At 67.2% G+C, this 221791-nt stretch carries 206 protein-coding genes, 8 tRNA genes and 1 riboswitch (1 of these 215 only partly in view); of the genes, 116 read left to right on the top strand and 98 right to left on the bottom strand.

Features of this window, described 5'->3' with window-relative positions; translation table 11 throughout:
- The 10 genes from thrS to ACSQ3Y_RS21870 form a co-directional block, all read left to right on the top strand.
- On the top strand, positions 1–1663 hold the 3' portion of the coding sequence (gene thrS, locus ACSQ3Y_RS21915; RefSeq protein ID WP_436178870.1) for a threonine--tRNA ligase. The gene continues 257 nt to the left of window position 1, outside the view; 1663 of the gene's 1920 nt are visible here — the last part of the coding sequence; its start codon lies off the left edge, out of view; it ends in the stop codon at positions 1661–1663.
- An 80-nt stretch (positions 1664–1743) separates the two neighbouring features.
- On the top strand, positions 1744–2352 hold the full coding sequence (gene infC / locus ACSQ3Y_RS21910) for a translation initiation factor IF-3 (RefSeq protein ID WP_082604279.1): 609 nt from the start codon (positions 1744–1746) through the stop codon (positions 2350–2352).
- 189 nt (positions 2353–2541) lie between these two features.
- Positions 2542–2745, top strand: coding sequence for a 50S ribosomal protein L35 (gene rpmI / locus ACSQ3Y_RS21905; protein WP_082604278.1), 204 nt, complete (start codon positions 2542–2544; stop codon positions 2743–2745).
- A gap of 24 nt (positions 2746–2769) precedes the next feature.
- A complete protein-coding gene (gene rplT / locus ACSQ3Y_RS21900; RefSeq protein WP_057203639.1) occupies positions 2770–3129 on the top strand; it encodes a 50S ribosomal protein L20 in 360 nt (119 codons plus the stop codon).
- Between the two features lie 104 nt (positions 3130–3233).
- Positions 3234–4286: a phenylalanine--tRNA ligase subunit alpha gene (pheS, locus tag ACSQ3Y_RS21895; RefSeq protein ID WP_436178869.1), complete on the top strand. Its 1053-nt coding sequence runs from the start codon at positions 3234–3236 to the stop codon at positions 4284–4286.
- A 107-nt stretch (positions 4287–4393) separates the two neighbouring features.
- A complete protein-coding gene (pheT, locus tag ACSQ3Y_RS21890; RefSeq protein ID WP_436178868.1) occupies positions 4394–6841 on the top strand; it encodes a phenylalanine--tRNA ligase subunit beta in 2448 nt (815 codons plus the stop codon).
- 40 nt (positions 6842–6881) lie between these two features.
- Positions 6882–7235 carry an integration host factor subunit alpha gene (locus ACSQ3Y_RS21885; protein WP_057203636.1) on the top strand — a complete coding sequence of 118 codons (354 nt, stop codon included), beginning with the start codon at positions 6882–6884 and terminating at the stop codon, positions 7233–7235.
- A gap of 98 nt (positions 7236–7333) precedes the next feature.
- A complete protein-coding gene (locus ACSQ3Y_RS21880; RefSeq protein WP_436178867.1) occupies positions 7334–7753 on the top strand; it encodes a MerR family transcriptional regulator in 420 nt (139 codons plus the stop codon).
- A 31-nt stretch (positions 7754–7784) separates the two neighbouring features.
- Positions 7785–7861: transfer RNA gene (locus ACSQ3Y_RS21875), tRNA-Pro, on the top strand.
- Positions 7862–8312: 451 nt separating this feature from the next.
- Positions 8313–9080: a hypothetical protein gene (locus ACSQ3Y_RS21870; protein ID WP_436178866.1), complete on the top strand. Its 768-nt coding sequence runs from the start codon at positions 8313–8315 to the stop codon at positions 9078–9080.
- Between the two features lie 36 nt (positions 9081–9116).
- Here ACSQ3Y_RS21870 and ACSQ3Y_RS21865 read toward each other — a convergent pair whose 3' ends face one another.
- Positions 9117–9335 carry a hypothetical protein gene (locus ACSQ3Y_RS21865; RefSeq protein ID WP_057265843.1) on the bottom strand — a complete coding sequence of 73 codons (219 nt, stop codon included), beginning with the start codon at positions 9333–9335 and terminating at the stop codon, positions 9117–9119.
- Positions 9336–9909: 574 nt separating this feature from the next.
- Here ACSQ3Y_RS21865 and ACSQ3Y_RS21860 point away from each other — a divergent pair.
- Complete coding sequence (locus ACSQ3Y_RS21860; protein WP_057203633.1) at positions 9910–10227, top strand: single-stranded DNA-binding protein; 318 nt, start codon at positions 9910–9912, stop codon at positions 10225–10227.
- Between the two features lie 85 nt (positions 10228–10312).
- On the opposite strand, the gene ACSQ3Y_RS21855 is transcribed toward ACSQ3Y_RS21860, so the two are convergent.
- The 9 genes from ACSQ3Y_RS21855 to ACSQ3Y_RS21815 all read right to left on the bottom strand — a co-directional run bounded on the left by ACSQ3Y_RS21855 (position 10313) and on the right by ACSQ3Y_RS21815 (position 19758).
- A complete protein-coding gene (locus ACSQ3Y_RS21855; protein ID WP_436178865.1) occupies positions 10313–10519 on the bottom strand; it encodes a hypothetical protein in 207 nt (68 codons plus the stop codon).
- A 64-nt stretch (positions 10520–10583) separates the two neighbouring features.
- The gene (locus tag ACSQ3Y_RS21850) at positions 10584–11624 is read right to left on the bottom strand and encodes a proline dehydrogenase family protein (protein ID WP_436178864.1); all 1041 of its coding nucleotides are present in this window, start codon (positions 11622–11624) and stop codon (positions 10584–10586) included.
- Positions 11625–12083: 459 nt separating this feature from the next.
- A tRNA-Thr gene (locus tag ACSQ3Y_RS21845) sits at positions 12084–12159 on the bottom strand.
- Between the two features lie 12 nt (positions 12160–12171).
- Complete coding sequence (locus tag ACSQ3Y_RS21840; protein ID WP_057203631.1) at positions 12172–13179, bottom strand: class 1 fructose-bisphosphatase; 1008 nt, start codon at positions 13177–13179, stop codon at positions 12172–12174.
- A 36-nt stretch (positions 13180–13215) separates the two neighbouring features.
- The gene (locus tag ACSQ3Y_RS21835; RefSeq protein ID WP_436178863.1) at positions 13216–14058 is read right to left on the bottom strand and encodes a tetratricopeptide repeat protein; all 843 of its coding nucleotides are present in this window, start codon (positions 14056–14058) and stop codon (positions 13216–13218) included.
- A gap of 15 nt (positions 14059–14073) precedes the next feature.
- Positions 14074–16788: an aminopeptidase N gene (gene pepN / locus ACSQ3Y_RS21830; RefSeq protein WP_436178862.1), complete on the bottom strand. Its 2715-nt coding sequence runs from the start codon at positions 16786–16788 to the stop codon at positions 14074–14076.
- Positions 16772–17506: an HAD family hydrolase gene (locus ACSQ3Y_RS21825; protein WP_436178861.1), complete on the bottom strand. Its 735-nt coding sequence runs from the start codon at positions 17504–17506 to the stop codon at positions 16772–16774. Before ACSQ3Y_RS21825 ends, pepN begins: the two co-directional genes overlap by 17 nt.
- A protein-coding gene (gene prfB / locus ACSQ3Y_RS21820) for a peptide chain release factor 2 (RefSeq protein WP_436178860.1) occupies positions 17506–18610 on the bottom strand; the annotation gives its coding sequence in 2 pieces (ribosomal slippage) (positions 17506–18528 and positions 18530–18610; 1104 coding nt in all). The genes ACSQ3Y_RS21825 and prfB overlap by 1 nt, the downstream gene beginning before the upstream one ends.
- Before the next feature lie 221 nt (positions 18611–18831).
- Entirely contained in the window at positions 18832–19758 is a 927-nt protein-coding gene (locus ACSQ3Y_RS21815; RefSeq protein ID WP_436178859.1) for an alpha/beta fold hydrolase, read from the bottom strand.
- 199 nt (positions 19759–19957) lie between these two features.
- Here ACSQ3Y_RS21815 and ACSQ3Y_RS21810 point away from each other — a divergent pair, with 199 nt between their 5' ends.
- From ACSQ3Y_RS21810 to ACSQ3Y_RS21765, 10 genes are all read left to right on the top strand, one after another.
- Positions 19958–20962, top strand: a complete 1005-nt coding sequence (locus ACSQ3Y_RS21810; protein ID WP_082604276.1) for an AraC family transcriptional regulator — start codon at positions 19958–19960, stop codon at positions 20960–20962.
- A gap of 122 nt (positions 20963–21084) precedes the next feature.
- Positions 21085–22365: an anthranilate 1,2-dioxygenase large subunit AndAc gene (gene andAc, locus ACSQ3Y_RS21805; protein ID WP_436178858.1), complete on the top strand. Its 1281-nt coding sequence runs from the start codon at positions 21085–21087 to the stop codon at positions 22363–22365.
- 13 nt (positions 22366–22378) lie between these two features.
- Complete coding sequence (gene andAd / locus ACSQ3Y_RS21800) at positions 22379–22897, top strand: anthranilate 1,2-dioxygenase small subunit AndAd (protein ID WP_436178857.1); 519 nt, start codon at positions 22379–22381, stop codon at positions 22895–22897.
- A gap of 9 nt (positions 22898–22906) precedes the next feature.
- Entirely contained in the window at positions 22907–23269 is a 363-nt protein-coding gene (gene andAb / locus ACSQ3Y_RS21795) for an anthranilate 1,2-dioxygenase ferredoxin subunit AndAb (RefSeq protein WP_057203623.1), read from the top strand.
- 63 nt (positions 23270–23332) lie between these two features.
- Complete coding sequence (locus tag ACSQ3Y_RS21790; protein ID WP_436178856.1) at positions 23333–24547, top strand: ABC transporter substrate-binding protein; 1215 nt, start codon at positions 23333–23335, stop codon at positions 24545–24547.
- Between the two features lie 37 nt (positions 24548–24584).
- Positions 24585–25505 carry a branched-chain amino acid ABC transporter permease gene (locus tag ACSQ3Y_RS21785; RefSeq protein ID WP_436178855.1) on the top strand — a complete coding sequence of 307 codons (921 nt, stop codon included), beginning with the start codon at positions 24585–24587 and terminating at the stop codon, positions 25503–25505.
- Between the two features lie 195 nt (positions 25506–25700).
- Positions 25701–26696, top strand: coding sequence for a branched-chain amino acid ABC transporter permease (locus tag ACSQ3Y_RS21780; protein WP_436178854.1), 996 nt, complete (start codon positions 25701–25703; stop codon positions 26694–26696).
- Positions 26693–27451: an ABC transporter ATP-binding protein gene (locus ACSQ3Y_RS21775; protein ID WP_436178853.1), complete on the top strand. Its 759-nt coding sequence runs from the start codon at positions 26693–26695 to the stop codon at positions 27449–27451. Before ACSQ3Y_RS21780 ends, ACSQ3Y_RS21775 begins: the two co-directional genes overlap by 4 nt.
- A complete protein-coding gene (locus ACSQ3Y_RS21770; RefSeq protein WP_436178852.1) occupies positions 27448–28167 on the top strand; it encodes an ABC transporter ATP-binding protein in 720 nt (239 codons plus the stop codon). Before ACSQ3Y_RS21775 ends, ACSQ3Y_RS21770 begins: the two co-directional genes overlap by 4 nt.
- Before the next feature lie 17 nt (positions 28168–28184).
- On the top strand, positions 28185–29255 hold the full coding sequence (locus ACSQ3Y_RS21765) for a CDP-6-deoxy-delta-3,4-glucoseen reductase (RefSeq protein WP_436178851.1): 1071 nt from the start codon (positions 28185–28187) through the stop codon (positions 29253–29255).
- A 7-nt stretch (positions 29256–29262) separates the two neighbouring features.
- On the opposite strand, the gene ACSQ3Y_RS21760 is transcribed toward ACSQ3Y_RS21765, so the two are convergent.
- Complete coding sequence (locus ACSQ3Y_RS21760) at positions 29263–30306, bottom strand: AraC family transcriptional regulator (RefSeq protein ID WP_057203619.1); 1044 nt, start codon at positions 30304–30306, stop codon at positions 29263–29265.
- A 246-nt stretch (positions 30307–30552) separates the two neighbouring features.
- On the opposite strand from ACSQ3Y_RS21760, the gene ACSQ3Y_RS21755 reads away from it, so the two are divergent.
- The 8 genes from ACSQ3Y_RS21755 to ACSQ3Y_RS21720 all read left to right on the top strand — a co-directional run bounded on the left by ACSQ3Y_RS21755 (position 30553) and on the right by ACSQ3Y_RS21720 (position 40656).
- Entirely contained in the window at positions 30553–31353 is an 801-nt protein-coding gene (locus tag ACSQ3Y_RS21755) for an SDR family oxidoreductase (protein WP_200961145.1), read from the top strand.
- 12 nt (positions 31354–31365) lie between these two features.
- Complete coding sequence (locus ACSQ3Y_RS21750; RefSeq protein ID WP_436178850.1) at positions 31366–32910, top strand: flavin-containing monooxygenase; 1545 nt, start codon at positions 31366–31368, stop codon at positions 32908–32910.
- Between the two features lie 36 nt (positions 32911–32946).
- Entirely contained in the window at positions 32947–34167 is a 1221-nt protein-coding gene (locus tag ACSQ3Y_RS21745) for a dienelactone hydrolase family protein (protein ID WP_436178849.1), read from the top strand.
- 133 nt (positions 34168–34300) lie between these two features.
- The gene (locus tag ACSQ3Y_RS21740) at positions 34301–35626 is read left to right on the top strand and encodes an ABC transporter substrate-binding protein (protein WP_057265815.1); all 1326 of its coding nucleotides are present in this window, start codon (positions 34301–34303) and stop codon (positions 35624–35626) included.
- Positions 35627–35706: 80 nt separating this feature from the next.
- The gene (locus ACSQ3Y_RS21735; protein ID WP_436178848.1) at positions 35707–37452 is read left to right on the top strand and encodes an ABC transporter permease; all 1746 of its coding nucleotides are present in this window, start codon (positions 35707–35709) and stop codon (positions 37450–37452) included.
- Between the two features lie 13 nt (positions 37453–37465).
- Complete coding sequence (locus tag ACSQ3Y_RS21730; protein ID WP_436180155.1) at positions 37466–38551, top strand: ABC transporter ATP-binding protein; 1086 nt, start codon at positions 37466–37468, stop codon at positions 38549–38551.
- A gap of 77 nt (positions 38552–38628) precedes the next feature.
- Positions 38629–39513 (top strand): LysR family transcriptional regulator, encoded by an 885-nt coding sequence (locus ACSQ3Y_RS21725; RefSeq protein ID WP_436178847.1) that lies wholly within the window; start codon positions 38629–38631, stop codon positions 39511–39513.
- Positions 39514–39594: 81 nt separating this feature from the next.
- Positions 39595–40656, top strand: coding sequence for an aldo/keto reductase (locus ACSQ3Y_RS21720; RefSeq protein ID WP_436178846.1), 1062 nt, complete (start codon positions 39595–39597; stop codon positions 40654–40656).
- Between the two features lie 97 nt (positions 40657–40753).
- Here the strand turns inward: ACSQ3Y_RS21720 and ACSQ3Y_RS21715 are convergent, their stop codons facing one another.
- Together ACSQ3Y_RS21715 and ACSQ3Y_RS21710 are read right to left on the bottom strand one after the other, a co-directional pair.
- Positions 40754–42199: a M20 family metallopeptidase gene (locus ACSQ3Y_RS21715; RefSeq protein ID WP_436178845.1), complete on the bottom strand. Its 1446-nt coding sequence runs from the start codon at positions 42197–42199 to the stop codon at positions 40754–40756.
- 7 nt (positions 42200–42206) lie between these two features.
- Complete coding sequence (locus tag ACSQ3Y_RS21710; protein ID WP_057265803.1) at positions 42207–43199, bottom strand: Bug family tripartite tricarboxylate transporter substrate binding protein; 993 nt, start codon at positions 43197–43199, stop codon at positions 42207–42209.
- 167 nt (positions 43200–43366) lie between these two features.
- On the opposite strand from ACSQ3Y_RS21710, the gene ACSQ3Y_RS21705 reads away from it, so the two are divergent.
- From ACSQ3Y_RS21705 to plsY, 3 genes are read left to right on the top strand one after another with little or no spacing between them, the layout of a single operon-like run.
- Positions 43367–44308, top strand: a complete 942-nt coding sequence (locus ACSQ3Y_RS21705; protein ID WP_436178844.1) for a LysR family transcriptional regulator — start codon at positions 43367–43369, stop codon at positions 44306–44308.
- A gap of 20 nt (positions 44309–44328) precedes the next feature.
- Positions 44329–44820, top strand: a complete 492-nt coding sequence (locus ACSQ3Y_RS21700) for an aminoacyl-tRNA deacylase (protein WP_322596542.1) — start codon at positions 44329–44331, stop codon at positions 44818–44820.
- Positions 44821–44868: 48 nt separating this feature from the next.
- Positions 44869–45522 carry a glycerol-3-phosphate 1-O-acyltransferase PlsY gene (gene plsY, locus ACSQ3Y_RS21695; protein WP_436178843.1) on the top strand — a complete coding sequence of 218 codons (654 nt, stop codon included), beginning with the start codon at positions 44869–44871 and terminating at the stop codon, positions 45520–45522.
- A gap of 50 nt (positions 45523–45572) precedes the next feature.
- Here the strand turns inward: plsY and ACSQ3Y_RS21690 are convergent, their stop codons facing one another.
- The 3 genes from ACSQ3Y_RS21690 to ACSQ3Y_RS21680 are packed head-to-tail and all read right to left on the bottom strand — an operon-like array spanning position 45573 to position 47798.
- Positions 45573–46607, bottom strand: coding sequence for an HD-GYP domain-containing protein (locus tag ACSQ3Y_RS21690; protein ID WP_305743310.1), 1035 nt, complete (start codon positions 46605–46607; stop codon positions 45573–45575).
- Positions 46608–46633: 26 nt separating this feature from the next.
- A complete protein-coding gene (locus ACSQ3Y_RS21685; RefSeq protein WP_436178842.1) occupies positions 46634–47287 on the bottom strand; it encodes a retropepsin-like aspartic protease family protein in 654 nt (217 codons plus the stop codon).
- Between the two features lie 25 nt (positions 47288–47312).
- Complete coding sequence (locus ACSQ3Y_RS21680) at positions 47313–47798, bottom strand: YajQ family cyclic di-GMP-binding protein (protein ID WP_008906652.1); 486 nt, start codon at positions 47796–47798, stop codon at positions 47313–47315.
- A 73-nt stretch (positions 47799–47871) separates the two neighbouring features.
- Here ACSQ3Y_RS21680 and murB point away from each other — a divergent pair, with 73 nt between their 5' ends.
- Positions 47872–48945 (top strand): UDP-N-acetylmuramate dehydrogenase, encoded by a 1074-nt coding sequence (gene murB / locus ACSQ3Y_RS21675; protein WP_436178841.1) that lies wholly within the window; start codon positions 47872–47874, stop codon positions 48943–48945.
- Positions 48946–49016: 71 nt separating this feature from the next.
- On the opposite strand, the gene argG is transcribed toward murB, so the two are convergent.
- The 4 genes from argG to ACSQ3Y_RS21655 all read right to left on the bottom strand — a co-directional run bounded on the left by argG (position 49017) and on the right by ACSQ3Y_RS21655 (position 52070).
- Entirely contained in the window at positions 49017–50357 is a 1341-nt protein-coding gene (gene argG / locus ACSQ3Y_RS21670) for an argininosuccinate synthase (RefSeq protein WP_436178840.1), read from the bottom strand.
- A 23-nt stretch (positions 50358–50380) separates the two neighbouring features.
- Positions 50381–50698 (bottom strand): pyrimidine/purine nucleoside phosphorylase, encoded by a 318-nt coding sequence (locus tag ACSQ3Y_RS21665; RefSeq protein WP_428000295.1) that lies wholly within the window; start codon positions 50696–50698, stop codon positions 50381–50383.
- Between the two features lie 212 nt (positions 50699–50910).
- Complete coding sequence (locus tag ACSQ3Y_RS21660) at positions 50911–51534, bottom strand: glycine zipper 2TM domain-containing protein (RefSeq protein WP_436178839.1); 624 nt, start codon at positions 51532–51534, stop codon at positions 50911–50913.
- A gap of 146 nt (positions 51535–51680) precedes the next feature.
- The gene (locus ACSQ3Y_RS21655) at positions 51681–52070 is read right to left on the bottom strand and encodes an arsenate reductase (protein WP_436178838.1); all 390 of its coding nucleotides are present in this window, start codon (positions 52068–52070) and stop codon (positions 51681–51683) included.
- A 57-nt stretch (positions 52071–52127) separates the two neighbouring features.
- On the opposite strand from ACSQ3Y_RS21655, the gene folC reads away from it, so the two are divergent.
- The 11 genes from folC to ACSQ3Y_RS21600 all read left to right on the top strand — a co-directional run bounded on the left by folC (position 52128) and on the right by ACSQ3Y_RS21600 (position 58889).
- Positions 52128–53456 (top strand): bifunctional tetrahydrofolate synthase/dihydrofolate synthase, encoded by a 1329-nt coding sequence (gene folC, locus ACSQ3Y_RS21650; protein WP_436178837.1) that lies wholly within the window; start codon positions 52128–52130, stop codon positions 53454–53456.
- Positions 53457–53480: 24 nt separating this feature from the next.
- Complete coding sequence (locus tag ACSQ3Y_RS21645) at positions 53481–54371, top strand: SPOR domain-containing protein (protein ID WP_428000298.1); 891 nt, start codon at positions 53481–53483, stop codon at positions 54369–54371.
- 23 nt (positions 54372–54394) lie between these two features.
- Positions 54395–54883 carry a CvpA family protein gene (locus ACSQ3Y_RS21640; RefSeq protein WP_436180154.1) on the top strand — a complete coding sequence of 163 codons (489 nt, stop codon included), beginning with the start codon at positions 54395–54397 and terminating at the stop codon, positions 54881–54883.
- Positions 54884–54955: 72 nt separating this feature from the next.
- Complete coding sequence (purF, locus tag ACSQ3Y_RS21635; RefSeq protein WP_436178836.1) at positions 54956–56461, top strand: amidophosphoribosyltransferase; 1506 nt, start codon at positions 54956–54958, stop codon at positions 56459–56461.
- 215 nt (positions 56462–56676) lie between these two features.
- On the top strand, positions 56677–58101 hold the full coding sequence (gene gltX, locus ACSQ3Y_RS21630; protein WP_057203596.1) for a glutamate--tRNA ligase: 1425 nt from the start codon (positions 56677–56679) through the stop codon (positions 58099–58101).
- A 99-nt stretch (positions 58102–58200) separates the two neighbouring features.
- Positions 58201–58276 (top strand) — tRNA-Ala (locus ACSQ3Y_RS21625).
- Between the two features lie 36 nt (positions 58277–58312).
- A tRNA-Glu gene (locus ACSQ3Y_RS21620) sits at positions 58313–58388 on the top strand.
- Positions 58389–58446: 58 nt separating this feature from the next.
- Positions 58447–58523 (top strand) — tRNA-Asp (locus ACSQ3Y_RS21615).
- A 45-nt stretch (positions 58524–58568) separates the two neighbouring features.
- A tRNA-Ala gene (locus ACSQ3Y_RS21610) sits at positions 58569–58644 on the top strand.
- Positions 58645–58684: 40 nt separating this feature from the next.
- Positions 58685–58760 (top strand) — tRNA-Glu (locus ACSQ3Y_RS21605).
- A 52-nt stretch (positions 58761–58812) separates the two neighbouring features.
- Positions 58813–58889, top strand: a tRNA-Asp gene (locus tag ACSQ3Y_RS21600).
- Between the two features lie 158 nt (positions 58890–59047).
- Here ACSQ3Y_RS21600 and ACSQ3Y_RS21595 read toward each other — a convergent pair.
- The 3 genes from ACSQ3Y_RS21595 to ACSQ3Y_RS21585 all read right to left on the bottom strand — a co-directional run bounded on the left by ACSQ3Y_RS21595 (position 59048) and on the right by ACSQ3Y_RS21585 (position 61634).
- Positions 59048–59932 carry a helix-turn-helix transcriptional regulator gene (locus tag ACSQ3Y_RS21595; RefSeq protein WP_436178835.1) on the bottom strand — a complete coding sequence of 295 codons (885 nt, stop codon included), beginning with the start codon at positions 59930–59932 and terminating at the stop codon, positions 59048–59050.
- 12 nt (positions 59933–59944) lie between these two features.
- Positions 59945–60580 (bottom strand): YbhB/YbcL family Raf kinase inhibitor-like protein, encoded by a 636-nt coding sequence (locus ACSQ3Y_RS21590; protein WP_436178834.1) that lies wholly within the window; start codon positions 60578–60580, stop codon positions 59945–59947.
- A 145-nt stretch (positions 60581–60725) separates the two neighbouring features.
- Positions 60726–61634, bottom strand: coding sequence for a LysR family transcriptional regulator (locus ACSQ3Y_RS21585; RefSeq protein ID WP_436178833.1), 909 nt, complete (start codon positions 61632–61634; stop codon positions 60726–60728).
- Between the two features lie 118 nt (positions 61635–61752).
- Here ACSQ3Y_RS21585 and ACSQ3Y_RS21580 point away from each other — a divergent pair, with 118 nt between their 5' ends.
- The 5 genes from ACSQ3Y_RS21580 (at position 61753) to paoC (ending at position 67879) form a co-directional block, all read left to right on the top strand.
- Positions 61753–62733: a Bug family tripartite tricarboxylate transporter substrate binding protein gene (locus ACSQ3Y_RS21580; RefSeq protein ID WP_436178832.1), complete on the top strand. Its 981-nt coding sequence runs from the start codon at positions 61753–61755 to the stop codon at positions 62731–62733.
- A 9-nt stretch (positions 62734–62742) separates the two neighbouring features.
- Positions 62743–63945 carry a serine hydrolase domain-containing protein gene (locus tag ACSQ3Y_RS21575; protein WP_436178831.1) on the top strand — a complete coding sequence of 401 codons (1203 nt, stop codon included), beginning with the start codon at positions 62743–62745 and terminating at the stop codon, positions 63943–63945.
- 119 nt (positions 63946–64064) lie between these two features.
- Entirely contained in the window at positions 64065–64721 is a 657-nt protein-coding gene (gene paoA / locus ACSQ3Y_RS21570; protein WP_436178830.1) for an aldehyde dehydrogenase iron-sulfur subunit PaoA, read from the top strand.
- Positions 64718–65668, top strand: a complete 951-nt coding sequence (locus tag ACSQ3Y_RS21565; RefSeq protein ID WP_436178829.1) for an FAD binding domain-containing protein — start codon at positions 64718–64720, stop codon at positions 65666–65668. Before paoA ends, ACSQ3Y_RS21565 begins: the two co-directional genes overlap by 4 nt.
- A gap of 3 nt (positions 65669–65671) precedes the next feature.
- The gene (gene paoC / locus ACSQ3Y_RS21560) at positions 65672–67879 is read left to right on the top strand and encodes an aldehyde oxidoreductase molybdenum-binding subunit PaoC (RefSeq protein WP_436178828.1); all 2208 of its coding nucleotides are present in this window, start codon (positions 65672–65674) and stop codon (positions 67877–67879) included.
- A gap of 3 nt (positions 67880–67882) precedes the next feature.
- Here the strand turns inward: paoC and ACSQ3Y_RS21555 are convergent, their stop codons facing one another.
- Together ACSQ3Y_RS21555 and map are read right to left on the bottom strand one after the other, a co-directional pair.
- A complete protein-coding gene (locus ACSQ3Y_RS21555) occupies positions 67883–70474 on the bottom strand; it encodes a [protein-PII] uridylyltransferase (RefSeq protein ID WP_436178827.1) in 2592 nt (863 codons plus the stop codon).
- Positions 70475–70555: 81 nt separating this feature from the next.
- Entirely contained in the window at positions 70556–71371 is an 816-nt protein-coding gene (map, locus tag ACSQ3Y_RS21550; RefSeq protein ID WP_057203586.1) for a type I methionyl aminopeptidase, read from the bottom strand.
- Positions 71372–71782: 411 nt separating this feature from the next.
- On the opposite strand from map, the gene purL reads away from it, so the two are divergent.
- Positions 71783–75778, top strand: coding sequence for a phosphoribosylformylglycinamidine synthase (gene purL, locus ACSQ3Y_RS21545; RefSeq protein ID WP_436178826.1), 3996 nt, complete (start codon positions 71783–71785; stop codon positions 75776–75778).
- A gap of 87 nt (positions 75779–75865) precedes the next feature.
- Here the strand turns inward: purL and ACSQ3Y_RS21540 are convergent, their stop codons facing one another.
- Positions 75866–76570: a class I SAM-dependent methyltransferase gene (locus ACSQ3Y_RS21540; RefSeq protein ID WP_436178825.1), complete on the bottom strand. Its 705-nt coding sequence runs from the start codon at positions 76568–76570 to the stop codon at positions 75866–75868.
- A 201-nt stretch (positions 76571–76771) separates the two neighbouring features.
- On the opposite strand from ACSQ3Y_RS21540, the gene ACSQ3Y_RS21535 reads away from it, so the two are divergent.
- A complete protein-coding gene (locus ACSQ3Y_RS21535) occupies positions 76772–77764 on the top strand; it encodes a DUF808 domain-containing protein (RefSeq protein ID WP_436178824.1) in 993 nt (330 codons plus the stop codon).
- A gap of 306 nt (positions 77765–78070) precedes the next feature.
- The gene (locus ACSQ3Y_RS21530; RefSeq protein ID WP_436178823.1) at positions 78071–78676 is read left to right on the top strand and encodes an OmpW/AlkL family protein; all 606 of its coding nucleotides are present in this window, start codon (positions 78071–78073) and stop codon (positions 78674–78676) included.
- On the opposite strand, the gene ACSQ3Y_RS21525 is transcribed toward ACSQ3Y_RS21530, so the two are convergent.
- The 3 genes from ACSQ3Y_RS21525 to ACSQ3Y_RS21515 all read right to left on the bottom strand — a co-directional run bounded on the left by ACSQ3Y_RS21525 (position 78673) and on the right by ACSQ3Y_RS21515 (position 80734).
- Complete coding sequence (locus tag ACSQ3Y_RS21525) at positions 78673–79299, bottom strand: LysE family translocator (protein WP_305743286.1); 627 nt, start codon at positions 79297–79299, stop codon at positions 78673–78675. The genes ACSQ3Y_RS21530 and ACSQ3Y_RS21525 overlap by 4 nt on opposite strands.
- Positions 79296–79547, bottom strand: coding sequence for a DUF1272 domain-containing protein (locus ACSQ3Y_RS21520; protein ID WP_322596572.1), 252 nt, complete (start codon positions 79545–79547; stop codon positions 79296–79298). The genes ACSQ3Y_RS21525 and ACSQ3Y_RS21520 overlap by 4 nt, the downstream gene beginning before the upstream one ends.
- Positions 79548–79660: 113 nt before the next feature.
- Positions 79661–80734: a metal-dependent hydrolase gene (locus ACSQ3Y_RS21515; protein WP_436178822.1), complete on the bottom strand. Its 1074-nt coding sequence runs from the start codon at positions 80732–80734 to the stop codon at positions 79661–79663.
- Positions 80735–80973: 239 nt separating this feature from the next.
- Here ACSQ3Y_RS21515 and egtD point away from each other — a divergent pair, with 239 nt between their 5' ends.
- From egtD to ACSQ3Y_RS21495, 4 genes are all read left to right on the top strand, one after another.
- On the top strand, positions 80974–82071 hold the full coding sequence (gene egtD, locus ACSQ3Y_RS21510) for an L-histidine N(alpha)-methyltransferase (RefSeq protein WP_436178821.1): 1098 nt from the start codon (positions 80974–80976) through the stop codon (positions 82069–82071).
- Between the two features lie 94 nt (positions 82072–82165).
- Positions 82166–83470, top strand: coding sequence for an ergothioneine biosynthesis protein EgtB (gene egtB, locus ACSQ3Y_RS21505; protein ID WP_436180153.1), 1305 nt, complete (start codon positions 82166–82168; stop codon positions 83468–83470).
- 212 nt (positions 83471–83682) lie between these two features.
- On the top strand, positions 83683–88488 hold the full coding sequence (locus ACSQ3Y_RS21500; protein WP_436178820.1) for an RHS repeat-associated core domain-containing protein: 4806 nt from the start codon (positions 83683–83685) through the stop codon (positions 88486–88488).
- The gene (locus tag ACSQ3Y_RS21495; protein WP_436178819.1) at positions 88473–88865 is read left to right on the top strand and encodes a hypothetical protein; all 393 of its coding nucleotides are present in this window, start codon (positions 88473–88475) and stop codon (positions 88863–88865) included. The genes ACSQ3Y_RS21500 and ACSQ3Y_RS21495 overlap by 16 nt, the downstream gene beginning before the upstream one ends.
- Before the next feature lie 118 nt (positions 88866–88983).
- Here the strand turns inward: ACSQ3Y_RS21495 and ACSQ3Y_RS21490 are convergent, their stop codons facing one another.
- Together ACSQ3Y_RS21490 and ACSQ3Y_RS21485 are read right to left on the bottom strand one after the other, a co-directional pair.
- Positions 88984–90267 (bottom strand): O-acetylhomoserine aminocarboxypropyltransferase/cysteine synthase family protein, encoded by a 1284-nt coding sequence (locus tag ACSQ3Y_RS21490; RefSeq protein ID WP_436178818.1) that lies wholly within the window; start codon positions 90265–90267, stop codon positions 88984–88986.
- Positions 90268–90431: 164 nt separating this feature from the next.
- The gene (locus tag ACSQ3Y_RS21485; protein ID WP_436178817.1) at positions 90432–92438 is read right to left on the bottom strand and encodes a peptidase U32 family protein; all 2007 of its coding nucleotides are present in this window, start codon (positions 92436–92438) and stop codon (positions 90432–90434) included.
- 220 nt (positions 92439–92658) lie between these two features.
- On the opposite strand from ACSQ3Y_RS21485, the gene ACSQ3Y_RS21480 reads away from it, so the two are divergent.
- On the top strand, positions 92659–93774 hold the full coding sequence (locus ACSQ3Y_RS21480) for a branched-chain amino acid ABC transporter substrate-binding protein (RefSeq protein WP_436180152.1): 1116 nt from the start codon (positions 92659–92661) through the stop codon (positions 93772–93774).
- Positions 93775–93778: 4 nt separating this feature from the next.
- On the opposite strand, the gene ACSQ3Y_RS21475 is transcribed toward ACSQ3Y_RS21480, so the two are convergent.
- The gene (locus ACSQ3Y_RS21475) at positions 93779–94783 is read right to left on the bottom strand and encodes a GlxA family transcriptional regulator (RefSeq protein WP_436178816.1); all 1005 of its coding nucleotides are present in this window, start codon (positions 94781–94783) and stop codon (positions 93779–93781) included.
- A gap of 100 nt (positions 94784–94883) precedes the next feature.
- Here ACSQ3Y_RS21475 and ACSQ3Y_RS21470 point away from each other — a divergent pair, with 100 nt between their 5' ends.
- The 4 genes from ACSQ3Y_RS21470 (at position 94884) to ACSQ3Y_RS21455 (ending at position 98302) form a co-directional block, all read left to right on the top strand.
- Positions 94884–95504 (top strand): LysE family translocator, encoded by a 621-nt coding sequence (locus ACSQ3Y_RS21470; protein WP_436178815.1) that lies wholly within the window; start codon positions 94884–94886, stop codon positions 95502–95504.
- Between the two features lie 58 nt (positions 95505–95562).
- Positions 95563–95826 (top strand): hypothetical protein, encoded by a 264-nt coding sequence (locus ACSQ3Y_RS21465; protein WP_436178814.1) that lies wholly within the window; start codon positions 95563–95565, stop codon positions 95824–95826.
- 5 nt (positions 95827–95831) lie between these two features.
- Positions 95832–97226, top strand: a complete 1395-nt coding sequence (gene tadA / locus ACSQ3Y_RS21460; protein ID WP_436180151.1) for a tRNA adenosine(34) deaminase TadA — start codon at positions 95832–95834, stop codon at positions 97224–97226.
- Between the two features lie 80 nt (positions 97227–97306).
- The gene (locus ACSQ3Y_RS21455) at positions 97307–98302 is read left to right on the top strand and encodes an LD-carboxypeptidase (RefSeq protein ID WP_436178813.1); all 996 of its coding nucleotides are present in this window, start codon (positions 97307–97309) and stop codon (positions 98300–98302) included.
- A gap of 40 nt (positions 98303–98342) precedes the next feature.
- Here the strand turns inward: ACSQ3Y_RS21455 and ACSQ3Y_RS21450 are convergent, their stop codons facing one another.
- Positions 98343–98699: a hypothetical protein gene (locus ACSQ3Y_RS21450; RefSeq protein WP_057203834.1), complete on the bottom strand. Its 357-nt coding sequence runs from the start codon at positions 98697–98699 to the stop codon at positions 98343–98345.
- 418 nt (positions 98700–99117) lie between these two features.
- Between ACSQ3Y_RS21450 and ACSQ3Y_RS21445 the strand changes: the two genes are divergently transcribed.
- The 3 genes from ACSQ3Y_RS21445 (at position 99118) to ACSQ3Y_RS21435 (ending at position 103757) form a co-directional block, all read left to right on the top strand.
- A complete protein-coding gene (locus tag ACSQ3Y_RS21445; protein WP_057203571.1) occupies positions 99118–100047 on the top strand; it encodes an adenylate/guanylate cyclase domain-containing protein in 930 nt (309 codons plus the stop codon).
- A 111-nt stretch (positions 100048–100158) separates the two neighbouring features.
- The gene (locus ACSQ3Y_RS21440; RefSeq protein WP_436178812.1) at positions 100159–102717 is read left to right on the top strand and encodes a penicillin acylase family protein; all 2559 of its coding nucleotides are present in this window, start codon (positions 100159–100161) and stop codon (positions 102715–102717) included.
- Positions 102718–102743: 26 nt separating this feature from the next.
- Positions 102744–103757: an asparaginase gene (locus ACSQ3Y_RS21435; RefSeq protein ID WP_436178811.1), complete on the top strand. Its 1014-nt coding sequence runs from the start codon at positions 102744–102746 to the stop codon at positions 103755–103757.
- 8 nt (positions 103758–103765) lie between these two features.
- Here ACSQ3Y_RS21435 and ACSQ3Y_RS21430 read toward each other — a convergent pair whose 3' ends face one another.
- The gene (locus ACSQ3Y_RS21430; protein WP_436178810.1) at positions 103766–104500 is read right to left on the bottom strand and encodes a hypothetical protein; all 735 of its coding nucleotides are present in this window, start codon (positions 104498–104500) and stop codon (positions 103766–103768) included.
- 80 nt (positions 104501–104580) lie between these two features.
- Here ACSQ3Y_RS21430 and ACSQ3Y_RS21425 point away from each other — a divergent pair, with 80 nt between their 5' ends.
- Positions 104581–105300 carry a hypothetical protein gene (locus tag ACSQ3Y_RS21425; RefSeq protein ID WP_057203833.1) on the top strand — a complete coding sequence of 240 codons (720 nt, stop codon included), beginning with the start codon at positions 104581–104583 and terminating at the stop codon, positions 105298–105300.
- Positions 105301–105405: 105 nt separating this feature from the next.
- Positions 105406–105819 carry an OsmC family protein gene (locus ACSQ3Y_RS21420; RefSeq protein WP_057203567.1) on the top strand — a complete coding sequence of 138 codons (414 nt, stop codon included), beginning with the start codon at positions 105406–105408 and terminating at the stop codon, positions 105817–105819.
- A gap of 51 nt (positions 105820–105870) precedes the next feature.
- Here the strand turns inward: ACSQ3Y_RS21420 and ACSQ3Y_RS21415 are convergent, their stop codons facing one another.
- The 5 genes from ACSQ3Y_RS21415 to ACSQ3Y_RS21395 all read right to left on the bottom strand — a co-directional run bounded on the left by ACSQ3Y_RS21415 (position 105871) and on the right by ACSQ3Y_RS21395 (position 111599).
- Entirely contained in the window at positions 105871–107145 is a 1275-nt protein-coding gene (locus tag ACSQ3Y_RS21415; RefSeq protein ID WP_436178809.1) for an acyl-CoA dehydrogenase family protein, read from the bottom strand.
- Between the two features lie 34 nt (positions 107146–107179).
- Positions 107180–108265 (bottom strand): phosphotransferase, encoded by a 1086-nt coding sequence (locus tag ACSQ3Y_RS21410; protein ID WP_436178808.1) that lies wholly within the window; start codon positions 108263–108265, stop codon positions 107180–107182.
- A gap of 114 nt (positions 108266–108379) precedes the next feature.
- Positions 108380–109099 (bottom strand): Crp/Fnr family transcriptional regulator, encoded by a 720-nt coding sequence (locus ACSQ3Y_RS21405; protein WP_057203564.1) that lies wholly within the window; start codon positions 109097–109099, stop codon positions 108380–108382.
- 189 nt (positions 109100–109288) lie between these two features.
- Complete coding sequence (locus ACSQ3Y_RS21400; protein WP_436178807.1) at positions 109289–110068, bottom strand: oxepin-CoA hydrolase, alternative type; 780 nt, start codon at positions 110066–110068, stop codon at positions 109289–109291.
- A 7-nt stretch (positions 110069–110075) separates the two neighbouring features.
- Positions 110076–111599 (bottom strand): 3-hydroxyacyl-CoA dehydrogenase, encoded by a 1524-nt coding sequence (locus tag ACSQ3Y_RS21395; protein ID WP_436178806.1) that lies wholly within the window; start codon positions 111597–111599, stop codon positions 110076–110078.
- A gap of 73 nt (positions 111600–111672) precedes the next feature.
- On the opposite strand from ACSQ3Y_RS21395, the gene ACSQ3Y_RS21390 reads away from it, so the two are divergent.
- On the top strand, positions 111673–113946 hold the full coding sequence (locus ACSQ3Y_RS21390) for a hypothetical protein (RefSeq protein ID WP_436178805.1): 2274 nt from the start codon (positions 111673–111675) through the stop codon (positions 113944–113946).
- Between the two features lie 60 nt (positions 113947–114006).
- On the opposite strand, the gene ACSQ3Y_RS21385 is transcribed toward ACSQ3Y_RS21390, so the two are convergent.
- From ACSQ3Y_RS21385 to ACSQ3Y_RS21370, 4 genes are read right to left on the bottom strand one after another with little or no spacing between them, the layout of a single operon-like run.
- Entirely contained in the window at positions 114007–114915 is a 909-nt protein-coding gene (locus tag ACSQ3Y_RS21385) for a thiamine phosphate synthase (protein ID WP_436178804.1), read from the bottom strand.
- The gene (locus ACSQ3Y_RS21380; protein ID WP_057203559.1) at positions 114908–115720 is read right to left on the bottom strand and encodes a thiazole synthase; all 813 of its coding nucleotides are present in this window, start codon (positions 115718–115720) and stop codon (positions 114908–114910) included. The genes ACSQ3Y_RS21385 and ACSQ3Y_RS21380 overlap by 8 nt, the downstream gene beginning before the upstream one ends.
- 15 nt (positions 115721–115735) lie before the next feature.
- The gene (thiS, locus tag ACSQ3Y_RS21375; protein WP_436178803.1) at positions 115736–115933 is read right to left on the bottom strand and encodes a sulfur carrier protein ThiS; all 198 of its coding nucleotides are present in this window, start codon (positions 115931–115933) and stop codon (positions 115736–115738) included.
- The gene (locus ACSQ3Y_RS21370; protein ID WP_436178802.1) at positions 115930–117060 is read right to left on the bottom strand and encodes an FAD-dependent oxidoreductase; all 1131 of its coding nucleotides are present in this window, start codon (positions 117058–117060) and stop codon (positions 115930–115932) included. The genes thiS and ACSQ3Y_RS21370 overlap by 4 nt, the downstream gene beginning before the upstream one ends.
- A gap of 233 nt (positions 117061–117293) precedes the next feature.
- Here ACSQ3Y_RS21370 and thiD point away from each other — a divergent pair, with 233 nt between their 5' ends.
- Positions 117294–118157 (top strand): bifunctional hydroxymethylpyrimidine kinase/phosphomethylpyrimidine kinase, encoded by an 864-nt coding sequence (gene thiD / locus ACSQ3Y_RS21365; protein WP_436178801.1) that lies wholly within the window; start codon positions 117294–117296, stop codon positions 118155–118157.
- Here the strand turns inward: thiD and ACSQ3Y_RS21360 are convergent, their stop codons facing one another.
- Together ACSQ3Y_RS21360 and ACSQ3Y_RS21355 are read right to left on the bottom strand one after the other, a co-directional pair.
- Positions 118158–119441 (bottom strand): purine-cytosine permease family protein, encoded by a 1284-nt coding sequence (locus ACSQ3Y_RS21360; protein WP_436178800.1) that lies wholly within the window; start codon positions 119439–119441, stop codon positions 118158–118160.
- Positions 119442–119550: 109 nt separating this feature from the next.
- Positions 119551–119654, bottom strand: a riboswitch (TPP riboswitch).
- A 103-nt stretch (positions 119655–119757) separates the two neighbouring features.
- Positions 119758–120321 carry a hypothetical protein gene (locus ACSQ3Y_RS21355; protein WP_436178799.1) on the bottom strand — a complete coding sequence of 188 codons (564 nt, stop codon included), beginning with the start codon at positions 120319–120321 and terminating at the stop codon, positions 119758–119760.
- A 148-nt stretch (positions 120322–120469) separates the two neighbouring features.
- Between ACSQ3Y_RS21355 and ACSQ3Y_RS21350 the strand changes: the two genes are divergently transcribed.
- The 4 genes from ACSQ3Y_RS21350 to ACSQ3Y_RS21335 all read left to right on the top strand — a co-directional run bounded on the left by ACSQ3Y_RS21350 (position 120470) and on the right by ACSQ3Y_RS21335 (position 122936).
- Positions 120470–121651, top strand: coding sequence for an esterase-like activity of phytase family protein (locus ACSQ3Y_RS21350; protein ID WP_428000332.1), 1182 nt, complete (start codon positions 120470–120472; stop codon positions 121649–121651).
- 66 nt (positions 121652–121717) lie between these two features.
- Positions 121718–122062: a hypothetical protein gene (locus ACSQ3Y_RS21345; RefSeq protein WP_436178798.1), complete on the top strand. Its 345-nt coding sequence runs from the start codon at positions 121718–121720 to the stop codon at positions 122060–122062.
- 200 nt (positions 122063–122262) lie between these two features.
- A complete protein-coding gene (locus ACSQ3Y_RS21340; protein WP_436178797.1) occupies positions 122263–122412 on the top strand; it encodes a hypothetical protein in 150 nt (49 codons plus the stop codon).
- Positions 122403–122936 (top strand): Rrf2 family transcriptional regulator, encoded by a 534-nt coding sequence (locus ACSQ3Y_RS21335; protein WP_057203551.1) that lies wholly within the window; start codon positions 122403–122405, stop codon positions 122934–122936. Before ACSQ3Y_RS21340 ends, ACSQ3Y_RS21335 begins: the two co-directional genes overlap by 10 nt.
- A gap of 12 nt (positions 122937–122948) precedes the next feature.
- Here ACSQ3Y_RS21335 and ACSQ3Y_RS21330 read toward each other — a convergent pair whose 3' ends face one another.
- From ACSQ3Y_RS21330 to ACSQ3Y_RS21260, 15 genes are all read right to left on the bottom strand, one after another.
- A complete protein-coding gene (locus ACSQ3Y_RS21330) occupies positions 122949–123428 on the bottom strand; it encodes an ABC transporter substrate-binding protein (protein WP_164470698.1) in 480 nt (159 codons plus the stop codon).
- A gap of 116 nt (positions 123429–123544) precedes the next feature.
- The gene (locus ACSQ3Y_RS21325) at positions 123545–123721 is read right to left on the bottom strand and encodes a hypothetical protein (RefSeq protein WP_157412592.1); all 177 of its coding nucleotides are present in this window, start codon (positions 123719–123721) and stop codon (positions 123545–123547) included.
- A gap of 188 nt (positions 123722–123909) precedes the next feature.
- Entirely contained in the window at positions 123910–124983 is a 1074-nt protein-coding gene (locus ACSQ3Y_RS21320; RefSeq protein ID WP_436178796.1) for an intradiol ring-cleavage dioxygenase, read from the bottom strand.
- A 1004-nt stretch (positions 124984–125987) separates the two neighbouring features.
- Entirely contained in the window at positions 125988–127304 is a 1317-nt protein-coding gene (locus ACSQ3Y_RS21315; RefSeq protein ID WP_436178795.1) for an ATP-binding protein, read from the bottom strand.
- Positions 127301–128002: a response regulator gene (locus ACSQ3Y_RS21310; protein ID WP_436178794.1), complete on the bottom strand. Its 702-nt coding sequence runs from the start codon at positions 128000–128002 to the stop codon at positions 127301–127303. Before ACSQ3Y_RS21310 ends, ACSQ3Y_RS21315 begins: the two co-directional genes overlap by 4 nt.
- Before the next feature lie 54 nt (positions 128003–128056).
- Positions 128057–129136 (bottom strand): NAD(P)/FAD-dependent oxidoreductase, encoded by a 1080-nt coding sequence (locus ACSQ3Y_RS21305; RefSeq protein ID WP_436178793.1) that lies wholly within the window; start codon positions 129134–129136, stop codon positions 128057–128059.
- A gap of 21 nt (positions 129137–129157) precedes the next feature.
- On the bottom strand, positions 129158–129487 hold the full coding sequence (gene fdxA, locus ACSQ3Y_RS21300) for a ferredoxin FdxA (RefSeq protein WP_179680748.1): 330 nt from the start codon (positions 129485–129487) through the stop codon (positions 129158–129160).
- Positions 129488–129622: 135 nt separating this feature from the next.
- Positions 129623–130981: a sulfate adenylyltransferase subunit 1 gene (locus ACSQ3Y_RS21295; RefSeq protein WP_436178792.1), complete on the bottom strand. Its 1359-nt coding sequence runs from the start codon at positions 130979–130981 to the stop codon at positions 129623–129625.
- Positions 130981–131931 carry a sulfate adenylyltransferase subunit CysD gene (gene cysD, locus ACSQ3Y_RS21290; RefSeq protein ID WP_057265676.1) on the bottom strand — a complete coding sequence of 317 codons (951 nt, stop codon included), beginning with the start codon at positions 131929–131931 and terminating at the stop codon, positions 130981–130983. Before cysD ends, ACSQ3Y_RS21295 begins: the two co-directional genes overlap by 1 nt.
- 21 nt (positions 131932–131952) lie before the next feature.
- Entirely contained in the window at positions 131953–132576 is a 624-nt protein-coding gene (locus ACSQ3Y_RS21285; RefSeq protein WP_057265674.1) for a phosphoadenosine phosphosulfate reductase domain-containing protein, read from the bottom strand.
- 4 nt (positions 132577–132580) lie between these two features.
- A complete protein-coding gene (locus ACSQ3Y_RS21280) occupies positions 132581–132973 on the bottom strand; it encodes a DUF934 domain-containing protein (protein WP_057207061.1) in 393 nt (130 codons plus the stop codon).
- Between the two features lie 30 nt (positions 132974–133003).
- Positions 133004–134788: a nitrite/sulfite reductase gene (locus ACSQ3Y_RS21275; protein ID WP_057265672.1), complete on the bottom strand. Its 1785-nt coding sequence runs from the start codon at positions 134786–134788 to the stop codon at positions 133004–133006.
- 10 nt (positions 134789–134798) lie between these two features.
- Positions 134799–135602, bottom strand: coding sequence for a sulfite exporter TauE/SafE family protein (locus ACSQ3Y_RS21270; protein WP_436178791.1), 804 nt, complete (start codon positions 135600–135602; stop codon positions 134799–134801).
- A gap of 135 nt (positions 135603–135737) precedes the next feature.
- Positions 135738–137672 (bottom strand): FAD-dependent 5-carboxymethylaminomethyl-2-thiouridine(34) oxidoreductase MnmC, encoded by a 1935-nt coding sequence (gene mnmC, locus ACSQ3Y_RS21265; protein WP_436178790.1) that lies wholly within the window; start codon positions 137670–137672, stop codon positions 135738–135740.
- A gap of 22 nt (positions 137673–137694) precedes the next feature.
- Positions 137695–137970, bottom strand: coding sequence for an oxidative damage protection protein (locus ACSQ3Y_RS21260; RefSeq protein ID WP_057207053.1), 276 nt, complete (start codon positions 137968–137970; stop codon positions 137695–137697).
- Between the two features lie 159 nt (positions 137971–138129).
- Between ACSQ3Y_RS21260 and ACSQ3Y_RS21255 the strand changes: the two genes are divergently transcribed.
- From ACSQ3Y_RS21255 to ACSQ3Y_RS21210, 10 genes are all read left to right on the top strand, one after another.
- Positions 138130–139152 (top strand): sulfate ABC transporter substrate-binding protein, encoded by a 1023-nt coding sequence (locus ACSQ3Y_RS21255; RefSeq protein WP_436178789.1) that lies wholly within the window; start codon positions 138130–138132, stop codon positions 139150–139152.
- A 31-nt stretch (positions 139153–139183) separates the two neighbouring features.
- Positions 139184–139774 (top strand): NADPH-dependent FMN reductase, encoded by a 591-nt coding sequence (gene ssuE / locus ACSQ3Y_RS21250; protein WP_436178788.1) that lies wholly within the window; start codon positions 139184–139186, stop codon positions 139772–139774.
- Positions 139775–139950: 176 nt separating this feature from the next.
- On the top strand, positions 139951–140922 hold the full coding sequence (locus ACSQ3Y_RS21245) for a sulfonate ABC transporter substrate-binding protein (protein WP_436178787.1): 972 nt from the start codon (positions 139951–139953) through the stop codon (positions 140920–140922).
- A 21-nt stretch (positions 140923–140943) separates the two neighbouring features.
- Complete coding sequence (locus ACSQ3Y_RS21240) at positions 140944–141084, top strand: hypothetical protein (RefSeq protein ID WP_164470697.1); 141 nt, start codon at positions 140944–140946, stop codon at positions 141082–141084.
- Positions 141085–141113: 29 nt separating this feature from the next.
- Entirely contained in the window at positions 141114–142277 is a 1164-nt protein-coding gene (gene ssuD, locus ACSQ3Y_RS21235; RefSeq protein ID WP_436178786.1) for an FMNH2-dependent alkanesulfonate monooxygenase, read from the top strand.
- A gap of 23 nt (positions 142278–142300) precedes the next feature.
- Entirely contained in the window at positions 142301–142675 is a 375-nt protein-coding gene (locus ACSQ3Y_RS21230; RefSeq protein WP_436178785.1) for a VOC family protein, read from the top strand.
- Positions 142672–143541 carry an aliphatic sulfonate ABC transporter permease SsuC gene (ssuC, locus tag ACSQ3Y_RS21225; RefSeq protein ID WP_436178784.1) on the top strand — a complete coding sequence of 290 codons (870 nt, stop codon included), beginning with the start codon at positions 142672–142674 and terminating at the stop codon, positions 143539–143541. The genes ACSQ3Y_RS21230 and ssuC overlap by 4 nt, the downstream gene beginning before the upstream one ends.
- 142 nt (positions 143542–143683) lie before the next feature.
- Entirely contained in the window at positions 143684–144655 is a 972-nt protein-coding gene (locus ACSQ3Y_RS21220; RefSeq protein WP_436178783.1) for an aliphatic sulfonate ABC transporter substrate-binding protein, read from the top strand.
- A 4-nt stretch (positions 144656–144659) separates the two neighbouring features.
- Positions 144660–145484 carry an ATP-binding cassette domain-containing protein gene (locus ACSQ3Y_RS21215; RefSeq protein WP_057265656.1) on the top strand — a complete coding sequence of 275 codons (825 nt, stop codon included), beginning with the start codon at positions 144660–144662 and terminating at the stop codon, positions 145482–145484.
- A gap of 65 nt (positions 145485–145549) precedes the next feature.
- Positions 145550–145765, top strand: coding sequence for a TOBE domain-containing protein (locus ACSQ3Y_RS21210; protein ID WP_056168199.1), 216 nt, complete (start codon positions 145550–145552; stop codon positions 145763–145765).
- Positions 145766–145848: 83 nt separating this feature from the next.
- Here the strand turns inward: ACSQ3Y_RS21210 and trhA are convergent, their stop codons facing one another.
- Genes trhA through ACSQ3Y_RS21195 form a run of 3 tightly spaced genes read right to left on the bottom strand, consistent with a single transcriptional unit; the run spans position 145849 to position 146773 of the window.
- Positions 145849–146484 (bottom strand): PAQR family membrane homeostasis protein TrhA, encoded by a 636-nt coding sequence (gene trhA, locus ACSQ3Y_RS21205; RefSeq protein WP_436178782.1) that lies wholly within the window; start codon positions 146482–146484, stop codon positions 145849–145851.
- Positions 146485–146508: 24 nt separating this feature from the next.
- Complete coding sequence (locus ACSQ3Y_RS21200) at positions 146509–146676, bottom strand: hypothetical protein (protein ID WP_179680731.1); 168 nt, start codon at positions 146674–146676, stop codon at positions 146509–146511.
- Positions 146642–146773, bottom strand: coding sequence for a hypothetical protein (locus tag ACSQ3Y_RS21195; protein ID WP_255357714.1), 132 nt, complete (start codon positions 146771–146773; stop codon positions 146642–146644). The genes ACSQ3Y_RS21200 and ACSQ3Y_RS21195 overlap by 35 nt, the downstream gene beginning before the upstream one ends.
- Before the next feature lie 159 nt (positions 146774–146932).
- On the opposite strand from ACSQ3Y_RS21195, the gene ACSQ3Y_RS21190 reads away from it, so the two are divergent.
- Together ACSQ3Y_RS21190 and ACSQ3Y_RS21185 are read left to right on the top strand one after the other, a co-directional pair.
- Positions 146933–147946, top strand: coding sequence for a M14 family zinc carboxypeptidase (locus ACSQ3Y_RS21190; protein ID WP_057265869.1), 1014 nt, complete (start codon positions 146933–146935; stop codon positions 147944–147946).
- 10 nt (positions 147947–147956) lie between these two features.
- Positions 147957–148715 carry an alpha/beta fold hydrolase gene (locus ACSQ3Y_RS21185; protein WP_436178781.1) on the top strand — a complete coding sequence of 253 codons (759 nt, stop codon included), beginning with the start codon at positions 147957–147959 and terminating at the stop codon, positions 148713–148715.
- On the opposite strand, the gene ACSQ3Y_RS21180 is transcribed toward ACSQ3Y_RS21185, so the two are convergent.
- From ACSQ3Y_RS21180 to ACSQ3Y_RS21110, 15 genes are all read right to left on the bottom strand, one after another.
- Positions 148704–151013 (bottom strand): ATP-dependent DNA helicase, encoded by a 2310-nt coding sequence (locus tag ACSQ3Y_RS21180; protein WP_436178780.1) that lies wholly within the window; start codon positions 151011–151013, stop codon positions 148704–148706. The genes ACSQ3Y_RS21185 and ACSQ3Y_RS21180 overlap by 12 nt on opposite strands.
- On the bottom strand, positions 151010–151834 hold the full coding sequence (locus ACSQ3Y_RS21175; protein ID WP_436178779.1) for a hypothetical protein: 825 nt from the start codon (positions 151832–151834) through the stop codon (positions 151010–151012). The genes ACSQ3Y_RS21180 and ACSQ3Y_RS21175 overlap by 4 nt, the downstream gene beginning before the upstream one ends.
- Before the next feature lie 102 nt (positions 151835–151936).
- Positions 151937–153085 carry a galactonate dehydratase gene (gene dgoD, locus ACSQ3Y_RS21170; protein WP_436178778.1) on the bottom strand — a complete coding sequence of 383 codons (1149 nt, stop codon included), beginning with the start codon at positions 153083–153085 and terminating at the stop codon, positions 151937–151939.
- Positions 153086–153124: 39 nt separating this feature from the next.
- On the bottom strand, positions 153125–153769 hold the full coding sequence (locus ACSQ3Y_RS21165) for a 2-dehydro-3-deoxy-6-phosphogalactonate aldolase (RefSeq protein ID WP_436178777.1): 645 nt from the start codon (positions 153767–153769) through the stop codon (positions 153125–153127).
- On the bottom strand, positions 153766–154791 hold the full coding sequence (locus ACSQ3Y_RS21160; protein WP_436178776.1) for a 2-dehydro-3-deoxygalactonokinase: 1026 nt from the start codon (positions 154789–154791) through the stop codon (positions 153766–153768). The genes ACSQ3Y_RS21165 and ACSQ3Y_RS21160 overlap by 4 nt, the downstream gene beginning before the upstream one ends.
- The gene (locus ACSQ3Y_RS21155) at positions 154791–155729 is read right to left on the bottom strand and encodes a dihydrodipicolinate synthase family protein (RefSeq protein ID WP_436178775.1); all 939 of its coding nucleotides are present in this window, start codon (positions 155727–155729) and stop codon (positions 154791–154793) included. The genes ACSQ3Y_RS21160 and ACSQ3Y_RS21155 overlap by 1 nt, the downstream gene beginning before the upstream one ends.
- A gap of 19 nt (positions 155730–155748) precedes the next feature.
- Positions 155749–157482 carry an IlvD/Edd family dehydratase gene (locus ACSQ3Y_RS21150; protein ID WP_436178774.1) on the bottom strand — a complete coding sequence of 578 codons (1734 nt, stop codon included), beginning with the start codon at positions 157480–157482 and terminating at the stop codon, positions 155749–155751.
- Positions 157483–157513: 31 nt separating this feature from the next.
- A complete protein-coding gene (gene yjfF / locus ACSQ3Y_RS21145) occupies positions 157514–158551 on the bottom strand; it encodes a galactofuranose ABC transporter, permease protein YjfF (protein WP_436178773.1) in 1038 nt (345 codons plus the stop codon).
- The gene (locus ACSQ3Y_RS21140; protein ID WP_436178772.1) at positions 158548–159606 is read right to left on the bottom strand and encodes an ABC transporter permease; all 1059 of its coding nucleotides are present in this window, start codon (positions 159604–159606) and stop codon (positions 158548–158550) included. Before ACSQ3Y_RS21140 ends, yjfF begins: the two co-directional genes overlap by 4 nt.
- Positions 159599–161134, bottom strand: coding sequence for a sugar ABC transporter ATP-binding protein (locus tag ACSQ3Y_RS21135; RefSeq protein ID WP_436178771.1), 1536 nt, complete (start codon positions 161132–161134; stop codon positions 159599–159601). The genes ACSQ3Y_RS21140 and ACSQ3Y_RS21135 overlap by 8 nt, the downstream gene beginning before the upstream one ends.
- A gap of 5 nt (positions 161135–161139) precedes the next feature.
- Positions 161140–162369, bottom strand: coding sequence for a multiple monosaccharide ABC transporter permease (gene mmsB / locus ACSQ3Y_RS21130; RefSeq protein WP_436178770.1), 1230 nt, complete (start codon positions 162367–162369; stop codon positions 161140–161142).
- Position 162370: 1 nt separating this feature from the next.
- On the bottom strand, positions 162371–163888 hold the full coding sequence (gene mmsA, locus ACSQ3Y_RS21125) for a multiple monosaccharide ABC transporter ATP-binding protein (RefSeq protein WP_436178769.1): 1518 nt from the start codon (positions 163886–163888) through the stop codon (positions 162371–162373).
- Positions 163889–163987: 99 nt separating this feature from the next.
- Positions 163988–165058, bottom strand: a complete 1071-nt coding sequence (gene chvE, locus ACSQ3Y_RS21120; RefSeq protein WP_436178768.1) for a multiple monosaccharide ABC transporter substrate-binding protein — start codon at positions 165056–165058, stop codon at positions 163988–163990.
- A 109-nt stretch (positions 165059–165167) separates the two neighbouring features.
- Positions 165168–166133 (bottom strand): ABC transporter substrate-binding protein, encoded by a 966-nt coding sequence (locus ACSQ3Y_RS21115; protein WP_057207118.1) that lies wholly within the window; start codon positions 166131–166133, stop codon positions 165168–165170.
- A 70-nt stretch (positions 166134–166203) separates the two neighbouring features.
- Positions 166204–167655: an aldehyde dehydrogenase family protein gene (locus tag ACSQ3Y_RS21110; RefSeq protein WP_057207002.1), complete on the bottom strand. Its 1452-nt coding sequence runs from the start codon at positions 167653–167655 to the stop codon at positions 166204–166206.
- 118 nt (positions 167656–167773) lie between these two features.
- Here ACSQ3Y_RS21110 and ACSQ3Y_RS21105 point away from each other — a divergent pair, with 118 nt between their 5' ends.
- Entirely contained in the window at positions 167774–168736 is a 963-nt protein-coding gene (locus tag ACSQ3Y_RS21105) for a LysR family transcriptional regulator (protein ID WP_436178767.1), read from the top strand.
- A gap of 177 nt (positions 168737–168913) precedes the next feature.
- Here the strand turns inward: ACSQ3Y_RS21105 and ACSQ3Y_RS21100 are convergent, their stop codons facing one another.
- Complete coding sequence (locus ACSQ3Y_RS21100; protein ID WP_436178766.1) at positions 168914–169711, bottom strand: SDR family NAD(P)-dependent oxidoreductase; 798 nt, start codon at positions 169709–169711, stop codon at positions 168914–168916.
- Positions 169712–169842: 131 nt separating this feature from the next.
- Between ACSQ3Y_RS21100 and ACSQ3Y_RS21095 the strand changes: the two genes are divergently transcribed.
- Positions 169843–170772, top strand: coding sequence for an SMP-30/gluconolactonase/LRE family protein (locus ACSQ3Y_RS21095; RefSeq protein WP_436180150.1), 930 nt, complete (start codon positions 169843–169845; stop codon positions 170770–170772).
- A 22-nt stretch (positions 170773–170794) separates the two neighbouring features.
- A complete protein-coding gene (locus tag ACSQ3Y_RS21090; RefSeq protein WP_436178765.1) occupies positions 170795–171727 on the top strand; it encodes an aldose 1-epimerase in 933 nt (310 codons plus the stop codon).
- Positions 171728–171748: 21 nt separating this feature from the next.
- Here the strand turns inward: ACSQ3Y_RS21090 and ACSQ3Y_RS21085 are convergent, their stop codons facing one another.
- The 6 genes from ACSQ3Y_RS21085 to ACSQ3Y_RS21060 all read right to left on the bottom strand — a co-directional run bounded on the left by ACSQ3Y_RS21085 (position 171749) and on the right by ACSQ3Y_RS21060 (position 177444).
- Complete coding sequence (locus tag ACSQ3Y_RS21085) at positions 171749–172363, bottom strand: chemotaxis protein CheC (RefSeq protein WP_436178764.1); 615 nt, start codon at positions 172361–172363, stop codon at positions 171749–171751.
- Between the two features lies 1 nt (position 172364).
- Entirely contained in the window at positions 172365–172727 is a 363-nt protein-coding gene (locus tag ACSQ3Y_RS21080; protein ID WP_162261452.1) for a response regulator, read from the bottom strand.
- On the bottom strand, positions 172724–174361 hold the full coding sequence (locus ACSQ3Y_RS21075; protein ID WP_436178763.1) for a GGDEF domain-containing protein: 1638 nt from the start codon (positions 174359–174361) through the stop codon (positions 172724–172726). The genes ACSQ3Y_RS21080 and ACSQ3Y_RS21075 overlap by 4 nt, the downstream gene beginning before the upstream one ends.
- Entirely contained in the window at positions 174342–174875 is a 534-nt protein-coding gene (locus ACSQ3Y_RS21070; RefSeq protein ID WP_428000368.1) for a molybdopterin-dependent oxidoreductase, read from the bottom strand. The genes ACSQ3Y_RS21075 and ACSQ3Y_RS21070 overlap by 20 nt, the downstream gene beginning before the upstream one ends.
- A gap of 276 nt (positions 174876–175151) precedes the next feature.
- Positions 175152–176753: a rhodanese homology domain-containing protein gene (locus ACSQ3Y_RS21065; RefSeq protein WP_436178762.1), complete on the bottom strand. Its 1602-nt coding sequence runs from the start codon at positions 176751–176753 to the stop codon at positions 175152–175154.
- Between the two features lie 31 nt (positions 176754–176784).
- Positions 176785–177444, bottom strand: a complete 660-nt coding sequence (locus ACSQ3Y_RS21060) for a cysteine dioxygenase (protein WP_436178761.1) — start codon at positions 177442–177444, stop codon at positions 176785–176787.
- 154 nt (positions 177445–177598) lie between these two features.
- Between ACSQ3Y_RS21060 and ACSQ3Y_RS21055 the strand changes: the two genes are divergently transcribed.
- From ACSQ3Y_RS21055 to ACSQ3Y_RS21040, 4 genes are read left to right on the top strand one after another with little or no spacing between them, the layout of a single operon-like run.
- A complete protein-coding gene (locus tag ACSQ3Y_RS21055) occupies positions 177599–178627 on the top strand; it encodes an ABC transporter substrate-binding protein (protein ID WP_436178760.1) in 1029 nt (342 codons plus the stop codon).
- A gap of 7 nt (positions 178628–178634) precedes the next feature.
- A complete protein-coding gene (locus tag ACSQ3Y_RS21050) occupies positions 178635–179720 on the top strand; it encodes an ABC transporter permease (protein WP_436178759.1) in 1086 nt (361 codons plus the stop codon).
- The gene (locus ACSQ3Y_RS21045; protein ID WP_436178758.1) at positions 179714–180517 is read left to right on the top strand and encodes an ABC transporter ATP-binding protein; all 804 of its coding nucleotides are present in this window, start codon (positions 179714–179716) and stop codon (positions 180515–180517) included. Before ACSQ3Y_RS21050 ends, ACSQ3Y_RS21045 begins: the two co-directional genes overlap by 7 nt.
- Before the next feature lie 9 nt (positions 180518–180526).
- The gene (locus ACSQ3Y_RS21040; RefSeq protein WP_057206977.1) at positions 180527–181702 is read left to right on the top strand and encodes a c-type cytochrome; all 1176 of its coding nucleotides are present in this window, start codon (positions 180527–180529) and stop codon (positions 181700–181702) included.
- 27 nt (positions 181703–181729) lie between these two features.
- On the opposite strand, the gene ACSQ3Y_RS21035 is transcribed toward ACSQ3Y_RS21040, so the two are convergent.
- Both ACSQ3Y_RS21035 and ACSQ3Y_RS21030 read right to left on the bottom strand, forming a co-directional pair.
- A complete protein-coding gene (locus tag ACSQ3Y_RS21035) occupies positions 181730–182074 on the bottom strand; it encodes a hypothetical protein (protein WP_436178757.1) in 345 nt (114 codons plus the stop codon).
- Positions 182075–182080: 6 nt separating this feature from the next.
- Positions 182081–182245 carry a hypothetical protein gene (locus ACSQ3Y_RS21030; RefSeq protein ID WP_157421898.1) on the bottom strand — a complete coding sequence of 55 codons (165 nt, stop codon included), beginning with the start codon at positions 182243–182245 and terminating at the stop codon, positions 182081–182083.
- Positions 182246–182574: 329 nt separating this feature from the next.
- On the opposite strand from ACSQ3Y_RS21030, the gene ACSQ3Y_RS21025 reads away from it, so the two are divergent.
- Positions 182575–183681 carry an LLM class flavin-dependent oxidoreductase gene (locus tag ACSQ3Y_RS21025; protein WP_057265593.1) on the top strand — a complete coding sequence of 369 codons (1107 nt, stop codon included), beginning with the start codon at positions 182575–182577 and terminating at the stop codon, positions 183679–183681.
- A 66-nt stretch (positions 183682–183747) separates the two neighbouring features.
- Here ACSQ3Y_RS21025 and ACSQ3Y_RS21020 read toward each other — a convergent pair whose 3' ends face one another.
- Positions 183748–184770: an ABC transporter substrate-binding protein gene (locus tag ACSQ3Y_RS21020; protein ID WP_436178756.1), complete on the bottom strand. Its 1023-nt coding sequence runs from the start codon at positions 184768–184770 to the stop codon at positions 183748–183750.
- A 221-nt stretch (positions 184771–184991) separates the two neighbouring features.
- Between ACSQ3Y_RS21020 and ACSQ3Y_RS21015 the strand changes: the two genes are divergently transcribed.
- The 7 genes from ACSQ3Y_RS21015 to ACSQ3Y_RS20985 all read left to right on the top strand — a co-directional run bounded on the left by ACSQ3Y_RS21015 (position 184992) and on the right by ACSQ3Y_RS20985 (position 192865).
- Positions 184992–185813, top strand: a complete 822-nt coding sequence (locus tag ACSQ3Y_RS21015) for a class II aldolase/adducin family protein (protein ID WP_436178755.1) — start codon at positions 184992–184994, stop codon at positions 185811–185813.
- Positions 185810–186964 (top strand): acyl-CoA dehydrogenase family protein, encoded by a 1155-nt coding sequence (locus ACSQ3Y_RS21010; protein WP_436178754.1) that lies wholly within the window; start codon positions 185810–185812, stop codon positions 186962–186964. Before ACSQ3Y_RS21015 ends, ACSQ3Y_RS21010 begins: the two co-directional genes overlap by 4 nt.
- A gap of 152 nt (positions 186965–187116) precedes the next feature.
- Positions 187117–188067 (top strand): ABC transporter substrate-binding protein, encoded by a 951-nt coding sequence (locus ACSQ3Y_RS21005; RefSeq protein ID WP_436180149.1) that lies wholly within the window; start codon positions 187117–187119, stop codon positions 188065–188067.
- A gap of 76 nt (positions 188068–188143) precedes the next feature.
- Positions 188144–189349, top strand: coding sequence for an MFS transporter (locus ACSQ3Y_RS21000; RefSeq protein WP_436178753.1), 1206 nt, complete (start codon positions 188144–188146; stop codon positions 189347–189349).
- A gap of 147 nt (positions 189350–189496) precedes the next feature.
- Positions 189497–190972 (top strand): diguanylate cyclase, encoded by a 1476-nt coding sequence (locus tag ACSQ3Y_RS20995; RefSeq protein ID WP_436178752.1) that lies wholly within the window; start codon positions 189497–189499, stop codon positions 190970–190972.
- 157 nt (positions 190973–191129) lie between these two features.
- Positions 191130–192185 (top strand): methionine ABC transporter ATP-binding protein, encoded by a 1056-nt coding sequence (locus ACSQ3Y_RS20990; protein ID WP_436178751.1) that lies wholly within the window; start codon positions 191130–191132, stop codon positions 192183–192185.
- Positions 192186–192199: 14 nt separating this feature from the next.
- A complete protein-coding gene (locus ACSQ3Y_RS20985) occupies positions 192200–192865 on the top strand; it encodes a methionine ABC transporter permease (RefSeq protein WP_057206961.1) in 666 nt (221 codons plus the stop codon).
- Positions 192866–193677: 812 nt separating this feature from the next.
- Here the strand turns inward: ACSQ3Y_RS20985 and fabI are convergent.
- Positions 193678–194469: an enoyl-ACP reductase FabI gene (gene fabI, locus ACSQ3Y_RS20980; protein WP_436178750.1), complete on the bottom strand. Its 792-nt coding sequence runs from the start codon at positions 194467–194469 to the stop codon at positions 193678–193680.
- A 118-nt stretch (positions 194470–194587) separates the two neighbouring features.
- On the opposite strand from fabI, the gene ACSQ3Y_RS20975 reads away from it, so the two are divergent.
- The 4 genes from ACSQ3Y_RS20975 to ACSQ3Y_RS20960 are packed head-to-tail and all read left to right on the top strand — an operon-like array spanning position 194588 to position 200234.
- On the top strand, positions 194588–196402 hold the full coding sequence (locus ACSQ3Y_RS20975; RefSeq protein ID WP_436178749.1) for an extracellular solute-binding protein: 1815 nt from the start codon (positions 194588–194590) through the stop codon (positions 196400–196402).
- Positions 196403–196451: 49 nt separating this feature from the next.
- Positions 196452–197486 carry a microcin C ABC transporter permease YejB gene (locus tag ACSQ3Y_RS20970; protein ID WP_057206956.1) on the top strand — a complete coding sequence of 345 codons (1035 nt, stop codon included), beginning with the start codon at positions 196452–196454 and terminating at the stop codon, positions 197484–197486.
- Between the two features lie 4 nt (positions 197487–197490).
- Positions 197491–198597, top strand: a complete 1107-nt coding sequence (locus tag ACSQ3Y_RS20965; RefSeq protein ID WP_436178748.1) for an ABC transporter permease — start codon at positions 197491–197493, stop codon at positions 198595–198597.
- A gap of 20 nt (positions 198598–198617) precedes the next feature.
- Positions 198618–200234 (top strand): ABC transporter ATP-binding protein, encoded by a 1617-nt coding sequence (locus ACSQ3Y_RS20960; RefSeq protein WP_436180148.1) that lies wholly within the window; start codon positions 198618–198620, stop codon positions 200232–200234.
- 20 nt (positions 200235–200254) lie between these two features.
- Here ACSQ3Y_RS20960 and ACSQ3Y_RS20955 read toward each other — a convergent pair whose 3' ends face one another.
- Complete coding sequence (locus ACSQ3Y_RS20955; RefSeq protein ID WP_428000382.1) at positions 200255–200608, bottom strand: FlxA-like family protein; 354 nt, start codon at positions 200606–200608, stop codon at positions 200255–200257.
- A gap of 52 nt (positions 200609–200660) precedes the next feature.
- On the bottom strand, positions 200661–201326 hold the full coding sequence (locus tag ACSQ3Y_RS20950; protein WP_436178747.1) for a lipocalin family protein: 666 nt from the start codon (positions 201324–201326) through the stop codon (positions 200661–200663).
- Between the two features lie 440 nt (positions 201327–201766).
- Between ACSQ3Y_RS20950 and ACSQ3Y_RS20945 the strand changes: the two genes are divergently transcribed.
- Both ACSQ3Y_RS20945 and ACSQ3Y_RS20940 read left to right on the top strand, forming a co-directional pair.
- Positions 201767–202429 (top strand): DUF1003 domain-containing protein, encoded by a 663-nt coding sequence (locus tag ACSQ3Y_RS20945; protein WP_436178746.1) that lies wholly within the window; start codon positions 201767–201769, stop codon positions 202427–202429.
- Between the two features lie 11 nt (positions 202430–202440).
- Entirely contained in the window at positions 202441–203037 is a 597-nt protein-coding gene (locus ACSQ3Y_RS20940) for a hypothetical protein (RefSeq protein ID WP_436178745.1), read from the top strand.
- An 18-nt stretch (positions 203038–203055) separates the two neighbouring features.
- Here ACSQ3Y_RS20940 and ACSQ3Y_RS20935 read toward each other — a convergent pair whose 3' ends face one another.
- A complete protein-coding gene (locus ACSQ3Y_RS20935; RefSeq protein WP_436178744.1) occupies positions 203056–203847 on the bottom strand; it encodes a GNAT family N-acetyltransferase in 792 nt (263 codons plus the stop codon).
- Between the two features lie 20 nt (positions 203848–203867).
- Entirely contained in the window at positions 203868–204833 is a 966-nt protein-coding gene (locus tag ACSQ3Y_RS20930; RefSeq protein WP_436178743.1) for a helix-turn-helix domain-containing protein, read from the bottom strand.
- Positions 204834–205389: 556 nt separating this feature from the next.
- Here ACSQ3Y_RS20930 and ACSQ3Y_RS20925 point away from each other — a divergent pair.
- The gene (locus tag ACSQ3Y_RS20925) at positions 205390–206421 is read left to right on the top strand and encodes a carbon-nitrogen hydrolase family protein (RefSeq protein WP_436178742.1); all 1032 of its coding nucleotides are present in this window, start codon (positions 205390–205392) and stop codon (positions 206419–206421) included.
- Positions 206422–206444: 23 nt separating this feature from the next.
- The gene (locus ACSQ3Y_RS20920; RefSeq protein ID WP_436178741.1) at positions 206445–207482 is read left to right on the top strand and encodes a phenylacetaldoxime dehydratase family protein; all 1038 of its coding nucleotides are present in this window, start codon (positions 206445–206447) and stop codon (positions 207480–207482) included.
- A gap of 20 nt (positions 207483–207502) precedes the next feature.
- On the opposite strand, the gene ACSQ3Y_RS20915 is transcribed toward ACSQ3Y_RS20920, so the two are convergent.
- From ACSQ3Y_RS20915 to ACSQ3Y_RS20905, 3 genes are read right to left on the bottom strand one after another with little or no spacing between them, the layout of a single operon-like run.
- The gene (locus tag ACSQ3Y_RS20915; protein WP_082604448.1) at positions 207503–208366 is read right to left on the bottom strand and encodes an alpha/beta fold hydrolase; all 864 of its coding nucleotides are present in this window, start codon (positions 208364–208366) and stop codon (positions 207503–207505) included.
- 55 nt (positions 208367–208421) lie between these two features.
- Positions 208422–209603 carry a M20 aminoacylase family protein gene (locus ACSQ3Y_RS20910; RefSeq protein ID WP_436178740.1) on the bottom strand — a complete coding sequence of 394 codons (1182 nt, stop codon included), beginning with the start codon at positions 209601–209603 and terminating at the stop codon, positions 208422–208424.
- 2 nt (positions 209604–209605) lie between these two features.
- Positions 209606–210619 carry a tripartite tricarboxylate transporter substrate binding protein gene (locus ACSQ3Y_RS20905; RefSeq protein ID WP_428000389.1) on the bottom strand — a complete coding sequence of 338 codons (1014 nt, stop codon included), beginning with the start codon at positions 210617–210619 and terminating at the stop codon, positions 209606–209608.
- Between the two features lie 219 nt (positions 210620–210838).
- Between ACSQ3Y_RS20905 and ACSQ3Y_RS20900 the strand changes: the two genes are divergently transcribed.
- Positions 210839–211723, top strand: a complete 885-nt coding sequence (locus ACSQ3Y_RS20900) for a LysR family transcriptional regulator (protein WP_057206917.1) — start codon at positions 210839–210841, stop codon at positions 211721–211723.
- On the opposite strand, the gene chrA is transcribed toward ACSQ3Y_RS20900, so the two are convergent.
- Both chrA and ACSQ3Y_RS20890 read right to left on the bottom strand, forming a co-directional pair.
- A complete protein-coding gene (chrA, locus tag ACSQ3Y_RS20895; protein WP_436180147.1) occupies positions 211720–213075 on the bottom strand; it encodes a chromate efflux transporter in 1356 nt (451 codons plus the stop codon). The genes ACSQ3Y_RS20900 and chrA overlap by 4 nt on opposite strands.
- Positions 213076–213116: 41 nt before the next feature.
- Entirely contained in the window at positions 213117–214007 is an 891-nt protein-coding gene (locus ACSQ3Y_RS20890) for a chromate resistance protein ChrB domain-containing protein (RefSeq protein WP_235514814.1), read from the bottom strand.
- Positions 214008–214287: 280 nt separating this feature from the next.
- Here ACSQ3Y_RS20890 and ACSQ3Y_RS20885 point away from each other — a divergent pair, with 280 nt between their 5' ends.
- The 8 genes from ACSQ3Y_RS20885 (at position 214288) to ACSQ3Y_RS20850 (ending at position 221767) form a co-directional block, all read left to right on the top strand.
- Positions 214288–215472, top strand: a complete 1185-nt coding sequence (locus ACSQ3Y_RS20885; protein WP_436178739.1) for an ABC transporter substrate-binding protein — start codon at positions 214288–214290, stop codon at positions 215470–215472.
- A 39-nt stretch (positions 215473–215511) separates the two neighbouring features.
- Entirely contained in the window at positions 215512–216369 is an 858-nt protein-coding gene (locus tag ACSQ3Y_RS20880) for a branched-chain amino acid ABC transporter permease (protein ID WP_057206911.1), read from the top strand.
- Between the two features lie 11 nt (positions 216370–216380).
- Positions 216381–217382 (top strand): branched-chain amino acid ABC transporter permease, encoded by a 1002-nt coding sequence (locus ACSQ3Y_RS20875; protein ID WP_436178738.1) that lies wholly within the window; start codon positions 216381–216383, stop codon positions 217380–217382.
- Positions 217379–218137, top strand: coding sequence for an ABC transporter ATP-binding protein (locus ACSQ3Y_RS20870; protein ID WP_428000395.1), 759 nt, complete (start codon positions 217379–217381; stop codon positions 218135–218137). The genes ACSQ3Y_RS20875 and ACSQ3Y_RS20870 overlap by 4 nt, the downstream gene beginning before the upstream one ends.
- A 179-nt stretch (positions 218138–218316) precedes the next feature.
- Positions 218317–219033, top strand: a complete 717-nt coding sequence (locus ACSQ3Y_RS20865) for an ABC transporter ATP-binding protein (protein WP_436178737.1) — start codon at positions 218317–218319, stop codon at positions 219031–219033.
- A 29-nt stretch (positions 219034–219062) separates the two neighbouring features.
- Complete coding sequence (locus tag ACSQ3Y_RS20860; protein ID WP_436178736.1) at positions 219063–219653, top strand: MarR family winged helix-turn-helix transcriptional regulator; 591 nt, start codon at positions 219063–219065, stop codon at positions 219651–219653.
- The gene (locus ACSQ3Y_RS20855; RefSeq protein WP_436178735.1) at positions 219650–220609 is read left to right on the top strand and encodes a PDR/VanB family oxidoreductase; all 960 of its coding nucleotides are present in this window, start codon (positions 219650–219652) and stop codon (positions 220607–220609) included. The genes ACSQ3Y_RS20860 and ACSQ3Y_RS20855 overlap by 4 nt, the downstream gene beginning before the upstream one ends.
- 42 nt (positions 220610–220651) lie before the next feature.
- Positions 220652–221767, top strand: a complete 1116-nt coding sequence (locus ACSQ3Y_RS20850; RefSeq protein WP_436178734.1) for a Rieske 2Fe-2S domain-containing protein — start codon at positions 220652–220654, stop codon at positions 221765–221767.
- The last annotated feature ends 24 nt before the right edge of the window (positions 221768–221791 follow it).

Here is a 221791-nt window from a genome sequence, read left to right as displayed (position 1 = left end):
GTTCCCCGAGGCGCAGGTGACCATCGGCCCGGTGATCGAGAACGGCTTTTTCTACGACTTCGCGTACAAGCGCCCCTTCACGCCCGAAGACCTGGTGGCCATCGAAAAGCGCATGGCCGACCTGGCTGCCAAGGACGAGCCCGTGGTGCGCCGCGTGCTGCCGCGCGACGAGGCCGTGGCCTACTTCAAGGGCCTGGGCGAGAACTACAAGGCCGAGATCATCGCCAGCATCCCGAGCAACGAGGATGTGAGCCTGTACCGCGAAGGCAATTTCGAAGACCTGTGCCGCGGCCCCCACGTGCCCAGCACCGGCAAGCTCAAGTTCTTCAAGCTCATGAAGGTGGCCGGCGCCTACTGGCGCGGCGACCACCGCAACGAGATGCTGCAGCGCATCTACGGCACGGCCTGGTCCACCAAGGACGAGCTGCAGCAGTACCTGACCATGCTGGAAGAGGCCGAAAAGCGCGACCACCGCAAGCTTGGCCGCGAACTCGACCTGTTCCACATGGACGAGCATTCGCCCGGCACCGTGTTTTGGCACCCCAAGGGCTGGGCCCTGTGGCAGGAGGTGGAGCAGTACATGCGCCGCGTCTACCGCAACAACGGCTACCAGGAGGTCAAGGGTCCGCAGATCCTGGACAAGCAGCTGTGGGAGAAGACCGGCCATTGGGACAAGTACCACGAGAACATGTTCACCACCGAGTCGGAAAAGCGCGAGTACGCGCTCAAGCCGATGAACTGCCCCGGCCACATCCTGATCTACAAGCAGGGCATCAAGAGCTACCGCGATCTGCCGCTGCGCTACGGCGAATTCGGTGCCTGCCACCGCAACGAGCCCACCGGCGGCCTGCACGGCATCATGCGCGTGCGCGGCTTCACGCAGGACGATGGCCACATCTTCTGCACCGAAGAGCAGGTGCTGGAGGAGTGCGCCAACTACACGGCGCTGGTGCAGAAGGTCTACAAGGACTTCGGCTTCACCAACATCATCTACAAGGTGGCTACGCGCCCCGAGGCGCGCATCGGCACCGATGAGTCGTGGGACCGCGCCGAAAAGGCGCTGATGGACGGCCTGCGCCATTCGGGCTGCGAATTCGAGATTGCCGAAGGCGAGGGCGCCTTCTACGGCCCCAAGATCGAGTACACGCTCAAGGACGCGCTGGGCCGCCAGTGGCAATGCGGCACGATGCAGATCGACCCGAACCTGCCCGAGCGCCTGGACGCCGAGTACGTGGCTGAGGACGGCAGCCGCAAGCGCCCCTTGATGCTGCACCGCGCCACCGTGGGCAGCATGGAGCGTTTCATAGGCATGCTGATCGAGCACTATGCCGGCGCCTTCCCCCTGTGGCTGGCCCCGGTGCAGGTTGCGGTGCTCAATATCACCGACGCGCAGGCCGATTACTGTCGCGAAATTGTTGAACGGCTGCAAAAAGCACTGCCGAATCAAGACCTTAGGGTGGCCGTGGATCTGCGCAACGAGAAGATTACGTATAAAATACGCGAGCATTCGTTGCAAAAGCTGCCGTATATCCTCGTCGCGGGCGACAAGGAGAAGGCCGCAGGCGCCGTTGCAGTGCGCGGCCGGGGCAATCGTGACCTCGGAGTGATGTCCATCGAAGCGTTCGCTGAGTTGATCGCCAAGGACATCGCCACCAAAGCCTGAGTTTGATTCAAAACCGGCTTTGTCGCTTGCCAGCTGTACGGTTGTAGCTACAATTTTTGTAGTATTTTGATTGAAGGAAGATAGCCATCGCTACTGAATTTCGTGATCGTCGCCACCGTGAAGAGCGCAAGCACCGCCTGAACCGTGAAATCATGGCCCCGGAAGTCCGTCTCTCCGGGCCAGAGAATGAGCCTTTGGGCGTGGTCAGCCTCATGGAAGCCCTGCGCATGGCAGGTGAGCTGGATGTGGATCTGGTGGAAATCGCTGCCACAGCGAACCCGCCGGTGTGCCGCCTGATGGACTACGGCAAGTTCAAGTACCAGGAGCAAAAGCGCGCTGCCGAGGCGAAGGCCAAGCAGACGGTGATCGAGATCAAGGAAGTCAAATTCCGTCCGGGCACGGACGATGGCGACTACAACATCAAGATGCGCAACATCCGCCGCTTCCTGGCCGAGGGTGACAAGTGCAAAATCACGCTGCGTTTTCGCGGTCGTGAAATCACCCACCAGGAACTGGGCTTGGCGCTGCTCAACCGCATCCGCGATGAGCTGGCCGACACCATCCTGATCGAGCAGTTTCCCAAGCTGGAAGGCCGCCAGATGATCATGATGATTGCGCCGGGCAAGAAAAAGCCCGCCGCTGCCAAGCAGGCCAGTGCCGAGAGCACGCCTTCCGGCAGCGCAGCCTGACAGCTGGCAGTCCTCAAGAAAGAGACAGAATTTGCCAGGCGGGCCCCGCAAGGGGCTCGCCGGGTAATAGGCAGCGGTCACACGTTGCCGCACAGCCGGTGCAAACCGGCTGAAAAAGTGGCTCGGGGCCAACAAGTTTGCAGATCCCTTTGCAAACGCCTCACGAGCACAACGAAAAGGAGCATTCACATGCCCAAAATGAAGACCAAGAGCAGCGCGAAAAAACGTTTCCGCGTTCGTCCCGGTGGCACCGTCAAGCGCGGTCAAGCCTTCAAGCGTCACATCTTGACGAAGAAGACCACCAAGAACAAGCGCCAACTGCGCGGTTCGGTTGCTGTGCATGAGACCAATATGGGCTCTATTGCACAAATGCTGCCCGGTGCTGGCCTTTAATAACGACGAACAAGGAGTACTCACATGCCTCGCGTCAAACGTGGTGTAACGGCCCGTGCCCGTCACAAGAAAGTTCTCGCCCTTGCAAAGGGCTTCCGTGGTCGCCGCGGTAACGTCTACCGTATCGCCAAACAGGCGGTAATGAAGGCTGGGCAATATGCCTACCGTGACCGCCGCACCAAGAAGCGCGTGTTCCGCCAGTTGTGGATCGCCCGTATCAACGCCGCTTCGCGCGAACTGGGCCTGACCTACAGCCAGTTCGCCAACGGCCTGAAGAAGGCATCCATCGAGATCGACCGCAAGATGCTGGCCGACCTCGCAGTGCACGACAAGGCTGCCTTTGGCAGCATCGTGGAGCAAGTCAAGGCCAAGCTGGCTGCTTGAGTTCACGACAGGCGGCCGTCTCTCACCGGACGGCTGTTTGCGCAATAACAGCAAGGGCTAGGGCTTGTGAAGGCACTAGCCCTTGTTCATTTTCAAGAGTCGATATGAACGAGTTGGATTCCCTGGTCGAGAGCGCGACGCAACTGTTTGCCCAAAGCGCCACCCCTGCTGATCTGGAAAACGCCAAGGCGCAGTTTCTGGGCAAGGCCGGTCGCGTGACCGAGCTCATGAAGGGCATGGCGCAGCTGTCGGTGGACGAGAAGAAGTCCCGCGGCGCGGCCATCAACGTCGCCAAGCAGGCCATCGAGGCCGCACTCACTGCCCGCCGCCAGGCACTGGCCGATGCGGAGCTGCAGGTCCAGCTCAAGGCCGAGGCCCTGGATGTGAGCCTGCCAGGGCGCCAGCGCGGTCAGGGCGGCCTGCACCCGGTGTCGCTCACGCTCGAGCGCATCGAGGGCATCTTCGGCTCCATGGGTTTCGACGTCGCCCAGGGCCCCGAGATCGAGACCGACTGGTTCAACTTCACCGCACTGAACACGCCGGAAGACCATCCCGCGCGTTCCATGCACGATACCTTCTATGTGGAAGGCGGCACCCCCGAGGCGCCCAACCTGCTGCGCACGCACACCAGCCCGATGCAGATCCGCCACGCGGTGCAGCACGTCAAGAAGCACCGCGCCGCGCTGGATGCCGGCCAGCCCATGCCCGAGATCCGCGTCATCGCGCCGGGCCGCACCTACCGCGTGGACAGCGATGCCACGCACTCGCCCATGTTCCACCAGTGCGAAGGCCTGTGGATCGGCGAGAACGTGAGCTTCAAGGACCTGAAGGTGATCTTCACGGCCTTTTGCCGCACTTTCTTCGAGAGCGACGACTTGGTGCTGCGCTTCCGTCCGAGCTTCTTCCCCTTCACGGAGCCCAGCGCCGAGATCGACATCCAGTTCCAGACCGGCCCGCTGGCCGGCCGCTGGCTGGAAGTGGCCGGCTCGGGCCAGGTGCACCCGAACGTGGTGCGCAACATGGGCCTGGACCCTGAAAAGTACATCGGCTTTGCCTTCGGCATGGGCCCCGACCGCCTGACCATGCTGCGCTATGGCGTGAACGACCTGCGCCTGTTCTTCGACGGCGACATCCGCTTCTTGTCGCAGTTCCAGTAAGCAAAGGCCGGCCCTGCCTGCAAGGCCGGGCCACCCAGCCGTTTTCGCCCTGGCGCGCGCTTCGAGATCCTGGCCGCGCAAGGCACTTTCCGTACAAGAGTTCGACTATGCAATTCCCTGAATCCTGGTTGCGTGAGTTCTGCAACCCACCCCTTTCGACTGCCGAGCTGGCCGAGACGCTGACCATGGCCGGCCTGGAGGTGGAGGAGCTGCGCCCCGTGGCGCCACCGTTTGCCAAGATCGTCGTGGGCGAGATCAAGGAGGCCGTGCAGCACCCCGATGCCGACCGCCTGCGCGTGTGCCAGGTGGACGTGGGGCAGGGCGCGCTGCTCAACATCGTCTGCGGTGCGCCCAATGCGCGCGTGGGCATCAAGGTGCCTTGCGCCCTGGTGGGTGCCGAGCTGCCGCCCGGTGACGACGGCAAGCCCTTCCTGATCAAGGTCGGCAAGCTGCGCGGCGTGGAAAGCCAGGGCATGCTGTGCTCGGCGCGCGAACTCAAGCTGTCGGAAGACCATGGCGGCCTGCTCGAGCTCGATGCCTCCGCGCCCGTGGGCCAGGACATCCGCGAGCACCTGAACCTGGACGATACGCTGTTCACGCTCAAGCTCACCCCCAACCTGGCGCACTGCCTGAGCGTGTACGGCATTGCGCGCGAAGTCTCGGCGCTGACCGGCGTGCCGCTCTCGCAGCCGGCCTTCCCGGCCGTGGCGACCAAGGTGGCTGACATGCTGGCCGTGAAGATCAGCGCACCCGACCTGTGTGGCCGTTTCAGCGGCCGCGTGGTCCGCAACGTCAACACCCGGGCCACCACGCCGCAGTGGATGCTCGACCGCCTGGCCCGCTGCGGCCAGCGCGGCGTGTCGCCGCTGGTGGACATCTCCAACTACGTGATGTTCGAGCTGGGCCGCCCCTCGCACATCTTCGACCTGGACAAGATCCATGGCGGGCTGGACGTGCGCTGGGGCAAGGCCGGCGAGCAGCTCAAGCTGCTCAACGGCAATACCATCACCGTGGACGAGAAGGTCGGCGTGATCGCCGACGGCCAGCAGGTTGAATCGCTGGCCGGCATCATGGGTGGCGATGCCACCGCCGTCTCGGACGACACCAAGCACATCTACATCGAGGCCGCCTTCTGGTGGCCCAAGGCCGTGGCCGGGCGCTCGCGCCGCTACAACTTCTCGACCGATGCGGGCCACCGCTTCGAGCGCGGTGTGGATCCAGAGCTGACGGTGGAGCACATCGAGCGCATCACGCAACTGGTGATCGACATCTGCGGCACGCCCGAGACGGCCTGCGGCCCGATGGACGACCAGCGCGTGAACCTGCCCGTGCCAGCGCCCGTCACGCTGCGCGTGGCACGCGCGGCCAAGGTCATCGGCATGCCGATCACGCAGGCGCAGTGCGCCGACGTGTTCAAGCGCCTGGGCCTGCCGTTCACGGAAGGCGAGGGCACCCTCACCGTGGCGCCGCCAGCCTACCGCTTCGACGTCACCATCGAGGAAGACCTGATCGAAGAGGTCGCGCGCATGGTGGGCTACAACAACCTGCCCACCACGCCGCCGCTGGCACCCATCACCCCCAAGCTGCCGGCCGAGGCCACGCGCAGCCCGTTCGCCGTGCGCCGCACGCTGGCCGGCCTGGGCTACCAGGAGACCATCAACTTCAGCTTTGTGGAAGAGCGCTGGGAGCAGGAGCTGGCGGGCAATGCGCATCCCATCAAGCTGCTCAACCCGATCGCCAGCCAGATGAGCGTGATGCGCTCGACCTTGCTGGGTTCGCTGCTGCAGGTGCTCAAGTTCAACCTGGACCGCCGCGCCGAGCGTGTGCGCGTGTTCGAGTTGGGCCGCGTGTTCCTGCGCGATGCCAGCGTGCGCAACACCGACACCACGGTGGAGGGCTTTCACCAGCCCATGCGCGTGGCCGGTGTGGCCTATGGCGCCAACGACATGCTGCAATGGGGCCGCAAGGAGCAGGGCATCGACTTCTTCGACGTGAAGGGCGACGTGGAGGCCCTGCTGGCACCGCTGCAGGCCACGTTCGAGCCGGGCGAGCACCCGGCCATGCACCCCGGCCGCTGTGCCCGCGTGCTGGTGCAAGGCAAGCCCATCGGCTTTGTGGGCGAACTGCATCCCCAGTGGCGCCAGTCATGGGAGCTGCCGCTGGCGCCGGTGATGTTCGAGCTGGAGCTCGACGCCGTGCTGCAGCGCGTGGTACCGCAGTTCAAGTCGGTCGCCAAGCACCAGGCGGTGGAGCGTGACCTGGCCGTGGTCGTGGCCGAGCGCGTGACACATACCGAAGTCGTGGCTGCCGTGCAGGCCGCCGTGCCTGGCGGCATGCTGCGTTCGACCGTGCTGTTCGACGTCTACCGGCCCAAGCCGCTCAAGGCCGGCGAAGAGACGCCGGCCGGCGGCCTGGCCCCGGGCGAGAAGAGCCTGGCTGTGCGCCTGACCCTGGGCAGCGACGAAGCCACCCTGACCGAGGCCGAGATCGAGGCCGCCGTGCAGGCGGCTGTGACGCAGCTCACACAGCGCGTGGGCGCGCGGCTGCGCGGCTGACCATCGCGGCGACAATAGCCCAAGCGACGAACACAACAACATGACGATGCTGACGGGGAGAGATGCCGTGATCGAATTTGCAGTCGAAAGCCTGGAAACCCCTGCGCTCACCAAGGCGCAGCTGGCCGATCTGTTGTTCGACCAGATCGGGTTGAACAAGCGCGAGTCCAAGGACATGATCGACGCGTTCTTCGACCTCGTCTCGCAGAGCCTGGTGGAGGGCAAGGACGTGAAGCTCTCGGGCTTTGGCAACTTCCAGATCCGCACCAAGGCGCCACGCCCGGGGCGCAATCCGCGCACGGGCGAGGCGATTCCGATCCAGGCGCGCCGCGTGGTGACCTTCCACGCCAGCAGCAAGCTCAAGGAGCAGATCCAGGCCGCTGCCGGATTGTGAATTTTTGCCAGTTTGCGCGCTGAATTTCAGGGGTGGGCTGGCAGTTCCCGCCGGCCTGCAGTACCCTTGCAGGCTTTCCTGTTTGAATCCGGAACCCCATGGGCACTGTGCTTCCCGCCATTCCTGCCAAGCGCTACTTCACCATTGGTGAGGTGGCGGAGCTGTGCGGTGTGAAGCCGCATGTGCTGCGCTACTGGGAGCAGGAATTCACGCAGCTGCGCCCCATGAAGCGGCGCGGCAACCGCCGCTACTACCAGCACCACGAGGTGCTCATGATCCGCCGCATCCGCGACCTGCTGTACGACCAGGGCTTCACCATCAGCGGTGCCCGCAACCGCCTGCAGGAGCTGGCACTGCCCGCGCGCAGCGATGCGGCGGACAGTGCCGACAGCGAGCTGTCCAGCATGCTGGTGGACGATGCGGGCGACCTTTCCATCGGCTCGTCGGCCTATGCTTTCGACTCGAATGCGGTGCGCCAGGAATTATTTGAGATCAGAGCACTGCTTTCTCCAAACTGACCTGAAATTGTGCATATAATCTAAGTCTTGTCGGCGTGTAGCGCAGCCTGGTAGCGCACTTGCATGGGGTGCAAGGGGTCGCGAGTTCGAATCCCGCCACGCCGACCATTTTCTTCGATGAACAACGGGCTATCGCCACAAGCGGTAGCCCGTTTTTCTTTGTGCCTTCGCACGCCAAAGCCCCCTGTTCCTTGTCTCGATGCGTCGGCTGCCTTGGGCCTGGCCGGCAGGCGGGTCGATGTTTGCAGGGCGGGCCCAGCGCCCGTTCATACGGATTTGCATTCAATCGTATAACTAGGCGGGAAGCCGCAGACAGTGCTGTAGCACGGCAAGGCGGACCAACGAAGTTAGACGGTTGAAGGCAAATCCGTATCAATGGCGGGTTCTTGCATCCGTCTGCCGGCATGCCTTGCAGGTGCTGCCTGGGATTCTTCGCCCATCAGTGGCGCCCCTTGGTCGCTTGGGTCCACGCCATTCTTTGCTTGTCTCTTTTGGCATATCTGGTAATGTTTTGAAACAAAATTGCAGGTAGAGTCGACCATTTTCCGGGAGGGATTCGATGGCGAGTTCAAGGGCTTCGTTGGCTGCCGCGCTGGGGGTGGCCATTCTTTTGGTGGGCTGTGCCAACCGCGCTGCGCAGAACCGGGCCATTCCAGAGCCCTTGCGCGCTGCGTTCCCTCCTGCGGTGGCTCCGGTGGAGCGCCGGCCCGATGCGGTGATCATTTCCAGCGTATGGGATGGGCTGGCGCAGGCCGAGCGCGACCGGCTCCGGCTGCAGTATGAAACCCAGGTGCTGCGCGCCGATGCCTACGGTGCCATCGTGGATGTGCAGGGCGTCGATCGATCCACCCCCGGCACCACGGCTGGCGCGCACCTTGGCGGTGCCATCGCGGGCGCGGCTTACCTGGACCGTGGCCTGCGCGGGGGTAACTACTCTGTCGGTGGCGCGCTGGCTGCCACCTTGCTGGGCGCGGCCATTGGTTCGGCCGCAGACCGCAGGCCGCAATCGCGCTTCCAGTTCCGCTACACCGTGCGCCAGGGCGATGGTGAGATGCGCTATGTGGACGAATACACGGCCACCCCGTTCCGGCATTCGCCGGGCCTGTGTGTGCGGGTGCCCGAGCTCACGCAGGTGGGGCAGCATGTGTGCAGCCAGACGCCGGAGTCGGTGCGCCAGCGTTATCTCGCGGTGGAATGGACCCCGCCCGCTGCTGCAGCCCCCGCCGTGGATGGGGCCGCCACCTCGGCCGCAGATGCCGTGCCCCTGGCCCCTGCCAATGCGGCGCCCGGGCCTGTGAATTCCCCTCCTGCCAAGCCCGTGCTTTAAGCGGCTGCCATCCAGGCGCCCCGGCGGCGCGGTGCGTCAGCGCCCCAGCCTGGCCAGCGATTGCTGGATGTTGGCAAAGGCCTGGGTGAGCTTGTGGGTGGCGCGCTGCAACGCCTCGGGCGTGACCTCGCTGGTGCGGCGGCACCGGGGGCAGGTGATGCGCGGGCTGAGCTTGAGCTTGCCCAGCCGCTCCTTGACGGCCTGCTGGCAGTGCGGGCAGGGCAGTTCGATGCTGGCGTCGTCCAGGACAGTCATGGTGGCCCCTCTCGAAAGATGGTGGGTGCGAACTGGTGGAGCTTGCCGGGCCATTGTGACCGGTTTGCCGGTGTGCGCCAAATGCGGATTGTGCGCCGGTGTGAAGCTGGCTGGCTTGGACGGGGCTCTGTCGAAGTGGGCTGGCAGTGTCGCGCGCATGCTGCACCGTGTGGTCAAAGCGCCCTGTTTGAAAGGTCGGTGGTTACAATACGTACTGGCTTTTGGATGGATGTGCGTGGCGCCCATGGTGGTTGCTGCGCAGGTCAAGACAAGGCGCCATGCGGGTTGGTCCGATGCGACGGGGCAGTTCGACTCCGAGGCGGGCCATGGTTTCAGGGGAGCGGGGTGGGGTGATCGCCACGGGTTGGCGATGCTGCTGCGGCCTGGCATTCCTGGAAAACGCCCGTGCTGGCGGCGACCCCATCATTCACAGCGAAAGCCCAGAGCCGTTGGTCCTGGGCTTTTTTTGTGGGCAGGGGTGGCGGGTTTTTCGAGACTGCTGTGTTCCGGCTGGGTGGGTGGGGCGATGGCCCCGGCGAGAACAAACCGACAACAAGTGCTGGATGGGGATTGCATGATCGATGGACTGATTTCGGGCCGTCTCTACGGGGGCCCAGAGCGGCGTCTGGACAAGGTAGGAAAGCCCTACATGGTGGCCAAGGTGCGGGCGCCGAGTGCGGAGGGCGAGATGCTGTTCGTCAACGTCATTGCGTTCGATGACGATGTGTGCATGGCCATGGAGCAATTGCACGATGGCGAGTCCATCTCTGTGGCCGGCTCGGTCACCCCCAAGGTGTGGACCGACAAGCAGGGCAATGTGCGCCCGGCGCTCGACATGGTCGCCCACCGCGTGATGAGCGCGCGCGACGCCTGCCAGACGCAAACGAACTGACCCGCAACTGCTTGGTGGGGTGGGCGTTGCCGCCTTGGGCCCTGTCGTGCGCTGCGCACGGCGACCCCTGTTGCCTGTGCTGCGCTCAGGATGCCTTGTTCGGTTCGGTGGTATCCGCCTGCACAGTGCCAAAGCCCATGGCCACCAATTCTTCAGGCGAAAGGTGCAGCTCTCGCACTTCGGGCTGGCGCGGCTCGATGGAGCGGCGCCGCTCGTGCTTGTCCGGTGGGCCGGCTTCGGTCTGGCGGCGGTCCTTGCCGCTGCGCCGGTCGCAGGGGGTGTTCTTGTCCATGGCGGGGGGCTGTCATTGGTGGAGTGCATTGGCTGCGTGGCAGGCACTGTCTTCGTGCAAGCCTTTATGCTGATTTGAGTATGCCCGGGAAGTGGGTGCCAACGCCGCCCCGCCACGCTTGTTCACGATTGCGGCGGGCGTGCCTGGAGGTGGGGTGCCACCACCCTCGGGCTGGATGTATCAGCCCATCAGCGCGGCCTTGAGCAAGTACCCCGCCAATTGCGGATTTTCCTTGAGCCGGCGGATGCATGTAGCCATGCCAGTCCTGTCCGTAGGGCACGTAGATCCGCACCGGATAGCCCATGTCGCGCAGGCGGTCGCGCAAGGGCTCGCACACGCCCAGCAGCATCTGGAATTCCAGCCCTGAAGAAGGGGCGCCATTGCCACGGCGCCTTGCTGCCGCAATGACCTGCTCGATCAGCGCCTCGTCGTGGGTGGCCACTGCGACGAAGGTGCCGGTGTCCAGGCAGCGCTCGACGTGGTGCAGAAAGTGGCTGTTGATGGCTTGCCGGTCGTGGCGGGCGCCCTCTACCAGGTGGGCCTTGTCCTCGACATAGATGCCTTTGCACAGGCGCAGGTTGTTGTGGCGGCCCAGCAGTGGCTCGATGTCCCGGTAGGTGCGCTTGAGGTAGGCCTGCAGGGCCAATCCGGTATTCCCATGGCCATTGGCCCTGAGCCTCTGGAGCAGGTCGATTTCCGCTTGGGTGCACTGCAGGTCTTCCATGTCCATGCGCACGAAATTGCCGTGCCGCCGGGCTGCCGTGGCCAGCGCCGCGATGTGGGTCTCGCACTGCTGCGCATTCAGCAGAAGGCCCAGCGCCGATGGCTTGACGGAGATGTTCGCGCGCAAGCCGTGGTGGTGGATGGCGTCCAGCACGCCCTGGTATTCATCGGCCGTCTGCTGTGCCTGTGCAAGGTCGCGGGTGACCTCGCCGAGCACGTCGATGGTGGCTGTGAAGCCTTGTGCATTGAGTGCCTGCACGCGCACGACGGCCTCGGCGATGGATGCGCCGGCAATGTAGCGGCGCGAGATTTTCTGCACGAGAGGACGGGGCACATGGGCAATGGCTCGGGCCACTGCGGTGTTGAAAAAAGAGGCAAGCATGGGCTATCCAGGTGGCGATGACAACGGAACAAGATGCCGCCCGCACACGGGCACGCACCACCGCGCCAGGGCATGGCGCGGTGCGGTGTCAGGGAGTGGGGCGATGTGAAGCTGCCTGCCGGATGGCTGGATCCGGCAGGTGCCTCAGACGCAGCTGCAGCAGTCAGGCGCGCCAGTGGTGGCGTGCGCGACATGCGAGCGCGTTCAGCGTGTATTCGTCAGGGGAGGCCAGGCGGCTGCGTGCATGGGGTTGCGGTTGTCGATCAGCAAGGTGGAATGCGACTGCTGTGGCGCAGTGTAGCCTTCGTGCGCAGATCCTGCGTGGGAGCCGGGAAATTGCCGCGCCTTCAGGCCTGTGCAGGCGTGGCGGTGGCCAGGTCGTTTCGGGCGCGCCATCAAAATCTGCGCCTCAGTCCCCATGCAAAAAGCCCTGACTCTTGCGAATCAGGGCTTTTCATTTGGTGCCGGAGAGATGAATCGAACACCCGACCTTCTCATTACGAATGAGCTGCTCTACCGACTGAGCTACACCGGCGTAAGCCTCAGATTATAGCGTGGAATGGTAGCTTGTGACGCGTTCGACCTCATTTTTTGATCCGAGGATCACGCTGACGCGTTCATGCAACTGTGTGGGCTCAATGTCCATGATGCGCTGCTTGCCGTTGGTGGCGGCGCCACCGGCCTGCTCGATGAGCCAGGACATGGGGTTGGCCTCGTACATCAGGCGCAGCTTGCCGGGTTTGTTCGGTTCGCGCTTGTCCCAGGGGTACAGGAAGATGCCGCCGCGCGTGAGGATGCGGTGCACGTCGGCCACCATGCTGGCGATCCAGCGCATGTTGAAGTCCTTGCCGCGCGGGCCATCCTTGCCCTGCAGGCACTCGTCGATGTAGCGCTTCACGGGGGCGTCCCAGTGGCGCATGTTGCTCATGTTGATGGCGAATTCCTTGGTGTCGTCGGGAATGCGCACATTCTCTTCGGTGAGGATGAACGAGCCCTGCTCGCGGTCGAGCGTGAACATGGCCACGCCGTCGCCCACGGTGAGCACCAGGGTGGTCTGCGGGCCATAGATGCAGTAGCCGGCCGCCACTTGTGCCGTGCCGGGCTGCAGGAAGTCGCCAGCCTCCACGCCGCGGTCGTCATCGGGCTTCTTGAGCACGCTGAAGATGGTGCCGATGCTGACGTTCACATCGATGTTGCTCGACCCGTCGAGGGGGTCGAACAGCAGCAGGTATTCGCCCTGCGGGTAGCGGTTGGGCACCAGGTAGATGCCATCCATTTCTTCCGAAGCCATGGCCGCCAGGTGGCCACCCCATTCGTTGGCTTCGATCAGCACTTCGTTGGCGATGATGTCCAGCTTCTTCTGGATCTCGCCCTGCACGTTCTCGCTGGAGGCCGTGCCCAGCACGCCGCCGAGCGCGCCCTTGTTGACGGCTTGGCTGATGCTCTTGCACGAGCGGGCCACCACTTCGAGCAGCAGGCGCAGCTGCGAGGGGATGAGCCCGTCGATGCGTTGCTGCTCGACCAGGTAGCGGGTGAGGGAGATGCGGGAGCTCATCGGTGGTGTGTCCTTGGGCTTTGGGTTTTTGTGAAATCAGGGTTGCGACTGCTCGCGCTCGGCCAGTTCTGCCAGCGTGGCCTCTGCTTCTTCGAGCAGGTCTTCATCGCCGCTGGCGTGGGCAATGGCCACGCGCTGCTCAAGCAGGCTGTGCGCCAGTGCGCTGTCGCCGGATTCGTGCGCCAGCACACCCTGCTGAAAAAGCGTGTCCAGCACGATGCCGTCGTCGTTGAGGGCCTGGCCCAGCGCCAGGCGCTGTTGCAGGTAGCGCCGCGCCTGGGCCGCGTCGCCCATTTCGTAGGCGTTTTGCGCCAGGTTGTTGATCAGGCCCGACAAGCGCACGTCCGTGTCGGAGCCGAAGGCGCTCTGCGCATCGGCCAGCAACTGCTGGTTGTGCGCCAGCGCCTCGTCAAAGCGCCCGGCCTCGTGCAGGGCATAGCCGATCTCTTCGCGAATGCCCAGCTTCTGCTCGGCACCCAGCGTGGCGCCGGCATGGTCGGCCCAGTGGGCCGACTGGCGCAGGTGCTCGATGGCAGTGTCGTACTCTTCGGACTGCAGGGCCGACTCGCCGATGGCGTAGTGCTGCTCGTAGCGCTCGGTGGGCGTGAGGTCCGACAGGGCGCTGCGGATGGCCAGGGCGCGCAGCCCCAGGGGCAGTCCCTCGTCGTCCATCTGGCGCTTGGAATAGACGACGAACTGCAGCCAGAGCAGCTGGGCCAGCTCGGAGGACTCTGCGCCCAGGCCTTCCGCCAGTGGGCGCAGGGCGGCCAGGTCGGCCGACATGGCCGAGCCGCTGAACATGGCGCTGGCGTCGTACACGGTGTCGCGCAGCGGGTTGAAGCGCTGCGCGAACTGCTCGGCAGGGGTGGTGGATGCCATGGGTGCCGCTGCCTGTCAGTCCGCCAGTGCGCGGGTGACCACCTCGCGCACGTCGTTGCTCAGGTCGGGGCGCGTGGCCACGCGGGCGATGGCCTCGCGGGCTGCGGTGCGCCAGGGTTCGGCCAGCTTCTTCCAGCGGTCGAGCGCACGCGCCAGCCGGGCGGCGACCTGCGGGTTGATGGCGTCGAGCTCGATCACGCGGTCGCTCCAGAACACGTAGCCTGCTGCATCGCTGCGGTGGAAGGCGCCGGGGTTGGCGCTGCAATAGCTGAAGATCACGCTGCGAGCGCGGTTCGGGTTCTTCAGGCTGAAGTCAGGGTGCTGCATGAGCTGGCGCACGGCCGGCAGCACGTTGCCGCCCTTGTCCGGCGCGCCGGCCTGCAGCGCAAACCACTTGTCGATGACCAGGGGCTCGTCCTTGAACAGCGCGTGAAAGCGCGCCAGTGCGGCTGCCGCATGCGCGCTGCCGCTGGCCACCAGGGCCGTGAGCGCGTTGAAGCGGTCGGTCATATTGCTGGCCACCTTGAAGCGCTGGTAGGCCTTGCCGGGCCACACTTCGTCGCCGGTACGCTGGGCGGCGATGCACAGCATGTGCAGCGCCATGCCGCTGAGCGAACGGCGGCCGGACGATACCGGGTCGGGGCTGTAGCCACCGGTGTCCTGGTTCTGCTCCCAGGCCCATTCCCAGTCGGCCTTGAGGGCCAGGGCGAGCTGCTCGCGCATGCCTTCGCGCACGGCGTGGATGCGCTGCGGGTCCACCACGTCGAGCTGTTCGGCGATGTAGGTCTCCGACGGCAGTGTCAGGACCAGTTCCTTGAAGGCCGCGTCCAGCGCCGGGTTGCGCAGCACGCTGCGCAGCGCGTCGACCACGGCGGTGGGCAGAATGTCGCCGCTGGTGGGGCCGCTGCCGGTGATGGCATAGATGGCGGTGCGCAGCGCCAGGCGCTGCCCGGCTTCCCAGCGGTTGAAGGCGTCGGTGTCGTTGGCCAGCAGGGTGAGCAACTGTTCGTCGGTGTACTCGATGTCCAGCACCACGGGGGCGGTGAAGTCGCGCAGCAGCGAGGGCACGGGCTCGGCGTCGAGTCCGGTGAACACCAGGGTCTGGCTGGCTTCGGTCAGCACCACGGTGCGCGATGGTGCGCCGGCCGTGTCTTCGCCCTGCAGTTGCAGGGGCAGGGCAGCGCCTTCGTGCGTGAGCAGGCCCAGGCCGACAGGGATCACGAAGGGCAGCTTCTCGGCCTGGCCCGGCGTGGGGGCGCAGCTTTGCGCCAGGGTCAGCGTATAGGTGCGCGCGGCGGCATCGTAGCTGCCGGTGGCCTTCACGCGCGGCGTGCCGGCCTGGCTGTACCAACGCTTGAATTGGGGCAGCAGGCGCGCCAGGTCGCTGGCGGGGTTGGCGTCGGCTATGGCCTGGGCGAAGTCATCGCAGGTCACGGCCTGGCCGTCAAAGCGCTCAAAATACAGCTTCATGCCCTTGGCAAAGCCGTCGCGGCCCACCAGGGTATGCATCATGCGCACCACCTCAGCACCCTTTTCGTAGATGGTGACGGTGTAGAAGTTGTTGATCTCAATGTAGCTGTCGGGCCGCACCGGGTGGGCCATGGGGCCGGCATCCTCGGGGAACTGCGCCGTGCGCAGCACGCGCACGTCCTCGATGCGCTTGACGGCGCGGGCCGAGGGGCTGCCGGCCAGGTCCTGGCTGAACTCCTGGTCGCGGAACACGGTGAGGCCTTCCTTCAGGCTCAGCTGGAACCAGTCGCGGCAGGTGACGCGGTTGCCCGTCCAGTTGTGGAAGTACTCGTGGCCGACCACGCTCTCGATGTTGGCGAAGTCCACGTCGGTCGCGGTCGATTCGCTGGCCAGAACATACTTGGTGTTGAAGATGTTCAGGCCCTTGTTCTCCATGGCGCCCATGTTGAAGTCGCTGGTGGCGACGATCATGAAGCGTTCCAGGTCCAGCGGCAGGCCGAAGCGCGCCTCGTCCCAAGCCACGCTGGCCATCAGCGAGTTCATGGCGTGCTCGGTCTTGCCCAGGTCGCCAGGGCGCACGTACACCTGCAGCAGGTGGTCGGTGCCGGCGCGGGCGCGGATCTTCTGCTCGCGCGCCACCAGCTTGCCTGCCACCAGGGCGAACAGGTAGCAAGGCTTCTTGTGCGGGTCCACCCATTGGGCGAAGTGGCGGCCGTCTTCCAGGTCACCGCTGTCCACCAGGTTGCCGTTGGACAGCAGCACCGGGTACTGGGCCTTGTTGGCGCGCAGCGTGACGGTGTAGCTGGCCATCACGTCCGGGCGGTCCAGGAAGTAGGTGATGCGGCGGAAACCCTCGGCCTCGCATTGCGTGAAGAAGGTGCCCTGGCTCACGTACAGGCCCATCAGGTGCGTGTTCTTGGCCGGGCAGCAGGTGGTGAAGATCTCGAGCGCGAAGGCGTCCTTGCCCGTGGGCAGGTTCTCCAGCACCAGGCGCGAGCCTTCCATCTTGAACGAGGTGCCCTGGCCGTTGACCAGCACGCGCGCCAGGTTCAGGTCCTCGCCATCGAGCTTCAGAGGTTGTTCGGCCACGTCGGGGTTGCGGCGCAGCGTCATGCGGTTGAGCACGCGCGTCTTGGCCGGGTCCAGGTCGAAGGTCAGCTCGACGCTGTCGATCCAGTAGGCGGGGGCGGTGTAATCCTCGCGGCGGATGGCAATGGCCGGTCCCGCGCCGCTTGCGTCTGCGTTAGGCGATGGCAACATGGATGCGCTCCAGAAAGTCGGTGTTCATGAGTTCGTGGTAGTCACGCACGGCGGCCAGCACATGCGGGCCCGCCAGTTCCTGCGCGCTGTGGGTGCTGCACACGGCCACGGCATGCATGCCCGCGCGGCGTGCGGCTTCGATGCCGAAGGGGGCGTCTTCAAACACGATGCAGCGCTCGGGCGCGGCACCGATGCGGCGCGCCGCTTCGAGAAAAATCGCAGGCTGTGGCTTGCCGGGCAGGCCCTCGTCGCCGCGCACGATGGTCAGCGGCTCGGGCTCCATGCCCAGGCGCGACATCGCGAAGGCCACGTTGTGGATGTCGCCTGCCGTGCCCACGGCCAGCTTGTAGCCGCGGGTGGAAGCCTGTGCCGCGAAGGCGCGAAAACCCGCCACTTCGGTGAAGGCGGGGCCGAACAGCTCGCGGTAGATGTCTTCCTTCTCGCGCGTGAGGGCGTCGGCCTCGGCCTGCTCGACCTCGCGCTGCAGCAGCTCGCGGATGCACTCGGTGCCATTGCGGCCCGTGGTGCGTGCCATCAGGTCGGGCACGTCGATGGCCATGCCGCGGCGCCGCGTGAACTCGACCCAGGCCTTGGCGTGCCAGGGCATGGAGTCGATCATGGTGCCGTCCATGTCGAAGATGAAGGCCTCTACGGCAATCGCGCTGCGGCCCGGGGCCGTGGCTGCGACGGTGGTGGCGGCTGCTGCGTCGCGCTGCATCACACGCCCTGCTTGAGCGAGGCTTCGATGAAGGCGTCCAGGTCGCCGTCCAGCACCTTCTGCGTGGCCGAAATTTCCACCCCGGTGCGCAGGTCCTTGATGCGGCTGTTGTCCAGCACGTAGCTGCGGATCTGGTGGCCCCAACCCACGTCGGTCTTGGTGTCCTCCAGCTTTTGCTGCTCTTCCTGGCGCTTGCGCATCTCGTGGTCGTACAGGCGCGAGCGCAGGCGCTGCCAGGCGATGTCGCGGTTGCCGTGCTGGCTGCGGCCGTCCTGGCACTGCACCACGATGCCGGTGGGCATGTGCGTCAGGCGCACGGCCGAGTCGGTCTTGTTGATGTGCTGGCCGCCCGCGCCCGATGCGCGGTAGGTGTCGGTGCGCACGTCCGAGGGGTTGATGTCGATCTGGATCGAGTCGTCGATCTCGGGGTAGACGAACAGGCTGGCAAAGCTGGTGTGGCGCCCGCCCGACGAGTCGAACGGCGACTTGCGCACCAGGCGGTGCACACCGGTCTCGGTGCGCAGCAGGCCGTAGGCGTACTCGCCCTCGACCTTGATCGTGGCGCTTTTGAGGCCGGCGATGTCGCCCGGGGTTTCTTCCTCGACCGTGGTCTTGAAGCCCTTGCGTTCGGCGTACTTGAGGTACTGGCGCAGCAGCATGCCGGCCCAGTCGCAGGCCTCGGTGCCGCCGGCGCCGGCCTGGATGTCTACAAAGCAGTTGAGCGGGTCGGCCTCGTGGCGGAACATGCGGCGGAACTCGAGCTGCTCGATCTCGGGCTGCAGCTTGGCGGTTTCGGCCTCGATGGTCATCAGGCCGTCTTCGTCGCCGTCTTCCTTGCTCATGTCATAGAGCTCGGTGTTGTCGGCCAGCTCGCGCGTGAGTCGTTCCAGCGTGAGCACCACGCCATCCAGCGACTTCTTTTCCTTGCCCAGCTCCTGGGCCTTCTTCGGATCGTTCCAGACCGAGGGGTCTTCGAGCGATGCGTTGACGGTTCTCAGGCGTTCGAATTTGGCATCGAAGTCAAAGATACCTCCGTAACTCTTGCGTGCGCACGGTCAGGTCGCTCAAGGTGTTGCCGATGAGGTTGATGCGTTCTGCGTCCATGGTGGTGTCCTGGTAGGTGTGTTCTGTAGAGGGTGACAAGGCTGAACAGGCCCCTGGTGCACTGCGCTGTGGGCGCACGCAAGGGGATGACCCGCACTGGGGCGGGGTGGTTCAGCATCGCCCGAATCGGCCATTTTCTCATGGATGGGCAGGGAGGCCTGCAATGCCCCTTGCCCTTGTGAAAACGGCCGCAGAACAGGGCCGCAGGATGGCTCAGCCTCTCAGCAAGACAGGTGCCCTTCGATCAGCCGCGCCACCGCTTCGGGCTGGTCATGGTGCAGCATGTGGGCGGCGTCCTGCACCACGGCCGTGCGGCAATTGCGCACGTGGGTCAGGCGCTGGTGGTATTCGCCCAAGTCGTAGCGGCCCTTCCACCACTGGCCCAGGCTGTCGTCGCTGGCCTCCACAGCGAGCACCGGCGCGGAGATGCGCTCGTACAGGGCCAGGGCTTCGTCGAGCCGGTACAGCTGCGAGCTTGTGATCTTGTGCGCCGGGTCGCCCAGTATCTCCCACCGGCCTTGTGCATTGGGCTCTGCCCAGTGCTGGGCCAGCCAGTTGGCCTTGTCCTGCGAAAGGCGCGGGTTGGTCTTCATCAGGCGCTGGGCCACGCCGTCCACGCCCTCGTAGGCCTTGAGGGCCATGTCGCCCGTCTGCAGCTTCTTGATCTCGTCGATCCACTGGGCATAGCGCTTGGGCGCCTGCTCGGGCTTGGTGGCGGGCATGCCAAAGCCCTCCAGGTTGACCAGGCGGCGGATGCGCTCGGGCCGCACACCCGCATACATCATGGCGATGTTGCCGCCCATGCTGTGGCCCACCAGGTCCACCGGCTGGTCGCCCACGTAGTGGTCGAGCAGCAGGTCCAGGTCGGCCAGGTAGTCGGGAAAGGTGTAGTGGTCGCAGGGCGTGGGCACTTTGCTCAGGCCGAAGCCGCGCCAGTCGGGGGCGATGATGTGCCGGCCATCGGCGAACGCGGCCGAGAACGCATCCACAACGAACTGGTAGGAGGCGCCCACGTCCATCCAGCCGTGCACCAGAACCAGCGGGGGCCTGACCTTGTCGCTCGATGCCTCGCCCCAGTGGCGGACGTGGTAGTTCAGGGTGCGGATGGGGACGAACTCGCTGCGCGAGGTGCGGACGGTGGAATACATGGAGAGCAGCGGGGTGAAAGGGTGAACAGGCGTTGCTGCTATGGTACGTCGGCAGCCCGGCGGTGGTGGCTGCGGGGTTGTCGCATTGGCGCCTGCCGAGCCATGGGTATGGAAATTGCTGAGGTTGACGCAAATCAAAGTGGTGCGCCCCGATGCGTGCTGCGCCCCACCCACGCCGAGGTCCTGCCTGATGGTTCCCATGTCTGCCCTGTCCCTGGATCTGTCGGCGCTGCAGCAGCGCCCGCTGTTCACGTCGGACCTGCGGGTGGATTCGCACGACCTGGTGGCGCGCGAGTTCTCGGACCATGGGCTGAAATGGTGCGGCGGACCGGTGGCCACCTCGCTGTCCAAGGTGCGGGTGCGCCAGCTGCAGCTGTTCATGCTGCAATACGGTGCGGAGGTGGAAATCCGCCCACGCCCCTTCGACGACTTCGTGCTGGTGCATCTGTCGCTCTCGGGCACGGCCGAGATGGTGTCCGATGGCGTTCCCATCCGCCTGCCCGCCGGCGCCGCCGCGCTCATCGCGCCGCGCCACAACCTGCACATGCGCTGGCAGCAGGGCGCGCGCCAGCTCATCCTCAAGGTGCCGTGCCAGTTGCTGCGCGCCTGGGCGCCCGAGTCGCTGGTGGGTGATTCGACCTTTGTTCACCCGCTGCTGCCGCTGAGCGCAGGGCAGGGCCAGCAGTGGCACTTTCTCATGCAATCGCTGCTGCACGTGAGCCAGCAGGCGGTGGAGAGCACCGCGCATGCGCGCTGGGTGGACCACATGGAGAGCAACGTGGCGCTGTTCCTGGCCTCCTGCGCGCAGAGCGTGCCCGTGCCTGCGGCGCCCATGGTGCCCTTGCTGGACGCGGGTGCCGGCAACCCCTTGCCAGGCGCACATGGCGATGTGCGCCGGCTCGACCGGCTCGACGCTTACATGCGCAGCCGCCTGTGCGCGCCCGTGGCGCTCGAAGACCTGGCGCGTGCCGCCGGTGTCAGCGTGCGCGGCCTGAACATGCTGTGCCAGCGCCACCATGGCGAATCACCCATGGCGCTGCTGCGCAACATGCGGCTCGACGCGGTGCGTGCGCGCCTGCAGGAGCGCCCCGGCCACTGCGTGACCGATGCGGCGCTGGAGTTCGGCTTCGGCCACCTGGGCCGCTTTTCGAGCTACTACCGCGAGCGCTTCGGCGAACTGCCGAGCCAGACCAGCTTCAATTGAGCGGGCGCCACTGCACATTTGCAAGAACCGGACAGGCCCGCAGCGCCGCGTGCCGATACTGGATAGCGGGGCAGGGCGAGCGTTTCTAGCATGGAGGCATAGCAATCGAAGAGGTCTCGTCCATGTCTGAAATCCCCGTCGTCGAAGTCGCGCCACCCGTTTCGCTCAAGGCGCAGCGGCAGGTATTCTTCCCGCAGTCCGATGGCTCCAGCGTGCCCTACCGGGTGTTCAGCTCGCAGGAGGTGTACGAGCGCGAGCAGGAGCGCATCTTCCGCGGGCCGGTGTGGAGCTTTCTGGGGCTGGAGGCCGAGATTCCGAACGTGGGCGATTTCAAGTCCACCTTCGTCGGTGATACCCCCGTGGTGGTCACGCGCACGGCCGAGGGGCTGGCCTGCTGGGTCAACCGCTGCGCCCACAGGGGCGCCATGGTGTGCCGTGAAAAGCGCGGCAACGCCGCCAGCCACACCTGCGTGTACCACCAGTGGAGCTTTGCGGCCAACGGCGACCTGCAGGGTGTGCCGTTTCGCCGCGGCCAGAAGGGCATGGTCGGCATGCCCAAGGATTTCAAGACCGAAGAGCACGGCCTGCAGAAGCTGCGCGTGGACAGCTACAAGGGCCTGCTGTTCGCCACCTTCAGCGAGGACACGCCGCCGCTGCCTGAATACCTGGGCGAGCAGATGCGCCCGTGGATCGACCGCATCTTCCACAAGCCCATCGAGTACTTGGGCTGCACGCGCCAGTATTCCAAGTCGAACTGGAAGCTGTACTTCGAGAACGTCAAGGACCCCTACCACGCCAGCCTGCTGCACCTGTTCCACACCACCTTCAACATCTTCCGCGTGGGGATGAAGGCGCGCTCCATCCCCGATGCGAACCATGGCCTGCACAGCATCATTACCGTGACCAAGCCTGAGGTGGAGACGGACACCGCCGCCGCCTACAGCGCGCAGAACATCCGCTCCATGGACGAAGGCTTCGAACTTGAAGAGCCTGCACTGCTCGGCCAGATCCAGGAGTTCGACGAGATGACCACCAACCACATCCAGCCCATCTTTCCGCAACTGGTGGTGCAGCAGATCCACAACACGCTGGTGGCGCGCCAGCTGCTGCCCAAGGGGCCGGGCAACTTCGAGCTGGTGTTCCATTTCTTCGGCTATGCCGACGACACGCCCGAGCTGCGCGAGTTGCGCATGCTGCAGGCCAACCTGGTGGGCCCTGCGGGCTACATCTCGATGGAGGACACCGAGGCCACCGAGCTGGTGCAGCGCGGCACGGCGCGCGATGGCGACAAGCACTCCTACATCGCCATGGCGCGCGAGGCGCCCGAGCAGATGGACACCGTGATCACCGAGAACCTGATCCGCCGCTTCTGGGTGGGTTACCAGGCACTCATGGGCTACTGAGGCACCGCACACCATGACCACGATGACACCCCCCACCGCCCCCGTCGCCATCAGCCGCCAGGAGCGCCTGCAGCTGTGGACCGAACTGCTGGAGCTGCAGCACCGCTACGTGAGCGCGCTGGACAACAACCGCCTCGAGGAGTGGCCCGGCTTCTTCGTCGAGGAAGGCCGCTACGAGATCATCCCCAAGGAGAACTTCGACGCCGGCTTTCCCGCGCCCATCATGTACTGCCGCAATGCCGGCATGCTGCGCGACCGCGTGCTCTCCCTGCGCAACGCCAACATCTTCGAAGACCACGTGTACCGCCACAGCACCTCGGGGCTGGTGATCACTGCCGTCAAGGACGGCGTGGTGCACACCCAGTCGAGCTACGTGGTGGTGATCACCGGCACGGCCGGCGAGTCCAGCGTCTACCAGGCCGGTACGTACCTCGACGAGGTGGTGCTGCACGAAGGCGAATGGCGTTACCGCAGCAAGCGCGTGGTGTACGACACCTCGCGCGTGGCCACCTTGCTTGCCACCCCCATCTGAGGCCCTGCCATGCAAACAAGCACCGAAAACGCACCTGATCGGAGCGCAGCGCTCGCCGATGGCATAGCCGCGTGGCACGACGTGGGCGAACCCGAGGATTTTCCCGACGGTGCCGTATGGCCCGTGGTGGTGGATGGCCTGCCCGTGGCGGTGTTCCGCGACGGGGAAGGGCTCTTTGCCCTGTACGACCTGTGCACCCATGGCGCCGCCAAATTGTCGGATGGCTGGGTGGAAGACGGCTGTGTGGAATGCCCCTTGCATCAGGGCACCTTCGACATCCGCACGGGGGCGCCTTGCAGGGCACCGGTCACCGAAGCGGTGCGCACATTCCCGGTGCGCGTGGTGGCAGGGCGTGTCGAAGTGGGGCTTTGACACCCGCATCCGCAGCGCTCCCGGTTTTTTGGTTTTCCTTTTGTTGATGGATAAGGATTGAAGATGGCACAACTCTCCCGCACCTCGCTTCGCAACCGGCTCGAAGTAGTCGCTCTGGCCGCACTGGCCACTTTGGCGGCCTGCGCAAGCTTCACAGCAACGGCGCAGCAGGGCCCCATCAAGGTCGGCATGGCGCTCGACATCTCGGGCCCGTTCGCCGGCCCCGGCGCCGATGCGCGCGACGGCTTCAACCTGGCCATCAAGAAACTGGGCGGCAAGCTCGGTGGCCAGCCGGTGGAGTTCGTGCAGACCGACATGGCCGGCAGCCCCGACCAGGCCAAGCAGCTGGTGGACCGCTTCGTGCAGCGCGAGAAGATCGACCTGTTCACCGGCCCCATCGCCTCCAATGTCGCGCTGGCCGTGGCGCCCACGCTGTTTGCGGCCAAGGTGCCCTACCTGTCGAACAACGCCGGCCCGAGCCAGCTCGCTGGTGCGCAGTGCAATGCCTACTTCTTCGGCACCGCCTACCAGAACGACCAGTACCACGAGGCTGCGGGCCAGTTCGCGGCCGACCGCGGCTTTGGCCGCATGGTGCTGATCGCACCCAACTACCCCGCTGGCAAGGATGGCCTGACGGGCTTCAAGCGCAAGTTCAAGGGCACGGTGGTCGATGAGATCTACACCAAGGTCGGCCAGATTGACTACGCGACCGAACTGGCGCAGCTGCGCGCCGCCAAGCCCGAGGCCGTGTACTTCTTCCTGCCCGGTGCCATGGGCATCAACTTCATCAAGCAGTTCGTGGGCGCGGGGCTGTCCAAGGACATCATGCTGGTGACCAGCGGCTTCTCGGCCGACGAGGACATCATCGGCGCGGTGGGCGAACCCATGCTCGGCCTGTTCAACACCTCGCACTGGGCGCATGACCTGGACAACGCGGCCAACAAGGCCTTCGTGGCCGCCTTCCGCAAGGAGTACGGCGGGCGCTACCCCTCCATCTACGCTGCGCAGGCCTTCGACGTGATCAGCGCCATGGACTCGGCCGTCAAGGCTGTGGGCGGCAAGGTGGCCGACCGCGAGGCCCTGGTCAAGGCCCTGGCCAAGGCCCAGTTCCCTTCGGTGCGCGGCAGCTTCCGCTATGCCAACAACCACTACCCGGTGCAGAACTTCTACCTGCGCACCATCGGCAAGAACGCCGAAGGCCGCGTGACCAACAAGACCATCAAGACGGTGCTGGAGAACTACGGCGACGCTTTCTCCGCCCAGTGCCCACTGAAGTGAGCTTGCCACCATTGCCCCTGCGCAGCCCCTTCACGCCATGAATCCGATCCTCGTCATCGAGCAGTTGCTCAACGGAGCCGGCTATGGGCTCATGCTCTTCCTGATCGCAGCGGGCCTGACCCTGGTCTTCGGGATCATGGACGTGATGAACCTCTCGCACGGCTCGCTGTTCATGGTGGGCGCTTACGTGGCGGCCACCGTGCATGTGCAGAGCGGTTCGTTCGCGGGGGCAGTGCTGGTGGCGATTGCCGCCACGGTGCTGGTGGCCGTGCTGCTGGAGGTGACGCTGATGCGCCGCCTGTATGGGCGTGACCACCTGGCCCAGGTGCTGGCCACCTTCGGGGTGATCCTCGTGGCCGACGATGCGGTGAAGATGGTCTGGGGCCCATCGCCCGTGATGGCGCCCACGCCTGCCTTGCTGTCGGGCCCGGTGGAGCTGTTCGCCGGCCTGCCTTACCCCTCGTACCGGCTGGTGGTGCTGGTGGCCGGGGTGCTGGTGGCGGGCCTGTTGTACCTGCTGGTCAACCACAGCCGCGTGGGCATGCTGGTGCGGGCCGGCGCGTCGGACCGTTGGATGGCCGAGCTCATGGGCGTGCGCGTCAAGCGCGTGTTCAGCGGCATCTTCGTGTTGGGTGCTGCCCTGGCGGCCCTGGCTGGCGCCCTCATGGGCCCGCTGATGGCCGTGCAGGTGGGCATGGGCGAGGCCATCCTGATCCCGGCGCTGGTGGTCATCGTCATCGGCGGCATCGGCTCGGTGCGCGGGGCCTTCGTGGCCGCCTTGCTGGTGGGGCTGGTGGACACCATCGGCCGCGCCTTCTTGCCGCTCTTGCTGCGTGCCGCCCTGCCGCCCGCCGTGGCGGCCGATCTGGGCCCGCTGTGCGCCGAGGTCGCCATGTACGCCTTGATGGCGGCGGTGCTGAGCTTTCGCCCTGCTGGGTTGTTTTCTGCCAAGGCATGAAATGAAACACCCCCTGAGTCGCTTCGCGCCTTCACCCCTCTCTCGACTCGCTGCGCGAGTCGGGAGGGGGACGCCCCCAGCGCAAGCGCTGGATACGCCGCCTTCGCGGCGGGGCGGCCCTTGCGCGGGGGCACTGGCCTTGGCCGCGCCAGTTTCATGCGCTGCAGGTGGCGCATAGAACCGACGGAACCCGATATGTCCTCTTTCCTGAATATCTCTTCTTCCGCGTTGCCGCAGGAGACTGTGCCGCGCTGGCGCGGCGCAGTGCTGCCGCTGGCCTTGCTGGTGGCGCTGGCGCTGTTCCCGCTGGTGGCATCGGCCCTGGGCCTGGATTTCTACATCGGCTTCATGCGCCGGGTGCTGGTGGTGGCGCTGGCCGCCGCCAGCCTGAATTTCATCATGGGCTTTGGCGGCATGGTGGCGCTGGGGCATGCGGGCTTCGTCGGCGTGGGCGCCTATGCGGTGGTGGTGCTCAGCGACGCGGGCGCTACCTCGGCCTGGGTCGTCTGGGGCGCTGCCATGGCTGCTGCCGCGCTGGTGGCGGCGCTGGTGGGCGCCATCTCGCTGCGCACCAAGGGCGTGTACTTCATCATGATCACCCTGGCCTTCGCGCAGATGCTGTACTTCGTGTTCGTCTCGCTGCGCAGCTATGGCGGCGACGATGGCTACACGCTGCCCATGCGGCCGGCGCTGGGCCTGGGCCTCGATTTGATGCATGAGCCCACGCTGTACTGGGTGGTGCTGGCCCTGGTGGCGCTGGTGCTGTGGTGGCTGGACCGGGCCACGGCCTCGCGTTTCGGCGCGGCGCTGGCGGGCATCCGCGACAACGAAACCCGCATGCGTGCCCTGGGCTACCCGGTGTACCTGCTACAACTGGCGGCCTTCACGCTGGCCGGTGCCGTCGCCGGCCTGGCGGGTGCGCTGCTGGCCACGGGCAACAGCTTCGTGAGCCCGTCGATGATGCACTGGACGCAATCGGCCACCTTGATCGTGATGGTCGTCATCGGCGGCCTGGGCCGGCGCTGGGGCGGGCCGCTGGGCGCGGCCGTGTGGCTTGCGCTCGAAGAGGTGCTCAAGCTGCACACCGACTACTGGCACATGCCGCTGGGCGTTTTGTTGATCGCCACCGCGCTGTATGCGCCCAAGGGCCTGGCGGCGCTGGCGGACCTGCGCGCAAGGAGCCCGCGATGAGCCTTTTTCAAGTGCAGGGCCTGGTCAAGCGCTTTGGCGGCCTGCTGGCCACCGACCATGTGGACCTCTCGGTGGCGCACGGCGAGGTGCATGCCCTCATCGGCCCCAACGGCGCCGGCAAGACCACGCTGGTCAACCAGATCTCGGGCCTGCTGGCGCCCGACGCGGGCCGGGTGCTGCTCGACGGTGCCGACATCACCGCGCTGCCCATGCACCGCCGCGTGGCCAAGGGGTTGTCGCGCTGCTTCCAGGTCACGCGCATCTTTCCGCAGCAGACCGTGCGCGACAACCTGCTGCTGGCCGTGCAGGCGCACAGCGGGTCGAGCTTTCGCTTTGTGCAGCCGCGCTCGCAGGCGCGCGGCCTGTACGAGGCCGCCGACCGGCTGGCCGAGCGGGTTGGGCTGCAAGGCAGCATGGGCGAGACCGCCGGAGCCCTGCCGCATGGCGCGCAGCGCACGCTGGATGTGGCGCTGGCGCTGGCATCGGCCCCCAAGCTGCTGCTGCTGGACGAGCCCATGGCCGGCATGGGGCCTGACGAATCGCTGCAGATGGTGCAGCTCATCGAAACCCTGCGCAAGGACATGGCCGTGCTGCTGATCGAGCACGACATGGAGGCCGTGTTCCGCCTGGCCGACCGCATCTCGGTGCTGGTCTATGGCCGGGTGCTCACTGCCGGCACGCCCGACGAGATCCGCAACAACGCCGAGGTGCAGGCCGTGTACCTGGGCACCGAAACCCTGGAGACGACCCCATGAGTGCGCCCGAGCCATTGCTGAGCTGCCAGGGCCTGGAGGCCGGCTACGGCGTGAGCCAGGTGCTCTTCGGCATCGACCTCGCCATCGCTGCAGGCGAGGTGGTGTCCCTGCTCGGCCGCAACGGCATGGGCAAGAGCACCACCATCAAGACCCTGGTAGGGGCCTTGCGCCCCACGGCCGGCGGCATCCGCTTTGCGGGGCAGGCTACCGGGGCGATAAAAAGCGACGCCATCGCCCGCCTGGGCCTGGCCATCGTGCCCGAGGGGCGCCACGTGTTCCCCAATCTCACGGTGCGCGAGCACCTGCTGGCCTTTGCCGACCACCGCAACGGCCTGCGCGATGCCTGGGATATGGAGCGCATCTACGGGGTGTTCCCTCGCCTCAAGGAGCGCCAGAACCACCTGGGCAACCAGCTCTCGGGTGGCGAGCAGCAGATGCTGGCCATCGGCCGGGCGCTGTCGACCAACCCGCGCCTGCTCATCCTGGACGAGGCCACCGAGGGCCTGGCCCCGGTCATCCGCGAGGAGATCTGGCGCTGCCTGGCCACGCTCAAGGCCGCCGGGCAGACCATCCTGGTGGTCGACAAGTACGTGCACCGCCTGGTGGGACTGGCCGACCGCCATGTGATCCTGGAGCGCGGGCGCGTGGTCTGGCAGGGCGATTCCGCCGCGCTCAATGCCGACCGCAGCCTGTGGTCGCGCTACCTCACCGTCTAAGCCACCAAGGGTTTCCCATGCAGATGATCGAAGAGGTCGGCGCAGCCGTGGCCGAAGTGCCTGTGCATGCCATCACCCTGTTACCTTCGGGCAAGGCCTTCACCAGCCAGGCGGGCGAAAGCGTGCTCGATGCCGCCCTGCGCCAGGGCATCTTGCTGCCCCACCAGTGCAAGACCGGCACCTGCGGCGCCTGCCGTGCCCGGGTGGTCGGTGGCAAGGCGGCGTGCCTGCCCGGCGCGCAGCCTGCTGCCCTGGCGCCGGACGAAGCCGGGCAGGGCGTATACCTGCTGTGCTGCACGCAGGCGAAAAGCGACCTGCGCATCGAATGCGCCGAGATTCCCCACATCCCCGGCATCGCCGTGCGCAAGCTGCCGGTGCGCGTGGCCGCGCTGGAGCGCCTGGCGCCCGATGTCATGCGCGTGCAGCTGCAGCCCCCGGCAGGCCAGCGCCTGCACTACGCCGCCGGGCAGTATGTGGACGTGCTGCTGCCTGGCAACCGCCGGCGCAGCTACTCGCTGGCCACGCCGGCCCGTGACGGGCAGGAGCTGCTGGAACTGCATATCCGCCACCTGCCGGGCGGCCTGTTCACCGACCAGGTGTTCGGCAAGCTCAAGGTGCGCGACGTGCTGCGCATCGAGGGACCGTTCGGCACCTTCGGCATGCACGATGGCGCATCGCAGGCGCCGGCCATCCTGCTGGCCAGCGGGACCGGCTTCGCGCCCGTGAAAGCGCTGGTGGAGCAATTGCTTGCAGCCGGCAGCGAGCGCCGCGTGCACCTCTACTGGGGCGGCCGTGCGCGGGCCGATCTGTACCTGCACGGCCTGTGCCTGGAGTGGGAGCAGGCCCTGCAGGGCCGCCTGAGCTATGTGCCCGTGCTGTCGGATGCACCCGAGGTCGATGCCTGGGCCGGCCGCACCGGCTGGGTGCACCAGGCCGTGCTGCAGGACCATGCGGACCTGTCGCAGCACGAGGTGTATGCCTGTGGTGCACCGGCCATGGTGGACGCTGCCCGGCACGACTTCGCCGCGCTGGCGGGCATGCGGCCCATGGCGTTCTTTGCCGATGCCTTCGTGGCGCAGCCGGGGTGAGCCGGATTCAGTGGGGCTGGCCGTTGCGCTGGCGGGTGTCCGACGGGGTCTCGCCAAAGCGCCTGCGGTAGCCCTCGGCAAAGTGGCCCAGGTGAAAGAAGCCGTAGCGCGCCGCGATGTCCGAGACCTGCGGCGCACGCTCTGCCAGGGAGGGCTGTTGCAGTGCCGCGCGCGCCGCATCGAGCCGCAACTCGCGCAGGAAGGCCATGGGGCTCTTGCCTGTGCACTGTGCAAAGGTCTGCTGCAGCGACCGGGCGCTAATGCCCACATGCGCGCACACCTCGGCCAGGGTGATGGGCAGCTCCAGCCGGCTGTGCATGAACTCCTGCGCGCGCTTGACCACGCGCGGCAGCACCACGGGTGCGCTGCCCGGCATGGCCGTGCCGGCGCCCAGGGCCTGTGAATAGTTGTGCTGCGTGGACAGCAGCAGACTGGTGAGCAAATGGTTTTCGGCCTGCTCGGCCAGCACCGGGTGGCCCAGCAGGAAGGCGTTGGTCTCCACCGCCGAGCGCAGGTAGGCAATGAAGCTGGCCATGCCCATGAGCGCGGGCTGGGCCAGGTCCACCCCTAGGTCGAACACCAGTGGCTGCTGCACCGGTGCCTGCAGCAGGGCCGACAGGCGGGTATGCAAGGCCGCGCGGTCGATCTTGACGATGAACTGCGGGCTGTCTTCGTGCCAGCGCATGGACAGCGGCTCGGTGGGCGAGGGCAGCGAGGCCATGAGCGCATGCGATTCCACCGCCTGGCCGCCGCAACGCACCGTGGCGCCACCGCGCAGCGGTATCTGCAGCAGGTAGAAGCCGCCCAGGTGGCCCGGCTCGATGCGCACGGCCGGGCCGTACTGCACGTAGTTCAGGCTGGCATCGCGGTGCAGGGGCACGCTGTGGTGGCAGGCATCGAGCTGCGCGCCCCGGTGCAGGGTCGCCAGCTCGTGCGGGCAGAACACGCGGCCAACGAACTCGCGCGCCTCGTCCAGGTCGTGGCTGTCGAACAGGCGAAAGCGCTCCAGCGGTAGCGGGTGCGCGGTGCTGCTCTGCTGGGCGGTGTGCATGCGGTTCGGCCGGTGGGGTGTTGGTTCTTGGGCAAGCACGAAACACGCCACGGCAGGGGGCGCGAAAACATGCGTTTGCGGGATACACCCTGCGCTTTCGGGATGCGGATGCGCGGGCTGCCTTTCTATTCTTGTGCAGGCCCCGGGTGCTGCGCAAGAGCGTTAGCACCCGGGTGCACAGGGCGGATGTGACGGCGTGTTACCGCTGATGCACTGCAACATGTTTCGGACAACACAGGAGTCAGCATGGTCCAGGGATTCGACAGCATGCGCGGCAAGAGCGCGATCGTGACCGGGGGCGCCACCCTCATCGGCGCCGGGGTGGTGCGTGCCCTGCACCAGGCTGGGGTGCGGGTGGTGGTGGCCGACATCAACGCCGAGGCCGGGCAGGCGCTGGCGGACGAGCTGGGGGTCGGGGTGCTGTTCAGCCGTACCGACATCACTGATGACGCCCAGGTGGCCGCTTGTGTGGCCCTGGCCGCAGAACGCCACGGCGGGGTGAACTACTTGGTGAACCTGGCCTGCTCGTACCTGGACGATGGCATCGCCTCGCCGCGCGAGGACTGGCTGGCCTCGCTCAACGTCAACCTGGTCAGTGCGGTGATGGTGCTCAAGGCCGTGCGCCCGCATTTCCAACAGGCCGGGGGTGGGGCGGTGGTCAACTTCACCAGCATCTCCTCGGGCGTGGCGCAGACGGGGCGCTGGCTGTACCCGGTGGGCAAGGCGGCCATGGTGCAGCTCACGCGCAGCATGGCCATGGACCTGGCGGCCGAGGGCGTGCGCGTGAACAGCGTCTCGCCCGGCTGGACCTGGTCGGCCATCATGGACCAGCTCACCGGCGGCGACCGCGCCAAGACCGACCGCGTGGCCGCGCCCTTCCACCTGCTGCGCCGAGTCGGCGACCCGGCCGAGGTGGCCAATGTGGTGCTCTTCCTGTGCTCGGACCTGGCCAGCTTCGTGACCGGTGCCGACTATGCATGCGACGGCGGCTACTCCGCCATGGGGCCCGAGTCGCACGAGCCCGCCATTCCCAAACTCATGTCCTGAAGGAGCGCCACCATGACCAGAACCGTAGGCATCATCGGTGCCGGCTTTGCCGGCCTTTCCACCGCCAAGGTGCTGCGCGCCTTCGGCTTCGAGGTGACGGTGTTCGAGAAGGAGCCCGACGTGGGCGGCGTCTGGGCTGCTTCGCGCCGCTACCCGGGCCTGACCACGCAGAACCCGCGCACTACCTATGCGCTGTCGGATTTTCCGATGCCGGCCAGCTACCCCGAGTGGCCTTCGGGCCAGCAGGTGCAGGCCTACCTGCAGTCGTATGCCGAGCACTTCGGACTGGTGCCGCACCTGCGCATGTCCACCACGGTGGAGAGCGCCGTGCTGGACGAAGAGGCCGGCGTGTGGACCCTGAAGGCGCGCCGAGCAGCAACCGGCCAGGGCGGCGCCTTGCCGGCCGAGGTGCACCGCTTCGACTACCTGGCGGTGTGCAACGGCATCTTCAGCGAGCCGGCCGTGCCGCAGTACCCGGGCGCGGATGCATTCGTGGCTGCTGGCGGGCGCGTGTGCCATACCAGCCAGTTCAACGACGCGAACGAGGCGCGCGGCAAGCATGTGCTGGTGGTGGGCTACGGCAAATCGTCGTGCGACGTGGCCAATGCCATCGCGGCCGACAGCGCCAGCACCACGGTGCTCGCGCGCCAACTGATCTGGAAGATCCCGAAGAAGTTCATGAACGTGCTGAACTTCAAGTTCCTGCTGCTCACGCGCATGGGCGAGGCGCTGTTCAAGTACATCGAGCCCAAGGGGTTCGAGAAATTCCTGCACGGCCCGGGCTTGCCGGTGCGCAACTCCATGCTGGGCAGCGTGGAGTCGGTGGTCACGCGCCAGCTCAAATTGCGCGAGATCGGCCTGCACCCGGGAACGCCGCTCGAAACCATCGCCCGCAGCACCGTGAGCCTGGTGACCGACGGCTTCTACGAGAAGGTGGCTGCCGGCGAATTGGGTGTGCGCAAGGGCGTGAGCATCCGTACGCTGCAGCCCGGCCAGGCCGTGCTGAGCACTGGCGAGACGGTGCCCGCCGACCTCGTGGTCTGCGGCACGGGCTGGCACCAGCAGGTGCCGTTTCTGGACAGCAGCGTGCTGCAGCGCGTGACCGATGCGCGCGGCAACTTCCGGCTGTACCGCTCCATTTTGCCCGTGGGCATGCCGCGCCTGGCGTTCAACGGCTACAACTCCTCGTTCTTCAGCCAGCTCAACTGCGAGATCGGTGCGCTATGGCTGGCCAACCACCTGCGCGGCGGGCTGCAGCTGCCACCCCCAGACCAGATGAACGCGCAGATCGACCGGCGCCTGGCCTGGATGGAGGAGCGCACCGACGGCAAGCATTCCAAGGGCACCAACATCATCCCGTTCTCGGTGCACAACATCGACGAGTTGCTGCAGGACATGGGTTTGCCCCTGGGCGTGCTCACCCGCTTCAAGCAGTGGCTGGGGCCGGTGGACCCGGCGGACTATGCTGTGGTCACGCGGCAACTGCTGGCGCGGCATGCCGGCGCATCCCCTGCGGCTGGTGCGTCGCAGGCCGTGCCCGGTGCTACCGCTTCCTGAAACTCCCACGAACCCAAGACCATAAGGAACCCTACCATGCCAGGACAATGGACTACGCTCGACGCTGCAGACGGCAGCGGCAGCTTTCGCGCCTACCTTGCCACCCCCGCCAGCGGCAGCGGCCCTGGGCTGGTGCTCGCGCAGGAGATCTTCGGCGTGAACGCCACCATGCGCGATGTGGCCGACTACTACGCCGAGGAAGGCTATGTGGTGCTGGTGCCCGACCTGTTCTGGCGCCAGGAGCCTGCCGTGGAGCTGGACGCCGCCAGCGACATGCCGCGCGCCTTCGGGTTCTACCAGGGCTTTGACGAGGCCAAGGGCGTGCAGGACCTTCAGACGGCCATCTCGGCGCTGCGTGCGCGCCCCGAGGTCCGCGCGCACGGCGGCAAGGTGGGCGTGCTGGGCTTTTGCCTGGGTGGCAAGCTGGCCTACCTGGCCGCCTGCCGCACCGATGCCGACGTGGCCGTCGGGTACTACGGCGTGGGCATCGAGGCCGCGCTGACCGATGCGGCGGACATCCAGTGCCGCCTGGTGCTGCACATCGCCGAGCTCGACGGCTTTTGCCCGCCCCCTGCGCGCGAGGCCATCGTGCAGGCCCTCTCGGGCCGCGAGAGCGTGGAGCTGTACGTCTACCCCGGCACCGACCATGCGTTTGCGCGCGCGGGGGGCGACCATTTCCACAAACCTTCGGCGCTGATGGCGCACCAGCGCAGCGTGGCCGCGCTGCGGCGCGAGATGGGCCCGCACTACGACCTGTCGGCTCTGTGGGACAAGCACTGCGAGTACGAATTCGCCACGCGCGACGTGGACGCCACCATGTCCACCATGGTGGCCGAGCCCTATGTGAACCACATCCCCACCATGACGGGCGGCGTGGGCTACCGCCACCTGCACGACTTCTACACGCGCCACTTCGTCAACAGCAACCCGCCCGACACCAGCCTGACCCCCATCTCGCGCACGGTGGGCGCCACGCAGGTGGTCGATGAGATGCTGTTTTGCTTCACCCACACCACCGAGATCCCGTGGATGCTGCCCGGCGTGGCGCCCACGGGCCGGCGTGTGGAGATACCGCTGCTGGCGGTGGTGAAGTTTCGCGGCGACAAGCTCTACCACGAGCACATCTACTGGGACCAGGCCAGCGTGCTGGTGCAGGTGGGGCTGCTGGACCCCAAGGGTCTGCCCGTGGCGGGGGTGGAGGCGGGGCGCAAGCTGCTCGATGAAACGCTGCCGTCGAATGGGCTGATGGAGCGTTGAATGCAGGGGGTCTTCTCGTTCTAGGTGATAACCCGACAGGCCGTGCGACTGATGTACCGCATCAGAAACAATGATTGGCGGCCGGTGACCGGGCCGCCTACATTGGGGCCACTAGAACATAGAGGAGACATCCATGCAGCGCATTCTTTGTGCGGGGGCCCTGGCCGCCGGTTTGTTGTGTGCCGTGCAGGGCGCCCAGGCGGGCACCGTGACGGTGCTCACGTCCTTTCCCAAGGAACTCACCACCGCGTACCAGAAAGCCTTCGAGGCCAAGAACCCGGGCATCAAGATCGAGATCCTGAACAAGAACACCACGGCGGCGATTGCCTATGTGCGTGAGCTGCCCGAGGGCCAGCGGCCCGACATCATGTGGGCCTCGGCCCCCGATGCGTTCGAGGTGCTGGCCCGCAACAAGCTGCTGCAGGCTGCACCGGACACCAAGAACCCCGCCGCGCCGGCCAAGATCGGCAACTACCCGCTCAACGACCCGCAGGGCCTGTACTACGGCCAGGCGCTGGCGGGCTACGGCATCATGTGGAACACCCGCTACCTGCAGGCCAACAAGCTGCCTGCGCCCAAGGCGTGGGCCGACCTCACGCGCCCTGAATACTTCGGCCACGTGGCCATCTCCTCGCCATCGCGCTCGGGCACCACGCAGCTCACGGTGGAGACGATTTTGCAGGGCGAGGGCTGGGACAAGGGCTGGGCCCAGTTGCTGGCCATGATGGGCAATGCCGCCGCCGTGACCGACCGCAGCTTTGCCGTGCCCGATGGCGTGAACAACGGCCAGTACGGCATCGGCATCGTGATCGACTTCTTTGGCCTGGCGGGCAAGTACTCGGGCTTTCCGGTGGATTTCGTCTACCCGGCCATGACGGCCGTGGTGCCAGCCAACATCGCGTTGATCGCGGGCGGCAAGAACACGGACGAGGCCAAGAAGTTCATGGCCTTCAGCATGTCCACCGAAGGGCAGCAACTGCTGTTCGATCCCAAGATCAGCCGCCTGCCCATCCTGCCCTACAGCAGCCTCAAGGCACCCGCAGGCTACCCCGTGCCGCAGGAGGTGGCGCAGCGCGCCAAGGTGCAGTTCGATGCCGTGCTGTCCGAGAACCGCTACCAGGTGGTGACCAGCCTGTTCGACCAGATGGTGACCTTTCGCCTGAAGGAGCTGCAGGCCGCCACCCGCGCCATCCATGATGCGGACAAGGCCTTGAAGGCCAAGCCCAACGCCAAGGGCGCCGAATTGCTGCAGCAGGCGCGCAGCCTGGCCTTCACCTCGCTGGTGGGCGAGGCCAATGTGAAGAACGAAGAGTTCCTCGAACTGTTCCGCAAGAACCGGCGCGATGTGGCGGTGTCCAAGCAGCTCACGGGGCTGGAGCAGCTGTGGGCCACCAAGGCGCGCGAGAACTATGACCGCGCGCGCACGCTGGCCCAGCAAGCACAGGGCATGGCCAAGTAAGAAGACGGCACGCACTCCACACCACAACCCGGCGCAATCGCGCCCAAGGCGCCCTGCAGGGGCGCCGGGAAGCCACCACCATGTCTGCTGTCTACTCCGAACCCGGCGCCGCCGGGCCCGGTGCGGCCCGCCCGCGCCTGTTGCATGCCCTCACGGGCGTGGGCCCCTGGATCGCCTTCGGGCTGATCCTGGCCTTCCTCTTGCTGTTCTTGCTGATCCCCGTGGGGCTGGTGGTCTATACCGCCTTCATCAACGAGACGGGCGCGCTCACGCTGGGGCACTTCGCCAACTTCTTCGAGCAGTCGGTGTTCCGCGAGTCGTTCTTCAACAGCCTCGTGGTCTCGCTGGCCAGCGTGTTCTTTGCGAGCCTGATCGCCGTACCACTGGCCTACCTCACGGTGCGCTTCGAGTTCCGCGGGGCACTCTTGATCCAGACGCTGGGCGTGCTGCCCCTGATCATGCCGCCCTTCGTCGGGGCCGTGGCGCTGCAGCTGATCTTCGGGCGCAATGGTTCAATCAACCTTCTGCTCAACGAATACTTCGGCTTCACCGTGCCCATCATGGACGGGCTGGTGGGCGTGACCTTCGTCGAGAGCATTCACTACTTTCCGTTCATCCTGCTGAACCTGGTGGCCTCCATGCGCAACATCGACGGGGCCATGGAAGAGTCGGCCCTGAACCTGGGCGCGCGCGGCTGGCGGCTGTTCCGCCGCGTAATCTTCCCGCTGGCCATGCCGGGCTACCTGGCCGGTGCGGCGCTGGTCTTCGTGAAGGTGTTCGACGACCTGGGCACGCCGCTGGTGATGGGCGTGACCAACATGCTCGCGCCCCAGGCCTACCTGCGCATCACTTCGGTAGGCATCGACGACCCGCTGGGCTATGTGATCAGCGTGATCATGATCGCCTTCTCGATCCTCGCGCTGTGGATGGCGGCGCGCGTGATGAAGGGCAAGGACTACGCCACGCTGCAAAAGGGCGGCAGCTCGCTGCAGCGCAGGCGCCTGTCGGCGTGGGAGTCGGTGCTGGCCTATGGCTGGATAGGGCTCATCCTGGTGGTCACGCTGGCGCCGCACATCGGCATTCTGCTGATGTCGTTCTCCAAGGTGTGGAGCTTCTCGGTGCTGCCCGATTCCTACACGCTGGAGCACTACGCCACGGTGTTCACCGACTCCAAGCAGATGATAGGCAACACGCTGCTGTACTGCTTCATCGCGGCGGGGCTGGACGTGGTGATCGGCACCTCGATTGCCTACCTGATTCTGCGCACGCAGCTGCCGGCACGCCGCTGGCTCGACTACCTGGCGTCGGCCGCGCTGGCCATCCCGGGGCTGGTGCTGGCCATTGGCTACCTGCGCATGTTCAAGGGCGTGAACCTGCCGTTCACCGATACGCCGGTGGTCACCACCTGGGTGCTGATCATGCTGGCCTACGCGGTGCGGCGCCTGCCGTATGCGCTGCGCTCGTGCATGGCGGCGCTGCAGCAGGTGCATGTGTCGCTGGAAGAGGCGGCGCAGAGCCTGGGGGCGTCGCGCCTGTCCACCATCCGCCGCGTCATGGTGCCGTTGATGATGGGCGGCATTCTCGCGGGCTTCGTCACCAGCTTCATCACGGCGGCGGTGGAGCTTTCGGCCACCATCCTTCTCTCGTCGGCACAAAGCCAGGCGCCCATGAGCTACGGCATCTACCTGTACATGCAGAGCATCTCGGGCCGCGGCCCGGGCGCGGCGCTGGGTGTGCTGGCCGTCGTGGTGGTGGGGCTGGGTACCTATTTCTCGCACCGCTTCGTGGAGCGCTCGCGCACCACGGTGCAGGCCAAACAGGGGTGAACATTCCATGCATCTGAACAAAGTCTCTCTCGACGCCCGGCACATCAGCCTGAGCTATGGCAGCACCGAGGTGCTGCGCGACGTCAACCTGCGCATCGAACCCGGCGAGTTCTTCGCCCTGCTGGGCCCTTCGGGCTCGGGCAAGTCGACCCTGCTGCGCCTGATCGCAGGCTTCAACCAGCACCAGCGCGGCGAGCTGCTGGTGGACGGGCAGGACATCACCGGCACGCCGCCACACGCGCGCAACGTGGGCATGGTGTTCCAGAGCTACGCGCTGTGGCCCCACATGACGGTGTGGGACAACGTGGCCTTCGGCCTGGTGGAGCGGCGCGAGACCAAGGATGCCATCCGCCGCAAGGTGGGCGCGGTGCTGGAGCTGGTGGGCCTGGGTGACTACGCGCAGCGCCGGCCCGGGCAGCTCTCGGGTGGGCAGCAGCAGCGCGTGGCGCTGGCGCGCACCGTGGTGATCGAGCCCAAGCTGCTGCTGCTCGACGAACCCCTGTCCAACCTGGACAAGCAGTTGCGTGTGCAGATGCGCGAGGAGCTCAAGAACCTGCAGCGCAAGCTCGGGCTGACCACGATCTTCGTCACCCATGACCAGGAGGAGGCCATGACCACGGCCGACCGCATGGCCGTGCTGGACAAGGGCATCCTGCAGCAGGTGGGGGCCGCCACGGGGCTGTACGACTTTCCCATCAACCGCTTCGTGGCGGGCTTCGTGGGCACGGCCAACCTGCTCGAGGGGCAGGTGGTTTCCGTGGGCGGCGAGACGCTGGTGTTCCGCGTCGATGGCCTCGGAAACCTCACGCTGCCCCGGCCGGCCGACCCGCCGGCCGTGGGCGCTGCGGCCATGGCCTTCCGCCCGCACCAGGTGAGCATCCGCGTGCGCGACGAGCAGGTCGATGCCTCGCGCCTGTGGCTCAACGGTCTGGTGGAGAGCGCCGAGTTCCTGGGCGAGTTCTCGCGCTACCGGGTGCGCGTGGGGGAGGTGGCCATGGTCACCGACCAGCCGCACTATGCCGGGCTGGCCATGTTCGCGCCCGGCTCGGAGGTACGCCTGGGCATCGAGCCCACGCAGGTGCGCTTTCTGGACCAGTAAGAAGGTGTGACCACGCCACAATGCAGCCCGATGCCTGAACCTTTCTTCTTCTTCTGCTTCTCCGTGGCCTGACCGGCATGGAGATCTACCAACTGCGTGCCTTCGTCACGGCGGCCAAGCTCGGCCATGTGACGCGCACCGCCGAAGCGCTGCACCTGACCCAGCCGGCCATCACCGCCCAGATCAAGGCGCTGGAAGAGGAACTGGGCGTGGCCCTGTTCGACCGGCGGCCGGGCCGTATCAGCCTCACGCGGGCCGGCGAGGCCTTGCTGTCCGATGCCGAGAACGTGCTCACGGCCGCCGGGCACCTGCTGGGCAAGGCGCGCGACCTGCAGGGCGAGGTCACCGGCTCGCTGACCCTGGGCACGGTGGCCGACCCCGACACCCTGCGCCTGGGCTCGCTGCTCGGCGCGCTGGTGCGCACCTTGCCGTTGCTGGAAATACGCACGCGCAATGGCCCGGCCGAAGAACTGCGCGAGCAGGTCGCGGCGGGGCTGCTGCAGGGTGCCTTCTACATCGGCCCCAACATCCCGCGCGAGGTGATGGGGCTGGCGCTACAGACCATCCACTACCGCATTGCCGCACCGGCCAGCCAGGCGCCACAGGTGCTGCATGCGGGTTGGCGCGACATCGCGGCCATGCCCTGGATCGGTGCGCCGCCGCTGCACCATGTGCAGACGCTGATGCGCGACATGTTCGCGCGCCAGGGTCTCACGCCGCACCAGGTGATCGAGTCCGACGAGGTCTCTTTGCCGCAAAGCCTGGTGCGTGCGGGCGTGGGCCTGTCGCTGCTGCGCGAGGACGTGGCCTTGCCTGCCAGCGAACGTGGCGAGGTGGTGATCTGGCCGCATGCCCGGGTGGGGGCGCTCTTGAGCTTCATATACCCGCGCGCAGCCGAGCACGACCCGGCCATCGTGGCCACGCTGCAGCTGCTGCGCAGCGTCTGGGGTCTGTCGGGGTAAGGGCGGAGGCCGGTGTTCAGGCACAGGCCTGCAGACTTTGCCGGCAACCCGTAAACTGCGCGGCTTGCCAACGGAGTCCGCATGAAAACCATCCAGCTCGGTCAGAGCGATCTGCACGTCACCCCCATTTGCCTGGGCACCATGACCTTTGGTGAACAGGTCAATGAATCCGATTCCCACGACATCCTCGCCCGTTCGCTGGCCCGGGGCGTGAACTTCATCGACACCGCCGAGATGTACGCGGTGCCCGCCAAGGCCGAGACCTTCGGCGCCACCGAGACCATCATCGGCAACTGGTTCGCGAAGAACCCCGGCGCGCGTGAGAAGCTGGTGGTGGCCACCAAGGTGGCCGGCCCCTCGCGCGGCATGCCCTGGGTGCGTGAGGGCAAGGGCCTGACGCCTCAAGACATCGTCGCATCGTGCGAAGGCAGCCTGCGCCGCCTGCAGACCGACGTGATCGACCTCTACCAGATCCACTGGCCCGAGCGCCATGTGCCGGCTTTCGGCACCATGTACTACGACCCGGCCAAGGAAACCTCCGAGACGCCCATCCACGCCCAGCTGGAGGCGCTGGCGGGCCTGGTCAAGGCGGGCAAGGTGCGCTATGTCGGCCTTTCCAACGAGACCGCCTATGGCGTGCACGAATTCGTGCGCCTGGCCGAGCAGCATGGCCTGCCGCGCGTGGCCACGGTGCAGAACCCCTACTGCCTGATCAACCGCACCTGGGAAAACGCGCTGGACGAGACCTGCCACCGCCTGAATGTGTCGCTGCTGGCGTACTCGCCCCTGGCCTTCGGTCTGCTCACGGGCAAGTACGACGAGAGCGGCACCACCGGCCCCGATGCCCCCAAGGGTGCGCGCATCTCGTCCTACGAGTCGGTGCGCAAGCAGCGCTGGGGCCGCCCCGAGTCGCTGGTGGCCGCGCGCCGCTACAACGCGCTGGCGCGCGAAAACGGCCTCACGCCCACGCAGCTGGCGCTGGCGTTCTGCTACACCAAGTGGCAGGTGGCCAGCACCATCATCGGCGTAACCTCGGTGGCGCAGCTCGAAGAAGACCTGAACGCCTGGGGCACGGAACTCTCGCCCGAGCTGCTCAAGGCCATCGACGCCATTCGCCTGGAGTTGCGCGACCCGGCATTGTGAAGCCCCCCTGAGTCGCTTCGCGCCATCCCCCCAGGGGGACGCCCCCAGCGCGGCGGAGCGGCCCTTGCGCGGGGGCACTGGCCGGACCGCGCCACTTTCAGGCGCTGGTGATCGTGCTCAGCGCGCCTTCCTTCCAGGGCACGCCACCGGGCTCGCCCAGGTCCCAGAACAGGCCCGCCATCACGGCCAGGCCTTCGCGGGCCACGCTGGCCAGCAGGTGCTCGTTGGGCGCATGCTGGGCACAGGCCGGGTACGAGTGGGGCACCCACAGCGTGGGCAATCCCAGGTCGTCCGCGAAGATGTCGTTGGGCAAAGAGCCCGCCAGGTTGGGCAACAGCGTGGCCGGGCTGCCTGCGCTGGTCTGCATGGACGCCAACGCCCAGTCCACCCAGGGGTTGTGCAGGTCCAGGCGCGTGGCGCCGCACTGCATCCCGAGTTCGATCTCCACGTCGGCAAAGCCGTGTGCGTCCAGGTGGGCGCGCACGATGTCCTTGAGGTTTCTCCAGTTCGTGCCGACCACGAAGCGCAACTGGCAGTGCGCCACGGCGCTGGAGGGAATCGCATTGACGGGGCGCGCGGGCAAGCCTGCGCCCAGGGCCAGCACCTCCAGCGTGTTCCAGCCCACGAGCTGCTCGGCCGAGGTCAGGCCCGGTTCGCCCCAGCCCGGCGTCAGGGCTGGGTCGTCGGCGCCGCCGCCGATCACCACGTCTTTCAGGGCGGTGCGCAGCTTCTCGGGCAGCGGTGGGGGCAGCAGGCCGGGCACGAGCATGCGGCCACGGGCGTCCACCATGCTGGCCACTGCATGGGCCAGTACCGTGGCGGGGTTGGAGAGCACGCCGCCCCAGTTGCCCGAATGGTAGGCCTTGGGCCGGCTGCTCATCTTGAGCGAGAAATTGATGGCGCCTCGCGAGCCCAGAAACAGCGTGGGCCGCGCCGCGTTCACGCGCGGGCCGTCGCTGGCGATGAAGAGATCGGCCCTGAGGGCCTCGCGCTGCTGCTGGCAGAAGGCCGCCAGGCCCGGTGAGCCGGCCTCCTCGCCCATCTCCATGAGCAGGGTCACGTTGTAGCCCAGGCGCCCCTGGCGGGCGGCGATGGTCTGTGCCAGGGCCGCGAGCACCACCGTGTGCTGGCCCTTGTTGTCGGCCGTGCCGCGGCCGTACCAGCGGTCCCCTTCGATCTTCAGTTCCCAGGGCGACAGGCCTTCGCGCCAGTTGGCGTCCTGCCCGTTGACCACGTCGCCATGGCCGTAGGTGAGCAGCGTGGGCAGATCGGGCGACTCCACGCGGCGCGCCAGCAGCACCGGGCCACCGCGTGCGTCGGGGTTGTCCAGCACCTCGCAGGCAAAGCCCAGCGGTTCGAGGCCGGGCACGATCTCGTCGGTCAGGTACTGGCGCAGGGCGGGGGCGCCAGGCTGGCCGGTGTCGCTCTCGGTGCGCCAGCCCACGCGGCGGCGCAGGTCGGCCTCGAAGCTGCCGCCGTCGAAGTGGTGCTGGACGCTGGCCAGCAGTTGTTCGCGGGATGGGTTCATCGTCGTTGTCGTCATGCTGTCATCACTCCACAATGATTTTGGCGCGGTGTGCCAGGGCGCGGTAGCGCCCGATCTCGTCGTCGATAACGGCACGCGTGGCCACGGGCCCCAGGTGCACGGGCTCCATGCCCTGGGCTCGCATCTGTTCCTGAATGGCGGGGTCGCGCGTGACGGCCTCGACCTCGGTCACCAGCCGGCGGATGATGGGCAGCGGCGTGCGTGCCGGCGCGGCGATGGCGTACCAGGCGTCGAACGCCGCGTCGGGCAGCTGGAGTTCGGCCACCGTGGGCACGCCGGGCAGCATGCTGGAGCGGCTCTTGCCCGCAATCGCCAGGGCACGCAGCTTGCCCGCGCGGATCTGCGGGGCAGCGGCGGCCACGGTGTCGATGCCGAGTTGGATTTCACCGCCGATCAGCGCCATCAGCGACTGGCTGCTGCCGCGGTAGGGCACGTCCTGCAACTGGATGCCAGCGGCCTGCTCCAGCAGCGCGCCCGCCAGGTGCGGGCCTGAGCCGGAGCCGAAGGTGGCGTAGTGGATGGTCTTGGGTGCGGCCTTGGCGGCTGCGATCAGGGCGTTGAGGTCCTTGTAGGGCGCACTGGCGCTGACCACCATCACCAGCGGCGCGCGGGCCACGGTGGCCACGGGGATCAGGTCCGTCGCAGGGTCATAGGGCAGCTTGCTGCGCAGCGCGGGGTTCACCGAGTAGCTGGTGGAGCCCGAGACCAGCAGGGTGTAGCCGTCGGGCTTGGCACGCACAACGGCCTCGGTGCCGATGATGGTCGAGGCACCGGGCTTGTTGTCCACCACCACGGGCGTGCCCAACCGGATGCCGAGTTTCTGCCCCAGGGCGCGGGCCACCGCATCGGTGCCGCCGCCAGGCGGAAAGGGCACGATCAGGCGCACGCTCTGCTCGGGCCAAGGGTCTTTGGCGGCAGTGGTGGTTTGGGCATGTGCCGCTGTCAACGTGGTGGCAAGCACGGCAAGAAGCAGGGGGATTCGAAGGCGGTGGTTCATTGAAGCTCCAGAGTAGGGCGCCGGGCTTTGCAGCGCAAGGCGCAGCACCCGCGTGGCTATCGGTTGATTGGAGCCTCGATGCACGCAAGATCGATGCTGGTTTACCATTGCTATTCATAGAGAATAAGCAACTAACCATTGCCTTGAAGGCAATACAAGAGCGCCTCATGTCCCTGTCCCTGCTGAGCCTGCCCCTGCGCTACTTCCTCGAAGTGGCCCGCACCGGCTCGGTCAACCAGGCCGCGCAGCGCCTGCATGTGGCCGCTTCAGCCGTGAGCCGCCAACTGGGCAAGCTGGAGGATTCGCTGGGTGTGTCGCTGTTCGAGCGGCAGCCGCGCGGCATGCGCCTGACGGCGGCGGGCGAGCGCCTGCTGGCGCATGCGGGCGCGCATGCGCAGGAGTCGGCCCAGTTGGTGGAGCAGCTGCAGGGCCTGGCCGCGCAGGAGGCGCGGCGCGTGCGGCTGGCCTGCACGGAGGGCTTTGCGGCGGGCTTCATGCCACTGGTGATGGCGGCGTTCCGCGGTGCTCACCCCGAGGTCGAACTGCAGTTGCATGTGGGCGTGCCCGAGGAGGTCTCGGCGCAGGTGGCGCGTGGCGACGCGGACCTGGCCCTCAAGTACAGCGTGGCGCCCGAGAAGGGCCTTGCGGTGCTGCACTCGGCCATTGCCCCGGTGTTCGCCATCACGGTGGTCGCCCATCCGCTGGCGCAGCAGCGCATGGTGAGCGTGGCCGACGTGGTGCGTTACCCGCTGCTGCTGGGCACGGCCGGCATCACCGGGCGCCAGCTGTTCGACCTCTCGTGCACGCTGCAGGGCCTGCGCTACACGCCGGCCGTGGTGAGCAACTTCTCGTCGGCGCTGCTGCCGCTGCTGGGCCCGCGCGACGTGGCGCTGGCCAGCTACCTCACCGCGGCGCGTTGGGTGGAGGAGGGCGTGCTCGCCGCCCGCCCGTTCGAAGACGTGCAGCTGCAGCAGCGGCGCCTGCAGGTGCTGGCGCTCGACGGCCGCGTGCAGCCGCCGCTGGTGCAGGAGTTCACCGGCGTGCTGGTGGCTGCCATAGAGCAGTACGGCAAGCGCAAAGTGGGGCGGCGCAAGCGTGTGCCCGTGTGAATGGGTACTATCGCTGCGCCATGGCCAAGAAAGAACACGTCTCCGAAACCCCTGCCACCCAGCTCCTCAAGGCGCGCAAGGTGGCCTTCACCGAGCACCCCTACGAGTACCTGGAGCACGGCGGTGCCTTGCACAGCGCCGAAGTGCTGGGGCTCGACCCCTTCACCGTGGTCAAGACCCTGGTGATGCAGGACCAGAACGCCAAGCCCCTGATCGTGCTGATGCACGGCAACCGCAAGGTCTCCACCAAGAACCTGGCGCGCCAGATCGGCGCCAAGTCGGTCGAGCCCTGCGCCCCCGAGGTGGCCAACCGCCACAGCGGCTACCTGGTGGGCGGCACCTCGCCCTTTGGCACGCGGCGCGAGATGCCGGTGTACATCGAAGGCAGCATCCTCGACCTGCCGCGCATCGCCATCAATGGCGGGCGGCGCGGTTTCCTGGTGCAGATCGACCCGCAGGTCTGCGTGCAACTGCTTGGTGCGCAGACCGTGCACTGTGCGCTGGCAGAATAGCGGGCCTGTGCACGCCCGCCGTGCGCACCCCCATTCCAAGGAGCTGATTTGACCGCCGTGTACCCCCTTCTGGCCACCGTAGCCGCCTATCTGCTCGGCTCGCTGTCGTTTGCCGTGATCGTGACGCGCGCCATGGGCATGCGCGACCCGCGCACCTATGGCAGCAAGAACCCTGGCGCCACCAACGTGCTGCGTTCGGGCAGCAAGGTGGCGGCCGTCGTCACGCTGGTGCTCGATGCCGTGAAGGGCTGGCTCCCGGTGGCCCTGGTGGCCTGGTTCGGCAAGCCCTACGGGATGGAGGAGGGCACCATGGCCATGGTGGGCCTGGCTGCTTTCCTCGGCCACCTGTGGCCGGTGTTCTTCCGGTTCGAAGGTGGCAAGGGCGTGGCCACGGCGCTGGGCGTGCTGCTGGGCGTGAGCGGCTGGCTGGGCCTGGCCACGGCGGTCACCTGGGTGATCATCGCCTTCTTCTTTCGCTATTCGTCGCTGGCCTCGCTGGTGGCGGCGGTGTTCGCGCCGGTGTACTACCTGCTGGCCGATGGCGTGGTCTGGAATGCCGACGGGCGCATTGCGGCCGCCATGGCCGTGATGGCCCTGCTGCTGGCCTGGCGCCACAAGGAGAACATCAAGCGCCTGCTGGAGGGCAAGGAATCGCGCCTGGGCAGCAGCAAGGTGGTCAAGGCCAAGGGCGCCAAGGGCTGAGCCCTTCACGATCGCGAAGCCCGCAGCCCGGTGGGCTGCTCTGCAACGGATCAGCGCGTTCCGAGGGATGCGGGTGCCGTGATGAGCGAGCGCATGCTCGAGATGCGCTGCGCCGCATACAGGCCCAGGCGCACCATGGTGCGGTGGTTGAGCTCCACCTTCACCGCGGAGCGGGCCACGGCCGACTGGATGCGCGGCTTGCCGCTGGCCGTCTGGTACAGGTTGGGCAGGTTCTGCTGCTGGCCCACAGGGTCGAGCAGGCTGGCCACCAGCGGGTAGTTGGCCTTTTCGCTGCGGCGCAGCACGATGGCCACCTCGCCGTTGTCCAGCCGCACAAAGGTGCCGGGCGGGCACAGGCCGATGGAGCGCACCAGCGTATAGCTGACCTCGTCGCGCTGGTCCACCTCCTGGCCCACGATGGCGCGCACCGAATCGGTGGCACTGCGCCCCGCGCGCGATTTGCGCGGGCTGATCATGGCCGCGTAGCGGTCGATGGTGCCCAGGATGCGCGTGAGGCGGTCCTCGGGGTTCTGCTGGGCCAGGGGAACCTGGTCGGCCATGTTGGTGTGGTGCTGGCCCACGACCTCGAGCCACAGCGGGTCGTTCACGAACAAACGCTCCAGCAGGGCCTGGCTCTCCTCAGGGTGGCTGCGGATGGCTTCCTGCTGCACGTTGCTGGGGCGCTCGCGCTGTTCGGCCAGTTCGTCCTGCAGCGCGGTCATGCCGATGTTCATGGTGAGCGCGGCGCGCACCAGGCTGTCGCGTTCGCTCTGCACCAGGCGCAGGTCCTGCGCCATGATGTGGCACAAGGTGCCGCAGACCAGCGCGTGCGCTGCGCTGTAGCCCACCGACGAGGTGGACGCCAACTGAAACATCAGGTACAGCGCCGCATCGATGTCGTGCGCCACCAGGTCCTGCAGCCACAGGTCGAAACTGCGCACCTTGCCCGGAAAATCCTGCACCTGCAGCGGCTTGGACAGCAGCACCGACAGCGCCGACTCCAGGTCCGACCACAGGCCGAGCAAGTCCTCGTACTCGCCCTCATGGGGACTGCTGTTGCTGGGCAGGTGGGTGGTGGCGTTCATGGCGGTGTTGGTGGGGCCACGTCTGCTCAGTGGCGCTTTTCCAGCACCATCTGGTCGTTGGTGCGGGTCATCTGGAACTGCGTCAGAAAGCTGTTGCCCAGCAGCACGAAGGGCATGCCCTCGGGCATGATGACCGCCGTCACACCGAGCACTTCCACATCGCCCAGGCGCACGGAATTGAGGCGCACACGCCAGCCGGTGGCAGAGCCGTTGGCCGTGCTCATGATCACTTTCTGGCTGTCGTCGACCTTGATGCCCATGCGCTCCGCATCGGGCCTGCCGATGGCGACCACGGACGCGCCGGTGTCCACCATGTACTTCATCTGCTTGCCGTTGATGGTGCCGGTGTTGACGAAGTGGCCCTGATTGTCGGCCATCAGCACGATGCGCTTGCCGCTGCCGCTGGAGCCCAGCGCCACAGGGGACTCACCCAGCCTGAGCAGCCGGCGGGTGCCCTGGACTTCCACCGTGGCCTCATCGCGTGTCACCGACAGCACCTTCACGCCCTGGTGCGTCTCGCCCGGTCCGACGGCGCGCGGTGCGCTGCCATCGACCACCAGCAGCGCCTTGCTGCCGAGCACGCCGGCCAGGGCGATGGACTGGTCGGCGGCCACCGCAGGCAGCGCAAGGGCCAGGCCGGCCGCCAGGGCCAGGGAGATCGCAGTGCGAAGGGCTTGCATGGAGGTCGAGGCCGCGCAGGTCCGTTCAGTCGCGGAAATTGTCGAACGACAGGGGCACGTCGGTCACGTCCTTGCGGATCAGTGCCATGGCGGCCTGCAGGTCGTCGCGCTTGGCGCCGGTGATGCGCACCTTGTCCTCCTGGATGGCGGCCTGCACCTTGAGCTTGCTTTCCTTCATGAGCTTCTGGATCTTCTTGGCCAGCTCGCTTTCGATGCCGTTGCGCACTTTGATGACCTGCTTGACCTTGTCGCCGCCCATTTTCTGCACGTCGCCCATGTCCAGGAAGCGCACGTCCACATTGCGCTTGGTGAGCTTGTTGCGCAGCACGTCTTCGATCTGGGTGAGCTGGAAGTCCGCGTCGCCGATCAGCGTGATGTCCTTGTCCTTGATCTCGATGCTGGCCGACGTGCCTTTGAAGTCGAAACGGGTGCCGATTTCCTTGGCGGTGTTCTCGACCGCGTTCTTCACTTCGACCAGGTTGGCTTCGCAGACGGTGTCAAAAGATGGCATGGTGGTGGTTCTCTCTCTCGGGAATACGGTTTTCGCCGCAGCGCCAGGATGCGCGGGTGCGACAATCGGGTCAATGGTAGTCGAGAAAAACGCCCCTTTGCAGCCCTGCAACACCTTCGGCATTGCGGCACGCGCCCAAACCCTGGTGCGCGTGCGCTCGGCCGATGATATTTCGGCCTTCCTGGCCGATAGAGAACTGTCTGGCAGCCCGGTCTTTGTGCTGGGCGGCGGCAGCAACATCATTCTGACCGGTGACGTGCGCCCCGTGGTGCTCAAGATGGAGATCAAGGGCCTGCGCCTGGTCGATGAAACCCCCAAGGCCTTCATCGTCGAGGCCGGTGCCGGCGAGGTCTGGCACGACTGCGTGGCCTGGACCCTCGCGCAGGGCTATCCGGGCCTGGAAAACCTGGCGCTGATCCCCGGCACCGTGGGGGCATCGCCAGTGCAGAACATCGGCGCCTATGGCGTGGAACTGCAGGACCGCTTCGAGTCGCTGGACGCGATGGACCTGGCCACTGGCGAGCGCTTTACGCTCAACGCCGCACAGTGCGCCTTCGGCTACCGCGACTCGGTGTTCAAGCACGCCCCTTCGCAACCCGAGGTGGCCGGTGGCCTGCCGCGCGGCATGGGCCTGGCCGGGCGCGCGGTGATCACGCATGTGCGGTTCCGACTTCCGCGCCCCTGGAAGCCGGTGCTGGGCTACGTGGAGCTGGAGCGCCGCAGGGCCGAGGCTGGCATCGACCATCCCACGGCGCAGCAGATGTTCGACTGGGTGTGCGATATCCGCCGCGCCAAGCTGCCCGACCCCGCCGTGGTGGGCAATGCCGGCAGTTTCTTCAAGAACCCCACGGTATCGCCCGAGCAGTGCGCCGACATCATCGCGCGCGAGCCCAAGATCGTGCACTACCCCATGCCCGATGGCAGCATCAAGCTGGCCGCCGGCTGGCTCATCGATGCCTGCGGCTGGAAGGGTAAGTCCATCGGCAAGGCCGGCGTGTACGAAAAGCAGGCCCTGGTGCTGGTCAACCGCGGGCGCGGTGCCCACAGCGTGACCGGCGGCGAGGTGATGACCCTGGCCAAGGCCATCCAGACCAGCGTGTACGAGCGCTTTGGCATCCGGCTGGAGCCTGAGCCGGTGGTTGTATAGGCCGCTTCTGTTCGCCCCCCAATGCAAGAAAGCCACCCGAGGGTGGCTTTCTTCATGGTGCGGGAGCGGTGTTACTCGCTGCGCTCGTCGTTCAGTTGCGCCAGGGCGGCATTGCCACCCAGCGACAGCAGGCCGCTGCGTGCGTACACGCCCAGCTTGGCGCGCGTGTCGATGATGTCCAGGTTGCGCATGGTCAGCTGGCCGATGCGGTCGGCCGGCGAGAACGGCGCGTCTTCGACCTTTTCCATGCTCAGGCGCTCGGGCGCGTAGGTCAGGTTGGGCGATTCGGTGTTCAGCAGCGAATAGTCGTTGCCGCGGCGCAGCTCCAGCGTCACGGTGCCGGTGATGGCGCGCGCCACCCAGCGCTGGGCAGTGTCGCGCAGCATGATGGCCTGGGGGTCGAACCAGCGGCCCTGGTAGAGCAGGCGGCCGAGCTTGAGGCCGTTCAGGCGGTACTGCTCGATCGTGTCCTCGTTGTGGATGCCGGTCACCAGGCGCTCGTAGGCGATGTGCAGCAGCGCCAGGCCGGGGGCCTCGTAGATGCCGCGGCTCTTGGCCTCGATGATGCGGTTCTCGATCTGGTCGCTCATGCCCAGGCCGTGGCGCCCGCCGATGCGGTTGGCCTCCAGGATCAGGGCCACGGGGTCGCTGAACTCCACGCCGTTCAGGGCCACGGGCTGGCCTTCCTCGAAGCGCACCGAGACTTCCTCGGATTGGACCTGCACGTCGTCCTTCCAGAACGCGACGCCCATGATGGGGTTCACGATGCGGATGCCGCTGTTCAGGAACTCCAGGTCCTTGGCTTCGTGCGTGGCACCCAGCATGTTGCTGTCGGTGCTGTAGGCCTTCTCGGCGCTCATCTTGTAGCCGAAACCTTCCTTGGTCATGAAGGCCGACATCTCGGCACGGCCACCGAGCTCGTCGATGAACAGCTGGTCCAGCCAGGGCTTGTAGATCTTGAGCGATGGGTTGGTCAGCAGGCCGTAGCGGTAAAAGCGCTCGATGTCATTGCCCTTGAAGGTCGAGCCATCGCCCCAGATGTGGACGTCGTCTTCCTTCATGGCGGCCACCAGCATGGTGCCGGTGACGGCACGGCCCAGCGGCGTGGTGTTGAAGTAGGTGACACCGGCGGTGCTGATGTGGAAGGCCCCGGCCTGCAGGGCGGCAATGCCCTCGTGCGCCAGCTGCGTGCGGCAGTCCACCAGGCGGGCCTTTTCGGCGCCGTATTCCATGGCCTTGGCGGGGATGGCGTCGTAGTCGGGTTCGTCGGGCTGGCCCAGGTTGGCCGTGTAGGCGTAGGGCACGGCGCCCTTGTTCTTCATCCAGCGCAGCGCGGCGCTGGTGTCGAGGCCGCCGGAGAAGGCGATGCCGACCTTCTCGTTGAGGGGCAGGTTCTGGAGGATGGTGGCCATGTCGTTCAGTGCTTTCTGGCGGCTCAGCCGAAGTGGCAGATGTAGTGGTAGGCGCTCGCGACGCGGATCTCGAACTTGGAGTTGCCGGGCACGCTGAACTTCTCGCCTGCGGCGGACCTGACCCAGGCGTCGGTGCCGTCGAGCTTGTATTCGCACTCGCCGCCCACGCATTCCATGATCTCGGGCGCGCCGGTGTTGAAGGTCAGCGAGGCGGGCAGCACCACGCCCACCGACTTCTTCGTGCCATCGGGGAAGGTGATGTTGTGGCTCACGCACTTGCCGTCGAAGTACACATTGGCCTGGGTGGTGACGGACACGCCGTCGATTTTTTCGGTGGTCATGGATGCGCGTTGGTTAGAGGGAAACCCCTGATTTTAGGCCACCATGCCGCATGGAAGCTTTCGATACGGCGCAGGGCAAAAAAAAGAGCCCCGAAGGGCTCTTTGGAGGACTGGACACCAGGGGAGGGCGGCCGTCAACGGCAATGGTCACTGGGCCGGCAGCGTGTTCATGCCGCCAGCTGCCTGGGCTGCCCGCCAAAACTCAGCGGTTTTTAGCGCCAGTAGGGATTGCGCGGGTGGTGGTACGAGCGGTCGTAGCCGTACTCGATCACCGTGACCGGGGGCGTCACGTAGGTGGGGGGCGGTGCCGGGTAGGTCGAGGTGACCACGCCGGGCTGGGCATAGCCCTGCTGGTACGAGGGCTCGGTGGAGTAGGTCTGGCCCGGCTGCACGCTCACGGGGATCCAGCGGCCCGGGTCGTACTGGGTGCGGGTGGTGTACTGGCGGCCTGCATATTCGTAGGTCACGTTGTAGCCCACGGTGCGGTTCTCGTAGTAGGTCTGGTTCTGGCAGCGCTGCACGTTTTCGTACTGCGGCTGGCCGCCCTCGATGTTGTTGCCCAGCACGGCACCACCGATCAGGCCCAGTGCCGTAGCCGCCGCGCGGCCACTGCCCTTGCCGATCTGGTTGCCGACGGCACCGCCAGCAATGGCGCCAATCACTGCGCCGCCACCCGTGGTGCGGTTGCCGCTGTACACGGTTTCGTTGTTGCATACCTGCTGGGGCACGGCCACCTGCTGGACGATGGGGGTGGTTGAGAGCACGCGGCCCTGTTCCTGGGCTGTGGCCAGGGAGGCAATGGCTGCCATGGCGGAAAAAACGACGATCTTTTTCATGGAGAAACTCCTTTCAGGTCGGTACATAACGCACCAGACTGTTGAAAAGTTTAGGCGCTACCCGTCAATACCGGGTGGGCAGGCCGTAAAACTGCGTAAAGATTTGTGCAATATCTCCGGTTTCAGTGCACGCAATCCCTGCGATGTCAGCTGTTGGAGCCCGCTGAGCCCCATTCGTTCCAGGTTTCGGGCACAAAGCCGACCGAAATACGGGTGGTGCCGCCCTGCACCCACTCCACCACAGGGCGTTTGACCACGCTGGGCTGGGCCTGCAGCAGGGCGCTGGCGCTGGCGTCGTCGGTCACGGCGGCCTGGGTGTCTGCGTCGAGCTTGCGCCAGGTGGTGCCTTGGCGGTTGACGAGCTTGTCACGCCCCGCAGCTGCCAGCCAGCCGGGCAGACGGTCGGCCGGCACGCCTTGCTTCTTGAAATCGTGGAACACGTAGGCCAGGCCCTGGTCGGTGAACCAGGTGCGCGACTTCTTGACGGTATCGCAGTTGGGAATGCCGTAGAGGGTGATGGTGCGTGCTGTTGTCATGGGCAATAGGGCGGCAGGATGTGGGCGGTGGCAGGCTCGGCGACAATCGCGGGCTGTATGCACACCAATAATATCGACACCCTGGAAGGCTGGCTGCAGCACTGCGAGCGCCTGCACCCGCACAACATCGACATGGGCCTGGACCGCGTCAGCGAAGTGGCCCGCCGCATGGCGCTGCGCTTCGACTGCCCGGTGATCACCGTGGCGGGCACCAACGGCAAGGGATCCACCTGCGCCATGCTGGAGGCCGTGGGCCTGCAGTCGGGCTACCGCACGGGGGTCTACACCTCGCCGCACCTGGTGCATTTCGAGGAGCGCTGCCGCGTGCACGGCGAAATCGTGGCCGCCGCCGACCTGGTGCCGCACTTCGCGGCGGTGGAGGCCGCCCGGGTGCAGGGCGGAGAGGCCATCTCGCTGACCTACTTCGAGTTCAGCACCCTGGCCATCCTGCGGCTCATGAGCCAGGCGCGCCTGGACCTGGCGATCCTGGAAGTGGGCCTGGGCGGGCGGCTCGACGCCACCAACATCATCGACGCCGACTGCGCCATCATCACCAGCATTGACATCGACCACACCGAATTCCTGGGCAAGGACCGCGAAAGCATCGGTCGCGAGAAGGCCGGCATCATGCGCACCGGCCGCCCGGTGATCGTGAGCGACCCCATGGCCCCGCAGAGCGTGGTGGACCATGCCACCGAGATCGGCGCCGACCTGTGGCGCTCGGGCCGCGACTTCAATGTCTCGGGCGACAAGCAGCAGTGGAGTTGGGCCGGGCGCGGGCGCCGCTACGCAGGCCTGGCCTACCCCTCGTTGCGCGGCGCCAACCAACTGGTGAATGCCGCCGGCGTGCTGGCCGCCTTCGAGGCGCTGCGCGACCGCATTCCCGTCACGGCCCAGGCCGTGCGCACCGGCATGGCCATGGTGGAGCTGCCCGGGCGCTTCCAGATCGTGCCTGGCGAGCCCACGCTGGTGCTGGACGTGGCGCACAACCCGCATTCGGTGGCGGCCCTCACGGCCAACCTGGATGCGATGGGCTTCTTCCCCACCACGCACGCCGTGTTCGGCGCCATGGCGGACAAGGACCTGGCCACCATGCTGGCCAAGGTGGGCCCGCTGGTGGACCGCTGGTACTTCACCAGCCTGCCCACGGCGCGGGCCGAGACGGGGGCGGCGCTGCAGCAGAAGTGGAACGCCCTGCAGATGGTGGCCGGCGGGCGCCGCGAGGTGGCCACCAGCGTGCACCAAGACCCCATGCAGGCACTGCAGGCCGCCGTGGTGGCGGCAGGGCCCGCTGATAGAATCGTGGTCTTTGGCTCGTTCTACACGGTGGGCGGGGTATTGATCAACGGCACCCCCCGCCTGCACGCCAAACATCTGGGCGCGTAAGCACCCCGCACGAGTCGCAACTCCATGGCATTTTTCAAGTTTCGGTGGCCCGGTCAGAGTGAACCCGCACCGGCCGACAAGCCGGCCAAGCGCTCGCGCGCAGCGCCCCCGGCCGAAAGCATCGAAGCGATGCGCCGGCGTGCGCGCCACCGCCTGATCGGCGCGGCCGTGCTGGTGGCCCTGGGGGTGGTGGGATTTCCGCTGCTGTTCGATACCCAGCCGCGCCCCATTGCGGTGGACATTCCCATCGAGATCCCCGACCGCAACAAGACCGCGCCCGTGGTGGTGCCCGCACCCGCTGCCGCGCAGGCCCCATCGCCTGCACCGGCCTCTGCGGCCGTGGCACGCCCAGCGGCACCGGCCACGCCCTCCGGCAGCCGCACTGCGGTGGGCCAGGCCAGCGCAGGCAATGGCCTGAGCGAGGGCGAGGAGATCATCGCCAGCCCCAAGCCCGCGATGGTGCCCAAGCCGCCCGTGGTGGCCGCCGCGCCCAAGCCAGAGCACAAGCCCGAACCGAAACCGGAGCCGAAACCCGAGCCCAAGCCGGCAGTGGTGGCGGCTGCGCCAGCGCCCGCCCCGGCGGTGCCGGCGCGTGCCAACGACGAGGCCGCCCGCGCCCGTGCCCTGCTGGAGGGCCGCACTGCGGCGCCGGCCGCTGCCGCCGTGGCTTCGGCCAGCTCTGAGGATGCCCGTTTCATCGTGCAGGTGGGCGCGTTTGCAGACGCGGACAAGGCCCGCGAGGCGCGCACCAAGGTGGAGCGCTCCGGCCTCAAGACCTTCGTGCAGGTGGTGGATACCAAGGACGGCAAGCGCACCCGGGTGCGCGTGGGCCCCTTCAACAACCGGGCCGATGCGGACAAGGCCGCTGGCAAGATCCGCGCGCTGGAACTGTCGGCATCGGTGCTGACGCTCTGATGCCGGAGCAGGCTGCGCCGGTGATGGCCGCGCTGGACTGGGTTTTCGTGGCCGTGCTCCTGGCCTCCATGCTGATGGGGGCCTGGCGCGGCCTGGTGTATGAAGTGCTGTCCCTGGTGGGATGGGCGGTGGCGTTTTTTGTGGCGCAGTGGCTGGCCGACGATATGGCGGCCTTGCTGCCCATGGGCGAATCGGCCGCGGGCCTGCGCTATGCGGCGGGCTTTGCCCTGGTGTTCATCGGTGCGGTGTTTGCGTGCGGATTCGTGGCGTGGCTGGTCAAGAAGCTGGTGGAGTCCATCGGCCTGCGCCCGGTGGACCGCACGCTGGGTGCGGCCTTCGGGGTGCTGCGGGGCATGGTGCTGCTGCTGGCCGTGGCCGTGGTGGCGGGGCTCACGCCCCTGCACGAGGCTGCGTGGTGGCAGGAATCGCGGGGTGCACCGGTATTGACCCAGGTGCTCGAAGGGTTGAAACCGGCGCTTCCGGAAGAATTTACGAGGCACTTGCCTTCGTGAGGCGGCAACGGCCAGAAGCTGTTGTCGTGGGTTTGCAGCGGGGATGTTCCCGCAAACGGATGGAAACGAACTATGTGTGGAATCGTCGGCGTCGTCAGTACCGCGCCCGTCAATCAGCTTATCTATGACGCCTTGCTGCTGCTGCAGCACCGGGGTCAGGATGCCGCCGGCATCGTGACCCAGCAGGGCCGCAAGTTCTTCATGCACAAGGCCAAGGGCATGGTGCGCGACGTGTTCCGCACTCGCAACATGCGGGCTTTGCCTGGCACTGTGGGCCTGGGCCAGGTGCGCTACCCCACCGCCGGCAACGCCTACAGCGAAGAAGAGGCGCAGCCCTTCTACGTGAACGCGCCGTTCGGCCTGGTGCTGGTGCACAACGGCAACCTGACCAATGCCCAGACGCTGCGCACAGAGCTGTTCCAGACCGACCACCGCCACACCAACACCGACAGCGACTCGGAAGTGCTGCTCAACGTGTTCGCGCACGAACTCGAGCGCGCCACCGCAGGCGTACCGCTGCGGCCCGAAAATGTGTTCGACGCTGTGCGTGCCGTGCACAAGCGCATCAAGGGCTCGTACGCCGTGATCGCCATGATCGCCGGCCACGGCCTGCTGGCCTTCCGCGACCCGCATGGCATCCGCCCGCTGGCCATTGGCCGCAGCGCGGACGGCAACGTCATGGTGGGCAGCGAATCGGTGGCGCTGGAAGGCACCTCGCACGTGTTCGAGCGCAATGTCGAACCCGGCGAGGCCGTGTTCATCACGCTCGACGGCACCGTGCATTCGGCCCAGTGCGCCGAGAACCCGCAGCTCAACCCCTGCATCTTCGAGTTCGTGTACCTGGCACGCCCCGATTCGGTGCTCGACGGCATCTCGGTCTACCAGGCCCGCCTGAACCTGGGCGAGGCCCTGGCCAAGCGCGTGGTCTCCACCGTGCCGCCGAACCAGATCGACGTGATCATCCCGATCCCCGAATCGAGCCGCCCCAGCGCCACGCAACTGGCGCACCTGCTGGGCGTTCCGTACCGCGAGGGCTTCGTGAAGAACCGCTACGTGGGCCGCACCTTCATCATGCCGGGGCAGGGCGTGCGCAAGAAGTCCGTGCGCCAGAAGCTCAACGTGATCGCCAGCGAGTTCAAGGGCCGCAACGTGCTGCTGGTGGACGATTCCATCGTGCGCGGCACCACCTCGCGCGAAATCGTGCAGATGGCGCGCGACGCCGGTGCCCGCAACGTCTACCTGGCCAGCGCCGCGCCGCCAGTGCGCTACCCCAACGTGTACGGCATCGACATGCCCACCAGCAGCGAGCTGGTGGCCCATGGCCGCACGGTGGAAGAGATCCGCCAGGTCATCGGCTGCGACGCCCTGATCTACCAGGACGTGGACGGCATGAAGCGCGCCATCGGCTCGCTCAACAAGGCCATCGTTGGCTTTGACGCGTCGTGCTTTGACGGCACCTATGTGACCGGTGACATCACCGCCGAAGACATCGCGCGCCTGAACGAAGGCCGCGTGGGCGTGGAAGAGAACGAGGAAGACACTTCGCGCCTGGCGCTCCCCAACGCTCAAGACGCCTGAGCGCGCTGAATGCAGCCTCGGGCGAGGCTGCATTCCTGCTTGGCAGCCATTCGTGGGCGCACCGATCAAACGGGGCGCCCATGCCGTTTGAGGAGCGCGGAACCGGGGCGCAACCCCGGAGCCTGTGGCGCGGCACTTATCATTACCGGCATTGACCGCCGCCTTCGCGCCTGCCTTTACCGCGGCAGGGCAGGGCGGTCCACCCAGCAAGACCTATGACCGACCAGAACAACACCCCCGCCACCGGCCGCGTGCGCACGCGCTTTGCGCCATCGCCCACCGGCTTCATCCACCTGGGCAACATCCGCTCGGCCCTGTACCCCTGGGCCTTCGCGCGTGCCATGGGCGGCGACTTCATCCTGCGCATCGAAGACACGGACGTGGAGCGCTCCAGCCAGGTTGCGGTGGACGTGATTCTGGAAAGCATGGAATGGCTGAGCATGCAGCCCGATGAGGGCCCGTTCTACCAGATGCAGCGCATGGACCGCTACCGCGCCGTGCTCGAAGACCTCAAGGCCACCGGCCTGGTCTACCCCTGCTACATGGGCATCGCCGAGCTCGATGCCCTGCGCGAAGCGCAGATGGCCGCCAAGGAAAAGCCGCGCTACGACGGCACCTGGCGCCCCGAGGCCGGCAAGACCCTGCCGCCCATCCCCGAAGGCGTACAGCCGGTGCTGCGCTTCAAGAACCCGCAGGGCGGCGTGGTCGCCTGGGACGACAAGGTCAAGGGCCGCATCGAGATCAGCAACGACGAGCTCGACGACCTGGTGATCGCGCGCCCCGATGGCACGCCTACCTACAACTTCTGCGTGGTGGTGGACGACATCGACATGGCCATCACCCACGTGATCCGCGGTGACGACCATGTGAACAACACACCGCGCCAGATCAACATCTTCCGCGCGCTGGGCAAGGAGCCGCCGGTGTACGCCCACCTGCCTACCGTGTTGAACGAGCAGGGCGAGAAGATGAGCAAGCGCAACGGCGCCAAGCCCGTCACCCAGTACCGCGACGAGGGCTACCTGCCCGACGCCATGGTCAACTACCTGGCCCGCCTGGGCTGGAGCCATGGCGACGACGAGATCTTCAGCCGCCAGCAGTTTCTGGAATGGTTCAACCTCGACCACCTGGGGCGCAGCGCTGCCCAGTTCGACGAGGCCAAGCTGCGCTGGGTGAACGCCCAGCACCTGAAGGCCATGGACGACGAGGCCCTGGCTGCCCTGGTGTCGGCCCTGCTGCAAAAGCGCGGCGTGGCCGCAGCCGAGCTGGCTGATGGCCGCCTGCCCCGCATCTGCGCACTGTTCAAGGACCGCTGCGACACCACGGTGGCCCTGGCCGACTGGGCCCAGGTGTTCTATGGCGACGTGACTCCCAACGAAGCCGAGCGCGCCCAGCATGTGACCGAGGCCATCGCCCCCGCCATCGATGCGTTGGCTGCAGCACTGGCCACTTGCGAGTGGAACAAGGCTGCGATCAGCGCCGCCTTCAAGCAGGTGCTGGCTGCACAGGGCCTGAAGATGCCCCAACTGGCCATGCCCGTGCGTGTGCTGACGGTCGGAACGGCGCATACTCCATCGGTCGATGCGGTGCTGGAATTGGTTGGACGCGAAAAAGTTGGCGTTCGTTTGCAAAACCGCTAAAAACCTGTCTATAATTCAAGGCTCTGATGAAGACGACATACACAGTGTGAATGAAGTCTGAAAAGAGTGGTTGAAAAGAGATTTTCGGCCACTTCAAGTGGGGGTATAGCTCAGCTGGGAGAGCGCTTGCATGGCATGCAAGAGGTCATCGGTTCGATCCCGTTTACCTCCACCACTTACATCGGAAACGGTTCGCAAGTTCCAAGGTTTTGACCCTATCGTCTAGAGGCCTAGGACATCACCCTTTCACGGTGAGTACCGGGGTTCGAATCCCCGTAGGGTCGCCAAGTTGTAGCGCTTGGCTTGTGTGGTGGCAACACCGCTGCAAGCGAAAGCTGCCTGCCAGGAGTGGTAGTTCAGTTGGTTAGAATACCGGCCTGTCACGCCGGGGGTCGCGGGTTCGAGTCCCGTCCACTCCGCCAGTTTATTGCCGTTGTGTGTCGCGTTGGTGGCGCACAGGGGTTTGTGGGGGTATAGCTCAGCTGGGAGAGCGCTTGCATGGCATGCAAGAGGTCATCGGTTCGATCCCGTTTACCTCCACCACGGTTTGTTGAGTCAGTCAGTGAGTTGGTTCCAAGGTTTTGACCCTATCGTCTAGAGGCCTAGGACATCACCCTTTCACGGTGAGTACCGGGGTTCGAATCCCCGTAGGGTCGCCAAGTTGTAGCGCTTGGCCTGTGTCACAAAGATGCAGGCGAAAGCTATCTACCAGGAGTGGTAGTTCAGTTGGTTAGAATACCGGCCTGTCACGCCGGGGGTCGCGGGTTCGAGTCCCGTCCACTCCGCCATCATTAAAGGGTTACGTCAGCAATGGCGTAACCCTTTTTTCTTTTCTCGCGCGGCTTGGGTATTAATCCGGCTAGATCGCGCGGCCGCGCTGGCTGGTATTCAAGCTGCGTTGTCGCTGATTTACCGATAAGCTGTTTTCGGGGGAGGGGGCTCCGGTTCAGCGAACGGATGAGGGCAGGTAGCCGAAGCGCGCGCGAAAGCGCTCGGCAAAGCGCGCACGCGACTGGTAGCCCGAGGCCTGCGCGATGAGCGGGATGCTCCACGACGTGGTCTGCACCAGCATCATCGCGTGGTGCATGCGCACATCAACCAGCAGATTGTCAAAGCGCTCGCGCTCGTTCGCAAGGCGCCTGCGCAGCGTGGCTTCGCTCATGGCGAGCGCACGCCCGGCCTCATGGGCTGTCCAGCGCCTCTCGGGTGCCTCGCCAATCAGGGTGCGCAGACGTCCGGCGGTGCTGTGCTGCGCGCTTGGCGCAAAGACATGGCCGCGTTCAGCCAAGGCTGCAAGCAGGTCCATCAGCCGGTACTGGAGCCGCTCATCGCCCACGCGCTGCACCTCGACGCTGGCATGCACGTGCCGCAAGGTCGAGGCGAGGTCGTCGTCCAGTAGCAGTTGCCGAAACGGGGCTGGGTGCGGCTGCCGGTCCGCTGGGGCGGGTGAGCGGGCGCGATGGAATGCCTCCAGCAGCGGGGAGGCGAGCGTCAAGAGGATCGAGCGAAAGCGCTGTTCGCTGCCACCTGGTGTCTTCACGAGGTCCGCGCGGGTGTTGGGCTCGACGAGCAGCAGCGATGCCGGTGAGTCCACTGCCTCCTGTGCAACGCCGGCGTCGAGATCAAGCCGGCCTGCCGTCACCAGCACCACCGCAGCCTCGTGGAACACGAAACGCGGCGTGTGCTGCGGCTGTTTCAGGCAGGGCTGCGCCAGCGTGCACAGACTGCGCCGCAGCACAGGCGCACCCGATGGGAACTGCCAGGGCACGGACGTGCCGCTGGCTCCTTGCAGCGAGCGTGTGCCGGTAGCAAAGACCTGCGTGGGCGCCATTGGGCCTGTCGATCAGCCCACCGACACCGCAGGATTGAGGCTGTACAGCCCCATGATGCTGGCCTGGCCCAGCACCGGGGCCGCGGCCAGCGCCGCGCGCACGCTGGCGCCCGTCAACGGGCCCGCGACCGCGAGTGTCGGCGTGGCCAGGGCATAGACCGTGAAGATGTAGTGGTGCACCAGTGTGTCGTTCCACGGTGGGCAGGGGCCGTCGTAGCCGTGGTAGTCGCCCTTCATCTGTTCGTCGCCCGCGAACCAGCCGGTGTAATCGTTGATGCCGTGGCGCGCACCGCCGGGTGCGGCAGGGCCGGGTTTGCCGCGCGGCGTCACCCCGTCGGAATGGCTGCCCGCCGCGATCTGCCGGGTATCGGCCGGCAGGTCGAGCAGCAGCCAGTGGAAGAAGTCCACGCGCGGCAGCGCTGCGGGCACTTCGCGGCCCTCCTGGTTCACGTCGTCGCCGCGGCTGGGCACGTCCGGGTCGTGGCAGACCACCACGAACGACTGGGTGCCCTCGGGCACTCCGCTCCAGGCGAGGTGCGGGTTGCGGTTGGATGACAGCGCGACGTGCGTGGCGGCGTCGGGCACCGCGAACGCGAATTCGCCAGGGATCGCCTGGCCGTCTTGAAAACTTTGGCTGGTGAGTTGCATGGCTTGTGTCCTGTGTTGGGGGTGAAGGATGGGTGTTGGCGAATTCTAGGGACATGCCGCGCCGGTGACGTCCCAGAGCCAATTAAATGGACTCCCGATCCGCTCAATGTGACGATATTTGAGCCTTTGCGTGGTGGCCGTGCCGTCAGCGGTCGTGCATCCGCTCTGCGCAAAACTCCCGCACCACCTTCAAGGCAGGGGGCTCGGTGACGCCTTCCAGCGTGACGAAGGCAAACTGCGAAGTCAGCCGCAGCGGGCGGCTCAGCCGCAGTTCCGCCAGTTCGCCCCGGTCGATGGGCGCGCGTGCGACTTCGATGGCGCCCAGGAACACGGCGTCGGTGGTGCGCACCACTTCGAGCAGGCAGGCCGCCTCGTCTGACTGGAGCTGGATGGCTTCGTTGAAGTGCACGGACTGGCCGAAATGGGCATTGAGGCTTTGCACCGCCTCGTCGCTCAGGCCCGTGCCACTGGCGGCCAGCGGGTACTGGCGCAACTGGGCGAACGACACCTGCGCGGCTCCCTGCAGCGGATGGCCGCTGCGGCAGACGAAGCCCAGGCGCATTTCCGGGAACAGGGCCACGTTGAGGTCGTCGTACGGGGGCAGGGAGCGCCGGTGGATCACCAGCGCATCCAGGCCCCGGGCGCGCAGGCTCTGCAACTGCAGCTCTGCTGGGCCGCTGGAGAGCTGCACCTTGATGCGCGGGTGGTGCGCAAGCATGTGCTGCAGCAGCGGCACGGCCAGCATCGTCGTGGGTGCGGGGCCCAGGCCCAGCTTCACGGTGCCGATCTGCAGGTCCGCCAGCAGGCTGGCACTGCGCTTGAGCTCTGACAGCTCCAGCCCGATGCGCCGGGCGCGCGCAGCGACCAGAACACCGAGCGGCGTGAGCTCCTTGCGCTTGCCGGCGCGCTCGATGAGCGGGGCACCCAGCTCGTCTTCCATGGCCAGGATGCTGCGGCTGAGTGCAGGCTGCGTGAGGTGCAGCTGCTCGGCCGCCCGGCTGAACGAGCCGGTTTCGGCGACGGCGAGCAAGTGCTCGAACTGCTGGAGATTCATGGCGACGGCTGTGGTTTATATGAGAAATGGTAATGCAATTTCAAATAATTATGCATTGGACGGCATGGTTTGCGCTGCTTAGCATTGCCCTGCAATCAACTCAATGCGAAGGCGATCCATGGTTTCACATCCTCTTCTCGCAAGCCTGGCGATGGGCCTTTGCGCTCTGGCCTCCATGCCGCTGCAGGCCCAGCAGGCCTATCCGTCGAGGGCCATCACCGTGGTCGTGCCGGTGGCCGCGGGCGGTGCCGCAGATGGCCTGGCGCGGGCCTGGGCCGACCATGTGGGCAAATCGCTCGGGCAACCCGTGGTGGTCGACAACAAGCCCGGTGCCAATGGCGGCATTGCGGCCAGCTACGTCGCCAAGCAGCCTGCCAATGGCTACGCCATCCTGTTCGGCAGCACGTCGAACATGTCGCTCAACCGCTTCTCATACAAGACGCTCGCCTACGACCCGGTGAAGGATTTCGATCCGGTGCTGATGCTCGCGGGCACCTCGCAGGTGCTGGTGGCCAACCCGGCATCGGGCATCAAGTCGCTGGAGGACCTCGTCAAGTTGGCCCGGGCCAAGCCCGACTCGCTCAACTACGGCTCCGCCGGCAAGGGCAATTCGACGCACCTCAACGTCGAGTTCCTGGCGCAGCACTATGGCCTGCAGATGACCCACGTGCCCTATAAGGGCGCGGCCCCCGCCATGGTCGGGCTCATGGGCGGCGAGACCCAGGTCACGGCCGATGCCATCACCAGCGTGGTGCCCCAGGCCAAGGGCGGCAAGGTGGTGCCGTTGCTGGTGTTCGGCAGCCAGCGCTCACCGGCCTTGCCAAATGTGCCCACGGTCTACGAAGCCGGGCTCAAGGACTTCCCTGCCGGCGGCTGGTATGGGTTGATGGTGCCCAAGGGCACACCCAGAGAGGTGGTGGCGCTGCTGAATGCCGAGACGAAGAAGTTCTGGGCCGACCCGACCGTCAAGGCCCGCATGGACGCGCTGTTCATGGACCCGCCCACGGCCCTGGGCCCCGAAGCGGTCGCCAGGACCATGCAGGACGAGGCCCTGGTATGGGGTCCGATCATCAAGCGCCTGGGCATCCAGAACGAGTGAGCACCCTTCATGCAGCGCAATACGGTGTCCGACATGCCTTTTTCTCCTTCCATCGACACGGCCCCCACCGCCCAACCCAGGGTGCACCTGCCACGCAGCGAGGACTTCCTGCTCTGGTCGCCCCCCTTGCAGGCCTATGGCTACCGCATCGTGGACCAGCTCTTTGCCACGCGCACCATCCGGCGTGGCCCAGTAGCCAGACCTGTTGTGCGTGGCCGTGAACTGCAGCTGCACTATGCCCACGCGGGCGAGACGCGCACGGTCGAGGACTTCATGGACCGCAACAGCGTGGCCGGCCTGCTCGTGATCCGCGATGGCCAGGTGGTGCTCGAGCGCTATGGCCTGGGCCTGCAGCCGGGTGAGCGCTGGAGCACCATGTCCACCGTGAAGTCGATGACGGCGCTGCTGGTGGGCGCTGCCGTGCGCGATGGCGCCATCGGCAGCGTGGACGACCCGGTGGTGCGCTACCTGCCGCAGATGCAGTCATCCGGCTACGCCGAGGTCACCGTGCGGCAGTTGATGACCATGTCCTCAGGGGTGGCCTGGTCCGAGGTCTACACCGACAAGCAGTCCGACGTGAACCGCTACAGCAAGTCGCTCGCGGACAAGGTGCCGGGCGGGGTGCTGCGCATGCTGCAGGCCCTGCCCCCGCAGCACGCGCCCGGCAGCACCTGGCACTACAACACGGGCGATACCTACCTGCTCGGGTGCGTGCTGTGTGCGGCCACGGGGCAGACCCTGGCCGACTACATGAGCGCCCGCGTATGGCAGCCCTGCGGCATGGAGGACGATGCGTACTACACGCTCGAATCCGAGGGCGGCCAGGAGATCGCGGGCAGCCGCGCGGGTATGTCGCTGCGCGACATGGGGCGGCTGGCGTCGCTGGTCGCGGCGGACGGCGTGCTGGATGGCGCGGCCATCCTGCCCCCGGGTTGGGTGGACACCATGGGCACCCGCGCCTTCGACATCCCCGAGGATTTTCATCCCGCCCGGCGCTCGTTGGGGGTCACGGGCTACGGCTTTGGCTGGTGGCTGACCGATGACGGCGCCATGCTGGCCATGGGCCATTCGGGCCAACGCATCTACATCCACCGCGCCGAAAAGCTAGTGGTGGTGAATCTGGCGGTGTACCCCGAGCCGCGCTATGTGGGCGCACACGAGCACGACCGGGATGCGGAGCTGCACAGCTTCATCCAGGCCTGCAGGGCCTGACCCGCAAGGTCTCTTGGAGAGGGCGGGGCCTGGTCCTACAGAAAATCAGGACACGGCCGCCATGGCGTGGCAGTCTGCAGCGCCCAGCATGCATTGATCCGCCCCCACAGGACAAAAACATGCAACAAGCGACTGCGCTGCCGATTTCCCGGCGCGATTTGCTGATCGTCGGCGCCGCTTCCGGCGCGGCGACAGCCGCCATGCCCGCCGACGCCCAGACACCCGTGGCGTCCCAGCCGCCCGGCGTCACCGTGCCCACCCCCATGTCCAAGGTCACGTTCATCGTGAACAGCCAGCCGCGCGAGCTGGAGGTGGACACCCGTACTACGCTGCTCGACGCGCTGCGCGAGCACCTGCACCTTACCGGTACCAAGAAGGGCTGCGACCATGGCCAGTGCGGTGCCTGCACGGTGATGGTGGATGGCCGGCGCATCAATTCGTGCCTGACCCTGGCTGTCATGCACGAGGGAGCGCAGGTCACCACCGTGGAAGGCCTGGGCACGCCGCGCAACCTGCACCCCATGCAGGCGGCTTTCGTCAAGCACGACGGCTACCAGTGCGGTTATTGCACGCCGGGGCAGATCTGCTCTGCCGTGGGCGTGCTCGACGAGATCCGCCGGGGCATCCCGAGCCACGTGAGCGCCGACCTCACGGCGCGGCCCCTGCTGTCGGCCGATGAACTGCGCGAGCGCATGAGCGGCAACATCTGCCGCTGCGGCGCCTATTCGAACATCGTGGATGCCATCACCGAAGTGGCGGCGGGAGCAAAAGCATGAAGCCCTTCACCTACGAACGCGCCCAGTCCCCCGCAGAGGCGGCCGCCGCCGTCGAACGCGTACCCGGCGCCAGGTTCATCGCGGGCGGCACCAACCTGCTGGACCTGATGAAGCTGCAGATCGAAAACCCCGTGCACCTGGTGGACGTGAACGCCTTGCAGCTCGACGGGATAGAGCCCACGCTCGAAGGCGGCCTGCGCATCGGCGCGCTGGCGCGCAACACCGACCTGGCCGCACACGAGCGCGTGCGGCGCGATTACGCGGTGCTCTCGCGCGCACTGCTGGCCGGTGCCTCGGGCCAGTTGCGCAACAAGGCCACCACGGCCGGAAACCTGCTGCAGCGCACGCGATGCCCGTATTTCTACGATACCCACATGCCCTGCAACAAGCGCCAGCCGGGCAGCGGCTGCAGCGCCATCGGCGGGGTCACACGCCAGCATGCGGTGGTTGGCACCAGCGCGGCCTGCATCGCCACGCACCCGAGCGACATGGCCGTGGCCCTGCGCGTGCTCGACGCCACGGTGGAGACCGTGCGCGGCGATGGCCGCACGCGCGTGATTCCCATCGCCGACTTCCACCGCCTGCCCGGCACCACCCCGCATGTGGAGACGGTGCTGGCCCCGGGTGAGCTCATCACCTCGGTCACGCTGCCCAAGCCCGTGGGCGGCACCCACATCTACCGCAAGGTGCGTGACCGCGCGTCCTATGCGTTTGCGCTCGTTTCGGTGGCGGCCATCGTGAACCGCAACGGCACCGGCCGCATCGCCCTGGGCGGTGTGGCCCACAAGCCCTGGCGCGTGGCGGCCGCCGAGGCCGAGATGCCCCTGGGTGCCAAGGCCGTGGCGGCCAGGCTATTCGCTGGCGCGCAGCCGGCGCACGACAACGCCTTCAAGCTGACGCTGGCCGAGCGGACCATCGCCGCCGTACTGTTGCAGGCAAGGAGCTGAGCCATGAAGTTCGATACCCCCGCCACCACCAACCCCATTGATCAGCTCAAGTTCATTGGCCAGCCCATGGACCGCATCGACGGGCCCATGAAGACCAGCGGCACCGCCCCTTACGCCTACGAGCGCCACGACGCGGTGCAGAACGCCGCCTACGGGGTCGTTGTCGGCGCGGCCGTCGCCAAGGGGCGCATCGAGTCCATGGACCTGCGCGCCGCACAGGCCTCGCCGGGCGTGATCACCATCGTCACGGCGCAGACAGCGGGCAAGCTCGGCAAGGGCCAGTTCAACACTGCCGCCTTGCTCGGCGGCCCCGAGATCGCGCACTACCACCAGGCCATTGCGCTGGTGGTGGCACAGACCTTCGAGCAGGCGCGGGCGGCTGCGCAACTGGTGAAGGTGCAGTACAGCCGCGCCAACGGCCGTTTCGATCTGGCTGCGGCCCGCCCCTCGGCGCACAAGCCGCCCGAACAGGATGGGTCGCCCGCCGACACGCGCAAGGGCAATTTCGAGAAAGCCTTCGATACCGCACCGGTGCAGCACGATGCGACCTACACCACTCCCGACCACTCGCACGCCATGATGGAGCCGCATGCCTCCACGGCGGCGTGGAAGGGCGACAAGCTCACGGTGTGGACCTCCAACCAGATGATCGACTGGAGCGTGGGCGACCTGGCCAAGACGCTCGGCATCCCCAAGGAGAATGTGCGCCTGGTCTCGCCCTTCGTAGGCGGCGGCTTTGGCGGCAAGCTCTTCATCCGTGCCGACGTGTTGCTGGCCGCCCTGGGCGCCAAGGCGGCGCGCCAGCCCGTGAAGGTGGCGCTGCAGCGGCCGCTGGTGGCCAACAACACCACGCACCGGCCCGCCACCATCCAGCGCATCCGCATTGGCGCCGCCAAAAACGGCAAGATCAGCGCCATTGCGCACGAGAGCTGGTCGGGCGATCTGCCGGACGGCAAGCCCGAGACGGCGGTGAACCAGACACGGCTGCTCTACGCCGGCGCCCACCGGCTCACCGCCACGCGCCTGGCCGTGCTCGACCTGCCCGAGGGCAATGCCATGCGCGCGCCCGGCGAAGCCCCTGGGCTGATGGCGCTGGAAATCGCCATGGACGAGATGGCCACCAAGCTCGGCATCGACCCGGTGGAGCTGCGCATCATCAACGACACCCAGGTCGACCCGGAAAAGCCCGAGCGTCCCTTCTCTCAACGCCAGCTGATCGAGTGCCTGCGCACCGGTGCCCAGCGCTTTGGCTGGGGCCAGCGCCGGGCCGAGCCCGGCCAGGTGCGCGATGGCCGCTGGCTGGTGGGCATGGGGGTGGCGGCGGCGTTTCGGAACAACATGGTGATGAAGTCGGGCGCGCGGGTGCGCCTCAACAGCCGAGGCGTGGTGACGGTGGAGACCGACATGACCGACATCGGCACCGGCTCGTACACCATCATCGCGCAGACCGCTGCAGAGATGATGGGCGTGCCCATCCACAAGGTCATGGTGCGCCTGGGCGACTCGGCCTTCCCCGTGTCGGCCGGCTCGGGTGGGCAGTGGGGTGGCAACTCGTCCACTGCCGGCGTGTACGCCGCCTGCGTGAAGCTGCGCGAGGCCGTGGCCCAGAAGCTCGGCGTGCCGGTCGATGGCGCCGTGTTTGCCGACGGCATGGTGCGCTCGGGCGAGCGCTCCGTACCGCTGGCCGAGGCCGCCGTGGGTGGCGAACTGGTGGTAGAGGACAGCATCGAATACGGCGACCTGGACAAGAAGTACCAGCAATCGACCTTCGGCGCGCATTTCGTGGAGGTGGGGGTGGACATGGCCACCGGCGAGATCCGCGTGCGCCGCATGCTGGCGGTGTGCGCCGCCGGCCGCATCCTGAATCCCAAGTCCGCGCGCAGCCAGGTGATCGGCGCCATGACCATGGGCGTGGGCGCGGCGCTGATGGAAGAACTGGCCGTGGACAAGCGCCAGGGCTTCTTCGTGAACCATGACCTGGCAGGCTACGAGGTGCCGGTGCATTCCGACATCCCGCACCAGGAGGTGATCTTCCTGGACGAGACGGACCCGGTCTCCTCGCCCATGAAGGCCAAGGGCGTGGGCGAGTTGGGCCTGTGCGGCGTGGCGGCGGCTGTGGCCAACGCGGTCTTCAACGCCACGGGCGTGCGGGTGCGAGACTACCCCGTCACGCTGGACAAGCTGCTCGACAAGCTGCCTGAAGTGGCCTGAAGATCAGTTCGACAGCTCGCGCAGCAGCTCGGTTTCGATCTGGATCTGCCGCGCGTTGTTCTGCAGCTCGGGCCCCTGCACCAAAAAGGTGTCTTCCACCCGCTCGCCCAAGGTGCTGACCTTGGCCAGTTGCACGCTCAGGTGGTGGTTGGCGAGCACGCGGGCCACCAGGTAGAGCAGGCCCGCGCGGTCGCTGGCCGAGATGGCCAACAGCCAGCGCTGGGCCTTCTCGTCCGGGCGCAGGGTCACGCGCGGGGCTATGGGGAAGCTCTTGACCCGCCGCGACACGCGCTTGCGCGTGGGCTCGGGCAGCGGGCCGCCTTCCTCGATCACATGCACCAGGTCGCTCTCCACCATGTGGGTCAGCTCGCGGTAGTGGCCGGCTTGGTCGTCGGCCACGATCTGGAAGGTATCGAGCGCATGCTGGTTGTTGGCCGTGTGCACGCGCGCATCCAGGATGCTGAAGCCCGCGCGGTCGAAGTAGCCGCAGATGCGGGCGAACAGGTCTTCCTGGTCGGGCGCGTAGACCATCACCTGCAGGCCGTCGCCGGCCAGCGACTGGCGGGCACGCACCACGGCGCGCGGCGCGCCCACGTGGCGCGACAGGTGGCGCGTGTGCCAGGCGATGTCGGCGGCCTCGTGGCGCATGAAGTAGCTCACGTCCAGCGTGGCCCACAGGGCCTTGTGCGCCTCGAAGGGCAGGGCGCTCAGGGCCAGCAGCACCAGGGCCTCGCGCTTGCGCGCCTCGACCTCGGCGGCGGCATCGGGTGCCCGCCCGCCCAGGGCGCGCAAGGTTGCGCGGTACAGGTCTTCCAGCAGCTTGCCTTTCCAGGCGTTCCACACCTTGGGGCTGGTGCCGCGGATGTCGGCCACCGTCAGCAGGTACAGCGCCGTGAGGTAGCGCTCATTGCCCACGCGCTTGGCAAAGGCGGCGATCACGTCGGGGTCGCTCAGGTCTTCCTTTTGCGCGATGCGGCTCATGGCCAGGTGCTCGCTGACCAGGAATTCGACGAGCTGCGCATCCTCGCGGTCCACGCCGTGCTGGCGGGCGAACCGCCGCACCTCCATGGCGCCGATCTGCGAATGGTCGCCACCGCGGCCCTTGCCGATGTCGTGGAACAACGCGGCCAGGTACAGGATCCAGGGCTTGTCCCAGCCGCCGGCCAGTTGCGAGCAGAAGGGGTATTCGTGCGCATGCTCGGCCATGAAGAAGCGGCGCACGTTGCGCAGCACCATCAGGATGTGCTGGTCCACCGTGTAGACGTGGAACAGGTCGTGCTGCATCTGCCCCACGATGCCGCGAAACGCCCACAGGTAGCGCCCCAGCACCGAAGTCTGGTTCATGAGTCGCATGGCATGCGTGATGCCGGCGGGCTGCTGCAGGATGCGCATGAAGGCGGCGCGGTTCACCGGGTCGCTGCGAAAGGCCCCGTCCATCACGCTGCGGGCGTTGTACAGGGCCCGCAGGGTACGGGCCGACAGGTCCTTGAGCCCCACGGTGGTCTGGTAGAGCAGAAAGGTCTCCAGGATGGCGTGCGGGTCCTTCAGGTACAGGTCGTCGCTGGCCACCTCGATCAGGCCCGACTTCTCGAAGAAGCGCTCGTTGATGGGGCGCGGTTCGTGCGCCGAGGGGTTGAGCGACTCCTCGATGTTGAGCAGCAGGATCTGGCTGAGCTGCGAGACCGCCTTGGCCGCCCAGTAGTAGCGGCGCATCATGGCCTCGCTGGCGCGCATGGGCAGGCGTGAGCCGTCGGGCGCCTGCGAGCGGTAGCCGAAGGATTCGGCCACCGTGGTCTGCAGGTCGAACACCAGGCGGTCCTCGTGACGGCCGGCTGCGGCATGCAGGCGCGCGCGGATCAGGCACAGCACGGCCTCGTTGCGCTCAATCTGGCGCACCTCGAAGGCGGTGGCCATGCCGCTGGTGGCCAGCTCCTTCCAGGTGCTGCCCAGGCCGGCCGCGCGGGCCACCCACAGGATCATCTGCAGGTCGCGCAGGCCGCCGGGCGACTCCTTGCAGTTGGGCTCCAGCGCGTAGGGGGTGTTCTCGTACTTGTTGTGGCGCTGGCGCATCTCCAGCGTCTTGGCCACCAGAAAGGCCTGCGGGTCCATCTGTGCGCGGTACTGCACCTGGAACTGCGCGAACAGCCCGGTGCTGCCGCAGATCTGCCGCGCTTCGAGCAGCGAGGTCTGCACCGTCACGTCGGCGGCCGATTCGGCCAGGCATTCGGTAACGGTGCGTACGCTGGAGCCGATTTCCAGCCCCGCGTCCCAGCAGCTGCCGATGAAGGCTTCGAGCTGGGCCCGCAGCACGCTGCAGCCATCGGCGGCCCGGTCGTCGGGCAGCAGCAGCAGCACATCCACGTCGGAATACGGGAACAGCTGGTCGCGCCCGAACCCGCCCACCGCCACCAGGGCCAGGTCGGGGGGCAGCTCGGCTCGGTGCCAAAGCTCCTGCAGCAGGCTGCCGGCCAGGGTGGAAAGCTTGCGCAGCAGCACGCGGATGCCGCGCGTGGACGCGCCCGTGGCCTGGATGGAGGCCATCAGCGCCGCCTTGTCGCGGCGGTAGGCGTCCCGAAGGGCGTGGATTTCGGTCATGGACGATAGGGGCGTTGCAGTCGATATGGCCATGCAGTGTTCCACGCAAGAGTCGTGCGCAGCGGGGTTCCCGCTGACTTTTTATGTCTTTGTGGCGGTCACAAAGGACGGCAGCGGCGGCGAGCCGGCCGACAACGTCATCACCTCGTAGCCCGTCTCGGTGACCAGCACCGTGTGCTCCCACTGGGCAGACAGGCTATGGTCCTTGGTGACGATGGTCCAGCCGTCGTTGCCATGGTCCTTCACCTCGCGGCGTCCGGCGTTGATCATGGGCTCGATGGTGAACACCATGCCGGGCTTGAGTTCGTCGAGCGTGCCCGGCTTGCCGTAGTGCAGCACCTGGGGCTCTTCATGGAAGCGCTGGCCGATGCCGTGGCCGCAGAACTCGCGCACGATGGAAAACCCCAGGCCTTCGGCAAACTTCTGGATCGCGTGGCCGATGTCACCCAGGTGGGCGCCGGGCTTGACCTGCACGATGCCGTGCCACATGGCGTCGAAGGTCACCGCGCACAGGCGCTTGGCGGCGATGGAGGTTTCGCCGATCAGGTACATGCGGCTGTTGTCGCCGTACCAGCCCTCCTTGGTGATCACGGTGACGTCCACGTTCACGATGTCGCCCTTTTTCAGGGGCTTGTCGTTGGGAATGCCATGGCATACCACGTTGTTGACCGAGGTGCACAGCGACTTGGGGTAGGGCGGGTAGCCCGGCGGCTGGTAGCCCACCGTGGCCGAAATAGTGCCCTGCTGGACCATGCATTCGGCGGCCAGCCGGTCGATTTCGTTGGTGGTGATGCCGGGCTTGATGTGGGGGGCGATGTAGTCCAGCACTTCAGACGCCAGGCGGCAGGCGACGCGCATGCCCTCGATGTCCTGTGCAGTTTTGATGGTGATGCTCATGGAGGGGATTATCCCATTGCGGTGAAGAACCTGTTCACGACCTCGCAGGGGATCGCGTTGGAGCGCAATCGGGATGAGTGGATGCTTCGGATGCGCCGCATGGGCTCATGCCCATGCAAGCAGCCGGGGCCTCCAATCGCCCGATTTCGCTCCAACCCTTCGGGCAGTGGCCTTGGCGGGCGGTCTGCGGCGTTGCGGTGCTTGTTGATAGACGGGCTATCAACTGCACACCGCGCCTTGCATACCACCCGCCAAGGCCGCTGCGCGACCCCTGGGAGATCGTGAACAGGTTCTGCTGCCGCATGCGGTGGGGCGACGCCGGTTAAAATGGGAGGCTAACCGCCACCAAGCCTGCGTTTTTCGGATGGCGACGGCGCCCCCGTACCCCTCACACCCCAACAGGCCGCTACCGTGACCTTGCACATGACCACGCTGGCGGGCGGCAACGCCCTCAGCACCTTTCGCGCCCAGCAACTCCAGCCTGCCCTCGAGGCCATCCACCCCAAGATCACCGGCATCGCAGCGCGCTTCGTGCACCTGGTGGCCACCGATGCGGCACCTTCGGCGGTAGAGCAGGAGCGCCTGGCGGCCCTGTTGACCTACGGCGACCCCTACGCCGGCCCCGAAACCGGTGCCGTCATCGTCGTCACCCCGCGCCTGGGCACGCTCTCGCCCTGGGCCTCCAAGGCCACCGACATCGCGCGCAACTGCGGCATCGCGATCCGCCGCGTGGAGCGCATCACCGAATACCGCGTGGCTCTCAAGCCCGGCCTCTTGGGCGGCACGCCCGAGCTGAGCGCCGACCAGGTGGCCCAGGTCGCGGCCCTGCTGCACGACCGCATGACCGAATCGGTGGTGGCCGACCGCAGCGGCGCCGCAGCGCTGTTCACCGAGCTGCAGCCCGCCCCCATGGAGCATGTGGATGTGCTGGGCGGCGGCCGTGCCGCGCTGGAGGCCGCCAACACCCGCTTCGGCCTGGCCCTGGCCGAAGATGAGATCGAATACCTGGTCAACGCCTTCACCGGCCTGGCGCGCAACCCCAGCGACGTCGAGCTGATGATGTTCGCCCAGGCCAACAGCGAGCACTGCCGTCACAAGATTTTCAACGCCGAGTTCACCATCGACGGCGTGGCGCAGGACAAGAGCCTGTTCGGCATGATCCGCAACACCCACCAGCTGGCGCCCCAGCACACGGTGATTGCCTATTCGGACAACGCCTCGGTGATGGAAGGCCACCAGGTCGAGCGTTTCCTCGCGCGCATGGGCGATGCCGGCACGGTGGGCTATGCCAAGAGCGAGGCTCTCCAGCATGTGCTGATGAAGGTGGAAACGCACAACCACCCCACGGCGATCTCTCCCTTCCCCGGCGCATCCACCGGCGCGGGCGGTGAAATCCGCGACGAAGGCGCCACCGGCCGGGGCTCCAAGCCCAAGGCGGGCCTGACCGGCTTCACGGTCTCCAAGCTCTGGGGCAGCGAGGTCGGCAAGCCCGAGCACATCGCCAGCCCGCTGCAGATCATGGTCGAAGGCCCCCTGGGCGGCGCGGCGTTCAACAACGAATTCGGCCGGCCCAACCTGGCGGGCTACTTCCGCGAGTACGAGCAGAACGTGGGAGGCGTGCAGCGCGGCTACCACAAGCCCATCATGATCGCGGGCGGCGTGGGCGTGATCGACGCGGGCCTGACCAAGAAGATCGAATTCCCCGCCGGCTCGCTGCTGATCCAGCTGGGTGGGCCCGGCATGCGCATCGGCATGGGCGGCAGTGCCGCCAGCTCCATGGCCACCGGCACGAATGCAGCCGAGCTCGACTTCGACTCCGTGCAGCGCGGCAACCCCGAGATCGAGCGCCGCGCACAGGAGGTCATCAACCACTGCTGGGCGCAGGGCGATGCCAACCCCATCCTGGCCATCCACGACGTGGGTGCGGGCGGCCTGTCCAACGCCTTCCCCGAGCTGACCAACGACGCTGGCCGCGGCGCGCGCTTCGACCTGCGCGCCGTGCCGCTCGAAGAATCGGGCATGGCGCCCAAGGAAATCTGGAGCAATGAAAGCCAGGAACGCTACGTGCTGGCCATCGCCCCCGGTTCGCTGGCCCAGTTCCAGGCCTTCTGCGAGCGCGAGCGCTGCCCGTTCGCCGTGATCGGCACCGCCACCGAAGAGCGCCAGCTGGTGCTGGACGACACGGCCGTGGCCAGTGGCGACCAGAAGAACCCCGTCGATATGCCCATGAACGTGCTGCTGGGCAAGCCGCCCAAGATGCACCGCGACGTGGCCACGGTGGAGCGCCAGTTCGCCCCCATGGACCTCACCGGCGTGCCGCTGCAAAAGGCCGTGATCGACGTGCTGGCCCACCCCACGGTGGCGTCCAAGCGTTTTCTCATCACCATTGGCGACCGCACGGTGGGTGGCCTGTCGCACCGCGACCAGATGGTGGGCCCCTGGCAGGTGCCCGTGGCCGATTGCGCCGTGACCCTGGCCGACTACAAGGGCTTTGCCGGCGAGGCCATGAGCATGGGCGAGCGCACGCCGCTGGCCGCCATCAACGCCCCCGCATCGGGCCGCATGGCCGTGGCCGAGGCCATCACCAACCTGCTGGCCGCGCCCATCGAGCTGCCGCGCGTCAAGCTCAGCGCCAACTGGATGGCCGCCTGTGGCGAACCCGGTGAAGACGCGGCGCTGTACGCCACGGTGAAGGCCGTGGGCATGGAGCTGTGCCCGGCGCTGGGTATCTCCATCCCTGTGGGCAAGGATTCGCTGTCCATGCGCACGCAGTGGCAAGAGGGTGGCGACAAGAAGAAGGTCACCTCGCCCGTGAGCCTGATCGTCAGCGCCTTTGCCTCGCTGGCCGACGTGCGCGGCACGCTCACGCCGCAGCTCGACGCGACCGAAGCCGACACCACCCTGGTGCTGATCGACCTGGGCAAGGGCCAGAGCCGCATGGGCGGCAGCATCCTGGGGCAGACGCTGGACCAGAGCGGCGATGTGGTGCCCGACCTCGACGACCCGCAGGACCTGGTGAACCTGGTCAACGCCGTGAACGCGCTGCGCGCCAAGGGCCAGATCCTGGCCTACCATGACCGCAGCGATGGCGGCCTGCTGGCCGCTGCCGCCGAAATGGCCTTTGCCGGCCACGTGGGCGTGTCGCTCAATGTGGACCTGCTGGTCACCGAAGGCGACGGCATCAGCGACAGCCGCATGGAAACCGGCGACGCCAAGAACTGGGCCACCCAGGTCAGCGCGCGCCGCGAAGAACTCACGCTCAAGGCCCTGTTCAACGAAGAGCTGGGCGTGCTGCTGCAGGTGCGCACCGCCGAGCGCAACGACGTGATGCAACTGCTGCGCGAACACAATCTGTCGCGCTTCAGCCATTTCGTGGGCAAGACGCGGCCCGTGTCGTCCACCATCGACGCCGGCAAGGGCGAGCTGCAGGTCTGGCGCGATGCCAAGGCCGTGTTCAGTGCCCCGCTGGCCGACCTGCACCAGGTGTGGGACGCCGTGAGCTGGAAGATCTGCCAGCAGCGCGACAACCCCGCCAATGCCGATGCCGAGCACGCCGCCGCAGGCGCACCGGCCGACCCCGGCATGCACGTGCACCTCACGTTCGACACGGCCGACAACGTGGCCGCGCCCTACCTGAACCTGGCACGCCCCAAGGTCGCCATCCTGCGCGAGCAGGGTGTGAACTCGCACATCGAGATGGCCTACGCCTTCACCGAGGCGGGCTTCGAGGCCTACGACGTGCACATGACCGATCTGCAGACCGGCCGTGCCCAACTGGCGGACTTCAAGGGCGTGGTGGCCTGCGGTGGCTTCAGCTATGGCGACACCCTGGGCGCCGGCATCGGCTGGGCGCGCAGCATCACCTTCAACCCCGTGCTGGCGGCGCAGTTCCAGGGCTTCTTCGGCCGCGCGGACACCTTCGGCCTGGGCGTGTGCAACGGCTGCCAGATGTTTGCCGAGCTGGCCGACATCATCCCTGGCGCGCAGGACTGGCCGCGCTTCACCACCAACCAGAGCGAGCGCTTCGAGGCCCGCCTGTCGATGGTGGAGGTGCTCGAATCCCCGAGCCTGTTCTTCCAGGGCATGACCGGCAGCCGCCTGCCGATCGCCGTGGCGCATGGCGAGGGCTACGCCAACTTCCGCTACCGGGGCAATGCCGACAAGGCGATTGCCGCCATGCGCTATGTGGACAACCACGGCGCGGCCACCGAGCAGTACCCCTTCAATCCCAACGGCAGCGCGGGCGGCCTCACCGCCGTGACCACGGCCGACGGCCGCTTCACGGCCATGATGCCGCACGCCGAGCGCGTGTTCCGCAACGTGCAGATGAGCTGGACCAGCGAAGACCGCAGCCAGCTGAGCCCGTGGATGCGCCTTTGGCAAAATGCCCGCAAGTGGGTCGGCTGATCCGGTGGGTACGGCCGTTCAGGCCGTGACCGGGATCAAGGGACGGGGCTTCGGCCCCGTTTTTTCATGGGCGAGCCGTTTGCTGTCTCAACTGGCCAGTGCAGGCCGCTGGTAGACCAGCAGGCGGCCCTTGTAGGCCGGGCGGTCGTCCAGGGCCGGGTGGTCCAGGCGCTCTTCCACCACGGCGAATCGGTACACGGCCATCTGCTTGTGGAAGGCGCTGCGGTTGCCGCGATCCGGGTCCACGATCCAGATCTGGGCGCCCACGCCGGCGTGGCGGTCAATGAAGCCGGCCAGGGTGGCGCGTGCGTCGCGCTCGTAGAGCACGTCGCTGCCCATGATCAGGTCGAACTGGCCGCTCACGGTGCTGGCGGCGGTGCCGTCGCCCTCGGTGCCTTCGGGTGGGTTCCAGTGGCCGGCGCAGTATTTCATGGGCGGCAGGGCGTTCAGCCGCAGGTTCTCCAGCAAAAAGCGGTCGGCCAGCGGGTGTCCGTCGCTGGCAGTGATGTCCATGCCGCGCCGGTGGCACACCAGGCTGGCCAGGCCCAGGCCGCAGCCGATCTCCAGCACGCGCTCGCCCGCCTTCAGCGGCCGGGTGGCCATGCGCTCAGCCAGTTGCGTGCCCGAGGGCCACAGCATGCCGAACAGCGGCCACAGGGCCGACGAAATGCCGAGCCGCTCGGCTTCGCCCAGCGGGTCAGAGAACTGCTGCCTGTCCAGCAGCGAACGGATGATGAGATTCGCAGCGCCCGCGATCGGGACGCTGTCTTGCTTGGTGAGGTAGCCTGGCATGGCCCGGGCGAGAAGCCCGGTATCAAGGGACCCCAAAGGTTGGTGGTGCAGCGCCAAGTATGCGCCTTTTGGCCTGTAGGGGCTTCCTTGCGTGGCCCGCAATGGGCTCCTGGCCTACTTTGCATGTAGCCGTTGGACGCGTGGGGACGGACCCTGCGCATTGCTATAGTCGCGCATTCACCGCAATCGCAAGGACATTCCATGGCCGCTGGCAGCCTTTTAGCCCTGTTGGACGATATCGCCACCATCCTCGACGACGTCGCCCTTATGACCAAGGTGGCGGCCAAGAAGAGCGCCGCCATGGCCGACGACGTCTCGGTCATGACCAAGGTGGCCGCACAGAAGACGGCCGGCGTGCTGGGCGATGACCTGGCGCTCAACGCCCAGCAGGTCACCGGCGTGCGCGCCGAGCGCGAAATCCCGGTGGTCTGGGCCGTCGCCAAGGGCTCCATGGTCAACAAGGCCATCCTGGTGCCGGCAGCGCTGTTGATCAGCGCCTTCGCGCCCTGGGCCGTCACGCCGCTGTTGATGATCGGCGGCGCCTTCCTGTGCTTCGAGGGCTTCGAGAAGATCGCCCACAAGTTCCTGCACAGCGAGAGCAAGGACGAGGCCGAGCACGAAAGCCGTGCCCAGGCCAATGCCAACCCCGCCGTGGACCTCGTGGCCATGGAAAAGGACAAGATCAAGGGCGCCGTGCGCACCGACTTCATCCTCTCGGCAGAAATCATCGCCATCACGCTGGGCACGGTGGCTACGGCCTCGTTTGCGCAGCAGGTGGCTGTGCTGGTGGGCATCGCGGTCATCATGACCATAGGCGTCTATGGACTGGTGGCCGGCATCGTCAAGCTCGACGACCTGGGCCTGTGGCTCAACAACAAGCGCAGCGCCGTGGCCAAGGCGCTGGGCACGGGCATCGTCAATGCGGCCCCCTGGCTCATGAAATTTTTGTCTATCGCCGGCACGGCCGCCATGTTCCTGGTGGGCGGTGGCATTCTGGTGCACGGCATTCCGGCCCTGCACCATGCCGTGGAGGGGGCTGGCGCTGCAGCCGGCACCTGGCCTGCGGGCGCTCTTTGGGGCGGGCTGATCTCCAATCTGCTGAATGCGGTGGTGGGCATCGTCGCGGGTGGCCTGGTGGTGGCTGTGGTGACCGCCGTGCAAAAAATGCGTGGCAAGGGCGCGGCCGCGCACTGAAGTGAAGCACCCCCTGAGGCGCTGCGCGCCTTCACCCCTCTCTCGACTCGCTACGCGATTCGGGAGGGGGACGCCCCCAGCGCGGCGGGGCGGCCCTTGCGCGGGGGCGCTGGCTTAGGCCGCGCCAGTTTCATGCGCCGCAGGTGGCGCACAGATTGTTGATCCAGATCGAAGCCTGGGCGCTGGGTCGGTGGCGCGCCGCGCCAGCGCTGCCGATGGTTGATCTGTGGCAAGGCGCATCGGTGCGCGTGGGGGCCCAATGCATGCACGGGGGTCGTCCCCGTGCAACCGCATCGAATCGCTCCCATGAAGAACAACAAGCTGCTGAACCTGGCCCTGGTGGCCGCCTGCGCGCTGGCATCCGGCGCCACCATGGCGCAAGAATCCGAAGGCCCCTGGCTGGTGCGCGCCCGCGCTGTGAACCTGGCCAGTGCCAACAAGGACACCACCGGCCTGGGCCTGTCGATCAACGACAAGGTGATCCCCGAGGTCGACGTCTCCTACTTCTTCACCAAGAACATCGCCGCCGAACTGGTCCTCACCGTGCCGCAGAAGCACGATGTGCGCGCCAGCACGCTCGGCGGCAAGATCGGCACGCTCAAGCACCTGCCGCCCTCGCTGCTGCTGCAGTACCACTTCGACGCCCCCGGCTTCAAACCCTATGTGGGCGCGGGACTGAACTACACGCGCTTTTCCAGCGTGCACCTGCCTGCCGGCGTGGGCATCGACAAGAGCAGCTGGGGCGGCGCGCTGCAGGTAGGGGTGGACATTCCCCTGTCGAAGAACCTGGTCCTGAACCTAGATGTGAAGAAGGTCTACATCCAGGCCGACGTGTTCGCTGGCGGCGCCAAGGCGGGGACTTTCAAAGTGGATCCGGTGCTGGTCGGCATCGGCCTGGGCTACCGGTTCTAGGCGCTACGGCGGTAGAACGCCAAAGACCCGGCCAGCGCCAACAGCGCCCCGCCGCAGCAGCGGTCGAGCCAGAGCACGGCGCGGCGGTGCAGCAACTGCACCGCCTTCGCGCCCACGATGGCATAGGCCAGCATCACCGCGAAATCCAGGCCGGCGAACACCACCGCAATGGCTGCGTACTGCGGCCACTGCGGCGCATTCGCGTCGATGAACTGCGGCAGCAGGGCCGAGCAGAACAGATAGCCCTTGGGGTTGGTGACCGCCACCAGGAACGACTTGGCAAAGACGCTGCGGGCCGTCACGCCCTCGGCACCGCCGGCCTGCGACAGGTCCAGCCCGCCCTGCGAGCGCAGCAGGCGCACGCCCAACCAGGCCAGGTACGCCGCCCCCACCCACTTGACGACGGAGAACCAGAACTCCGAGGCCGCCAGCAGCGCGCCCAGGCCCAGCGCCACGGCGCCCACCAGCACGAAGTCCGACGCCACCGCGCCCAGCATGCCCGGCACCGAGCGGCGCACGCCATAGCGCGAGCCATTGGCCAGCGCCAGCAGCACCGTGGGCCCGGGTGTGGCAATGGCCACCAGGGCCACCAGCGCAAAGACCAGCAGCGTGGCGAGGCTCATGCCAGCACCGGGCCGCAGCCTTGTGGTTTGTGCACGCGTTCGGTCGATGCGGGAAACTTCGCGAGCTTGGACGCCGGCCGGCGCGGGCGCTGCAGCAGCTCACCGCCGCAGTTGGGGCAGATGCCGCCCAGTGGGCCGCCCGCACAGGTGCTGCAGAAGGTGCACTCGAAGGTGCAGATGCGCGCGGCAGTCGTATCAGGGGGCAGGTCTTTGTCGCAGCATTCGCAGCTGGGGCGCATCTGGAGCATGGCGGGGCCTCGGGTGGTCGGTAGACCGCTCACTCTATGCGCAGCCGCCTTGCCCGGCAAGATACAGACAGCTGCTGCCTACAGCGCCGTCTGTACTGCTGCTGCCCGCGTGCTCAGCCCGCCGGGGTAGCCATCGGCGCGGGCGTTTTCGGCTCGGTGCCTGGCGGTGGACGCAGGGGGCCATCGTCGAGCGCCCACATGCGCCGCCACAGCCAGGGCAGGGCGGTCTCCAGGTCGGGGCGCTGCAACTCCTGGCGGGCCTTGGCCGTGCCGGCCAGCACCTGCTGTGGCGTGCCGATGTCGAAGTGGAATGAGTACGCAGGCTCCATGCCCATGCGCAGGTCGGTGATGTAGACATGCCCACCCGCCTCGTTCATGCGGTAGAAGCCGTGGGTGAAGCGCGAGAGGCGCTGCACATGCGCGTTGCCCTGGTAGGTGGCGAACAGGTCTGCGCCGCGCTCATGGCGCGTCCAGCGCATGGGCTGCTGGCTGCCATCGGCCAGTGAGCGAAAGCCCTCCAGGTAGTGCGTGGGCGTCATCGCCACCACGCGCCACAGCACGGCAGAGAAGGGTGCGGGCGTCACCAGCACGCGCTCTGCAGTGATGCCCTCTGACTGCAGCGATGCACGCGCAATGCCCTCCACATGCTGCTGCGCCAGCACGCCACAGCCCAGGTAGGCGGTGCTGAACACCAGTGCCCAGGCATTCCAGCGCAGGCCCCGCCTGCCGTCACGCCCGCGCGCCACCAGCGCGGCCACCACCCCGATGATCAGCGGCACGGTGTACAGCGGGTCGATGATGAACACGCTGCCCACGCCGTAGGGGTGGTTGGTGAACGGGTACAGCAGCTGCGTGCCATAGACGGTCATCGCATCGAGCAGCGGGTGCGTGACCAGCGCCAGCCACAAGGCCAGCCACCAGCGCAGCATGTGTGGCATTTCGCCATGCAGGCGCGCCACCAGCCAGGCCAGCGGGCCTGACAAAAGTGTGAGGTTGAGCAGGGCATGGCTGCTGCTGCGGTGCAGCACCATGTTGAGCATGGCATCGCCATGGTCGATGAAGGCATCCAGGTCGGGCAGGGTGCCGGCCACGGCGCCCCAGAAGACGGCTTTCCACGCGGCGGTGCGGCGGCCCATGGTGGCGAGGGTAACGGCGGCGCCCAGGGCGATCTGGGTCAATGAATCCATGGGGCGGGGTGTCCTTGTCTGGTGTATTTGTGGCAAAGATGTGTCTGCAAGCGAAATGCGGGCCAGCCACAACAGGGCTTGCCGCGCCTGCTCGGGGACGACATCATGGTGGCATGGCCCGATGACAGGAAAGCCTGCGCAGTTGCGCCCAAGCAGCGCCATCCAGGATGCCCCATGATCAGGCACATGCGCGCTCGTCCTACTTTGGGGCCCTGGCCCCGCCGCTAACCTACCGAACCATGGCCCACGCACTCCTCCAGAAACCGTCGCCCTTGCTTCCAACCCAGGGCGCGCCGCGCCAAACGGGCTGGAATGCCAAGCCACCCCACCTGGCCTTCGAAGCCTTCGAGGGGCTGGCCCCCGAGCCAGACAGCGCGCAGGCCCCCGTATCCGCGCTGGCAGACCAGTCCGTATTCGACGAGATTACCGAGGGCCTGCTGCAGCAGCCCGCCACCATCTCGCCCAAGTATTTTTACGACCAGCTCGGCTCGGAGCTCTTCGAGTCCATCACCCGACTGCCCGAGTACTACCCCACCCGCACCGAGCATGCGGTGATGCAGCAGCACGCCGCCGCCATTGCAGACGCCGTGGGCCACGGCCGTACGCTGATTGAACTGGGCGCTGGCAACTGCGAAAAGGCGCGCACCCTGTGCCGCACGTTGGCACCGGCCTGCTTTGTGGGCGTGGACATCTCGGCCGACTTTCTGCAGGACGCCGTGGCCCGCATGCGCGAAGAGTTCCCCGGCATGGACGCCCGCGCCGTGGGCGCCGACATGACGCGCGGCGTCACCCTGCCGGCCGACATCCCGCGCACCGGGCGGCTGGTGTTCTACCCCGGTTCGTCCATCGGCAACTTCGACCCGCCGCACGCGCTGATGCTGCTCGAACAGATGCGCGACCTGGTAGACGGCGAGGGCGAACCGCATGCCAACGGCGGCCTGCTCATCGGCATCGACCTGCCCAAGGATGTGGACGTGCTGGAGGCCGCGTACGACGATGCCGCCGGCGTTACCGCTGCCTTCAACCTCAATGTGCTCACGCACGTGAACCGCCTTATCGGCAGCAATTTCGACCCCGCGCAGTGGCGCCACCTGGCCTTCTTCAACACCCTGCAGTCGCGCATTGAAATGCACCTGCAGGCCATGTCGCCCCTGCAGGTGCGCTGGCAGGGCGGCGGTGTACGCGACTTTGCGGCGGGCGAGTGCATCCACACCGAGAACAGCTACAAGTACACGCTGCCCGCATTCACCGACCTGCTGGCGCGCGCCGGCTTCTCGCGTGCCCAGGCCTGGACCGATCCGCGTGGCTGGTTTGCGGTGGTGCATGCGCAGCCTTGACACGCGGCTTGCGCCGCCACCACTGCACGGCAACGCTGGGTTGCCCGAGCGATTTTCCCAGCCGAACGCCGCCACGCTGGGGCACACTGGCAGGATGATGAACACGCTGGCGACGACGACGAACCCGCCCCTTCAGCCCGCAGACTACGCCGCCGTGCGCCAGCGCTCGGTGGAGCTGGCGGCCCCGCTGTCGGCGGAAGACGCCTGCGCCCAGTCCATGCCCGACGCCAGCCCCGCCAAATGGCACCTGGCGCACACCACCTGGTTCTTCGAGACCTTTGTGCTGGAGCCGCATGAACTGGCGTTTGCGCCGTTCCATTCCGCGTTCCGCGTGCTGTTCAACTCGTACTACAACGGCGTGGGCGCCAAGCACCCGCGCGCGCAGCGCGGCCTGCTCACACGCCCCTCGCTGGCCGAGGTGCTGGCCTACCGCGCCAATGTGGACGAGCGCATGCAGCGCCTGCTGGCCCGCCACGCAGGCAACGCCAAGCTGCTGGCCCTGGTGGAGCTGGGCCTGCACCACGAACAGCAGCACCAGGAGCTGCTGGTCACCGACATCAAGCACCTGCTCTCGTGCAACCCGCTGTTCCCGGCGTACCACGCGCTCCAGCCGGCCGCAGGTAGCGGCCCCGCCCAGCCCCTCACCTGGCACCGCAGCGACGGCGGCGTGGTCGAAATCGGCCATGCCGGCAACAGCAACAATAACAACGGCATTTTTGCCTTCGACAACGAGCTGCCGCGCCACCGCGTCTACCTGCAGCCCCACGCCCTGGCATCGCGCCTGGTGAGCAATGGCGAATATGCCGCCTTCATCGAAGACGGCGGCTACCGCAACCCCGCGCACTGGCTGGCCGAAGGCTGGGACTGGCGCACCGCGCAAGGCCTTGAACAACCAATTTACTGGCACCGCGAAGGGCAGGGCGGTGGCGATGATGCGTGGCACGAATTCACCCTGGCCGGCCTCGTACCCCTGGCCAGCGCACTGCCCGCCGTGCACCTGTCGTACTACGAAGCCGACGCCTACGCCCGCTGGGCCGGCGCCCGCCTGCCCACCGAGGCCGAATGGGAATGCGCCGCCGCGCGCCAGCCCCTGCAGGGCCATTTTGCCGATGGCCCCGATGCACTGCTGCACCCCGGTGCGGCCGAGGGCGGGGGCATGGCGCAGATGTTCGGCGACGCCTGGCAGTGGACCCAGTCGAGCTACGCCCCGTACCCCGGCTTCCGCACGGCCGAGGGCGCCGTGGGTGAGTACAACGGCAAGTTCATGGTCAACCAGTATGTACTGCGCGGGGGCTCGTGCGCCACGCCTGCGGGGCATGTGCGGGCCACGTACCGCAACTTCTTTCCGGCGACTGCGCGGTGGCAGTTTTCGGGGGTGCGGTTGGCAAGGGATGTGTAGATTCACGCACTGAATTGGAAGAGCGCCGTCTCTTAGGCAGCGCTCGGTTCGCCTGTGACCAACGTCGGGTACTGAACACGCGTTGGAAAATGCCAACCGCTCTTGTAAAAATTCTTTTCAGTCCCCCACCTGTGTGAAACTTTAAGCATGGCTGGCCAGCGTAGGCGGGACCAGCTTGTCAAAAGAAGCGATTCACAAAGAGAGGGTGGGATATGCAGACTTGGTTTGCCAGGGTGGTGGTTGCGTGCACGTTGCTGTTTGTGGGGGCGGCAAACGCGCAAAGCAATTTCAAAGACTCCTGTGTCGAGGGAGGTCCAAATGGCTACATGACCTGTCGGCTCAAACCGGATGGATTTACTGACTGGGGGTATGGCTCTGGCTACGGAGTGGCTCCTCCCGATTCGGGAAGTAGCTATGCGACAGAGGACAAGGCGGTTCAGGAGACCCTCAATTACCTGATATACACCAACCCGAATTATGGAAATATGTGTCAATTTTCCTACTCAGTAGGAGGGGTTGAAGTTATTGACCGTGATCAGTTTATCCAATCTAAAGAGCCCCTTTTCCAGTATGCACCGCTGACCATTACATATGGATGGAAAAGCGGCACCACATGCCGCGATGTGAGTTCAAGCATCGTCAAGGTCTATGCTTCACGTGCAATTACTTGCAATCATCCATGGAGTGGCACTGCAGGATATTGGGCTTTGGACAAGCAGACCTACATGTGCGTCAACCCGGTGGCGAAAACTCCTCCGCCATGCGAGACATGTCCGCAAATCGCCCTAAAAGGCAACCCCATTTTGGTGACCACCCGAGAAAAGATCGAGTCGGTGGTTGACCTGGTCAACGCCGGCCCCATGCCACTGGAGTTTCGCCGCCTGTACCGCAGCCACCGCGCGCGCGATAAAAAACTCTGGTTCGGCACCTATTTCAAAAAAAGCGCCAGCCAGGACTCCCTCGGTGACGGCTGGCTCCACAACCACGACATTTACCTGGCGTCCGCCAAATCCAGCGATGGCACCGCCATCCACTCAAGCAGCGCTACCCGCAGCGGGCAGGAAAGCGGGTTTGACCTGGGCAGTGGCTTCGCACTGGTCCGTGTGCACATGGGCGACGGCACCTTCAATTACTTTCACCGACAGAATGGCGACTCGGCATTCATCGGTCGCAACAAGCTTCACACGCTGGTTAAGGACGGTAATCGCTGGGTCTTTGACGATACAGAAAACGAGAGGCGCTATGTCTTCAGTGAAAAAGGCCTGCTTGTGGAGCAAATCTACCGCAATGGCTGGCGCCTGAGCTATGGTTACGATTCGGGCAATCGCCCCGCGTCGGTGACCAACAATTTCGGGCAAAGCCTGGGGTTCGTGTATTCCGGTGTAGGCAAGCTCGTGAGCGTTACCAGCAACGACCAGCGCAGCGTATCGTTCACCTACACGGACGCCGGTGCCCTCAAGACAGTTCGGCAAGCCGACGGCACCACCAGCGAGTATGTGTACACCGTCAGCACGCCAACGGTGGGCTCATTGCTCGCGGGCCGGATTGACGAGCATGGACAACGGCATTCCACCTTCAAGTACGACGAAGAGGGCTTTGCATTCAGCACGGAAAAGGCGGGAGGTGTCGACAAATATTCGGTACCTTATGTGGATGGATTTGTAGATCCGTTGGGAACCTCGCGTAGCCATAGCTTCCGCGTCTATGGCAATGAACTGGTGTATACCGGTTCATCCTTGGCTTCAGCATCGCCAAGCGATCCACCTATTAAATCCCGCACCATACGGGAAGACGGATTGCCTGCTCAGAAGTATGACCAGGAGTACAACGAAACCACCTATGAATGGGATGCACCACGCCGCTTGCCGATCTCCATCACCGAAGCTCCTGGCAAGCCAGAAGTCCGTGCTACCAACTTCATCTGGCACCCGCAATGGCGTTCGCCCTCCACCGTCTCGGTGCCGGGCCGTGGCATCGTCAACTACACCTATGACACGTTCGGCAATGTACTGACCCAGACAGAGGTGGGTGCCACCGCCAGCAATACCTGGGCCTGGACCTACCATGTGAGCGGGCTGGTTGCCACCGAGAAGGCGCCCAACGGCGCCGTCACCATCTACCAGTACGACGGCGCAGGCAACCTCACCAGCGCCACCAACGCGCTGGGGCATGTGGATGCCTACACGTACGACAGCACGGGCCGGGTGCTGACCCATACCGCGCCCAATGGCTTGGTCACGGCCTACACCTATGACCCTCGCGGCAATGTGCTGACCCTCAATCGTGGCGGCTTGGTCACCACCTTTACCTACAGGGTCAGCGGCGAGGTTGCCACCGTCATTTTGCCGCATGGCCACCGCATCACATACAACTACGATGGCGCGCACCGCCTGAATGGATGGACAGACAACCGCGGAGCGTCAGCCACATACGTGCTCGATGCCATGGGCAATCGCACGGTAGAGGAGGTGCGCGCCGGCAACGGTCAATTAGCATGGCGGTTGGCGCGCACGATGAGCTACATCAACCGTGTAGAAACCACGACCTTGGGCGATTCCGCAGAGCCACTAACCTATTGGCAGGACGGCAACGGGGATATGACGAGACAGTCGCAGACGATGGGCGGCGTTCCCCACACCGAGTTCTACGGGCGCGATCCAGTTCGGCGGGTCAAGAGCATTACGAATGCGGCCAATGCCACCGCCAGCCTCACCTACAGCGGTGCGGACGCCATCACCCAGGCCAAGGATTTCAATGGCATAGCCACGGACTACACCCGTGATTTTCAGGGCAACGCTACCAGCGAATCCAGCCTCGATAGCGGCAACCAAACCGCCCAGTACGACGCCCTGGGCCTGCCCAGCAGCATCACCAATGCCCTTGGCCAGGCAACGACGATCACCCGCGACCTGCTGGGCCGCCCCACGTCCATCGTGCACACAGGCGGCACCACCACCCTGCGCTACGACCAGACCCCGGCCAGCAAGGGCTACCTCAGCGAGATCGAGGATTCGAGCGGCCTGACCACCTACCAGCGCGATGCGCACGGCCGCGTAGTGAGCCAGACCCAAAAGCTCATCAACAACGACACCCGCACCCTGGCCTACAGCTACAACGCCACTACGGGTCTCTTGGCCAGCACCACCTACCCCGGCGGCCAGGCCCTGCAGAACGTCTACGACGCCACCGGCCAACTCACTGGCCTGACATGGGCTGGCCAGCCCATTGTCAGCAGCATTGCATGGACGCCTCTGGGGCAGCCCACCGGCTGGAACTGGAACCTGGCAGGCAGCGCAGCCGCCATTCCCGCCGCTCGCTCCTACGATACGGCTGGAAGGCTCAAGAGCACCGAATTCAGCAACTACGTTTACGACGAAGGGGGCCGCATCACCGCCTTGACACAGATGCTGCGCTATCCTGTCGAGAGTGACCCGCAAGGCAGCAGCACCCTGCAAGCAGAGTTCGGCTGGACCGTGAAATACGACCGCGCAGGCCGCATCATCGGCTTCAACCGGCACGCCTACCCTGGCATGCCGGTCGACACCACCACCTACACCTACGACGCCAACGGCAACCGCACCACCAGCACCCAGGAGCGCGCAGGCACCACCACCAACCGCACCTACGCCGTCACCGCCAACCGCCAGACCGCCTTCAGCCAGACCAAGTCCGGCCCTGGCGGCACCGCCAACACCCTGGTCGACTTCCAGTACAACGTCGCCGGTGACCTGCTGACCGACGGCCTGCGCACCTTCCAGTACGACAGCCAGGAACGCCTGGAAAAAGTCACCACCGGCACGGGAGCAGACGCCCCCAGCACCCAGTACGCCCACAACGCCCTGGGCCAGCGCGTGTTCAAGACCGAGCCGCTGTTTGCCAGCGGATCAGGATCAGGCAGCACCACCAGTGGCAAGAACCTCAACAACCTCCTGGCCGACCCCGAAGACCAGGAAGAAGCGGAAAAAGAAAAGGAACAGGACAAAGGCCTGATCCAGACCGCCTACGAATTCTTCACCCGCCTGTGGAGCCCCGGCAGCAGCGACGCGCAAAAGCTCGGCTTCGCATATGTCTACGGCCAGGACGGCACCCTGCTGGGCGAATACGGCATGGGCGGCAGCAACAGCACCGGCACCACCCAGTACATCTACCTGCCCACGGCCAACGGCCCCATGCCCATTGCTGCCATCGTCAATGGGGTTGCCTATGCCGTGCACAGCGACCACCTGAACACCCCGCGCAAGCTCACCCAGCCCGACGGCCAGGTGGCCTGGCAATGGGCCTACAGCGCCTTCGGCGACGAACAGCCCACCCTGGGCGCCAAGCGCTTCACCAACGAAACCACCAGCCCCACCACGGGTAGCACCCCCATCCCCGAGGTGACCTTCAACCTGCGCTACCCGGGGCAGTATTACGATAAGGAAAGCAACCTGCACTACAACTACTTCCGCAGCTACAGCGCGGAGCGGGGGCGGTATACGCAGGCGGATCCGATTGGGCTGGATGGTGGATTCAATCGGTTTGGGTATGTGGATGGGGATGCTCTTGATTTTTCGGATCCTTTTGGACTTTCCAAGAAAAAAATATTTCCATACTTTGATCGATCTAATAATTTCAATGAGGCTTGGCTACGAGCAAATAACTGCTATTCCTATGTTCTAGGGCGCAGCGGTCGTTTGAGCCATAGGTTTGGGGGAGGTGGTGGTTTAGATCCGGGTGAAATTTCGGGTGAAAAATTCTCGCAACTCATTTGTGAAAATATATTTGATGCGGCTCGTCGAGACGGCGCAGTATCGACTGAAAGTGACGGTTTTTGTCCGGCGGGTCACCACCAAGCCAAGCTATTTATAAGAGAAGGACGATATTTTGATATAGGTGGGGACTATCATTGGCATCGCCAAGATAGTAATGGAAGCTGGTCTGACAAGCCGGGAGGGCATGCTGCGCGTAATTTGGGATACTCGCCGTTGCCTCCGTCAAACTATCCAGTTCAATGTGGCTCTATATGCATAAAAAACTAATTTTCATAATTTTGCTTTTTGTATTTTGGACTGCAGTAGCTCAAGACGCGCCGATCAAGTTTAAGGACGCAGAGGCTGCCAAAATTTGGGTTAAAAAGAACTATGAAAACCAAGAGAGTGAGAGATATCGATTGGAAAAAGATAAGCGCCTATTCGATGTATATGCCATCTATGGGCGCAACGGGTCTGGAATCGAAAGGGTTCACGGCTGGTTTTTTATGTGCGTAGCCGGTGTTGGCTGCCATTTGTTGGGAATGGCGGATCTAGGAGGTGGCAGCACGCTCGTGAAGGACCCGGAGGTGTATGTTGAGGGTAGATACTTAGTTATAAAGCAGGACGCAAAATTTATCATCAAATTTGATCTTGCGGGGAATTAGGAGAACTCTTTCAGCCCACTTTTCAGCCCGGTTTGCCAATGGTTGGCGGTGGCCGCCGTGGACATGGGTGTGTTGCTTCACACATCCCGGCGTCCGCAAGTTCCAATAGCGAGGCTGGTCAGACCGATCCCAGCGCTTGCTCCAGATCCGCCTTCAGGTCGTCGACGTGCTCAATCCCCACCGACAACCGCACCATCCCCTCACTCACCCCCGCCTTGGCCAGTTCATCGGGGTTGAGCTGGCGGTGCGTGGTCGATGCCGGGTGCGTTGCCAGTGACTTCGCATCGCCGATGTTCACCAGGCGGGTGAACAGCTGCAGCGCATCGAGAAAACGCGCCCCTGCTGCCCGCGGATCGGCATCGCTGTTCTTTACACCAAAGCTCAAAATACCCGACGCCCGCCCACCCAACTGGCGCTGCACCAGCGCATGGTCCGGGTGGTCGGGCAGGCCGGCGTAGCGCACCCATTCGACCTTGGGGTGGGCCTGCAGGTACTGGGCAATGGCCAGGGTGTTGTCGCAGATGCGGTCCATGCGCAGGGCCAGGGTCTCAATGCCTTGCAGGATAAGAAAGGCGTTCTGCGGTGCCAGCGCGGCTCCCGTATTGCGCAGGGGCACTACGCGGGCGCGGCCGATGAAGGCGGCGGGGCCCAGGGCTTCGGTGTAGACCACGCCGTGGTAGCTCACGTCGGGCTCGTTGAGGCGCGGGAAGCGGGCCTTGTGCTCGGCCCAGGGGAACTTGCCGCTGTCCACAATCGCCCCGCCCACGCTGTTGCCGTGGCCGCCCAGGTACTTGGTGAGCGAGTGCACCACGATGTCGGCGCCGTGTTCGATGGGGCGCAGCAGGTAGGGGCTGGGCACGGTGTTGTCCACGATGAGTGGCACGCCATGGTCGTGCGCGACCTTGGCCAGGGCGGCGATGTCGGTCACGTTGCCCAGGGGGTTGCCGATGCTTTCGATGAAGATGGCCTTGGTGCGCGCGTCGATGTGCTGGGCAAAGCTGGCCGGGTCGCGCGGATCGGCAAAGCGGGTGGTGATGCCTTGCTGGGGCAGGGTGTGGGCGAACAGGTTGTACGTACCCCCGTAAAGAGTACTCGCGGACACGATGTTGTCGCCCGCCTCGGCAATGGTCTGGATGGCGTAGGTGATGGCCGCCATGCCCGATGCCACGGCCAGCGCGGCAATGCCGCCCTCCAGCGCCGCGACGCGCTTTTCAAGCACGTCGTTGGTCGGATTCATGATGCGGCTGTAGATGTTGCCCGGCACCTTGAGGTCGAACAGGTCGGCGCCGTGCCGCGCGCTGTCGAAGGCGTAGGCCACCGTCTGGTAGATGGGTACGGCGACTGCTTTTGTCGTTGGGTCGGGGCTGTAGCCGGCGTGCACGGCCAAGGTTTCGATCTGCATGGTTGGCTTGTCTCTTGGAAAGGGGTGGTGCGAATGGGCAAGGCACCCCAAGTGGGGCGCCTGAACCATTCTTCCACCGCCCCTCCCGAGGCAGATCGAATCGTTTCGTATGTGCTTATGCGGCCAGCGATGGCAGGGGTGGACCTGCCAGGCCGGCGCCCCGCTCAGCTGCCCTGCTGCGGCCGCGTGCGGTAAAAGTTCATCGGCGCCTCGCGCGCCTGGGTGTTGAGCACCTGGCGCTTGATCTTGCCCACCACGTGCATCTCGCAGGGCTTGCAGTCAAAGCGCAGGGTCAGTTTTTCCTTGCCGTTGATGAGCATCAAGGGCTCGGCCTTGATGGTGCCCTGCACGCCGGTGACGCCCTTGGCCTGCTTGGGGCACAGGCTCATAGAGAAGCGCACGCAATGCTTGGTGATCATGAGGCTGACTTCGCCTTCTTCCTCGTGCGCCTCGTAGGTCGCATCGATCACCTTCACCCCGTGGCGCACGTAGAAGTCGTGCGCCTTGTGGTTGAACACGTTGCCCAGAAAACTCAGCGTGTCCTCGGGGTACAGGGCCGGGGGCTCCACCGGGGTGGCGCGCTGCAGGCGCGTAAAACCCTTGGCGCGGTTGGCCTCCAGGTCCGCCAGCGCGTCGCGGCGCAGGGCGTTGACGGCCGATGCGGGGATGAACCAGGGTGCTGACAGCTGCAGGCCCACGTCGTTCACCGCGAAGATGGTGGCGCCAAAGCGGGCCAGGTGCTCGCGCAGGCTGGCGTCGGCCTGGGTGGCGTCGGTGGCCGGCTGGTGCGCGTGGTCCAGTTGCGCGCCGCCGGCATAGCCGTCTTCGTCGGTCAGGGTCAGCGCAAAGCCGGTCGGCGTTTCGGACAGGTAGACCCACAGGCCGATGCGGCGGTCGCTCGACTTCTTGTCGAGCGTGCGCACCCAGTCCATGTCGCGGTTGCGGTTGATCTCGGTGCCTTTGCGCAGGTCCTTGAAGCCTTCCATCGGGTCTTTGGGGAACACGCGCCACTGGGTGGTGCTGCGCGGCGACACGGGCTCGGCCCGGTTGATGGCCATGCCCACCAGGTCCTTGTGCAGGTCGTAGTAGCACAGGCCGTCGCCGTTGTGCAGCACGGTGGCAGGGCTGCTCACTTCCAGCTCCACGAAATCTGCGCCCACCTTGGTCACCCAGCCGATGGCCTGGCCGGGGTTCTTGGGGGTGTCGAAGGCGCCGATGTCCTGCTTGCGGCCGGTGACGAAGTAGTCGGTGAACTCGCGGTTGAAGTTCTGCAGCGGGTCGGGCGTGAAGGTAAACGTGGTGCGCCCGCTCGATGATCGCGACAGCGGGTGGCCCGAGGACTCGCGCTCCTCCATGATGCCGTCGATGATGGTGCGGTAGTGGGCGGTGATGTTCTTCACATAGCCCATGTCCTTGTAGCGGCCTTCGATCTTGAAGCTGCGCACGCCGGCATCGATCAGGGCGCGCATGTTGTCGCTCTGGTTGTTGTCCTTCATGCTGAGCACGTGCTTGTCGTGCGCTATGAAGCGGCCCTGCGCATCTGTCACCTGGTAGGGCAGGCGGCAGGCCTGGCTGCAGTCGCCGCGGTTGGCGCTGCGGCCGGTCTGCGCATGGCTGATGTTGCACTGGCCGCTGTAGGCCACGCACAGCGCGCCGTGGATGAAGAACTCGATGTTGGCGCGCCCCGGCGCATCCACCGGGCCCAAGGCCTTGTGGACGGCTGCGATCTGCTGCACCGTGAGTTCGCGCGCCAGCACGATCTGCGACAGCCCCGCGTCCTGCAGAAAGCGCGCCTTCTCGGGCGTGCGGATGTCGGTCTGCGTGCTGGCATGCAGCTGGATGGGCGGCATGTCGATTTCGAGCAGGCCCATGTCCTGGATGATCAGCGCATCGGCCCCGGCCTCGTACACCTGCCAGGCCATCTTGCGCGCGTCTTCCAGCTCATCGTCGCGCAGGATGGTGTTGAGCGTGATGAAGATGCGGCTGTTGAAGCGGTGTGCGTGGCGCACCAGGCGCGCAATGTCACGAATGTCGTTGCCCGCCCCGGCGCGCGCGCCGAAGGCCGGGCCGCCGATGTAGACGGCGTCGGCACCGTGGTTGATGGCTTCGATGCCAATGTCCGCATCGCGCGCAGGCGCGAGCAGTTCGAGCTGGTGGGGCAAGAGAGACATGGGGCGGAATTATCCCAGGGCCCGCCACTTCGGGTCCAATGGGATTCCAATTAGCTCGACTAATACTGTATGCAATTCTGTTGTGCAAGTCTGGTGTGCTGAAGACGGGATAGGATGGCGGCGCCTGGCCGGAAACCCTGGCCAGCGCTTTCTCCCTTGTTCTTGTTCATCCGGAGTTTTGCCTGTGTCCTTTGCTTCCCGTTCGCGCTTTCACCTCTCTCTGGTTGCTGCGGCAGCCGCCACCGTTGCCTGCACCGCCGCCCTGGCGCAGGACGTGCAGGTCGTCAAGATCGCCCATGCGGGCCCGCTGTCGGGTGGCATTGCCCATATCGGCAAGGACACGGAAAACGGCGTGCGCCTGGCGCTCGATGACCTGAATGCGCAGAACCTGGTGATTGGCGGCAAGAAGATCCGATTCGAGATCGCCGCCGAAGACGATGCGGGCGACCCGCGCCAGGCCACGGCCGTGGCGCAGAAGCTGTGCGACCAGAAGGTGGCCGGCGTGGTGGGCCACCTGCAATCGGGCACCTCCATCCCCGCCGCATCGGTGTACGACAAGTGCGGCGTGCCGCACATCACGGCCGCCGCCACCAACCCTGACCTGACCAAGCCCGGCTACAAGACCACCTACCGCCTGATAGCCAACGACAGCGCGCTGGGCGCGGCACTGGCCATCTTCGCGGCCGACCACCTCAAACTCAAGTCCGTGGCCATCATCGACGACCGCACGGCCTACGGCCAGGGCGTGGCCTCGGTCTTCAAGGCCACGGCGCAGCAAAAGGGCCTCACGGTGGTGGGCGAGGAGTTCACCACCGACAAGGCCACGGACTTCATGGCCATCCTCACCGCCATCAAGAACAAGAAGCCCGATGCCATCTTCTACGGCGGCCTCGATGCCCAGGCCGGCCCCATGCTGCGCCAGATGGAACAGCTGGGCCTGGGCGGTGTGAAGTTTTTCGGCGGCGATGCGCTGTGTACCGAAAAGCTACCCGAGCTGGCCGGCAAGACGCCGGCCCTCAAGAACGTGACCTGCGCCACGGGCGGCGCCTCGGTGGCCAAGATGCAGGGCGGCGCCGACTGGAAGAAGCGCTACGACGCCAAGTTCCCCGGCCAGTTCCAGATCTACAGCCCCTACGCCTACGACGCGGCCATGGTGCTGGTCGATTCCATGAAGCGCGCCAACTCGGTGGACCCCAAGGTGTTCATCCCCTTCATCGGCAAGACCGAGTACAAGGGCGTGACGGCGAACATCGCCTTCACGGCCAAGGGCGAGCTGACCACGCCTGCCGTGACGCTGTACACGTACAAGGACGGCAGCCGCGTAGCGCTGAACTGATCTTTCAGGGCGCGGCTTTGGCCCGCCCTGCGCGCACCGCGCCAGGGCTGGTGCCGTAGTGCCTGCGGAACAATCGTGCCAGGCTGCTGGCATTGCCCAGGCCGACTTCGTCGGCAATGGCGGCCAGGCTGTGGTGCGAGTTGGTCACGCGCCAGTGGGCGTGCTCCATGCGCATCTTCGTCCAGTGGTCATGGGCGCTCATGCCCATCTGCTCGGCGAACAGCCGGTCCAACTGCCGGCGGCCGATGCCGATGCGCTCGGCCAGGTCGGCCACGGTCAGGCCATCGGCAAGGGCGCTGCGCATCAGCGCCACGGCGCGCGCCAGGTGGCGGGTGAGGTCGGGTCCACCGCCTTCCATCGACTGCAGGTGGTGCGCCTGGTGCCGGGGCGCGTCCACCAGCATGTCGGCCAGGCCCTTGAAGGCCCGCACCCGGCCGCAGTGGCGTGACAGCAGCTCCACCGCCATGTCGATGGCGGCCGTGCCGCCCGCGCAGGTGATGCGGTCGCGGTCGAAGCAATAGATCTGCTCGCTGGCCACTGCGATGCGCGGAAATGCGTGGCGGAACTCGGCCACGTGGCGCCAGTGCAGCGCCACGCGATGGCCCTTGAGCAGGCCGGCCTCGGCCAGCAGAAAGCTGGCGTTGTCGATGGCCACCAGCGGCAGGCCCCGCGCCGCCGCCTTGCGCAGCACCGGGCCGTAGGCCTGCACATACGCGCGCGAGGCCTGCACCGTGCGGCTGCCAAAGACCACCAGGTAGTCGAATGCCGCCAGGTCCACGGCATCGGCCGTGGTGTCCATGTTCACCTGCACGCCGCTGCTGGAGAGCACGGGCGCGCCGTCGATGCCCAGCAGCGTCCAGGCGCAGTAGCGCTGGCGGCTGTGGTCCTCGTCGTCGGCCGAAAAGCGCAGCTTGTCCAGAAAGCCGCCAAAGGGCAGCAGCGCGAAGTCGGGCAGCGGCAGCAGTAACAGGCGCACGTCGGGGCGGGGCAGGGGGCTGGGGGCGCTCATGGGGGAGTCCAGTTTGGTATTGATAGTAGCCAAATTCGATGCCATACGGACGACCCCACCCACCTAGACTGCAGACCATATTCAAGAAGATGGTGCCGCAATGGAACTGAAAATCTGGCTGATCTACCTGCTCGCGGTCATCGGCCTGTCGCTGACCCCCGGCCCCAACAGCTTGCTGGTGCTGGCCCATGGCGCACTGCACGGGCGGGCGCGCACGCTGTGGACCATTGGTGGCGGGGCGGTGGGTTTCGTGGCGCTGATCGGGTTGTCCATGCTGGGCATAGGCGCGCTGCTGCAATCGTCGGCCCATGCGCTCACGGTGATGAAATGGGTGGGCGGTGCCTATTTGGTATGGCTGGGCATTCAGCTGTGGCGGGCTCCGCCCATGCAGCTTGAGGCCTTGCCGAGTGCCATGGGTGAGCGGGCGGTTACCGGTGGCAGGCTGTTCCGCCAGGGGCTGCTGGCGGCCATCTCCAACCCCAAGGTGCTGCTGTTCTATGGTGCATTCCTGCCGCAGTTCATCGTGCCCGGGCGCGACCTGTGGCTGCAGTTCGTGGTCATGGCGGGCACCTTCGCGGCGGTCGAGTGCCTGGTGGAGTTCGGCCTGGCGAGCCTGGCGCACCGCATCCGCCCCTGGCTGCAGCGCACGGGGCGCAAGTTCAACCGCTCCTGCGGGGCCTTGTTCGGGCTGATGGGGGCGGCGTTGCCGATGACGCATTGACCGCCTTCACCGCCGTCCCGGTTTACAGTGCGGTGTTGCACGGTATAGGGAGCAGAGCATGCGTGGATTGTTTGGTTTGGTGGGGCTGGTCGTGGTGCTGGCCATCGTGGGCTTCATTGCCAAGAAGCAGTTGTCGGCCACGCGCGCACCTGCGGCGGCGCTACAGCAGGCGCCCATCGCGGGCACCGGTGCATCGGCCCCGGTGATCAACCCCACGGGCAATGTGCGCGAGCAGAGCCAGCAGGTGCAGCAACAGGTCCAGCAGCAGCTCGATGACATCATGAAGCAGCGCGCGCAGGCCCTGCCGGACGCCGACAAGTGACGGTGGTGGCTGTGGTGCTCACCGACGAGGACGGCATGCGCCTGGCGCTGGCCGAGGCGCGTGCCGCCGCAGAGGCTGGCGAGGTGCCTGTGGGCGCCGTGGTCGTCAAGGACGGCCAGGTGATCGCCACCGGCCGCAATGCCCCCGTGCAGGCCAACGACCCCACGGCGCATGCCGAGATCGTGGCCCTGCGCGCGGCCGCGCAGCACTTGGGCAACTACCGGCTCGACGGCTGCACGCTCTATGTCACGCTGGAGCCCTGCGCCATGTGCAGCGGCGCCATGCTGCATGCGCGGCTGGCGCGCGTGGTGTTCGGCGCCACCGAGCCCCGGACCGGCGCTGCGGGCTCGGTGCTGGACCTGTTTGCCCACACCGCCATCAACCACCAGACGGGTGTGCAGGGCGGGGTGCTGGCGGACGAATGCAGCGCGCTGCTCACCGGTTTTTTTGGCGCACGGCGCAGCCAGCAGCGTGCCGACGCGCTGGCACGCCACCCGCTGCGCGACGACGCACTGCGCACGCCCGAGGCGGCCTTTGCCGACCTGCCCGGCTACCCCTGGGCCCCCAACTACGTGAGCGACCTGCCCAGCCTGGCCGGGCTGCGCCTGCACTACCTGGACGAAGGCCCGCAGGATGCACCGCGCACCTGGCTGTGCCTGCATGGCAACCCGGCCTGGAGCTACCTGTACCGCCACATGCTGCCCGTGTGGCTGGCGGCGGGCGACCGGGTGGTGGCGCCCGACCTGATCGGCTTTGGCAAGAGCGACAAGCCCAAGAAGGAGGCCGCGCACCGCTTCGAATGGCACCGCCAGGTGCTGCTGGAGCTGGTGGAGCGCCTCAACCTGCAGCGCACCGTGCTGGTGGTGCAGGACTGGGGCGGCATCCTGGGCCTGACCGTGCCCATGGACTGCCCGGAGCGTTTCAAGGGGCTGCTGGTGATGAACACGCTGCTGGCCACCGGCGATGTGACGCTGCCTCAGGGCTTTGTGGACTGGCGTGCCATGTGCCGCGACAAGCCTTTGTTCGGCGTGGGCCGGCTGCTCGCGCGCGGCAACCCGCAGCTGACGGCGGCCGAATGCGCGGCCTACGATGCGCCGTTTCCGGACAAGGGCTACCGCGCTGCGCTGCGCGCCTTCCCCGAGCGCGTGCCAGCCGGGCCGCAGGACGAGGGCGCTGCCATCTCGCGCCGGGCGCGCAGTTTCTGGCAGCAGCAGTGGCAGGGCCAAAGCCTGATGGTGGTGGGCGCGCAGGACCCGGTGCTGGGCCTGGCGACCATGCAGGCACTGCAACACGACATCCGCGGCTGCCCCGAACCGGTGGTTCTGCCGCATGCCGGGCACTTCGTGCAGGAGCATGGCCGGGGCATTGCCGAACGGGCTGTGGAATACTTCGCACCCTGACCGCACGCCAGCGCCGCTCTTTGCGGCCCGCCAGCGGCATCCATTTCACGGAGCAGGCCCGGCACCGGCGCCTGAACGCTTTGCACAACGATCACGACCACCACCACCATCACGACCACGCCGATTGCGACCATGACCATGGTCCCAAGCACATCTATATCTACTCGCCGTCCAGCGCCGTGCGCGACAAGGCCGCCTTCAAGCGGGGCATTGCCCGCCTCAAGGCCCTGGGGCATGAGGTGGAGGTGGATGTGGACGCGCTGGCCAGCCACACCCGTTTTGCCGGCGACGACGATACCCGCCTGGCCGCCATCCACCGCGCGGCCGCCAGCGGCGCGCAGGTGGCGCTGATCTCGCGCGGGGGCTACGGGCTCTCGCGCATCCTGCCGGGCATCCGCTACAAGGCGGTGGCCAAGGCCATCGACAAGGGCATGAAGTTCGTCGGCCTGAGCGATTTCACGGCCTTCCAGAATGCGCTGCTGGCGCAGACCGGCGCCGTGAGCTGGGCCGGCCCCGCCCTGGGCGCCGACTTCGGCGTCGCGGGCGAGCCTGACGACATCATGGAGGCCTGCTTCGACGACCTGCTGACCGGCCACGGCGAAGGCGCGGGCTGGCGCATGCACCGCGAAAAGCCCCATGCCACCACCGGCAAGCCGGCCGTGCCCGACATCTACGTGAAGAGTGCCCAGCTGTGGGGCGGCAACCTGGCGGTGCTGGCATCGCTGGTGGGCACACCCTACCTGCCCAGCGTGAAGGGCGGCATCTTGTTCCTGGAAGACGTGAACGAGCACCCCTACCGCATCGAGCGGCTGCTGACGCAGTTGCTGCACGCGGGCGTGCTGGCGCAGCAAAAGGCCGTGGTGCTGGGCCAGTTCACCCAGTTCAAGCTGGTGCCGCACGACAAGGGCTACAAACTGCAATCGGTGGTGGACTGGCTGCGCAGCCAGATCAAGGCGCCGGTGCTCACCAACCTGCCGTTCGGGCATGTGGAGACCAAGGTGCTGCTGCCCGTGGGGGCTACGGTGTCACTGTCGGTGGAAGAGCGCGACGCGCTGATTTATTGGGGGCATCTGTAGGCCCTGCACAAAGGCGCCGCGCGCCGCAGGGGCTTGCCGCTCAGGATGCCGACGACGCGCGTGCCACCGGCGTACCCAGGGCGCGCGGCAACAGGCCCTGGAACAGGAGTGTCACCTGCGCGATGACGTTTTTGGCAGAAGGCTCGCCCTGCAAGGGGACCAGGGTGCTCTGCAGGTCGGTGCGCAGGTACCACAGCGCCTCGATGTCGCCCGCATAGCGCAGGCGGATGTTCATGCGCGCCACTTCGCAGCCGGAGAAGCCCGACAGGCTGCCGATCATGGCGCGGCGCACTTCCTCCAGTTGCTGGTCACGCACCCAGGCGGTCGACGCGGGTGCGTCACGGCCAATGAGGCCGTGCAGGCTGCTGCCGCGGACGTAGGGTTTGTTCCAGCGCATGGAATGGTTCTTCACCATAAATAAGTAACAAGGGACTCAAGGTACGTGGCCGACTGCGCAAATGCAAGGGGGCCGCTCCCGCTTTTCGCATAAAGCCAACAAGCCTCGATAGCTTTTTGCAAACAATTGCAAACTTTCGATTTGTTTTTGAATGTAGTACGAATGGATTAAGCAGAAGTCATGCCCGGTGCTCTGAACGCTTCGAACCATCCACCGGCAACTGCTTGCAAAGCGCTGCTGGCCTGTGAGTGCGGGCGAAACCATGCCGTGTGGCTGCGCCAGCAAAGACCGCCCGGCCGGGCCGCCGTGGCCTCTGCGCAGGGCCGTTGCCAGGCGTGTGCAGCCGCAGTGGCGCCATGCGCTCTGTGGGCGCTTGAACTAAACTGATTCACATGAAGTTACCTGCGCTTGCGTACCCATGACGGTTTTATCGACGGTGGTCTTTGCCGACATTTCCGGCAGTACGTCGTTGTACGAGACGCTGGGGAACGAGCGCGCCACCGAAGCGGTGACGCAGCTGACCCAGTGGATTGCCGACACCATCGAAGCCAATGCCGGCCGCGTCGTCAAGAAACTGGGCGATGGGGTGCTGGGCATCTTTGGCGATGCCGCCGGTGCCGTTTCGGCCATGGCCGAGATGCAGCGCATGCACCTGGCGCGGCTGGACCGCTGGCCCCACCCCCTGCGCATGGACATCCGCGTGGGCGTGGCCAGTGGCGAGGTGGTGGATGTCGATGGCGATTGCTATGGTGACGCCGTGAACGTGGCCTCTCGCCTGTGCGAGCGGGCCGGCCCGTCCGAGATCTGGGCCACCGAAACGGCGGTACTGCTGGCAGGCGCTGCGGCCTCGGTCTGGTACCGCAAGCTGGGGATGATGGAAATCCGTGGCAAGGCCGAAACCCTGATGCTCTACCAAGTGGAGTGGCGCCAGGACGAGGAGCCCGACTCGCTCACCATGCAGTCGGCGCTGATCAGCAGTTTCTCGCCCGTCGATTCCATCCTGGGGCAGATCCAGTTCTCCTGGCATGGGGTGGACCTGTCGTTCAGCTCGGCCGATGCCCCCGTGCATGTGGGCCGGGCCACCGAGATGCAGCTGCGCATCAATGACCCCCGCGTGTCGCGCCTGCACGCCCGCATCGACTGGCGCAACAGCGGTTTCGTGCTGACCGACATGAGCAGCTTCGGCACCTGGGTGCGCTTCGAGGGCAGCGACTCGCCCGTGCGCCTGCGCCGCGATGCCTGCATCCTGCACGGCACGGGGGAGATTGCGCTGGGCGTCTCTTTCAGCGAGTCCACTGCGCCCAAGATGCGCTTCCAGGTGGTGGGCGGCAACGTGCATCTCGGCTGAGGGCTGGAATGCCGCCTGCGGGCTGGCGAGGATCGGTGCGCTTTCAGCACCTGCGTACGTTCTGACACAATCGCTGGCACAAGAAAACCCGAGACAAGACAGGACGCAACAATGGCGTGGATCAAGAAAACGGCCGTGGGCCTGGTGGCTGCGGCCTTGCTGGCGGGTGCGGGCGCTGCCATCTACGTGCAGCGCACGTTTGCGGTGGTGGACGGCAAGATCACCGTCGCCGGCCTGGCCCAGCCCGTGAGCGTGCGGCGCGACGGCGCGGACGTGACGCACATCGGCGCGCAAAGCCCGCAGGATGCCTGGTTCGCCATGGGCTATGTGCATGCGCAGGAGCGCACCTGGCAGCTGGAGTTCAACCGCCGTGTGATGCATGGCCAGCTCTCCGAAGTGTTTGGCGAAGCCACGCTGGAGACCGACAAGCTCATGCGCTCGCTGGACATCTTGGGCACCGCGCGCAAGCAGTACGCCGGCCTGCCCCTGTACGCCCGCGAGGCGCTGCAGGCCTACAGCAAGGGCATCCATGCCTTCCACAAGGACCGCCCGCAGGCCCTGCCGCCCGAGTTCCTGGTGCTGGGTGTGAAGCCCGGCGGCGAGGCCGGCGCGGTGTGGGAGCCCGAGGACAGCGTGGGCTGGGCGCTGATGATGGCGCTGGACCTGGGCGGCAACTGGGGCAATGAATTCGCGCGCCTTTCCGTGGCCCGCACGCTCGATACCGACCGGCTGTGGCAGCTGATGCCGCCATACCCGGGCGAGCCACCCGCCGCATCGGCCGACCTGGCGGCGCTGTACCGGCAACTGGGCGTTTACCGCAGCGATGCCGCTGCCGCCGCGCCCAGCGCCGGTCTGGCCCGTGGCGCCGCGCTGCAGGCCCGAAAACCCGACACTGCGTCTGCGGCAGAGCAGGGCGGCAACCCGCTCTCGCGCCAGATCAGCGCCGGCATGCTGGCCTGGGCCGATGAGCTGACGCACAACGCTGGCACCAGCGATGGCAAGGGCAGCAACAACTGGGTGGTGGCAGGTTCACGCACCGAAAGCGGCAAGCCCCTGCTGGCCAACGATCCCCACCTCTCCCTGAGCGCGCCTGCCATCTGGTACTTCGCGCGCCTGCAGGCACCGGCCGGCAAGGCGTCGGACGGTTCGCCGATCGCCGCCATCGATGCCATGGGGGCCACCCTGCCGGGCCTGCCCTTCGTGGTGCTGGGCCGCACCGCCAGCGTGGCCTGGGCCTTCACCAACACCAGCCCCGACGTGCAGGACCTGTACCTGGAGCAGATCAACCCGGCGGACGCCACGCAGTACCGCACGCCCGAAGGCTGGGCGCCGTTCGCCGTGCGCAAGGAGACCATCCGCGTCAAGGGCAAGCCCGACGTGGATATCGCCCTGCGCAGCACGCGCCACGGCCCGGTGCTCAGCGATGCACAGAGGTCGCACGCCGACGTGCTCGACCTCAAGAAGTACGTGCTGGCCCTGCGCTGGACGGCGCTGGAGGCGGACAACCAGACCGTGCTGGCGGGACTGATGGTCAACCAAGCCACCACGGTGGAGGACCTGTTCGCCGCCTTTGAGTACCACCAGGCGCCCATGCAGAGCGTGCTGGCGGCCGACGTGAGTGGGCGCATCCGCTTCCAGGCCATGGGCCGCGTGCCCGTGCGCGTGCCGGACAATGACATCCGCGGCGTGGCCCCATCGCCCGGTTGGGACGCGCGCTACGACTGGAAGGGCTGGCTGCCGCTGGACCAGACCCCGCAGGACGAGGGCGCCAAGGGCTGGATCGCCACGGCCAACCAGCGCGTCACGCCGCCCGGCTACCCCCACTACCTGGCGCAGGACTGGGTGCTGCCCTACCGCTACGAGCGCATCGCCGAGCTGATCGAGGCGCGCCCTCGGCACACGGCTGCCAGCCTGCAGGCCATCCAGCTCGACATCACCTCGCTGGCCACCCGGCGCCTGCTGCCGTACCTGCAGCAGGCCCAATCCAGCCACCCGCTGGCCGGCAGGGCGCAGGCCCTGCTCAAGGACTTTGACGGCGTGATGGACGCCGGGCGTGCAGCGCCACTGGTGTTTGCCGCCTGGGCCGACGAGCTGGCGCGTGGTGTGATCATTCCGCGCATTGGCGAGGCACGCTTTGCCGCCACCTATGGCAAGCGCGACTACCGCGCCGGCATCGAAGGCATCCTGCAGCGCAACGACACCTGGTGGTGCCAGCCCTCCACCTGCGCGGAGCAGGCCGGCGCCGCCCTGGGCCGTGCGCTCGATCGCCTGCAGGCCGCCTATGGCGCCGACCCGGCCGCGTGGCGCTGGGGCGATGCCCACCCCGCGCTCAGCGCCCACCGGCCTTTTGGCAGTGTGGCGGCATTGGCGCGCTTCTTCGACGTGAGCGTGCCTTCCCATGGCGACGGCTACACCGTGAACGTGGGCCAGTACAACGCGGGCGAGGCCAAGGGCCCCTTCGCCAACCGCCACGCCGCGTCGCTGCGCGCCATCTACGACCTGGCGGACCTGGAAAAATCGACCTTCATCTACCAGACGGGGCAAAGCGGCCTGGTCTTCTCGCCGCGCTACCGCGACATGGCGACCGACTGGGTGGGGGCTGGCACCCGGCTGCTGCAGCGCCAGCCAGCGCGCTTCAGCCACTCCCTGGTGCTCGCGCCGGCGCCTTGAGCCAAGAACAGTTTCCAAGGATTTCCATGGGTTTCGTACCGTTGATCGAAGTGACCCGGGGCGCCCTGGTCGAATGCCAGCACTGGGGCGCCGTGGCCGTGGCCAACCGCGATGGCAGGCTACTCGCCCAGGTGGGCGACCCGCAGTCGGTGGTGTTCACGCGCTCCACCATCAAGGCTTTCCAGGCGCTGCCCTTCATGCAATCGGGCGGGGCCAAGGCCCTGGGCTGGGGGGCGGCCGACCTGGCGCTGCTGTGCGCCAGCCACAACGGCGAGCCCATGCACGTGGAGCAGGTCGAGCACATGCTCGCCAGCGTGGGGCAAAACTACCACGCGCTGCGCTGCGGCTGCCACCGGCCGCTGTTTGCCGAGCTGGGGCTCGGCTCCCTGCCGGCGGACTTCGTGCCCGACGAACGCCACAACAACTGCAGCGGCAAGCACGCCGGCTTCGTCGCTTACTGTGTGCAGCAGGGCCTGCCGCTGGACGACCACCTGGACCCCGGCCACCCGCTGCAGGCAGCGATCCGTAGCTATGTGGCCCAGGCCGTGGGGTTGGAAGTGAATGACCTGGCCGCCGGCACCGACGGCTGCTCGGCCCCGAACTACGCCATGCCGCTGGCCAACCTGGCGCGCGGCTATGCACGCCTGGCCGGCGGTGCGCCGGACACCGATCTCGACGAGAGCCTCACGGCGCTGGCCGATGCCATGGTGGCGCGGCCCGAGCTGGGCTCGGGCACGGGGCGGCACGACCTCGACTTCATGCGCGTGGGCGCCGGAGACTGGGTCTCCAAGACCGGGGCCGATGGCGTGCAGGTGGTGGGCAGCCGCAGCCGGGGCGAGGCCTTCGCGCTCAAGATCATGGACGGCAACATGCCGGCCCAGGTGGCGGCCGCTGTTGAAGTGATGGACCAGCTCGGCTGGCTCAGGGATGCGCAGCGCTCTGCGCTGGCCCCTCGCCGCTCGGCGCACCTGGTCAATCCGAAGGGGATCGAGGTGGGTACCCGCCGGCCGGTGTTCAGGCTCGGTACCGCTGCAGCCTGACGCGAGGCTCAGGAGGGCAGGTTGGCGAGAGGGTAGGCCGCATCCGCTGCCGGGAAAAAGGTGGCGAACGGCTCCGAGTCCGGCAACACGTACACCACCCCCGCCTCGCGCCCGAACCAGGGCGCAACGCAGCGGTTGTAGAACTCGGCGGGCGAATTCACGCAGCCATTGCTGATGCGCCGCTCTGCCAGCACGGGGCTGGCCAGGCGCTGCACGCGGCGCTCGGCCGGGGCGCCGCGCACACGGTGCAGCGAGACGGCGGCATCGTAGTCGATCCACACGATGTCATGGCCCTGCAGGTTGCTGCCGGGCTCGCTCACGAAGCGGCCCGCTGGCGTGGTGCGCTCGTGCGACCGGATCTGTGACAGCGGCTTCTGGCCGATGCCAGGTGCCGAGCGGTCGCCCAGGGCCGAGCCCAGCAGCACCGGCGCGCTGCCGGCGTAGCCGCCTGCGGGGCCGAACACGTGGATGGTGGCGGCAGGCTTGTCGATCACGGCAAAGGCCATGCCCTGGTGGTTGGCGCTGGCGGCCACCCAGCGCACCAGGCGCTGTGCATCCACCGAGGCGCCTGAGCGGCTCCACGGGTCAGCCGCCGCCAGGGCAGCGGGTGACCAGGCGGCCGCTGCCAGCAACACTCCGGCGCTGGCCAGCAGGGCGCGGCGCGGCACGGCGCAGGGCTGCTGTGCGCTTGAAAGCGCCAAAAATTCACGGACGGGGGAGGTGATATCGGTTGGGCAGGTCATGGTGCCCCCCAATCGTAGCGGTTTGTGCCAATAATGGCGCTACCCGCGACTTCCGCAAGGCCCCCGGGCCTGTGACCACCATGTTCGATCGCATTCGCCAGGCTTTTGCCGGCACCGCCGCCGACGCTGATTCCACTCTGGGCCATGCGGGGCCGGTCACCGGCGCGCAACTGGCCCGCTGGATCGCAGAGCAGGGCTTGCACAGCGTGCCGCAGCCGGTCGAAGGCCATTTCGACGTGGGGGGCGACATACTGGGCCGCCCCTGGCGGCTGGAGGGCAGCACCTCCACGCGCGACTACATCCTGGGGCTGGAACTGCGCGGGCGCGCCGACGTGGATGCCGACCCCGACGCCGCCGTGCTGGTGCTCAACCGCCCGCTGCGCGACGCGCTCGAGCGCCATGCCTACAACGCCATCACCGACAGCCTGCAGACCAGCGTGGACGCGCGCCTGCCGGAGGAGATGCGCTGGCTGTCCATGTTCGACGAGGTGTCCTGGCCCGAGTTGCCTGGCTCGTTCCGGCGCCATTTCGCCGTGGTGGCCGAGCGCATCGAGCATGCCGAGCGCTGGATCCACGCGCACCTGGTGTCCGAGCTGCTCAACGCGGTAGAGGGCGAGCAGGGCGCGCTGCGCTCGGAAACCCCCATGGTGCTGATGCTTGCGCGCGGCCGGGTCTACCTGCGCACCGAGCACACGCGCCGCTCCCTGTCCGAAATCGTCCATGCCCGTTCGGTGCTGCTGACGGCAGCCCAGGCCGCCGCGCAGCACCTGCCGGCACCGCCGGTGGACCTGGATTCCTGACCTGCGGTCCCTCCTTCAGGGGCAGGCTTCTGCGAATCTCCCGCCTGCGGCGCCGGGGCTCGCAGTGCTCCTATCATCAGGGCCTGCGTTCCATAGAGATTTCGAATGACCACACCCTCTGTCCGCGCCATTGGCGGGACCACCCCTTACACCGTAACTCTGGTCGATGAGGCCGGGCATACCTGGCTGGGCGACGAGCCTGCGGAGATTGGCGGGGCCGATGCCGGGCCTTCCCCCTTCCACCTGCTGCTGTCGAGCCTGGGGGCGTGCACCGTCATCACCCTGCAGATGTTCGCTGCGCGCAAGCAATGGCCCTTGGCCGGTGTGGAGGTGGCCCTGCAGCTCAACCCCGCCGGCACGCCCGCCAGCGGCAGCGACATCACGCGCACGATCACTTTGTCGGGCGCGCTGAGCGAGGAGCAGCGCGAGCGCCTGTTGCAGGTGGCCAATGCCTGCCCGGTGCACAAGCTGCTGACCGGTGAGGTGCGCATCGCTTCTGCGCTCGTTGAACCAAGCTGACGCCGTGCGCCAGCGCAGAGCCCCTGCGCTGCGCGCAGGGGCAGGGCTTGCTCAGCTGCCGCGCGTGATGGGCACGCCGGCATCGCGGCCGTAGGCGCCGTACTTGCCCAGCTCCCACTTGGCGATGGCGTTGCGGTGCACTTCGTCCGGGCCGTCGGCAAAGCGCAGGGTGCGCGCACCGGCGTAGGCGTAGGCCAGCGGGAAGTCGTCGCACATGCCGCCGCCGCCATGCACCTGCATGGCCCAGTCGATCACCTGGCAGGCCATGCTCGGGGCCACCACCTTGATCATGGCGATCTCGGTCTTGGCGACCTTGTTGCCGGCCACGTCCATGAGCCAGGCGGCTTTTAGCGTCAAGAGGCGGGCCATGTCGATCTTGCAGCGGGCCTCGGCAATGCGCTCCTGCGTCACGGTCTGCTGGGCCACGCTCTTGCCGAAGGCGATGCGCGCGCTGGCGCGCTTGCACATCAGCTCCAGCGCGCGCTCGGCCAGGCCGATCAGGCGCATGCAGTGGTGGATGCGTCCAGGGCCAAGGCGGCCTTGGGCGATCTCGAAGCCGCGGCCCTCGCCCAAGAGGATGTTGGAGACCGGCACGCGCACGTTCTCGAAGGTCATCTCCACATGGCCGTGGGGCGCGTCGTCGTAGCCGAACACATTGAGCGGACGGATGATGGTGATGCCCTTGGCGTCGGCCGGCACCAGCACCATGCTCTGCTGCGAATGGCGGGGGGCGTCGGGGTCGCTCTTGCCCATGGTGATGAACACGGCGCAGCGCGGGTCGGCCGCGCCCGAGATCCACCACTTGCGGCCGTTGATCACGTACTCGTCGCCATCGCGCTCGATGCGCGTCTCGATGTTGGTGGCATCGCTCGATGCGACGTCGGGTTCGGTCATCGCGAAGGCCGAGCGGATCTTGCCTTCGAGCAGCGGCTTGAGCCAGCGCGCCTTGTTGGCGTCATCTCCATAGCGGGCAATGGTTTCCATGTTGCCGGTGTCGGGCGCCGAGCAGTTGAACACTTCGCTGGCCCATGGCACGCGGCCCATGATTTCGGCCAGGGGCGCGTATTCCTGGTTGGTCAGGCCTGCGCCGGCATAGCCCGATGCGGCGGCGCTGTCCACCGGCAGGAACAGATTCCACAGGCCGGCGGCCTGGGCCTTGGGCTTGAGGTTCTCGATGGTAGACAGGGCCGTCCAGCGCTTGCCTGCGGCCGTGTTGGCCGCCAGCTCGTTCTTGTACGCCGCCTCGTTGGGGTAGACATGCTCGTCCATGAACTGGAGCAGTCGGGCCTGCAGGTCCTTGGTCTTGGGGGAATAGTCAAAGTCCATGGGAGTCTCCGTTGGTAATCGGTGGGGTGTGTTCTCAACTGCGCTGGGCGAACGACCAGGCCAGCTGGGCCATGGGCCGCGCGGTGTCGCCCGAGGCCTTGGCCTGGGCGCTGGAGGCGGTGCCGGCCTCCACCCGCTTGGCAATGCCCTGCAGGATGGCGGCGATGCGGAACATGTTGTAGGCCATGTAGAAGTTCCAGTCGGCACGCAGTGCTTCGGGCGTGGTGATGCCGGTGCGTTCGCAGTACAGGCGGATGTAGCTGTCCTCGTCGGGGATGCCCAGCGCCGCGATGTCCATGCCCGCAATGCCGCGGCCCATGCCGGCGGGGATGTGCCAGCTCATGCAGTGGTAGCTGAAATCGGCCAGCGGGTGGCCCAGGGTGGACAGCTCCCAGTCGAGCACGGCGATCACGCGCGGCTCGGTGGGGTGGAACATCAGGTTGTCCAGGCGGTAGTCGCCATGCACGATGGAGACATGGCCTTCGTCGCGCGCGCTGGCGGGCATGTGCGCGGGCAGCCATTCCATGAGCCGGTCCATCTCTTCGATGGGCTGGGTGATGGAGGCCACGTACTGCTTGCTCCAGCGGCCGATCTGGCGGTCGAAGTAGTTGCCCGGCTTGCCATAGCTGGCCAGGCCCCGCTCGGCGAACTTCACGCTGTGCAGCGCGGCGATCACGCGGTTCATCTCGTTGTAGATGTCGCCGCGCTCAGCGGGCGTCATGCCGGGCAGCGATTGGTCCCAGAGCACGCGGCCCTGCATGCATTCCATGATGTAGAAGGCGCGGCCGATCACCGACTCGTCCTCGCACAGCACGTGCATGCGCGGCACGGGCACGTCGGTACCCGCCAGGCCGCTCATCACCGCGAACTCGCGCTCCACCGCGTGGGCCGAGGGCAGCAGCTTGGCCACCGGGCCGGGCTTTGCGCGCATCACGTAGCTCGCCTTTGGGGTCACCAGCTTGTAGGTGGGGTTGGATTGCCCGCCCTTGAACATCTCCACCGTCATCGGGCCTTCGAAGCCCTGCATGTGGGCGGTGAGCCAGGCGGTAAGGGCCTCGACGTCGAATGCGTGCTGCTCCGACACCGCGCGGGTGCCGACGAAGTGGTCAAAATTGCTCATGTACTGGGGTTCCCCACGCGGGTTGCCGCGTGCTTGTCTCTGTCCACCGGCGGGCGCAGGCGGTGGTGTTCTTGTGCGGGGCGAGGGCCGTGCGGGCCCCCGCTGCGGCCCAATTCAGGTATCGGCGTCCGCAATGCGCATCAGCGCTTCGCGGTCGCGGATGACGAGGCCGCCCGGCTCGATGCGGATGGCGTCCTCGCGCTCCATCGACTTGAGTTCCTGGTTCACACGCTGGCGCGATGCGCCCAGCAGCTGCGCCAGTTCTTCCTGCGCCAGTTGCAGGCCGATGCGCATCTCGCTGCCGTCCGACAGGCTGGGCACGCCGTAGCTGCGCACCAGGTGCACCAGCTGCTTGGCCAGGCGCGAGCGCAGGGGCAGGGTGTTGAGGTCTTCCACCAGGCCGAAGAGCTGGCGTATGCGCCGTGCGTGCAGGCGCAGCATGGCTTCGTAGAGCTCGGTGTGCGCCGCCAGGATCTTGCGAAAGTCGGCCTTGGCCACGCACAGGATGGTGGTGTCCCCATGGGCATAGGCATCGTGCGTGCGCCGGTCCCCGTCGAAGATCGCCACGTCGCCGAACCAGATGCCCGGCTCCACGTAGGTCAGCGTGATCTGCTTGCCCGAGATGGAGGTGGAGCTCACCCGCACCGCACCGCGCGCGCAGGCAATCCACTCCTCGGGCGGGTCCCCGCGGGCGGCTATGAGGCCGCCATCCTTGAAGCGTTTGACGTAGGCACATCGGAGGATGTCGTGGCGTAGAGAAGGTGATAGGGATGAAAACCAGCGACCTGAGTTGATCGCTTCACGTTCTTCGATGGTAAGAATCGGGTCGTCCATGGCCTGTCTTTTGCGTGACTAGAAACAGCCCCATTGTCGCGTGAGGGACCGGCGCGCCGCGTCAGGGTTGTCACCTGAGCGTCTTGGATATCTGTTGGGCGAACGCGAGCGCAAACACACACGGCCCTGTGCAAGGGCCGTGTGTGTGCGGTGAAGACAAGGTTTGCGCCCAGGGCAGGGCGATTGAGCCTACTCGTAGGTCGGCGTGCGCTTGTCGAGAAAGGCCGATATGCCCACGCCGCCGTTGGCGTGGTGCAGGTTCTTCACGAAGTGGTCGCGCTCGCTCGCGAGGTGCTTGGTGAGGTGGTTGCCGGGCGCATCATTGAGCAGTTCCTTGATGCTGGCCAGTGCGTTCGGTGCGCGCGCGTTCAGGCGCTCGGCCAGGGCCATGGCGACTTCGAGCGCGCTGCCCGGATCAGCCAGCTGGTTGACCACGCCCAGCGTGTGCAGGCGCTCGGCGGGGATGCGGTCGCCGCACATCAGGATCTCGGTGGCGATCTGGCGCGGCAGGGCCTGCGCCAGGCTCCAGCTGGCGCCGCCATCGGGCGACAGGGCCACGTTGCTGTAGGCCATCACGAACACGGCGTTGCGCGCGGCCACCACCATGTCGCAGGCCAGCGCCAGCGAGAAGCCCGCACCGGCTGCAGCCCCTTCCACTGCCGCGATGATGGGCTTGGGGTAGGTGCGCACCATCTCGATCCAGTTGTGCAGGCCTTCGATGCTTTGCGCCTGCACCTCGGGCAGCTCCTGGCGGTTGGCCAGCAGGCGCTGCAGGTTGCCGCCCGCGCAGAACATGTTGTCCGAGCCCGTGATCACCACACTGCGGATGTCGTCACTGTTCTCGGCCACGCTCAGGGCCTCCACGCCGGCGGCGTAGATGGCCGGTTCGATGGCGTTGCGCCGCTCGGGGTTGTGGATGGTCAGGACCAGGGTCTTGCCCTGGCTGGTGCTTTTGAGTTCTGCGGGCATGGTGGTCTCAATCTTCCTCGACATGGGTCAGGCTCAGGCCGATGGCGCCGCGCCGGCGCAGCCAGGGGCTGGGGCGGTAGCGGGTGTCGCCGTACACGGTCTGCATGTTGAACAGCACTTCCAGGATGTTGGTCGGGCCCCAGCGGTCGCCCATGGCCAGTGGGCCCAGGGGGTAGCCCAGGCCCAGGGTGACGGCGGTCTCCAGGTCGCGCGGGCTGCAGATGCCCTGCTGGCAGATGTCGCTGGCGATGTTGACGATGGTGGCCACCACGCGCTGGGTGACGAAGCCGCCGCTGTCGCGGATCACGCTCACCGGCTTGCCGTCGCGGGCGAACAGGGCGTGCGCGGCGTTGCGGATGTCCACGCGCGTGGCGGGGTTGGTGGCCAGCACGCGGCGCTTGGTGGCGGCTTCTTCCACCAGCATGTCGATGCCGATGGTGCGCGCCGGGTCCAGGCGCTCCACCACGGCCACGGTGGTCACGTCAAAGCCCAGGGGGGCCACGAGGGTGAGGGCCGTGGGCGACGGCGAGGTGCCGGTTTCGATGGTGGCGCCCAGGTCCTTGAGCAACTGGTACAGCTCGGCCCGGCGCGCGGCGCGGGGCGACACCCACACCGGAGGGATCTCGGCCACCACGGGCACCGGGGGCTCGGCGGGCACCTGGGCCACGCCCTTGTCGTAGCGGTAGAAGCCTTCGCCGACCTTCTTGCCCACCACGCCGCCGGCCAAGCGCTGCGCGGTGATCACGCTGGGGCGGTAGCGCGGCTCGTCGTAGTACTGTTGATAGATGGATTCCATCACCGGGTGCGAAACGTCCAGTGCCGTCAGATCCATGAGCTCGAACGGCCCGAGCTTGAAGCCCACCTGGTCACGCAGGATGCGGTCGATGGTGGCGAAATCGGCCACGCCTTCGCCCACGATGCGCAGGGCTTCGGTGCCGTAGCCGCGCCCGGCATGGTTGACGATGAAGCCCGGCGTGTCCTGCGCCAGCACGGGCGTGTGGCCCATCTGCTTGGCGTAGGCCGACAGGGCGGTGCAGACAGCCGGCTCGGTCTTGAGCCCGGCAATCACCTCCACCACCTTCATCAGCGGCACGGGGTTGAAGAAGTGAAAGCCCGCCAGGCGCCCGGGCCGCTGCATGCCTGCGCCAATCGAGGTGACCGACAGGGAGGACGTGTTGGTTGCCAGCACGGTGTCAGCGCCGACGACCTTCTCCAGGTCGGCGAACAGGCCACGCTTCACGTCCAGCCGCTCGACGATGGCCTCGATCACCAGGTCGCACTGCGCCAGGCCGGCCGCATTGTCAACAATGTGCAATTGCGCAGACCAGGCCGTGGCCTGCTCTGCAGAAATGCGATTTTTCCCTACGAGTTTTTGCCACTGGTCGTGGATACTGTCTTTGGCGGCAAGTGCTGCACCCGCTTGGGCATCCAGCAAAAAAACCTGGCTGCCGGCCTGGGCAGCGATCTGTGCAATACCGCGACCCATGGCGCCCGAACCCACGATGCCGACATTGAGAAACTGAATTTTCATAGCGCCATTATGGCTGTGGACATGCCTGCGCACTTATGTGCAAGAATGGGTTGCGCTCAAAACAGAAATTATTGTGAATATCCGTAACACCATTCTGGGAGCCGGTTTGTGGGTGGTTGCCATGGGCGCCTCGGCGCTTTCAATGGGCAACGGGCGGGGCGCCGTGGTGATCGGCTCGCCCGTCGATCTGGTCTTCGACATCCAGCCAGACCAGGGCTCTGACGTCGCATCGTCATGTATCGGTGCCACCCTGGTCGCGGGCGACACCCCCATCAGCGCCTCCCGGGTGCGCGTGACGCCCCAGGCCGAATCGGCCGGGCGCGCGGCCTCCGTCCGCGTACAGACCACCTCTGTGGTCGACGAGCCCGTGTTGACCGTCACGCTCACCGCAGGCTGTGCAGGCAAGGTCACGCGCAGCTACACCTTTTTGGCAGACCCCCCTGCGCGCCTCCCCCCTGTTGCCCCTGGGCAACTGCCGGCGGTGCCGGCAGCACTGCCGGGCACCCTCGCTGCGGGCGCATCGGGCCTGGCCGGTGCTTCTTCCCCACTCGATCGCAATGCTGCCGGTGCAGCAGCCCGTGGCGCTGCCGCAGCGCCCACCCGGGCGGCGCCGGCCAGCGCCGCTGCGGCGCGTGCCCCGCGTGCTCCCGTCGCCGCACCCGCCCGCACCAATGCGCGCGTGCTGGCCGGTGCACAGGCATCCGCCCCCGCAGCCGCCGGCCCGCGCCTGGTGCTGGAACCCCTTGATCTGTGGCTCGAAAGCCCGGTGGCCCTGCGCGCCACGGCCCAACTGCTGTCCACCCCGGCAGAAGAATCGTCGCCTCAGCGTGCCGAAGCGGCTGCCGCCTGGAAGGCCCTGAACGCCACGCCGGAAACCCTGGCGCAGGACGCCGAGCGCCTGCGCGTGCTGGAGGCCGAGGCCAAGGCCGTGAAAGCGGGCTCGGCCCAGCAACTGGCCACCACGCAGCAATTGCAGCAGCAGCTCGACGAGGCCCAGGAGCGCTTCCCCGCCACGGTGGTCTACGTGCTGGGCGCCTTGCTGGCGCTGGCGCTGGGCCTGCTGGCCTGGGTCTGGCAGCGCGCCAGCCGCCAGGCCACGCTGTCCCAAAAATCGTGGCGCGAGTCGGTCAAGGTCAGCGCCGTGGACTCCAGCGCACCCACGGCAGGGCAGGTCGATCCTGGATGGGAGCCGCTCGAAACCTTGCCCGTCCCTTCGATGAAGGGCGATCTGCTGGCACCATCCGGCAGCGCCGCATTGTTCAAGGACGCCAAGACGGTCTCCGCACCAGCGCCCCTGTATGCCGCCACGACGGCGGTGGCGGCTGCGGCCGCCCGGGTGCCAGTTCAGGCCAAGGCGCCAGCCCCTGCGGTCGAGCCGGCAAGGGCCTTGCAGATCGTCAACCCCGACGACCTGTTCGACATCCAGCAGCAGGCCGAGTTCTTTGTCTCGGTGGGCGAGCACAACCAGGCGGTGGAGGTGCTGCGCAAGCACATCGTTGACCACAAGGAAACCACGCCTGTGGCCTACCTGGAGCTGCTGCGCCTGTTCCACACCCTGAGCCGGGCCGAGGACTTCATGCAGTTGCGTGCGCAGTTCATGCGCTATTTCAACGCCAAGGTGCCCGAGTTTTCGGCCTTCAACCGCCAGGGGCGTCCGCTGGACCGCTACCCCGATGCGCTGGCCGAGGTCGAGGCCGAGTGGAGCTCACCGGCCGTGCTGCACACGCTGGACAAGTTTCTGTTCCACCGCCCGGGCAACCAGGCGGCCGAGCCCTTCGATCTGGCCGCCTACGACGACCTGCTGCTGCTGCTGGGCATTGCGCAGACCACGCCGTCGAGCGCGCGGGGCGCACCGCCGCCGCGCAAGCGCACCACGCCTGTGGAAGACTCGTTCGAGGCCGCTGCCGAGAAGGGGTTGAGCCATCTGTCGCCGCTGGACAACACACAGCCCGATTTTCCGCTCGATTCGCTGGCCGCCAGCCTGGAGTTCGATTTCGGTGAGGTTCCCTCGCCCGCTCCGGCGCCGGTGGTACGGCATTCCGGGCCTGCCGAGCTGAGGCTGGAGCCTGCATCGGGCCTGTCGCCCATCATGGGGGTTTCTTCCTCCCCCGCACCGCTGACTTCCGCGCAGCCGCGCCATCCGCCGGCAACCTACACCAGGTCGTCCATCAACCTGGACGTGGATCTGTCGGAGCCCCTGCACCTCACGCTGAGCGACCTGCCGCCCGTGCCGGTCACGCCCCCTCCGCCGGCCGGCCAGGCCGTAGGTTTCGGGGCGGAGAACGACCTCATGGAGCTGCGCCTGGAGCTGGAGCAGCGCAAGGACGACGACGAACGCAAGAAGTAGAAAAAGAAACAGGCCTTCAGGGCCTGTTTTTACAGGGCCGCCTGTGGGCCTGGGGTGTTGCTAAGAGCCTTGCATCGCCTGCATCAGGGCTGCGGCGGCGGCCTCAGGGTCGGGCGCGTTGACCAGCGCACGCACCACGGCAATCGAGCCCACGCCCGTGGCCAGCACCTTGGGAAACTGCTCTGCACCGATGCCCCCGATCGCCACCTGCGGGTAGCTGCGCAGCAGCCGCGCGTAGCCCTGCAGCCGGCCCACGCCCTGCGGCGCAGTGGCCATCTTCTTGAGCGTGGTGGGGAACACGGCGCCCATGGCGATGTAGCTCGGCCCCACGGCATCGGCGCGCACCATCTCGGCATAGCCATGGGTGCTCACGCCCAGGCGCAGGCCCGAGTTGCGCAGGGTCTGCAGGTCGCCCGCGCTCAGGGCATCGAGGTCTTCCTGTCCGAGGTGGATGCCGTAGGCACCGGCATTGATCGCCGCGCGCCAGTGGTCGTTGATGAACAGCAGCGCACCGGTGTCCTGCACCGCCTGAACGGCAGCGTTCACTTCCCGGTCGATGGCGGCCGGGTCGTCCGATTTGAAGCGCAATTGCACCGTGGGCACGCCCGCGCGCGCCATGCGGCCCACCCAGGCGGCATCGGGCAGCACGGCGTAGAGGCCCAGGTCCTTGGGGCAGGCCGTGAATGCGTGGGCGCGGGGCAGGGCCTGCAGGCCGAAGTCTTCAGGTGCGTCGGGCCAGGTTTCGGGGCTCACGGCGCCCGTGCGGACAGTGCGTGCCTGCCAGGCGCGGGCGATGCATTCGGCATCGTGGGCGATGAAGCCCAGGGCGCTGGCGGCCTGCAGGGCGGCCAGGTAGGCCGGCTCGCTGGACGTGGGTGCCGGCACCGGCTCGGCGCTGAAGCCTGCAAACGTGGCAGCGTGGTGCGCGAGGATGGCCTTGGCCAGTTCGGTGGGTGCGGTGTCAGGCATGGTCGTCGTGGTGCCAGAAAGGGGTGCCGAGCACGGGCGTGCTGGGCTGGGCTGCATCCTGCGCGGTCATGGCACCGGCCAGGCGCGCGGTGCGGCCGGCATGCACGGCGTTGGCAAAGGCGCCGGCCATGGCCACGGGATCTTGCGCCAGGGCCACGGCGGTGTTGAGCAGCACGCCGTCGTAGCCCCATTCCATCACCTGGCAGGCATGCGAGGGCAGGCCCAGGCCGGCGTCCACCAGCATGGGCACCTTGAGCCGCTCGCGCAGCATCTGCAGCGCATAGGGGTTCACCGGGCCGCGGCCGGTGCCGATGGGCGCGGCCCAGGGCATCACGGCCTGGCAGCCCACGTCCACCAGGCGCTGGCACAGCACGAAGTCTTCGGTGCAGTAGGGCAGCACCTGGAAGCCTTCCTTGATCAGGTGCTCGGCAGCACCCACCAGGTTCAGCGTGTCGGGCTGCAGGGTGTAGTCGTCGCCGATCAGCTCGAGCTTGATCCACGGCGTGTTGAACACCTCGCGCGCCATCTGCGCGGTGGTGATGGCCTCCTGCACGCTGTGGCAGCCAGCGGTGTTGGGCAGCACCGGCACGTTCAGGCGGCGCAGCAGCTCCCAGAAGCTGCTGCCCGACTCGGCCGGGTTGCTGCCCTGGCGGCGCAGCGAGGCCGTGACCATGGCGGGGCGGGCGGTCTGCACCGCCGCTTCCAGCACGGCGGGCGAGGGGTAGCGCGAGGTGCCCAGCAGCAGGCGGCTGGCGAAGGTCTGGCCGTACAGGACCAGGGGGTCGTTGATTGCGGGTGTTGTCATGGTGGTGGGGTGTGCTCAGCCGCCTGTTACAGGGGAAATGACCTCGACCTTGTCTCCTGGGTTCAGCGTGTGCGCCGCATAGCGGCTGTTGGGCACGAAGACCGTGTTCACGGCCACGGCAAAGGGGGGGCGGGCAGCGATGGCGGCCACGGCAGAGGCGACAGTAGCGCCCTCGGGCAGCTCGTGCGGGGTCTGGTTGATGGAAACGTTCATGGCAAAAGGGCAGCGACAGCAGCCTCCTGGGGCTGCTGCAGCAATTGCAGGTTCAGATCGAATCGGGGGGCGAGCCGGGACTGGCCCGCAGCGAGCAACTCCATCACCACGTCGAGCATGGCCGGTGCGATCATGAAGCCGTGGCGGTACAGGCCGTTGACCTCCAGCACGCGCGGGCGCTGCTGGCGGATGGCGGGCAGGTTGTCGGGCAGGGTGGGGCGGCACTGCGTGGCCACCTCGACGATGCGCGCCTCGGCAAAGCCGCTGTGCACGGCATAGGCGGCGCTCAGCAACTCCAGCGTGGAGCGCACGCTGGCGGGCGAGAGGTCGTCGGACTCGATCTCGGTCGCGCCGATCACGAACAGGTGGTCCTCTTTGGGGGCGATGTAGATCGGGTAGCGCGGGTGCACCAGGCGCGTGGGGCGCTGCAGCGTGACCTCGGGCGCGTGCACGCGCACCACCTCGCCGCGCACGCCGCGCAGGGCGCGCCACGGGTCGCGTGCACCCAGGCCGCGGCAGTCCAGCACCCAGTCGGGCTGGCCCGGCTCGCCGGGGGCGAAGTCATCCGGGTGGCGCGGCGCATGCCAGTGCGTGTGCACGCCCAGGCGCTGCATCTCGTGCAGCAGGGCGGCCAGCAACTGGCGGTTGTCGAGCTGCCCTTCGCCGGGCAGGTACAGGCCTTTGGTGAAGCGGTGAGCCAGGGCCGGCTCCACGGTGGCCAGGCCCGTGCCATCAAGCACCTGCAGTGCGGGGAGTTCGGGAACGGCCCGGTGGTTGGCCTGCAACTGAAGCGTAAGCCGCTGGGCCTCGCCCGCGTCCTGGCGGTGCCAGACGATCAGCGTGCCCTGCTGCTGAAAGAAGACGGGTTTCTCCAGCCCTGCCAGCAACTGCGGCCAGCGCACCAGCCCGTGCTGGCCCATGCGCACCACGCCGGGCTCGGTCACCGCCGACTCGGCCAGCGGCGCCAGCATGGCTGCGGCCACCGTGGCGGCCGACTGCTCGGCTGCCGGGCCTGCGGCGTCGTAGATGTCCACGGCGTGGCCCTGGCGGGCCAGTTCGACGGCCAGCAGCCGGCCCATGAGGCCTGCGCCCAGAATGGCAAACGACGAGGAGGAAGGGAGGTTCATGCGTCCAGCTGTGCAACAGGTGGACAAAACGGGATGGCTTTCCGTCACTGTGGAAACTCCCCACGCCAGCATGACCTGGATCGGGTAGCGGGGCCGCGTGTACGCGGGCCCCAGGGTATTTCTCAGTCGCGCGCCGCATGGGCGGGACACCCCTGTTTCGTCCGTAAGCCGCAATTACAGCACAACCCTCCGGGCCGGTGCTGACCCAGGTCATGCGCGATAATTTTCCCCCTATGACTTCTGCCCCACTCAACGCGCCCGCTGGGCCCTCCACGGCCCCGCGCTATGCACGCGTGCTCTCGATTGCCGGCTCCGACAGCGGGGGCGGCGCAGGCATCCAGGCCGACCTCAAGACCTTTGCCGCGCTGGGCTGCTACGGCATGACCGCCATCACTGCCATCACCGCGCAGAACACCCGGGGCGTGACCGGCATCCACGGCATTCCGCCCGAGATGCTCAAGGCCCAGATCGACGCGGTGGTGCAGGACATCGGTGTGGACGCCGTGAAGATCGGCATGCTGCACTCGCCCGAGGTGGTGCGTGTGGTGGCCAACGCCATCCGTGAATACCAACTGCCCCATGTGGTGCTGGACCCGGTGATGGTCGCCACCAGCGGCGACCGCCTGATCGCGCAGGAGACCGTGGGCGTTCTGGTGCGCGAGCTGTTCCCGCTGGCCGAGGTGATCACCCCCAACCTCGACGAGGCCGGTTGGCTGCTGGGCCGCACCCTGGCGGGCCTGGATGACCTGGAACAGGCTGCGCAGGATCTGCTGGGCCTGGGCGCGCGCGCTGCACTGCTCAAGGGTGGGCACCTGCCCGGCGACTGGGTGGTGGACATGCTGGCAACCGCCCCGGGCCAGCCCGGCCACCGCCTGCAGTCGGCGCGCATCGCCACGCACAACGGCCATGGCACGGGCTGTACGCTGTCGTCCGCCATCGCCGCGCACTTGGCCCTGGGCCTTCCGCTGCAGCAGGCGGTGGAAGGCGCCCGCGCCTACATCCTGGGTGCGATTGCCGCCGGTGCGAATGTGGTCACCGGTGGCGGCCATGGTCCGCTGAACCATGGCTATGCGCCCGTGGCGCAGCGGGTGTTCTGATCAGGCTTTGGGCCGTGTTGCCCAGGCCAGGCCGAAGCTGAACACCAGCGCGGGCAGGGCAGAGCCCGCGCCCGGCAGCACCAGTGGCGCCAGGTGGTATACCGCGATGCCCACGAGCCAGATGGCCACGGGCAGCCAGTTGATCCGGGGTGCGTGCTGCAGCAGCGCCGAGGCGTTGGTGCCAAAGGCCAGGCGGCCGAGGATCACGCCGAACAGCGGCACGAACACCGAGCTGAGCAGCAGCAAGAAGGGCTCCAGGCTGTGCATGGGCAGCACCAGGGCCAATGCAGTGCAGCCGGCCGCCATGGCCATGCCCCAGCGGCGCACGCCCCAGCGCGGCAGCAGGCTGTGGGCCGACACGGCACCCGAGTAGGCATCGCCATAAGCGTTGTCCACCTCGTCGATCAGGATCAGCGACAGCGCGATCAGCCCGCCCTGGGCCAGAAGCAGGGCCTGCACCAGGTCCTTGCTCGGCAGGGTCAGCGCCACCAGCACACCCAGCGTGTAGCACCACATATTGGCCAGCGCGTACCCCAGCCAGGTGCCGCGCAGCGCCGATCCACCGTTTTTGCCATGGCGCGCATAGTCGGCCACCAGCGGCAGCCAAGAGATGGGCATGGCGATCACCAGGTCCAGCGCGGGCAGCACGCCCATGCCACCGGCGCCAGGCCGGTTCCACAGTTGATCGAAGTCCTGGGCGTTGGCCAGGGACAGAAACTGCCAGCTCAGCCACAGCAGCGACAGCACCACCAGCGGCAGCGCCACGCGCGCAATCACCTTGCGCACCAACTGCACCATCGACGCGCTGATCAGCAGCATCACCACGCCGCCCCACAGCAGCGTGGCCAGCACCGGCCACTGTGTGCCCGCCATGCTGCCCGACTGCCTACCGATGGCCACTGTGGCTTCACTCATCACCACCAGCTCGAACGTGCCCCAGCCCACCAGCTGCACGATGTTCAGGATGATGGGCAGGCTGGCAAAGGTGCGGCCATACACCGCATGCATCAACCCCGCGCTCGCCAGCCCGCTGTCGCAGCCCAGCTTGGCCACCCAGCCCAGCAGGCCCGCTCCCAAGATGGAGCCGGCCACGATGGCGATCAGCGCCTCCTTGGTGCCCAGCGCGGGCATGAGGTAGGCACCGACCTGCATGACCAACAGGCCCACGCCCAGGCTGAACCAGAGCGAGGCATGGTCATGCCACTGGAAGACGCGGCGCTCGGGTGAAACCGGCGCCAGAGCCTCGTTGGCGGGTGCGGCGGATGTGGAAACGTGGGCTGACATGGCGGTTGGGCTCTCCGTTCAAAAAACGACAGAGCAGGGTCAGCAGCGTATCGGCTGGCCCCCAACGCGCAGGCCTCTCACATGGGCATGAGGGCAGGGCGCCAGGTGTGGCGTATGCAAACTGCTTCCCTGCGCGAGGATGATCTCAATCAGGTTCAAAGGGACTCTCTCAGTCGGAGCTGCTTGCGCAGGCCGACACCCCTAGCGAATATCGATTCTATCGCCGGACTCCACCCGGAAGTAAAACGGCCCGCACGATGCGGGCCGCGAGGGGTAAGCAGTCCAACAAGGACGGCGGAATGCATCCGGGACGCTGTTATGTGGGCGGGGCATTCAGAATGATGCGATTCTGGGCAATGTCTTTTTCAATCTGATCGATGCGGGCATTGATGTCTATTAAATCCCGTTCGATATCGTCTGGCGGAGGGATCTTGATCGACTGATAGACCGCTATAGGACCGGCTATGGCTGCAAGCGCCCAGAAGAAATAATGGCCACCGTGGAGCTTTTCGCCGAACGCGATGACAAGGAAGATGGGAAACAGGAAGATGCCAGCCACAAGGGAGAGCAAAAAAACCACGGCGCGATAGGCGCGGGCTTTCCCCGGCTTCTCGTCCGCTGAGTGGATCAACGCTGCCTTGCTCTCTTGGGCATCGGCAAGTTCCCGGTCCAGGCGCACCAGTGCCAGTTCTGCCGCTGTGCGGTCCGTGCCCTTCTGCACCGCCCGGATGGCTGTCTCCACCTTCCTCAGCCAGACGATGCCGCCAGAACGCTCCACGATCTGCTCGGTACCGCAGTAGCTGCATGCAAAGCGCTTCAGATTCTCTCCAATCTCAAGTGGTGCCGAGCAATTGGCGCAAGAAAGTTTCAGTAACGGCACTGGGGTCCTCGGGTTGATGAAGCAAATTTACCATTGGTGACCCCTTGCAAACGGCGAGGGTGGGCCAGTTGCATGACATTGGAAGGTCTCCGTTCTGTCACATCCCCTCCCTAGACTCGCCCGCTTCACTCACGGGGAGAAAACCACAATGACAGTTCTTCGCAGCATCAGGACCATGGGCGCCGTGTGCGCCGCCACCGCACTGCTCGCCGCCTGTGGCGGCAGCGATGACAACAACGGCGAGCGCAGCGTCGGCTCCCTGCGCCTCATCGGCCAGCAGATCCTGCCGCGCCGCATGGAGTACCAGGGCACCGTCGTCGGCGGCATCTCGGGCATCGACTATGACGAGAAGAGCAACCAGTTCGTGCTGCTGTCGGACGACCGCACGACGACCGATTCGGCGAATGCGCCGCGCATGTACACCGTGCGCCTGAACTACGACGCCAGCAGCTTCAGCGGCGTGCAGTTCCTCTCGACCTTCAGCATGAAGCAGCCCAATGGCGCGGTGTACCCCAAGGTGCCCGATCCGCTCGTGGCCGACCCTGAATCGGTGCGCGTCGATCGCGCCACGGGCAACCATGTCTGGGTCAGCGAGGGCGACCGCACGCTGGCCTCGGGCACGAGCGCCGCGCGCATCATCGACCCGTTCATCCGCGAGGTGCGCCCCGACGGCACGCATGTGCGCGAGTACCAGATCCCTGCGATGTTCCGTATGTCGGCCGACAACACCGGTCCGCGTGGCAACCTCGCTTTTGAAGGCATTGCGTTCACGCCCGACAACAGCCGGGCTGCCGTGCTGATGGAAGGTGCGCTGCTGCAGGATGGCCCGGCATCGACCACCACGGCCGGCAGCGTGTCGCGCATCACGATGTTCGACCGTGCCACCGGTGCGGCCGTGGCGCAGTACGCCTATCCCGTCGACAAGGTGCAGGCCGTGCCGGTGCCAGCGGACCAGTTCACGGTCAGCGGTGCCACGGAAATCCTGGCTCTGAGCGGCACGCGCTTCCTGGTGCTGGAGCGCAGCTTCTCCGTGGGCGTGGTGGGCAACCAGATCCGCCTGTATGAAATCAACACCGCCAACGCCTCGAACGTGCTGACCACGCCCGCACTGGCCGGTGCCGCCTACACTCCCGTTACCAAGCGCCTGGTGCTCGACTTCGAAACGCTCAAGGGCCCGCTGGGCGGCATCGCCAATCTGGAAGGCATCACCTTCGGCCCCAAGCTGGCCAACGGGCGCGATTCGCTGGTGGTGGTGGCGGACGACAACTTTCCCACGGCAGACTCACAGACCGACCGCAACCAATACCTGGTGTTTGAAGTCCTTCCTTGATCGAGGTCATTCCCTAGGTCAGTGGCGGGCCCGGGAGGCCCGCCATGCTGCCTATAATTGGCCACCATGTTCCGGAGCCTTGTCGCCGTCTTTCTCCTGCACTTTTTGCTGTGCGTGGGGATTTCCGTCGTCGGTTCCAGCAAGCCCTATACGTCGTTCGATCCGCAGGACGTGGCGGCGCTGAGCCAGTCTGCACCAGGGCAGGAGGCGCCCGGTGCCAATTCCGATGCGGACGACCATGCCCTGCTCGATGACCGGCAGGACTTTCCTGATCTGCTGCAGCCCCAGCCCCTGCCCGATACCGGCACGGTTGCTGACAGGGGCCTGATTGCGCTGACCCCGGTGCGAACGCCTTCTGCGGCCATTGCGCCACCGCACAAACCGCCAAAAGCTCTGGGCATCCTCGCCTGAGCGTCCGGCCCACGGCCGGCTCCCCCTTCGCTGCTGAAGCGGTGTTTCTCCTGGGAGGCTGCCTCCCGGCAGCCTTGCGCCACGCGCACCTGGCTGTTGCCGCATCCCCCTCTGCACCGAAGCGCCCACCGGTATTCCCTGCGCCGCCGCCCCGTGGCGCCAGCGACCGGCCCCCGACATTCACCATGGAAATCGCCACCGTGCCTGCTTTTCTTCTGCCCAAGCGGCTGTCCGACCCTTGCGGGTTTGCGGGCCCTGGTGCCATTGCCCACCTGACCCCCATGAACAAGAACACCGGGGTGCATGCCCACCACAGCGCCCCCCATTTCCGGAGCAAGCCATGCGCCTGACCACCCGTAGCAAGTTTGCCGTTGTCGCCATCGTGGACCTGGCGTCCCGCTCCGTGGGCAGCCCGGTGGCACTGTCTGCCCTGAGCGAGCGGTACGAGATTTCCGTGTCCTACCTGGAGGTCCTGTTCAGCGGCCTGCGCCAGGCGGGGCTGGTGATCAGCACCCGGGGCCCGGGCGGCGGCTACACGCTGGCCCGCGGGGCGCGCGACATTTCGGTGGCCGACATCGTGCTGGCTTCAGAGGTCGGCAAACCGGGTGGTTCCAACCGACCGGTCGATGCGATGAGTTCTTCGCAAGGCGCCATGACGGCGGAGCTCTGGGCGGCTTTCAACCATTCGGTGATGGAGTACCTCGCATCGGTGTCCGTGGCCGAACTGGTGAGCCAGCAGGCACCCATCGAGCGCATGCCGGTGGCCGCAGAAAAGAGCAGCCCTGCCAAGCGCATGAAGCCCCGGCCACAGCTGCCCCGGGAAGGGGTTCCCAATTCCGTCTTTGCGCTGGGCGCCCTGAGGGCGCTGGAGTAGCGCTGCTTGCTGTTACTTGGCGGCCGTGCGAGCCGCCTCGGCCTTGGCCTTGGCTTCATCGGCCTTGCGCTGCAGTTCCTTGGCTTCCTTTTCGGCGGCTTCGGCTTCTTTCACCTTGGCTTCCTTGGCCTTGGCATCCTTGTCTGCGCTGGGGCTGGCCATGGCATTGCCGATCATGGCGCCGGCCACGCCGCCTACGGCGGCAGCGCCCAGGGTGGATCCGATGCCGGGGCGCGCTGCGGGTGCCGCTGCCGCAGCAGGGGCTGCAGCCGCCGGAGCTGCTGCAGCCGGTGCCGCAGCTGCTGGAGTGGCGGGAGTCGCCGGCGCCTTGGGCGCGGCGGTGGCGGCCGGGGCCGCCGTGGCAGGTGCTGGACGGGCCGCAGCGGGCTTGCTGCCGCCACCCATGCGCTTGGCCTGCGCGAGCGTGGGAACGGTCAGAGCGGCGATGGCCAGGGCGATGACGGCCGAGGTGGTGCGAAGCGAAGCATTCATGGGTAGATCCAGGTCCTTGTACAGGTGAGCGGACATGCTACTGAACCGGTCTTTGGCCCTGCTGCGCCAAAGGCATTGGCTGCGCATGGATACCCGCCCGCACGAAGCGTGGCAGGTCAGCCGAGCTTGCGGACCATGTCCTCGATTTCCTGGCGGTCCAGCTCCCGGCGCTGCTCCAGGTGGTCGATGACCTGGGCGAGCAGGCGCGCCGTGCGCTCTGCCGTCGTCGAGTCCTGCTCGGTGAGGCAGTCGAAGACCAGTTGGTAGGTGTCCTTTGGTGGAATCGCGCTCATGGAAGTCTCCCGGTGTCGTGCGCACAGTCTGGGCGCACATGGGCGGGGCGGCTGTAGGCCGATGGGCGGCCTGGCTGTAGTGCGCAGTCGGTTGTGGGGCGTTCCCGCTGGGCATGAAAAAAGGGTGCGCCGGCAGGCCGGCAGCACCCAAGGGAGGGAAGAGAGAAAGAAATGGCGGCTGCGCAGTCTCAGCCGCTCACGCCGACGCGCAGTTTGGCCACGTAGCCGCTGGCGTTGTCACCCGTCACGGTGGCGGTCTGCAGCGAGACGCCGTCGCTGAACACGTTGTCGGTGGCAAACGTGATCTGCGAGAGGTTGCGCACGCTGGCGCTGTAGCCATCGGCGGTGTAGACCTGCTGGCACACGGCGGTGGGGAAGGCCAGCTGCGAGGTGCGGATGGAATTGGAGCCGCGCGTGGCGCTGGCGAGGTTGCGGTACACCTCGAAGTGGATGTGCGGCATGCGGCCCGAATAGCAGCCCGGGAAGATGGACTGGAAGGTGGCCACGCCCGAGGCGCTGGTCTCCTGCACGCCACGCAGGTAGTTCTCGCTGGTGACGCCGTTCGAGTACATCGAGTACAGGCCGTCGCGCGTGCAGTGCCACAGGTAGATGGCGTAGCCCGACAGGCTGGCGCAGCTCGATGCGGCGTTGACCAGCTCCAGCTCAATGCGCAGGGGGATGCCCGCTGCGATGCCGGTGGCGCCGCCGATGCTGGGGCGGATGTCGCTGCGCACAATGCCCGAGAGCGTGAGTGCATTGGCCACGCCGGATTGGGTGCTGTTGGTGCCGTCGCCAGGGTAGGGGCCGGCCGTCTCCTGCGGGATGATGCTGCAGGTCTGGCTGGTGGCACCGCCGGCGGCCATGCTCACCCAGTGCGACAGGGGGCCGAGGTTCAGGAAGGCGTAGCCGGTTTCGCGGCCATAGGCGTACAGGTTCGAGTCCTGCAGGCTCACGCCCAGGTAGTTGTCGGTGGTGGGGTAGAAGCGGAAGATGAAATTGGCATTGCTCTGCGCCACGGCCGAGCTGGCCGGGAACCACTGCGGGTAGCTGGCCTGGGCCCAGTTGAGCACTGTGGATGCGTCGCTGGCCGTGTCGGCCATGCTGTTGCCCGAGAGCAGGGACATGGGCGCCATGCTGCCCACGGCCAGCCAGCGCAAGGCATTGCGGCGCGTGGCGGCCTGGCGGGTCAGGGTCTTGAGGTCGTGCTGGAGCCCGTGGTGGTGGGCGGTGTCGTCGTCGTGGTGCAGGGTGTTGGTGTTCATGGGCTTGCAGGTTCTGTTGAAGAAGGAAACCATCCACCCGGACTGCGCTGCCTTTGGCTGTCTGGGTGACCGTGTGCACAGTGTGTCGCCAGCCTGTATCCCCTGTTTATGCAGTTTGTGTCGTGGTTGAAATGAAGGGCTATTGGATCGCTGTTGGAATGGCTGGGGCGGTGGTTGCTTCTGGTGTTGTTTTGAGGGCGGAGGCCGGGGTGTGCGCCCGGCGGCGCACCTACCTTCTTTTGCTTCGTCAAAAGAAGGTAGGCCAAGAAAAGACGACCCCGCTGCCCGTGTCCCCCTCGCCGGTGGCGAGGGGGCAGCCTGCGATGCTCGGTCCTGGGGTGACGCCGAAGAACTCCCTGCGCTGCCTCTGCGAGGCAGCTCCGGTCAAACAGCTTCGGCGAGCCAGATGACGATGCGCGTGTCCTTCGGCACGCGCTCACCCCAGGCCCTGCGCTTCTCGGCACGGTCAGAAGGGGGTGGGAGCGGGCTCCACGCGGACCTTTGCTTCGCTCGGCCCCGTTGCGCCTCGCTGCGCTTTGGCGTCGGCAGCGCGCAGCGCGTACCCGACCCCAGGCGCAGCTGCGAAGCAGCAGCCGTCTCTGACCCCGCTCCCCACCCCTGCTGGCTGCGCCGAGAAGCGCAGGAGCTGGGGTGGGCGTGTGTGCCGAAGGACACACACGCTTCGTCATCTGACTTGCCGCAGCTGTTTGAGCGGAGTTCGAAGAACGCAGCGAGTTCTGCGGCACCACCCCAGATCCGAGCATCGCAGGTTGCCCCCATTCGCCCGACGGGGCGAATGGGGGACGCAGACTGGGGGTCGCCTTTTCTTGGCCCACCTTCTTTTGGCGACGCAAAAGAAGGTGGGTGCGCCGCCGGGCGCACATCCCGGCTCCCGCCCTCAACCAAGGCACACCGCTAAAAACAGTGGCAGCACGGTGCTCACATCCCGGACTCTGGCTTCGGCACAAGAGGACGCACTGCGGGCCTCTCGATGCAGCAAGCAGTCAGCCTGCCAGCGGTATCACCAATTGCGCGCGCAGCCCACCCTCGGGCCGGTTGTGCAGACTCAGCCGGCAGCCATCGCGCTCCGCCAGGTCGCGCGCGATGGCCAGGCCCAGGCCGTAGCCGGCGGTGTGCGCCGGGAGTTCGCCCGCCATGGCATGGGCCGGCAGCGGGTCCTGCGACAGCCGCACCCAGGGCTCCAGGGCCTGCTCCAACTGGGCCTCGGGGATGCCCGGGCCCGAGTCGTCGATGTGCAGTACCGCGCCTTCGGGCAGGGCGTGCACGCTGAGGGTGGCGCCGCCACCATGGCGAACGGCATTGCCCACCAGGTTGCCGATCACGCGGCGCAGTGCAGCGGTGCGGGCGCGCACGCGCACGGGTGCGCTGCCGACCGGGGCCTGCAGTTGCACGGGCTGGCCCTGGTCGGCCAGGTCGTCCACCAGCGCCTGCAGCAGGGCCACCAGGTCAATGGAGCGGGCCTGGCTGCCCTCGTGCTGCTCGCGCAGCACGGCCAGGGTGTCGCCGATCATCTCGTCCATCTCGCGGATGTCGCCGATGGCGGCCTGCTGCGCCGGGCCTTCGGGCCACTGGGCCACGCGCATGCGCAGCCGGGTCAGGGGCGTGCGCAGGTCGTGCGACACGGCGGCCATGTGCAGGCCGCGCGCGTCGAACTGCTCCTTGAGCCGCTGCGACATCTGGTTGAACACCTGGGCGGCATTGCGCACTTCCACGGTGCCCAGTGTTTCATCCAGCACGGGCGGCTTGCCGCCCTTGTCGATGTCCTGCGACAGGGCGCTGGCGGCACGCGACAGGCGCAGCATGGGGCGCGACAGCCAGCGTGCACCGAGGAAGGCCGCTAGGCCAATCAGCACGAAGCGGATGCCATAGTCCATCCACAGCGAGTTCACGGGCATGGGCCCGCCCATGCGCGGCGGGTTGCCGGCGGTGAAGGGGTTGGGCGGGCGGCCGTCGCTGCCCGCTGCCGTGCCGCCGGGCGGCTGCAGGGACGGCGGTGGCATGCGTTCGCCGCCCATGGGTGGCGGCCCGGGCCAGGGATTGGCGCCTGGCCCGCCGGGCCTCGGTGGGCCGCCCGGCACGCCTGCACCGGTGAGGGGGTTGCCGGGCGGCAGCGAGGCCAGCGGCGGCAGGCGCGAGAGCGTGGTGGACAGGTCCTGTGGGTGGCGCAGCTGGGTGACCGTGAGGTAGGCCACCAGGTGGCTGCCCGCCAGCGCCACCCACATCAGGATGAACAGGCGCAAAAACAGCGTGTCCAGACGGCGCCAGTTCCAGCGCTTGCCCGGGGCCACGGGTTGGCTCACCGCTGCACCTCGACGTCGAACAGGTAGCCCTCGCCGCGCAGGGTGCGTATCAGGGGGCGATCGCGCTGGCCTTCACCGAGCTTGCCGCGCAGGCGCGAAACGGCCAGGTCGATGCTGCGGTCGCTCACCACCACGCCAGGGGCGCGCGAGAGGTCGAGCAGCCGGTCGCGGCTGAGCACCTTGCCGGCATGGGCGGTGAATGCCTCCAGCAGGCGGAACTCGGCGCTCGACAGGGCCACCATGGTGCCGTCTGGCGAGACCAGCTCGCGCCGCAGGCGGTCGAAGGTCCAGCCCTCGAAGCGCACCTGGGGCGCGTCGGCCTGGGGCGGGGCGGCCGCGCCGCGCCGCAGCACGGCCTTGATGCGCGCCACCAACTCGCGCGGCTCGAAGGGTTTGGACAGGTAGTCATCGGCCCCGAGTTCGAGTCCCAGCACGCGCGACATGGGGTCGCCCTGCGCCGTGAGCACGATCACGGGCAACTGGCCATGGTCGCGGCGCACCCACTGGCACAGGGTCAGGCCGTCCTCGTCGGGCAGCATCAGATCGAGCAGCACCACGTCAAAACCCTTGCGTGCGAGCGCAGCGCGCATGCCCCGGCCATCGCCCACGGCCTCGGTGGTGAAGCCGAAGGTTCCCAGGTAGTCGAGCAGCAGGGTGCGGATGGCGGGATCGTCGTCCACCAGCAGGCATCGGATCATGCGGAAATCTTGTGGCAGTGGTGAAGGGCCGAAGGTAGCACAGCCCCGGCGGATTCAGGAGGCCGCTTGCGGTGTGGCAACGCCCAGCAGCGCGTGGAGCCTCGGGCTGGTGGTCGTGTACTGCAAGGCCACCTTGTCGCCGCTCAGGGCTTCGGCCGCGGCAAAGGCGGCCAGTGTGGCTTCGTGAAAACCGCACAGGATGAGCTTGCGCTTGCCCGGGTAGGTGTTGATGTCGCCCACGGCGTAGATGCCGGGCACGCTGGTGCGAAAGCTGGCGGTGTCCACCACCAACTGCTTGCGTTCGATGGCGATGCCCCAGTCGGCAATCGGCCCCAGTCGCGGGGAGATGCCCAGGGCGGCGACCAGGCAGTCGAGCGGTTCGTTGGCGGTGAGGCCCTCGGTGTCCACCACCTGCAGGGCGGTCAGGCGCCCGCTCGCAGCCACCACGCCGGTGATCTGGCCGACGATGGCCTCGATACGCCCCGCATCGCGCAGGGCCTGCAATTGCTGCAACTGCTCGGGTGGCGCCTGGAAGGCATCGCGCCGGTACAGCAGGCGGACGATGGCAGGGGCTTCGGCTTGGGGCAGGGTTGCAAGGGTGATGGCATGGGCCACGGCGGCGTCATCGCCGCCATGTACCACCACGCGCTGGCCGGTCACCACGGTGCCTGCGGGCAGGTGCTGGTAGTGCACCTGCGTGCCGACAAAAGGCTCGATGCCCTCGACCTTGAGCGTGCGCGGCACGAAGGCGCCCACGCCGGCAGCGATGAACACGCTGCGCGCCAACAGGGCCTGGCCCTGGCTGGTTTCGATGAGGATGCGGCCATCGTCCTGCAGTGACACGGACGCGACCAGCGTACCCAGGTGCCAGTGCGGCTGGAACGGGGCGATCTGCTGCAGCAGCAAGGCCGCCAGCTCGCGCCCGCTGCACACGGGCACGCCCGGTATGTCGTAGATGGGCTTGTCGCCATACAGCTCCACGCACTGGCCGCCGGCATGGGGCAGGGCGTCGATCACATGGGCAGTGATGCCCTGCAGGCCGAGCTGGAAGACCTGGAACAGGCCCACCGGGCCTGCGCCGATGACCACGGCATCCGTGGCGATGGGAGGGGACGATTGCGCGAGCGTGGACACCGGCGAATGCAGCGATGCCGCTCAGCGGACCAGTTCGTTGACCTTGCCGGGCTTGCCGTTCCACTCGTCGGCGTCAGGCAGGGCGGGCTTGCGCTTGGTGATGCTCTTCCAGCCGTCGGCAAAGGCCAGGTCGGCGTTGATCTTGATGAATGCGATCTGGTCGGCCGGCAGGTCTTCTTCGGCAAAGATGGCGTTGGCCGGGCACTCGGGGATGCACACGGCGCAGTCGATGCACTCATCGGGATCGATGACGAGCATGTTCGGGCCTTCGCGGAAGCAGTCCACGGGGCAGACGTCCACACAATCGGTGAACTTGCACTTGATGCAGTTTTCGGAGACGACGTGGGTCATGACGAGAGTTGTGTGGGTCGGTGAAAACCCTCTATTTTAGAAGCTTTCACCGGCCTTGGGTTGCTGGGCCCCTGGGTCTGAGAGGGTGACGCAGGGGTTTTGGGCGCACAAATGTGCGCTCATTGCGAATGCGGATCAGTTGACCAGCACAGCGCCGGCAGTTTTGTGGCTCGCGGTGTCCACCAGGATCAGCGAGCCGAGCACGCGCGCCTGGCTAAAGGGGGCAGCGGGAAGGGGCTCCTGCAGCAGCAGTTCAACGTGGCCGATGGCGTTGGGGTCAAGCTGCGTGGCGTCGTCCTCTGCCAGGGTGTTGATGTCCAGGCGGTGCACCACGCGCTTGACCTTGGCCTTGACCCAGCGGTGCCCGTGCAGCGCCCAGTAAACGCGGCCGGCCACCAACGGCTCGTCGTCCATCCAGGCCACGGTGGTCCGCAGCTCGCGGCTGGCGGGCCAGGCCGGAACGGCAGCGGGCGTGTCGAAATCGTCCTCGGCAGCCGCCGCAGCGGGCGTGGGCGCGGCCAGGATCCAGTCGCCGCGCGACACGTCCACCTCGCGGTCGAGGATGATGCCGGCGCTCTGGCCCGCATCCACACCCACGGGGCGGCGCGCATGGTCGAGCACCTGGGCCACGGTGGCGCTCTGACCGCTCGGGAAGATCTGCACGGCCGTGCCGGGCGCCACGGCGCCTGCGGCCACCCGGCCCCAGAACACGCGGCGGCCTTGCGATGTGTCGGCGGAGGACGAGAACTTCTCTACCCACTGCACCGGGAAGGCCAGCGGCAGGCCCGTGTCGGCCGGGGTGTTGGGCAATTGTTCGAGCACTTCGAGCAGCGTGGGGCCGTTGTAGCCGCACCATCTGGCGTGGGCGTCCACCACGTTCCAGCCCTTCAGGGCCGAGACCGGCACCGTGGCGCGCACGGTAATGCCGGCATCTGCGGCGAACTTCGCAAGGGCGGCGCTGATGTGGGCGAAGGCCAGTTCGGGTTCGGCCACGGCATCGAGCTTGTTCACGGCGAACACCAGCGAGTGCACGCGCAGCAGATGGGCCAGCAGCGAGTGGCGGCGCGTCTGCGGCAGCAGCGCCAGGGCCGGGTTCTGCCAGTCGAGCTTGGTGGCATCGACCAGCACCACGGCGGCGTCGGCGCTGCTGGCGGCGGTGACCATGTTGCGCGTGTACTGCTCATGGCCGGGCGCATCGCCGATGATGAACTTGCGCGACTCGGTGGCAAAGTAGCGGTAGGCCACGTCGATGGTGATGCCTTGCTCGCGCTCGGCCGAGAGGCCGTCGGTCAGCAGGGCCAGGTCCGTCTCGCCGCCGCGCTGCACGCCGGCCAGATGGTCTTGCAGCACGGCGCGGCTGTCCACCAGCAGGCGGCCGATCAGCGTGCTCTTGCCGTCGTCCACGCTGCCGCAGGTGATGAACTTGAGGGCCGAGGCATGGTTGCTGCCAGCGTTGGCTGCGGCAGGGGCGGTGGCTTGGTATGCGGTGGTCATCAGAAATACCCGTCCTTCTTGCGCTTTTCCATCGAGGCGTCGCTCGTCTTGTCGTCCATGCGGGTCGCGCCGCGCTCACTCACGTCGGCGGCCAGGGTCTCGATCACGATCTCTGCCGGGGTGGCGGCCGTGCTCTCCACCGGTGCGGTGCAGGTGATGTCGCCCACGGTGCGAAAGCGCACGTCGCGCGTCTGCACCGTCTCGCCTTCGCGCGGTGGCGTCAGCTCGGTCACGGGCATCAACAGGCCCCGGCGGTCCACCACCTCGCGCTTGTGCGTGTAGTAGATGCTGGGCAGGCCGATCTGCTCGCGGTCGATGTACTGCCACACGTCGAGTTCGGTCCAGTTGCTGATGGGGAACACGCGAAAGTGCTCACCGGGCTGCAGCCGGGTGTTGAACAGGGTCCACAGCTCGGGGCGCTGGGCCTTGGGCTGCCACTGGCCGAAGCTGTCGCGGTGCGAGAAGATGCGCTCCTTGGCGCGGGCCTTCTCTTCATCGCGGCGGGCGCCGCCGATCAGTGCGTCGAAGCGGAACTCCTCGATGGCTTCGAGCAGCGTGACCGATTGGTGCACGTTGCGGCTCTCGCCGGGGTGGGCCAGGCGCACGGTGCCGCGGGCCATGGAGTCCTCGACGCTGCGCACGATGAGTTCGGCACCCAGTTCCTTGGCGCGCGAATCACGGAAGTCCGTGACCTCTTTGAAGTTGTGGCCCGTGTCGATCATGAGCAGCGGGTAGGGGATGCGGCCCGCGCCGAAGGCCTTCTCTGCGCACTTGAGCATCACCAGCGAATCCTTGCCGCCCGAGAACAGCAGGGTGGGGCGCTCGAAGGCGGCAGCCACCTCGCGCAGGATGAAGATGGTTTCCTCTTCCAGGGCGTCGAGGTGCGAATTGTTCAGGTGGTGGCTCATGTTCTTGTTCTGCAGCAGCGCGGCATCGGTGCGGGCGTTCATGGTCGGGTCAGCGGTGGGGGGTCAATGCGCGATGTGTAGGCCGCACTCGCGGTTCTCTTCGCCCTTGGTGGGGTCCACGTAGTCGAAGTTGTTCGGCAGGCCGTGCTGCTGGCAGTACTCGTACAGCTCCTTGGACGACCAGTGCAGCAGCGGCGCGACCTTGATCAGCCCGTCGGGGTTGATGCTCACCGGGTCCATCTGCGCACGCACGGCGGTGTCGGTGGCGCGCAGCGCGGTGAACCAGACCTTGGGGGCCGTCTCGCGCAGGGCGCGGGTAAAGGGCTCCAGCTTCACTTCTTCGGTGAAGGCGGCATGGCGCGGGTCGTCCAGCCCGGGCGTTGCGCCCTCCACGGCCTCGCGGTGCGCACGCGAGCGGCGCGGCAGGTAGATCTGCAGCTTCAGGCCGAGCTGTTTCGTCACTTCATCGGCAAAGCGGTAGGTGGCTTCGGTGTTGTAGCCGTTGTCCATCCAGACCACCGGAACATCGGGCTGCACGCGGCTGACCATGTGCAGGATCACGGCCTCGAAGGGGCGGAAGTTGGTGGTGACGATGGGGCGCTGGCCCAGGCCCAGGGCCCAGGCGACGAGACCCTCGGCGTTGCGGCCGAGTTCGGCGTTTACGGATGCGAGATCGAATTGGCTCATGGTGTTATGCGGTGACGGCCTTGTCGGCAAAGATCGGCTGGTGGTTGACCGCGTCGCCCTGGTAGAAGCCAGGGAACATCTCGAACTGGCGCTGCGCGTCCGCTGCGTCCACGCCCTCGCGCAGCACGGCCGACGAAAAGCCCGTGCGCTGCATTTGCACCAGCTGGTCGATCAGCACGTCGCCCGTGGCGCGGATGTCGCCCTTGAAACCGCGGCGGCGGCGCAGCAGAAAGGCCTGGCTGAAGGCCCGGCCGTCGGTGAAGCTGGGGAAGTGCAGGTCCACGCGCTCCACGCCGTCCAGCGCCAGCGCCAGGGCATCGGCATCGTTGGCCAGCGCCACGCTGCGCGTGTCGCCTTCGGCAGGGGCCTGGTGGTCTTGGGATGCAAGTATCTTCATGGGGTGTCTATCTCTGTTCTGGGGCGGGGCTCAGGCGGCAGCCACGGCCTCTTCCTTGTGGCGGGCCGTCTTGGCGGCTTCCTTGAACGGGTCCAGGCCGGCGCGGCGCACGGTGCTCTGGAAGGTCTCGCCGCTTTCGCGCAGGTCGCGGTAGGTGCCGAGCACGGCTTCGATCACGTCAGGCACTTCGGCCGCCGAGAACGAGGGGCCGATCACCTTGCCGGCCACGGCCGCGCCCGACAGGTCGGAGCCGTCCGAGCCGCCCAGCGTGACCTGGTACCACTCCTTGCCGTCCTTGTCGACGCCCAGGATGCCGATATGGCCGCTGTGGTGGTGGCCGCAGCTGTTGATGCAGCCGCTGATGTGCAGGTCGATCTCGCCGATGTCGTCGAGCTCGTCGAGGTCCTGGTAGCGCTGCGTGATGGCTTCGGCAATGGGCAGCGAGCGCGCATTGGCCAGCGAGCAGAAGTCGCCGCCGGGGCAGGCGATCATGTCGGTGAGCAGTTGCACGTTGGCGCTGGCCAGGCCCAGGGCCTTGGCTTCCTGCCACAGGTCGAACAGGCGGCTGGCGTGTACCCAGGGCAGAAGCACGTTCTGGTCGTGCGTGACGCGGGCTTCGCCGGCGGAGTATTGGTCCACCAGGTCGGCCAGGGCCGTGAGCTGTTCGCTGGTGGCATCGCCGGGCGACTGGCCTGCGCGCTTGAACGACAGCGTGACGGCGCGCAGCTGTGCATTCTTGTGTGCGTGTACGTTGCGCTGCAGCCAGCGGCCAAAGGCCACGTGCTCGGCGGCCTGCGCTTGCAGCGATGCAGCCAGGGCGGCGGGGTCGGCATCGGGGATGTCGGCCAGCACGGGCGGCACGAAGCAGGCGGCCACGCGGTCGAACTCGGCCTGGGGCACGGTGTGCGGGCCACCGTCGATCTCCATGATCTGGCGGTACTCTTCTTCCACATCGTCGATGTACTTCTGGCCTTCGGACTTGACCAGAATCTTGATGCGCGCCTTGTACTTGTTGTCGCGCCGGCCGTGCTCGTTGTACACGCGCACGATGGCCTCGATGTAGTTCATGATCTGGTTCCACGGCAGGAACTCGCGAATCACGGTGCCGATCACCGGGGTGCGGCCCATGCCGCCACCCACGAAGACCTTGAAGCCGATCTCGCCGGCCTCATTGCGGGCCATGTGCAGGCCCACGTCGTGCCAGCCGGTGGCCGCGCGGTCGTCCGCCGCGCCGCTGATGGCGATCTTGAACTTGCGCGGCAAAAAGGCGAACTCGGGGTGCAGCGTGGTCCACTGGCGCAGGATCTCGGCGTAGGGGCGGGGGTCGATCAGCTCGTCCACGGCCACGCCGGCCAGTGCATCGGTGGTGGTGTTGCGGATGCAGTTGCCGCTGGTCTGGATGCCATGCATGTCCACGCTGGCCAGCAGGTCCATCACGTCGGCCGCCTTGGACAGCGGGATCCAGTTGAACTGCACGTTGGTGCGCGTGGTGAAGTGGGCGCAGTTCTTGGGCAAAAAGGTCGTGCCCAGCAAGCCCTGGCCTTCCATGGCGGCCTTGAAGACGGCGGCTTCGGGTTCGTCGTAGTCCCGCGCGATGGTGGCCAGCACGCGCAGCTGGCGGCTGGCGATCTCGCCGTAGGGTACGGCCACGCGCAGCATGGGCGCGTAGCGCTGCACGTACCAGCCGTTCTGCAGGCGCAGGGGGCGGAAGTCGTCTTCCGGCAGCTTGCCGGCCTGCCAGCGCTCGAGCTGGTCGCGGAACTGGCGCGAACGCTGGTGGACGAACGTTTTGTCGAATTCTGTGTATTGGTACATCGTGGGGTACTCAGATCATTATCAATTTGGCGCCTGCCCAGGCCAGCAGGACGGACAGGGCGGAGCGGATCAGGCGCTCGGGCGTGCGGGTGACCAAGCGTGAGCCCAGCCAGATGCCCGGCAGCGAGCCAGCCAGCAATTGTGCAAGCAAACTCCAGTCCACGGAGCCCAGTGAGGCATGGCCCAATCCTGCCACCAGGGTCAATGGCACGGCGTAGGCAATGTCGGCGCCGATGATGCGTGGCAGCGGCAGCAGTGGGTACACCAGCAGCAGCACGGTGACGCCGATGGCGCCCGCACCCACCGAGGTGAAGGTGACCAGCGTGCCGATCACTGCGCCCAGCAGCACCGGCAGGCTCCAGTGGCGCGGGCGGGTGGCCTGATCGGCGTTGGCCAGGCGCAGGGCCTGGTCAGCCGCCTGGCGCTGGCGCGAAAAGGCGACCACCTTGTACAGCGTGGCGGCGGCCGTGAGCAGCAGGGCAAAGCCCAGCGTGGTGGTCATGATGCGCTGGGCCTGGCCGCTGGCCGGGCCCAGTTCCTTGAGCGCCCACAGCGCCAGGATGGCGGCGGGGATGCTGCCCGCGCACAGCTGGCCCACCACGCGCCAAGGCACCAGGCGCTGGCGCGCCATGCTCACCGTGCCGCCCATCTTGGTGAACGCGGCGAACAGCAGGTCGGTGCCGATGGCAAGGTGGGGCTTGATGCCGAAGAAAAAGATCAGCACAGGCGTCATCAGCGAGCCACCGCCCACACCGGTCAGGCCAACGATGAACCCGACCGCAAAACCCGCAAAAACAAACGCCAAATCGTGCATGGCAGCGAATGTAGAGGCACGGCTTATGGATGCAAACTATTGTTTTGTCCTGCCCTTATGCGGATAAGCTTATGCGCCAGTGCTGACGCCGGTTTGCGATGGGTCAGCAGGGCCCAGACCCTTGTTGCATGCTGGTTACACACCGGCCAGCCGCTCGGCACCCAGCGCCTTGGCCAGCTTCGCATCCAGCGGCAGAGGCTCGCCCTGCAGCCGGGCCGCGAGCAGCTCACCGCACAGGATGGACAGGGTCAGTCCGCGCGCCCCCATGGCCGTGCAGGTCCACACACCCGGCAGGGCCACGGCATCGACCGGGCCCACCACCGGCAATCGGTCGTGCAGGGTGCAGCGCACGGCGGCCCAGGTGCGCAGACCTTCGGCCGGCGCGTGCGGGCCGGCCATGGCGGCAAAGTCCGCCCGCAGGCGCTCGGCCGCAGACGGCAACAGCCCCTGCATCTTGCCGTGGTTGGCGGCGTGCGCCTCCCGTTGCTCGGCGGGCGTGGGTGGCAGCGCAGTGAGGCCGCGCTCGAAAGTCGAGCCCATGATCCAGGCGCGTGGTGCACCCGGTGCATCGGACAGCGGGAAATCCGGCACCAGGTTGCCATTGCCGTTGAGCGGAAAGGGCGCCAGCGGCGCCTCACCGGGCCCATAGGTGCCGATGGACACCTGGCCGCGCAAGGCCTGCAGGGGCCAGTGGCTGGCCAGCAGCGGGCGGCTGTCGGCGCCAGCGGCAATCACCACCACCGGGGCCTGTGCCAGCACGCGGTCTTCAGCGTCCAGCGCCTGCCATGCAGCACCGGGTGAATCGTCCACACGCTGCAGCCGGGCCACGCGGCAGTCGCCCTGCCAGCTGATGCCCGGCTGGGCCAGTAGTTCGGCTACCAAGCGTGCGGGGCGCAGCCAGCCCGCATGGGGGTGCCAGTTGGCGGGGGTGTCGGCCGGCAGCCGGACCTGCCGCAGGGTGTCTTCACTGGCCGGCTGGCTCCAGTCGGTGCCGGGGCCCTGGGCCCAGGCGGAGGGCAGGGCCTTGTTGCGGGCCTTGTCGGTTGCATGCCGCTCCAGCACGCCACTCTGGCCAAAGTCCTGCCCCTCGCGCAGCACGGCACGGGCCTGGGCGAGGGTGGCACGCACGCCGCTGCGCGACAGGCGCGACAGCAGGCTGTCGTCGGGCGAGACATGCGGGGCGAACACCCCGGCGGGCAGGCCCGAGGCGCCGGCCGCTGGTGCCGCCGCCTGGTCCAGCAGCTGTACGCGCCAGCCGCGCCGCGCCAGGCTGGCTGCGCAGGCCGCGCCAGCCACGCCGCCGCCGATCACGATGCAGTCGCCCGGTGGCCGGGATTCCGGCTCCGCCTGCCGGGTCTGCGGCGCGGTGCGCGGCTCCCAGTGTGGGTTGTAGGTGGCGTGCAGGTTGTCGCGCTTGGGGGGCACGCCGGGCATGCGCGTGACCTCGAAGCCGCACTGGGCCAGCGCATCGCGCACGGCGCGTGCAATGGTCCAGGTGGCCAGGCGCGTGCCGCGCCGGCAGCAGCGTGCCACGGCCTTGAGGGTATGCGCGTCCCAGATCTCCGGGTTGCGCTGGGGGCTGAAGCCATCGAGGTAGACGGCATCCACCGTGAGCGCCTGCTGGCGCAGCATGGCCTGGGTGTCGCCCACGTAGAGCGTGAGCAGCACCCGCCCTGCGTCGAAGCTGAGCCGGTGCACGCCCGGCAGCAGGCCCCACCACTGGGCGTGCAGCTGCTGCGCCAGTGGGGCGAGTTCGGGGTGGGCGCTGGTGGCGCGCAGCAGGTCATCGGCCCCCACGGGCCAGGCCTCGGTGGAGACGAAGTGCAGCAGGGTGCAGCGCTTTGGATCGGCACGCCACGCAGCCCAGGTCACCAGGAAGTTCAAGCCGAAGCCGAACCCGGTTTCCAGGATGCGCCATTGCGCTTGCCCAGCCCACGCCTGCGGCAGGCCGCAGCCGTGCAAAAACACCTGGCGGGCCTGGGTGAGGCCGCCGTTTTCACTGTGGTAACGGTCGCCGAAGCGGGGGCTGTAGGGGGTGCCGTCCGGCAGCCAGTCGACAGGCTCGGACATGGGCAGGGCGTGCGCTGAGCGCTTATTCAGGCGTTGGGGGCACGTAGCCCGCTGCTGCGTCGGCACCGCCGCCGAAGAAATGGTTCTCCATCTGGCGTGCCAGGTACTGGCGCGCGCGCGCGTCGGCCAGGTTCAGGCGGTTTTCATTGACCAGCATGGTCTGGTGCTTGAGCCAGCCGGCCCAGGCTTCCTTGCTCACGCCTTCCCAGATGCGCTTGCCCAGCTCGCCCGGGTAGGGAGGGAAATCCAGGCCTTCGGCTTCCTTGCCGAGCTTGATGCATTGAACGGTGCGTGCCATGGGGATTTTCCTTGTAAATCGTTGTGCGAGCGAAGTGCTCAGATAGTTTCGGTATAAAGAACTGAAATCTTAGTTGTTTCAGTTTTGATGGCGGCCTCCCAGAATGCGATCCATCGGTGTCCAGCACCCATTCGCATCCCTAATTGAAGAGGCTCTTCCATGAACTTTCGCCGCGACTTTATCAAGTTTCCTTTCGCTCTCGCCCTTGCGGGTGGCTTGGCCCTGACGGCATTGCCGTCGTTGGCCCAGTCGGTGACGCTGCTGAACGTCTCCTACGACCCCACTCGCGAACTGTACGTGGAGTTCAACCAGGCCTTCGCCAAGTACTGGAAGGGCAAGACCGGGCAGGACGTGACGATCAAACAATCGCACGGCGGTTCGGGCAAGCAGGCGCGCTCCATCATCGACGGCCTGGACGCCGACGTGGCCACGCTGGCGCTGGCTGGCGACACCGACGCCCTGCACACCAACGGCAACTGGATCCCCAAAGACTGGCAAAAGCGCCTGCCGCACAACAGCTCGCCCTACACCTCGACCATCGTGCTCGTGGTGCGCCAGGGCAATCCCAAGGGCATCAAGGACTGGGACGACCTCGTCAAGCCTGGCGTCAGCGTGATCACGCCCAACCCCAAGACCTCGGGCGGCGCCCGCTGGAACTACCTGGCCGCCTGGGAATTCGCCAAGCGCAAGCTGGGCGGCGACGCGAAGGCCAAGGACTTCGTGGCCAAGCTCTATGGCAACGTGCCCGTGCTGGACACCGGTGCGCGCGGCTCCACCATCACCTTCGCCCAGCGCAACCAGGGCGACGTGCTCATCGCCTGGGAGAACGAGGCCTACCTGCTGGAAAAGGAATTCGGCACCAAGTTCGACGTGATCGCCCCCTCGCTCTCCATCCTGGCCGAGCCCGCCGTGTCCGTGGTCGACAAGAACGTGGACAAGAAGGGCACCCGCGTGGTGGCCGAGGAATACCTCAAGTTCCTGTACAGCGAGGAAGGCCAGGACATTGCCGGCAAGAACTTCTACCGCCCGGCTATTTCCGACAAGGCCAAGGCCAAGTACGCCAAGCAGTTCCCCAAGCTCAACCTGGTGACCATCGACGGCGCCTTCGGTGGCTGGGACAAGGCGGCCAAGGACCACTTTGCCGACAACGCAAGCTTCGACCAGATCTATACACGCAAGTGAACCCCGCCCATCGCGCAAAGGACAGTTCTCCATGTCAGCCCTCTTGATTGCCGGCAGCCCGTCGGAACGCTCGCGCTCAGCCGCATTGCTGGACGCCGTGGCCCAACGCCTGTCGGTGCGCGGCGCGCTGGTGGACCGCATCCACATCCGCGACCTGTCGCCCCAGGCACTGCTGCTGGCCGATTTCGCCCACCCCACGGTGGTCGGCGCCACCGACCAGGTGGCCAGGGCCCGCGTGCTGGTGGTCGCCACGCCGGTCTACAAGGCGGCCTACAGCGGCGTGCTCAAGGTCTTTTTGGACCTGCTGCCGCAGACCGCGCTCAGGGGCAAGATCGTGCTGCCCCTGGCCACCGGCGGCAGCCCGCACCACATGCTGGCGCTGGACTATGCGCTCAGGCCCGTGCTGCAGTCGCTGGGCGCCAAGCACATCCTGCCGGGCATCTATGCCACCGACTCCCAGGTCGCCCTGACGCCCGAGGGCGCCTACGACCTGCACGCCGACATCGCCGCCCGCCTGGACGAAGCGGTGAATGTGCTGATCACCGAAACCCTGCGCCCGCCGCCGGCACAGGCCGGCCGCTTTGCCCCGGTGCATTTCTCGCAGGTGCGATGTAGCGTCTGACGCCGTGGTTGTCGCCAGCGCTTTTCCAGGCGCCTGGCGGCATCCATATCCCCTTCTTTTCTCCCCATTTTGTTGTCGAGCCGGCACCCGCCGATGCGGGCCGGCCAGGCCGCTGCATGCACGTTGCCGCCGGTCGAACCATCGCACCACCAGACATTGCTGAAAGACACATCGCCATGACACAAACCTTCCTCTCTTCGCGCCGCCGCCAGGTGGTCCTCTCCAGCCTGGCCGCTGCGGCCCTGGGTGCCGCCGGTGGCACGGCCTTCGGCCAAACCCCGGCACGCGTGCTGCGCGTAGGCCACCAGAAGGGCTGGCTGTCCATCCTCAAGGGCCGCGGCACGCTGGAAAAGCGCTTGGCACCGCTGGGCGTGAAGGTTACTTGGACCGAGTTCAATGCCGGCCCGGTGCAGCTCGAAGCACTCAATGTGGGCGCCATCGACTTCGGCGACGTGGGCGAAGCGCCGCCGATCTTTGCCCAGGCCGCCGGTGCGCCACTGGTGTACGCCGGCGCCACCGTGCCCCGCCCCGCACTGGAGGCCGTGATCGTGCCCAAGGACTCGCCCATTCGCAGCGTGGCCGACCTCAAGGGCAAGCGCGTGGCCTACAACAAGGGCTCCAACGTGCAGTACTTCCTGGTCAAGCTGCTTGAGAAGAACGGCCTGAAGTACGGTGACGTGCAGTCGATCTTCCTGGCCCCGGCAGACGCGCGTGCCGCCTTCGAGAAGGGCGCCGTGGACGCCTGGATCATCTGGGACCCCTTCCTGGCCGCGGCGCAGAAAACGCTGGACGCACGCCTGCTGGTGGACGCCACCGGCGTGGTCAACAACCGCGCCTACTACTTCACCTCGCGCGACTACGCCACGCGCAACGCCGACGTGCTGCGCATCGCCATCGAAGAGGTCAACGCCATCGACACCTGGGCCTCGAAGAACCAGGGCGCCGCCGCTGCGGAGCTGACCACGGTGCTGGGCCTGGACCGCAGCATCACCGACCTGTACCTGAGCCGCGCCAAGTTCGGTACCGCCCCCGTGACGCGCGAAATCATCGCCGAGCAGCAGTCGATTGCCGACACCTTCTTCGAGCTCAAGCTCATCCCCAAGAAGCTCAACCTGCTGCACGCCGCGCCGGTAGACCTGGGCGCCTGACCCTCTTCCCGGGAGCCTTCCATGCACACCCCCATGCCCTTTCCCCTGCATGAGCAACTGCGCCGCGTGCTGTGCGTGACCGCGAGTTCCTGGGGCCTGCCCACCCGGCCGCGCTGTGCGGGTGTGCGTGCGCCCCGGTTCGGCTTTGCCATCTCCTACTGACGCCATAACAAACCAAAAAAAGGTTTCCCATGCAGATCTTCTGGTTCATTCCCACCCACGGCGACAGCCGCTACCTGGGCACTTCCAAGGGCGCGCGCCAGCTCAGCCACGACTACCTGCAGCAGGTGGCCGTGGCGGCCGACAGCCTGGGCTACGAAGGCGTGCTCATTCCCACCGGCCGCTCGTGCGAAGACCCCTGGGTGATCGCTTCGAGCCTGATCGCGGTCACCAAGAAGCTCAAGTTCCTGGTCGCTGTGCGCCCCGGCCTGCACCAGCCCGCGCTGGCTGCGCGCATGGCCGCCACCTTCGACCGGCTCTCGGGCGGGCGCCTGCTGATCAACCTGGTGACGGGCGGCGACCAGACCGAGCTGGAGGGCGATGGCGTGTTCCTGGACCATGCCACGCGCTACGAGCAGTCGGCCGAGTTCATCCGCATCTGGCGCGAGATCATGGCCCGCAGCCACACCGGCGAGACCTATGATTTCGAAGGCCTGCACCTCACGGTGAAGGGCGCCAAGCTGCTTTTCCCGCCGCTGCAGAACCCGCATCCACCGGTGTACTTCGGCGGTTCGTCCGACGCGGCCCACGACCTGGCGGCCGAGCAGGTCGAAACCTACCTGACCTGGGGCGAACCCCCGGCCGAGGTGGCCAAGAAGGTGGCTGACGTGCGTGCACGGGCCGCCAAAAAGGGCCGCACGGTGAAGTTCGGCATTCGCCTGCACGTCATCGTGCGCGAGACCGACGCGCAGGCATGGGCTGCGGCCGAGGAACTCATCAGCCATGTCGACGACGCGACCGTGGTGCGCGCCCAGGCGGTGTTTGCGCGCATGGACTCGGAAGGGCAGCGGCGCATGGCGCGCCTGCATGCAGGCGGTGCCAAGCGTGCGCGGGCCGACCTGGAGATCAGCCCCAACCTGTGGGCCGGCGTGGGCCTGGTGCGTGGCGGCGCCGGCACGGCCCTGGTGGGCGACCCTGAGACGGTGGCTGCACGCATCACGGAATACGCGGCCCTGGGCCTGGACACCTTCGTGCTCTCGGGCTACCCGCACCTGGAAGAGGCCTACCGCTTTGCCGAGCTGGTGTTCCCGCTGCTGCCCCTGTCAGTGCGCGAGAAGCTCACCGGCGGCAACCCGCTGGGCCCGTTCGGCGAATCCGTCGCCAACGAGCTGCCACCGCGCGCCTCGCAAAGCTGAGCACCCCGCAAAGGAGATCGCCCATGGCCATCCATTCCATCAACCACGTGCAACTGGCCTTTCCGGCCGGTGTCGAGGAGCCCATCCGCAACTTCTACAGCAGCCTGCTCGGCCTGCCCGAGGTGCGGCTGGCCGCAGGCAACGCGCTGCACTTTGCCGCCGGCACCCAGCGCATCGACCTGGTGCCCACCGACCACTGGCAGAGCGCGCCCTCGGTGTCGCACCTGGCGCTGGAGGTGCAGGACCTGCCCGCACTGCGCGGGCGCCTGCTGCAGGCCCAACTGCCCCTGGTGGAGAACCGGGCGCTGCCCGGCTACCTGCGTTTTTACGTGAAAGATCCGGCGGGCAACCAGCTGGAATTTCTGGAACCCGACACCGAACGACAGGAGTTCGCATGACTTCATCATCCCTCCGTGAGCTGCAGGTCTCGCCTGTGGCCGACTCCATCGACGCGCCCAGCCTGGCGCCGTTGGTGCCCTCGCAATGGCTGCGCTTTGCCAAGGGCGTGCTGCAGCGCCTCTTGCCCTGGGCCGTGCCCGTCACGCTGATCGTGGTGTGGCAGATCGCCTCGTCGCTGGGCTGGCTCTCCACCCGGGTGCTGCCGGCACCGCTGGAGGTGATCAAGGCCGCGTGGACGCTGACCGCCTCGGGCGAGCTGTGGACACACGTCAAGGTCAGCGCCGGCCGGGCGCTGGCGGGCCTGGCCATCGGCGGCGGCCTGGGGCTGGCGCTGGGGCTGCTCACGGGCTCGGTGCGCCTGTTCGAGACGCTGCTGGATTCCACCATCCAGATGGTGCGCAACATCCCGGCGCTGGCGCTGATCCCGCTGGTGATCCTGTGGTTCGGCATCGACGAGTCGGCCAAGCTGTTCCTGATCAGCGTGTCGGTGTTCTTCCCGATCTACCTGAACACCTTCCACGGCATCCGCAACGTGGACCCGGGCCTGATCGAGATGGGGCGCACCTATGGCCTGTCGCGCTGGCAGCTGTACCGCCAGATCATCCTGCCCGGCGCGCTGTCCAGCATCCTGGTGGGCCTGCGCTTCTCGCTGGGCCTGATGTGGGTGATCCTGATCGTGGCCGAGACCATCTCGGCGCAGTCGGGCATCGGCTACCTGACCATGAACGCACGCGAGTTCCTGCAGACCGACATCGTGCTCGTGGGCATCCTGCTGTACGCGCTGCTGGGCAAGCTGGCCGACCTGTTCGCCAAGGGCCTGGAAGGCTACTGGCTGCGCTGGCACCCCGGCTACCAGAGCGCCTGATACGGATTCGCCTTCAACCGTCTGACGTCGTTGGTTCGCCTTGCCGTGCTACAGCACTGTCTGCGGCTTCCCGCCTAGTCATACGGTCGAACGCGAATCCGTAGGACCCCTACCACCGCATTCCAAGATTCCAAGTACCCGCATGTTTGCCTATTCTTCCATCCTCTCCCGGCGCACGGCGCTGGCGCTGCTGGCTGCCACGGCCAGCGGCCTGGCGTCCGCACAAAGCGGCGCCAAGCCCGATACCGTGCGCATTGGTTACCAGAAGTCGTCCACCCTGATCGTGGTGCTCAAGACCCAGAGCACGCTCGAAAAGCTGCTGGCGCCCCTGGGCACCAAGGTCACCTGGCATGAGTTCACCAGCGGGCTGCCGCTGCTCGAAGCCCTGAACCTGGGCAACATCGACGTGAGCGCCGACGTGGCCGACACCGTGCCGGTGTTCGCCCAGGCGGCTGGCGCCGCACTGACCTTCGTGGCGCAGGAGGCGCCGTCCCCCTCGGCCCAGGCCATCGTGGTGCGCGCCGATTCGCCGCTCAAGACCGTGGCCGACCTCAAGGGCAAGAAGATCGGCTTTGCCAAGGCCGCCGGTGCCCACTACCTACTGATCGCCGCGCTGGAGAAGGCCGGCCTGTCGTTCAAGGACATCGACCCCGCCTACCTCACGCCGGCCGACGGCCGCGCCGCCTTCGAGCGCGGTGCCATCGACGCCTGGGTGGTGTGGGACCCGTTCCTTGCCGCCGTGCAGCGCCAGTCGAATGTGCGCATCCTGGCCGACGGGCGCGATGTGGCGTCCTACCAGCGCTACTACCTGGCCGCCACGCCATATGCCCAGGCGCGCGCCGACGTGCTGCGCGTGCTGTTCGCCGAGCTGCAGAAGGCCGGCACCTGGGTCAAGGGCAACCCCAAGGACGCCGCCGCGTTGCTGGCACCCGTGTGGGGGCTGGATGCCGCCACGGTGGAGCAGGCCAACAGCCGCCGCAGCTACGAGGTGCGTGCCGTGTTGCCGGGCGGCCTCTCCGAGCAGCAACGCATTGCCGATGCCTTTCTGTCCGAGAAACTGCTGCCCCGGCGTGTGAACACGCTGGACGTGGCGCTCTTCAAGCCGGGAGCCTGACACCATGGCACAAACCAACGTTTCATCGCCCGCAGGCGGCAACAACGGCGTGCGCCTGGAAGTGCGCGGCGTGGACAAGCGCTACGGCGCCCGCGAGGTGCTCAAGAAGACCGAGCTGGTGATCGAGCCCGGTCAGTTCGTGGCCATCGTGGGCCGCAGCGGCTGCGGCAAGAGCACGCTGCTGCGCCTGGTGGCGGGCCTCGAATCTGTCTCGGGTGGCACCATCCGCCTCGACGGCCAGGCCGTGGACGGCCTGAGCCAGGACACGCGCATCATGTTCCAGGACTCGCGCCTCTTGCCTTGGAAGCGTGTGGCCGACAACGTGGCCCTGGGCCTGCCCACCGAGCGCCGTGGCGCCGCCGCCGACGTGCTGGCCCGCGTGGGCCTGGGCGACCGGCTGGGCGAGTGGCCGGCACGCCTGTCGGGCGGCCAGCGCCAGCGCGTGGCCCTGGCGCGTGCGCTGGTGCACAACCCGCGCCTCTTGCTGCTCGACGAACCCCTGGGCGCGCTCGATGCGCTGACCCGCATCGAGATGCACCGCCTGATCGAAGGCCTGTGGCAGGCCAGCGGCTTCACCGCGCTGCTGGTCACGCACGACGTGCAGGAGGCGGTGGCCCTGGCCGACCGCGTGATCCTGATCGAAGACGGGCAGATTGCGCTGGACCAGCTGATCGACCTGCCGCGCCCGCGCTCGCATGGCGATGCCGCGTTTGCCGCCATCGAAAAACGCATCCTCGACCGCGTGCTGCAAAAGCCCGATGCCGGGCCCAGCGCCGCCGACGCGCGCTGGCCCGGCGTGCCCGCGCATGGCCTGCGCTGGGCGGTGTGAGCGCCTTCGCCCCCTCTGATTTTTTGACCCATCCATCCGTTCCCGGACTTTCAAGGAGAAACACCATGTCCATTCAAGCCATCAACGTGCGCAACCAGTTCAAGGGCAAAGTGCGCGAGATCATCCGCGGCGACGTCGTCTCCGAGGTCGATGTCGAAACCCCCTGGGGCATCGTCACCTCGGTGATCACCACGCGCTCGGTGGACGACCTCGCGCTGGTCGTCGGCTCCGACGTGGTCGCGCTGGTGAAGTCGACCGAGGTGTCCATCGCCAAGCTGTGATCGGGGCTGCGGTCGCCTGATTGCAAGACCCTGCACTGCAGGGTCTTGTCGTTTGCGCGCCGTTCTGGCGGACAGTCAGCGGCTCAGCCGCCCCAGCCCATGATGGCCACGGCATGGCAGCCCGTGCCGGCGGCCACGAAGCCATGCCACACGGCATGCGCGTAGCGCAGGCGCGAGTCGAGCACGAAGAACGCCACGCCCACGGTATAGGCCACGCCGCCGGCGATGAGCCAGTGCGCGCTCCACTGCGTGAGGTGGCCGATGAGGGGCAGGGCGGCCACCAGCGCCAGCCAGCCCATGAGCACGTACATGCCGGTGGACAGCCACGCCGTGCGCAGCCGGTTGAAGGCCTTGAGCACCAGGCCCAGCGCGGCCACGGCCCAGACCAGCGCCAGCAGGGCGAAGTTCCAGTCGCCATCGGGACGGTGCAGGGCGAAGGGTGTGTAGCTGCCCGCGATGAACAGGTAGATGGCACCGTGGTCGAGCTTCAGCGCCGCCTGCTTGAAGCGCCCTTCGGGCAGGGCGTGGTAGACGGTGGAAGCCAGGTACAGCAGCACCATGGTGGCCGCGAAGACGATGGCGCCGGCCACGCTGGCGGGGCCCTGTGGCCGTGCCGAGGCGATGAGAAACGGGGCCGCGATGACCGCCGCCAGCAGTGCCAGGCCGTGGCTGGCGCTGTTGGCCAGTTCTTCGCCGGGGGTCTGGTCGCGGCACTGCATGGCGAGGCCTGTGTCAGCGCGATATCAACGGGGCAGGGCTGTGTGGTGCCGTTCGCGCCAGGCGTGGTAGCGCGAGCGCTGCAGCGCGAACAGCTCCACCAGGCCCCAGGCCATCGCGCAGCCCATGATCCCGAACAGCGCCACGGTGCGCAGCGGTTCAATCCTGCGCGGAGAGCGGGAGCGGTTCGTCATGGAAGAAGCAGTCGTTGTCAGGAAGGTCGAAGGAGAACCAGCTCTCGTCCAAGAGCTCGTCGAACAACCGCTGCAATCCGAGAAATTTCCAGAGCATGGTGACCTCCTGGGTGGTGTGAAGCTCCCCCAAGATAGCCTTGCCGTGTGACGGTTTTGCGTCAGTGTGGCAATCGCAACAGGCCTGCGCAAAGACCCTGGCGCAGGGGGCTGCGGGCGCTATGCTGGCTGTTTTTCGCTGCCAGAGACAACCACCACCGTGCCCGACACCGTTCTGCCCGAACTTGCGGCGCTGCAAAAGATCATCGACCAGGGCGGCGACCGCCTGGACGCCCGGGTGGTGCATACCGTGGAGATGCCTTCGGGCGAGCGCTTTCCCATCCACGCCATCAGCCTGGGCAACCCGGACCGCAGCGTGCCGGCCATGGGCTTCTTCGGCGGCATCCACGGGCTCGAAGGCATCGGCGCCGAGGTGGTGATTGCCTACCTGCAGAACGTGGTGACGCGCCTGCCCTGGGACCTGGCGCTGAACCAGCAGCTCGAGCAGGTGCGCCTGGTGTTCATGCCCATCGTGAACCCGGGCGGCATGTGGGCTGCCACCCGGGCCAACCCCAATGGGGTGGACCTGATGCGCAATGCTCCGGTCGACGCACTGGACCGGGTTCCCTTCCTCATCGGCGGCCAGCGCCTGAGTGCGGGCCTGCCTTGGTACCGCGGCAAACCGGGTGCGCCCATGGAGGCCGAGAGCCGGGCCCTGTGCGAGGTGGTGCACGACGAACTGCTCTCGCGCCCCTTCAGCATCGCGCTGGACTGCCACTCGGGCTTCGGCATCAGCGACCGCCTGTGGTTTCCGTTCGCGCACACGAAGAAGCCCATTGCCCACCTGCCGGAGCTGCATGCGCTGCACGAGATCTTTCTGCAGGCGCATGCCTACCACCCCTACATCATCGAACCGCAGAGCGCGCAGTACCTCACGCACGGCGACCTGTGGGACCACCTGTACATGCAGGCCTGCAACGACCCCACGCGCACCTTTTTGCCGCTGACGCTGGAGATGGGCTCCTGGCGCTGGATCAAGAAGAACCCGCGCCAGCTGTTCTCGCGCAAGGGCATCTTCAACCCGCTGATCAACCACCGCCTGCAGCGCGTGCTGCGCCGGCACATGCCGCTGCTCGACTTTCTCTCGCGCGCGGCTGGCAGCCACGAGCGCTGGGTGCCCGCACCTGAAGCGCGGGTGCAGCGGCGCGCCGATGCGCTCAGCTTCTGGTATTGATGGCATAGTGATGCCGCAGCCAGACCGCTGGATCTTTCTGCGTGGCCTTACGCGCGAGGCCGTGCACTGGGGCAGCTTCGTGCCTGCCTTTCTGGCCGCCATGCCGGGCGCCGAGGTGCTGATGCTGGACTTGCCGGGCAACGGTCGCTGGCATGCGCGCCCAAGCCCATTGTCGGTTGCGGCCATGGTGGCCGAATGCCGGACGGAGCTGGAACGGCGCGGCAGCACCGGGCCGCACCACCTGCTGGCCATGTCGCTCGGGGCCATGGTGGCCACCGAGTGGGCGCGTACCGCCCCGGCCGAGGTGCAGGGCTGCGTGCTCATCAACACCAGCTTCGGCACCTTCAGCCCTTTCTACCGGCGCCTGCGGCCGCGCAACTACGTGGCGCTGTTGCGCGAGGTGTTGATGGCGCCCACCCCGCTCGCCGCAGAGTCCGCCGTGCTGCGGCTCACCAGCAACCGTGCGCAGGAGCGTGCGGCCGTGGTGGCCGACTGGGTGGACGCGCGCGCGCAAAGGCCCGTGTCTTCATCGAATGCCCTGCGGCAACTGTTGGCCGCTGCACGCTACCGGGCACCGCGCACTTGCCCTGTGGACCGCATGCTGCTGCTGGCCAGTGCCCAGGACGGCCTGGTGAGCAGCCAGTGCTCGCAGGCCATCGCCAGCGCCTGGGCTTGCCCGCTGGTGCTGCACCCCTGGGCGGGGCACGACCTGCCGCTGGACGATCCGGCCTGGGTGGCGGGGCAGGTGGCGCAATGGTCAGCGGTATGAGTCCGCCCACCACGCAGGCAGCAGCGCACGCACCTCGGGCCGGCCGAAGCGGTCGTCCATGAGGTGCACCACGCCTTCGTCGCTGGGCGTGCGGATCACGCGGCCGGCGGCCTGCACCACCTTTTGCAGGCCGGGGTAGAGGTAGGTGTAGTCGTACCCCTCGCCGAACAGCGCCTGCATGCGCTCCTTGACCTGCTCGTTCACGGGGTTGACCTGCGGCAGGCCCAGCGTGGCCAGAAAAGCGCCGATCAGGCGCCGGCCCGGCAGGTCGATGCCCTCGGCGAAAGCCCCGCCCAGCACCGCGAAGCCGATGCCCTCGCTGCTCTCGGTGAAGCGCGCAAGGAACTGCTTTTGCTCCGATTCGAGCATGCGCCGCGACTGGCTCCAGTGCGGCAGGTGCGGATGGCGCTCGGCCAGCATCGTGGCCGCCTGCTGCAGGTATTCGTAGCTGCTGAAGAAGGCCAGGTAGTTGCCGGGGCGCTCTGCGAACTGCTGCGCCATCAGCGCCACGATGGGCGCGAGCGAGGCCTTGCGGTCCGGGTAGCGGGTGGAGATGTGGCGCGCCACCTGCACCGTCAGCTGCGCGGCCTGGAACGGCGATTCCACATCGATGGCCAGGTGGTCCGTGGGCAGGCCCAGCAGGTCGGTGTAGTAGCGCTCGGGCCGCAGCGTGGCCGAGAACAGCGTGCTGGTGTGCGCGGCCTCCCAGCGCGGGCCGAGGAAGGGCGCGGGCACCAGGTTGCGGATGCACAGGGTGGAGCTGCCGGGCGCCCGGGCGGCCTGGGGCAGGCCCGGGGCCGTGGGCTGGGTGATGTCCACCAGCGAGTGCGCGTCAAGCAGCCCGGCCATGCGCACCAGGTGCAGGGCGTCGAAGTAGAAGGCCTGCAGGGCGGCATCGGGCTCTGCCGGGTGCTCGGCCAGGTGGTCGGTGAGGGTGTTACCGCACTGCTGCAGCGCGGTGAGCAGGTCTTCGGGAAAGGCCTCGTGCACCGCATAGGCGGTAGCCTGCCGCTTGTCCAGCGCCACCCAGGCGCGGCGCACCTTGTCCAGCGCCTTCTTGACCGCAGGGTAGCGGCTGGCGCTGGTCGACTTGCGCGCTTGGGCCAAGCCGTCGGGGCGCAGCTCGGCGGTGTACATCTTGCGGCCCCGGTCCACGAGGTTGTGGGCCTCGTCCACCAGCAGCGCCGTGCGCCAGCCATTCGCCTGGGCCAGGCCGTGCAGCAGGCCGCCCATGTCGAAGTAGTAGTTGTAGTCGCCCACGACCACGTCGGCCCAGCGCGCCAGTTCCTGGCTCAGGTAGTAGGGGCAGACCTGGTGCGCCAGCGCGGCGCTGCGGACCTCGCTCTGGTGCAGGGTGATGCGTTCACCCGCGGCGCCAGGCCGCAATGCGGCGGCGCGCGCGGCGGGCAGACGGTCGTAGAAGCCCTGGGCCAGCGGGCAGGACTCGCCGTGGCAGGCCTTGTCGGGGTGCTCGCAGGCCTTGTCGCGTGCCACCAGCTCCAGCACGCGCAGCGGCAGGGCAGGTGCGCTGTCGGCCAGGCGGGTCAGGGTGTCGAGGGCGGTCTGCCGGCCCGAGGTCTTGGCCGCGAGGAAGAACACCTTGTCCAGTCGCTGCGTGGGCGCGGCCTTGAGCAGCGGGAACAGCGTGCCCATGGTCTTGCCGATGCCCGTGGGCGCCTGGGCCATCAGGCAGCGCCCGGCGCCCGCAGCCTTGTACACCGCCTCGGCCAGCGGGCGCTGCCCGGTGCGAAAGCCGCCGAAGGGGAAGGCCAGGGCGGTGAGCGCCGCATCGCGCGCCATGCGGTGCGCCACCTGGGCCTCGGCCCAGGCCAGAAAGCGTTCGCACTGCTCCTCGAAATGCCGCTGCAGCTCGGTCGCGCTGCGGCGCTCGGTGAACACCGTCTCCTTCTGGCTGGCTATGTCGAAGTACACGAGCGCCAGGTCGATGTGTTCAAGCCCCTCCTGCGCGCACAGCAGCCAGCCGTAGATGCGCGCCTGGGCCCAGTGCAGGGCGCGGTGCGATGCGGGCTGGCGGTCGAGCCGGCCCTTGAAGGTCTTGACCTCGTCGAGCCGTGCATGCGCCGGGTCGAAGCCGTCGGCCCGGCCGCGCACACGCAGGCTCTTGTAGCTGCCGGCCAGCGCCACCTCGGTGCGGTAGCCGTCGCCCCGGCGCGCGGCAGCCACGGCATGGCCGGCCATGCCCTCCAGGGCCGTGGGGGCGGGGGTGAAGCGCAGGTCCAGGTCACCCTGCTTGGCGGTGAACTCGCACAGCTCGCGCACCGCCACGGTATAGGTCATGGGGCCTCGGTACAGGGAGGCAGGTCGTCTGCAGCCGGCTCACCCAGGTGGGCCTGCGCCAGTTCGTCTTCGCTGCGCAGCGGCGTGGCCTTGCACAGGGCCATCCACACCGCGAAAGGCAGGGCGCAGCTGGCATGGCGCGCGGGGCGCAGTAGCTCGAAGCGGCCATCGTCAAGCCCGCCATGCAGCACCCAGATGCCGAAGTGCTCGGGGATCTCGCCGGGCTCGGCCACACCGGCCGGGAACACGTAGTAGCACTCCTCGCACAGCCACTGGTAGGCCTGGCGCTTGGCGTCGTGGCGCAGGTCCGACAGCAGGTCGGCGCGGCTGTACTTGATCTCGTGCACCATGGGCTGCAGGTAGGCCGGCACCGTGGTGTTGCGCACCGAGAACAGGTCCGGCCGTGCCATGCGCCAGACATTGGCGGCCTTGCGGCTTGCGGGCGTGTCCTCGCTCCACAGCGGGTTGCTGGTTGCCGGAGTCAGCGGCGCAGTTTCCGGGGCCGCACCCTCGATCACGGCGCGCAGCGACAGCTCGCGCCAGACGATGCGGCCCGAGGCCAGCAGGTGCGCGGCAAACTTCTGGCCCAGCCGGTCGTGGGCACTGAGCGCCCGCACGCCACGCTGGCGCGCCTCGGCCAGGGTGCGGATGCCGTCCTCGGTGAGCTTCAGCGTCTCGAAGCCCTCGGGCGAGGTGTGCAGGGCGACCAACTGCGCAGCCAGCAGGTCAATCTCCAGCGCGTCCTTGCAGGGCCAGCCAGCCGAGCGCCAGATCTGCATCAGGCGGGTGCGGTGGAAGCGGGTGATGGTCAGCGCCGTCATGGGGCTCGGGGATTCTTCAAAACACTGATTGTAATTACAGTATTTTCCTCCCTTTCGCCCCTGCCGTCACGTCTTCACGGTGTTGTTACACCGCCGGGAAGCTCACCACTCCGCGAAACTGCCATCCTTGTGGCGCCACACCGGGTTGCGCCAGCGATGGCCTTCGGCGGCGCGTTCGCGTACATAGGCTTCATTGACCTCGATGCCCAGGCCCGGGCCCTGGGGGATGGCGACCATGCCGTCCTGGTACGCAAACACCTCGCCGTTGGACACATAGTCGAGCAGGTCGTTGCTGGCGTTGTAGTGGATGCCCAGGCTCTGCTCCTGGATGAAGGCGTTGTAGCAGACGCCGTCGAGCTGCAGGTTGGCGGCCAGCGCAATCGGCCCCAGCGGGCAGTGCAGGGCCAGGGCCACGTCGTAGGCCTCGGCCATGGAGGCGATCTTGCGTGTCTCGGTGATGCCGCCCGAGTGCGAGGGGTCGGGCTGGATGATGTCCACATAGCCCTCGGACAGCACGCGCTTGAAATCCCAGCGCGAGTACAGCCGTTCGCCCAGCGCGATGGGGGTGGACGATAGGTGCGCCAGTTCCTTCAGGGCCTCGTAGTGCTCGCTGAGCACGGGTTCCTCGATGAACATCAGCCGGTACGGGTCGAGCTCCTTGAACAGCACCTTGGCCATGGGCTTGTGCACGCGGCCGTGGAAGTCCACGGCAATGCCCACGTTGGGGCCCACGGCCTCGCGCACGGCCGCCACGTTCTGCAGGCACTTTTCCACCTTGTCGAAGCTGTCCACATACTGCAGCTCCTCGGTGCCGTTCATCTTCACCGCTGTGAAGCCCCGGTCCACCGCGGCCTTGGCCGCTGCCGCGGTCTCGCCGGGCCGGTCGCCGCCGATCCAGCTGTAGACCTTGATGCGGTCGCGCACGCAGCCGCCGAGCAGCTCGGACACGGGCACGCCCAGGGCCTTGCCCTTGATGTCCCACAGCGCCTGGTCGATGCCGGCCAGTGCGCTCATGTGGATGCCGCCGCCCCGGTAGAAGCCGCCACGGTAGAGCACCGTCCAGTGGTCCTCGATGTGGCGCGGGTCTTTACCGATGAGGTAGTCGCCCAGCTCCTCGATGGCGGCCGCCACGGTGTGGGCCCGGCCTTCGAGCACGGGCTCGCCCCAGCCGACGATGCCCTCGTCGGTCTCGATTTTCAGAAAGCACCAGCGCGGTGGCACCAGGAACGTGGTCAGTCGGGTGATCTTCATGGAAGTCGGCTCGTCGGAAAGGGGAATAGGGTCGATCGGTCAGGAGGTGGCGTAGGACTGGCGCCAGGCCTGCATGAACGCAGCCGCCTGGCGCGCCACGTCCGCCGCGCTGTCGCCGGGCTTGTACAGGGCCGAGCCCAGGCCGAAGCCGCTGGCACCGGCTGCGGCATAGGCCGCAATGCCCTCGGGCGTGATGCCGCCCACGGGCAGCAGCGCAACCGGCGGGCGCAGCACGGCACGCCAGGCCTTGAGCACGGCGGGAGCCAGCGCCTCGGCGGGGAACAGCTTGAGGGCATCGGCCCCGGCTGCCAGCGCCGCATAGGCCTCGGTCAGCGTGGCCACGCCCGGTGCGCAGGCCATGCCGGCCGCCTTGGCGGCGCGGATCACCGCCGCATCGCTGTGCGGCATGACCACGATCTGCCCGCCGGCCGCGGCCACGGCGGCGCAGTCCTCGGGGCGGATGACGGTGCCCGCGCCGATCAGCACCTCGGCCGGCAGCGCGTCGCGCAGCGCGCGGATGCTGGCCAGCGGCTCGGGCGAGTTGAGCGGCACCTCGATGATGCGAAAGCCGGCCTCGCAGAGCGCCTGGCCGATGGGTACCACTTCGGCGGGCGATACGCCGCGCAGGATGGCGACCAGGCCGCAGCTTTGCATGGAGGCGGAAAGAAGGGCGGAAGGAGTCATGCGCATCGTGCAGCTTGTGTGTCGGTAGGGGTCACCAGCGCGGCGGCGGTGGCGATCTGCCACAGCCCCCGCGCGGTGGCGTTGTCGGCCATTTCGGGCGCCGGCAAGCCGTAGGCGGCCAGGGCCAGGGCGTAGCGCCGGCACAGGTCGGGCTCGCCGCAGAGCACCACGTGTGCGTGCGCGGCGCCTGGCGCCTGTTGTGCCGCCAGTGCGGCCACTTCGTGGCCGATCAGCAGGCCCGAGAGGTAGTCCGCCTGGGCCGTGCCGGACAGCGCGCCCGTGAGCCCGAGCGTGCGCGTGCTGAAGATGTGCGAGAGCAGGCCCAGCGAGGCCTCTGCCGAGCGCGCCACTTGCAGGCCGCGCGCAAACGCTGCGTCGTCGGGCGCCTCGGCAGGCTGCATGGTGCGCCCGAGGATGGTGTGTCCGCGCAGCGCCGCAAACACCTCACCGGTCATGAAGGTGTGGAACTGTTCGATGGAGCGGCGGCGCGCCAGTACCCATTTGCTGTGCGTGCCGGGCAGGCCGATCAGCACCGGGGCATCGCCCGGCAGGGCCGAGGCCGCCATCACGCCCAGCACCTGCGTCTCTTCGCCGCGCATCACGTTGGGCAGATCGCCGCGCTGGAGCAGGCCGGGGACGATGTGCACGCGGGGGCCCGCGCTGTGTGCCACCACGGTGAGCCCACGCGCCAGGTGGTCCAGCGAGGCGGGCGATTCGAGGTAGCGGGCTTCGCGCCAGCCCTGGGCGCTGCCGACCATGCCGCAGGCCAGAACTGGGATGCCGGGATGGGCCCGCACCCAATCGCCACAGACATCGTCGAAGGCATGCTCGAAAGCAGCGCCTTGGGTCGCGTGGGCCTGGCCATTGGCTGCGACGGGCAGGTTCATGATGCCCCAGGGGCGCTGGCGCATCTCCTGCACGGTGCCAGCCGCATCGAAGCGGAAGGCGCGCAGCGAACTGGTGCCCCAGTCCAGGCCGATCAGGGCGGCCGCGCCGTTGGAAAGGGCGGTGTTGCTCGTCATTACCGCGCCCAGCGCAGCACCAGCGGGTCGAGCCGGCGCGCGATGTCGATCAGCCCCCGGCGCACCTCGGGGTGCATGGCGGGGAAGGGGTGGCGGCCGGCCTCGCTGGCGATCACGCCGCCTTCCTTCATCAGCGCCTTGGCGGTGAGGATGCCGCCCTGGCGGTTCTCGTGGTTGATGAGCGGCAGCCAGCGCTGGTAGAGCGCGAAGGCCTGGTCGGCATCGCCCTGGCGGTGCGCCTCGAGGATGGGGCGTATGCCATCGGGAAAGCCGCCGCCGGTCATGGCACCGGTGGCGCCAGCGTCGAGGTCGGCCAGCAGGGTGATGGCTTCCTCGCCATCCCAGGGGCCTTCGATGGCGGCGCCGCCCAGGCGGATCAGCTCGCGCAGCTTGCTGGCCGCGCCCGGCACTTCGATCTTGAAGTAGGCCAGGTGTTCGATCTCCTGCGCCATGCGCGCGAGGAACGGGGCCGAGAGCACGGTGCCGCTGGCCGGCGCGTCCTGCACCATGATGGGAATGGTGATGGCATCCGACACCCGGGCATAGAACTCGTAGATCTGCGCCTCGGGCACGCGGAAGGTGGCGCCGTGGTAGGGCGGCATCACCATCACCATGGCGGCGCCCATGTCCTGCGCGGCGCGGCTGCGCTCGGCGCATACGTGGGTGCCGTAGTGGGTGGTGGTGACGATCACGGGCACGCGGCCGGCCACATGCTCCAGCGACAGGCGGGTGAGCGTTTCGCGCTCGGCGTCCGACAGCGAGAATTGCTCGGAGAAGTTGGCCAGGATGCACAGGCCGTCCACGCCAGCGTCGATCATGAAGTCGAGGCAGCGCTTCTGGCTTTCGATGTCCAGCGTTCCGCCCTTATGAAAGGTGGTGGGCACCACGGGGAAGATGCCGCGGTAGCGGGGAGATGTGGGGATAGAGGTTGCAGGCATGGGGTCTACAGGTCAATGTTCAGTGCGAGTGGCGCGGTACGGCAGCACCCCGGCAGCCGACGAGGAAGTCGAAGTCGCAGCCCTCATCGGCCTGCAAAACATGGTCCACATACAGGCGCTGGTAGCCGCCGCGCCCGCCCATGTCGGTATTGGCCAGCGCGGCCAGGCGTGCGTCCAGCTCTTCGTCGCTGATATCGAGGTGCAGGCGGCCCTGCTCGCAGTCGAGTTCGATGAAATCACCGTCGCGCACGGCGGCGAGCGGGCCCCCCGCAGCCGCCTCGGGCGCCACATGCAGCACCACCGTGCCGTAGGCCGTGCCGCTCATGCGCGCGTCGGAGATGCGCACCATGTCCTTCACGCCCTGGCGCAACAGCTTCGGGGGCAGGCCCATGTTGCCCACCTCGGCCATGCCGGGGTAGCCCTTGGGGCCGCAGTTCTTCATCACCATCACGCAGCTGGCGTCGATGTCCAGGTCTTCATCGACGATGCGCTCCTTGTAGTGCTCCAGGTTCTCGAACACCACGGCACGCCCCCGGTGCTTGAGCAGTTCGGGCGATGCCGCCGAGGGCTTGAGCACCGCGCCGCGCGGCGACAGGTTGCCGCGCAGGATGCAGATGCCTCCATCGGCAATCAGCGGGTTGTCGATCGGGCGGATCACCTCGTCGTTGTACTGCGGCGCCTCGCGCACGTTGTCCCACAGGCTCTTGCCGTTGACGGTGAGCGCGCCAGGGTGGGGCAGCAGGCCGTTCTCGCCCAGGCGGCGCAGCACCGCGGGCAGGCCGCCCGCGTAGTAGAACTCCTCCATCAGGAAGCGGCCCGAGGGCTGCAGGTCCACCAGCGTGGGCGTGCCGCGGCCGATGCGCGTCCAGTCTTCCAGGTCCAGCTGCACGCCGATGCGGCCGGCGATGGCTTTCAAGTGGATCACGGCGTTGGTGGAGCCGCCGATGGCCGCATTGGTGCGGATGGCATTTTCAAACGCCCCGCGCGTGAGGATCTTCGAGAGAGTGAGCCCTTCGTGCGCCATCTCTACGATGCGCCGGCCCGACATGTGCGCCAGCACATAGCGGCGCGAGTCCACGGCCGGGATGGCCGCATTGTGCGGCAGCGAGGTGCCCAGCGACTCGGCCATGCAGGCCATGGTGCTGGCCGTGCCCATGGTGTTGCAGGTGCCGGCCGAGCGCGACATGCCGGCTTCCGCCGCGAAGAACTGGTGCTCGTTGATCTCGCCGGCCTTCAGCGATTCGTGCAGCCGCCACACGGCCGTGCCCGAGCCGATGTCCTTGCCGTCGAGCTTGCCGTTGAGCATGGGCCCGCCCGTGACCACGATGGCTGGCACGTCGCAGCTGGCCGCGCCCATCAGCAGGGCAGGGGTGGTCTTGTCGCAGCCGACCAGCAGCACCACCGCGTCGATGGGGTTGCCGCGGATGGCTTCCTCCACGTCCATGCTGGCCAGATTGCGCGTGAGCATGGCCGTGGGGCGCAGGTTGGACTCGCCGTTGGAGAACACCGGGAACTCGACCGGAAAGCCTCCCGCCTCGTAGATGCCGCGCTTGACATGCTCAGCGATCTTGCGAAAGTGGGCATTGCAGGGCGTGAGTTCGGACCAGGTGTTGCAGATGCCGATGATGGGGCGGCCGTCGAATTCATGGTCCGGGATGCCCTGGTTCTTCATCCAGCTGCGGTACATGAAGCCGTTCTTGTCGGCGGTGCCGAACCATTCGGCGGAGCGAAGCTTGCGCGGGGAGGTGGTCATGGTTGTTTTTGGGGGAAAGGGAGATGCGGGGTCACTTGGAAGTGCGGTGCGTCAGCAGGCGCTGCAGCAGGCAGAAAACGAAGAGCAGCACGCCGACGACGATGCGCGTCCACCACGAGCTGAGCGTGCCGTCAAAGGAAATCAGGGTCTGGATGATTCCGAGCATCAGCACGCCGAACAGGGTGCCGGCCACGTAGCCCACGCCGCCTGTGAGCAGGGTGCCGCCGATCACCACGGCGGCGATGGCATCGAGCTCCATGCCCGTGGCGTGCAGGCCGTAGCCCGAGAGCATGTAGAAGGTGAACACCACGCCGGCCAGCGCCGAGCACAGGCCCGACAGCGTGTACACGCCGATCACCGTGGCGCGCACCGGCAGGCCCATGAGCACGGCCGAATGCTCGTTGCCGCCCACGGCATACACGTTGCGGCCAAACGGCGTGCAGTGCGCGACGAAGATGGCGGCCAGCAGCACGGCCATTGCGATCAGCGCGCCCAGCGAGAGCGAGGCACCCTCCCACAGTTCGAGGCGCCACTGCGCCATCGCGGAATAGGCCTCGTCGGCCATGCTGATCGAGTCGATGCTGATCAGGTAGCACAGGCCGCGCGCGAGGAACATGCCCGCCAGCGTCACGATGAAGGGCTGCAGCCGAAAGCGCTCGATCAGAAAGCCCATGAAGGCCCCGAACACCGTGCCCATGAGCAGCACCAGCGGGATGGCTGCGAATGGGCTCCAGTGGTGGTGCTCCACCAGGCTGGCCAGCACCATGGTGGTCAGCGCCACCACCGAGCCCACCGACAGGTCGATGCCGCCGGAGAGGATCACAAAGGTCATGCCCACCGCGACGATGATCAGAAAGGCGTTGTCGATCAGCAGGTTCAGGAACACCTGGGCCGAGAAGAAGCCGGTGTAGAGCACCGAGCCCGCCGTGGCCATGGCCATGAACAGCGCGATGGTGGCCGCCAGTGGCAGGTACTTGGGGTTCAGGCGCATGCGGGTGGGCGTGGTTGTGCGGGCTGGCGCGTCGGCGGCGGGCGCCGCATCCAGGGTGGGGCTGTGTCCGCCGCTCATGACAGGGCTCCCCCGGCCGCGGGCCGGCGTACCAGGGCGCCGATCTGCGCGCGGAAGTCGGGCGACTGCAGCAGCATCACGATGAACACCACCACGGCCTTGACCACCAGGTTGATTTCGGGCGGCACGCCCAGCGAGTAGATGGCGTAGGTCAGCGTCTGGATGATGAGCGCGCCGATCACGCTGCCCACCAGGCTGAAGCGTCCTCCGGTCAGTGCCGTGCCGCCCAGCGTCACCGCCAGGATGGCATCGAGCTCCAGCATCTGGCCGGCGTTGTTGGCATCGGCGCTCTTCACGTTGGAGCTGATGAGCAGCCCGGCGATGCCCGCACACACGCCGCAGAAGGTGTAGGCCGCCACGACCAGGCGGCGCGACTGCACGCCGGCCACGCGCGCCGCCGTGGGGTTGATGCCCACGGCCTGGACGAACAGGCCCAGCGCCGTGCGCGTGACCGCCAGGTACAGCCCGGCAAACACGGCGGCCAGCACGAACAGCGAAAACGGCAGGCCCAGCAGGTAGCCCCCGCCCAGGAAGAAGAAGGGCGCGTAGTAGATGGTGATGATCTGCCCGTCGGTGATCAACTGCGCAATGCCCCGGCCGGCCACCATCAGGATCAGCGTGGCGATGATGGGCTGCATGCCCACCTTGGCCACCAGCAGGCCGTTCCACAGCCCGCACAGGGCCGCCACGCCGATGGCGCCCAGGATGGCCAGCGGCAGGGGAAAGCGGCTCTCGCCGCCCGAGACCGAGCCGCCGATCATCCAGGCGCCCACGGCGGCGGCGATGGCCACCACCGCGCCCACCGAAATGTCGATGCCGCGCGTGGCGATCACCATGGTCATGCCCAGTGACACCAGCGCCAGGGGTGCCGCACGGTTGAGGATGTCGACCAGGCTGCCGTAGAAGTGGCCATCGCGCCACTCGACATGCAGGAAGCTGGCGTTGAACGCCGTGTTCACGGCCAGCAGCAGGGCCAGCGTGACCAGCGGCCAGGTGAGCCGGTGGCGCAGCGCAGCGGCCAGCAGAGAAGAGGAGGGGGAGGGTGCGTCAGGCATTTTCGGCGGCAATCAGTTCGTACACGGCTTCTTCGCTGCTGCCTGCAGGCAGCTCGCCGACCTTGCGGCGGTCGCGCAGCACCACGATGCGGTGCGCCACGCGCACCACCTCGCTCATTTCGGAGGAGATGAAGACCACGGCCATGCCGGCATCGGCCAGGCACATGATCTGCTCCATGATTTCCTGCTTGGCCGCCACGTCGATACCGCGCGTGGGCTCGTCCAGGATCAACAGGCGCGGCTCGATCGCCATCCAGCGCGCCAGAATCGCCTTTTGCTGGTTGCCGCCCGAAAGCAGTGCGATGGGCGTGTCCACGCTGCTGGTCTTGATGCCCAGGAGCTTTACATAGCGCTCGGCAATCGCGGTCTGTTCGGCTCGCGACAGAAAGCGGCCCATGCCCATGCGCGCCTGCAGCGCCAGGGCGATGTTTTCGCGCACCGAGAGCTCGGCGACGATGCCATCGGTCTTGCGCTCCTCGGGGCACAGGGCCAGGCCTGCGCGGATCGCATCCATGGGATTGGAGAAGGTGACGGCACGGCCATCGATGTGCAGCACGCCCTTGTCGGGCGCCTGCAGACCGAACAGCAGCCGTGCCAGCTCTGTGCGGCCCGATCCCAGCAGGCCCGCCAGGCCCACTACCTCGCCGGCACGTACCTTCAGGTCTATGGGCTGCAACTGCCCGCTCTGGCCCAGGCCTTGCGCCTCCAGCAGGGCCGGCGCCGCGTCGTCGAACACGGGGATCACCGGTGGCTCGGTGCACTGCGCTGCCAGCTCGCGCCCCAGCATGGCGGCAATCAGGGCCTGCGGGCCCAGGTCACCCACGGCCCATTCGCCCACCCAGGCGCCGTTGCGCAGCACCGTGATGCGGTCCGAAACGGCATACACCTGGTTCAGGAAATGGGTCACGAAGACGATGGCCAAGCCCTCGCCGCGCAGCCGGCGCAGCACCTCGAAGAGCTTTTGCACCTCGTCGTCGTCCAGGCTGGAGGTGGGTTCGTCCAGGATCAGCACCTTGGCCTCGATGCTCAGCGCCCGGGCAATGGCCACCAGTTGCTGCACGGCCACCGGGTAGTCCGAGAGCAGTCGCGTGACATCGATGGACAGTCCGATGCGCGCAACCAGATCGCGCGCGCGCTGGTGCAGCGTGGCCCAGTCGATGCGAAAGCCCTGGGCGATGCCGCAACGCGGGTAGCGGCCGGCAAAGATGTTCTCGGCCACCGACAGGTTGGGGCAGAGGTTGACCTCCTGGTACACGGTGCTGATGCCCAGGCGCTGCGCGGCCAGCGGCGAATCGGGCCACACGGCCTGGCCGGCCAGGCGCATCTGGCCGCCGCTGGCTTCGAGCACGCCGGTCAGCACCTTGATCAGCGTGGACTTGCCCGCGCCGTTCTGGCCCATTAGCGCGTGGATTTCGCCCGGGTACAGGTTGAGGTGCACGTCGCGCAGCACGGGGATGCCCGAGAAATGCTTGTGGATGCCCGTGAGTTCCAGCACGGGAGCAAGGGCGTGAACGGCGGCCGCGTCCATGGCTTTCAGGCCTTGTTCTTGTTGTAGACGTCGACCAAGACCGCGGCCAGCAGCACCACACCCTTGATGACCTGCTGGTAGTCGATGCCGATGCCCAGGATGGACATGCCGTTGTTCATCACCCCCATCACGAAGGCGCCGATCACCGCGCCCATGACCTTGCCCACGCCGCCCGAGGCCGAGGCACCGCCGATGAAGCAGGCGGCGATCACGTCGAGCTCGAACCCCAGGCCCGCCTTGGGCGTGGCCGTGTTCAGCCGCGCGGCGAACACCAGGCCGGCCAGGGCGGCCAGCACGCCCATGTTGATGAAGGCGTAGAACGACAGCCGCTCGGTCTTGATGCCCGAGAGCTTGGCCGCTTTTTCGTTGCCGCCCATTGCGTAGATGCGCCGCCCAATGGTGGTGCGGCTGGTGACGAAGTCGAACAGCACGATCAGCAGCGCCATGACCACCAGCACGTTGGGCAGGCCCTTGTACGAGGCGAGCAGGTAGGCAAAATAGACCAGCAGCGCCGCGAAAACGGCGGTGCGCGCCACGAAGAAGGCCAGCGGCTCGGCCTGCACGCCGTGCTTGAGGCGGTTGGCCCGCGCCCGCACGCCGGCCACGGCCAGCGCCACGGCCACGGCCACGCCCAGCAGCAGCGAGGTGAGCTTGAGCCCCTCCACGCTGAACAGGTCCGGGATGAAGCCCGAGCTGAGCAGTTGGAACTCGGCAGGGAACGGCCCCACCGACTGCCCGGCCAGCAGCGCCAGCGCCAGGCCCTTGAACACCAGCATGCCCGCCAGCGTGACAATGAAGGACGGAATGCGCGAGAAGGCCACGAACCAGCCCTGCAGCCCTCCGATGATGCCGCCGCACAGCAGGCACACCAGCGATGCGGGCAGAAAGTGCCAGTGGTACTCCACCATCAGCACCGCCGCCAGCGCGCCGATGAAGCCGCAGACCGAGCCCACCGACAGGTCGATGTGCCCGGCCACGATCACCAGCAGCATGCCCAGCGCCATGATCACGATGTAGCTGTTCTGCAGCAGCAGGTTGGTCAGGTTGAGCGGCTGCATCAGCGTGCCGTCGGTCATGTACTGGAAGAAGCCCATGATGGCCACCAGCGTGATCAGCATGCCGTACTCACGGAAGTTGTGCTTGATGTGTTCGAGCAGCGGCTTGTCGTGGTGGGCCAGTGCCTCGGCAGGAACGCTGGCAAGCGTGGCGGTAGGGGAGGGGGTCATTGGGGTCATCTCAACTGGCTTTCACGATCGCGCGCATGATTTTTTCTTGAGAAGCATCGGCGGTGGGCATTTCGGCCACGAAACGGCCCTCGTTCATCACGTAGATGCGGTCCGTTATGCCCAGCAGCTCGGGCATTTCCGAAGAGATCACGATCACGCACTTGCCCTCGGCCGCCATCTGGGCGATCAGGGTGTAGATCTCATACTTGGCGCCCACGTCGATGCCGCGCGTGGGCTCGTCGAGGATGAGCACCTCGGGATTGGTGAAGAGCCACTTGCCCAGCACCACCTTCTGCTGGTTGCCGCCCGAGAGGTTCACGGTCTTCTGGTCCACGCCCGAGCAGCGGATGCGCAACTTGCGCCGGTAGTCCTGCGCGATCTGGTGCTCGCGCCCATGGTCCATCACCGTGGCGGTGGAGATGCCGCCCAGGTTGGCCAGCGAGACGTTGAACTGGATGTCTTCATTGAGCACCAGGCCGTTGCCCTTGCGGTCCTCGGTGACGTAGGCCAGGCCATGGTGCACGGCCTTCTCCACCGTGCCGACGTCGATCTCCCGGCCGTTCAGCAGCACCTGGCCGCTGATGCGCTGGCCCCAGGATTTGCCGAAGATGCTCATCGCCAGTTCGGTGCGGCCCGCGCCCATGAGGCCGGCGATGCCGACGATCTCGCCGCGGCGCACAGAGAGGTCGACGCCCTTGATGACCTCGCGCTCGGCGTGCTGCGGGTGGTGGGCGTGCCAGTTGCGCACCTCGAACACGGTGGGGCCGATGTCGGGCTGGCGCGGCGGGTAGCGGTCGGCCATCTCGCGGCCCACCATGGCCTTGATCACGCGGTCCTCGCTGACCAGGCCGGTGCGGCAGTCGAGCGACTCGACCGTGCTGCCGTCGCGCAGCACGGTGATGGCATCGGCCACGCGCGATATTTCGTTGAGCTTGTGCGAGATCAAAATGCAGGTGATGCCCTGCTTCTTGAGCTCCAGCAGCAGGTCCAGCAGCGCCTGGCTGTCGTTCTCGTTGAGGCTGGCCGTGGGTTCGTCCAGGATCAACAGGCGCACCTGGCGCGACAGCGCCTTGGCAATCTCCACCAGCTGCTGCTTGCCCACGCCCAGGTGGGTGACCAGGGTCTCGGGCGACTCCTTGAGCCCCACCTTTTTCAGCAGGGCCTGGGCCTTGCTGTGCGCGGCCATCCAGTCGATCACGCCATGGCGCGCCGTCTCGTTGCCCAGGAAGATGTTTTCGGCAATGGACAGCAGCGGCACCAGCGCCAGTTCCTGGTGGATGATGATCACACCCAGGTGCTCGCTGTCGCGGATGCCGCCGAACTGGCGCTCCTGGCCTTCGAAGACGATCTCGCCGCTGTAGCTGCCGTGCGGGTAGACGCCCGAGAGCACCTTCATCAGCGTGGACTTGCCCGCGCCGTTCTCGCCGACGATGGCGTGGATCTCGCCGGCGCGCACGTTCAGGTTCACCTGGTTGAGTGCGACCACGCCGGGGAAGGTTTTGCGGATGTTCCGCATTTCAAGAATCATGGACTGGGCTCGTGCAGGAAGCGCTGCGGGCTTCCTCTGTTGTCTCACGTGGCCCTGGTACCAGGGGAGATGCGCTGCCTCCCCTGGCCCAGGCCTGGGTTACTTGACTTGCGATTCCTTGTAGTAGCCGCTGCCCACCAGTACCGCGTTCCAGTTGGACGCATCGACCGACACCGGCTTGAGCAGGTACGACGGAACCACCTTCTCGCCGTTGTTGTAGGTCTTGGTGTCGTTGATCTCGGGCTGCTTGCCCGAGAGCGTGGCGTCCACCATGTTGGCGGCGACCTTGGCCAGTTCGCGCGTGTCCTTGAACACGGTGGAGAACTGCTCGCCCTTGAGGATGGACTTGACCGAGGGGATCTCCGCGTCCTGGCCGCTCACCACCGGGCAGGGCTGCTGCGCCGTGCAGTAGCCCACGCCCTTGAGCGACGACAGGATGCCGATGGACAGGCCGTCGTAGGGCGAGAGCACGGCGTGCACCTTGTCCTTGCCGTAGTAGGCCGAGAGCAGGTTGTCCATGCGGGCCTGGGCCACCGAGCCATCCCAGCGCAGTGTGCCCACCTTGTTCATGCCCAGCTGCTTGCTGCGCACCACCAGCTTGCCGCTGTCGATGTAGGGCTTGAGCACGCTCATGGCGCCGTCGTAGAAGAAGAAGGCGTTGTTGTCGTCGGGCGAGCCACCGAAGAGTTCGATGTTGAACGGGCCCTTGCCCTGCTTCACGCCCAGCTTGTCGACGATGGAGCTGGCCTGCAGAACGCCGACCTGGAAGTTGTCGAAGGTGGCGTAGTAGTCCACGTTCTTCGAGCCCTTGATCAGGCGGTCATAGGCGATGACCTTCACGCCCTTGTCGGCCGCGCTCTGCAGCACGCGCGAGAGGGTGGTGCCGTCGATGGAGGCGATCACCAGCACCTTGGCGCCCTTGGTGATCATGTTCTCGATCTGCGCGAGCTGGTTGGGGATGTCGTCGTCCGCGTACTGCAGGTCGGTCTTGTAGCCGCGCTCCTTGAGCACCTTGACCATGTTGTCACCGTCGGCGATCCAGCGGGCCGAGGACTTGGTGGGCATGGAGATGCCGATGCTGCCCTTGTCCTGGGCCAGTGCCAGCGGTGCGGCCCCCATGGCGGCCAGGGCCACGGTGGCCAGTACGGTCTTGAAAATGGTGCGTTTCATCAATTTGTCTCCTGTTTTTCTGGTTTTCTGCCCGGCCCTCGTACACCTCCTGTGGCGCGCGGGGCCGGCCTCCTGCCGTGCTGCCGGCTCTACACCGGCAGCAGCGGCATCAATACTTGCGTTTCGGGAACTCCGCGGCGGCCACTTCCATCGGGAAGATGCCTTCCTCGGTCACGATGCGCTTTTGCACCGCCTTGCCGGCCTTGATGTCCTTGACGGCGGTCATCAGCTGCGGGCCCAGCAGGGGGCTGCATTCCACGCTCACATTGAGCTTGCCGGCGATCATGGCCTCGAAGGCGCCCTTGACCGCATCGATGGAGATGATGGTGATGTCCTTGGCGGGCTTCATGCCGGCCTCTTCGATGGCCTGGATGGCGCCGATGGCCATGTCGTCGTTGTGCGCGTAGAGCACGTTGATCTTCTTGCCCTCGGCCTTGAGGAAGGCTTCCATCACCTCCTTGCCCTTGGCGCGCGTGAAGTCGCCGGTCTGCGAGCGCAGGATCTTGAACTTGGGGTCGGCCTTGACGATTTCCTCGAAGCCCTTCTTGCGGTCGATGGCCGGGGCCGAGCCCACGGTGCCCTGCAGTTCGACGATGTTGACGTCGCCCTTCTGGTCCTTCATCTTGTCCACCAGCCAGCGGCCGGCCTTGCGGCCTTCTTCCACGAAGTCCGAGCCCATGAAGGTCACGTACAGTGACTGGTCCTTGACGTTGACCGAGCGGTCGGTCAGCACCACGGGGATCTTGGCGGCCTTGGCCTCGCGCAGCACGTTTTCCCAGCCCGACTCGACCACCGGCGAGAAGGCGATCACGTCCACCTTCTGCGCGATGAAGGAGCGGATGGCCTTGATCTGGTTCTCCTGCTTCTGCTGCGCGTCGGAGAACTTGAGCTCGATGCCGGCCTCCTTGGCGGCGGACTTGATCGACTCGGTATTGGCGGTGCGCCACTCGCTCTCGGCACCCACCTGGCTGAAGCCCAGCACGATGGGTTTCTGGGCCCAGGCGGCGCCCGGGAGCAGCCCGGCCACGGGGGCGCAGGCAAGGGCGGATACGAGGGTCCGGCGGTTCAGTTTCATCATTTGTCTCCTGTCTGTTGTTGACGCTGTTGTGAAATGCGATGCGACTGCGGGGGAAAGAACCAACGCTTCAGGCCAGCATGTAGCCGGTCTTGACGGTGGTGTAGAACTCGGCGGCATAGCGGCCCTGCTCGCGCGGGCCGTGGCTGGAATCCTTGCGCCCGCCAAAGGGCACATGGAAGTCCACCCCCGCCGTGGGCAGGTTGACCATGGTCATGCCGACCACGGCGTTGCGCTTGAAATGCATGGCGTGCTTGAGCGAGGTGGTGCAGATGCCCGCGCACAGGCCGTAGGGCGTGTCATTGGCCAGTGCCAGCGCATGCTCGTAGTCATCGGCGCGCAGCACGCAGGCTACCGGGCCGAAGATCTCCTCACGCGCAATGCGGTGCTCGGGCTTGGCCAGGAACAGCGCCGGGGCCATGTAGTGCCCGGGCGTGGCGCGCTCGAGCCGCTCGCCGCCCCAGACATGCTGGGCGCCCTCGCTCCGGGCGATCTCCACATAAGAGAGGTTCTGCTCCAATTGGCTGGCATCGGCGACCGGGCCCATCTCGGTGCCGCGCTCCAGCGCATGGCCCACCTTTAGGGCCACGAGCCGCTGGCGCAGCCGGTCCACGAAGGCATCGTGCACGCTGGCTTCGACGATCAGCCGGCTCGATGCCGTGCAGCGCTGGCCGGTGGAGAAGTACGAGCCCTGCAGCGCGCAGTCGATGGCCTGTTCCATGTCGGCGTCGGCCAGTACCACCAGGGGGTTCTTGCCGCCCATCTCCAGCTGCACCTTGGCACGGCGCGCCGTGGCGGATTGGAGGATGCGTTCTCCGGTATCGACCGATCCCGTAAAGCTGATCGCATTCACCAGCGGGTGGTCCACCAGGGTCTGGCCCACCTCGCGGCCGCTGCCCATGAGCAGGTTGAACACGCCGGCCGGCAGGCCGCAGCGGCTGATGATCTCGGCCAGCGCCCAGCCGCAGGTCGCCACCAGCTCGGCCGGCTTGAACACCACCGTGTTGCCATAGGCCAGGGCGGGGGCGATCTTCCAGGCCGGGATCGCAAACGGAAAGTTCCAGGGCGCGATGATGCCGACCACGCCCACGGGTTCGCGGGTCACGTCCACCTGCACGCCCTGGCGCACCGAGGCCATGAGCTCACCCGGAATGCGCAGCGCCTCGCCGGCAAAGAACTTGAAGATCTGGCCGGCGCGGGCCACCTCGGCCACGGCCTCGGGCAGGGTCTTGCCCTCCTCGCGGGCCAGCAGGGTTCCGAGCTGGTCCTTGCGCGCCAACAGCTCGCTGCCAATGTGGTCGAGCACGTCGGCGCGCCGCTGGGGGCTGCTCTGGCTCCAGTGGGGCAGGGCGTCGGCGGCGGCGCGGATTGCGCGCTCGGTCTGGTTGCGGTCGGCCCGGGCGTACTCGGCCACCACCTCACGGGTGTCCGACGGGTTGGTGCTCACCCCGGTGGTGGTGCCGATCTCCCAGCGCCCATTGATCAGGTGCCGGGGGTTTTGCTGCGTATCGCCGAGTTTCATGGGGACCTTGGAAAGAACCTTGGTGCTGGTGTGCGGCAAAGTCTAAGATCGATTTAGATATCAATCTAATAGTTTTTTTGACAAAATAGATATACGTCTACGCATTCTGGAAAACCCCATGAGCACCTACAACCACTGGTTCATTCGCGCACGCCTGAAGACGCGCCAGCTGCTCTTGCTGGTGGCCCTGGCCGAAGAGGGCAACATCCACCGCGCGGCCCAGGTGCTCAGCATGACGCAGCCGGCCGCGTCCAAGCTGCTCAAGGACCTGGAGGACGTGCTGGAGGTCTCGCTGTTCGAGCGCCTGCCCCGCGGCATGCGCCCCACCTGGTATGGCGAGACCATGATCCGCCACGCGCGCATGGCGCTGGCCAGCCTGAACCAGGCGCATGTGGAGCTGGCGGCCCTCAAGACCGGGCATTTCGGCCAGGTGGGCATCGGGGCCATCACCTCGCCGGGCCTGAGCCTGCTGCCCGCCGCCGTGGCCCTGGTCAAGCAGGAGCACCCGAGCCTGCGCATCTCGCTCGACATCGAGACCAGCCCGGTGCTGATGGACCGGCTGGAGCAGGGCAAGCTCGATATCCTCGTGGGCCGCCTGTTCGAAGAGCACGACAAGGCCAACCTGCGCTACGAGCCGCTGAGCGAGGAACTGGTCTGCGCTGTGACCCGACCGGGCCATCCGCTGTCGGGCATGGCCGGGCTGACCCTGCGTGACGTGCTGGCCGCCGGCTGGATCGTGCCGCCCGCAGGCAGCGTGCTGCGCCACCGGTTCGATCTGATGTTCCAGCAGGACGGGCTGGCCCCGCCGGTCAACGTGGTGGAGACGGCGGCCCTGCTGTTCATGACGCGCATGCTGCAGCAAAGCGACATGATCGCCGTGGTCGGCGCCGACGTGGCGCACTACTACGCATCGCACGGCATGGTGGCGGTGCTGCCGCTGGCCATGCCCTGCCACATGGATGCCTTCGGCATCATCACCCGCACCGACCGGCTGCTGTCGCCGGCCGCCAAGGTGATGATGAAGGCCCTCAAGCAGACCAGCCTGGTGCAGTACGGGCGCCGGCTCGAAAACGGAGACTAGGTACTGCCCTCTGAATGAACCTCATTCATTCCAAGGCTGGTCGGTACTGTCGCAGCCTAGGCCAGGACCGCCGCGCAAGGGCCGCCCCGCCGCGCTGGCGGTGTCCCCCTTCCCGAATGGCGCAGCCATTCGAGAGAAGGGGTGAAGGCGCGAAGCGACTCAGGGGGATGGTCCGAATTACACCCAGCCGGCGTCGACCTTGAATTCCTGGGCGGTGCACATGGCACCATCGTCCGAGGCCAGGAACAGCACCATGCGCGCGATGTCGTGCGGGCGCAGCTTGTCGGGCAGGCACTGGTTGCGCGCGATCTCCTGCTCGCCCTCGGCATCGAGCCAGAGCTTGATCTGGCGCTCGGTCATCACCCAGCCGGGCGACACGGTGTTGATGCGGATGCGGTCCTGCCCCAGGGTGCGCGCCAGGCCGCGCGTGAGTCCGTTTACCGACGACTTGGCAATGGCATAGCAGGGGTAGCCCGAGCCTTTGCCCTGCCAGCCCGTGGAGCCCAGGTTGACCACCGAGCCCGCGCCCAGGCGGCGCATGCCGGGCACCACGGCCTGGATGGCGAAGAAGGCCGGGCGCTCGTTGATGGCCATGCGCTCGTCGTAGTAGTCGGGCGTGACCGACTCCAGCGTGTGGCGGTCATCGCTGGCCACGTTGTTGACCAGCACCGAGAAATCACCCAACGCGCCTGCTGCCTCGGCCACGGCCGCCTGCAGTGCGGCGATGTCGCGCACGTCGCACACCTGCCACCACGGGCGCTCGTGGCCTGCGTCCACGAGTTGTTGGGCCAGCGCTTCGCTGGCTTCGCGCGCTACGTCCACGAAGGCCACGCGCGCACCCTGTTCGGCGAACGCGGCGACGATGGCAGCGCCGATACCACTGCCGCCGCCGGTGATGAAGACCGAGCGGCCTTGCAAGCTCGGAAAGCGGGCGAGCGTGGCGGGCTGTGAGGGGATATGGATACCAGTTGTCATTGCAATTTGTATATCAAAAAATTCCAAAAATAATCATTCCATGCATCAATTGACGTTGATAAGATGCCCGGCGTCAAGAGGCAGGCAGGTAAACAACAAACAGGAGACCAGCTTTGAGCAACCAGAGTCCCATGGCAGCGTCCGCTGCGTCGCGATTTCCCGTCCCCACCCTCACGGGGCCCCTGCGCTGCGTGGTCGAAGCCGATGCGCAGCTGGGGGAGGGGCTTGTATGGTCCGTGCGGGAGCAGGTGGTGTATTGGCTCGACATCCTGGGCTGCCGCCTGTACCGGCTGGACCCGGCCACGGGCCTGCAGACGCAGTGGAGCTTCAACGAAGAGATATCGGCCTTGGCCGAGCGCCGGGACGCGCCCGGTCTGATCATCACCCTGCGGCGCGGCTTTGCCCTGTTCGACCCCGCCACCGACAGCGCCCCGCATTGCCTGCACCAGCCCGCAGCCGAGCTGCCGGGCAACCGCTTCAACGATGGCAAGTGCGACGCCGGGGGCCGCTTCTGGGGCGGCAGCATGGACTTTGACTGCAAGCTGCCCACCGGTGCGCTCTACCGCTACGACCCCGACGGCCGCTGCACGTGCCACGACGAGGGCTTCGTGGTGACCAACGGGCCCACCTGGGCGAGCGCGAATGGCCGCGAGTGCCTGTACTTCAACGACACCCTGAGCGCCATCACCTGGCGCTACGACTTCGATGCGGCGGCCGGCACCATCTCCAACAAACAGGTGTGGAAGCGCTACACCCCTGAGGAGGGCCTGCCCGACGGCATGACCACCGACGCCCTGGGCCGCATCTGGATCGCCCACTGGGGCGGCCACTGCGTGAGCTGCCACGACCCCGAGACGGCCGAGGAACTGGGCCGCGTGGTGCTGCCCGCCAGCCAGGTCACCACCTGCGCCTTTGGCGGGGCGGACCTGCGCACGCTGTTCATCACCACCGCGCGGGTGGGTCTCACGCCGGCGCAACTTGCTACCGAGCCGCTGGCCGGCAGCGTGTTTGCCGTGGAGATCGACAGCCCCGGCGTACCCGCTCATCTGTTCGGCGGTTGACCCTTTTCACGAGAGCTTGCACATGAGCGAAACCACCCATCCCACCACCTGGCTGAGCCATGCGGGCCAGCACCTGGGGCTGGTCCCCTCCCTGGGCGGCAGCGTGGCCGCCTGGCAGATCGACGCCCCGGAGCAACCCGGGGGCCGGCTCGACCTCTGGCGCCCCTGGGACGGTGCCACCCCTGACCTGTACCAGCTGGCCTCGTTTGCCATGGTGCCCTGGTCCAACCGCATCAGCGGCGGCGGCTTCACGCACGCCGGGCAGTTCCATCCCATGCAGCCCAACCGGGCAGGCGAGCCGTATCCCATCCACGGCGATGGCTGGCTGCAGCCGTGGGTGCTGTCGCAGCCCGCCCCGGACACGCTGCAGATGCAGCTGCGCTCGGAGCGCTTCGAAGGCAACCCCTACGACTACGAATCGGTGCAGACCTTTCGCCTGGTGGAGGGCGGGCTGGACCAGCATGTGCTGGTGCGCCACCTCGGCGCCGAGCCGCTGCCCTACGGCATTGGCGTGCACCCCTGGTTTCCGCGCACGCCGGGCACACGCGTCAGCGCACCGGTGCAGGCCGTCTGGCTGTGCGGCAACGACCCGTTGCCGACCGAACACACCCGGCAGTTCCCTGAAGGCTGGGACCTGAATGCCGGCGTCTCGGCCCATGGCACCCTGATCGACAACGGCTACACCGGTTGGGGTGGCACGGCGCAGATCGACTGGCCCGAGCACGGCCTGCGGCTGACCGCCCGCATGCCCGACTTCGGTGCCGATGGCGGCGCCGGGCAGCACTTTTGCCTCATCTACCGCCCACCGCAGGGCCCGGCCTTCTGCTTCGAGCCCATCACCCAGCCCATCGATGCCTTTCACCTGGCGGGGCAGCCAGGGCTGCGCGTGCTGGAGCAGGGGGAGTCGTTTGCGCTGAACGTGCAGTGGCGCTACGGCCGGCTGGCCGTTGGCTAGCAACAGGCGATTTCCGTCGGATCAGTCCACCTCTGCCTGGCGACCCAGAAGCCTGTCCACCGCTGCGCGCAGCGCCAGCAAGGACGTGGTGTTGAGCACGAACACCACGAAGCCTTCGATCTGGCTGCTGAGCAGCTCGAAGCGGATGTGCAGGAACACCACCAGGTGGTTCTGGATGCGCGTGCCCAGAATGGTGCGGCTGTCACCGACATCGACACGGGGCGGGCTCAGCTCGAACTCGTTGCCCAGCAGGTCGGCCAGGGTGGCGAGGCAGGCGCTGAGCATCACGTTGCCCAGCTCGGTCATGGCATCCTGCTCGATGGCGCTCAGGTCCTCGCCGGGCAGGCTCTGGCCCGCGACGATGCGGACGATCTCCAGGCTCTTGTCGCCCGGAAAGATCAGCAGCGCGTCGCCGCTGAACACGCCCCGGAAGGGTTGGCGAACCCCGTACATGGTGCTGCCGGCGGTGCCCAACTGCTGCGCCGCTTCGCTCACCGTGAAAATGCTCACGTGCGGCACCGACAACAGCACCTCGTCGTGCATGAGATTGCCCATGGCCGCGGCCGCCTTGCCGACACCGATGTTGAAGATTTCGCTGAGCGCGTCTATTTGTTCCGCATCAAGCTTGGCAGTCATGTCATGCTCCTGCCAGTGCCGCGAGCTTCCTCGCTGCATCGGCCGTGATGGGTTTCGCGATGAACACCAGGCCGGCCTCGTCGATGCGTTCCTGCATCGCAGACTGGACGTTGGCGGTGAGGATGGCGATGGGCAGGTGGGGCCGGGTCTGGCGCAATGCCAGGGCCGCCTCCAGGCCGGTCATCCCATGCATGTTGAAGTCCATGGAGACCAAGTCTACCGGGTGTTCTTCACACATTTTCAGGGCTTCCTCGCCGCTGCTGGCGTGCAGGATGGTCCATGCGGGGTGGGCCTGCAAGACGAATCCTTGCAGGATGAGCCGGGACATACGGCTGTCGTCAACAATCAAAAGTCGCAGGCTCATGGCAGGATCTCGGTTGTATCGGGAAAGGGGGTGGATCGTTCGTAGGCCAGCACCTTGTTGCGGCCGGTGGCCTTGGCGCGGTACAGCGCCTGGTCGGCCCATGCCAGGATGGTCTCGATCCCTGCATCCCGGTGCGCCATCTCGGCCATGCCGATGGACACGGTGATCCTCAACGGCTCGCTGGCGATGGAGAGGATCTGCAGTTGCGAGATGGCGTCGCGGATGCGCTCGGCAACCAGGTGTGCACTTTCGGTGGACGAGTGGGGCAGCAGGGCCGCAAATTCCTCGCCCCCCAGTCGCCCCAGGATATCGGCCTCGCGCAGCGCGCCCGCAATCGAGGTGGCGCATGCACGCAGCGAGTCGTCGCCGGTCTGGTGCCCATACCGGTCGTTGATGCGTTTGAAGTGGTCGATGTCGATCATCAGCACCGTGCACGGCTTGGCATGGCGGCGGCAGTGGTCGAGCAGTGCGGTGCCGCGCTCCAGAAAGGCCCGCCGGTTGAGCAGGCCGGTCAGCGAATCGCGCGTGGCCAGTTCACGCAGCTGCGACTCCAGTTGCTTGTGCGTGCTGATGTCGAAGCCCCACAGCAGATGGGCCAGTCTGCCATCGACCTCGATGAGGCGCGCAGACAGAGAGCTCCAGCGTGGATTCCTGGTGCCGATGAGCGCTTCCATGCCATCCACCTGGCCATACTTCTCCAGCGCATCCATCAATTGTCGGCTGGTGGCAGGGTCGTGCAGCAACTCGGGCAGGAACAGCTTCATGGGTGGCCACTGCAGCCCCAGGCGTTCCACCATTTGGTTGTTGATGAAGTGCACGAAGCCGCTTTCGACGTCCGCGAGAACGACATCGCTCGGGCTGGAGTCGAGGATGAAGCCCAGCAACGCGCGGTTCTCATCGATCTCGCGCGTGCGGCTGGCCACGCGCATCTCCAACTGGCGGTTGGCCTGCGCCAACTGCTGGGACAGGGCCTGTGCCGCCCGGGCTTCTTGCAGCAGCTTGCGGATCAAGAGGGCCGAGCCTATCAGCAGGCCCCCCAGCACGGCGCTGAGCAGCATGAAATGGTCGTGCAGTTCCTGGCGAACCCGGTCCGTGTCCTGCGAGGAAAACAGGTGTACCGCCACCACGGCCTTGCGGGTGCTCTGCAGCAGGGCATCGGTGTGCGCGATGATGTCGTCGCTCAGGCCGGCACGCTCGGGCGGTGCAGAGGCCATGCGGCTGGACCAGCGCTTTACATGCCGGCCCAGTTCCTCCAGATCGAGTGCTGGCTGCGCCAGATCCTGCCGCAACCGCGCGCCGATGCGCTGGCTTGCGCCGGCCATGTCCAGGGTGCTGTAGAGAACCTCCAGGCGCTCGCGCAGCTCCTCCTCGGGCGCCTCCAGCGCTTTCACCTTGCGCGCCAGCAGGGCGACCCGCCCCAGTTCGCTGTGCACGCTCGACACGTACCACAGATCGCTTTTCTGAAACGGCTGCGCCAGCGATTGCGCCTGCCGCAGCGTCCACCACAAGGCGACGGATGTGGCCACCACCATGGCCAGCACCAGGGCCAGCAGCCAATAGGTTCCACGCTGGTGGCGCGGCAGGCGGGCGGCTTGCGCCGCAGGCGACAGGGGCTTATCGGACGGAGAGGACATTGACCTGCCAGATGGTGCGGTTGACGTAGTCCTGCTTTTGCAACTGGGGATGTTGGTCAAAGGGATAGATCAGGATCAAGGGGCCCTTGTCGCGCACGCCGATCGGCTGGTGATTGCGCCGGTAGGCCAGTACCGGGTCGTACTGCAACAGGTCGCTCCATGGGATGCGCACGGCGTAGTCGTTCAGGGCGGTCAGCTCGATCTGGTGGCGCTCGTTACCGCCCATCCGTTCCACCAGCTGGCGCAGGGACACGCCGCGCCACTGGGACTTGCCGGCAATTCCCAGTGCCTGCGGCAAGGTGGTGACGATGTCACGGGCCGGCAGACTCTCCAGCGCCTGGAGGTCGCAGGCCAGGGCTGGCTGGGTTGGGCGTTGCAGTTTCAGCACCGGCCGCGCCCCTGATGGCTGGCACACCAGGCTGGCATGGGAGGGCAATGGCAGCCACAGGCTGGACAGGACAACAAACAGGGCGAACGCTGCGCAGGGCAGCCCCGCGCGGAAACAGGGCGTCATGAAGGGGTCTCGCTGGCTCGCTCCTCGGATGCAGTGTCAGGAGCAGACGCAGCGACTATGCCGGGATGCCCTGCAAAGTGGGCTTGTTTGCGCGCTGTTGTGGGGGCAATAGGCCCGCTTTGACAATTGTTGACAGCTTGGCCATGCAGCCCGGCGCCGCGCATGGGTTGAAGCGCGGCACATTCCGGGCGCCCATGGTGCGCAAGAATCGCCCATGGCACCCGGGGCTCCACGCGTATGCGGGTCGCCCCTGTCGGCCGAACCTGCGGTACCGCTTCAAATGACCCGAAAGCCGTGCGTCCCGTCGCGGCCCAACTGCTCGACCAGCCCGAACTCCCAGTCGAGGTAGGCCTGCATGGCCTCGCGCGGGCTCTCGGTGCCTTCGTAGGGGCGGCGGTAACGGTCGATGCGTGGCGAGGCCAGGCGGGTCTCGCCATGCTCCAGCGGCAGGCCCTGGGCGATCCAGGCCTGGGTGCCGCCGTCCAGCACCTGCACTTCGGCCCCGGTCAGGCGCGCCAGGTCTTGCGCGGCGTAGCGGGCCAGCAGGCTGGTGCCGCAGGTGAGCACGTAGCGGCGCGCCTGCGGGATGGAGGCCACGGCATGCGCCAGCTGCGAGCGCAGCGCGAACCAGGCACCCGGGATGTGGCGCTGGGTGTAGTTGGCACTGCTGGTAAGGTCGAGCACGGCGGTGTGCCCGGCCGGCTCCTGCTGCAGCCATGCGGCCAACTGCTCTGGCGTTGTCCAGGCGATGGGGCCCTTCGGCTCCGGCACGGAGTTGGCCACGGCGCCGGTTTCGCTGAAGTCTGCGGGTTGTGCGCTGTCTAGGACCCACACCTCCCAGCCCATCTGGGCCAGCCACGAGGCGCTCATGTTGGCACGCACGCCGTCGTCGTCCACCAGCACCAGGCGCGCGCCGCGCACGGCGGCCGTGTGGTCGGTCTCCTGCACCAGTTGCCCACCCGGCGCGCTGCGAAAGCCCGGCAGGTGGCCGGCCGCAAACTCATCGGGCGTGCGCACGTCCAGCAGGTAGGTGGTGCGGCCGGCCTCGGCCACAAAGCGGGCCATGTCGTCGGCCTCTGCGCGCTGCACGCGGGCGCGGTCGGCCACGCTGCGCGCCTGCTGTGGCGCCTGGGCGCGGTCGATGTGCACGGCGGGATCGAAGCGGCGGCTGGCGCCGCGCTCCAGCGTCTGCCCGGCCAGCAGCCAGCCGATGGTGCCGTTGCGCAGCGCGGCCACGGGGTTGGGTATGCCTGCGTTGACCAGCGACTGCGTGCCGATGATGCTGCGCGTGCGCCCGGCGCAGTTCACGATGATCTGCGTGGCCGGGTTGGGCGCCAGCGCCTGGGCGCGCAGCACCAGCTCGGCACCGGGCACGCTCACCCCGGTGGGGATGTTCATGGTGTGGTACTCGTCGTAGCGGCGTGCATCGAGCACCACCACGTCGGCCTTGGCGTCGATCAGGGCCTGCACCTCCTCGGCCGCCAGCGAGGGCGTGTGGCGCTCGGCCTCCACCAGCTCGCCAAAGGATTTGCTGGGCACGTTCACGTCGATGAACAGCTCGCCCCCGGCATCGCGCCAGCCCTGCAGGCCGCGTGCGAGCAAGGTCACCTGGGTGTAGCCCAGCTGCTGCAGCGTGCGCGCCGCCGGCTCGGCCAGGCCCTCGCCATCGTCGTAGACCACGATGAAGGTGTCGCGCCGGGGGATGCGCGTCCAGGCATCGAGCTCGATCTTGCCCGCGGGCAGGTTGGCCGCTAACAGCGGGTGGCCCTGGGCATAGGGGTCTTCCTCGCGCACGTCGAGCAGGGCGATTTCCTCGCGGGCGAGCAGGGCCTGGCGGACCTGGAGAACGGAAGTCTGGGGAATGGCGGGTGCGGTCATTGCGGGATCGTACGGGTCTTTGAAAATCGGGTCAGGCCGAGGGGGCCGGGTTGCGGGACAGGTCCCAGATGTTGGGCAGTGTGCTGTTGCTGTAGCCCGAGATGAAGGGTTTGCGCGTGCCGTCTTCGAGGTACACGCTGCGCTGCACGGCACCGATGTTGGCACCGTAGACGTGGATGCTGATGGAGGTCTGGCCATCCACCGCGTTGCCCACGCGGTGCACGTCGCCGATGCTGGGGGACACGGCCTCCACCTGGCCGGGCTGCAGGCGGTGCGGCGCGCCATCGGCGGCCCAGCGTCCGTCTGCAGTACGGGCAAAGGCCTGCGAATCCTCGGCACCGCGCAGCATGCCGATCAGGCCCCACACCGTGTGGTCGTGGATGGGCGTGGCCTGGCCCGGGCCCCAGACAAAGCTCACCACCGAGAAGCGGCCCAGGGCGTCGGCATGCAGCAGGAACTGCTGGTAGCGCTCGGGGCTGGGCTGCGCATAGGCGGCGGGCAGCCAGTCGTCATGGGCCACGAGCGCGCCGAGCAGGGCGCCACCGCGTTCGAGCAATTCAGGCTCGAGCGGGGCGCTTTCCACCAGCGCCGCCAGCTGCTGCACGAAGTGGCGCAGGCGGGCGGTATCGGGCGAAGTCGGGGCGGCGGTGGGGGCTGCTGGTTCTTTGGCTGGGGAGGCGAGGGCATTCATGCCCTGCATTGCATCAGGGTTGGGCCCAGGGGTGTGCGCAATCTTTTGCATATCCATCTCCGTTTTTCTTCGTTCTCATTTTGCTGCCCAGCATTTGCAATGCGGTTGTGCGGTGCTTGCCACCGTTGTCTTCATTACACATGAGGTGCAGGGCATGAACAACAAGGGCCAGGTTCTGGGTGGGGGAGAAGCGCGCTGGTCGCGCCGGCAGTTGCTGCGTGCAACAGGGGCGGCCACGGTGGTGGGCGCCTCGGGCGTGGTGGGCAGCCAGGTGCTGGCGGCCGGCAAGCTGCGCGAGGTGAAGCTGGCATGGAACGCCAACGCCATCTGCCTGTCGGCCGCCCCCGTGGCGATCGAGCGTGGCATTTTTGAAAAACACGGCCTCAAGGTCGAGCTGGTCAACTTCGCGGGCTCCACCGACCAGTTGCTCGAAACCATCGCGACCTCCAAGGCCGATGCCGGCCTGGGCATGGTGCACCGCTGGATCAAGCCGCTGGAGTCGGGTTTCGACGTGAAGCTGGTGGGCAGCTCGCACGGCGGCTGCTCGCGCCTGGTGGGCTACGAGGCGGCGGGCGTGACCAGCCTGCAAAAGCTCAAGGGCAAGACGATTGCCGTGTCGGACCTCAACAGCCCGGGCAAGAACTTCTTCTCGGTGCTGCTGGCCAAGGCCGGCCTGAACCCCGAGAAGGACGTCACCTGGCGCCAGTTCCCCGGCGACATGCTGGGCCTGGCGGTGGAAAAGGGCGAGGCCCAGGCCATTGCCGACGGCGATCCCAACCTGCTGCTGATCCAGCGGCGCACCAAGGGCCTGGTGGACCTGGCCTCCAACCTCTCGGGCGAGTACGCGGCCAAGACCTGCTGCGTGCTGGGCGTGAGCGGCGCCATGGTACGCAACGACAAGGGCTCGGCGGCGGCCCTCACGCGCGCCATCATCGAGGCTTCGGACTTCGTGGCCGACAACCCCAATGAGACGGCACGCATCTTCAGCCCGTATTCCAAGGTGCCGCAGGAAGACCTGCGCGCCGTGCTGGGCACGCTCACGCACCGCAGCCACCCGGTGGGCACCTCCCTGCGCCAGGAGATCGAGTTCTACGCGCGCGATTTCAAGCTGGTGGGGGTGCTCAAGCCCTCCACCGACCCCGCGCGCTTTGCCGCACATGTGCACGCCGACGTTCTGGCCTGATCCCGCCATGAGCACCGTTGCCGACCATATCCTGCCTGCACCCGCATCCGTGGCCGATGCGCCCCGGGCACCCCGTGCGGCGGCGCCCGCCGCCAGAGCGGCTGCGCCCGCCACCTTCGGCGCGGCCCAGCCCATTCCCGCCATCTGGTGGACGGGCCTGGTGGCTGCCGTTGCCTGGGCGGCCCTGGGCCTGCTCACCTACCTGTGGCCCAACAAGCCGGCGGGCTTCAGCGAATGGGAGTTCACCCAGGAATTTGCCTTTGGGGCCGGCGCCGTGGCCCTGGCATTGGTGGCGCTGGCCCTGGCACCGGCGGCCTTCGGTGCCGTGGGCCGGCGTGCGCGCCGCGCGGGTCCCTGGCTCGTGGCCATTGCCGTCGGCCTGGCGGTCTGGGAGGTGTTCACCGCCAAGCTGGGTACCCTGCCGCCCCCGTTCTTTGCCCCGCCGCAAAGCCTGGTGGAGGTGTATGTGACCGACTGGGCGCGCCTGCTGGAGAGCGCCGGCGCATCCATCCGCTTGCTGGCCCTGGGCATTGCCATCGGCGCGGCGGCGGGCTTCGTCACCGGCGTGCTGATCGGCTGGTCGCGACAGGCCAGCTACTGGATCCACCCGGTGCTGCGCATCCTGGGGCCGGTGCCCACCACGGCGCTGCTGCCGGTGAGTTTCTATTTCTTCCCGTCGAGCTGGTCCACGGCGATCTTCCTGATCGCATTGGGCACGGCCTTTCCGGTGGCCATCCTCACCTGGTCGGGCGTGGCGGGCGTGCACAAAAATTACTACGACGTGGCACGCACCATGGGCGCATCGCCCTGGTTCCTGGTGCTGCGCGTGGCCATACCGGCCGCGCTGCCGCAGGTCTTCGTGGGCCTGTTCATGGGCCTGGGCGCGGCGTTCTCCACCCTGGTGGTGGCCGAGATGCTGGGCGTGAAGGCCGGCCTGGGCTGGTACCTGACCTGGGCCCAGGGCTGGGCGGCGTACCCCAACATGTATGCCGCACTGATCGTGATGGCGCTGCTGTTCTCGGGCGTGATCACCTTGCTGTTCGTACTGCGCGACCGGGTGCTGTCGTGGCAGAAGGGGGTGGTGAAATGGTGAGTACAGCGATTGCCGCCGAGGCGGGCGCCGCAGCCCGGGTCACTGGTGCGCGCATCGACGTGCGCAATGTGAGCCACTGGTTCGACCTGCCCGCAGGCCCGCTGCACGTCATCGACGAGCTCGACCTTTCCATTGCCCCCGGCGAGTTCGTGGCGCTGCTCGGGCCCAGCGGTTGTGGCAAGAGCACCTTGCTCCGCCTGGTGGCGGGGCTCGAGCCCGCGACCACGGGGGAGTTGCTACAGGACGGCACCCCCATCACCGAGCCCGATCCCTCGCGCATCGTGGTCTTCCAGGACCCGACGCTGTTCCCCTGGCGCACGGTCTGGGACAACGTGGCCCTGGGCCTGCAGGCGCGCGGCATCCTGCGCCAGCAGCGCCACCGGGTGGACCAGGCCCTCAGCCTGGTGGGGCTGCAGGACTTTGCCAAGGCCTTTCCGCACCAGCTGTCGGGCGGCATGGCGCAGCGCGTGGCGCTGGCGCGGGCCCTGGTCAACGACCCGAGCCTGCTGGTGCTCGACGAACCGCTGGGCAAGCTCGACTCGCTCACGCGCCTGTCCATGCAGACCGAGCTGGTGGACCTGTGGCAGCGCACCGGCTTCTCGGCCCTGCTGGTCACGCACGACGTGGAAGAGGCGCTCTTCATGGCGCAGCGCGTGGTGGTGTTCTCCGACCGGCCGGCGCGTATCCAGCAGGTGCTGGTGAACGATTTGCCTTACCCACGCCACCGCGGCGACCCGCGCCTGGCCGCGCTGCGCCATGAGGCTCTGGCCCTGCTGGGGCTGGATGCGAGCTGGTAGGCCGGGCTGTTGTCGCCGGAACTGTTGAACGGCCTGCTCGAAGGCCTGCAGGCCGCGCAGCAAGGGCTGCGTGCCCTGTTGCACGCGTTGGGCCTGGCTCCTGAAGTGCACGGCCAGCCCGCCTGGCCTTGGGGGCAGCGCATTGCGGCCGAGATGCTGGTGGTGGATGCCGGCCATGCGCGGCGCGTTCTGCTGTCGCTGGTGTGTGCGGGCGCCGCCTTAGTCGTCTTGTTGGTATCGCTGCCCTGGCGACGTGCGCGTCTTCCCCTCTGGGCGCTGGCCATTGCCTTGCTGGTGTTCGCCCCCTGGCCCCAGGCGCACCTGCTGCTGGCGCCGGCCGTGGCGACCAGCCTGCACCAGTCGCCCACCGGCTTTGCTGCGGCAGGCATCGTGCGTGGCCAAGCCACCTACCAGCAGCACTGCGTGCGCTGCCATGGCACCGACGGCCGCGGAGAGGGGCCCGACGCGCCGCAGCTCGTGCAGTGGCCGCCCAACCTGAACGGCGCACTGCTGTGGAAGCGGCTCGACGGCGAGTTGTTCTGGCGCGTGCGCGAGGGCATGCACAACCGCGCGGGCGTGCCCACCATGCCCGGCGTGGGCGGCGCATTGAGCGACGCGCAGATCTGGGAGGTGCTCGACTACCTGCAGGCCCATGCCGCCGGGCAGATGCTGCGCGAATCGGGCACCTGGGACCGCCCGGTGCGCCTGCCGGCCATGGCCGTGCAATGCCGCCAGGGTGGCGCGCGACACAGCCGCGAGCTGGTGGGGCAGCGCGTGCGCGTGGCCGTGGCGGGGCCCGGCGTGCAGCCCGTGGCCGACGACCCGCGCCTGGTCACCCTGGTCGCCGGCGTTCTGCCTGCAGGGGGCGATTCCGAATGCCGGCCGCAGGCAGACCTGCATGCTCTAGACCAGGCTCTGGCGCTGGTCCTGGGCATCCCGGCCGCCGAACTGCCGGGCTACCAGTTGATCGTGGACCGCGCCGGCTGGCTGCGTGCCCGCGGCCAGCCAGGCAAGGCGGCCTGGTCCGAGGACGACCTGGTCTGCCGCTCGACCACCGTGCCCGGGGCGCCCCCCGATGTACCGGTGGCGGTCGCCGCCGTCGCACCGGGCGACGGGCTGGAGGCGCTGATCCGCCGCATGGACGCAGAACCGGTGCGGCTCACGCGCGGTGGCTTTCCGCACTGAATCGGATGGGGGCGGACTGGCGCGCCCCTACTTGCGGCTCTTGCGGTACACGTCGCCCACCGAATTGGTCAGCGATGCCTTGTCGGGCGCTACGCGCATGGTCATCGGCCGTTCCTTGCCGCCCGCGATGCAGGTGAGCAGCAGCACGCCGGCACCCGGTTGGTAGCGGCAGTGGGCATAGGCCTTCTGGCTGTCGCGCAGCACCACCGTGCCCTGGGCGTCGAAGTCCATGAAGTCGTCGGTGAAGCCGGGCTTCTTGCGGTCTTCGGCCAGTTGCCAGGTGCCGGCCAGCCAGCCGGTGCCCTGCTGCGCCAGGGCGCTGCCGGAGAGTGCCAGCAGTGCGATGCCGGCCAAGGTGTGTCGAATGTCCATGACCGCTTACTCCTTGCGTCCCCACGCGAAGTAGATGCCGCCCAGCACCAGGATGACGAGCGGCATGCCGATGGCCACGAAGCCCTGTGCCTGGACGTGCCGCAGGTTGGCCAGCAGCCAGAGCCCGCCGACGGCCATGCCGGCGATTCCGGCCTGGGTCTTGCGGTTCATCTGAAACCCTCCGGGGCGGGTACGGCAGGCACGGCCATCCCTTGGTTGCAATGCATGAAAATCCCTCTCTCGTCGTGTTATTTCCGGCATTTTGCCAGGGCTGCGCTCAACCCTCCAGCGCGTTCATGGCGAACGGCGCCGCCGTCAACATGCGCAAGTCCTGCGCATGGGGTGGGGCCGGGGGGGGGCAGTAGTGACCGCACACCGCAGCAGTGGCCGCAGGCGGTATGTGCGCAGTGAATTTGCAAACGCGGTTTTCTTCGTTGGCTGACAGCGGTGGGCGTTCCATCATGGACCGGTTCATTTACTTGCCTCACCAGGAGCCCGCTATGCCCGTCCAGTTCATCGGCATGATCCAGCCGCACGAAGTCTCTGAAACCATCGCCCGCAAGGGCCCGGCCGTGGATGCTGCTTATGTGCGCGTGTTCGCCCAGGCGCACGAACACGCAGGTTTCGACCGCATCCTGGTGCCCGCCAGCTCGTCCAGCCCAGACACCCTGCTCACCGTGGCCTATGCCGCGTCGGTCACCGAGAAGATCGGCTTTCTGCTGGCCCACCGCCCGGGCTTCGTCGCGCCCACGCTGGCGGCGCGCCAGCTGGCCACGCTGGACCACTACACCGGCGGGCGCCTGGCGGTGCACTACATCAGCGGCGGCTCCGACGAGGACCAGCAGCGCGACGGCGACTTCCTGGGTCATGACGAGCGCTATGCCCGCACCGATGAGTACCTGCAGTTGCTGCGCCGCGTGTGGACGGCCGACAAGCCCTTCGACCACGAGGGCGCGCACTACCGCGCCAGGGGTGTCTGGTCCGAGGTCAAGCCGTTGCAGCAGCCCTATGTGCCGATCTATTTCGGCGGCGCCTCGGCGCCCGCGTTGCAGGTGGCCGGCAAGCATGCCGACGTGTATGCCCTGTGGGGCGAGTCGCTGGCCCAGGCCGGCGACCTGGTGCGCCGCGTGCGCGCCGAGGCCACGCTGCATGGCCGCGAGGTGGAGTTCAGCATCTCCTTTCGCCCCATCCTGGGCAAGACCGAGGACGAAGCCTGGGCGCGCGCCGAGCAGATCCTCGAAGACACGCGCCGCCTGCGCGTGCAGCAGGGCTACTCGCGCGGCGTCGGTCCCCAGCAGAGCGAAGGGGCCCAGCGCCTGCTGGCCGACGCCGCCAAGGGCGACCGGGTGGACGAGCGCCTTTGGACCGCGATTGCGCGCGAGATCGGCGGGCGCTCCAATTCCACTTCGCTTGTGGGCACGCCCGAGCAGGTGGCCGACGCCTTGCTGAAATACTACGACCTGGGTATCACCACCTTCCTGATCCGCGGCTTCGATCCGCTGGTGGATGCCATCGACTATGGCCGTGAACTGCTGCCCCTGGTGCGCGCCAAGGTGGCCGAGCGGGACCGGCAGACCGCAGCACATGTGGCGCTGAAGGTGGCCTGAGCACCGCGCCTTGCGGGCAGATGCGGCGCGCACTTCTTGCGAGTGCGCGCCGCAGTGCTTTTGGGCTCAGGCGGGTGGCTGCACAGCGCCTCTTGCCCCAAATGCCCCGCTGAAGCTGCGGTCCCACAGCGGGGCCACCTGGGCCGGGCCATCGAGCACGCCCAGCTTCAGAAAGGTATCGGCCACGGCCTGGTGGCCCTTGACCACGCCATCGTCCACGGCGCGCAGGTCGTAGTCGGTGCTGCGGTTGTTCCACAGCTCGATCAGGTCGCCCACCGGCACGCGGGTTTCTTCCGACTGCGCGCGGGCATAGGCCAGGTAGTTGCCATTGGCCCAGAGGTAGGCGCGGCGCAGGCGCTGCAGGTAGTCGCTGATGGCGGCGTGTTTGAGCCGGTCCTGCACAGACCTGGGGTTGGCATAGATCGGGAAATTGCCCGAGAGGTAGCCATCCCCGGTCTTGAGCACGCGCGCGCCGTAGCGCAGGCGCGCCAGCTGGCCGTTGTAGCCATAGATGGCCCAGGCATCGAGGTCGCCCCGGTCAAAGGCCGACAGGCCGTCGGCCGGTGTGAGGCTCACAGGCGTGATGTCGGCAAACGACAGGCCCGCTTCGGCCAGCTGCCGGCTCAGAAAATAGTGCGAGGTGGTCGCGCGCACATAGCCCACGCGCTTGCCCCTGAGGTCGGCGATGCGCGTTATGGGCGCGTCCTTGCGCGCCAGGGTGACCTGGTTGTTCAGATCCTCGCGCGTGACGGCGATGAAGCGCACCTGCGCCTTCTGCCGCGCCGCGAACAGGGCCGGTATCTCGCTGCCCGAGCCCAGGTCCAGCGCGTCGCCGTTGATGGCCTCGATGTGCAGCACGCCGTTGTTGAGCTCGCGCCACTCGATGCGGTAGGGCGTCTGGCCCTGGCCGCTGGCCGCGATGAGGGGGCGCCACAGGCCCTTGTAGGTGCCGATGCGCAGGGTGACCTTGGAGAGGTCGGTGGCACCTGCCGCCACGGCGGGTGCGCCTAGAGTGGCCAGGGTGGCCGCACCCAGGCCGGCGCGCAGCAGGGTGCGGCGGTGGGTGCCGGAGGTGGTTGGCAATGGCATGGAGAAAGTCCTTTCGTCGTTCTGCGGGAATGCCAAGGTTCCAGCAACCGCTTTCCCGCTCCAACGACCATTGCGTAGCATCGATATGCGCAAATCAGCGGTCCGCAGCATGCGCCCCGCCTCATGCCAAAACCGAATGTGCACACGCGCTTTTCTTCGTTGGCGGTGCCGGGGGCGGCCTTTATGGTGGGCAGCACATTCCCCAGACACAAGGCCTCCCGATGTCCTCCTCAGCCACGCTGCTGCCTCCGCTGAACCTCCACGCCCGGAACCTCGCCCCCCAGCGCAAGGACTGGTTCGATCCACCGCCAGCGCGCCCCACGCTGGAGGCCGAGCGCCGCCACCGGCAGGAGAACCTGGCCGTGGCCTTTCGCCTGTTCGCCCAGCATGGCTTCGACCATGGTCTAGCGGGCCACATCACGGCGCGCGACCCGGAGTGGGCGGACCATTTCTGGGTCAACCCGCTGGGCCTGCATTTCTCGCAGATCAAGGTGTCGGACCTGTTGCTCGTGAACTCTCAGTGCGAGATTGTGGTCGGCAACGGTCCGCTGAACCGGGCGGCGTTCGCCATCCACGCGGCGCTGCACGAGACGCGGCCCGACATCGTGGCCGCTGCGCACACGCATTCGACCTACGGCAAGGCCTGGTCAGCGCTGGGCCGCCGGCTCGACCCGCTGACGCAGGACTCGTGCATCTTCTACGAGGACCATGCGCTGTTCGATGACTTCACGGGCGTGGTGCTGGAGACGGACGAGGGCTTTCGCATCGGCCAGGCCCTGGGCAACCAGAAAGCCGTGATCCTGCAGAACCACGGTATTCTGACGGCCGGCCCTTCGGTGGAAGCAGCCGCCTGGTGGTACATCGCACTCGAGAACGCCTGCCACACCCAGTTGCTGGCCGAAGCCGCAGGCGTCCCCCGGCCCATCCGGCCCGAAGTGGCACGCCACACGCATTCGCAGATCGGCGGGCCGGGCGGGGCGCATTTCACCTTCAAGAGCCTGTTCGACATCGTGGTGCGCGAGCACCCTGAGGTGCTGCAGTGAATGCGCCTTTGAGCGCGGGCCAGTTGGCCCGCACGCTGGCCGTTGAGTTCGGCGCGCGCGCTGCCGTGCATGACCGCGAAGGCAGCTTTCCGCACCGCAATTTCACCGAGCTGCAGCAGGCCGGTCTGCTGTCGCTGGCCGGGGCGCGCCACCTGGGCGGGCAGGGCGCCTCGCTGGCCCAGTTGGGCGAGGTGATCGGCGCCGTCGCACAGGGCTGCCCGGCCACCGCGCTGGTGCTGACCATGCAGTACATGCAGCAGCGCGCCATGGGCCGGGCCGGATCGCCCTGGCCTGAGGTGTTGGCGCGCCAGCTGGTGCAGGAGTCGGTGCGCGAGGTGTCGCTGATCAATGCCCTGCGTGTGGAGCCCGAGCTGGGCTCGCCCGCGCGCGGCGGCCTGCCGGCCACGGTGGCACGCCGCGCGGGTGAGGGTGCGGGCGCAGGCTGGCGCATCACCGGCCACAAGATCTATTCGACCGGCGCACCCATCTTGCGCTGGTACCTGGTGTGGGCCCGCACCGACGAGGAGGTGCCACGCACCGGCGCCTTCCTGGTGCGGGCAGGGGCGCCCGGCATCCGCATCGACCCCTCCTGGGACCACCTGGGCCTGCGCGCCAGCGGCAGCCACGATGTGCATTTCGACAGCGTGCCGGTGCCCGCCAGCCATGCGCTGGAACTGCGCCTGCCGCAGGACTGGGCGCGGGGTGACTCCGCCGTGCAGGCCGAGATGGTGGTCCTGCTGGGCGGGCTCTACACCGGTGTGGCACGGGCTGCGCGCGCATGGCTGCTCGACTTCCTGCGCACGCGCAGCCCCGCCAGCCTGGGCGCGCCGCTGGCCAGCCTGCCGCGCGTGCAGGAGGCCGTGGGCACGCTGGAAGGGCTGCTGCTCACCAATGAGCGCTTGCTGCGCGGCCTGGCGGCCGACGTGGATGCCGGTGTGCCAGTCTCGTCGGTGGACAGCGGCCTGATCAAGTCCACCGTGACCCACAACGCCGTGCATGCGGTGGAGGTCGCCCTGTCGCTCACCAGCAACCACGGCCTGGCCCGGCGCAACCCGCTGGAGCGCCATTTGCGCGACGTGCTGTGCGGTCGCATCCACACGCCGCAGGATGACAGCGTGCATGTGGCGGCGGGCAAGGCTGCGCTGGGCTGACGGGGCAATGCGGTCCGGGGTGCCGACCCCGGACCGATGTCCGCTGCATGCGAAAACCGCATATCCATGGACGCAAGGCTTCGTTGGCCTGGCGCGCGGCGGGTGCTGCAATGAAGCCTGTCCAACCCGATCACTTCTTGTCCAACGCCACCATGCTGCGCCGCCAATTCAACCACCTGCTCACCGCCTCCGTCGCCGCCAGTTCCTTTCTATCGCCGGTGCTCACCCACGCACAGTCCCGCGTGCTGTTGCGCGCGGGCGACCAAAAAGGCGGGCTGCAGGCCCTGCTCGACGCTGCAGGCGAGCTCAAGAACCTGCCCTACGACATCAAGTGGAGCGAGTTCCCGGCCGCTGCGCCGCTGGCCGAGGCGCTCAACGCCAATGCCGTGGACTTCGGGCCCATCGGCGATGCGCCGCTGCTGTTCACCCTGGCCGCCGGCAGCCGCGTGAAGGCCTTTGCCGCCAGCCGCTCCGATGCCTATGGCACGGCGGTGCTGGTGGCTCCGAATTCACCGCTCAAAACGGCGGCCGACCTCAAGGGCAAGAGCATTGCGACCAACCGCGGCTCCATCGGCCACTTCGTCACGCTCAAGGTGCTGGAGTCGGCGGGCCTCAAGGCCGACGATGTGCAGCTGCGCTTCATTCCCCCGCCGGACGCCAAGCTCGCGCTGACGCAGGGTTCCGTCGACGCCTGGGCCACCTGGGAGCCCTATACCGCGCTGGCCGAAACCAGCGGCCACGCGCGCGTGCTGGTCAACGGGCGCGGGCTGTGGAGCGGGCTGAGCTACCTGGCCGCCACCGAGGTGGCCCTGGCCGAGAAGACCGCGGTGCTGCAGGACTTCAAGGAGCGCGTGGTGCGCGCCCAGGTCTGGTCCTACCAGAACGCCAAGCCCTTCGGCCAGTCGCTCGCGCGCATCATCGGCATCCCGGCCGACGCCGCGCAACTGCAGTTCGAGCGCCGCGCCACGCGCTGGCAGGACATCGACGCACAGGTGCTGGCCGACCAGCAGCGCACGGCGGATTTCTACCTGGCGGCCGGCCTCCTCAAGCAGCGGCTGGAAGTGCGGGGCACCTTCGATACGCGGTTCAATACCAAGGCCTGACGGCAGAGGCCTCGCGCCCCAGGGCATTTGACCCGCCGCCTGCAGCCTGGCGCGCTGCGCCGCACAATCGGCGCCTATGCATTCTTCCTCGACGATGCTGCGCCTGATCAGCGTGGCGGCCTTCTCCAGCATGGCATCCATGCGCGTGTGCGATCCGATGCTGGTCACCCTGTCCCAGGAGTTCCATGTCACCACCGGCGATGCATCGGCGGTGATCGCCGCGTTCGCGGTCGCCTACGGCGTGCTGCAGCTCTTTTACGGTCCGCTGGGTGACCGCTTTGGCAAGGTGCGCGTGATCATCGGCGCCACCTTTGCCTGCGCGGTCTTCAGTGCCGTCACGGCGCTGGCACCGAGCTTGCCAGTATTGGTGGTCTCTCGCGCGTTCATGGGCGCGGCGGCTGCGGGCATCATCCCGCTGTCCATGGCCTGGATCGGGGACAGCGTGGCCTACGAGCAGCGCCAGGAGACGCTGGCCCGGCTCATGGTGGCCACCGTGTCGGGGATGATGGCCGGCCAGTGGTTCGGAGGCTTCGCGGTGGAGGCCCTGGGCTGGCGCTGGGCGTTTGCCGTGCTGTCGGTGCTGTTCCTCACAGCTGCCACCATGCTGCTGCGCCAGATGCGTGCCACGGTGGCGGGTGCTGCAGCGGCGGGTGAGCATCCGGCCGAGCCGGCTGCCTTCTCGCTGCCAGCCTACCTGGCCACCACCGGGCGCCTTCTGCGCATGCCCCGGGTGCGCTGGGTGCTGGCCATCGTGGCGGTGGAGGGGGCCCTGGGCTTTGGCACCATGGCCTTCGTGCCCGCGCGCATGGTCGACGGCTTTGGCCTGTCGGCCTCGGCCGCCGGTGGCGTGATGGTGCTCTATGGGGTGGGCGGGCTGGTCTACAGCCTGATGGCGCGCCGCTGGCTGGCCCTGCTGGGCGAAAAAGGCCTGGCCCTGCTGGGGTCATTGATGATCGCTGTGGGCCTGCTGCTGCTGGCCTGGGCGCCCCTGGTGCATCTGGCGGTGGTGGGCTGCTTCTGTGCAGGCCTGGGTTTCTACATGCTGCACAACACCTTGCAGGTGCAGGCCACGCAGATGGCGCCCGAGGCACGGGGCACGGCCGTCACGCTGTTCGCCTGCCTGCTGTTCCTGGGCCAGTCGGTCGGTGTGCTGGCAGTGGCGGCCAGCGTGGACCGGGGCTGGATCGCGCAGGTGTTCTCGATGGCCGCAGCGGGCGTGGTGGTGCTGGGCGTGCTGGTCTCGCGCAGGGTCCAGGGGCGGGTGGTGGCGGTCGCTGCGTAGGGGCCCTTGATCCGGGGGTGCATGCCCGGCCCCCGGCTTGGAAGCAAGAGGGTATGCGCGGGCCCGCAGCCTGCCGGTTCACCGATATAAAGGAAACGGTCAGGCGGGGTCCCGCATGGTGCGGGACCTTGTGGCCGTGAGGTGCCCATGACAGAGGAACCTGTACCTCCCCCCGGCGCAGTCCCGGCGTGGCCTGCGCTCGCCAAAGAGTCTGCGCTGGATGCGCTGTTGCTCGGTAGCCTGGTTTTCGGGTTTGCCCTGCTGGGCATCCTGACCCGTCCCACCGGGGCGCTGGCGGCGTTCTGGCCCGCGAATGCGGTGTTGCTCGGTGTGCTGGTGCGCCGGCTGCGGCCGACCTCCGTGCTGGCCTGGTGCGGCGCGGCCGCCGGTTTCATACTCGCCGACGTGGTCATGGGCGGCACCTGGCCCAAGGTGGCCTGGCTGACACTGGCCAACATGGCCGGCGTCATCGTGGGTTACCTGCTTTTCTCACGCATACCCCTTGGCCACCGGCGCCTGCTGCAGCCCCTGTCGGTGGTCTACCTCATCGTGATCGTGGCCATGGCCTCGCTGACTGCGGGCCTGGTGGGCATGGTGATCAACCCGCTGCTCTTCCATGGATCGCGCGCCGACGGTTTGCTGATCTGGTTCACGGCGGAACTGGTCGATTACCTGGTGATCCTGCCCGTGATACTGACCATGCCGGCGTGGCGCCGCCCTCAGCGCGACCAACGGCACCGCGAGTTCGTGCTGCGCCTGGATCCGCTGAAACTGGCGCCGGCCTTGAGCCTGTTTCTGGGCGGGGCGCTGGGCATGGTCATCAGCGGGCCGGGTGCCGTCTCATACCTAGTGCCTGGCCTGCTGTGGTGTGCCCTGAGCTACAGCCTGTTCGTGACGGCGGTGCTCACACTGCTGTGCAGCGTGTGGACGCTGATGGCGGTATCGGTCGGCTACCTGCACCTGGGGTCGGACTTCGGCGGGCAATACGAACTGCAGTCGTTTCGCATCGGCGTGGCGTTGATGGTGCTGGCCCCACTGGCGGTGGCCAGCGTCATGGCGGCGCGCAACGAACTGCTGCGGCAATTGCAGCACGCTGCCACGCACGACCGCCTGACCGGGGTGCTCAACCGGGCGGGTTTCATCGACCAGGCCGAGGCGCTGTTCCGCGCCACGGCAGGCCGCCAGCGGGAGTTTTCAACGCTGATGCTCGATATCGACCACTTCAAGAGGGTCAACGACGTGTACGGGCATGCGGCTGGTGATCTGGTGCTGGCGGATTTTGCACAACTGGTCAACAGCTGCCTGCGTGACACCGACGTGCTGGGCCGCCTGGGAGGCGAGGAATTTGCGGTGCTGTTGCCCGACGTCTCTGCTGCAGTGGCCCAGGCGATTGCCCAGCGCATCTGTGTCGCCTGTGCCGCGCACTCCACCCTGCTGGAGGACGGAACGCCATTGATCTCCACGGTCAGCATCGGGGTGGCGCATGTGCCGGATGTGCCGGTGACGCTGGATGCTTTTCTTTCAGCCGCGGATGCGGCGCTGTACCTTGCCAAGCAATCGGGACGCAATCGGGTGGTGATCAGCGGCGACGAATCCCTGCCCGCTGCGACCGCCGTGCCGTAGTGCGCGCGCGGCGGTCGATGCTTCCAAATAACTTTGATGTCTTATTACTTGATTTATTGATCGTTGGTTTCTTTATGTTGCAATAGTACATTCCCTTATCCTTTCCAACCAGGGCCGGACCGGCGCCACAGGCGCGGGGCGGCCTTTTGTACTTTTCATGATCGACTTACGGGGTATCACCCAGATTTACCCGGGCCCACAAGGCCCGGTGGAAGCCCTTCGGGGTATCGACCTACATATCCATTCGGGCGAGGTCTTCGGCATCATCGGCAAGAGCGGTGCCGGCAAGAGCTCGCTGGTGCGCGTGATCAACCTGCTCAACCGCCCCACAGAGGGCGAGGTCATCGTCAATGGCCGCGACCTCACCAAGCTCAATGACGCGCAACTGCGCGCGGCGCGGCGCGACATCGGCATGGTGTTCCAGCATTTCAACCTGCTGTCCTCGCGCACAGTGTTCGACAACGCTGCGCTTCCACTGGAGCTGGCGGGCATGGACAAGGCTGCCATCCGCGAGCGGGTGAACCCGCTGCTGGAGCTGGTGGGCCTGTCGGCCCTGGCCAACCGCTACCCGGCGCAGATCAGTGGCGGTCAAAAGCAGCGCGTGGGCATTGCGCGCGCCCTGGCCAGCCGGCCCAAGGTGCTGCTCTCGGACGAAGCCACCTCGGCGCTGGACCCCGAGACCACGCGCGCCATCCTCGACCTGCTGCGCCAGGTGAACCGCGAGCTGGGCCTCACGGTGGTGCTCATCACCCACCAGATGCAGGTCATCAAGCAGGTGGCCGACCGCTTGGCCGTGATCGAGGCCGGCCGCATCGTGGAGCAGGGCAGCGTGCTGGAGGTGTTCACGCGCCCCCAGCAGGCCATCACCAAGAGCCTGATCGACGAAATATTGCCGCAGGAGCTGCCCGCCAGCGTGCTCGACCATGTGCGCAAGCTCACCGGCCAGCTGGCTGCCACGGCACCCGGCAACACGGGCCGGCTGCTGCGCCTGTCGTACTCGGGTGACAGCGCCTACCAGCCCATCCTGTCACAGCTGATCCGGGAGTTCGGCGTGGACATGAGCATCCTGCACGGCCAGGTCGACGAGATCCAGGACGAGACCTTCGGCTCGCTGGCCGTCTATGCGAGTGGTGAGCCTGAACGCCTGCGCGGCGCGGTGGAGCACCTGCGCGCCGGCGGCGTGGCCGTCGAAGAAGTCACGATTGAAACCTGAGGAGGCAACAAGCAATGTTCGACCATTTCACTCCGGCCATGCTGGAACTCTTCGCCTCATCTCTGTGGGAAACGCTCATCATGGTGGGCATCTCTGGTCTCGTCGGCGGCCTGCTGGGTGTGCCGCTGGGCGTGTTCCTGCGCCTCACGGACCAAGGCGGCGTGCTGGAAAACAGCCCCGTGAACAAGCTCGTGGGCTGGCTGGTGAATGCCGTGCGTTCCACTCCCTTCATCATCCTGCTGGTGGCCATCATCCCGTTCACGCGCTTCATCACGGGCTCGTCCATCGGCACGGCGGCGGCCGTGGTGCCGTTGACCATCGCAGCGGCTCCCTTCGTGGCGCGCCTGGTGGAGGCGGCCCTGCGCGAGGTCGACCACGGCCTCGTCGAAGCCGCTCAGGCCATGGGGGCTACCACCAGCCAGATCGTCTGGAAGGTGCTGCTGCCGGAGGCTTTGCCTGGCATCGTTGCTGGGCTGACCATTACCTTCGTGAGCCTTACCGGGTACTCGGCCATGGCTGGGGCCATTGGTGGTGGTGGGCTGGGGGATTTGGGGATCCGGTATGGGTACCAGCGGTTTCTGCCGGAGATCATGTTGGCGGTGGTGCTGGTGTTGATTTTCTTTGTGCAGGCGGTGCAGAGTCTCGGGGATTGGGCTGTGCGTCGGCTGAGCCATCGTTGATTTGTCGGCTGTGGTTGCTCTTTGCCTTGATTGAGGGCGGGAGCCGGGATGTGCGCCCGGCGGCGCAGTAACTTTCTCTTGAGTCGCCAAGAGAAAGTCACCAAAGAGAAGGCGACCCCCAGTCTGCGTCCCCCGTACGCCCTGTCGGGCGTACGGGGGCAACCTGCGATGCTCGGATCTGGGGTGGGCGTCGCTGAACTCGCTGCGTTCTTCGAACTCCGCTCAGACAGCAGCGACGAGCTAGATGACGAAGTGCATGTGTCCTGCGGCACATGCACCCACCCCAGCTCCTGCGCTTCTCGGCGCAGCCAGCAGGGGTGGGGGCGGGGTCACGGACGGCTGCTGCTTCGCAGCTGCGCCTGGGGTCGGTTACGCGCTGCGCGCTGCCGACGGTTGGGGCACGGTCACCCTGGCGAGCCGAGCGCAGCGAAGGACCACAGGCCGAGCGAAGCAATGGCCCGAGTGGAGCCCGCTCCCACCCCCTTCTGACCGTGCCGAGAAGCACAGGGCCTGGGGTGAGCGCGTGCCGAAGGACACGCGCATCGTTGTCTGGCTTGCCGCAGCTGTTTGAGCGGAGTTCGAAGAACGCAGCGAGTTCTGCGGCACACCCCAGGCCCGAGCATCGCAGGCTGCCCCACTCGCCCAACGGGCGAGTGGGGACACGGGCAGCGGGGTCGCCTTTTCTTGGCCTACCTTCTTTTGGCGACGCAAAAGAAGGTAGGTGCGCCGCCGGGCGCACACCCCGGCCTCCGCCCTTCAAAAGAAAACAGAAGCATCCACAGCCACAAAGCCGCAAAGCTCAAAAAAACAGATCAGCCCACCGTATCCCGGCTAACCCCAGCCGTCTGGCTGAACCCACCATCCACATACGTGATCTCAGCCGTCATCCCCCCGGCCAGATCCGACAGCAAAAACGCCGCCACATTCCCCACGTCCTCAATCGTCACATTGCGGCGCAATGGAGAAGAATCCGCCACCATCGACAGCAGCTTGCCAAAGTCCTTGATTCCGCTGGCAGCCAGTGTCTTGATCGGCCCGGCGCTGATGCCGTTCACGCGCATGCCCTTGGGCCCCAGCGCCTCGGCCAGGTAGCGCACGCTGGCTTCCAGGCTGGCCTTGGCCAGGCCCATGGTGTTGTAGTTGGGGATGGTGCGCAGCGCACCCAGGTAGCTCAGCGTGATCAGCGACGATTTTTCGTTGAGGTAGGGCAGGGCCGACTTGGCCATGGCCGGGAAGCTGTAGGCGCTGATGTCGTGCGCGATGCGGAACGACTCGCGCGACAGGCCTTCCAGGAAGTCGCCGGCGATGGCTTCGCGCGGAGCAAACCCGATGCTGTGCACGAAGCCGTCGAACTTCGGCCACACCTGGGCCAGGTCGGCGAACATGCGGTCGATCTGCTCGTCGCTGCCCACGTCGCAGTCGAAAATGAGCTTGGAGTCAAACTCGGCCGCGAAGTCGGTGATGCGGTCCTTGAAGCGCTCGCCCACGTAGCTGAAGGCAAGTTCTGCGCCCTGCGCGTGGCAGGCCCGGGCGATACCGTAGGCGATGGAGCGGTTGGACAGCACGCCCGTGATGAGCAGCTTCTTGCCGGTCAGAAAACCCATGGTTTGTTCTCCTGTGGAATTGGGGGAATGAATGGCGATGCAGGGCCGGGGATATTCACCGCGTATGGATATGTGCCATCCGCTGCAGGGCCGGCCGAACGTAGTGCAGAATTGTCGCATGCGGTTTTGGCTCACTTTTTTGCTGATGGGTTGTTGCACGGCACCGGCCTGGGCCGCGCACGGCTATGCGCTGTGGGGCGACTTGAAGTACCCGGCTGGCTTTGCCCACTTCGACTATGTGAACCCGGATGCACCAAAGGGGGGCGAGCTACGCATGGTGAGCAACCTGCGCTACTCCACCTTCGACAAGTACAACCCCTTCACCATGAAGGGGTCGCCGCCGGCCTACCTGTCGGACCTGCTGTTCGAGACACTGCTCACCGGCTCCATGGACGAAACCGCTTCGGGCTACGGCCTGCTGGCCGAAGACGTGGACGTGGCGCCCGACCGGCTCAGCGCAACGTTCCGCCTGCGGGCCGAGGCACGCTTTCACGATGGCAGCCCCGTGGAGGCGGCCGACGTCAAGCACACCTATGAGACGCTGATCAGCCCCCAGGCCTCGCCTGGCTACGCCACCTCTCTGCAGGAAGTGGCCGGCGTGGACGTGGTCGACAAGCGCACGGTGCGCTTTCGCTTCAAGCTGCCCAACCGCGAACTGCCGCTCACGGTGGGCAGCCTGCCCATCTTCAGCCGCGCCTGGGGCCGCCAGGCCGATGGCAAGGCCAAGCGCTTCGATGAGATCGTGACCGACACGCCCATCGGCAGCGGCCCGTACCGCATCGGTCCGGTGGCCTTCGGGCGCGACATCACCTATGCGCGCGACCCCAATTATTGGGGCCGCAACCTGAACGTGAACAAGGGCGCGTTCAACTTCGACAACATTACCGTCAAGATCTACAAGGACAACACCGCCCGGCTGGAGGCCGTGAAGGCCGGCGAGTTCGACTTCATGACCGTGTACTCGGCAGGCGATTGGGCGCGCCGCATCAACGGCAAGCTGTTCAAGCAGGGTGTGCTGGTCAAGAAGGACATGAAGCACCGCCTGCCTGCGGGCTTTCAGAGCTATGTGCTCAACACCCGCCGGCCCATGCTGAGCGACCCGCGTGTGCGCGAGGCGCTGGGCCTGGCCATCGACTACGAGTGGATGAACCGCCAGATGTTCTACGGCGGCTACCCGCGCGTGACCGACCTGTTCGGCAACACCGACTGCCAGGCCACCGGCACCCCCGGCCCCGAGGAGCTCAAGCTGCTGGAGCCCTGGCGTGGCAAGGTGCCTGAGGCTGTGTTCGGCCCTATGTACCAGCCGCCGGTGACCGAGGGCGAAGGCCATTCGCTGCGCGAGAACCTGCGCCGAGCCCGCCAGCTGCTGGCCGATGCGGGCTGGACCTACCGCGACGGGGCCCTGCGCAACGCCAAGGGCGACCCCATGGTGATCGAGTTCCTGGACAGCAAGGAGGGCGGTGCCCGCACCGTGACCCCCTGGATACGCAATCTGGAAAAGCTGGGCGTCACCCTGCGCTTTGCCACGGTGGACTATGCCCTGTACCAGCAGCGCCTGGACAAGTTCGACTTCGACATGATCAGCCTGGCGTTTCAGGGCACCTACAACCCGGGCCAGGAGATGCAGGAGTACTTCGGCAGCAAGCGCGCCGATGTCGAGGGCGCTGGCAACTACACGGGGGTGAAGAGCCCGGCCGTCGACGCCATCGTCACCAGATTGACGCGCGCCGACACCAAGGCCGAGCTGCTGCCCGCCTGCCGCGCGCTGGACCGCTTGATCATGCACAGCCACTACCTGATCCCGCAGTGGACCCTGTCGTCGCACCGCGTGGTCTATAACCAGCAGCGCTTGGCCTACAAGGAGCCCATGCCCCCCTATGCCAAGGCAGAAGAGTGGCTGATGTTCTCCTGGTGGAGCATCATCAAGCCATGATGGCCCAGCCCCCGATGCAGCCCTGACCCCTGGAGCCCAGCCACACGCCATGCTTGCCTACATCGCCAAACGCCTGCTGCTCATGCTGCCCACCCTGTTGGGCGTATTGCTTTTGACCTTTGCGGTGATCCAGTTTGTGCCTGGCGGCCCGGTGGAGCAGTACATGGCCGAGGCGCGCGCTGCAGCAGGCAAGGGGCGCGGTGCGGAAGGCGGCGGCATGGTCTACCGAGGTGACCAGGGTGTGGATCCCAAGCGGGTGGAGCAGATCAAGGCGCTCTATGGTTTCGACAAGCCCGCGCACGAGCGCTTCTTCATCATGCTGGGCCAGTTTGCGCGCTTCGACCTGGGCAAGAGCTTCTTCCAGAACAAGAACGTGTGGGAGCTCGTGAAGGAAAAGCTGCCTGTCTCCATCAGCCTGGGGCTTTGGACCTTTTTCATCAGCTACCTGGTTGCCGTACCGCTGGGCGTGGCCAAGGCGGTGCGCGCGGGCTCGCGCTTCGACCTGGTGACCACGCTGCTCATCCTGGTGGGCTATGCCATACCGGGCTTCGTGCTCGGGGTGGCGCTGCTGGTGATTTTTGGCGGGCAGCTGCAATGGTTCCCGCTGCGTGGACTGGTGTCGTCCAACTGGGACCAGATGACCTGGGGCGCGCGCATCGTCGACTACCTGTGGCACATCACCCTGCCGGTCACGGCCATGGTGGCCGGCAGCTTTGCGGTGACGGCCATGCTCACCAAGAACGCCTTTCTCGAAGAGATTCGCAAGCAGTACGTGCTGACGGCGCGGGCCAAGGGCCTGTCGGAGCGGCAGGTGCTGTGGAAACACGTGTTCCGCAACGCGCTGATTCCCATCATCACCGGCTTCCCTGCCGCCTTCATCGGAGCCTTTTTCGCCGGCTCGCTGTTGATCGAGACGCTGTTCTCGCTCGACGGCCTGGGCCTGCTCGGCTACGAGAGCGTGATCCGCCGCGACTACCCCGTGGTGCTGGGCACGCTGTACCTCTTCACCCTGATCGGCCTGGTCACCAAGCTCATCAGCGACCTGTGCTATGTGTGGGTTGATCCCCGCGTGAAGTTTGACTGACCGCATGAACCTGCCCTCTGCAAGTCCCTCCAGCAGCACCGCAGCCGCCATGCCGGTTGCCCCGCCAGCCGCCTCAACGGCCCCCGTGTCCCTTTCTCCCTCGCGCCGGGCCTGGCTGCGCTTCAAACGCAACCGCCTGGGCTTGTGGAGCCTGGTGATCTTCTGCGTGCTGGTGGTCATCAGCCTGGCGGCCGAGCTGGTCAGCAACGACCGGCCCCTGATCGTGCGCTACGAAGGGCAGACCTACTTCCCCATGCTCCAGACCTACCCCGAAAAGACCTTCGGTGGTGATTTCGAGACCCCCACGGACTACCTGGACCCCTTCATTCAGCAGCGCTTGAGCGCCGGCAGCAACTGGGCGCTCTACACCCTTATCCCCTACGGGCCCACCACCCTCAATTACTTCGCCAAGGAGCCCAATCCATCGGCCCCCACGCGGGACAACTGGATGGGCACCGATGACCGCGGCCGGGACATGGTGGCCCAGTTGCTCTACGGCTTTCGCGTCAGCGTGCTGTTCGGCCTGGCACTGACCTTCATCGGCACCGTGCTGGGCATCATCACCGGCGCGATCCAGGGCTTCTTCGGCGGCAAGACGGACCTGGCGTTCCAGCGCTTCATCGAGATTTGGGGCTCCATGCCCGAGCTGTACCTGCTCATCATCTTCAGTGCGCTGTTTGCGCCCAGCATCTCCTTGCTGCTCATCCTGCTCTCCCTGTTCGGTTGGATGGGACTGTCGGACTATGTGCGCGCCGAGTTCCTGCGCAACCGCCAGCTCGACTACGTGAAGGCCGCGCGCGCCCTGGGTGTCAGCAACGCACAGATCATCTGGCGCCACATCCTGCCCAACAGCCTGACCCCTGTGGTCACTTTTCTGCCGTTTCGCATGAGCGCCGCCATTCTGTCGCTCACCGCCCTCGACTTCCTGGGCCTGGGTGTTCCACCCGGCACGCCCAGCCTGGGCGAGCTGCTGAGCCAGGGCAAGAACAACATCGATGCCTGGTGGATATCGCTGAGCACCTTTGCCGTGCTGGTGATCACCCTGCTGCTGCTGACCTTCATGGGCGATGCGCTGCGCGACGCCCTGGACCCGCGAAAGGCCGACAAGTGAGCGCCGCATCCAGTCCAGGCATGGCACCTTCGGGCCCTTTGCTCGATGTGCGCGATCTCCATGTGCACTTCGGCACCAAGGAAGTGGTGAGCGGCGCCAGCTTCACCATCGCCCCCGGCGAAAAGCTCGCCCTGGTGGGCGAATCGGGCTCGGGCAAGACCATCACCGCGCTGAGCCTGCTGCGCCTGGCGGGCGATGCCCGGGTCAGCGGCCAGGCGCTGCTGCGCGGGCGCGACCTGCTGGCGCTGAGCGAGCGTGAGATGCGCGGCGTGCGCGGCGGCGAGATCGCCATGGTCTTCCAGGAGCCCATGACGGCGCTGAACCCGCTGATGACCATAGGCCAGCAGATCGCCGAGATCCTGCAGCTCAAGAAGGGCCTCACGGGCGCGCAGTGTGCCCAGGCCGCCATCGAGCTGCTGGCCAAGACCGGCATCCCGGAGCCTGCGCGCCGGGCCAATTCTTTCCCGCACCAGCTCTCGGGCGGGCAGCGCCAGCGCGCCATGATCGCCATGGCCCTGGCCAGCGAGCCGCAACTGCTGCTGGCCGACGAACCCACCACTGCGCTCGACGTGACCCTGCGCGGCCAGATCCTTGACCTGTTGTCCGACCTGCAGCGCCAGACCGGCATGGCCGTGCTGCTCATCACCCATGACCTGAACCTGGTGCGCCGCTTTGCTGACCGCGTGGCCGTGATGGAGCAGGGCGTGCTGGTGGAGCAGGGCGCAGTGGCCGAGGTGTTCGGTGCGCCCCAGCATGCCTACACCCGCAAGCTGATGCAAAGCCAGCCCCAGCGCGACGTGACCGAAATCGCACCTGCGCCCGGCACCCCGCCCGTGCTGCAGGCCAGCGACCTGCGTGTGGTCTACCCCACGCCACTGCCTGGCTTGCGTGGCTGGTTCAAGAAGGGCGAGTTCGTGGCCGTGCAGGGCGCCAGCCTGGCGCTGCCACCCGGCCGCACGCTCGGGGTAGTGGGTGAATCAGGCTCGGGCAAATCCACCTTGGCCCAGGCCATTCTGGGGCTGCTGCCGTTTGGCGGATCGCTGCAGGTGGCCGGGCAGGGCTGGCAGGCGCCGGCCATGCGCAATTCACCGGCCAACCAGCAACTGCGCCGCAAGGTGCAGGTGGTGTTCCAGGACCCGTTCTCATCGCTGTCGCCACGCCTCACGGTGGAAGAAATCGTGGGCGAAGGCATGCGCGTGCACGAGCCCACGCTCAGCGTGGCCGAGCGGCGCACCCGCGTGGAGGCGGCCCTGGCCGAGGTAGGCCTGACCGAGGCGCAGTTCCCCGGCCTGCTGGCGCGCTACCCGCATGAATTCTCGGGCGGCCAGCGCCAGCGCCTGGCCATTGCGCGCGCGCTCATCGTGCAGCCGCAGCTGCTGGTGCTCGACGAGCCCACCAGCGCGCTCGACGTCACCATCCAGCAGCAGGTGCTCAAGCTGCTGCAGCGCCTGCAGAAGGAAAAGGGGCTGAGCTACCTGCTCATCACCCACGACGTGCAGGTGATACGCGCCATGGCGCACGAGGTGCTGGTGATGAAGGACGGCAACGTGCTCGAAAGCGGCCCCGTGGGCCAGGTGCTGGATGCACCGCAGCACCCCTACACGCAGCGGTTGGTAGCGTCTGCCGGGCTGGACTGATACGCCATACGGCCGCCTTGTCAGGCGTACGTGTCGACCTTGCTGCCCAGGCCACTCAAGGCCTGGCCTTCAGACTTTGCGCGTTGCTCGCGTGCCGCCTGGGCTGCCACCTCGGCCTTCTGGGCCTGTGCGGCCTGCTGTTCCTGCTGCCGCGCGCGCTGGATGGCAGCGATCTGCGCCTGCACCATCTGGATCTGGGCCTGCAGCAGCTTGACCTTCTCCTTCTTGGCCTTGGCGTCCATGTCGGAGGTGGCCACGTTCTTGAGTTCTTCGGTCAGGGACTGCAGCTGCTTTTGCAGCTTGCCGATCTCGCTGCCGCCGCCGCTGCTGGACGAAGACACCTTGCCGGCCGATGATGAGGAGGAGACTTGCATGCCTCCCTTATCGGCAGGGTGGGCGCAAAACTTTAGTGCGGTGTGGGGTTTCTCAACTCTTCGGTGGGGCTGCCGGAGCCGGGCCATCCTGCGCCACCCACAGCACCTTGTCCACCTGCACCCCGAGTGCCTGGGCCTTGGCCAGCAGTTGCTCGCGCACGCCGGGCGGCAGTGTCTTGGTGCGCGACAGGATCCAGAAGTAACCCCGGTTGGAGCCGACCACCATGGACCACTGGTATTCCGGGTCCAGGGCCACCACGTTGTAGCCACCATAGAAGGGGCCGAAGAACGAGACCTTGAGGGCGCCCTTGTCGGACTCGCCGGCAAAGCGGGCCTTACCCTCGGCCTCTTTCCAGCGGTCGCGGCTTGGGTCGTAGCCGCGGTTGATCACCTGGATGGTGCCGTCGGGGTTGGGGAGGTAGTTGGCCGTGGTCTGCTGCAGGCCGCGCTCGAACGAATGGTCCAGCCGGGCCACCTCGTACCACTGGCCTGCATAGCGCTGCGCGTCGAAGCCCGCCACCGGCTCAATACCGGCAGGTGGGTGCGTGGAGCAGGCCGTGAAGAACAGCACCGCGCCCAGTGCCAGCACGCCAATGGTGTTGGGCAGGAAGCGGCGGCCGGCAGAGCGCGCCGCACCGGTGCGGGCAGCGGTGGCGGCGTGCTGTGGATGTTGTTCTGGCGTGTCTCGCATGGCTCGCAGTTCAATCGTGTCAGGCATGGTGTTGTCCCTGGCTGAGGGGTTCGTCGCAGTCCTTGGCATGGGCCGGCCATTGGGGCGGGCGCTGCCTGTTCTGCGGCGGTGTGGTCAATGTAGTGAGGGCACTGGCCGCCGCGTGTAGGCGCGCGCTGGCATCCCCTGTCGGCGGGAAGGGGGCTGCGCGGCCATGCTGCGCAGCGCCCCCTGGTCACCGCCGCGCATCACACCATGGGGCGGCGCCGTTGCAGGTGGGTGGGCTGGAAGTCCGCCGGCGTTATTGCCACAAAAGTCACGGTTTGGCGGCAGGAGTGGGGCGGCCATACTGCCCGCGCAATCCCCGCGCCTGCTGGCACAGAACTTGAAGGCTCCCAGGGGGCAGGGCACTGCAGGGTAGAGTGGCACCAGCCCTGTGCCGCCTGGCGCGCCCAGTTCTGTTCCCCCGCTTGCATGAGGTCCTTCGCATGACGACATCCACCGCCACCGTCCCGGGCACAGCGCCCACCGGCCCTGCCAAGGGTCCGCCCCCCGTGGTCGACCACCTGCGGTTTCTGCGCAAGCATGAGCATCTGTCCCCGACCTTCGGCAACGACGGTTTTGCGCGCAAGGCCGAGGCCTTTGCACGCGTGTTCGGAACACCCAAATTCCTGGCTGCGCAAACCGCGTTCGTCGTCGTGTGGATAGTGATCAACCTGACAGGGGTCGCGAAATTCGATGCCTACCCCTTCATCCTGCTCAACCTGGCGTTCAGCCTGCAGGCGGCCTATGCTGCGCCCCTGATCCTGCTGGCGCAGACGCGCCAGGCCGAGCGCGACAAGGCGCTTGCCGATGCCGATGCCCAGCACCGTGAAGACCTGGCCCGGGCCACCGAGCAGCGCCAAGCCATTGCCACCCAGAACACCGCCCAGTTGATCGAGTTGCTGGAGCAGAACACCCGCCTGACCGAGATGACCAAGAAGCTCAGCGAGCGCATCGAAACCCTCACGGTGGAAATGCACCACCGCATGCACTACGTGCCCGCCCTCGCGCGGGCCCAGCAACAGGCCGATCAGCCGGGCATCCAGCAGTCTGGCGGGCCCGGCAGCAGCTATGGCGGCAGCGGTGAGGGCGGTCCGCGCCAAGGATGAAGGACCACGCCATGTTCGCTCGCTACCCGCTTCCTGCCACCGATCGCGCCACAGCCCTCGACACGGCTTGCGACCTGCAACTGCTGCAGGCCCACTCCGTGCCCGGGCGGCCTCTCACGCTGCTGTACGTGGGGCCGGAGCGCACGCTGATCGTGCCAGTGGACGCCGCCGGCGCTGCCCCGCATGGTGCCGCGATCACCCTGGCCCTGGGCACGCACAAGACCGCTCGCGCATTCTTCCGCCGCGACATACCGACCCCGTTGGAGCTGGAAAACGCCATCGCCAGCGTCGAAGACGAGGTCTACCTGGCCCACCGGCAGTACGCTGCGCAGGGCAATGCATCGGGTACGGCCTGGTGGTCCACCGACGCGCATCTGGTGGCCCTGGCTGAGCTGGCCGGCGTGCCGCGTGCACCCGCCATGCTGCTCACGCTGGAGGCCATGGAGCGCCTGTTCCAGCGCCTGGCCGTCGTGTCCGAAGGCCGGCCCGCTGCCAGCGAGGGCCTGCCCGAGAGCGTGGAATTCGCCACCACCTTGCTGCTGCTGCGCGAGCTGATGCACCACATGCCGTTTGCCGAACTGCACCTGGTGGGGCCGTCGCTGGGGTGAATCGACCTTCTCCTTCTGTCAGCTGGAAAGATTCCAGGAGTAAACCGCAAACTCGTGGACCGGCTTGAATCCGAGGGCCTGGGCCAGTTCGTAAGAGGCCCGGTTGCCCTTGAAGCAATCCCACCCCGGCTCCAGCCCGCGCCGCAGGCACCCATCGATGAACGCCGTGGCTGCGGCCCTGGCCAAGCCCCGTCGTCGGTAGCCGTCAAAGGTACAGATGTCGACATCGTGCCGCCGGTCGTTCACGAAAACCGAGTAGCACAGGCTGGCTATCCGCCCCTCGTGAAGCACGCAAAAGCCGATGCCATCGCGTTCGAACTGCGCGTCGGAGGCCCACATGCCTGCCGCGAAGGGGTAGGGGCCTTCGGCAAGTTGCCGCAGCAACGCGATATCCATGGGCACCAGGCGGAGGCCTGGCGGGAGGGGCTGCTCGGCACGCTGCGCCGCAAACCGGCTGCGGTCGAACGAGAAGCCCACGCGCTGCAGCTTTTGCATGTTGGGCACCTGGCGCTGGTCGAGCACCGGCTCCCAGCCGGCGTGGCCCGGGTACAGGATGAAGAAGTCCCGGTGGGCAGACCCTTGCAGCCAGTCCAGGCAGGCCGTTGCAAATGGCGTGTCGGGCCAGTCGCCCGCCAGCACGCAAAAGCCGTTGTCGTAGACAAAGGCGGTGCGCAGGTCCCCGGCTTGCGGTACAAAGATGCGGCCCCGGGTGTGGCCCGACAGCACGGCGCCCATGATCTCGGTGCCCGCGTGGAGCCCATCGAGCAGCGGGGTCAGTAGGTGGAAATCTTCTGCATTCAGTTCATGCATGGGGCCGATTGTGCCAACGCTCAGCCCCTGATTTCAGCCAGCCCCTGTGCCCGCCACCCCCGTGGCGATTGCCCAAAACGCTCCTTGAACGCCCGGCTGAAATGCGCCGCGTCGTTGAAGCCCCAGCCGAACGCGATCTCCGCCACCGAGGTCTTCGTGCGGCGTGCATCCAGCAGCTCGCGGCTGGCGCCATCCAGGCGCTGGCCCCAGAGGTAGTGCGATGGTGACTGCGGCTCGGCCTTGAACAGGCGGTGCAGGTGGCCGCTGGACATGCCCAGGTCGGTGGCCACGGATTCGATGGTCAGCGCCGGGTCGCGCAGCCGGCCATCGATGTGCCGCTTGATGCGCGCCACATGGTAGGCACCCATGGTCGAGGGCTCGGCCCGGCTGCAGGCGGGCAGCGACTGCAGGCCGGCCACCAGCACGCTGATGACGCCGCTGGCCACGGCAGCGGCCGAGGCGGCGGGCAGGGTGTCCACCTCGCCGCGCAAGGCGGTGACCATGCTGGCCATCAGGTGCCCGGCCCCGCTGCGGCCCGAGACGGTGGTGGCCGTCAACTGTTCGGTACCCGCCACCAGCGCACGCAACTGCTCGCCGCGCAGCTTGAGCACGATCTCCTCGAAGTCCTCGCTGAACTGCAGGGTGTAGGGCCGCGTGCTGTCGTACAGCGCAAAGTCGCCGGGGGCCACGGCGGCGTTGCGCCCGTCCTGCGAGATGACGCCGTGGCCCTTGGTCTGCAGGCTCACGATGAAGCAGTCGTCCGTGGCGCGCGAGATGAAGCTCGGCGTGCGCACCACGCGCTGCGCGCAGGAGCGCACCACCGACAGGTCCAGCCCCGGCAGGTGGTGGCTCTGGATGGAGCCGCCAAAGCGGTCGCCACGCGGCGCATCGCATTCGAGCTGCACGTAGGTGGTGCAGATCATGTCGGTCCAGTAGGCCAGCCGGTCGCGCGGGGCAATGGGGTCGGTACTCAAGAGTTGGCTCATGGCGGGTCTCCTACGGATTTGCCTTCAACCGTCTAACGTCGTTGGGGAGCCTTGCCGTGCTAAAGCACTGTCTTCGGCTCCCCGCCTAGCTATTGTCCCGAGTTAGAAATTCGTTGAATAAATCTACCGAAAACCCCCGCCATGCGTCGTTGCAAATGCTCGCCATGCGCACGGCATGTCTGCGCTTTGCGCCTAGCTTGGCAGCGATTTCGGCAGATTTCTTTCTTCAACGAACTTCCAACTCAGAACACTAGCCGGCCGAATGCAAATCCGTCGCTAATGCTGGACAGGGCAGGGGAGCGTGGCTGCTCGCAATCATCCTCCTGCTGCGCCCATTGTTCAAGCAAGGCCCATGCCGGTAAACCCGGGGCGGCGAGCCTGGATCAAGCCTGGGGAGACTTTCAGTCAAGTCGCCGTCCGCGTGGCTTTGCGGCAAGAGCCGCGAGACCCACAGGCAAGACGGCGCGCGGCTTCGGCCCGAGCATTCGGGAACCGCAGCAGGCATTGCCCGCGCACGGCCCCAGCCCCCCTTCAACTTGATCGACAGGACCCATCCATGCCCGCCACCCTCCACCCCAAGCTGCGCGTAGCCGCCGTCCAGGCCGCGCCCGTGTTCCTCGACCTCGACGCCACCATCGACAAGACCATTGCGCTGATGAAGGAGGCGGCCAGGCAGGGCGCGCAACTCGTGGCCTTCCCCGAAACGTGGATCCCCGGCTACCCCTGGTGGATCTGGCTCAACTCGCCCGCCATGGGCATGCAGTATGTGCAGCGCTACAACGACAACTCGCTGGTGGTCGGCTCGGCCGAGTTCCAGCGCCTGGCGCAGGCCGCACGCGACATCGGTATCTGGATGTCCACCGGTTACAGCGAACGTGCCGGCGGCAGCCTCTACATCGCCCAGGCCCTGTTCGACGATCAGGGCCGCGTGGTCAAGACGCGGCGCAAGCTCAAGCCTACCCACGTGGAGCGCACCGTGTTCGGTGAGGGCGACGGCAGCGACCTGGCGGTCATGCCGACCGCCATCGGCAATGTCGGCATGCTCGCCTGCTGGGAGCACCTGCAGCCCCTGAGCAAGTACGCCATGTACGCGCAGAACGAGCAGATCCACATCGGCGCCTGGCCCAGCTTCTCTTTGTACCGGGGTGCGGCCAACGCCCTGGGGGCCGAGGTCAACAATGCCGCAAGCCAGATCTACGCGGTCGAAGGCGGCTGCTTCGTGGTCGCGCCGTGTGCCACCGTGTCGAAGGAGATGCACGCCATGCTCTGCACCGACGACCTGCAGCGCCAGTTGCTGCTCGAAGGCGGCGGTTTTGCGCGCATCTACGGCCCTGACGGCGCATTGCTGGGTACACCGCTGGGCGAGAAGGAAGAAGGCTTGGTGATTGCCGATATCGACCTGGGCACGATCTCCCTGGCCAAGACCGCCGCCGATCCTGCCGGCCACTACGCCCGGCCCGACGTCACGCGGCTGCTGCTCAACCAGACGCCGGGCGACCGTGTGGTCTCGCAGGTACCCGCCGGCATGGCGGCAGCGGCGGCCAACGAAGCCAGCGCCGAGCCCGCACCGGTGCTGGCCGAGTCCTGAGCATTGCGCACCGGAGCCGCGCCATGGAATCCGCCATCCCCACCCACCTGCAATGCCCGCGCCTGCGCCACCGCAGGGTGCCCGACGACTACGTGCCGCCATACCCCGCAACGGTCGCGCGCTACCGAGCGGAAGTCACGCGCGTGGTCATGGGTTACTTCGGCATCCAGCACCGGGCCGACGCACCGGCGCCGGCATTGGCCGCCCGGGCGCTGCACTGCATCACCAAGGCCTTTGCCGCAGCCAACGGCCCGGGCCACTGGGACCGCGCGCAGTGCGTCGACCAGGCGGGCTACCTCAACACCATCACCATCGGCTACTGGGACAACCCGGCCGCCTATGCGGCCTGGTTTGCCGAGCACGGCGAGCGCTGGGCATCCGGCGCGTTCAACGAGCCCGGGCTGGGCCTGTTCACCGAGGTGCTGCAGCCCGCAGCGGACCGCTTCGAGACGCTGTTTTCCAGTGATGGGATCGAGGGCGTGGCCGGTGTATCCGCCGGCCTGGGCGAGCCCATCCAGGAGCATGCCTACTGGGGCGGCATGCGCGACCGCCTGGCCCTGTCGCAGACCGACGGCATGTCGCCGGCCGGGGCGCCGAAGGTGGTCACCGAGGGCCTGCACCAGCGCGTGCTGCCGCACGAGAACCTGTGCCTCATCCGCTCCGGCCAGGACTGGACCGGCACCCAGGGCGACGAGCGGCGCATGTACACGGAAGAAGTGGAGCCCGTGCTGCGCGCCGGCATGGATTTTCTGCAGCACCAGGGCCGCCAGGTGGACTGCTATGCCAACCGCTACATGAGCGTGGTGGACGCGGCGGGCAAGCCCATGGACAAGAGCTTCGGCATGGGCTGGTGGCGCAGCCTGGCGGCCCTTGAGCGCTGGGCCGAATCGCACCCCACGCACGTGGCCATCTTTGGCGCGGCCATGAAGTACCTGGGCACCATGGGCCCGGCGGCGCAGCTCAAGCTCTACCACGAGGTCACGGTGGCGACGGCGGCAGAGCAGTATTTCGAATACTTCAACTGCCACCCGCGCACGGGCATGCTGGGGGCGGCAGGGTAGGCGCTCCCTAGGGGCGGCACTCAACCCCGCTGGCAATCCGCCACGAAGGCGTCGAGCAGCGCGCCGAACTGCGCCGGGTTCTCCCATTGCACGGCGTGGCCGGCGCCTTCCACCACCTGCACCTTGCCGCGCCACAGGGTAGGGATGGTGGGGGCCAACCCGTCAAGGTAGGCCGCGTTCACGATCTGCTCGTGCGCGCCCTGCACGATGGCCAGGGGCCGGCCGATGGTGGCGATGATGTTGAGCTCATCCGCATAGCCCACGGTGCCTATGCCTGCCGCCAGGGATGCGCGGGCGTGGCCGTCCGTGCGGCGGGCGTCCTGCAGCATGAAATCGGCTGCAGCCACGCCGGGCGCCATGTAGTCGGCCACCCAGACGCGGGCGTCGTCCTCGGACCAGTCCTTGACGAAGCCCAGGCCGAGCTTGAGGAAGGCACCGCCGAAATCCGCCGTGGGCGGAAACGGCAGGGGCGGCGTGCCGAAGACCATGAAGCCCGCCGCCTGCGGCAGGGATGCCGCCGCTTCGAGCACGGCATGCCCGCCCAGGCTCCAGCCCACGAACACGGCGTTCTCCACCCCCATCTGGCCGGCCACGGCGCGGACCACATCGGCATAGCCGGGAATGCTGTAGACCGTGCTGCGCACCATTTGCTCGGCATCGGCGGACTGGCCGTGGCCCGGCAGGTCCGGCGCGATCAGGCGGTACTTCCTGCCCAGCTCGCCGGTGAGCAGGGGCTCCCACACGCGCGACGAGGAGGAGTTGCCATGCACCAGCACCACGGCCGGGCCGCTGCCGCCGCTGTCGTGCACCGAGATGCGCTCGGAGCCGATGGAGAGTACGCGGCTGGGCGATGCTTGGGCGTCGAAGGTCGAATCTGCGGACATGCGGTCGGGCTCCCTGGCGGTTGGTTCAATGGGCGAAATGTGGTGCACCCTCGGTTCACTGCGGCGGCAAAAAGGCCTCGGCCAGCCGTACCCAGAACGCGCCGCCCACCACGATGTTGCCGTCATGGAAATCGTACCCCGGGTGGTGCACCATGCAGCCGCCGGGGGCATTGCCGTTGCCGATCTGCAGGTAGGAGCCGGGCACCTTCTCCAGCATGAAGGCAAAGTCCTCGCTGGCGGGCAGGGCCGCGGCCTGCAGCGTCACGCGCTCGGGGCCCAACAGGTCCAGGGCCACCTCGCGCGCCAGTTCGGTCTCCGCCGGGGTGTTCACCAGCACGGCGTAGCCCGGCCGCCAGTCGAGGCGGGCCACCACGCCGTAGCCCGTGGCGGTGGCGTCCATCAGCGCGCGGATGCGCTGCTCCAGCAGCGCACGCACGCCGCTGTCCATGGCGCGTACGCTGATCTCCAGCACGGCGCTGGCGGGGATCACGTTGTTGGCCTGGCCGGCGTGCAGCGCGCCCACCGTCACCACGGCCATCTGCTGCGGGTCGACATTGCGCGAGACGATGGTCTGCAGCCCCATCACCAGGCTGGCCGCAGCCACCACCGGGTCGATGGCCACGTGCGGCATGGCGCCGTGGCCGCCCACGCCCTCCAGGGTGATGGTGGCGTAGTCGCTCGACGCCATGGCCGGTCCCTCGCGCAGCAGCAGGTGGCCCTGTTCCACGCCGGGCATGTTGTGCATGGCAAACACGGCATCGCAGGGGTAGCGCTCGAACAAACCGTCGGCCATCATGCGCAGCGCGCCGCCGCCGCCTTCTTCGGCGGGCTGGAAGATCAGGTTCAGCGTGCCGCTGAACTGGCCGTGCTCCGCGAGGTACCAGGCCGCCGCCATCAGCATGGCGGTGTGGCCGTCGTGCCCGCAGGCGTGCATCACGCCCGGGTGGGCGCTGCTCCAGGCGACGCCCGTGGCCTCGGTGATGGGCAGGGCGTCCATGTCGGCGCGCAGGCCCAGGCGCGGGCCCTGGCCGCGCACCAGCCTGCCCACCACCCCGGTGCCGCCGATGCCGCGCTCCACCGCATAGCCCCAGCGCTCCAGCCGCTCCGCCACCAGTTCGGCCGTGCGCTGCTCCTCGAAGGCCAGCTCCGGGTGGCGGTGGATGTCGCGGCGCAGGGCGATGAACTCGCGGGCGCGCTCCTGCAGGGTGTCGAACAAGCTGCTGTTCATTGTCGTCATCGTCATTGCGGCTGCAGGTTGATGGAGCGGGCGATCTCGCGGTAGCGGGCCGTTTCGCTCTCGAAGAAGGCGGTGGATTCGGCCAGCGTCATCGCGGGCGATGCCACCATGGACTGCGCTGCCAGCTGGGTGTGCACGGTCGGGTCCTTGAGCGCGCGGCCGATGGCCTGGTGCAGGCGCTGCACCACGGGCTCGGGCGTCTTCTTGGGCACCATGAAGCCGGTCCAGATCTTGTACGAAAAGTTGGGCAGGGCCTTGCCCTCGCTCACCGTGGGAATGTTCTTGAGCATCTCCGAGCGCTGCGCGCCCAGTTGGGCAATGATCTTCAGCCGCCCCTGGTCGGCCATGGCGCCCATGGCCGAGCTGTAGACCAGCACCGCAAAGTCGAGCTGCCCGCCGCCCAGGTCCTGCAGCAAGGGCGCATTGCCCTTGTAGGGGATGTGCTGCATGGTGGTGTGCGTGGTCTGCTGCACCTTCTCCAGGATCAGGTGGTACAGCGAGCCGATGCCCACGCTGCCGTAGCTCAGCGGGTCCTTGCCCGGCGTGCGTGCCAGAGCGATCAGCTCGTCCACGCTGTTCACGCCCAGGTCCTTGCGGGTCACGAAGACCATGGCCGCGTCGGACACCGGGTGCACCAGGCGGAAGTCCTCCGTGCGCAGCTTCACTGCGGCATTGGCCAGCGGCGCCAGGATAGCCTCGTTGGGCGAACCCTGGAAGATGTAGTACCCGTCGGCCGGCGCGGCCAGCACCTTCTGCGCGGCCATGGCGCCGGCTGCGCCGCCCAGGTTCTCCACGATCACCTGCTGGCCCAGCTCGCGGGTCATGGGGGTGTTCAGGATGCGGGCCATCGCGTCGGACGGGCCGCCCGCAGGGTAAGGCACCATCAGGCTTACCGGCTTGGCGGGGTAGGCATTGGGTGCCTGGGCCAGCGCGGCCAGGGGGCTGGCGCCGAGCACCAGGCCCGTGAGCCCGGCCAGTGTGGCGAGCAGGCGTTTCATCGCAATCGTTGTGTTCATTGATCGATCCCTTGCAGACAGATTGGTAAGCGGCCATGGCATCCCATGGTCTCCATTTCTTCGACACCCCTGGTTCCGCCACGCTTCTCTTGTCGGGGGCTGTGGCAGGTCAGTCGGGCCATCTTAGGATTGGGCTATCTGCGCGTCCAATGCATTGCAAAGTGGGTTAGCATGAGTTGAAGTTATTCAATTTTCTTGCACCAGAAGGGGGCAACCGGCATGACTTTGGTGCAGCTTCGGCACTTCATTTCGCTGGCGCAGACCGGCTCGTTCAGCAAGTCGGCCGAGGCCATGCACCTCACGCAGCCCGCGCTCAGCCGCAGCATCCGCGCCATCGAGGACGAGCTCGGCCTGCCGCTGTTCGACCGCATCGGCCGGCGCAGCGAACTCACGCCCTTTGGCCGCCAGGTGCTGCAGCGCGCCCAGCGCCTGGTGGACGATGCCGCCGAGCTGCATGCCCTGGGCCAGCGCATGCAGCAGGGCGAGGGCGGCGCCATCCGCATCGGCCTGGGCTCGGGCCCCGGCGCCTTGCTGATGACGCCGCTGCTCATGCAGGTGGCTACGCGCCACCCGCAGCTCACGCTGGAAATCTCGCGCGGCAGCACCGACCGGCTGGTGCAGGCCCTGCGCGACCGCCAGCTCGACGCCCTGGTGATCGACGCCCGCTCGCTGCAGCCCGCCACCGACCTGCGCACCGAGCTGGTCTGCGAGATCCGCGGCTCCTTCATGGTCCGGCGCGGCCACCCGCTGCTGCGCAAGCGCGGCGGCGTGCGCTTCGAGATGCTCAAGGACTACCCCATCGCCTCCACCCCGCTCAGCGATGAGGTGGCGCGCCGGCTCATGGAAACCTACGGCCCCGAGGCGCACCCCGCCGCCTGCGTGACCCTGCGCTGCGAAGAGATACCGAGCCTGGTCGAGGTGGTGCGCAAGAGCGACGCCATCCTGCTGGCCGTGCGCGCTGCCGCGCCCGACCTGGTGGAGCTGCCCATGGTGCCCGGGGAGATCACCACCGCGCTGTTCGGCCTGGTCACGCTGGCCGGCCGCGCCGAAGCCCCGGCCATGCCCATCGTGCGCACACTGGTGCAGGAACTTCTGAAGGACTAGCCGCCCAGCATGCGCAGGGCCAGGCCCGCCAGCGCACAGCCGGCCAGCAGCGGCAGCACCCCCAGCTTGAAGCGGAACAGCGCCATACCGGCCAGCACGGTGATGGCGACGGACGCGATGTCCACCCCACCGGCAAAGCCCTGCGGCCACCACACGTGCCAGGCGAAGAACAGGGCCAGGTTCAGGATCACGCCCACCACGGCGGCGGTGATGGCCGTGAGCGGCGCCGTGAAGCGCAACTGGTTGTGCGTGGTCTCTATCAGCGGCCCGCCGGCCAGTATGAACACGAACGATGGCAAAAAAGTGAAGAAGGTCACCACCGATGCCGCCAGCGCGCCGGACCAGAAGGCCGCGTCGGGCCCGAGCACGTTGTGCAGCCAACCGCCGAGAAAGCCCACGAAGGCCACCACCATGATCAGCGGGCCGGGCGTGGTCTCGCCCAGCGCCAGGCCGTCGATCATCTGCCTGGCGTCGAGCCAGTGGTAGTGCTCCACCGCACCCTGGTAGACATAGGGCAGCACGGCATAGGCTCCGCCAAAGGTCAGCAGCGCCGCCTTGGTGAAGAACCAGCCCATCTGCGTGAGCGTGCCCTCCCAGCCCACCAGCGCCACCAGCACCCCCATGGCCGCCAGCCACAGGCCGCCGCCCACGGCCAACACCTGCGCCAGGCGCTTGCGGCTGAACAGGGCATGGGCCGGGGTGGGTGTGTCGTCGTCGATCAGCGCGGGCCCATAGCCCCGCTGGGCGCTGCCGTGGCCTCCGGCCGTGAACAGCTGCGGCCAGCGCTGCCCGGCCACATGCCCGGCGAGCGCGGCCGCGAGCACGATGGCCGGGAAGGGCACGCTGAACGCCATGATGGCCACGAAGGCTGCCGCCGCCATGCCCCAGAGCCAACGGTTCTTGAGCGCGCGCGTGCCGATGCGGTGGGCTGCATGCAGTACCAGCGCCGTCACCGCCGGCTTGATGCCGTAGAAGATGCCCTCCACCACGGGCAGGTGCCCATAGGCGATGTACACCCAGGACAGCAGTATCAGCAGCACCAGCGAGGGCAGCACGAACAGCCCACCCGCCACCAGAGCGCCGCGCGTGCGGTGCATCAGCCAGCCGATGTAGGTGGCCAGTTGCTGCGCCTCGGGGCCGGGCAGCACCATGCAGTAGTTGAGCGCATGCAGAAAGCGCTTCTCGCTGATCCAGCGGCGCCGCTCCACCAGCTCGGTGTGCATGATCGCGATCTGCCCTGCCGGCCCGCCAAAGCTGATGCAGCCGAGCTTGAGCCAGAACCACAGGGCCTGGGCGAAACCCACGTCGGCGGGGCGTGCATCGGCGGCGGCGCCGCCGCCCTTGTCGGCCATCGTGGCCAGGTTGCTCGTGTCGGTCATTTCATTCACATCGGTCATGCTGGCACGCCTTCGGGCGCCCAGCGGTGGCTTTCCTGCGGCCCTGTCACCCCCTGGCGGCACCAGGCGTAGAGCGCGTCGTACACGGGCATGGCCGCCGCAAGCATGCCCAGGTCGTCGCTGGCGTGCAGCTGCGAAAGCCCCAGCGACAAGGCCAGAAGCCCTGCGGCCTGCGGCGCCAGTTGCAGCTGGTCGGTATCGGCACCGCGCACGATGCGGGCCAGCGCAGCCAGGGCCGGGTCGGCCTGCAGTCCCAACGCGGCCAGCAGCGCATCGAAGCTGCACAGCGCGCCCTCGTGCGTGATGGGCGCACCGGGAATGTCGTAGGCCACGGCATGGAGCCGCTGCGCCTCGGGCAGCACCTGCGCCGCTTCCACGTAGAGGAACTCCGCGCGCGGGTCGATGAAGCGGCGCACCAGCCAGGGGCAGGCAATGCGGTCGATCTGGGGCCGTGCGCGGGTGATCCAGCGCGATGGGGCCGTGCCATCCACGCCCAGGTCGGGCCGCTTGCGCAGCGCCAGGGGCCGCACGGCGCGCCAGCGGGCCAGGTCCTCGGGCGTGTCGACGCCGGGCTCGCCCCCCTCGAACCCTCCCGCCAGGAAGCGGGCATTCCAGCCCGCCTGCCGCAGCACGGCCGCAGCCTCCTGGCTCACGGCATGGCCGTACACGCAGTACACGACGGCCTCACAGGGCGGGGCGTTGGCGGCCAGGGCGGCGATGTCTTCGGGTGTGCAGTGCCGCGCGCTGGCCAGCAGGTGCGTGCTCTCGGCAAAGCGGGGCCGCCGGCGCACATCCAGGATGAGCGGGGCACGGGGCGTGCCGATGCGGGCGGCGAGGTCTTGGGGAAGAACGGAAAGGGGAAGGGCGTTGCCCATAGAGGTGTCCACGGATGACTCCGGCAAAGAGTGATCAGCGCTTGGATGGGACACCATCTATCCGTGAGGATTCGGGAGGCTGGATTCCCGATGCGCAAATCTTAGCAGGAGTCTTTGACGCACTCTCCGTCGCAAGCGCTGGCACCCCTGGCCCTGCCAATGCACGTCCGTTCCGGGAAAACCCCTAACAAGTTGGTATTGCAACTGGTTGGTAAGCCAACCATAATTTGACGCATATCAACACGACTTGCGAGCGCATTGCCACGCAGGCGTCCAACCCAGGAGACTCCCCATGAACCCGACCCGTCGCACCCTTGCCTGCGCGCTGCTTGCCGCATCCTGCCTGGCCCTTGCCCCCGTGCAGGCGCAGGCGCAAAGCACTGCCGTCAAGGTGGGGGTGGTGGGGCCGTTCTCGGGGCCGTTCGCACACTACGGCGCACTGTTCAAGGCGGCGGCCGAGGCCTATGTGGCCAGCCAGGGCGGCAAGCTCGCGGGCAAGGAGATCGAGTTCATCTACCGCGACACCGGTGGCCCCAACCCCGGCCAGACCAAGACCCTGGTGCAGGAGCTCATCGTCAAGGACAAGGTGGACTACCTGGGTGGCTTCGTCTTCACGCCCAACGCGCTGGCCGTGGCGCCGCTGATCCAGCAGTCCCAGACGCCCACCGTCATCTTCAACGCCGCCACCTCGGCCATCACCGAGAAGTCCGAGTACTTCATCCGCACCAGCTACACGCTGTGGCAGGTCACAGTGCCCATCGCCCAGTGGGCCGCCAAGCAGGACATGAAGAAGGTGGTGACGGCCGTGACCGACTACGGCCCCGGCATCGACGCCGAGACGGCATTCAAGGCCGAGTTTGCCAAGCAGGGCGGCACGGTGGTCGAGAGCATCCGCATGCCCATCGCCACCACCGACTTCGGCCCCTTCGTGCAACGCATCAAGGCCAGTGGCGCGCAGGCGGTGTACACCTTCCTGCCCGGCGGCCCGCCCAACCTGGGCTTCGTCAAGGCCTACAACGAGAACGGCTTGGCCAAGGCCGGCGTGCAGTTCCTGGGCACGGCCGAGACCGATGAGTTCGATCTGCAGAAGTTCGGCGACTCGGCCCTGGGCCTGACCACGGCGTTCCACTACTCCGGTGCCCATGACTCGCCCGAGAACAAGAAATTCGTCGACGCCCTCAAGAAGCGCGACCCCGCTGCCGTGGCCAACTACGCCTCGGTGGGCGCGTGGGACGGCATGTACGTGATCCACAAGATGATCGAGGCCACCGGCGGCAAGAAGGACGGCGCGAAGGCCCTGGCCACCGCCCGCACCCTGCAGTGGGAGAGCCCGCGCGGCCCGGTGCGCATCGATGCCAAGACCCGGCACATCACCCAGAACGTCTACCTGCGCAAGGTGGAGCGCGTGGGTGGCCAGTTGGTCAACAAAGAGGTGCAGAGCTTCGGCCCGCACGGCGACTACGGGCTCGACAAGTAAGCCACGCACCCCCAGGTCTGCACTGAAGTCGCTGCCACCGTGAACACCTTTTTCAACATCCTGATCGACGGGCTGGCCTACGGCATGGTGCTGTTCGTCATTGCCGTCGGCCTGTCGGTCACGCTCGGCCTGATGCGTTTCGTCAACCTCAGCCATGGCGCCTTTGCCATGGTGGGTGGGTATTGCGCGGCCTGGCTCACCCGCGAGGCACAGTGGAGCTTCTGGCTGGCCGTGCCCCTGGCGATTGCCGCCACCGCGCTGCTGGGTGCCGTGCTCGAAGCGCTGGTGCTGCGCCACCTGTACCGCCGTAAGGAGCTGGACCAGGTGCTTTTCACCATCGGACTGAGCTTTGTGCTGATCGCCGCCACCAACGCCATTGCCGGCCCGCAGGTGCAACTGATCACGCTGCCCCCGCTGCTGGCCGGCTCGGTGGACCTGGGCTTTCGCACGCTGCCGGCGCAGCGCCTGCTGGTGATCGGTGCCGGGCTGGCCGTGGCAGCGGCTGCCGCGTGGACGGTGACGCGCACCCGCTTTGGCGTGTGGCTGCGTGCCGCAGTGGACCACAGCGGCACCGCGTCCACCCTGGGCATACCGATCCGCACCGTGCAGTGCGCCAGCTTTGCGGCCGGCGCCGCGCTGGCCGGCTTCGGCGGCATCCTGGGTGCCGAGCTCATGCCGCTGGAGCCGTACTACGCCCTCAAGTACCTGGTGCTGGTGCTCGTGGTGGTGGCCGTGGGCGGCATGGGCAGCATTGCCGGTTCGCTGGCTGCCGCCGTGCTGCTGGGCACCATCGAGACTGCCAGCCGCTACCTGGCGTCCGAATGGGGCAGCCTGTTCTTCTTTGTCGCCATGGCCGCACTGCTGGCCTGGCGCCCCCATGGTCTCCTGAAGCGATGAGCAATCCCACCATGACCCACCCTGTGCAAGCCGCCGCCGTGGCCACGCCCGTGCAGCCTGCCCAGGCGGCACCGCGCTGTGCGCCTGCCTGGCGCGCACCCCTGTTGCTGCTGGTCGCGGGCCTGGTGGCCTGCGCCGTGTTCCCCGACCAACTGGGGCTCATCACGCGCATTTTCATCACCGGCCTGTTCGTGCTCTCGCTCGACCTGGTGGTGGGCGTGGCGGGCCTGGCCACGCTGGGGCATGCGGCCTTGTTCGGCCTGGGCGCCTACGCGGCCGGCATCTTTGCGCTGCATGCGCATGCCGACCCGTTGCTGGGCCTGGGCGTGGGCATGGCGGCAGGCGCTCTCACGGCGCTGGTCTCGGGCGCCTTTCTGCTGCGCTACCAGGGCTTCACCTTTCTCATGCTGACGGTGGCGGTCTCGCAGATCGTGCTGAGCCTGGTGCAGAAGGCGCGCAATTGGACGGGTGGCGACGATGGCCTCTCGGGCTTTGCCATGGCGCCGCTGCTGGGCCGCTTTGCGTTTGACCTGGAGGGCAAGGTGGCTGCCGTGTACTCGCTCGTGGTGCTGGTGCTGCTGTTCTATGTCGCTCAGCGCATCGTGCAGTCGCCGTTTGGCCTAGCGGTGCGCGGCATCCATGAAAACCGCGCCCGCATGGCCGCCCTGGGCACGCCCGTGTTCCGCCGCCTGTGGCTGCTGTACACGGTGGCAGGTGCCCTGGCCGGTGCCGCTGGCGCCCTGTCGGCCCAGACCAATGCGGTGGTGGGCACCGACAGCCTCTCGTTCGCGCTCTCGGCCGAGGCGTTGGTCATGCTCATCCTGGGTGGGGCAGGGCAGCTCACCGGTGCACTGGTGGGTGCCACCGTGTTCACGCTGCTGCACCACACGGCCGCGTCCATCAACCCCTACCACTGGCTCTTCGTGGTCGGCGGCCTGCTGATGCTGGTGGTGCTGGTGCCGCCCGCAAAGGCCTGGGCCTGGCTGCGCCAGCGCGCGGGAGGTGTGCGATGAGCGGCCATGCCATCCCCGACACCCTGCTGGATGTGCAGGCGCTGGACAAGCGCTTCGGCGGGCTGCATGTCACGCGCAATGTCTCCTTTCAGCTGCGCGCGGGCGACCGGCTGGCGCTGATCGGCCCCAATGGCGCGGGAAAGACCACGCTGGTCAACCAGATCAGCGGCGTGCTGGAACCCAGTGCCGGCCACATCTGGCTGCGCGGTGCCGACGTCACGCGCACCAGCCAGGCCCAGCGCGTGCGCGCCGGGCTGGCCCGCACCTTCCAGATCACCACGCTGGCGCCGCACTTTGCGGTGCAGCGGCAGATCGAGCTGGCGCTGTTCGAGCGCGAAGGACTCACGGGCCGCCTGTGGCGCAGCATCGACGGCTACCCCGCGCTGCAGGCCGAGGCCCAGGACATCCTGGCCCGCTTCGGGCTGCAGGCCCATGCCGCCACGGCCACACAGGACCTGGCTTATGGCGAGCAGCGCCTGATCGAGATGGCGCTGGCCCTGGCCCTGCGGCCCAAGGTGCTGCTGCTCGACGAGCCCATGGCCGGCGTGCCCAAGGGCGACGGCGCCCGGCTGCTGGCAGCGCTGGACGCACTGCCCGGCGACCTGGCCGTGCTCATCATCGAGCACGACATGGACCTGGTGTTCCGCTTTGCCAACCGCATCGTGGTACTGGCCGAAGGCGCCGTGCTGGCCGATGGCTCACCCGACGAGATCCGCCGCGACCCGCGCGTGCGCGCCGCCTACTTGGGAGCATGAAATGAAACACCCCCTGAGTCGCTTCGCGCCTTCCCCCTCTCTCATATTGCTTCGCAATCTGGGAGGGGGACGCCCCCAGCGCGGCGGGGCGGCCCTTGCGCGGGGGCACTGGCTCTGGCCGCGCCAGTTGCATGCAACTCGGGTGGCGCGCGGTGCTATGGATAACTGAGATGACAAAGATGAATGCCTCTCCCATGCTGAGCCTGCAGAACGTGGTGGCCGGCTACGGCCCCACCACCGTGCTGGACGGCCTGTCCTTCGACGTCCATGCCGGCGAGCGCCTGGCCATGATCGGCCGTAACGGCGTGGGCAAGACCACCGCGCTGCGCGCCGTGATGGGCCTGGTGCCCCTGCGCAGCGGCAGCCTGCAATTCATGGGGCAGGACATTGCCGCGCTGCTGCCGCACCAGCGTGCCGAGCTGGGCCTGGGCTATGTGCCGCAGACGCGCGACATCTTCCCCTCGCTGACGGTGGAGGAGAACCTGCTGGCCGGCCTCAAGCGCCGCCCGCGCAGCGCGCTCGACGAGGCCTACGCCCTGTTCCCGCGCCTGGCCGAACGCCGGCGCAACGGCGGTACCCAGCTGTCGGGCGGCGAGCAGCAAATGCTGTCGGTGGCACGTGCGCTGCTGGGCCGGCCCACGCTGCTGCTGCTCGACGAGCCACTGGAGGGCCTGGCCCCGCTGATCCGCCAGGAGCTGCTGCGCGCCTTTGCCCAGATGGCGCAGCAGACCGGCATCGCCACCATCATCGTGGAGCAGCAGGTGGACGAAGCCCTGCGCTACGCCCAGCGCGCCGTGGTGCTGGACCATGGCACGGTGGTCCATGAAGCTGGCGCCGCCGAGCTGCTGGAAGACGAAGCTACGCTAGAGCGTTGGGTGGGCATGGCCGTCCACTGACAACCCTCCTACTCCGTATTGAATCGACTATGACCAAAAAGAAAGCCAACAAGTCTTCCGATGTGCAGCTCCCCGACGCGCAGAGCGTGGTGGACCTGGAGCGCTACGTACCGGCCTACCTGACCTGGATCGCCAACAAACTCTCGCGCGGGGCCTCGCAGCACTACCTGGAAATTTTCGACGTGGGCATCGAGACCTGGCGCTGCCTGGTGCTGCTGGCCATCGAGGGTTCCATATCGGCCCAGCAGGTGTCCAAGGTGATCGGCATGGACAAGGGCTCGGTGAGCCGCTGCTTCAAAGGCATGCAGGAGCGCGGGCTGATCACCACCGAGCTGGACAAGACCGATGGCCGCCTGCGCATCGCCGTGCTCACACCCGAGGGCCGCGCGCTGCACGGCCAGATCATGGGCATGGCGCTGGAGCGCGAGCGCGCCTTCCTGTCCGTGCTGGACCAGGGTGAAGTGGACCTGCTGCTGAGCATGCTGCGCCGCCTGCACGAGAACCTGCCCGCGGTGGATGCCGCCACGCAGGACTATGCGAAGAAGCACTTTCCCAAGCCAGCCAGCCAGCACAAGGCCGGCGACTCAGACAACCCGGCGACCACGCCACCCCCACCATGAACGCAATGCAAGTCATCGTCCGCAGCCGGCGCGCAGAAGCCGAAGGCATCTGCAGCTTCGAGCTGGTGCACCCCGAGGGGCAGGCCCTGCCGGCCTTCACGGCCGGCGCCCATATCGACGTGCACGTGGCTCCTGGCCTCGTGCGCCAGTATTCGCTGTGCAACCACCCGGCCACCGTTGACCACTACCGCATTGCCGTGCTGCGCGAAGCGGCTTCGCGCGGCGGGTCGGCGGGCATGCACGAGCAGGTGCAGGTGGGCCAGGCGCTCACCATCAGCGCGCCGCGCAACCATTTCGGGTTGGCGCCTGGCGCGCGCCGCAGCCTGCTGCTGGCCGGCGGCATCGGCATCACCCCCCTCTGGGCCATGGCGCAGGCGCTGCACAGTGCGGGCGAGAGCTTCGATTTGCATTATTGCGGCCGGGCCGCTGCCCGCATGGCCTTTGTGCATGACATGGCGCAGGCCCCGTTCGCCGCCCAGGTGCAGGTGCATGCCGACGATGGCCCCGAGGCCCAGCGCTTTGATGCGGATGCAGTGCTGGCCCACCCCGAGGCCGGCACCCATCTCTACGTGTGTGGCCCCGCCGGCTTCATGAACCATGTGCTCGATACCGCCCGCCGCCATGGCTGGCCCGAGGCGCAGCTGCACCGCGAGTTCTTTGCCGGCACCGCCACCGTGCTCGCATCGGACGGCAGCTTCGGCGTGCGCCTGGCCAACTCCGGCCAGACATTCCAGATCCCTGCAGGCAAGAGCGTGATCGAGGTGCTCACGGCCGAGGGCATCGATGTGCCGTACTCCTGCGAATCCGGTGTGTGCGGTACCTGCCTGACCCGTGTGCTCGAAGGCGTGCCCGAGCACCGCGACACCTTTCTGACCGAGGCCGAGCGCGCCGCCAACGACCAGTTCACGCCGTGCTGCTCCAGGGCGCTCACGCCGCTGCTGGTGCTGGAACTCTGAGCACCACCACCCACCATCCCTGACGACAAGAGGAGACATCCCATGAACACCCCCACCACCAGCATCCCCTTGAGCGAGATCAAGACGAAGGCATCCACCAGCGCCGCAGCCACGGACCCCGGCCGCTTTCCGCTGGACCAGTGGTATGTGGCCGGCTTCTCGTCCGAGCTCGTGGACAAGCCCATCGCGCGCACCTTCCTGGGCCAGAAGGTGGTACTGTTTCGCACCGGGGCCGGGCAGGTGGCCGCGCTGGAAGACCGCTGCTGCCACCGCTCTCTGCCCCTGTCGTGCGGCACCGTGGAGGGCACCGGCGTGCGCTGCGGCTACCACGGCATGCTGTACGCGCCCAGCGGCCAGTGCATCGAGATCCCGGGCCAGGAGCGCATTCCGTCCAAGGCCAGGGTCCGGGCCTACCACGTGGTCGAGAAGAACCAGATCGTCTGGATCTGGATGCCCCGAGCCGAAGGCACCGAGCCCGCGAAGGCCCCCCCGGACTACCCCTACCACGACGACCCGCGCTATAAATTCGGCAGTGGCAACTACCACTACCAGGCGCCCTGGCAGCTCATCCACGACAACCTGCTGGACCTGAGCCACCTGGGCTATGTGCACCTCAAGACCATTGGCGGCAACGCGCGCCTGCACATGAATGCCGAGATGAAGGTCACTTCCGAAGGCGACGGCGTCAAGGTCGTGCGCCTCATGCCTGGCTCCACCCCGCCGCCCACCTACAAGGCCGCCTGGCCCTTTGGTGAGCAGTGCGACCGCTGGCAGGAGATCGAGTTCGACGTGAGCCACCTGCGCATCTGGACCGGTGCCGTGGAGCCCGGCACCGACGCCATCGACGACCCCGGGCGTGGCGGCTTTCACATGCGCGGCTTTCACGGCATCACCCCCGAGACCGACGACACCTGCCACTACTTCTGGAGCATGTCGAGCACCAAGCACCCCGACATGCCCGACAACATCGAGGCCGTGATCGAGCAGACCGCCTTCACCTTCGACGAAGACCGCGCGATCATCGAGGCCCAGTACCGCAACATGCTGCAGTTCGGCGAGCGTGCCACCTGGACCGACATCCACGTGGACGTGGGCGGCAACCGGGCGCGGCGCATCGTGGCCAAGCTGCTGGAGCAGCAACGGGGTGGGGCAGCCTGAGCGAGGGCGGCGCACCTGTGGCGT

Origin of the sequence: Acidovorax sp. LjRoot66 (genome assembly GCF_964253305.1) — a bacterium.
Lineage (GTDB): Bacteria > Pseudomonadota > Gammaproteobacteria > Burkholderiales > Burkholderiaceae_C > Acidovorax.
The sequence above is the reverse complement of the archived record's forward strand: the minus strand, read 5'-3'. Positions and strand labels throughout refer to the sequence as shown.

What these genes read in the sequence shown, in the direction of transcription:
- ACSQ3Y_RS21310 (WP_436178794.1), bottom strand. Translation starts at nt 128,002, where the DNA reads ATGATCCGATGCCTGCTGGTGGACGACGATCCCGCCATCCGCACCCTG.
- ACSQ3Y_RS21185 (WP_436178781.1), top strand. Translation starts at nt 147,957, where the DNA reads ATGCCGCAGCCAGACCGCTGGATCTTTCTGCGTGGCCTTACGCGCGAG.
- ACSQ3Y_RS21680 (WP_008906652.1), bottom strand. Translation starts at nt 47,798, where the DNA reads ATGCCATCTTTTGACACCGTCTGCGAAGCCAACCTGGTCGAAGTGAAG.
- argG (WP_436178840.1), bottom strand. Translation starts at nt 50,357, where the DNA reads ATGGCCACCATCCTCCAGAACCTGCCCCTCAACGAGAAGGTCGGCATC.
- ACSQ3Y_RS21270 (WP_436178791.1), bottom strand. Translation starts at nt 135,602, where the DNA reads ATGCACGATTTGGCGTTTGTTTTTGCGGGTTTTGCGGTCGGGTTCATC.
- ACSQ3Y_RS21320 (WP_436178796.1), bottom strand. Translation starts at nt 124,983, where the DNA reads ATGAACACCAACACCCTGCACCACGACGACGACACCGCCCACCACCAC.
- ACSQ3Y_RS21585 (WP_436178833.1), bottom strand. Translation starts at nt 61,634, where the DNA reads ATGAATCTCCAGCAGTTCGAGCACTTGCTCGCCGTCGCCGAAACCGGC.
- trhA (WP_436178782.1), bottom strand. Translation starts at nt 146,484, where the DNA reads ATGCAGTGCCGCGACCAGACCCCCGGCGAAGAACTGGCCAACAGCGCC.
- ACSQ3Y_RS20930 (WP_436178743.1), bottom strand. Translation starts at nt 204,833, where the DNA reads ATGAGCCAACTCTTGAGTACCGACCCCATTGCCCCGCGCGACCGGCTG.
- ACSQ3Y_RS21885 (WP_057203636.1), top strand. Translation starts at nt 6,882, where the DNA reads ATGACGATGCTGACGGGGAGAGATGCCGTGATCGAATTTGCAGTCGAA.
- ACSQ3Y_RS21140 (WP_436178772.1), bottom strand. Translation starts at nt 159,606, where the DNA reads ATGCCTGACGCACCCTCCCCCTCCTCTTCTCTGCTGGCCGCTGCGCTG.
- ACSQ3Y_RS21055 (WP_436178760.1), top strand. Translation starts at nt 177,599, where the DNA reads ATGAACAACAAGGGCCAGGTTCTGGGTGGGGGAGAAGCGCGCTGGTCG.
- ACSQ3Y_RS21590 (WP_436178834.1), bottom strand. Translation starts at nt 60,580, where the DNA reads ATGCAACTCACCAGCCAAAGTTTTCAAGACGGCCAGGCGATCCCTGGC.
- pheS (WP_436178869.1), top strand. Translation starts at nt 3,234, where the DNA reads ATGAACGAGTTGGATTCCCTGGTCGAGAGCGCGACGCAACTGTTTGCC.
- ACSQ3Y_RS21655 (WP_436178838.1), bottom strand. Translation starts at nt 52,070, where the DNA reads ATGACAACAGCACGCACCATCACCCTCTACGGCATTCCCAACTGCGAT.
- ACSQ3Y_RS21860 (WP_057203633.1), top strand. Translation starts at nt 9,910, where the DNA reads ATGATCGATGGACTGATTTCGGGCCGTCTCTACGGGGGCCCAGAGCGG.
- ssuD (WP_436178786.1), top strand. Translation starts at nt 141,114, where the DNA reads ATGCAGATCTTCTGGTTCATTCCCACCCACGGCGACAGCCGCTACCTG.
- ACSQ3Y_RS21350 (WP_428000332.1), top strand. Translation starts at nt 120,470, where the DNA reads ATGACAGTTCTTCGCAGCATCAGGACCATGGGCGCCGTGTGCGCCGCC.
- ACSQ3Y_RS21725 (WP_436178847.1), top strand. Translation starts at nt 38,629, where the DNA reads ATGGAGATCTACCAACTGCGTGCCTTCGTCACGGCGGCCAAGCTCGGC.
- ACSQ3Y_RS21745 (WP_436178849.1), top strand. Translation starts at nt 32,947, where the DNA reads ATGCCAGGACAATGGACTACGCTCGACGCTGCAGACGGCAGCGGCAGC.
- cysD (WP_057265676.1), bottom strand. Translation starts at nt 131,931, where the DNA reads ATGAACGCCCGCACCGATGCCGCGCTGCTGCAGAACAAGAACATGAGC.
- ACSQ3Y_RS20975 (WP_436178749.1), top strand. Translation starts at nt 194,588, where the DNA reads ATGCGGTTTTGGCTCACTTTTTTGCTGATGGGTTGTTGCACGGCACCG.
- egtB (WP_436180153.1), top strand. Translation starts at nt 82,166, where the DNA reads ATGATGAACACGCTGGCGACGACGACGAACCCGCCCCTTCAGCCCGCA.
- ACSQ3Y_RS21255 (WP_436178789.1), top strand. Translation starts at nt 138,130, where the DNA reads ATGAACTTTCGCCGCGACTTTATCAAGTTTCCTTTCGCTCTCGCCCTT.
- ACSQ3Y_RS21465 (WP_436178814.1), top strand. Translation starts at nt 95,563, where the DNA reads ATGCGTGGATTGTTTGGTTTGGTGGGGCTGGTCGTGGTGCTGGCCATC.
- ACSQ3Y_RS21345 (WP_436178798.1), top strand. Translation starts at nt 121,718, where the DNA reads ATGTTCCGGAGCCTTGTCGCCGTCTTTCTCCTGCACTTTTTGCTGTGC.
- dgoD (WP_436178778.1), bottom strand. Translation starts at nt 153,085, where the DNA reads ATGAAGATCACCCGACTGACCACGTTCCTGGTGCCACCGCGCTGGTGC.
- ACSQ3Y_RS21780 (WP_436178854.1), top strand. Translation starts at nt 25,701, where the DNA reads ATGTCCTCTTTCCTGAATATCTCTTCTTCCGCGTTGCCGCAGGAGACT.
- ACSQ3Y_RS21220 (WP_436178783.1), top strand. Translation starts at nt 143,684, where the DNA reads ATGTTTGCCTATTCTTCCATCCTCTCCCGGCGCACGGCGCTGGCGCTG.
- ACSQ3Y_RS21210 (WP_056168199.1), top strand. Translation starts at nt 145,550, where the DNA reads ATGTCCATTCAAGCCATCAACGTGCGCAACCAGTTCAAGGGCAAAGTG.
- ACSQ3Y_RS21160 (WP_436178776.1), bottom strand. Translation starts at nt 154,791, where the DNA reads ATGACGAGCAACACCGCCCTTTCCAACGGCGCGGCCGCCCTGATCGGC.
- ACSQ3Y_RS21360 (WP_436178800.1), bottom strand. Translation starts at nt 119,441, where the DNA reads ATGTCAGCCCACGTTTCCACATCCGCCGCACCCGCCAACGAGGCTCTG.
- ACSQ3Y_RS21475 (WP_436178816.1), bottom strand. Translation starts at nt 94,783, where the DNA reads ATGAGCGCCCCCAGCCCCCTGCCCCGCCCCGACGTGCGCCTGTTACTG.
- ACSQ3Y_RS21750 (WP_436178850.1), top strand. Translation starts at nt 31,366, where the DNA reads ATGACCAGAACCGTAGGCATCATCGGTGCCGGCTTTGCCGGCCTTTCC.
- ACSQ3Y_RS20885 (WP_436178739.1), top strand. Translation starts at nt 214,288, where the DNA reads ATGAACCCGACCCGTCGCACCCTTGCCTGCGCGCTGCTTGCCGCATCC.
- ACSQ3Y_RS20855 (WP_436178735.1), top strand. Translation starts at nt 219,650, where the DNA reads ATGAACGCAATGCAAGTCATCGTCCGCAGCCGGCGCGCAGAAGCCGAA.
- ACSQ3Y_RS21245 (WP_436178787.1), top strand. Translation starts at nt 139,951, where the DNA reads ATGACACAAACCTTCCTCTCTTCGCGCCGCCGCCAGGTGGTCCTCTCC.
- ACSQ3Y_RS21850 (WP_436178864.1), bottom strand. Translation starts at nt 11,624, where the DNA reads ATGCTTGCCTCTTTTTTCAACACCGCAGTGGCCCGAGCCATTGCCCAT.
- gltX (WP_057203596.1), top strand. Translation starts at nt 56,677, where the DNA reads ATGACCGACCAGAACAACACCCCCGCCACCGGCCGCGTGCGCACGCGC.
- ACSQ3Y_RS21400 (WP_436178807.1), bottom strand. Translation starts at nt 110,068, where the DNA reads ATGCCCGCAGAACTCAAAAGCACCAGCCAGGGCAAGACCCTGGTCCTG.
- ACSQ3Y_RS21865 (WP_057265843.1), bottom strand. Translation starts at nt 9,335, where the DNA reads ATGACTGTCCTGGACGACGCCAGCATCGAACTGCCCTGCCCGCACTGC.
- fdxA (WP_179680748.1), bottom strand. Translation starts at nt 129,487, where the DNA reads ATGACCCACGTCGTCTCCGAAAACTGCATCAAGTGCAAGTTCACCGAT.
- ACSQ3Y_RS20985 (WP_057206961.1), top strand. Translation starts at nt 192,200, where the DNA reads ATGTTCGACCATTTCACTCCGGCCATGCTGGAACTCTTCGCCTCATCT.
- ACSQ3Y_RS21030 (WP_157421898.1), bottom strand. Translation starts at nt 182,245, where the DNA reads ATGAACCGCAAGACCCAGGCCGGAATCGCCGGCATGGCCGTCGGCGGG.
- ACSQ3Y_RS21420 (WP_057203567.1), top strand. Translation starts at nt 105,406, where the DNA reads ATGACCACACCCTCTGTCCGCGCCATTGGCGGGACCACCCCTTACACC.
- ACSQ3Y_RS21720 (WP_436178846.1), top strand. Translation starts at nt 39,595, where the DNA reads ATGAAAACCATCCAGCTCGGTCAGAGCGATCTGCACGTCACCCCCATT.
- ACSQ3Y_RS21395 (WP_436178806.1), bottom strand. Translation starts at nt 111,599, where the DNA reads ATGAAAATTCAGTTTCTCAATGTCGGCATCGTGGGTTCGGGCGCCATG.
- ACSQ3Y_RS21150 (WP_436178774.1), bottom strand. Translation starts at nt 157,482, where the DNA reads ATGACCACCTCCCCGCGCAAGCTTCGCTCCGCCGAATGGTTCGGCACC.
- chvE (WP_436178768.1), bottom strand. Translation starts at nt 165,058, where the DNA reads ATGAAACGCACCATTTTCAAGACCGTACTGGCCACCGTGGCCCTGGCC.
- ACSQ3Y_RS20945 (WP_436178746.1), top strand. Translation starts at nt 201,767, where the DNA reads ATGACGACATCCACCGCCACCGTCCCGGGCACAGCGCCCACCGGCCCT.
- ACSQ3Y_RS20905 (WP_428000389.1), bottom strand. Translation starts at nt 210,619, where the DNA reads ATGAACACAACGATTGCGATGAAACGCCTGCTCGCCACACTGGCCGGG.
- ACSQ3Y_RS20870 (WP_428000395.1), top strand. Translation starts at nt 217,379, where the DNA reads ATGAGCGGCCATGCCATCCCCGACACCCTGCTGGATGTGCAGGCGCTG.
- ACSQ3Y_RS21445 (WP_057203571.1), top strand. Translation starts at nt 99,118, where the DNA reads ATGACGGTTTTATCGACGGTGGTCTTTGCCGACATTTCCGGCAGTACG.
- pheT (WP_436178868.1), top strand. Translation starts at nt 4,394, where the DNA reads ATGCAATTCCCTGAATCCTGGTTGCGTGAGTTCTGCAACCCACCCCTT.
- ACSQ3Y_RS21195 (WP_255357714.1), bottom strand. Translation starts at nt 146,773, where the DNA reads ATGCTCTGGAAATTTCTCGGATTGCAGCGGTTGTTCGACGAGCTCTTG.
- mmsB (WP_436178770.1), bottom strand. Translation starts at nt 162,369, where the DNA reads ATGACCCCAATGACCCCCTCCCCTACCGCCACGCTTGCCAGCGTTCCT.
- ACSQ3Y_RS21785 (WP_436178855.1), top strand. Translation starts at nt 24,585, where the DNA reads ATGAATCCGATCCTCGTCATCGAGCAGTTGCTCAACGGAGCCGGCTAT.
- ACSQ3Y_RS20860 (WP_436178736.1), top strand. Translation starts at nt 219,063, where the DNA reads ATGACCAAAAAGAAAGCCAACAAGTCTTCCGATGTGCAGCTCCCCGAC.
- mmsA (WP_436178769.1), bottom strand. Translation starts at nt 163,888, where the DNA reads ATGATTCTTGAAATGCGGAACATCCGCAAAACCTTCCCCGGCGTGGTC.
- ACSQ3Y_RS20950 (WP_436178747.1), bottom strand. Translation starts at nt 201,326, where the DNA reads ATGCCTGACACGATTGAACTGCGAGCCATGCGAGACACGCCAGAACAA.
- ACSQ3Y_RS21135 (WP_436178771.1), bottom strand. Translation starts at nt 161,134, where the DNA reads ATGGACGCGGCCGCCGTTCACGCCCTTGCTCCCGTGCTGGAACTCACG.
- ACSQ3Y_RS21180 (WP_436178780.1), bottom strand. Translation starts at nt 151,013, where the DNA reads ATGACCTATACCGTGGCGGTGCGCGAGCTGTGCGAGTTCACCGCCAAG.
- rpmI (WP_082604278.1), top strand. Translation starts at nt 2,542, where the DNA reads ATGCCCAAAATGAAGACCAAGAGCAGCGCGAAAAAACGTTTCCGCGTT.
- ACSQ3Y_RS21790 (WP_436178856.1), top strand. Translation starts at nt 23,333, where the DNA reads ATGGCACAACTCTCCCGCACCTCGCTTCGCAACCGGCTCGAAGTAGTC.
- ACSQ3Y_RS21640 (WP_436180154.1), top strand. Translation starts at nt 54,395, where the DNA reads ATGGCCGCGCTGGACTGGGTTTTCGTGGCCGTGCTCCTGGCCTCCATG.
- ACSQ3Y_RS20990 (WP_436178751.1), top strand. Translation starts at nt 191,130, where the DNA reads ATGATCGACTTACGGGGTATCACCCAGATTTACCCGGGCCCACAAGGC.
- ACSQ3Y_RS21705 (WP_436178844.1), top strand. Translation starts at nt 43,367, where the DNA reads ATGTCCCTGTCCCTGCTGAGCCTGCCCCTGCGCTACTTCCTCGAAGTG.
- ACSQ3Y_RS21540 (WP_436178825.1), bottom strand. Translation starts at nt 76,570, where the DNA reads ATGCCAGGCTACCTCACCAAGCAAGACAGCGTCCCGATCGCGGGCGCT.
- murB (WP_436178841.1), top strand. Translation starts at nt 47,872, where the DNA reads ATGGTAGTCGAGAAAAACGCCCCTTTGCAGCCCTGCAACACCTTCGGC.
- thiS (WP_436178803.1), bottom strand. Translation starts at nt 115,933, where the DNA reads ATGAACGTTTCCATCAACCAGACCCCGCACGAGCTGCCCGAGGGCGCT.
- ACSQ3Y_RS21665 (WP_428000295.1), bottom strand. Translation starts at nt 50,698, where the DNA reads ATGACCACCGAAAAAATCGACGGCGTGTCCGTCACCACCCAGGCCAAT.
- ACSQ3Y_RS21565 (WP_436178829.1), top strand. Translation starts at nt 64,718, where the DNA reads ATGAAGCCCTTCACCTACGAACGCGCCCAGTCCCCCGCAGAGGCGGCC.
- ACSQ3Y_RS21075 (WP_436178763.1), bottom strand. Translation starts at nt 174,361, where the DNA reads ATGTCCTCTCCGTCCGATAAGCCCCTGTCGCCTGCGGCGCAAGCCGCC.
- ACSQ3Y_RS21525 (WP_305743286.1), bottom strand. Translation starts at nt 79,299, where the DNA reads ATGAGCCTCGCCACGCTGCTGGTCTTTGCGCTGGTGGCCCTGGTGGCC.
- ACSQ3Y_RS21280 (WP_057207061.1), bottom strand. Translation starts at nt 132,973, where the DNA reads ATGAAGATACTTGCATCCCAAGACCACCAGGCCCCTGCCGAAGGCGAC.
- ACSQ3Y_RS21500 (WP_436178820.1), top strand. Translation starts at nt 83,683, where the DNA reads ATGCAGACTTGGTTTGCCAGGGTGGTGGTTGCGTGCACGTTGCTGTTT.
- ACSQ3Y_RS21385 (WP_436178804.1), bottom strand. Translation starts at nt 114,915, where the DNA reads ATGCCTGACACCGCACCCACCGAACTGGCCAAGGCCATCCTCGCGCAC.
- ACSQ3Y_RS21770 (WP_436178852.1), top strand. Translation starts at nt 27,448, where the DNA reads ATGAGTGCGCCCGAGCCATTGCTGAGCTGCCAGGGCCTGGAGGCCGGC.
- ACSQ3Y_RS21425 (WP_057203833.1), top strand. Translation starts at nt 104,581, where the DNA reads ATGTTCGATCGCATTCGCCAGGCTTTTGCCGGCACCGCCGCCGACGCT.
- ACSQ3Y_RS21410 (WP_436178808.1), bottom strand. Translation starts at nt 108,265, where the DNA reads ATGAGCAATTTTGACCACTTCGTCGGCACCCGCGCGGTGTCGGAGCAG.
- egtD (WP_436178821.1), top strand. Translation starts at nt 80,974, where the DNA reads ATGGCCCACGCACTCCTCCAGAAACCGTCGCCCTTGCTTCCAACCCAG.
- ACSQ3Y_RS21450 (WP_057203834.1), bottom strand. Translation starts at nt 98,699, where the DNA reads ATGCGCTGGAACAAACCCTACGTCCGCGGCAGCAGCCTGCACGGCCTC.
- ACSQ3Y_RS20900 (WP_057206917.1), top strand. Translation starts at nt 210,839, where the DNA reads ATGACTTTGGTGCAGCTTCGGCACTTCATTTCGCTGGCGCAGACCGGC.
- ACSQ3Y_RS21100 (WP_436178766.1), bottom strand. Translation starts at nt 169,711, where the DNA reads ATGACAACTGGTATCCATATCCCCTCACAGCCCGCCACGCTCGCCCGC.
- ACSQ3Y_RS21760 (WP_057203619.1), bottom strand. Translation starts at nt 30,306, where the DNA reads ATGCACACCGCCCAGCAGAGCAGCACCGCGCACCCGCTACCGCTGGAG.
- andAd (WP_436178857.1), top strand. Translation starts at nt 22,379, where the DNA reads ATGACCACGATGACACCCCCCACCGCCCCCGTCGCCATCAGCCGCCAG.
- ACSQ3Y_RS20925 (WP_436178742.1), top strand. Translation starts at nt 205,390, where the DNA reads ATGCCCGCCACCCTCCACCCCAAGCTGCGCGTAGCCGCCGTCCAGGCC.
- ACSQ3Y_RS20965 (WP_436178748.1), top strand. Translation starts at nt 197,491, where the DNA reads ATGAACCTGCCCTCTGCAAGTCCCTCCAGCAGCACCGCAGCCGCCATG.
- ACSQ3Y_RS21755 (WP_200961145.1), top strand. Translation starts at nt 30,553, where the DNA reads ATGGTCCAGGGATTCGACAGCATGCGCGGCAAGAGCGCGATCGTGACC.
- ACSQ3Y_RS21530 (WP_436178823.1), top strand. Translation starts at nt 78,071, where the DNA reads ATGAAGAACAACAAGCTGCTGAACCTGGCCCTGGTGGCCGCCTGCGCG.
- ACSQ3Y_RS21115 (WP_057207118.1), bottom strand. Translation starts at nt 166,133, where the DNA reads ATGAAACTGAACCGCCGGACCCTCGTATCCGCCCTTGCCTGCGCCCCC.
- ACSQ3Y_RS21275 (WP_057265672.1), bottom strand. Translation starts at nt 134,788, where the DNA reads ATGTACCAATACACAGAATTCGACAAAACGTTCGTCCACCAGCGTTCG.
- ACSQ3Y_RS21660 (WP_436178839.1), bottom strand. Translation starts at nt 51,534, where the DNA reads ATGAAAAAGATCGTCGTTTTTTCCGCCATGGCAGCCATTGCCTCCCTG.
- fabI (WP_436178750.1), bottom strand. Translation starts at nt 194,469, where the DNA reads ATGGGTTTTCTGACCGGCAAGAAGCTGCTCATCACGGGCGTGCTGTCC.
- purF (WP_436178836.1), top strand. Translation starts at nt 54,956, where the DNA reads ATGTGTGGAATCGTCGGCGTCGTCAGTACCGCGCCCGTCAATCAGCTT.
- ACSQ3Y_RS21215 (WP_057265656.1), top strand. Translation starts at nt 144,660, where the DNA reads ATGGCACAAACCAACGTTTCATCGCCCGCAGGCGGCAACAACGGCGTG.
- ACSQ3Y_RS21000 (WP_436178753.1), top strand. Translation starts at nt 188,144, where the DNA reads ATGCATTCTTCCTCGACGATGCTGCGCCTGATCAGCGTGGCGGCCTTC.
- ACSQ3Y_RS21440 (WP_436178812.1), top strand. Translation starts at nt 100,159, where the DNA reads ATGGCGTGGATCAAGAAAACGGCCGTGGGCCTGGTGGCTGCGGCCTTG.
- ACSQ3Y_RS21380 (WP_057203559.1), bottom strand. Translation starts at nt 115,720, where the DNA reads ATGACAACACCCGCAATCAACGACCCCCTGGTCCTGTACGGCCAGACC.
- ACSQ3Y_RS21470 (WP_436178815.1), top strand. Translation starts at nt 94,884, where the DNA reads ATGGAACTGAAAATCTGGCTGATCTACCTGCTCGCGGTCATCGGCCTG.
- ACSQ3Y_RS21085 (WP_436178764.1), bottom strand. Translation starts at nt 172,363, where the DNA reads ATGACTGCCAAGCTTGATGCGGAACAAATAGACGCGCTCAGCGAAATC.
- ACSQ3Y_RS20970 (WP_057206956.1), top strand. Translation starts at nt 196,452, where the DNA reads ATGCTTGCCTACATCGCCAAACGCCTGCTGCTCATGCTGCCCACCCTG.
- ACSQ3Y_RS21095 (WP_436180150.1), top strand. Translation starts at nt 169,843, where the DNA reads ATGGCAGCGTCCGCTGCGTCGCGATTTCCCGTCCCCACCCTCACGGGG.
- ACSQ3Y_RS20915 (WP_082604448.1), bottom strand. Translation starts at nt 208,366, where the DNA reads ATGTCCGCAGATTCGACCTTCGACGCCCAAGCATCGCCCAGCCGCGTA.
- ACSQ3Y_RS20940 (WP_436178745.1), top strand. Translation starts at nt 202,441, where the DNA reads ATGTTCGCTCGCTACCCGCTTCCTGCCACCGATCGCGCCACAGCCCTC.
- ACSQ3Y_RS21295 (WP_436178792.1), bottom strand. Translation starts at nt 130,981, where the DNA reads ATGACCACCGCATACCAAGCCACCGCCCCTGCCGCAGCCAACGCTGGC.
- ACSQ3Y_RS21070 (WP_428000368.1), bottom strand. Translation starts at nt 174,875, where the DNA reads ATGACGCCCTGTTTCCGCGCGGGGCTGCCCTGCGCAGCGTTCGCCCTG.
- ssuC (WP_436178784.1), top strand. Translation starts at nt 142,672, where the DNA reads ATGACTTCATCATCCCTCCGTGAGCTGCAGGTCTCGCCTGTGGCCGAC.
- ACSQ3Y_RS21165 (WP_436178777.1), bottom strand. Translation starts at nt 153,769, where the DNA reads ATGACTCCTTCCGCCCTTCTTTCCGCCTCCATGCAAAGCTGCGGCCTG.
- ACSQ3Y_RS21575 (WP_436178831.1), top strand. Translation starts at nt 62,743, where the DNA reads ATGCAGCGCAATACGGTGTCCGACATGCCTTTTTCTCCTTCCATCGAC.
- yjfF (WP_436178773.1), bottom strand. Translation starts at nt 158,551, where the DNA reads ATGAGCGGCGGACACAGCCCCACCCTGGATGCGGCGCCCGCCGCCGAC.
- ACSQ3Y_RS21715 (WP_436178845.1), bottom strand. Translation starts at nt 42,199, where the DNA reads ATGACGACAACGACGATGAACCCATCCCGCGAACAACTGCTGGCCAGC.
- ACSQ3Y_RS20960 (WP_436180148.1), top strand. Translation starts at nt 198,618, where the DNA reads ATGGCACCTTCGGGCCCTTTGCTCGATGTGCGCGATCTCCATGTGCAC.
- ACSQ3Y_RS21690 (WP_305743310.1), bottom strand. Translation starts at nt 46,607, where the DNA reads ATGAACGCCACCACCCACCTGCCCAGCAACAGCAGTCCCCATGAGGGC.
- ACSQ3Y_RS21285 (WP_057265674.1), bottom strand. Translation starts at nt 132,576, where the DNA reads ATGAGCCAATTCGATCTCGCATCCGTAAACGCCGAACTCGGCCGCAAC.
- ACSQ3Y_RS21825 (WP_436178861.1), bottom strand. Translation starts at nt 17,506, where the DNA reads ATGCAGCGCGACGCAGCAGCCGCCACCACCGTCGCAGCCACGGCCCCG.
- ACSQ3Y_RS21495 (WP_436178819.1), top strand. Translation starts at nt 88,473, where the DNA reads ATGCATAAAAAACTAATTTTCATAATTTTGCTTTTTGTATTTTGGACT.
- ACSQ3Y_RS21855 (WP_436178865.1), bottom strand. Translation starts at nt 10,519, where the DNA reads ATGGACAAGAACACCCCCTGCGACCGGCGCAGCGGCAAGGACCGCCGC.
- rplT (WP_057203639.1), top strand. Translation starts at nt 2,770, where the DNA reads ATGCCTCGCGTCAAACGTGGTGTAACGGCCCGTGCCCGTCACAAGAAA.
- ACSQ3Y_RS21175 (WP_436178779.1), bottom strand. Translation starts at nt 151,834, where the DNA reads ATGACGGCGCTGACCATCACCCGCTTCCACCGCACCCGCCTGATGCAG.
- ACSQ3Y_RS21045 (WP_436178758.1), top strand. Translation starts at nt 179,714, where the DNA reads ATGGTGAGTACAGCGATTGCCGCCGAGGCGGGCGCCGCAGCCCGGGTC.
- ACSQ3Y_RS21840 (WP_057203631.1), bottom strand. Translation starts at nt 13,179, where the DNA reads ATGAGCTCCCGCATCTCCCTCACCCGCTACCTGGTCGAGCAGCAACGC.
- ACSQ3Y_RS21200 (WP_179680731.1), bottom strand. Translation starts at nt 146,676, where the DNA reads ATGACGAACCGCTCCCGCTCTCCGCGCAGGATTGAACCGCTGCGCACC.
- ACSQ3Y_RS21700 (WP_322596542.1), top strand. Translation starts at nt 44,329, where the DNA reads ATGGCCAAGAAAGAACACGTCTCCGAAACCCCTGCCACCCAGCTCCTC.
- folC (WP_436178837.1), top strand. Translation starts at nt 52,128, where the DNA reads ATGCACACCAATAATATCGACACCCTGGAAGGCTGGCTGCAGCACTGC.
- ACSQ3Y_RS21230 (WP_436178785.1), top strand. Translation starts at nt 142,301, where the DNA reads ATGGCCATCCATTCCATCAACCACGTGCAACTGGCCTTTCCGGCCGGT.
- ACSQ3Y_RS21370 (WP_436178802.1), bottom strand. Translation starts at nt 117,060, where the DNA reads ATGAACCTCCCTTCCTCCTCGTCGTTTGCCATTCTGGGCGCAGGCCTC.
- ACSQ3Y_RS21025 (WP_057265593.1), top strand. Translation starts at nt 182,575, where the DNA reads ATGCCCGTCCAGTTCATCGGCATGATCCAGCCGCACGAAGTCTCTGAA.
- paoC (WP_436178828.1), top strand. Translation starts at nt 65,672, where the DNA reads ATGAAGTTCGATACCCCCGCCACCACCAACCCCATTGATCAGCTCAAG.
- ACSQ3Y_RS21580 (WP_436178832.1), top strand. Translation starts at nt 61,753, where the DNA reads ATGGTTTCACATCCTCTTCTCGCAAGCCTGGCGATGGGCCTTTGCGCT.
- ACSQ3Y_RS20920 (WP_436178741.1), top strand. Translation starts at nt 206,445, where the DNA reads ATGGAATCCGCCATCCCCACCCACCTGCAATGCCCGCGCCTGCGCCAC.
- ACSQ3Y_RS21105 (WP_436178767.1), top strand. Translation starts at nt 167,774, where the DNA reads ATGAGCACCTACAACCACTGGTTCATTCGCGCACGCCTGAAGACGCGC.
- ACSQ3Y_RS21520 (WP_322596572.1), bottom strand. Translation starts at nt 79,547, where the DNA reads ATGCTCCAGATGCGCCCCAGCTGCGAATGCTGCGACAAAGACCTGCCC.
- ACSQ3Y_RS21050 (WP_436178759.1), top strand. Translation starts at nt 178,635, where the DNA reads ATGAGCACCGTTGCCGACCATATCCTGCCTGCACCCGCATCCGTGGCC.
- ACSQ3Y_RS21485 (WP_436178817.1), bottom strand. Translation starts at nt 92,438, where the DNA reads ATGTCTCTCTTGCCCCACCAGCTCGAACTGCTCGCGCCTGCGCGCGAT.
- mnmC (WP_436178790.1), bottom strand. Translation starts at nt 137,672, where the DNA reads ATGTCCGAGCCTGTCGACTGGCTGCCGGACGGCACCCCCTACAGCCCC.
- ACSQ3Y_RS21415 (WP_436178809.1), bottom strand. Translation starts at nt 107,145, where the DNA reads ATGGACTTTGACTATTCCCCCAAGACCAAGGACCTGCAGGCCCGACTG.
- ACSQ3Y_RS21765 (WP_436178851.1), top strand. Translation starts at nt 28,185, where the DNA reads ATGCAGATGATCGAAGAGGTCGGCGCAGCCGTGGCCGAAGTGCCTGTG.
- ACSQ3Y_RS20995 (WP_436178752.1), top strand. Translation starts at nt 189,497, where the DNA reads ATGACAGAGGAACCTGTACCTCCCCCCGGCGCAGTCCCGGCGTGGCCT.
- ACSQ3Y_RS21435 (WP_436178811.1), top strand. Translation starts at nt 102,744, where the DNA reads ATGGGTTTCGTACCGTTGATCGAAGTGACCCGGGGCGCCCTGGTCGAA.
- ACSQ3Y_RS21060 (WP_436178761.1), bottom strand. Translation starts at nt 177,444, where the DNA reads ATGAATGCCCTCGCCTCCCCAGCCAAAGAACCAGCAGCCCCCACCGCC.
- ACSQ3Y_RS21595 (WP_436178835.1), bottom strand. Translation starts at nt 59,932, where the DNA reads ATGGCGCCCACGCAGGTCTTTGCTACCGGCACACGCTCGCTGCAAGGA.
- ACSQ3Y_RS21835 (WP_436178863.1), bottom strand. Translation starts at nt 14,058, where the DNA reads ATGGCATCCACCACCCCTGCCGAGCAGTTCGCGCAGCGCTTCAACCCG.
- ACSQ3Y_RS21870 (WP_436178866.1), top strand. Translation starts at nt 8,313, where the DNA reads ATGGCGAGTTCAAGGGCTTCGTTGGCTGCCGCGCTGGGGGTGGCCATT.
- ACSQ3Y_RS20935 (WP_436178744.1), bottom strand. Translation starts at nt 203,847, where the DNA reads ATGCATGAACTGAATGCAGAAGATTTCCACCTACTGACCCCGCTGCTC.
- ACSQ3Y_RS21710 (WP_057265803.1), bottom strand. Translation starts at nt 43,199, where the DNA reads ATGAACCACCGCCTTCGAATCCCCCTGCTTCTTGCCGTGCTTGCCACC.
- ACSQ3Y_RS21330 (WP_164470698.1), bottom strand. Translation starts at nt 123,428, where the DNA reads ATGAATGCTTCGCTTCGCACCACCTCGGCCGTCATCGCCCTGGCCATC.
- ACSQ3Y_RS21020 (WP_436178756.1), bottom strand. Translation starts at nt 184,770, where the DNA reads ATGCCATTGCCAACCACCTCCGGCACCCACCGCCGCACCCTGCTGCGC.
- ACSQ3Y_RS21815 (WP_436178859.1), bottom strand. Translation starts at nt 19,758, where the DNA reads ATGTATTCCACCGTCCGCACCTCGCGCAGCGAGTTCGTCCCCATCCGC.
- ACSQ3Y_RS21515 (WP_436178822.1), bottom strand. Translation starts at nt 80,734, where the DNA reads ATGGATTCATTGACCCAGATCGCCCTGGGCGCCGCCGTTACCCTCGCC.
- ACSQ3Y_RS21035 (WP_436178757.1), bottom strand. Translation starts at nt 182,074, where the DNA reads ATGGACATTCGACACACCTTGGCCGGCATCGCACTGCTGGCACTCTCC.
- ACSQ3Y_RS20865 (WP_436178737.1), top strand. Translation starts at nt 218,317, where the DNA reads ATGAATGCCTCTCCCATGCTGAGCCTGCAGAACGTGGTGGCCGGCTAC.
- ACSQ3Y_RS21005 (WP_436180149.1), top strand. Translation starts at nt 187,117, where the DNA reads ATGCTGCGCCGCCAATTCAACCACCTGCTCACCGCCTCCGTCGCCGCC.
- ACSQ3Y_RS21810 (WP_082604276.1), top strand. Translation starts at nt 19,958, where the DNA reads ATGTCTGCCCTGTCCCTGGATCTGTCGGCGCTGCAGCAGCGCCCGCTG.
- ACSQ3Y_RS21325 (WP_157412592.1), bottom strand. Translation starts at nt 123,721, where the DNA reads ATGAGCGCGATTCCACCAAAGGACACCTACCAACTGGTCTTCGACTGC.
- ACSQ3Y_RS21260 (WP_057207053.1), bottom strand. Translation starts at nt 137,970, where the DNA reads ATGGCACGCACCGTTCAATGCATCAAGCTCGGCAAGGAAGCCGAAGGC.
- ACSQ3Y_RS21555 (WP_436178827.1), bottom strand. Translation starts at nt 70,474, where the DNA reads ATGACCGAAATCCACGCCCTTCGGGACGCCTACCGCCGCGACAAGGCG.
- pepN (WP_436178862.1), bottom strand. Translation starts at nt 16,788, where the DNA reads ATGTTGCCATCGCCTAACGCAGACGCAAGCGGCGCGGGACCGGCCATT.
- ACSQ3Y_RS21880 (WP_436178867.1), top strand. Translation starts at nt 7,334, where the DNA reads ATGGGCACTGTGCTTCCCGCCATTCCTGCCAAGCGCTACTTCACCATT.
- ACSQ3Y_RS21080 (WP_162261452.1), bottom strand. Translation starts at nt 172,727, where the DNA reads ATGAGCCTGCGACTTTTGATTGTTGACGACAGCCGTATGTCCCGGCTC.
- andAc (WP_436178858.1), top strand. Translation starts at nt 21,085, where the DNA reads ATGTCTGAAATCCCCGTCGTCGAAGTCGCGCCACCCGTTTCGCTCAAG.
- ssuE (WP_436178788.1), top strand. Translation starts at nt 139,184, where the DNA reads ATGTCAGCCCTCTTGATTGCCGGCAGCCCGTCGGAACGCTCGCGCTCA.
- map (WP_057203586.1), bottom strand. Translation starts at nt 71,371, where the DNA reads ATGAGCATCACCATCAAAACTGCACAGGACATCGAGGGCATGCGCGTC.
- ACSQ3Y_RS21110 (WP_057207002.1), bottom strand. Translation starts at nt 167,655, where the DNA reads ATGAAACTCGGCGATACGCAGCAAAACCCCCGGCACCTGATCAATGGG.
- ACSQ3Y_RS21735 (WP_436178848.1), top strand. Translation starts at nt 35,707, where the DNA reads ATGTCTGCTGTCTACTCCGAACCCGGCGCCGCCGGGCCCGGTGCGGCC.
- ACSQ3Y_RS21065 (WP_436178762.1), bottom strand. Translation starts at nt 176,753, where the DNA reads ATGACCGCACCCGCCATTCCCCAGACTTCCGTTCTCCAGGTCCGCCAG.
- ACSQ3Y_RS21535 (WP_436178824.1), top strand. Translation starts at nt 76,772, where the DNA reads ATGGCCGCTGGCAGCCTTTTAGCCCTGTTGGACGATATCGCCACCATC.
- ACSQ3Y_RS20910 (WP_436178740.1), bottom strand. Translation starts at nt 209,603, where the DNA reads ATGACGACAATGAACAGCAGCTTGTTCGACACCCTGCAGGAGCGCGCC.
- ACSQ3Y_RS21405 (WP_057203564.1), bottom strand. Translation starts at nt 109,099, where the DNA reads ATGGACGACCCGATTCTTACCATCGAAGAACGTGAAGCGATCAACTCA.
- ACSQ3Y_RS21155 (WP_436178775.1), bottom strand. Translation starts at nt 155,729, where the DNA reads ATGCCTGCAACCTCTATCCCCACATCTCCCCGCTACCGCGGCATCTTC.
- ACSQ3Y_RS21685 (WP_436178842.1), bottom strand. Translation starts at nt 47,287, where the DNA reads ATGCAAGCCCTTCGCACTGCGATCTCCCTGGCCCTGGCGGCCGGCCTG.
- thiD (WP_436178801.1), top strand. Translation starts at nt 117,294, where the DNA reads ATGACTTCTGCCCCACTCAACGCGCCCGCTGGGCCCTCCACGGCCCCG.
- ACSQ3Y_RS21775 (WP_436178853.1), top strand. Translation starts at nt 26,693, where the DNA reads ATGAGCCTTTTTCAAGTGCAGGGCCTGGTCAAGCGCTTTGGCGGCCTG.
- ACSQ3Y_RS21645 (WP_428000298.1), top strand. Translation starts at nt 53,481, where the DNA reads ATGGCATTTTTCAAGTTTCGGTGGCCCGGTCAGAGTGAACCCGCACCG.
- ACSQ3Y_RS21490 (WP_436178818.1), bottom strand. Translation starts at nt 90,267, where the DNA reads ATGCAGATCGAAACCTTGGCCGTGCACGCCGGCTACAGCCCCGACCCA.
- ACSQ3Y_RS21335 (WP_057203551.1), top strand. Translation starts at nt 122,403, where the DNA reads ATGCGCCTGACCACCCGTAGCAAGTTTGCCGTTGTCGCCATCGTGGAC.
- paoA (WP_436178830.1), top strand. Translation starts at nt 64,065, where the DNA reads ATGCAACAAGCGACTGCGCTGCCGATTTCCCGGCGCGATTTGCTGATC.
- ACSQ3Y_RS21430 (WP_436178810.1), bottom strand. Translation starts at nt 104,500, where the DNA reads ATGACCTGCCCAACCGATATCACCTCCCCCGTCCGTGAATTTTTGGCG.
- ACSQ3Y_RS21740 (WP_057265815.1), top strand. Translation starts at nt 34,301, where the DNA reads ATGCAGCGCATTCTTTGTGCGGGGGCCCTGGCCGCCGGTTTGTTGTGT.
- ACSQ3Y_RS21090 (WP_436178765.1), top strand. Translation starts at nt 170,795, where the DNA reads ATGAGCGAAACCACCCATCCCACCACCTGGCTGAGCCATGCGGGCCAG.
- ACSQ3Y_RS20955 (WP_428000382.1), bottom strand. Translation starts at nt 200,608, where the DNA reads ATGCAAGTCTCCTCCTCATCATCGGCCGGCAAGGTGTCTTCGTCCAGC.
- ACSQ3Y_RS21240 (WP_164470697.1), top strand. Translation starts at nt 140,944, where the DNA reads ATGCACACCCCCATGCCCTTTCCCCTGCATGAGCAACTGCGCCGCGTG.
- ACSQ3Y_RS21015 (WP_436178755.1), top strand. Translation starts at nt 184,992, where the DNA reads ATGTCCTCCTCAGCCACGCTGCTGCCTCCGCTGAACCTCCACGCCCGG.
- ACSQ3Y_RS20875 (WP_436178738.1), top strand. Translation starts at nt 216,381, where the DNA reads ATGACCCACCCTGTGCAAGCCGCCGCCGTGGCCACGCCCGTGCAGCCT.
- ACSQ3Y_RS20850 (WP_436178734.1), top strand. Translation starts at nt 220,652, where the DNA reads ATGAACACCCCCACCACCAGCATCCCCTTGAGCGAGATCAAGACGAAG.
- chrA (WP_436180147.1), bottom strand. Translation starts at nt 213,075, where the DNA reads ATGGCCGACAAGGGCGGCGGCGCCGCCGCCGATGCACGCCCCGCCGAC.
- andAb (WP_057203623.1), top strand. Translation starts at nt 22,907, where the DNA reads ATGCAAACAAGCACCGAAAACGCACCTGATCGGAGCGCAGCGCTCGCC.